The sequence below is a fragment of the Glutamicibacter sp. GQ173 genome, assembly GCF_059759215.1.
In genome coordinates this window covers 1-227,900 of sequence record NZ_JCAXDT010000006.1, presented here as the reverse complement: position 1 = coordinate 227,900, position 227,900 = coordinate 1, and the positions used below count along the sequence as shown (strand labels likewise).

The 227,900-nt window shown below is 60.0% G+C and carries 216 protein-coding genes, 3 tRNA genes, 3 pseudogenes and 1 riboswitch (1 of these 223 running past the window's edge); of the genes and pseudogenes, 73 read left to right on the top strand and 149 right to left on the bottom strand.

The features are described from left to right. On the top strand, positions 1-202 hold the 3' portion of the coding sequence (gene lexA, locus AC6CHO_RS11685) for a transcriptional repressor LexA (protein ID WP_060701141.1). 518 nt of this gene lie to the left of the window's left edge; only the last 202 of its 720 coding nucleotides appear in the window; its start codon lies beyond the left edge, outside the window; the stop codon is at positions 200-202. A gap of 45 nt (positions 203-247) precedes the next feature. Here lexA and AC6CHO_RS11680 read toward each other — a convergent pair whose 3' ends face one another. From AC6CHO_RS11680 to hflX, 3 genes are read right to left on the bottom strand one after another with little or no spacing between them, the layout of a single operon-like run. Next, positions 248-1,357 carry a glycoside hydrolase family 76 protein gene (locus tag AC6CHO_RS11680; RefSeq protein WP_498215134.1) on the bottom strand — a complete coding sequence of 370 codons (1,110 nt, stop codon included), beginning with the start codon at positions 1,355-1,357 and terminating at the stop codon, positions 248-250. Between the two features lie 53 nt (positions 1,358-1,410). After that, positions 1,411-3,408, bottom strand: a complete 1,998-nt coding sequence (locus AC6CHO_RS11675; RefSeq protein ID WP_444660372.1) for an ATP-dependent DNA helicase — start codon at positions 3,406-3,408, stop codon at positions 1,411-1,413. Then, a complete protein-coding gene (gene hflX, locus AC6CHO_RS11670) occupies positions 3,401-4,969 on the bottom strand; it encodes a GTPase HflX (RefSeq protein ID WP_498215133.1) in 1,569 nt (522 codons plus the stop codon). Before hflX ends, AC6CHO_RS11675 begins: the two co-directional genes overlap by 8 nt. A 420-nt stretch (positions 4,970-5,389) precedes the next feature. Here hflX and AC6CHO_RS11665 point away from each other — a divergent pair, with 420 nt between their 5' ends. After that, complete coding sequence (locus AC6CHO_RS11665) at positions 5,390-5,995, top strand: class I SAM-dependent methyltransferase (protein ID WP_498215132.1); 606 nt, start codon at positions 5,390-5,392, stop codon at positions 5,993-5,995. Positions 5,996-6,062: 67 nt separating this feature from the next. On the opposite strand, the gene dapF is transcribed toward AC6CHO_RS11665, so the two are convergent. The 23 genes from dapF to AC6CHO_RS11550 all read right to left on the bottom strand — a co-directional run bounded on the left by dapF (position 6,063) and on the right by AC6CHO_RS11550 (position 29,784). Further along, positions 6,063-6,998, bottom strand: a complete 936-nt coding sequence (gene dapF / locus AC6CHO_RS11660) for a diaminopimelate epimerase (protein ID WP_444660375.1) — start codon at positions 6,996-6,998, stop codon at positions 6,063-6,065. A gap of 8 nt (positions 6,999-7,006) precedes the next feature. Further along, positions 7,007-7,933 carry a tRNA (adenosine(37)-N6)-dimethylallyltransferase MiaA gene (miaA, locus tag AC6CHO_RS11655; protein ID WP_498215131.1) on the bottom strand — a complete coding sequence of 309 codons (927 nt, stop codon included), beginning with the start codon at positions 7,931-7,933 and terminating at the stop codon, positions 7,007-7,009. Between the two features lie 4 nt (positions 7,934-7,937). Further along, a complete protein-coding gene (gene miaB / locus AC6CHO_RS11650; protein WP_498215130.1) occupies positions 7,938-9,467 on the bottom strand; it encodes a tRNA (N6-isopentenyl adenosine(37)-C2)-methylthiotransferase MiaB in 1,530 nt (509 codons plus the stop codon). Between the two features lie 477 nt (positions 9,468-9,944). Further along, positions 9,945-10,709: a regulatory protein RecX gene (locus AC6CHO_RS11645; protein WP_498215129.1), complete on the bottom strand. Its 765-nt coding sequence runs from the start codon at positions 10,707-10,709 to the stop codon at positions 9,945-9,947. A gap of 98 nt (positions 10,710-10,807) precedes the next feature. After that, positions 10,808-11,860 carry a recombinase RecA gene (gene recA, locus AC6CHO_RS11640; protein WP_444660379.1) on the bottom strand — a complete coding sequence of 351 codons (1,053 nt, stop codon included), beginning with the start codon at positions 11,858-11,860 and terminating at the stop codon, positions 10,808-10,810. 240 nt (positions 11,861-12,100) lie between these two features. Beyond that, positions 12,101-12,325 (bottom strand): DUF3046 domain-containing protein, encoded by a 225-nt coding sequence (locus AC6CHO_RS11635; protein ID WP_498215128.1) that lies wholly within the window; start codon positions 12,323-12,325, stop codon positions 12,101-12,103. A 111-nt stretch (positions 12,326-12,436) separates the two neighbouring features. Further along, the gene (locus tag AC6CHO_RS11630; RefSeq protein WP_060701133.1) at positions 12,437-12,850 is read right to left on the bottom strand and encodes a helix-turn-helix domain-containing protein; all 414 of its coding nucleotides are present in this window, start codon (positions 12,848-12,850) and stop codon (positions 12,437-12,439) included. A 195-nt stretch (positions 12,851-13,045) separates the two neighbouring features. Continuing rightward, positions 13,046-13,531 carry a CinA family protein gene (locus AC6CHO_RS11625; RefSeq protein ID WP_498215127.1) on the bottom strand — a complete coding sequence of 162 codons (486 nt, stop codon included), beginning with the start codon at positions 13,529-13,531 and terminating at the stop codon, positions 13,046-13,048. Between the two features lie 10 nt (positions 13,532-13,541). Beyond that, positions 13,542-14,144 carry a CDP-diacylglycerol--glycerol-3-phosphate 3-phosphatidyltransferase gene (gene pgsA / locus AC6CHO_RS11620; RefSeq protein ID WP_498215126.1) on the bottom strand — a complete coding sequence of 201 codons (603 nt, stop codon included), beginning with the start codon at positions 14,142-14,144 and terminating at the stop codon, positions 13,542-13,544. Between the two features lie 5 nt (positions 14,145-14,149). After that, positions 14,150-17,146, bottom strand: a complete 2,997-nt coding sequence (locus AC6CHO_RS11615) for an FtsK/SpoIIIE family DNA translocase (protein ID WP_498215125.1) — start codon at positions 17,144-17,146, stop codon at positions 14,150-14,152. A 99-nt stretch (positions 17,147-17,245) separates the two neighbouring features. Next, on the bottom strand, positions 17,246-17,497 hold the full coding sequence (locus tag AC6CHO_RS11610) for a hypothetical protein (RefSeq protein WP_498215124.1): 252 nt from the start codon (positions 17,495-17,497) through the stop codon (positions 17,246-17,248). Positions 17,498-17,672: 175 nt separating this feature from the next. Next, entirely contained in the window at positions 17,673-19,073 is a 1,401-nt protein-coding gene (mtr, locus tag AC6CHO_RS11605; protein ID WP_498215123.1) for a mycothione reductase, read from the bottom strand. 76 nt (positions 19,074-19,149) lie between these two features. Then, complete coding sequence (locus AC6CHO_RS11600; protein ID WP_498215122.1) at positions 19,150-19,947, bottom strand: ABC transporter ATP-binding protein; 798 nt, start codon at positions 19,945-19,947, stop codon at positions 19,150-19,152. Between the two features lie 28 nt (positions 19,948-19,975). Beyond that, positions 19,976-21,082, bottom strand: a complete 1,107-nt coding sequence (locus AC6CHO_RS11595; protein WP_498215121.1) for a FecCD family ABC transporter permease — start codon at positions 21,080-21,082, stop codon at positions 19,976-19,978. Then, positions 21,079-22,341, bottom strand: a complete 1,263-nt coding sequence (locus AC6CHO_RS11590) for an MFS transporter (RefSeq protein WP_498215120.1) — start codon at positions 22,339-22,341, stop codon at positions 21,079-21,081. Before AC6CHO_RS11590 ends, AC6CHO_RS11595 begins: the two co-directional genes overlap by 4 nt. After that, positions 22,338-23,633 carry an opine metallophore biosynthesis dehydrogenase gene (locus tag AC6CHO_RS11585; protein ID WP_498215119.1) on the bottom strand — a complete coding sequence of 432 codons (1,296 nt, stop codon included), beginning with the start codon at positions 23,631-23,633 and terminating at the stop codon, positions 22,338-22,340. Before AC6CHO_RS11585 ends, AC6CHO_RS11590 begins: the two co-directional genes overlap by 4 nt. Positions 23,634-23,636: 3 nt before the next feature. Continuing rightward, a complete protein-coding gene (locus tag AC6CHO_RS11580; RefSeq protein WP_498215118.1) occupies positions 23,637-24,473 on the bottom strand; it encodes an SAM-dependent methyltransferase in 837 nt (278 codons plus the stop codon). Then, complete coding sequence (locus tag AC6CHO_RS11575; protein WP_498215117.1) at positions 24,466-25,380, bottom strand: histidine racemase CntK family protein; 915 nt, start codon at positions 25,378-25,380, stop codon at positions 24,466-24,468. Before AC6CHO_RS11575 ends, AC6CHO_RS11580 begins: the two co-directional genes overlap by 8 nt. After that, positions 25,377-26,318 carry an ABC transporter substrate-binding protein gene (locus AC6CHO_RS11570; RefSeq protein ID WP_498215116.1) on the bottom strand — a complete coding sequence of 314 codons (942 nt, stop codon included), beginning with the start codon at positions 26,316-26,318 and terminating at the stop codon, positions 25,377-25,379. Before AC6CHO_RS11570 ends, AC6CHO_RS11575 begins: the two co-directional genes overlap by 4 nt. Positions 26,319-26,646: 328 nt before the next feature. Beyond that, positions 26,647-27,549 (bottom strand): ABC transporter substrate-binding protein, encoded by a 903-nt coding sequence (locus tag AC6CHO_RS11565; protein ID WP_498215115.1) that lies wholly within the window; start codon positions 27,547-27,549, stop codon positions 26,647-26,649. Further along, positions 27,546-28,277, bottom strand: coding sequence for an ABC transporter permease (locus AC6CHO_RS11560; protein ID WP_498215114.1), 732 nt, complete (start codon positions 28,275-28,277; stop codon positions 27,546-27,548). The genes AC6CHO_RS11565 and AC6CHO_RS11560 overlap by 4 nt, the downstream gene beginning before the upstream one ends. Beyond that, the gene (locus AC6CHO_RS11555; protein WP_498215113.1) at positions 28,274-28,960 is read right to left on the bottom strand and encodes an ABC transporter permease; all 687 of its coding nucleotides are present in this window, start codon (positions 28,958-28,960) and stop codon (positions 28,274-28,276) included. The genes AC6CHO_RS11560 and AC6CHO_RS11555 overlap by 4 nt, the downstream gene beginning before the upstream one ends. Then, the gene (locus AC6CHO_RS11550) at positions 28,957-29,784 is read right to left on the bottom strand and encodes an ABC transporter ATP-binding protein (protein ID WP_498215112.1); all 828 of its coding nucleotides are present in this window, start codon (positions 29,782-29,784) and stop codon (positions 28,957-28,959) included. Before AC6CHO_RS11550 ends, AC6CHO_RS11555 begins: the two co-directional genes overlap by 4 nt. A 282-nt stretch (positions 29,785-30,066) precedes the next feature. On the opposite strand from AC6CHO_RS11550, the gene AC6CHO_RS11545 reads away from it, so the two are divergent. After that, the gene (locus AC6CHO_RS11545; protein WP_498215111.1) at positions 30,067-30,288 is read left to right on the top strand and encodes a hypothetical protein; all 222 of its coding nucleotides are present in this window, start codon (positions 30,067-30,069) and stop codon (positions 30,286-30,288) included. 78 nt (positions 30,289-30,366) lie between these two features. Here the strand turns inward: AC6CHO_RS11545 and AC6CHO_RS11540 are convergent, their stop codons facing one another. Beyond that, entirely contained in the window at positions 30,367-32,073 is a 1,707-nt protein-coding gene (locus tag AC6CHO_RS11540; RefSeq protein ID WP_498215110.1) for a ribonuclease J, read from the bottom strand. Between the two features lie 19 nt (positions 32,074-32,092). Then, entirely contained in the window at positions 32,093-33,004 is a 912-nt protein-coding gene (dapA, locus tag AC6CHO_RS11535; protein WP_444660398.1) for a 4-hydroxy-tetrahydrodipicolinate synthase, read from the bottom strand. 67 nt (positions 33,005-33,071) lie between these two features. On the opposite strand from dapA, the gene AC6CHO_RS11530 reads away from it, so the two are divergent. Beyond that, positions 33,072-34,256, top strand: coding sequence for a heparan-alpha-glucosaminide N-acetyltransferase domain-containing protein (locus tag AC6CHO_RS11530; protein WP_498215109.1), 1,185 nt, complete (start codon positions 33,072-33,074; stop codon positions 34,254-34,256). A gap of 114 nt (positions 34,257-34,370) precedes the next feature. On the opposite strand, the gene AC6CHO_RS11525 is transcribed toward AC6CHO_RS11530, so the two are convergent. The 3 genes from AC6CHO_RS11525 to AC6CHO_RS11515 all read right to left on the bottom strand — a co-directional run bounded on the left by AC6CHO_RS11525 (position 34,371) and on the right by AC6CHO_RS11515 (position 37,707). Next, positions 34,371-35,375 carry a sugar phosphate isomerase/epimerase family protein gene (locus AC6CHO_RS11525; protein WP_444660400.1) on the bottom strand — a complete coding sequence of 335 codons (1,005 nt, stop codon included), beginning with the start codon at positions 35,373-35,375 and terminating at the stop codon, positions 34,371-34,373. A 48-nt stretch (positions 35,376-35,423) separates the two neighbouring features. Further along, positions 35,424-36,572, bottom strand: coding sequence for a Gfo/Idh/MocA family protein (locus AC6CHO_RS11520; protein ID WP_498215108.1), 1,149 nt, complete (start codon positions 36,570-36,572; stop codon positions 35,424-35,426). A gap of 91 nt (positions 36,573-36,663) precedes the next feature. Then, entirely contained in the window at positions 36,664-37,707 is a 1,044-nt protein-coding gene (locus AC6CHO_RS11515; RefSeq protein ID WP_498215107.1) for a substrate-binding domain-containing protein, read from the bottom strand. A gap of 152 nt (positions 37,708-37,859) precedes the next feature. On the opposite strand from AC6CHO_RS11515, the gene AC6CHO_RS11510 reads away from it, so the two are divergent. The 4 genes from AC6CHO_RS11510 (at position 37,860) to AC6CHO_RS11495 (ending at position 42,894) form a co-directional block, all read left to right on the top strand. Then, positions 37,860-39,380 (top strand): sugar ABC transporter ATP-binding protein, encoded by a 1,521-nt coding sequence (locus AC6CHO_RS11510; protein ID WP_498215106.1) that lies wholly within the window; start codon positions 37,860-37,862, stop codon positions 39,378-39,380. After that, positions 39,377-40,465 (top strand): ABC transporter permease, encoded by a 1,089-nt coding sequence (locus AC6CHO_RS11505; RefSeq protein WP_498215105.1) that lies wholly within the window; start codon positions 39,377-39,379, stop codon positions 40,463-40,465. Before AC6CHO_RS11510 ends, AC6CHO_RS11505 begins: the two co-directional genes overlap by 4 nt. A gap of 9 nt (positions 40,466-40,474) precedes the next feature. Continuing rightward, complete coding sequence (locus AC6CHO_RS11500) at positions 40,475-41,542, top strand: polyprenyl synthetase family protein (protein ID WP_498215104.1); 1,068 nt, start codon at positions 40,475-40,477, stop codon at positions 41,540-41,542. 203 nt (positions 41,543-41,745) lie between these two features. Then, positions 41,746-42,894: an ROK family protein gene (locus tag AC6CHO_RS11495; protein ID WP_498215165.1), complete on the top strand. Its 1,149-nt coding sequence runs from the start codon at positions 41,746-41,748 to the stop codon at positions 42,892-42,894. Between the two features lie 118 nt (positions 42,895-43,012). On the opposite strand, the gene AC6CHO_RS11490 is transcribed toward AC6CHO_RS11495, so the two are convergent. From AC6CHO_RS11490 to AC6CHO_RS11455, 8 genes are all read right to left on the bottom strand, one after another. Further along, entirely contained in the window at positions 43,013-45,214 is a 2,202-nt protein-coding gene (locus AC6CHO_RS11490) for a PQQ-dependent sugar dehydrogenase (RefSeq protein ID WP_498215103.1), read from the bottom strand. 228 nt (positions 45,215-45,442) lie between these two features. Continuing rightward, positions 45,443-46,861 (bottom strand): alkaline phosphatase family protein, encoded by a 1,419-nt coding sequence (locus tag AC6CHO_RS11485; protein ID WP_444660408.1) that lies wholly within the window; start codon positions 46,859-46,861, stop codon positions 45,443-45,445. A gap of 53 nt (positions 46,862-46,914) precedes the next feature. Beyond that, entirely contained in the window at positions 46,915-48,051 is a 1,137-nt protein-coding gene (gene eboE / locus AC6CHO_RS11480; RefSeq protein ID WP_498215102.1) for a metabolite traffic protein EboE, read from the bottom strand. Continuing rightward, on the bottom strand, positions 48,048-48,929 hold the full coding sequence (locus tag AC6CHO_RS11475) for a TatD family hydrolase (RefSeq protein WP_146278040.1): 882 nt from the start codon (positions 48,927-48,929) through the stop codon (positions 48,048-48,050). The genes eboE and AC6CHO_RS11475 overlap by 4 nt, the downstream gene beginning before the upstream one ends. Positions 48,930-48,940: 11 nt before the next feature. Then, positions 48,941-50,446, bottom strand: a complete 1,506-nt coding sequence (locus tag AC6CHO_RS11470; RefSeq protein ID WP_498215101.1) for an EboA domain-containing protein — start codon at positions 50,444-50,446, stop codon at positions 48,941-48,943. Further along, positions 50,443-51,369, bottom strand: coding sequence for an SCO3242 family prenyltransferase (locus AC6CHO_RS11465; RefSeq protein WP_498215100.1), 927 nt, complete (start codon positions 51,367-51,369; stop codon positions 50,443-50,445). The genes AC6CHO_RS11470 and AC6CHO_RS11465 overlap by 4 nt, the downstream gene beginning before the upstream one ends. Then, a complete protein-coding gene (locus tag AC6CHO_RS11460) occupies positions 51,366-52,643 on the bottom strand; it encodes an inositol-3-phosphate synthase (RefSeq protein WP_498215164.1) in 1,278 nt (425 codons plus the stop codon). Before AC6CHO_RS11460 ends, AC6CHO_RS11465 begins: the two co-directional genes overlap by 4 nt. A gap of 88 nt (positions 52,644-52,731) precedes the next feature. Continuing rightward, entirely contained in the window at positions 52,732-53,682 is a 951-nt protein-coding gene (locus AC6CHO_RS11455; RefSeq protein ID WP_498215099.1) for a sugar phosphate isomerase/epimerase family protein, read from the bottom strand. 329 nt (positions 53,683-54,011) lie between these two features. On the opposite strand from AC6CHO_RS11455, the gene AC6CHO_RS11450 reads away from it, so the two are divergent. Together AC6CHO_RS11450 and AC6CHO_RS11445 are read left to right on the top strand one after the other, a co-directional pair. Then, positions 54,012-55,211 carry an ROK family transcriptional regulator gene (locus AC6CHO_RS11450; protein WP_444660413.1) on the top strand — a complete coding sequence of 400 codons (1,200 nt, stop codon included), beginning with the start codon at positions 54,012-54,014 and terminating at the stop codon, positions 55,209-55,211. Between the two features lie 148 nt (positions 55,212-55,359). Beyond that, positions 55,360-56,292: a sugar phosphate isomerase/epimerase family protein gene (locus AC6CHO_RS11445; RefSeq protein WP_498215098.1), complete on the top strand. Its 933-nt coding sequence runs from the start codon at positions 55,360-55,362 to the stop codon at positions 56,290-56,292. Positions 56,293-56,432: 140 nt separating this feature from the next. On the opposite strand, the gene AC6CHO_RS11440 is transcribed toward AC6CHO_RS11445, so the two are convergent. After that, the gene (locus tag AC6CHO_RS11440) at positions 56,433-56,885 is read right to left on the bottom strand and encodes a tetratricopeptide repeat protein (protein ID WP_060701099.1); all 453 of its coding nucleotides are present in this window, start codon (positions 56,883-56,885) and stop codon (positions 56,433-56,435) included. Then, positions 56,882-57,640: a 4-hydroxy-tetrahydrodipicolinate reductase gene (dapB, locus tag AC6CHO_RS11435; RefSeq protein WP_498215097.1), complete on the bottom strand. Its 759-nt coding sequence runs from the start codon at positions 57,638-57,640 to the stop codon at positions 56,882-56,884. Before dapB ends, AC6CHO_RS11440 begins: the two co-directional genes overlap by 4 nt. Positions 57,641-57,836: 196 nt before the next feature. Between dapB and AC6CHO_RS11430 the strand changes: the two genes are divergently transcribed. Then, positions 57,837-58,247 (top strand): hypothetical protein, encoded by a 411-nt coding sequence (locus AC6CHO_RS11430; RefSeq protein WP_347039634.1) that lies wholly within the window; start codon positions 57,837-57,839, stop codon positions 58,245-58,247. A 92-nt stretch (positions 58,248-58,339) separates the two neighbouring features. Continuing rightward, a complete protein-coding gene (locus tag AC6CHO_RS11425; protein ID WP_498215096.1) occupies positions 58,340-59,074 on the top strand; it encodes an alpha/beta fold hydrolase in 735 nt (244 codons plus the stop codon). 69 nt (positions 59,075-59,143) lie between these two features. Here the strand turns inward: AC6CHO_RS11425 and AC6CHO_RS11420 are convergent, their stop codons facing one another. The 4 genes from AC6CHO_RS11420 to AC6CHO_RS11405 all read right to left on the bottom strand — a co-directional run bounded on the left by AC6CHO_RS11420 (position 59,144) and on the right by AC6CHO_RS11405 (position 62,089). Beyond that, entirely contained in the window at positions 59,144-60,514 is a 1,371-nt protein-coding gene (locus AC6CHO_RS11420) for a M16 family metallopeptidase (protein WP_498215163.1), read from the bottom strand. 186 nt (positions 60,515-60,700) lie between these two features. Continuing rightward, on the bottom strand, positions 60,701-60,841 hold the full coding sequence (locus AC6CHO_RS11415; protein ID WP_498215162.1) for a helix-turn-helix domain-containing protein: 141 nt from the start codon (positions 60,839-60,841) through the stop codon (positions 60,701-60,703). A 240-nt stretch (positions 60,842-61,081) separates the two neighbouring features. Further along, positions 61,082-61,465 (bottom strand): hypothetical protein, encoded by a 384-nt coding sequence (locus AC6CHO_RS11410; RefSeq protein WP_206693457.1) that lies wholly within the window; start codon positions 61,463-61,465, stop codon positions 61,082-61,084. Positions 61,466-61,597: 132 nt separating this feature from the next. Next, positions 61,598-62,089 carry an S-ribosylhomocysteine lyase gene (locus tag AC6CHO_RS11405; protein ID WP_022875897.1) on the bottom strand — a complete coding sequence of 164 codons (492 nt, stop codon included), beginning with the start codon at positions 62,087-62,089 and terminating at the stop codon, positions 61,598-61,600. Positions 62,090-62,213: 124 nt separating this feature from the next. Here AC6CHO_RS11405 and AC6CHO_RS11400 point away from each other — a divergent pair, with 124 nt between their 5' ends. Next, positions 62,214-62,774, top strand: a complete 561-nt coding sequence (locus AC6CHO_RS11400; protein WP_498215095.1) for a phosphorylase family protein — start codon at positions 62,214-62,216, stop codon at positions 62,772-62,774. 221 nt (positions 62,775-62,995) lie between these two features. Further along, positions 62,996-64,363, top strand: a complete 1,368-nt coding sequence (locus AC6CHO_RS11395) for a short-chain fatty acid transporter (RefSeq protein ID WP_498215094.1) — start codon at positions 62,996-62,998, stop codon at positions 64,361-64,363. An 81-nt stretch (positions 64,364-64,444) separates the two neighbouring features. On the opposite strand, the gene AC6CHO_RS11390 is transcribed toward AC6CHO_RS11395, so the two are convergent. Both AC6CHO_RS11390 and AC6CHO_RS11385 read right to left on the bottom strand, forming a co-directional pair. Continuing rightward, the gene (locus AC6CHO_RS11390; protein ID WP_146278028.1) at positions 64,445-66,676 is read right to left on the bottom strand and encodes a polyribonucleotide nucleotidyltransferase; all 2,232 of its coding nucleotides are present in this window, start codon (positions 66,674-66,676) and stop codon (positions 64,445-64,447) included. Positions 66,677-67,022: 346 nt separating this feature from the next. Next, positions 67,023-67,922: a helix-turn-helix transcriptional regulator gene (locus AC6CHO_RS11385; protein ID WP_498215093.1), complete on the bottom strand. Its 900-nt coding sequence runs from the start codon at positions 67,920-67,922 to the stop codon at positions 67,023-67,025. 133 nt (positions 67,923-68,055) lie between these two features. On the opposite strand from AC6CHO_RS11385, the gene AC6CHO_RS11380 reads away from it, so the two are divergent. From AC6CHO_RS11380 to AC6CHO_RS11370, 3 genes are all read left to right on the top strand, one after another. Then, complete coding sequence (locus AC6CHO_RS11380) at positions 68,056-69,306, top strand: MFS transporter (RefSeq protein WP_498215092.1); 1,251 nt, start codon at positions 68,056-68,058, stop codon at positions 69,304-69,306. 244 nt (positions 69,307-69,550) lie between these two features. Then, on the top strand, positions 69,551-70,597 hold the full coding sequence (locus AC6CHO_RS11375) for an NAD(P)-dependent alcohol dehydrogenase (RefSeq protein WP_498215091.1): 1,047 nt from the start codon (positions 69,551-69,553) through the stop codon (positions 70,595-70,597). A gap of 100 nt (positions 70,598-70,697) precedes the next feature. Beyond that, positions 70,698-71,000 carry a DUF1883 domain-containing protein gene (locus AC6CHO_RS11370; protein WP_498215090.1) on the top strand — a complete coding sequence of 101 codons (303 nt, stop codon included), beginning with the start codon at positions 70,698-70,700 and terminating at the stop codon, positions 70,998-71,000. Between the two features lie 14 nt (positions 71,001-71,014). On the opposite strand, the pseudogene AC6CHO_RS11365 reads toward AC6CHO_RS11370, so the two are convergent. Next, positions 71,015-71,380 (bottom strand): annotated as a pseudogene (locus tag AC6CHO_RS11365) (GntR family transcriptional regulator); the annotation flags it as partial. 271 nt (positions 71,381-71,651) lie between these two features. Beyond that, positions 71,652-73,232, bottom strand: coding sequence for a glycoside hydrolase family 68 protein (locus AC6CHO_RS11360; RefSeq protein WP_498215089.1), 1,581 nt, complete (start codon positions 73,230-73,232; stop codon positions 71,652-71,654). A gap of 308 nt (positions 73,233-73,540) precedes the next feature. On the opposite strand from AC6CHO_RS11360, the gene AC6CHO_RS11355 reads away from it, so the two are divergent. Then, on the top strand, positions 73,541-75,172 hold the full coding sequence (locus AC6CHO_RS11355; RefSeq protein WP_498215088.1) for a glycoside hydrolase family 32 protein: 1,632 nt from the start codon (positions 73,541-73,543) through the stop codon (positions 75,170-75,172). Positions 75,173-75,175: 3 nt separating this feature from the next. On the opposite strand, the gene AC6CHO_RS11350 is transcribed toward AC6CHO_RS11355, so the two are convergent. Both AC6CHO_RS11350 and AC6CHO_RS11345 read right to left on the bottom strand, forming a co-directional pair. Beyond that, complete coding sequence (locus AC6CHO_RS11350; RefSeq protein ID WP_498215087.1) at positions 75,176-76,210, bottom strand: LacI family DNA-binding transcriptional regulator; 1,035 nt, start codon at positions 76,208-76,210, stop codon at positions 75,176-75,178. An 87-nt stretch (positions 76,211-76,297) separates the two neighbouring features. Beyond that, positions 76,298-77,140, bottom strand: coding sequence for a PhzF family phenazine biosynthesis protein (locus tag AC6CHO_RS11345; RefSeq protein ID WP_498215086.1), 843 nt, complete (start codon positions 77,138-77,140; stop codon positions 76,298-76,300). 564 nt (positions 77,141-77,704) lie between these two features. On the opposite strand from AC6CHO_RS11345, the gene AC6CHO_RS11340 reads away from it, so the two are divergent. From AC6CHO_RS11340 to AC6CHO_RS11325, 4 genes are all read left to right on the top strand, one after another. Further along, a complete protein-coding gene (locus tag AC6CHO_RS11340; RefSeq protein WP_060701083.1) occupies positions 77,705-78,730 on the top strand; it encodes a 3-oxoacyl-ACP synthase III in 1,026 nt (341 codons plus the stop codon). Further along, positions 78,727-81,315: an alpha/beta fold hydrolase gene (locus AC6CHO_RS11335; protein WP_498215085.1), complete on the top strand. Its 2,589-nt coding sequence runs from the start codon at positions 78,727-78,729 to the stop codon at positions 81,313-81,315. The genes AC6CHO_RS11340 and AC6CHO_RS11335 overlap by 4 nt, the downstream gene beginning before the upstream one ends. After that, a complete protein-coding gene (locus AC6CHO_RS11330; protein ID WP_498215084.1) occupies positions 81,312-82,328 on the top strand; it encodes an NAD-dependent epimerase/dehydratase family protein in 1,017 nt (338 codons plus the stop codon). The genes AC6CHO_RS11335 and AC6CHO_RS11330 overlap by 4 nt, the downstream gene beginning before the upstream one ends. Positions 82,329-82,414: 86 nt before the next feature. Then, a complete protein-coding gene (locus tag AC6CHO_RS11325; RefSeq protein ID WP_498215083.1) occupies positions 82,415-83,275 on the top strand; it encodes a prephenate dehydratase in 861 nt (286 codons plus the stop codon). Between the two features lie 62 nt (positions 83,276-83,337). On the opposite strand, the gene AC6CHO_RS11320 is transcribed toward AC6CHO_RS11325, so the two are convergent. The 3 genes from AC6CHO_RS11320 to AC6CHO_RS11310 form a co-directional block, all read right to left on the bottom strand. Then, positions 83,338-83,817 (bottom strand): hypothetical protein, encoded by a 480-nt coding sequence (locus AC6CHO_RS11320; protein WP_498215082.1) that lies wholly within the window; start codon positions 83,815-83,817, stop codon positions 83,338-83,340. A 110-nt stretch (positions 83,818-83,927) separates the two neighbouring features. Next, complete coding sequence (locus tag AC6CHO_RS11315) at positions 83,928-84,602, bottom strand: response regulator (RefSeq protein WP_498215081.1); 675 nt, start codon at positions 84,600-84,602, stop codon at positions 83,928-83,930. A gap of 10 nt (positions 84,603-84,612) precedes the next feature. Then, entirely contained in the window at positions 84,613-86,223 is a 1,611-nt protein-coding gene (locus tag AC6CHO_RS11310; RefSeq protein ID WP_498215080.1) for a sensor histidine kinase, read from the bottom strand. Positions 86,224-86,424: 201 nt separating this feature from the next. Here AC6CHO_RS11310 and AC6CHO_RS11305 point away from each other — a divergent pair, with 201 nt between their 5' ends. From AC6CHO_RS11305 to AC6CHO_RS11290, 4 genes are read left to right on the top strand one after another with little or no spacing between them, the layout of a single operon-like run. Further along, complete coding sequence (locus AC6CHO_RS11305; RefSeq protein ID WP_098945492.1) at positions 86,425-87,438, top strand: Bug family tripartite tricarboxylate transporter substrate binding protein; 1,014 nt, start codon at positions 86,425-86,427, stop codon at positions 87,436-87,438. Further along, positions 87,435-87,938 (top strand): tripartite tricarboxylate transporter TctB family protein, encoded by a 504-nt coding sequence (locus AC6CHO_RS11300; RefSeq protein WP_498215079.1) that lies wholly within the window; start codon positions 87,435-87,437, stop codon positions 87,936-87,938. Before AC6CHO_RS11305 ends, AC6CHO_RS11300 begins: the two co-directional genes overlap by 4 nt. Then, the gene (locus AC6CHO_RS11295; RefSeq protein ID WP_498215078.1) at positions 87,939-89,573 is read left to right on the top strand and encodes a tripartite tricarboxylate transporter permease; all 1,635 of its coding nucleotides are present in this window, start codon (positions 87,939-87,941) and stop codon (positions 89,571-89,573) included. Beyond that, positions 89,570-89,971: a universal stress protein gene (locus AC6CHO_RS11290; protein WP_498215077.1), complete on the top strand. Its 402-nt coding sequence runs from the start codon at positions 89,570-89,572 to the stop codon at positions 89,969-89,971. The genes AC6CHO_RS11295 and AC6CHO_RS11290 overlap by 4 nt, the downstream gene beginning before the upstream one ends. A gap of 69 nt (positions 89,972-90,040) precedes the next feature. On the opposite strand, the gene AC6CHO_RS11285 is transcribed toward AC6CHO_RS11290, so the two are convergent. Next, positions 90,041-90,415, bottom strand: a complete 375-nt coding sequence (locus AC6CHO_RS11285; protein WP_498215076.1) for a DUF4282 domain-containing protein — start codon at positions 90,413-90,415, stop codon at positions 90,041-90,043. A gap of 352 nt (positions 90,416-90,767) precedes the next feature. After that, positions 90,768-91,472, bottom strand: a complete 705-nt coding sequence (locus AC6CHO_RS11280; RefSeq protein ID WP_498215075.1) for a GntR family transcriptional regulator — start codon at positions 91,470-91,472, stop codon at positions 90,768-90,770. Between the two features lie 207 nt (positions 91,473-91,679). On the opposite strand from AC6CHO_RS11280, the gene AC6CHO_RS11275 reads away from it, so the two are divergent. The 4 genes from AC6CHO_RS11275 to AC6CHO_RS11260 are packed head-to-tail and all read left to right on the top strand — an operon-like array spanning position 91,680 to position 95,506. Beyond that, complete coding sequence (locus AC6CHO_RS11275) at positions 91,680-92,588, top strand: ABC transporter substrate-binding protein (RefSeq protein ID WP_498215074.1); 909 nt, start codon at positions 91,680-91,682, stop codon at positions 92,586-92,588. 6 nt (positions 92,589-92,594) lie between these two features. Continuing rightward, positions 92,595-93,554, top strand: coding sequence for an amino acid ABC transporter permease (locus AC6CHO_RS11270; RefSeq protein ID WP_498215073.1), 960 nt, complete (start codon positions 92,595-92,597; stop codon positions 93,552-93,554). Next, a complete protein-coding gene (locus AC6CHO_RS11265; RefSeq protein ID WP_498215072.1) occupies positions 93,551-94,315 on the top strand; it encodes an amino acid ABC transporter ATP-binding protein in 765 nt (254 codons plus the stop codon). The genes AC6CHO_RS11270 and AC6CHO_RS11265 overlap by 4 nt, the downstream gene beginning before the upstream one ends. A 27-nt stretch (positions 94,316-94,342) precedes the next feature. Next, positions 94,343-95,506: an alpha-hydroxy acid oxidase gene (locus tag AC6CHO_RS11260; protein ID WP_498215071.1), complete on the top strand. Its 1,164-nt coding sequence runs from the start codon at positions 94,343-94,345 to the stop codon at positions 95,504-95,506. 120 nt (positions 95,507-95,626) lie between these two features. Here AC6CHO_RS11260 and AC6CHO_RS11255 read toward each other — a convergent pair whose 3' ends face one another. Continuing rightward, positions 95,627-96,724 (bottom strand): pyridoxal-phosphate-dependent aminotransferase family protein, encoded by a 1,098-nt coding sequence (locus AC6CHO_RS11255; protein ID WP_498215070.1) that lies wholly within the window; start codon positions 96,722-96,724, stop codon positions 95,627-95,629. A gap of 159 nt (positions 96,725-96,883) precedes the next feature. Here AC6CHO_RS11255 and AC6CHO_RS11250 point away from each other — a divergent pair, with 159 nt between their 5' ends. Both AC6CHO_RS11250 and AC6CHO_RS11245 read left to right on the top strand, forming a co-directional pair. Next, positions 96,884-98,074, top strand: a complete 1,191-nt coding sequence (locus AC6CHO_RS11250; RefSeq protein ID WP_498215069.1) for an MFS transporter — start codon at positions 96,884-96,886, stop codon at positions 98,072-98,074. Between the two features lie 81 nt (positions 98,075-98,155). Further along, complete coding sequence (locus AC6CHO_RS11245) at positions 98,156-98,881, top strand: type 1 glutamine amidotransferase domain-containing protein (RefSeq protein WP_498215068.1); 726 nt, start codon at positions 98,156-98,158, stop codon at positions 98,879-98,881. A 559-nt stretch (positions 98,882-99,440) separates the two neighbouring features. Here the strand turns inward: AC6CHO_RS11245 and rpsO are convergent. The 6 genes from rpsO to truB form a co-directional block, all read right to left on the bottom strand. Continuing rightward, positions 99,441-99,710 (bottom strand): 30S ribosomal protein S15, encoded by a 270-nt coding sequence (gene rpsO / locus AC6CHO_RS11240; protein ID WP_013348393.1) that lies wholly within the window; start codon positions 99,708-99,710, stop codon positions 99,441-99,443. A gap of 107 nt (positions 99,711-99,817) precedes the next feature. Then, positions 99,818-100,603: a class I SAM-dependent methyltransferase gene (locus tag AC6CHO_RS11235; protein WP_498215067.1), complete on the bottom strand. Its 786-nt coding sequence runs from the start codon at positions 100,601-100,603 to the stop codon at positions 99,818-99,820. A gap of 5 nt (positions 100,604-100,608) precedes the next feature. Further along, positions 100,609-101,562, bottom strand: coding sequence for a bifunctional riboflavin kinase/FAD synthetase (locus tag AC6CHO_RS11230; protein WP_498215066.1), 954 nt, complete (start codon positions 101,560-101,562; stop codon positions 100,609-100,611). A gap of 64 nt (positions 101,563-101,626) precedes the next feature. Further along, positions 101,627-102,094, bottom strand: coding sequence for a hypothetical protein (locus tag AC6CHO_RS11225; RefSeq protein WP_444660451.1), 468 nt, complete (start codon positions 102,092-102,094; stop codon positions 101,627-101,629). A gap of 11 nt (positions 102,095-102,105) precedes the next feature. Continuing rightward, on the bottom strand, positions 102,106-102,468 hold the full coding sequence (locus tag AC6CHO_RS11220; RefSeq protein ID WP_060701066.1) for a hypothetical protein: 363 nt from the start codon (positions 102,466-102,468) through the stop codon (positions 102,106-102,108). Between the two features lie 18 nt (positions 102,469-102,486). Then, positions 102,487-103,410 (bottom strand): tRNA pseudouridine(55) synthase TruB, encoded by a 924-nt coding sequence (truB, locus tag AC6CHO_RS11215; RefSeq protein ID WP_498215065.1) that lies wholly within the window; start codon positions 103,408-103,410, stop codon positions 102,487-102,489. A gap of 301 nt (positions 103,411-103,711) precedes the next feature. On the opposite strand from truB, the gene AC6CHO_RS11210 reads away from it, so the two are divergent. The 4 genes from AC6CHO_RS11210 to AC6CHO_RS11195 all read left to right on the top strand — a co-directional run bounded on the left by AC6CHO_RS11210 (position 103,712) and on the right by AC6CHO_RS11195 (position 107,655). Continuing rightward, positions 103,712-104,374, top strand: a complete 663-nt coding sequence (locus AC6CHO_RS11210; RefSeq protein WP_498215064.1) for a fasciclin domain-containing protein — start codon at positions 103,712-103,714, stop codon at positions 104,372-104,374. Between the two features lie 174 nt (positions 104,375-104,548). Next, positions 104,549-105,130 (top strand): ECF RNA polymerase sigma factor SigK, encoded by a 582-nt coding sequence (gene sigK, locus AC6CHO_RS11205; protein ID WP_444660455.1) that lies wholly within the window; start codon positions 104,549-104,551, stop codon positions 105,128-105,130. After that, positions 105,130-105,954 carry an anti-sigma factor gene (locus tag AC6CHO_RS11200; protein WP_498215063.1) on the top strand — a complete coding sequence of 275 codons (825 nt, stop codon included), beginning with the start codon at positions 105,130-105,132 and terminating at the stop codon, positions 105,952-105,954. The genes sigK and AC6CHO_RS11200 overlap by 1 nt, the downstream gene beginning before the upstream one ends. A 198-nt stretch (positions 105,955-106,152) precedes the next feature. Further along, entirely contained in the window at positions 106,153-107,655 is a 1,503-nt protein-coding gene (locus tag AC6CHO_RS11195; RefSeq protein WP_498215161.1) for a molybdopterin-dependent oxidoreductase, read from the top strand. 52 nt (positions 107,656-107,707) lie between these two features. On the opposite strand, the gene AC6CHO_RS11190 is transcribed toward AC6CHO_RS11195, so the two are convergent. After that, on the bottom strand, positions 107,708-108,364 hold the full coding sequence (locus AC6CHO_RS11190) for a maleylpyruvate isomerase family mycothiol-dependent enzyme (protein WP_498215062.1): 657 nt from the start codon (positions 108,362-108,364) through the stop codon (positions 107,708-107,710). A gap of 62 nt (positions 108,365-108,426) precedes the next feature. On the opposite strand from AC6CHO_RS11190, the gene AC6CHO_RS11185 reads away from it, so the two are divergent. After that, positions 108,427-108,882, top strand: coding sequence for a MarR family winged helix-turn-helix transcriptional regulator (locus tag AC6CHO_RS11185; protein ID WP_498215061.1), 456 nt, complete (start codon positions 108,427-108,429; stop codon positions 108,880-108,882). Positions 108,883-109,044: 162 nt separating this feature from the next. On the opposite strand, the gene AC6CHO_RS11180 is transcribed toward AC6CHO_RS11185, so the two are convergent. The 6 genes from AC6CHO_RS11180 to rimP all read right to left on the bottom strand — a co-directional run bounded on the left by AC6CHO_RS11180 (position 109,045) and on the right by rimP (position 115,335). Beyond that, entirely contained in the window at positions 109,045-109,491 is a 447-nt protein-coding gene (locus AC6CHO_RS11180; RefSeq protein WP_498215060.1) for a YdeI/OmpD-associated family protein, read from the bottom strand. A 188-nt stretch (positions 109,492-109,679) separates the two neighbouring features. Further along, positions 109,680-110,114, bottom strand: a complete 435-nt coding sequence (gene rbfA, locus AC6CHO_RS11175) for a 30S ribosome-binding factor RbfA (protein ID WP_060701059.1) — start codon at positions 110,112-110,114, stop codon at positions 109,680-109,682. A gap of 101 nt (positions 110,115-110,215) precedes the next feature. Continuing rightward, entirely contained in the window at positions 110,216-113,146 is a 2,931-nt protein-coding gene (gene infB, locus AC6CHO_RS11170) for a translation initiation factor IF-2 (protein WP_498215059.1), read from the bottom strand. A 175-nt stretch (positions 113,147-113,321) separates the two neighbouring features. Next, positions 113,322-113,642, bottom strand: a complete 321-nt coding sequence (locus AC6CHO_RS11165) for a YlxR family protein (protein WP_498215058.1) — start codon at positions 113,640-113,642, stop codon at positions 113,322-113,324. A 140-nt stretch (positions 113,643-113,782) separates the two neighbouring features. Next, positions 113,783-114,766 (bottom strand): transcription termination factor NusA, encoded by a 984-nt coding sequence (gene nusA / locus AC6CHO_RS11160; RefSeq protein WP_195181188.1) that lies wholly within the window; start codon positions 114,764-114,766, stop codon positions 113,783-113,785. A 2-nt stretch (positions 114,767-114,768) separates the two neighbouring features. After that, a complete protein-coding gene (gene rimP / locus AC6CHO_RS11155; protein ID WP_498215057.1) occupies positions 114,769-115,335 on the bottom strand; it encodes a ribosome maturation factor RimP in 567 nt (188 codons plus the stop codon). A 174-nt stretch (positions 115,336-115,509) separates the two neighbouring features. Here rimP and AC6CHO_RS11150 point away from each other — a divergent pair, with 174 nt between their 5' ends. Then, the gene (locus AC6CHO_RS11150) at positions 115,510-116,577 is read left to right on the top strand and encodes a hypothetical protein (protein WP_498215056.1); all 1,068 of its coding nucleotides are present in this window, start codon (positions 115,510-115,512) and stop codon (positions 116,575-116,577) included. Between the two features lie 463 nt (positions 116,578-117,040). Then, the gene (locus AC6CHO_RS11145; protein ID WP_498215055.1) at positions 117,041-117,487 is read left to right on the top strand and encodes a hypothetical protein; all 447 of its coding nucleotides are present in this window, start codon (positions 117,041-117,043) and stop codon (positions 117,485-117,487) included. Between the two features lie 19 nt (positions 117,488-117,506). Here AC6CHO_RS11145 and AC6CHO_RS11140 read toward each other — a convergent pair whose 3' ends face one another. The 13 genes from AC6CHO_RS11140 to AC6CHO_RS11080 all read right to left on the bottom strand — a co-directional run bounded on the left by AC6CHO_RS11140 (position 117,507) and on the right by AC6CHO_RS11080 (position 130,441). Continuing rightward, positions 117,507-118,298, bottom strand: coding sequence for a sulfite exporter TauE/SafE family protein (locus tag AC6CHO_RS11140; protein ID WP_060703314.1), 792 nt, complete (start codon positions 118,296-118,298; stop codon positions 117,507-117,509). A gap of 56 nt (positions 118,299-118,354) precedes the next feature. Beyond that, complete coding sequence (locus tag AC6CHO_RS11135; protein WP_498215054.1) at positions 118,355-120,142, bottom strand: proline--tRNA ligase; 1,788 nt, start codon at positions 120,140-120,142, stop codon at positions 118,355-118,357. 384 nt (positions 120,143-120,526) lie between these two features. Then, entirely contained in the window at positions 120,527-121,267 is a 741-nt protein-coding gene (locus AC6CHO_RS11130; protein ID WP_498215053.1) for a hypothetical protein, read from the bottom strand. Positions 121,268-121,345: 78 nt separating this feature from the next. Further along, complete coding sequence (locus AC6CHO_RS11125; protein WP_498215052.1) at positions 121,346-122,095, bottom strand: hypothetical protein; 750 nt, start codon at positions 122,093-122,095, stop codon at positions 121,346-121,348. A gap of 55 nt (positions 122,096-122,150) precedes the next feature. Then, the gene (locus AC6CHO_RS11120) at positions 122,151-122,837 is read right to left on the bottom strand and encodes a hypothetical protein (protein ID WP_498215051.1); all 687 of its coding nucleotides are present in this window, start codon (positions 122,835-122,837) and stop codon (positions 122,151-122,153) included. Between the two features lie 114 nt (positions 122,838-122,951). Next, entirely contained in the window at positions 122,952-123,776 is an 825-nt protein-coding gene (locus AC6CHO_RS11115; RefSeq protein ID WP_257746069.1) for a GNAT family N-acetyltransferase, read from the bottom strand. Positions 123,777-123,801: 25 nt separating this feature from the next. Beyond that, the gene (ispG, locus tag AC6CHO_RS11110) at positions 123,802-124,968 is read right to left on the bottom strand and encodes a flavodoxin-dependent (E)-4-hydroxy-3-methylbut-2-enyl-diphosphate synthase (protein WP_060701048.1); all 1,167 of its coding nucleotides are present in this window, start codon (positions 124,966-124,968) and stop codon (positions 123,802-123,804) included. Positions 124,969-125,110: 142 nt separating this feature from the next. Continuing rightward, entirely contained in the window at positions 125,111-125,665 is a 555-nt protein-coding gene (locus AC6CHO_RS11105) for an NAD(P)H-dependent oxidoreductase (RefSeq protein WP_498215050.1), read from the bottom strand. A 119-nt stretch (positions 125,666-125,784) separates the two neighbouring features. Continuing rightward, positions 125,785-126,207, bottom strand: a complete 423-nt coding sequence (arfB, locus tag AC6CHO_RS11100) for an alternative ribosome rescue aminoacyl-tRNA hydrolase ArfB (protein ID WP_498215049.1) — start codon at positions 126,205-126,207, stop codon at positions 125,785-125,787. 114 nt (positions 126,208-126,321) lie between these two features. Continuing rightward, complete coding sequence (locus AC6CHO_RS11095) at positions 126,322-126,621, bottom strand: YciI family protein (RefSeq protein ID WP_498215048.1); 300 nt, start codon at positions 126,619-126,621, stop codon at positions 126,322-126,324. Positions 126,622-126,644: 23 nt separating this feature from the next. Then, a complete protein-coding gene (locus tag AC6CHO_RS11090) occupies positions 126,645-127,994 on the bottom strand; it encodes a M50 family metallopeptidase (RefSeq protein ID WP_498215047.1) in 1,350 nt (449 codons plus the stop codon). Next, on the bottom strand, positions 127,991-129,205 hold the full coding sequence (gene dxr, locus AC6CHO_RS11085) for a 1-deoxy-D-xylulose-5-phosphate reductoisomerase (protein WP_498215046.1): 1,215 nt from the start codon (positions 129,203-129,205) through the stop codon (positions 127,991-127,993). The genes AC6CHO_RS11090 and dxr overlap by 4 nt, the downstream gene beginning before the upstream one ends. A gap of 81 nt (positions 129,206-129,286) precedes the next feature. After that, positions 129,287-130,441: an acyl-CoA dehydrogenase family protein gene (locus AC6CHO_RS11080; protein ID WP_444660473.1), complete on the bottom strand. Its 1,155-nt coding sequence runs from the start codon at positions 130,439-130,441 to the stop codon at positions 129,287-129,289. 242 nt (positions 130,442-130,683) lie between these two features. On the opposite strand from AC6CHO_RS11080, the gene AC6CHO_RS11075 reads away from it, so the two are divergent. Both AC6CHO_RS11075 and AC6CHO_RS11070 read left to right on the top strand, forming a co-directional pair. After that, on the top strand, positions 130,684-131,301 hold the full coding sequence (locus tag AC6CHO_RS11075; protein ID WP_444660474.1) for a TetR/AcrR family transcriptional regulator: 618 nt from the start codon (positions 130,684-130,686) through the stop codon (positions 131,299-131,301). A 69-nt stretch (positions 131,302-131,370) separates the two neighbouring features. Further along, positions 131,371-131,832: a GNAT family N-acetyltransferase gene (locus AC6CHO_RS11070; RefSeq protein WP_444660475.1), complete on the top strand. Its 462-nt coding sequence runs from the start codon at positions 131,371-131,373 to the stop codon at positions 131,830-131,832. A gap of 77 nt (positions 131,833-131,909) precedes the next feature. On the opposite strand, the gene AC6CHO_RS11065 is transcribed toward AC6CHO_RS11070, so the two are convergent. The 12 genes from AC6CHO_RS11065 to pdhA all read right to left on the bottom strand — a co-directional run bounded on the left by AC6CHO_RS11065 (position 131,910) and on the right by pdhA (position 147,941). Beyond that, complete coding sequence (locus tag AC6CHO_RS11065; protein ID WP_498215045.1) at positions 131,910-132,104, bottom strand: hypothetical protein; 195 nt, start codon at positions 132,102-132,104, stop codon at positions 131,910-131,912. 98 nt (positions 132,105-132,202) lie between these two features. Continuing rightward, positions 132,203-133,900, bottom strand: a complete 1,698-nt coding sequence (locus AC6CHO_RS11060; protein WP_498215044.1) for an ABC transporter ATP-binding protein — start codon at positions 133,898-133,900, stop codon at positions 132,203-132,205. Next, a complete protein-coding gene (locus tag AC6CHO_RS11055) occupies positions 133,897-134,967 on the bottom strand; it encodes an ABC transporter permease (RefSeq protein WP_498215043.1) in 1,071 nt (356 codons plus the stop codon). The genes AC6CHO_RS11060 and AC6CHO_RS11055 overlap by 4 nt, the downstream gene beginning before the upstream one ends. A gap of 51 nt (positions 134,968-135,018) precedes the next feature. Next, positions 135,019-136,536: an ABC transporter permease gene (locus tag AC6CHO_RS11050; protein WP_498215042.1), complete on the bottom strand. Its 1,518-nt coding sequence runs from the start codon at positions 136,534-136,536 to the stop codon at positions 135,019-135,021. A gap of 141 nt (positions 136,537-136,677) precedes the next feature. After that, on the bottom strand, positions 136,678-138,480 hold the full coding sequence (locus AC6CHO_RS11045; RefSeq protein WP_498215041.1) for an ABC transporter family substrate-binding protein: 1,803 nt from the start codon (positions 138,478-138,480) through the stop codon (positions 136,678-136,680). A 439-nt stretch (positions 138,481-138,919) separates the two neighbouring features. Then, positions 138,920-140,563 carry an ABC transporter ATP-binding protein gene (locus AC6CHO_RS11040; protein ID WP_498215040.1) on the bottom strand — a complete coding sequence of 548 codons (1,644 nt, stop codon included), beginning with the start codon at positions 140,561-140,563 and terminating at the stop codon, positions 138,920-138,922. A 3-nt stretch (positions 140,564-140,566) separates the two neighbouring features. Continuing rightward, positions 140,567-141,580, bottom strand: coding sequence for an ABC transporter permease (locus tag AC6CHO_RS11035; RefSeq protein ID WP_498215039.1), 1,014 nt, complete (start codon positions 141,578-141,580; stop codon positions 140,567-140,569). Beyond that, positions 141,573-142,499, bottom strand: coding sequence for an ABC transporter permease (locus AC6CHO_RS11030; RefSeq protein ID WP_498215038.1), 927 nt, complete (start codon positions 142,497-142,499; stop codon positions 141,573-141,575). The genes AC6CHO_RS11035 and AC6CHO_RS11030 overlap by 8 nt, the downstream gene beginning before the upstream one ends. Positions 142,500-142,689: 190 nt before the next feature. Beyond that, positions 142,690-144,321 carry a peptide ABC transporter substrate-binding protein gene (locus AC6CHO_RS11025; protein ID WP_498215037.1) on the bottom strand — a complete coding sequence of 544 codons (1,632 nt, stop codon included), beginning with the start codon at positions 144,319-144,321 and terminating at the stop codon, positions 142,690-142,692. 196 nt (positions 144,322-144,517) lie between these two features. Further along, positions 144,518-145,822, bottom strand: a complete 1,305-nt coding sequence (locus tag AC6CHO_RS11020) for a dihydrolipoamide acetyltransferase family protein (RefSeq protein WP_498215036.1) — start codon at positions 145,820-145,822, stop codon at positions 144,518-144,520. Then, complete coding sequence (locus tag AC6CHO_RS11015) at positions 145,822-146,823, bottom strand: alpha-ketoacid dehydrogenase subunit beta (RefSeq protein ID WP_498215035.1); 1,002 nt, start codon at positions 146,821-146,823, stop codon at positions 145,822-145,824. Before AC6CHO_RS11015 ends, AC6CHO_RS11020 begins: the two co-directional genes overlap by 1 nt. Before the next feature lie 2 nt (positions 146,824-146,825). Further along, positions 146,826-147,941, bottom strand: coding sequence for a pyruvate dehydrogenase (acetyl-transferring) E1 component subunit alpha (gene pdhA, locus AC6CHO_RS11010; protein ID WP_498215034.1), 1,116 nt, complete (start codon positions 147,939-147,941; stop codon positions 146,826-146,828). Between the two features lie 149 nt (positions 147,942-148,090). On the opposite strand from pdhA, the gene AC6CHO_RS11005 reads away from it, so the two are divergent. Further along, positions 148,091-148,567 carry an Lrp/AsnC family transcriptional regulator gene (locus AC6CHO_RS11005; protein ID WP_146278282.1) on the top strand — a complete coding sequence of 159 codons (477 nt, stop codon included), beginning with the start codon at positions 148,091-148,093 and terminating at the stop codon, positions 148,565-148,567. Positions 148,568-148,645: 78 nt separating this feature from the next. Here AC6CHO_RS11005 and AC6CHO_RS11000 read toward each other — a convergent pair whose 3' ends face one another. Continuing rightward, complete coding sequence (locus tag AC6CHO_RS11000) at positions 148,646-150,271, bottom strand: monocarboxylic acid transporter (RefSeq protein ID WP_498215033.1); 1,626 nt, start codon at positions 150,269-150,271, stop codon at positions 148,646-148,648. After that, a complete protein-coding gene (locus AC6CHO_RS10995; RefSeq protein WP_060701026.1) occupies positions 150,272-150,616 on the bottom strand; it encodes a DUF485 domain-containing protein in 345 nt (114 codons plus the stop codon). A 195-nt stretch (positions 150,617-150,811) separates the two neighbouring features. On the opposite strand from AC6CHO_RS10995, the gene AC6CHO_RS10990 reads away from it, so the two are divergent. From AC6CHO_RS10990 to AC6CHO_RS10975, 4 genes are read left to right on the top strand one after another with little or no spacing between them, the layout of a single operon-like run. Next, positions 150,812-151,993 (top strand): sensor histidine kinase, encoded by a 1,182-nt coding sequence (locus AC6CHO_RS10990; RefSeq protein WP_498215032.1) that lies wholly within the window; start codon positions 150,812-150,814, stop codon positions 151,991-151,993. Positions 151,994-152,022: 29 nt separating this feature from the next. Beyond that, a complete protein-coding gene (locus tag AC6CHO_RS10985; RefSeq protein WP_498215031.1) occupies positions 152,023-152,739 on the top strand; it encodes a LytR/AlgR family response regulator transcription factor in 717 nt (238 codons plus the stop codon). 16 nt (positions 152,740-152,755) lie between these two features. Beyond that, the gene (locus AC6CHO_RS10980; RefSeq protein ID WP_498215030.1) at positions 152,756-153,163 is read left to right on the top strand and encodes a hypothetical protein; all 408 of its coding nucleotides are present in this window, start codon (positions 152,756-152,758) and stop codon (positions 153,161-153,163) included. After that, a complete protein-coding gene (locus AC6CHO_RS10975) occupies positions 153,129-154,631 on the top strand; it encodes a sodium/solute symporter (RefSeq protein ID WP_498215029.1) in 1,503 nt (500 codons plus the stop codon). Before AC6CHO_RS10980 ends, AC6CHO_RS10975 begins: the two co-directional genes overlap by 35 nt. On the opposite strand, the gene AC6CHO_RS10970 is transcribed toward AC6CHO_RS10975, so the two are convergent. Beyond that, positions 154,588-155,514, bottom strand: coding sequence for an EamA family transporter (locus tag AC6CHO_RS10970; RefSeq protein ID WP_498215028.1), 927 nt, complete (start codon positions 155,512-155,514; stop codon positions 154,588-154,590). The genes AC6CHO_RS10975 and AC6CHO_RS10970 overlap by 44 nt on opposite strands. A 39-nt stretch (positions 155,515-155,553) precedes the next feature. Here AC6CHO_RS10970 and AC6CHO_RS10965 point away from each other — a divergent pair, with 39 nt between their 5' ends. After that, a complete protein-coding gene (locus AC6CHO_RS10965) occupies positions 155,554-156,057 on the top strand; it encodes a MarR family winged helix-turn-helix transcriptional regulator (RefSeq protein ID WP_498215027.1) in 504 nt (167 codons plus the stop codon). A 98-nt stretch (positions 156,058-156,155) separates the two neighbouring features. Here AC6CHO_RS10965 and AC6CHO_RS10960 read toward each other — a convergent pair whose 3' ends face one another. The 6 genes from AC6CHO_RS10960 to rpsB all read right to left on the bottom strand — a co-directional run bounded on the left by AC6CHO_RS10960 (position 156,156) and on the right by rpsB (position 161,493). After that, complete coding sequence (locus tag AC6CHO_RS10960; protein ID WP_060701019.1) at positions 156,156-156,728, bottom strand: DivIVA domain-containing protein; 573 nt, start codon at positions 156,726-156,728, stop codon at positions 156,156-156,158. A 124-nt stretch (positions 156,729-156,852) separates the two neighbouring features. After that, positions 156,853-158,049, bottom strand: coding sequence for a phosphatidate cytidylyltransferase (locus AC6CHO_RS10955; protein WP_498215026.1), 1,197 nt, complete (start codon positions 158,047-158,049; stop codon positions 156,853-156,855). 74 nt (positions 158,050-158,123) lie between these two features. Continuing rightward, positions 158,124-158,681 carry a ribosome recycling factor gene (gene frr, locus AC6CHO_RS10950; protein ID WP_060701018.1) on the bottom strand — a complete coding sequence of 186 codons (558 nt, stop codon included), beginning with the start codon at positions 158,679-158,681 and terminating at the stop codon, positions 158,124-158,126. Positions 158,682-158,759: 78 nt separating this feature from the next. Continuing rightward, the gene (gene pyrH / locus AC6CHO_RS10945) at positions 158,760-159,482 is read right to left on the bottom strand and encodes a UMP kinase (RefSeq protein ID WP_498215025.1); all 723 of its coding nucleotides are present in this window, start codon (positions 159,480-159,482) and stop codon (positions 158,760-158,762) included. 204 nt (positions 159,483-159,686) lie between these two features. Next, positions 159,687-160,523 (bottom strand): translation elongation factor Ts, encoded by an 837-nt coding sequence (tsf, locus tag AC6CHO_RS10940; protein ID WP_444660494.1) that lies wholly within the window; start codon positions 160,521-160,523, stop codon positions 159,687-159,689. Positions 160,524-160,668: 145 nt separating this feature from the next. Then, positions 160,669-161,493 carry a 30S ribosomal protein S2 gene (rpsB, locus tag AC6CHO_RS10935; protein ID WP_444660495.1) on the bottom strand — a complete coding sequence of 275 codons (825 nt, stop codon included), beginning with the start codon at positions 161,491-161,493 and terminating at the stop codon, positions 160,669-160,671. A gap of 394 nt (positions 161,494-161,887) precedes the next feature. Between rpsB and AC6CHO_RS10930 the strand changes: the two genes are divergently transcribed. Further along, positions 161,888-162,427, top strand: coding sequence for a M23 family metallopeptidase (locus AC6CHO_RS10930; protein ID WP_498215024.1), 540 nt, complete (start codon positions 161,888-161,890; stop codon positions 162,425-162,427). An 84-nt stretch (positions 162,428-162,511) separates the two neighbouring features. Continuing rightward, positions 162,512-162,823 (top strand): hypothetical protein, encoded by a 312-nt coding sequence (locus tag AC6CHO_RS10925; RefSeq protein ID WP_498215023.1) that lies wholly within the window; start codon positions 162,512-162,514, stop codon positions 162,821-162,823. Between the two features lie 54 nt (positions 162,824-162,877). Here the strand turns inward: AC6CHO_RS10925 and AC6CHO_RS10920 are convergent. The 7 genes from AC6CHO_RS10920 to AC6CHO_RS10890 all read right to left on the bottom strand — a co-directional run bounded on the left by AC6CHO_RS10920 (position 162,878) and on the right by AC6CHO_RS10890 (position 168,981). Then, positions 162,878-162,951: transfer RNA gene (locus AC6CHO_RS10920), tRNA-Ile, on the bottom strand. A 98-nt stretch (positions 162,952-163,049) separates the two neighbouring features. After that, positions 163,050-164,237: a glycosyltransferase gene (locus tag AC6CHO_RS10915; protein WP_498215022.1), complete on the bottom strand. Its 1,188-nt coding sequence runs from the start codon at positions 164,235-164,237 to the stop codon at positions 163,050-163,052. A gap of 51 nt (positions 164,238-164,288) precedes the next feature. Next, the gene (locus AC6CHO_RS10910; protein ID WP_498215021.1) at positions 164,289-165,200 is read right to left on the bottom strand and encodes a DMT family transporter; all 912 of its coding nucleotides are present in this window, start codon (positions 165,198-165,200) and stop codon (positions 164,289-164,291) included. 89 nt (positions 165,201-165,289) lie between these two features. Beyond that, positions 165,290-166,129, bottom strand: coding sequence for a phage holin family protein (locus tag AC6CHO_RS10905; protein WP_498215020.1), 840 nt, complete (start codon positions 166,127-166,129; stop codon positions 165,290-165,292). Between the two features lie 272 nt (positions 166,130-166,401). Beyond that, positions 166,402-166,477: transfer RNA gene (locus AC6CHO_RS10900), tRNA-Asn, on the bottom strand. Between the two features lie 139 nt (positions 166,478-166,616). Beyond that, positions 166,617-167,690 (bottom strand): glycosyltransferase family 4 protein, encoded by a 1,074-nt coding sequence (locus AC6CHO_RS10895; protein WP_498215019.1) that lies wholly within the window; start codon positions 167,688-167,690, stop codon positions 166,617-166,619. 43 nt (positions 167,691-167,733) lie between these two features. Further along, on the bottom strand, positions 167,734-168,981 hold the full coding sequence (locus tag AC6CHO_RS10890; protein ID WP_498215018.1) for an MFS transporter: 1,248 nt from the start codon (positions 168,979-168,981) through the stop codon (positions 167,734-167,736). A gap of 326 nt (positions 168,982-169,307) precedes the next feature. Between AC6CHO_RS10890 and AC6CHO_RS10885 the strand changes: the two genes are divergently transcribed. The 3 genes from AC6CHO_RS10885 to AC6CHO_RS10875 are packed head-to-tail and all read left to right on the top strand — an operon-like array spanning position 169,308 to position 174,536. Next, positions 169,308-170,831, top strand: coding sequence for a pyridoxal phosphate-dependent decarboxylase family protein (locus AC6CHO_RS10885; RefSeq protein WP_498215017.1), 1,524 nt, complete (start codon positions 169,308-169,310; stop codon positions 170,829-170,831). Continuing rightward, positions 170,831-172,174: a lysine N(6)-hydroxylase/L-ornithine N(5)-oxygenase family protein gene (locus tag AC6CHO_RS10880; protein WP_498215016.1), complete on the top strand. Its 1,344-nt coding sequence runs from the start codon at positions 170,831-170,833 to the stop codon at positions 172,172-172,174. The genes AC6CHO_RS10885 and AC6CHO_RS10880 overlap by 1 nt, the downstream gene beginning before the upstream one ends. Positions 172,175-172,187: 13 nt before the next feature. Next, a complete protein-coding gene (locus AC6CHO_RS10875; RefSeq protein WP_498215015.1) occupies positions 172,188-174,536 on the top strand; it encodes a GNAT family N-acetyltransferase in 2,349 nt (782 codons plus the stop codon). Positions 174,537-174,603: 67 nt separating this feature from the next. On the opposite strand, the gene AC6CHO_RS10870 is transcribed toward AC6CHO_RS10875, so the two are convergent. Further along, entirely contained in the window at positions 174,604-175,233 is a 630-nt protein-coding gene (locus tag AC6CHO_RS10870) for a maleylpyruvate isomerase family mycothiol-dependent enzyme (RefSeq protein ID WP_498215014.1), read from the bottom strand. A 211-nt stretch (positions 175,234-175,444) separates the two neighbouring features. Here AC6CHO_RS10870 and AC6CHO_RS10865 point away from each other — a divergent pair, with 211 nt between their 5' ends. From AC6CHO_RS10865 to AC6CHO_RS10850, 4 genes are read left to right on the top strand one after another with little or no spacing between them, the layout of a single operon-like run. Further along, positions 175,445-175,789 carry a PadR family transcriptional regulator gene (locus tag AC6CHO_RS10865; RefSeq protein WP_498215013.1) on the top strand — a complete coding sequence of 115 codons (345 nt, stop codon included), beginning with the start codon at positions 175,445-175,447 and terminating at the stop codon, positions 175,787-175,789. A 2-nt stretch (positions 175,790-175,791) separates the two neighbouring features. After that, positions 175,792-176,154 (top strand): DUF1048 domain-containing protein, encoded by a 363-nt coding sequence (locus tag AC6CHO_RS10860; protein ID WP_146277963.1) that lies wholly within the window; start codon positions 175,792-175,794, stop codon positions 176,152-176,154. Positions 176,155-176,165: 11 nt separating this feature from the next. Next, positions 176,166-176,957, top strand: a complete 792-nt coding sequence (locus AC6CHO_RS10855) for an ABC transporter ATP-binding protein (protein WP_498215012.1) — start codon at positions 176,166-176,168, stop codon at positions 176,955-176,957. Then, positions 176,954-177,721, top strand: coding sequence for an ABC transporter permease (locus tag AC6CHO_RS10850; RefSeq protein ID WP_498215011.1), 768 nt, complete (start codon positions 176,954-176,956; stop codon positions 177,719-177,721). Before AC6CHO_RS10855 ends, AC6CHO_RS10850 begins: the two co-directional genes overlap by 4 nt. Positions 177,722-177,899: 178 nt before the next feature. On the opposite strand, the gene map is transcribed toward AC6CHO_RS10850, so the two are convergent. After that, positions 177,900-178,673: a type I methionyl aminopeptidase gene (gene map / locus AC6CHO_RS10845; protein WP_146277960.1), complete on the bottom strand. Its 774-nt coding sequence runs from the start codon at positions 178,671-178,673 to the stop codon at positions 177,900-177,902. A 46-nt stretch (positions 178,674-178,719) separates the two neighbouring features. Here map and AC6CHO_RS10840 point away from each other — a divergent pair, with 46 nt between their 5' ends. Further along, positions 178,720-179,013, top strand: coding sequence for a helix-turn-helix domain-containing protein (locus tag AC6CHO_RS10840; protein WP_498215010.1), 294 nt, complete (start codon positions 178,720-178,722; stop codon positions 179,011-179,013). 39 nt (positions 179,014-179,052) lie between these two features. Next, positions 179,053-179,313, top strand: a pseudogene (locus AC6CHO_RS10835) (LLM class flavin-dependent oxidoreductase); the annotation flags it as partial. A gap of 337 nt (positions 179,314-179,650) precedes the next feature. Here the strand turns inward: AC6CHO_RS10835 and AC6CHO_RS10830 are convergent. The 9 genes from AC6CHO_RS10830 to AC6CHO_RS10790 all read right to left on the bottom strand — a co-directional run bounded on the left by AC6CHO_RS10830 (position 179,651) and on the right by AC6CHO_RS10790 (position 188,061). Continuing rightward, on the bottom strand, positions 179,651-180,163 hold the full coding sequence (locus AC6CHO_RS10830; RefSeq protein ID WP_498215009.1) for a hypothetical protein: 513 nt from the start codon (positions 180,161-180,163) through the stop codon (positions 179,651-179,653). After that, complete coding sequence (locus tag AC6CHO_RS10825) at positions 180,160-180,504, bottom strand: HNH endonuclease (RefSeq protein ID WP_498215008.1); 345 nt, start codon at positions 180,502-180,504, stop codon at positions 180,160-180,162. The genes AC6CHO_RS10830 and AC6CHO_RS10825 overlap by 4 nt, the downstream gene beginning before the upstream one ends. A 245-nt stretch (positions 180,505-180,749) precedes the next feature. Beyond that, complete coding sequence (locus AC6CHO_RS10820; protein ID WP_498215007.1) at positions 180,750-182,555, bottom strand: HK97 family phage prohead protease; 1,806 nt, start codon at positions 182,553-182,555, stop codon at positions 180,750-180,752. Between the two features lie 42 nt (positions 182,556-182,597). Then, positions 182,598-182,813, bottom strand: coding sequence for a hypothetical protein (locus AC6CHO_RS10815; RefSeq protein ID WP_498215006.1), 216 nt, complete (start codon positions 182,811-182,813; stop codon positions 182,598-182,600). Positions 182,814-183,058: 245 nt separating this feature from the next. Then, complete coding sequence (locus tag AC6CHO_RS10810) at positions 183,059-184,204, bottom strand: sigma factor (protein ID WP_498215005.1); 1,146 nt, start codon at positions 184,202-184,204, stop codon at positions 183,059-183,061. 148 nt (positions 184,205-184,352) lie between these two features. Continuing rightward, entirely contained in the window at positions 184,353-184,556 is a 204-nt protein-coding gene (locus tag AC6CHO_RS10805; RefSeq protein WP_498215004.1) for a hypothetical protein, read from the bottom strand. A gap of 3 nt (positions 184,557-184,559) precedes the next feature. Next, on the bottom strand, positions 184,560-185,375 hold the full coding sequence (locus tag AC6CHO_RS10800; RefSeq protein ID WP_498215003.1) for a hypothetical protein: 816 nt from the start codon (positions 185,373-185,375) through the stop codon (positions 184,560-184,562). After that, complete coding sequence (locus AC6CHO_RS10795) at positions 185,318-185,761, bottom strand: hypothetical protein (RefSeq protein WP_498215002.1); 444 nt, start codon at positions 185,759-185,761, stop codon at positions 185,318-185,320. Before AC6CHO_RS10795 ends, AC6CHO_RS10800 begins: the two co-directional genes overlap by 58 nt. Before the next feature lie 761 nt (positions 185,762-186,522). Continuing rightward, a complete protein-coding gene (locus tag AC6CHO_RS10790; protein ID WP_498215001.1) occupies positions 186,523-188,061 on the bottom strand; it encodes a recombinase family protein in 1,539 nt (512 codons plus the stop codon). A 23-nt stretch (positions 188,062-188,084) separates the two neighbouring features. Here AC6CHO_RS10790 and AC6CHO_RS10785 point away from each other — a divergent pair. Further along, positions 188,085-188,861: pseudogene (locus AC6CHO_RS10785) on the top strand (LLM class flavin-dependent oxidoreductase); the annotation flags it as partial. 109 nt (positions 188,862-188,970) lie between these two features. Then, the gene (locus AC6CHO_RS10780) at positions 188,971-189,408 is read left to right on the top strand and encodes a 6,7-dimethyl-8-ribityllumazine synthase (protein WP_498215000.1); all 438 of its coding nucleotides are present in this window, start codon (positions 188,971-188,973) and stop codon (positions 189,406-189,408) included. 77 nt (positions 189,409-189,485) lie between these two features. Here AC6CHO_RS10780 and AC6CHO_RS10775 read toward each other — a convergent pair whose 3' ends face one another. Further along, a complete protein-coding gene (locus tag AC6CHO_RS10775) occupies positions 189,486-189,797 on the bottom strand; it encodes a glycerate kinase (protein ID WP_498214999.1) in 312 nt (103 codons plus the stop codon). A gap of 104 nt (positions 189,798-189,901) precedes the next feature. Continuing rightward, positions 189,902-190,711: a DUF4352 domain-containing protein gene (locus AC6CHO_RS10770; protein ID WP_498214998.1), complete on the bottom strand. Its 810-nt coding sequence runs from the start codon at positions 190,709-190,711 to the stop codon at positions 189,902-189,904. A 289-nt stretch (positions 190,712-191,000) separates the two neighbouring features. Here AC6CHO_RS10770 and AC6CHO_RS10765 point away from each other — a divergent pair, with 289 nt between their 5' ends. Further along, entirely contained in the window at positions 191,001-191,828 is an 828-nt protein-coding gene (locus tag AC6CHO_RS10765) for a hypothetical protein (RefSeq protein WP_498214997.1), read from the top strand. 48 nt (positions 191,829-191,876) lie between these two features. Here the strand turns inward: AC6CHO_RS10765 and AC6CHO_RS10760 are convergent. From AC6CHO_RS10760 to dusB, 4 genes are all read right to left on the bottom strand, one after another. Continuing rightward, positions 191,877-191,949 (bottom strand) — tRNA-Asn (locus tag AC6CHO_RS10760). A 53-nt stretch (positions 191,950-192,002) separates the two neighbouring features. Further along, positions 192,003-193,880 carry a DNA primase gene (gene dnaG / locus AC6CHO_RS10755; RefSeq protein ID WP_498214996.1) on the bottom strand — a complete coding sequence of 626 codons (1,878 nt, stop codon included), beginning with the start codon at positions 193,878-193,880 and terminating at the stop codon, positions 192,003-192,005. 9 nt (positions 193,881-193,889) lie between these two features. After that, positions 193,890-195,173 carry a deoxyguanosinetriphosphate triphosphohydrolase gene (locus AC6CHO_RS10750; RefSeq protein WP_498214995.1) on the bottom strand — a complete coding sequence of 428 codons (1,284 nt, stop codon included), beginning with the start codon at positions 195,171-195,173 and terminating at the stop codon, positions 193,890-193,892. A 54-nt stretch (positions 195,174-195,227) separates the two neighbouring features. Next, positions 195,228-196,430, bottom strand: a complete 1,203-nt coding sequence (gene dusB, locus AC6CHO_RS10745; protein ID WP_206693469.1) for a tRNA dihydrouridine synthase DusB — start codon at positions 196,428-196,430, stop codon at positions 195,228-195,230. Between the two features lie 85 nt (positions 196,431-196,515). Here dusB and AC6CHO_RS10740 point away from each other — a divergent pair, with 85 nt between their 5' ends. Both AC6CHO_RS10740 and AC6CHO_RS10735 read left to right on the top strand, forming a co-directional pair. Next, on the top strand, positions 196,516-196,980 hold the full coding sequence (locus AC6CHO_RS10740) for a hypothetical protein (protein ID WP_498214994.1): 465 nt from the start codon (positions 196,516-196,518) through the stop codon (positions 196,978-196,980). After that, positions 196,980-198,629 carry a DUF5671 domain-containing protein gene (locus AC6CHO_RS10735; protein WP_498214993.1) on the top strand — a complete coding sequence of 550 codons (1,650 nt, stop codon included), beginning with the start codon at positions 196,980-196,982 and terminating at the stop codon, positions 198,627-198,629. The genes AC6CHO_RS10740 and AC6CHO_RS10735 overlap by 1 nt, the downstream gene beginning before the upstream one ends. A gap of 16 nt (positions 198,630-198,645) precedes the next feature. Here AC6CHO_RS10735 and chrA read toward each other — a convergent pair whose 3' ends face one another. The 4 genes from chrA to AC6CHO_RS10715 form a co-directional block, all read right to left on the bottom strand. Beyond that, the gene (chrA, locus tag AC6CHO_RS10730; protein WP_498214992.1) at positions 198,646-199,851 is read right to left on the bottom strand and encodes a chromate efflux transporter; all 1,206 of its coding nucleotides are present in this window, start codon (positions 199,849-199,851) and stop codon (positions 198,646-198,648) included. Positions 199,852-199,916: 65 nt separating this feature from the next. After that, positions 199,917-200,933 (bottom strand): DMT family transporter, encoded by a 1,017-nt coding sequence (locus tag AC6CHO_RS10725; protein ID WP_498214991.1) that lies wholly within the window; start codon positions 200,931-200,933, stop codon positions 199,917-199,919. 86 nt (positions 200,934-201,019) lie between these two features. Continuing rightward, positions 201,020-201,949 (bottom strand): GNAT family N-acetyltransferase, encoded by a 930-nt coding sequence (locus AC6CHO_RS10720; protein WP_060700984.1) that lies wholly within the window; start codon positions 201,947-201,949, stop codon positions 201,020-201,022. Between the two features lie 6 nt (positions 201,950-201,955). Beyond that, complete coding sequence (locus AC6CHO_RS10715) at positions 201,956-203,341, bottom strand: glycine--tRNA ligase (protein WP_498214990.1); 1,386 nt, start codon at positions 203,339-203,341, stop codon at positions 201,956-201,958. Between the two features lie 180 nt (positions 203,342-203,521). On the opposite strand from AC6CHO_RS10715, the gene AC6CHO_RS10710 reads away from it, so the two are divergent. Beyond that, the gene (locus tag AC6CHO_RS10710; RefSeq protein ID WP_060703304.1) at positions 203,522-203,752 is read left to right on the top strand and encodes an RNA-binding S4 domain-containing protein; all 231 of its coding nucleotides are present in this window, start codon (positions 203,522-203,524) and stop codon (positions 203,750-203,752) included. Here AC6CHO_RS10710 and AC6CHO_RS10705 read toward each other — a convergent pair whose 3' ends face one another. After that, entirely contained in the window at positions 203,753-204,403 is a 651-nt protein-coding gene (locus AC6CHO_RS10705; protein WP_498214989.1) for an alpha/beta hydrolase, read from the bottom strand. 430 nt (positions 204,404-204,833) lie between these two features. Further along, a complete protein-coding gene (locus tag AC6CHO_RS10700; protein ID WP_498214988.1) occupies positions 204,834-206,258 on the bottom strand; it encodes an HNH endonuclease signature motif containing protein in 1,425 nt (474 codons plus the stop codon). Positions 206,259-206,679: 421 nt separating this feature from the next. Between AC6CHO_RS10700 and AC6CHO_RS10695 the strand changes: the two genes are divergently transcribed. Further along, positions 206,680-207,090, top strand: a complete 411-nt coding sequence (locus AC6CHO_RS10695) for an SHOCT domain-containing protein (RefSeq protein ID WP_498214987.1) — start codon at positions 206,680-206,682, stop codon at positions 207,088-207,090. A 58-nt stretch (positions 207,091-207,148) separates the two neighbouring features. Then, positions 207,149-208,006: an SGNH/GDSL hydrolase family protein gene (locus tag AC6CHO_RS10690; protein WP_498214986.1), complete on the top strand. Its 858-nt coding sequence runs from the start codon at positions 207,149-207,151 to the stop codon at positions 208,004-208,006. 75 nt (positions 208,007-208,081) lie between these two features. Here AC6CHO_RS10690 and metX read toward each other — a convergent pair whose 3' ends face one another. Together metX and AC6CHO_RS10680 are read right to left on the bottom strand one after the other, a co-directional pair. After that, positions 208,082-209,215 (bottom strand): homoserine O-acetyltransferase MetX, encoded by a 1,134-nt coding sequence (gene metX, locus AC6CHO_RS10685; RefSeq protein WP_498214985.1) that lies wholly within the window; start codon positions 209,213-209,215, stop codon positions 208,082-208,084. A 2-nt stretch (positions 209,216-209,217) separates the two neighbouring features. Further along, positions 209,218-210,576, bottom strand: coding sequence for a bifunctional o-acetylhomoserine/o-acetylserine sulfhydrylase (locus AC6CHO_RS10680; RefSeq protein ID WP_498214984.1), 1,359 nt, complete (start codon positions 210,574-210,576; stop codon positions 209,218-209,220). A gap of 90 nt (positions 210,577-210,666) precedes the next feature. Further along, a riboswitch (SAM riboswitch) is annotated at positions 210,667-210,787 on the bottom strand. A 172-nt stretch (positions 210,788-210,959) separates the two neighbouring features. On the opposite strand from AC6CHO_RS10680, the gene AC6CHO_RS10675 reads away from it, so the two are divergent. Then, positions 210,960-211,604, top strand: a complete 645-nt coding sequence (locus tag AC6CHO_RS10675) for a VOC family protein (RefSeq protein ID WP_498214983.1) — start codon at positions 210,960-210,962, stop codon at positions 211,602-211,604. A 57-nt stretch (positions 211,605-211,661) separates the two neighbouring features. Here the strand turns inward: AC6CHO_RS10675 and AC6CHO_RS10670 are convergent, their stop codons facing one another. Further along, positions 211,662-212,081: a GNAT family acetyltransferase gene (locus AC6CHO_RS10670; protein WP_498214982.1), complete on the bottom strand. Its 420-nt coding sequence runs from the start codon at positions 212,079-212,081 to the stop codon at positions 211,662-211,664. A gap of 18 nt (positions 212,082-212,099) precedes the next feature. After that, positions 212,100-212,855, bottom strand: a complete 756-nt coding sequence (locus AC6CHO_RS10665) for a CPBP family intramembrane glutamic endopeptidase (protein WP_498214981.1) — start codon at positions 212,853-212,855, stop codon at positions 212,100-212,102. Positions 212,856-212,916: 61 nt separating this feature from the next. Between AC6CHO_RS10665 and AC6CHO_RS10660 the strand changes: the two genes are divergently transcribed. Beyond that, on the top strand, positions 212,917-213,762 hold the full coding sequence (locus AC6CHO_RS10660; RefSeq protein ID WP_498214980.1) for a phosphotransferase family protein: 846 nt from the start codon (positions 212,917-212,919) through the stop codon (positions 213,760-213,762). 75 nt (positions 213,763-213,837) lie between these two features. On the opposite strand, the gene tpx is transcribed toward AC6CHO_RS10660, so the two are convergent. Next, the gene (tpx, locus tag AC6CHO_RS10655; protein WP_061954487.1) at positions 213,838-214,335 is read right to left on the bottom strand and encodes a thiol peroxidase; all 498 of its coding nucleotides are present in this window, start codon (positions 214,333-214,335) and stop codon (positions 213,838-213,840) included. A gap of 97 nt (positions 214,336-214,432) precedes the next feature. On the opposite strand from tpx, the gene AC6CHO_RS10650 reads away from it, so the two are divergent. Beyond that, the gene (locus AC6CHO_RS10650; RefSeq protein WP_498214979.1) at positions 214,433-215,065 is read left to right on the top strand and encodes a class I SAM-dependent methyltransferase; all 633 of its coding nucleotides are present in this window, start codon (positions 214,433-214,435) and stop codon (positions 215,063-215,065) included. A gap of 38 nt (positions 215,066-215,103) precedes the next feature. Next, a complete protein-coding gene (locus AC6CHO_RS10645) occupies positions 215,104-215,490 on the top strand; it encodes a hypothetical protein (protein WP_498214978.1) in 387 nt (128 codons plus the stop codon). Positions 215,491-215,558: 68 nt separating this feature from the next. Here the strand turns inward: AC6CHO_RS10645 and AC6CHO_RS10640 are convergent, their stop codons facing one another. From AC6CHO_RS10640 to tdh, 8 genes are all read right to left on the bottom strand, one after another. After that, positions 215,559-216,089 carry a hypothetical protein gene (locus AC6CHO_RS10640; protein ID WP_498214977.1) on the bottom strand — a complete coding sequence of 177 codons (531 nt, stop codon included), beginning with the start codon at positions 216,087-216,089 and terminating at the stop codon, positions 215,559-215,561. Positions 216,090-216,233: 144 nt separating this feature from the next. Beyond that, on the bottom strand, positions 216,234-217,424 hold the full coding sequence (gene hutI, locus AC6CHO_RS10635; RefSeq protein ID WP_498214976.1) for an imidazolonepropionase: 1,191 nt from the start codon (positions 217,422-217,424) through the stop codon (positions 216,234-216,236). Positions 217,425-217,609: 185 nt separating this feature from the next. Further along, the gene (locus AC6CHO_RS10630; protein WP_498214975.1) at positions 217,610-218,557 is read right to left on the bottom strand and encodes a carbohydrate ABC transporter permease; all 948 of its coding nucleotides are present in this window, start codon (positions 218,555-218,557) and stop codon (positions 217,610-217,612) included. Next, on the bottom strand, positions 218,554-219,693 hold the full coding sequence (locus tag AC6CHO_RS10625; RefSeq protein WP_498214974.1) for a carbohydrate ABC transporter permease: 1,140 nt from the start codon (positions 219,691-219,693) through the stop codon (positions 218,554-218,556). The genes AC6CHO_RS10630 and AC6CHO_RS10625 overlap by 4 nt, the downstream gene beginning before the upstream one ends. A gap of 68 nt (positions 219,694-219,761) precedes the next feature. Next, positions 219,762-221,120 (bottom strand): ABC transporter substrate-binding protein, encoded by a 1,359-nt coding sequence (locus tag AC6CHO_RS10620; RefSeq protein ID WP_498214973.1) that lies wholly within the window; start codon positions 221,118-221,120, stop codon positions 219,762-219,764. Positions 221,121-221,252: 132 nt separating this feature from the next. After that, a complete protein-coding gene (locus AC6CHO_RS10615) occupies positions 221,253-222,269 on the bottom strand; it encodes a LacI family DNA-binding transcriptional regulator (protein ID WP_498214972.1) in 1,017 nt (338 codons plus the stop codon). A 69-nt stretch (positions 222,270-222,338) separates the two neighbouring features. After that, positions 222,339-223,538: a glycine C-acetyltransferase gene (locus AC6CHO_RS10610; protein WP_498214971.1), complete on the bottom strand. Its 1,200-nt coding sequence runs from the start codon at positions 223,536-223,538 to the stop codon at positions 222,339-222,341. Positions 223,539-223,569: 31 nt separating this feature from the next. Further along, complete coding sequence (gene tdh / locus AC6CHO_RS10605) at positions 223,570-224,622, bottom strand: L-threonine 3-dehydrogenase (protein WP_444660546.1); 1,053 nt, start codon at positions 224,620-224,622, stop codon at positions 223,570-223,572. A 133-nt stretch (positions 224,623-224,755) separates the two neighbouring features. Between tdh and AC6CHO_RS10600 the strand changes: the two genes are divergently transcribed. Both AC6CHO_RS10600 and AC6CHO_RS10595 read left to right on the top strand, forming a co-directional pair. Continuing rightward, positions 224,756-225,661 (top strand): LysR family transcriptional regulator, encoded by a 906-nt coding sequence (locus AC6CHO_RS10600; protein ID WP_498214970.1) that lies wholly within the window; start codon positions 224,756-224,758, stop codon positions 225,659-225,661. Between the two features lie 197 nt (positions 225,662-225,858). Continuing rightward, positions 225,859-226,368, top strand: a complete 510-nt coding sequence (locus AC6CHO_RS10595) for a GNAT family N-acetyltransferase (RefSeq protein WP_498214969.1) — start codon at positions 225,859-225,861, stop codon at positions 226,366-226,368. 74 nt (positions 226,369-226,442) lie between these two features. Here AC6CHO_RS10595 and AC6CHO_RS10590 read toward each other — a convergent pair whose 3' ends face one another. Together AC6CHO_RS10590 and AC6CHO_RS10585 are read right to left on the bottom strand one after the other, a co-directional pair. Beyond that, the gene (locus AC6CHO_RS10590) at positions 226,443-226,691 is read right to left on the bottom strand and encodes a hypothetical protein (RefSeq protein WP_498214968.1); all 249 of its coding nucleotides are present in this window, start codon (positions 226,689-226,691) and stop codon (positions 226,443-226,445) included. Positions 226,692-226,716: 25 nt separating this feature from the next. Continuing rightward, complete coding sequence (locus AC6CHO_RS10585; RefSeq protein ID WP_498214967.1) at positions 226,717-227,283, bottom strand: RBBP9/YdeN family alpha/beta hydrolase; 567 nt, start codon at positions 227,281-227,283, stop codon at positions 226,717-226,719. Between the two features lie 60 nt (positions 227,284-227,343). On the opposite strand from AC6CHO_RS10585, the gene AC6CHO_RS10580 reads away from it, so the two are divergent. Further along, positions 227,344-227,694: a MerR family transcriptional regulator gene (locus AC6CHO_RS10580; protein ID WP_498214966.1), complete on the top strand. Its 351-nt coding sequence runs from the start codon at positions 227,344-227,346 to the stop codon at positions 227,692-227,694. Positions 227,695-227,900 lie beyond the last annotated feature (206 nt).

The window sequence follows — 227,900 nt, the reverse complement described above, 5'->3', positions numbered from 1 at the left end:
CTGGGTAGTCGTCCGCCGTCAGCAGAATGCTGAAAACGGCGATATCGTCGCTGCATTGCTGGACGAAGAAGCCACTGTCAAAACCTTCCGGCAGCGCGATGGGCATACATGGCTACTGCCCCAGAACTCACGCTACGAACCGATCTTGGGCGACGCGGCCAAGATCATGGGCCGTGTTGTTTCTGTGATGCGTTCGCTCTAATCGCATCAGGCATGAGGGGTGTTGGTGCGCAAGCATCAACACCCCTCAGTCCATTACTCCCTGCGATTTCGGTTTCGATTCGCAGCGTTGTGCTGCGCTGAAGATCATCCAACGCTGAACTGCCGCTGAGAGCCGTCGTGGTTCTTCGTTGACCAATCGGCTAGCTGTCGACGTCACCAAATCGCGTGCGATGCCCCGAACGTCCAGATCCATGCGATCATCGTTTGCGCAGAGGGCCAGGTATCGGCAGAGAATCCCGGCAAATAGGTTGCCATCGCCTCCTCCATCAAGCACCAGGGATCCAGCCTCATCGGCCAGATGCCGGCGTGTGGCATGAACAAGTGCAGCAGCATGCTCCAAATCAGCCGCGGTACCTAATTCCAGCAGCGCGCCGAGCACCGGACCCTGGTTATAGGTATAGAGGTGATCTTCCAGTTTTTGGCCTGTTGAAGTGAGTCTGAGCCCATCAAAATATAAACCGTGCTGGTCGCTGAAGATGTTGGAATGCATCCAGTCAAGCAGCTTCCTGGCTTGTTCGCGATCACCGATGCGTGCGAAAAAGAGTGCGGCAGGAGCGTTGGCAGGGGCATTCTTGAAATCGCGTTTCCTCGACCAGTACAAACCGCCATCGAGGACTTCGTCGATGCCGCTTTCCAATTGCTTGCGCAAAGTCGTTATTGCTCGTTTTGCACCGAGGTGGCTGTGCCCTTCCAGCTTCCGGGAAAAGGCCAGCAACCTCTGGCTTGCCAGCGCCAGCCATGCCATATCGTCAAAGAAGTAGTTCGGGAAGACTCCGAAATTGCGTATGCGGATTCCTGCCAGCAGGTCTTTGGCACGGTGAAGTTCGCGCCGGGCTGCATCACGATCGCCAGCTTCCCAATAGCCCAGCCCGTCGTCAAGGATCGCATCCAGATAGTGGGCCTGCCACCAATAGTTCCACTCAGCAAACGGATGAGAAAATCCATTCATATTGCTGAGCATGCTTCCGTCATGCATCCGGTGCTGAAGGCTATAGGGCCGGCCAATCCACGTGCCTGGCAGGCGAAGGAGCCGATGGCCAAAACGCGCATGCGTATCTTCGGCTGCTTCACGCGCCAGTTCCCTCATGGATTTCATCTTGCCTTCCGGAATTTGCCTTCCCTGTGGCACAGACATTAGTGCATTCAACGAGCCCGAGTCACCGGGTCATTGATTTCAAGCACCGGAAGTTACTTTTCAGCAGGCTTGAGGCGTTCCAGAACTCCAGAAATAACCTTCTTGTCTACTGTGGGCCACATCGGTGGCAGGGTAGCCTTCAGGAAGCTTCCATAGCGCGCCGTGGCCATGCGCGAGTCCAATATGGCAACAACGCCCCGGTCGTTGACCGATCGGATCAGGCGTCCTGCGCCCTGCGCCAAGCGGATGGCGGCATGAGTAGCCGAAACCTGCATAAAGCCATTGCCACCGTGCTTGGCGACGTCTTCGGTCCGGGCCTTCGAAATCGGGTCGTCGGGGCGTGGGAATGGAATCTTGTCGATGATGACCAGACGGCAGGAATCCCCCGGGACGTCAACTCCCTGCCACAGCGTCATCGTGCCAAAGAGGCAAGTGTCGCGTTCCTCTGCGAACTGTTCAACCAGGGATTTCATGCTGGCCTCGCCCTGGCACAAGATGTCCACGTCCAGCCGCTCGCGCAAGATGCTGGCGGCTTCTTCCGCCGAACGCTTCGAAGTGAACAGCGCCAGTGCGCCACCGCCGGATGCCTTGATGAGATCTTCAATCTCGTCCAGGGTCTCAGCGGCAAGTTGACGGCCAGGTTTTGGCAAATGCCTGGCTACGTACAGGATGCCTTGTTTTGGATAATCAAAAGGGCTTCCCACATCGACGCCAGTCCATGTCGGGGCTCCGTTCCCCATCAAGCCCAGTGAACCGGCCACGGCATCAAATTGCGAACCGATAGCCAACGTTGCACTGGTGAGTACGACGGTGCGGCCATCAAATAGGCCTTCGCGCAGTTTTCCTGCCACCGACAGCGGTGCGACATTGAGCGTTGCCGGTTGGGATTCTTCGGCCTCGACGTAGCCTCGGCCTTCTACGAATTCCCGTGGGCGCGTTGTGTAGAGAACTTCGCGGCGCTCTTCAGATTCGAGCATCCGCAGAGAGTCATCCATAACAGCCTGCAGCTGGGATCGTGCAGTCTGTCGTCCGCCATCGGCGGGCGCGTTCGCCTCTGGCTTGGACAGCGCCAATGCGAGGCGAGCCTGCTCAACAATGTCATTGAGTGCAATGCCCATGTCTTCGCGCAAGCCTTGCTCCAGCAGACCGGTGGGGATCCCGGTCAGGGACTTCTCCAGTCGGTTGGCCGCTTTGACCATTTCATCGACGTTCACGCCGCAGTGGCGCTTGGCGCCACCAGCAGCAGTCATCACCGTTCGAGCCGACAGCGCGCCAGACACCGAGCTGGTCACGCGGTCCTGCAGTTCGTGGGCCTCATCGATGATGGCCACATCGAAATCCGGCAAGACCGACAGGCCTTCAAACGCAGACACCGCCAGCAAGGCGTGATTGGTGATCACCACGTCAGATTCGGCTGCGCGGGCGCGTGCCATTTCCGAGAAGCATTCATCGGCCATCGGGCACTTTTGAGAACCCAGGCATTCCATCGCCGAAACCGAAACCTGCTTCCAGGCCTTGTCGCTGACGCCGGGCACCAATTCATCTCGGTCGCCGGTGTCGGTGCGCTCTGCCCAATCGCGAAGTTTCATCACTTCACTGGCAAGCGGTGAATAGGTAGTTCCGGCGGGTACTGCCGGTTCATCCATCGAGAACAGCGTGCCTTCGTCATCGGGGTATCCGCCACCGAGCTTGTATTGGCACAGGTAGTTGGAGCGGCCTTTGAGCAGAGCCACATCCATGGGACGGGAGAGCTTGCCCTTGAGTGACTCAAGTAATCTCGGCACGTCGCGACCGACAATTTGCGACTGCAACGCGAGTGTAGCGGTTGAAACAATCACTGGCTTGGCACTAGTTTGCGCATGGGCCAGCGCCGGAATGAGATAGCCCATGGACTTTCCCGTTCCGGTGCCAGCTTGAACCAGCAAATGTTCTTCGTCTTCCAAGGCAGCCACCACGTGCTTGACCATTTCCTGCTGGCCTGTACGCATGGCGCCACCCATGGAAGTTACCGCGGCCTCAAGAAGCTCAAGGGCCTGCTCTTGCTTATCCATGAATGTTGAAAGTCTCCAACTCTGCCGCCAGGGAATCGCGCACCTTGACGATCAATCGCGTGCCGTTGTCCAGGTGTTCGCTTTCCAGGATTTCAGATTCGCTCTGATGCAGCTTTGCAATCAAATCCCCGCGGTTGTACGGGATGAGAACTTCAAGCTGAATGCCTGGGCGCGGAATCGACGAGCTGATCTTTTCCAGCAGCTCGTCGATGCCCTCACCGGTGTGAGCCGAAACCACGGAGGTATTGGATTCACGGTTGCGGATTCGTTCAATGACAAATGGATCCGCGACGTCAGCCTTATTCAGGACGATGATTTCCGGGATATTCAACGCGTCAACTTCGCCAAGCACGGTACGAACGGCCTGAATCTGCCCCTCCGGGTCAGGGTGCGAAGCATCCACGACGTGCAGGATTAGATCAGAATCGGCAATTTCTTCCAGAGTTGAGCGGAAGGCTTCCACCAACTGGGTTGGAAGGTTCGACACGAATCCAACTGTATCGGCCAACGTATAGGTCAGCCCGTCTTCAGTCGCCGACTGGCGCACGGTTGGATCCAAGGTGGCGAACAGCGCGTTCTCCACCAGGACACCGGCGTTGGTCAGACGGTTGAGCAATGATGATTTTCCGGCGTTGGTGTATCCGGCGATGGCCACCGCAGGCACTTCATTGCGCTTGCGGTTGGCGCGCTTGGCCTCACGAGCAGGCTTCATGGCCTTGATCTCGCGACGCAGCTTGGCCATGCGGTCGCGAATTCGGCGACGGTCCATTTCGATCTTGGTTTCACCCGGGCCGCGCGAGCCAATGCCGCCACCAGCGGCGCCTACACGGCCACCAGCCTGGCGGGACATCGATTCGCCCCAGCCGCGAAGACGTGGCAGCAGGTACTCGAGCTGAGCCAGTTCAACCTGTGCCTTGCCTTCCCGGGACTTCGCATGCTGGGCAAAGATATCAAGGATCAGGCTTGTGCGGTCAATAACCTTGACCTTCACAATGTCCTCGAGGGCGCGGCGCTGGGACGGAGCCAGCTCAGCATCAACCACCACGGTATCCGCGCCGGTGGAGGCAACGATGCCGCGCAGTTCCTCGGCCTTGCCCGACCCCAGGAATGTCGAAGGGTCCGGCTTGCTGCGGCGCTGCACCACGCCGTCGAGAACTTCGGAACCTGCGGTCTCAGCCAAGGCGGCCAGTTCGCGCAGGGAGTTTTCGGCGTCGGTGACGGTGCCCTCGCTCCAAATACCAGCCAGCACAACGCGCTCCAGGCGCAGCTGGCGGTACTCGACCTCGGTAACGTCTTCGAGTTCGGTGGACAGGCCCGCGACGCGACGCAGGGCGCGACGCTCCGCGAGATCGTCCTGGTCCCCGTCGTATTGGGTAAAGCCGGTCGAGAAGCGGTTGAGCGCAGTGGCCTGCCCGGAGAAGATTGAGGTATCTTCTTCTCCGAAATGCTGGACCTGTGGGCTTTGGGCTTCATCGGCTTCGAGGATCCGGTCGATAGCGGCCTGGATCTGGGCATCATCCATTGATGCCGAATCGTGCTCGTGTGACTCGGAGTTAGTCATGGTCTCCTTAGAAGTACTTCGCATTCCAGAATAGTGCGGTTGACCCCCAGTTCGCGACGTGACGCGTTGGGGTTCTGTCGGTTCATCAAACATTCGTGGTCCTTTTGACAGCGCTCAAAAAATATAGGCAAGCAGGTGAATGCGGGGTTACCGAGGTGCGAAGGCGAATGGCAAGGTGTGTGATGCACAACTTGCGGAAAACAAAAAAGACTTCGCCGTCTGCCAATCCTTCAATGCCGGCACGCCAAATAGGCGCGTCGCCGGGGAGGATCGCGAGGTAACCGCTGCGGTTACGTATTAGACGAAAACGAAAGTCATAGGGAAAACTCTATCAGTCAATGTTCAAGCTGCCTATATCGCTTTGCTCACGTTGAATGCGCTGGTCTTTGGCCACGGGAAGCACAACGATAAACTTTGCCTATGACCTCGGATCACTACTTCACCGCCAGCCCAGCCTCGGCCGATGAACGACGCACCATTGAAGTCGAAATTAACGGCACGGTGCGCAAGGTTCAGACAGCCGCAGGAATCTTCTCGCCTTCAGGCTTGGATAAAGGCACCGCAGTGTTGTTGCAGCATGTCCCCACCCCACGCGGGCGTGTGCTTGACATCGGATGCGGCTGGGGACCCATTACCCTGACCGCTGCAGAGAGGTCCCCCGAATCCACGGTTCACGGCGTGGACGTCAATGAACGCTCGATCGAATTGACCGGGCTGAATGCCCAGCGCCTGGGGTTGGGCAACGTGGTAGTCGGAACCCCCGATTCCGTTGAACCCGGTCTACAGTTCGATACCATCTGGTCCAATCCGCCCATCCGCATCGGCAAGGAAGCGCTGCACGAACTTCTGATGCTGTGGCTGCCGCGCCTGGCAGCAGGCGGGGACGCCTGGCTGGTAGTGCAGAAGAATCTGGGGAGCGATTCCTTGCAGAAATGGCTGGCCGAACAGCTTCCCCAGGACTGGTCGATCACTCGCGAGGCCACGGCCAAGGCCTTCCGCGTCCTGAAGGTTTCGCGACCGGCCTAGAACCTCATTCCAGCAATTGCAGGCATCTGTCCATAGGACGAGATGCCTGCAATTTTTGCTTCACCGGCTACTTCGCGCCGATCACTCCGCGTGCAACTAGTTCTGCAGGGCCGGAAAGGATCGTGTCTTCGCCGCCGGCATCGTTGGCACGGAATTCAACGCCTACGAGGCCGCCTGGCACCGACACGGCCCACTGGTTGATCAGCGCCGTGCCTCGGGCCCAGTATCGAACCGCGGCGGCGGCAGCGCATGCGCCGGTGCCACAGGAAAGGGTCTCCCCTACTCCGCGTTCATGAACGCGCATCGTCACCTGGGCAACTCCGTCCTCTTCGATCAGCGGCTCGTTGGGAACCACGAATTCGACGTTGGTGCCGTTTTCAGGCTTTGGTGCGACTTCTGGTTCTACGAACAGCTCAAGGCTGTCGAGCATGTCGATATCGGGAAGGGCCACCACTGTGTGCGGGTTGCCCATGGTGATGCTCAAAGCTGGCAGCGCCTGTTCCCAACCGCGTGGCTTGACCATGGAATCTATGGAGTCGGCTTCCGCCTGGTCCTCGAAGATCAGTCCCCACGGACCCAAATTCACCGCGTAGCCTTCAACAAGCCGGGTGATCATCTTGATGCCGGCGCGGCTGCCGATGTGGATGCTCTGGCCTACGGGAAGATCCACCAGGCCTTCAGCGATCAGGAAGTGGGCGAAGGCGCGCACCCCGTTGCCGCACATTTCGGCGATGGAGCCATCGCCATTCCGGTAGTCCATGAACCAGTAGGCCCCTGGATTCTGGGCCACCTGCTGTTCGTACCCGGGCACCTTGGATGTGGGAACCGCGCGAATCAAGCCGTCGCCGCCGATGCCGAAGCGCCGATGGCACAGTGCCGCCACCTGTTCGGCGGTCAGATCCACCGCGGCTTCCGGATCCGCAATCAAGACGAAGTCGTTTCCTGTGGCATGGCCCTTGGCGAAAGGCTGCCCCGCCAGTTGGCCTAGTTCGGTGCTGTACATCGATACTCCTAGCGTGTTGGTTCCTCGGATGGCTTGCCGATAAGGGCGAGTGCTTTGCCAATGAGGTCCGGTTCGGTGGGGTCCAGCCACTTGACCCGCGGGTCAGCGTTGAACCATGTGATTTGGCGTCGGGCAAATTTTCTGGTGGCAACCACCGTCTGGGTTATGGCCTCGGCCCGGGTGATTTTTCCGTCAAGATAATCCGTGTACTGCTGGTACCCGATCGCGCGAGAAGCTGTTTTGCCTTCGCGCAGTCCCAGTTCCAGCAAACCGGCAACTTCTTCAGCCAATCCCATCGCATCCATTGTGTGCACACGTGCTTCCAATGCTTCATGCAACGCTGAACGATCGTAATTCAGTCCGATCTGAAGAGCCGGAGCAATGTACTCGCGCTGCGGCATGTAGGAGCTGAACGGGCGCGCGGAAATTTCATGGACTTCCAAGGCCCGGATAGCCCGCCGCAGATCCAGGTTGCGCTCGGCGGACACGGGGTCCACTTCAGCTAGCCGGCGGCGAAGATCTCCGTCGCCCTTTTTCTGGACCTCTGCTTCCAGCTTCTTCCTGACGCCTGGATCGGTGGGCGGAAAATCAATGACATCCAGTGCTGCCCTGACATAAAGTCCTGATCCGCCGACCATGATCGGCACCTTGCCACGCGCGCGAATTTGCGCGAAGTGCTCGCGTGCTTCTTCTTGGAACGTGGCAACCGAGGCTTCTTCGGCGATCGACAGCGTGTCCATCAGATGGTGTTCAATGCCCCCGCGATCAGACACCGGCAACTTTGCGGTCCCAATATCCATGCCCCTGTAGAACTGCAGGGCATCAGAATTAACGATTTCCCCGCCCAGCTGCTGGGCCAGTGAAATCGCCAAGTCCGATTTGCCGGTACCGGTAGGACCGACGATAGCGATGATCGGCAGATGAATATCCGTCATCGGGCTAGCTGCGCACCTTGAGAGTTGGCATGCCCAAATTTGTGCGGCCCGTGGCAGTAGTTTCACCCGGAGCAGGAACGCCACAGCTTTCTGCCTGCGCGCGGTCCCAGGCGTCTCCGGCGCGGGAACGGCGCAGTGAGTACTGGCCGGAATCCGGATCCGAAATGAGGTGGAATGCTGCCACTTCGGTAATGGGCAGGATCACCAGATCGCCTGGACGCGGAGTTTGCGCTCCCTCGGGCACGGAGAAGTGCACCAGCCGCTGGTCCTGCGCACGGCCAGCAAGCCGGTGCGTTTCCTCGGCCTTGCGCCCCGACTGCTCGGTCACCATCACTTCCACGGTTCGTCCCAGCTGCTTGGCGTTTTCTTCCTTGGCGATGCGGTCCTGCAGCGCGGTCAGGCGCTCGAAGCGTTCCTGGACCACTGCTTTGGGCAGCTGGCCTTCCAGGGTTGCCGCGGGCGTGCCTGGCCGCTTGGAGTACTGGAAGGTGAAGGCCGAGGAGAAACGAGAAGCCTCGACAACGTCCAAGGTTGCCTGGAAGTCCTCTTCGGATTCACCGGGGAATCCGACAATGATGTCCGTTGTGATCGCGGCGTGCGGGATTCGCTCGCGCACCTTGTCCAAAATTCCGAGGAACTTCTTGGAACGGTAGGATCGACGCATTTCCTTGAGCACCTTGTCGGATCCGGACTGCAATGGCATATGCAGCTGCGGCATGACATTAGGCGTTTCGGCCATTGCGTCGATGACATCGTCGGTGAATGCTGCAGGGTGCGGGCTGGTGAATCGTACGCGTTCGAGCCCTTCGATTTCGCCGCAAGCGCGCAGGAGCTTGCCGAAGGCCAGGCGGTCCCCGAATTCAACGCCGTAGGAGTTGACGTTCTGGCCCAGCAGGGTCACTTCGATGGCGCCGTCGTCAACGAGCGCTTGGATCTCGGCCAGAATTTCGCCGGGACGACGGTCGCGTTCCTTGCCGCGCAGCGAAGGAACGATGCAGAAGGTGCACGTATTGTTGCAGCCTACGGAGATCGATACCCAGCCGGCGTAGACGGACTCGCGCCGCGTTGGCAAAGTTGAAGGGAAGACGTCAAGAGATTCGAGGATCTCAAGCTCTGCCTTCTTGTTGTGTTCTGAACGAGCCAGCAGTGCAGGCAAGGACCCGATGTTATGGGTTCCGAAGACCACGTCGACCCAGGGGGCCTTTTTCAGGATGGTGTCGCGATCCTTTTGGGCCAGGCAACCGCCAACTGCAATTTGCATGCCTGGGCGCTCTGCCTTGATGCCCTTGAGGATGCCGAGGTTCCCGTAGAGCTTGTTGTCCGCGTTTTCGCGCACTGCGCAAGTATTGAAGACGACGACATCAGCAACGCCGTCCTTGAGCTCCTCAGGCTTTCGGCTCAATCCCGCGTCTTCCAAAAGACCAGAAAGCCTCTCGGAATCGTGGACGTTCATTTGGCAACCGAAGGTGCGTACTTCATAGGTACGCGGGAATTCTTCGGTTTCCGGGATGCTCACGGTTTGTTGCTCAGTCACCCTTCAAGATTACCGAAATTTCCATCGAGCTGAAATGTAGGCGACCCTAGGGCGAACCGCCCACGAATAGGAGATGAGTACTCGTGAATCATCTGGAGCGCAGCGCAGCGGTTTCCGATATGATCGAATTGCTCCATCTGTTGGCAATTTCAAGGATTGCGAGCAGAACCGCGGGTTGCGACGCTGACGAACCACCAGCCAAGAGTCCAGCTGGGCGCGCCTTGCCGCTGTCGCGCTCCATGAAGGTTTTCCATTGGTGGATGGCTTCCCCAGCGCGCTGTTCCTTTTTGCCGTTCCGATGGCGATCGGCGTAATCCCGCCAATGGATTACAGAACTGACGATCTGCTTTTTAATATTGGGACAGGTTCAATATTGGTTGCGATCGCTGTCATCATTTTGTGGGTTTACCAAAGCTTGGATGACTGGCTATTTCGCTTGGGCAAGAGGCCATTCATGCGAAAGAAACATCGATAGCCTCAGGATCTGAACCGTTCTTCCCATTCTTCGCGAGCTACCTTGAATGCCATCGAACCGTTGTAGCCTTTGCGTCCGAGCATTCCAACTAAACGGCGCAAAGCCTTGTCGCGATCTACTCCCATTGATTCTGGACGGAGTTTTGCGCGGACGAGTTCGCGGGCGCGCTGTTCTTCTGCTTCATCGTCAATCTGTTCCAACGCTTCGGTGGCGAGTTCATCATCGACGCCTTTTGAGCGAAGCTCATGCTTAATCGCGCCGCGGGCCAGCCCCCTGGAGCGGGCTCGCGTCACCACCCATGACTTCGCAAAACGCTGGTCATCGACAAGATTGATCTCCGCGTATCGCTCAATGAGTTCGTCAGCGATTTCTTCCGGGCATTCCTTGTCCAGCAGCTTGTCTTTGAGCTGCTTTGCGGTCTTGTCGCTGGCAGTTAGCTGGCGAAGCAGGATGTTTCGCGCTTTCTCACGCCACTGTTCGTCGGTGAGTTCTTCCGCTTCCCCCGCTTCGCGGGCCAGCTTCCGGGCTTCCCGCGCTTCGCGGCGTTCCTTCTTCGACGGCTTCGGGGGTGCTGGTGCGGCGACGATGCGTTCCATCGCTGCACGCAGTTCATCGACGCTTTCAGGCTTTTTGCTCTCCTGCGGAGCTGGCACAATGATGCGGCGATGACCATGTTCAGGAAGTTTCGACGTGGAGTGCTCTGCGCCCGCCGGTTCCGAGGCTGGCGCTTTCGCGGCCTGGAGGTCGGGCTTCGCCCAATCCGGCATGTCGTCGAGGCTTCCCTGAAACTCTTGCGAAACGGACGTAGCGTCCGCCCCGGATTTGTGTCCGGGGCGGACGCTACGTCGTTGGAAGTTTGAGGACACTATTTGTCGCCCTCGACGACTCGCAGTTCTGTCTCGTCTTCTTCAACCTCGTCCTTTGGCAGGACGCCGAGCTTCTGCAAGATCTGCCGCTCAAGTTCATCGGACAGGTCTGGATTATCGCGCAAGAAGCGACGGGCGTTTTCCTTGCCCTGGCCCAGCTGGTCGCCATCATAGGTGAACCAGGCGCCGGACTTCTTGACCAGGTTGTGCTCAACACCCATGTCGATCAGCGAACCTTCGCGAGAGATTCCATGACCGTACAGGATATCGAATTCGGCCTGCTTGAAAGGAGGAGCCATCTTATTCTTGACGACCTTGCAGCGGGTGCGGTTACCCACCGGGTTGGTGCCCTCTTTCAAGGTCTCAATGCGGCGGATATCGATACGGACCGAAGCGTAGAACTTCAGCGCCTTACCACCGGTGGTGGTTTCAGGGCTGCCGAAGAAGACACCGATCTTCTCACGCAGCTGGTTGATGAAGATGGCCGTGGTCTTGGATGCCGAGAGGCGACCGGTGATCTTACGCAGAGCCTGCGACATCAATCGAGCCTGAAGACCAACGTGGCTATCGCCCATTTCGCCTTCGATTTCGGCGCGTGGCACCAGCGCGGCCACGGAGTCGATAACGATGATATCCAATGCACCGGAACCCACGAGCATATCCATGATTTCCAGCGCCTGCTCGCCGGTATCCGGCTGCGAGACCAGAAGCGCATCGGTATCTACACCAAGCTTCTTGGCGTATTCAGGATCAAGGGCGTGCTCGGCGTCAATGAAGGCGGCGACGCCGCCAGCCTTCTGCGCGCTGGCAACAGCATGGAGCGCCACCGTCGTCTTACCGGAAGATTCCGGGCCGTAGATCTCCACGACGCGACCGCGTGGCAGGCCGCCAATTCCCAGGGCGACGTCCAATGCGACCGAACCAGTTGGGATAATTTCAATAGGGGCACGGGTTTCATCGCCCAGGCGCATGACCGAGCCCTTGCCATAGGCCTTGTCAATTTGGCCGAGGACAGCCTCTAGTGCCTTTTCTCGATCATTATTTGCTGCCATGGTTCACCTTTGCTCATGCAAGCCGGAAGCGACCTGCTCATGATTTATGTCCTGTTGTAGACAGTATGCTCATCCACCGACACTTTGGACTCTGATAGCCCGCCAGTGTGGACAATCTCAGTGCTTAAGTTTTTGGTGCAGTTTCCTGCGCTGCTTCTAGGATAAGCATATCCGAACAGATGTTCGAAATCCAACACGGCGTTTTCGAAGTATCGAAAACACCATTTTCGAATTCGGCGGTCAGGAATCCTTGGGTTCGATATCCACGCCGAGCCAACGTTCAGCTGGAACGTCCTGGGCGCGGCACAGCGCCTCCCAGATTTGCTTGGGCTTGACGCCCTTGTTCAATGCTTCGGCAGGGGTGAGGCTGTCAAGTTCGGTCAAAGCCATGGAGTCGGCCAGGACGTGGGAGTACCGCGGCCCGAACTCGGCTTCCATATTGCGCCAGAAATCGCTGATTTTCACCTGATTATTCTCCCATGACATAGGCAAGGAGCCCACGCGATGAGCGTGGGCTCCTTGTTCGGCCCCGGCCAACTCGATTACTGAGCCGCGGAAACCATAAGATTTTTTGACTTAGACGGAAGCCAGCGGCTTTCCGGCGCTTTTCTCAGCGAACTCGTTGGCCATATCCGTTGGCACGGTATCAGGGATGGCGATACCTTCAGCCAGCGCTACTCGTTCGGAGACTTCACGCAGCATGAGGGACAGTGGAATTTCCAGCGCCACGCAGATCGAGGAAAGCAGCTCCGAGGAGGCTTCCTTCTGACCGCGTTCAACTTCGGAAAGGTAACCGAGGGAAACTCGGGCGCTATGTGAAACCTCGCGAAGGGTGCGTCCCTGGCGCTGACGGACGTCACGCAGAACATCGCCGATTTCATGACGGAGTACTACCATTTTGTGCTCCTCCTTCTCGGGCTGGACCGTATGGGCTTCTCCCATATCGCGCCAACGGACAACACCATTGACAGTAACGGGTTGCTTGACCATAAATTTAGCCTTTGCTCCTAGGTCCATCTCGAAGATCTGTTTAATACGGGGGCCAACCTTGCGGCCCTGTAATTCGTACAACGGCGGGTCATACGATTTTGTTCCCCGATCCTCAGCCTAATCTGAAAAATGCGACGCTCGCCACATGAAGCATGATTTTTGCGTAATATCTCGGGAGAACTAGTCTTGCGCGTCTTACTGTGAAGAAGCTTTATCCAGGATGGCAGCCAACTGTTGAAGCGCCGCATGGGTGCTTTGTTCACGGATCTGGGCGCGATCGCCCACAAAGTGGTGCACAGTGGACCCCGACTCGGCACCGCGGGCCCAGCCAATGTACACCGTGCCGACAGGCTTGCCATCGTGGGCCTCAGGCCCTGCCACTCCCGTTGCCGACACGGCCAGGTCCGCACCGCAAGCTTGCAGCGCGCCCACCGCCATCTGCCGAGCCACCTCGGGGTCAACTGAGCCCCGGGCATCGAGCAATTGCGCATCTACCTTGAGCAGCGCTCGTTTCACGTCAGAGGAATAGCTCACGACTCCCCCGCGCAATACGGCCGAGGCCCCGGGCACTTCAGCCAAGCGCGCGGCGATCATGCCGGCGGTGAGGGATTCTGCCGTGGCCAGCTGGACGCCTTGTCCAATGGCCGCGGCGATGACGGCGGGAGCCTGGGATTTCATCATGCGCCGCGCCCTACTTCTGCTTCTTGGCGCCTGCGACCAGCTGGCCGGCCTTGATGAGGTATTCAACGCCCGTCACCACGGTCACGGCCACGGTCAGCAGCATCAGGTACCAGGCAACAGCGTGCAGCCATTCGATGGTGTGGGTGTATGGAAGCAGGTACAGGCCAATCACCACCGACTGCAGGACGGTCTTGATTTTGCCGCCCATGTTCGCGGCAATCACGCCGTAGCGGATCACCACCACGCGCAGCAGCGTAATGCCCCATTCGCGAACCAGGATCACGATGGTCACCCACCATGGAAGCTCCGACAAGATGGAGAAGCATACAAGGGCCGAGCCGGTGAGCAGCTTGTCCGCAATCGGGTCGGCGATCTTGCCGAAGTTGGTAATCAGTCCGCGGCTGCGGGCCAGGTCCCCGTCGAGCTTGTCGGTGTACATGGCCAGGACAAACAGCACGAGGGCAACCCAGCGCCAAAGCCCCTGCTGCGAGCCGTCGGCCAGCAGCGCCCAGACGAAGAAGGGCACCATGATGATGCGAATGCACGTGAGCACATTGGCGATGTTCAGTGTCGGAACCGGTGGCTGGGCACCGTGGCCAGCTTGCTCGCTCATGGGTTCTAGTTTCTTCCTGTCAGGTCCCAGGCGTCTTCGCCCGGTTCGTCGGAGCCGTCAAAGTAGTCAACGGCTTGCGGGCGATCATCCAAGTCCCTGGCCACCAGGTCTTCGGCGTATTCGGCCACTGGATCAGCGTGGTTCACGTTGGCTTCGGCCACCAGGGCTGCTTCGGTGGCCGATGGCGCGGTGGTTGCCGGGTCATCGCCGCGCATCGCGGCCAGAACCATTGGCAGGTCATCGGGCTGGATGAGCACGTCGCGGGCCTTGGAGCCCTCGGAAGGGCCTACCACTCCGCGCGATTCCATCAAGTCCATCAGGCGGCCTGCCTTGGCGAAGCCAACACGCAGCTTGCGCTGAAGCATCGAGGTGGAACCGAACTGGCTGGTGACCACCAATTCGGTGGCCTGCAGCAGCAGGTCCAGATCGTCTCCGATATCCTCGTCGATCTGCTTCTTCTTTTCGGCGGCCGGAATCACGTCTTCGCGGTACTCCGGTGCCAGCTGCGTCTTGACGTGTTCGACCACGCGCTGGATCTCGGACTCGGTGACCCAGGCGCCCTGCACGCGCATCGGCTTGGAGGTGCCCATGGGCAGGAACAGCGCGTCACCCTGGCCCAGCAGCTTCTCGGCGCCGGGCTGGTCCAGGACCACGCGGGAGTCGGTGACCGAGGAGGTGGCGAAGGCCATGCGCGAAGGCACGTTGGCCTTGATCAGGCCGGTGACCACGTCCACGGATGGACGCTGGGTGGCCAGCACCAGGTGGATGCCGGCGGCACGGGCCAGCTGGGTGATGCGAACGATCGACTCTTCCACATCGCGCGGTGCGACCATCATCAGATCGGCGAGCTCGTCGACAATCACCAGCAGGTACGGGTAGGGCTTGAGCACCCGCTGGGAGCCCTCCGGCGGGTGGACCTTGCCGGCCTTCACAGCCTTGTTGAAGTCGTCGATGTGCTTGTAGCCGAAGTTGGCCAGGTCGTCGTAGCGGGTGTCCATTTCCCGGACCACCCAGCCCAGTGCCTCGGCGGCCTTCTTCGGGTTGGTGATGATCGGGGTGATCAGGTGCGGCACGCCCTCGTAGGCGGTCAGCTCCACGCGCTTGGGGTCAACCATGACCATGCGGACCTCATCGGGGGTGGCGCGCATCAGGATCGAGGTGATCATGGAATTCACGAACGAGGACTTGCCGGCGCCGGTGGCGCCTGCCACCAGCAGGTGCGGCATCTTGGCGAGGTTGGCGACCACAAAGCCGCCTTCGACATCCTTGCCGACGCCCATCACCATGGGGTGCTCGGTCTTTCGGGCGTTGTTGCTGCGCAGCACGTCGCCCAGGGCAACAACTTCCTTGTCGGTATTCGGAATTTCAATGCCGATGGCGGACTTGCCGGGGATCGGCGAAAGGATGCGCACGTCGGAGGAAGCCACCGCGTAGGAGATGTTCTTGGCCAGCGCGGTGACCTTCTCCACCTTGGTGCCTGGCGACAGCTCGATTTCGTAGCGGGTCACCGTCGGCCCGCGGGAGAAGCCGGTCACCTGGGCGTCGACCTTGAACTGCTGCAGGGTGTTGGTCAGCGCGTCAACCACTACCTGGTTGGCCTCGGAAGCTTCCTTGGCTGGCGGGCCGGCCGGCAGGTAGCCGTCTTCTGGCAGGGTGTAGGTGACGTCCCCGGAAAGCTGCAGCTGCTCGCTGCGCGCCGGGATCGGCGCCTGCGGGCTGGCCGAAAGGCCTGCGGCGCGCGATGAAACCTGGTCCATGGCGGAGGTGGTTGCCTCCGGCTCGGCCTTCAAACCGATATTGGCCATGATCTCGGCCATCTCGCTTTCGGCCTTGGTGGGGCGCTTCACCCCGGGAGGCGGGCCGGCAGGCGCGGGCCTCGACGCGGCAGGCATTGCCTGGGTGGCGGCTTCGGCGGCATCGTGATCCTCGAAGTTCGGACGCGCGATGGCCTGGGTGGCGGCTTCATCGGCATCAAAGATCTTGCCGGAGTTGCGGTTGCTCACCGGCAGCGACGTGGTCGAGGCCTCGGAGAATTCTTCGGGCTCGATGACGGCCTTGTCGTAGGCTACGTCGCCCGGGCGCTCGGCGCTTTCGCTTCCGTCCACGTCGTAGACTTCGGTCACCTGGCGGGCCGCGGCAGCGCGGCGTTCGAAGAATCCCGGCTTCTTCTTTTTTGGTGCTGGGGCAACCGGCTCGTCCTCCGGGTAGAGGTAGGACTGGTCGTGTTCTTCGCGGCTTGGATCCAGTTCGGCCTGGGCGGTGTGGCGTGCCGGCTTGGCCGCGTCGGGGTCCTGGCCCAGCAGGCGGTTGTAGCCGGCGCGGATCCGCTGCGGAATCTGGGTAAATGGCGTTGCGGTGACAATCAAGAGGGACATGAATGCCAGGAAGATGAAGACGGCCATGGCGCCGGGGACCGTGATCAGCAAGCCCAGTGGCGTTCCGAGGATGGAGCCGGCCATTCCCCCGGCGTTCCACAGCAGCTCGAAGTCATCGGTGACCGCTGGCGAGCCTTGTGCCAGCGATGCGATAGATGAGCCGGAGAGCGTCATGATCAGCAGGCCAATGCCGATGCGGTTATTGGCGGTGACTTCTTCCGGGTAGCGGAAGAGCCGGAAGGCCCCGATGAACAAGATGACCGGCAGGAGCACGGCCATGAAACCCAGGGTGCCGCCGGCTACGGCGTGCACGCCCTGTCCAAACCAGCCCGATGCGCGCAACCCCCACCATTCGATGATGGCCACGGTAATCGAGATCAGGGCAAGGAAAAGTCCTGTGCCGTCGCGGCGCAGCTCGTAGTCAGGGCTCACCGTTCCGCCGATTCGGCGGAAGGCGCCACCAAAAATCCGGGCAACGCCCATCCATACGCTGCGCAGGGCGCGTAAGGGCAGAGCGAGTTCCTGTTCCGGATTCTCGGGCGTTTTCTTGGAGGACGAAGAGCTGGACGCCTTGGGTTTGCGCGTCGCCGGCTTCTTCGTCCCCTGAGACTGAGTACGTGGGGCCATAGTTCTAGGGTATCGCCAACAGCTGTATGCGCCCCGAATTTACACGTCTGCACGGGGTTTGGCGGGAGCTAGAGATGGATCACGTGAAAGGCAGGCAAGCTATTTCGAGTAGTCGATCATCAGGGTGTAGCCTCCCGCGCTTTTCAGGCAGGCGTGGCCGCTGACGTCATAGCCGGAAGCCCTGAAGGCGTGGACCGTGGCGGTTTTCATTTTTGTGCAGGTACCGGCGCTGGCCACTTCCTGGGTGTAGGTCTTGCCACTGGCCTGGGCTGCCGGGATGGCGCCCGCCCCCAGCGCCATGGCCAGGATGCCGGCCGCGGCAGATGCGGCAAGATGGCTCTTCAACTTCATTTTTCCTCCTTGTTCTGTTTTACCTTCGGCCTTGCAGCCCCGGCCCCTGCTGCCGCAATGGCCACCGGCGCAACCTGCCTCCAGCCACCGATCCGGGAGCGCCGTGGCCGCACGCATCCCACCGATTGCGCCAGGTGGCCAGGGCCGATCTGCACGTGCACGCAATGAATTGCGCTTAGGAGAAGTCCAGACCGAGCAATGCGTTTTCGGTGACCTCCGGCAGCGCCGGGTGGATCCAGTACTGGTTGCTGGCTACCTCTCTCACATCCAGATCGAAGGCCATGACGGTGATCATCTGCTGGATCAGCGTGGAAGCCTGGGGCCCCATGTAGTGGGCGCCGAGCAGCTTGCCGGTCTTCTTGTCGGCAATAAGCTTGGCGATGCCGCTGCGATCTTCCATGGCCCAGCCATAGGCCACATCGGCATACTTCTGCACCTTGACGGTGATCTCGTGCCCTGCCTCGCGGGCCTCTTCCTCGGTCATCCCCAGATAGGCGATTTGCGGATGGGTGAAGACCGCGGCGGGAACATGTTCATGAGGCATCTTCTTCATGTTCTGCGGGTTCAGCAGGTTGTGCCGGACCGCGCGCATTTCCGCGTTGGCAACGTGCTTGAGCATGTATGGGGAGGAAATGTCGCCCAGCGCCCACACGCCCGACGCCGAGGTGGAGCGCCCGAATTCGTCAACTCTGATGCGCCCGTCCGTGGACTCGATGCCGGCCAGATCCAAGTCCAGTTCATCGCCGTTGGGAATGCGCCCGGTGGCCACCAGCAGGACTTCTGCGCTGATCTCAGACCCGTCATCGAGCGTCACGGTGACCTCGTTGCCCCGCTGGCTGGCCCCGGCAATATTCCGTCCCTGATGCACGTCGTAGCGCTGGGCGGCAAGCTCATTGAAGGGTTCGCGCAGGTCGGCATCCAGGTGCCGAAGCAATTCCGAGCGGGCAATGATGCTCACCTTGGTGCCCAGGGCCTCGAAGACATGGGCAAACTCCATGGCAATGTAGCCGCCGCCAACGATCACCATGGATTTTGGCTTCCGGGCCAAGCGCATGATGTCTTCATTGGTGTGGAAATGAACCCCGGACTGGGCGATCACCTCTGGGATGAAGGGACGCGAGCCTGCCGCCAGAACGATCTGGTCGGCGCTGATGGTCTTGGCCGCCGTGCCCTGGCCGGTGCGCAGCGTGCGTTCGGCAACGAACCGGGCATGCTGGTCATACACGTCGATATTCGGGGTCTTTTCACCCCTGCGGTATTCTTCCCCGCCCTTAGCGATCAAATCGATCCGCTGGTCGAATACGCGATTGACGATGCCCGGCCAATCCACGGAATTCACCTGGGCGTCGATGCCCAAGCGCGAAGACTCCCGGGTTTCCAAGGCGGTGTCGGCCGCGTAGACATACATCTTGGTCGGGATGCAGCCCACGTTCAGGCAGGTGCCGCCAAAGGCCCCCTTTTCGATAATGGCAATGGACCTGTCATCGAACTCAGGTCCTGGAATCGAATTGCCCGAGCCGGTGCCGAGGATGATCAGATCGTAGTACTTGTCTACCGCATCCACATTGGAAGCCATGTTGTCAGGTCCCTTTCACGGTCTTGGCTTGGGACGGCAGGTCCTGGCCCTGCACGCTCCACCTACCGGGAGGCTATCATCTGGCGGCCCGCGCGCCCGCATCGTGCAGCTGCGGCTCGTCGGCGATGCTGAAGACCAATTGCAGGCAGCCCTGCACGTCCATCGGCTCGGCGCGAATGCCGTAGACATCCAGCAGCCGCTGCGCGGTGAGCACCTCTCGCGGGGTTCCGGCGGCGAGCGCTTGGCCGTCCTTGAGGATCACCAGCTTGTCGCAATACCGGGCGGCGAGGTTCAGGTCGTGGAGCACCACCACGGTGGTGACCCCCAGTTGCCCGACCAGGCGCAGCAGTTCGTGCTGATAGCGGATGTCCAGGTGATTGGTAGGCTCGTCAAGCAGCAAGTGATCGGCCTGCTGCGCCAGGGTCCGGGCCACCAGCACCCGCTGCTTCTCGCCGCCCGAGAGGGTGGCGTAGCGGCGGTTGGCCAGGTCCCGGGCGCCGACCCGGGACAAGGCGGCCGCCACCGCTTGGTGGTCTTCGCGGGTGAAGGCGGCCAACGCCCTGCGCTGCGGGGCCCGGCCGAGCAGCACCATGTCAGCGACGCTGACCGGCAGATCCGAGGGCGATTCCTGGGCGACCACGGCCACCCGGCGGGCCAGCCGGTTTCCGCGCAGCTCGCTGATCGGTTCATGGTCCAAGGTGACCAGCCCGGTTCGCGGGGGCAGAGCCCCGTACAGCGTGCGCAGGAACGTGGACTTGCCGCTGCCGTTGGGGCCGATCAGGCCGACCACTTCGCCGTGGTCCGCCTGCAGGTCGACCCCGCGAACCACCAGCCCTCCCCCGTAGCCGGCGGAAACATCAGTAGCTGTAATCATGATCTTGCCTTTCGAAGATGGCGGTGTCTCATTGGGCGGGGTTCAGCTTGCGCACCAGCATGAAGAGCAATGGCGCGCCGAGCAGTGCGGTGACAATTCCCAGGGGCAGCTCCTGCGGCGCCAAAGCGGTCCTGGCCAGGACGTCGGCCCAGAGCAGGAACAGCGCGCCCAGCAGCGCCGCCGCCGGAAGCAACTGGCGGTGGGTCGAGCCGACGCACAGCCGGGCGACGTGCGGGATGATCAGCCCCACGAAGCCGATGCCCCCGGAGGCCGCCACTAGCGCACCGACGCACAGCGCGGTCACGATCATCACCGCCGCCCGCAGTTTCGCCGGCTTGATCCCCAGTGTCTGGGCGGTGGCATCGCCGATGGCCAGGGCGTCCATCGGCCGGGACCAGTACATGAGGCATCCCAGCGTGCCCAGCACCACCAGCCACGTCACCGAGGCCGATTGGCCGGTGGCCTGGGCCAGCGACCCCAAGGTCCAGAACAGCACCGATCGACCCGCATTGGGATCATCGGAAGCAAAAATCAGCAGCGAGGTCAGCGCATGCAGGACATATCCGACCGAGACACCTGCCAACACCAGCCGCGTGGAGGTCATCTGCGAGCCGACCCGTGCCAGCAGGAACACCGCGATGCCGGCGGCCAGGGCGCCGGCAAAGGCGCTGGTGGCCAGCGAAGCCGTGCCGATTCCCGCGGTGGCGCCGAAAAGGATCGAGGCCGCGGACAGGGTGGAGGCGCCGGAGGTCACCCCGAGCAGGTAGGGTTCGGCCAGGATGTTGCGGGTCAGGGCCTGCAGCGCCACCCCGGCGAGCGCCAGGCCGGCGCCCACGGCCGCTCCCAGCAGCACCCGGGGCACGCGCAAGAGCAGCACAATGGATTGCTCCGAGGCGCTCCAGTCCCCTGCCCCCGGGCCAGCCCCGAAGTGCTGCCCGAGGATCTGCAGCACCGTGCCAGGCTCGATGGAGACCGGCCCGAGCCCCACCGCAATGGGCAGGGTCAGCAGCAGGGCCGCCAGCAGGCTGGCATTCCAGATCCAGGCATGCCGGGTGCGTTGCTCATGTTCCAGGTCGTCGCCGGAGAAAACCAGGGGCTCAAAGCCGGGGCGCTCGCGTGTTGGAATGTGCGTCATGGCTGTTGCTCCTGGATCTGGTCGCTGGTTCCGGCAGGAACGGCCAGGGCTGCGCCAAGGGCCAGCAGCGTCAAGGCGCCGAGCACGGCGGCTGCGCCCAGGTAGCCGGCGGCGGCCAGCGTGGCCCCGGATGCGGCCGTGCCCAGGAACAGCCCCAGGCTCATGCCCGCGGCGTTCATGCCCAGTGCGGTGCCGCGCACCTGGGTGCATCGGGCCACCAGCAAGGTTGTCACCGCGGCCGAGACCACGGCATGGCTGGCCGATAGCAGCGCGGTGCACAACAGGGCCAGCGGCAGCGCCGGTGCCAGGTAGACTCCGAGCAGGGCTGCCAAGGCAGTGCCGAGGCAGATGGCCATCATCGAGCGGGTGCGCCGTTCGGACTCTTCGGCGTTGAGCATCCTTCCGGCCAGCAGGTGGCCGAGGAAAAAGGCCCCGCCGCTGGCGGACCAGGCAAAGGCGAACTCGCTGGCGGTCAGCTGGAACTTGTCGGCGTACAGCGGTGCGAGGAATGCCAAGTGCCCCATCAGGGCTCCGGCCCGGCCGAAGGAAACCAGCAGCAGGGCCCGTGCCCCGGGCACCGCACCCAAAGCCCGGAAGGCCGCGATATAGCCCATTCGCGACGCCTGCCTGGATCCGCTGCCTGCGGCATCTTCGGTGCCGGCGGCATGGGCGCGGCCGTAGCGCACCACCGCGGGGATGAGCATGAGGCTCAACACGGCGATCGCGATCAGATTCCCCTGCCACCCCCACCACAGGGCCGGGAGCACCAGCAGCGGCGCTCCGAGCGTGGAGGCCAAGGTCTGCGCCGTCATCACCAATGTGGCCGCGCGCCCTGCGGCAGGGGTTGTGCCGAACCGGTCAGCCGCGGCGGTGGACAGCGCCGGGTAGAGCAGCGCATTGGATATGCCGGTGGCCAGGCAGAAGGCCGCCAATGCGGCCAGCCCGGAGAAGGTGCCCAGCACCGCGGCGACCCCCATGAGCCCCAGTGCGACGGCGGCCACGGTGCCCGGGGCGATGCGGCCGATCAGCGGAGCGGCAGCCACGCCCGCCAGCACCGCGCCCACCCCGGCCAGTCCGCGCAGGGTGCCGGTCTCGGCCACTCCTGCTCCGGCCCAATCCGCGATCGGCACCAGGAAGGTGCTGAGCACGGTGAAGGGCAGCAGCCCCAGCGCCGAGGCCAGCAGCGCCGGCCAGATTTCGGCGATGATCCGGCGCTCGCTGGGCAGCGGCTGCGTGGAACTCATTTCTGCTTGCTTCATGCCGCGCTCCTTGACGGGGAGCCGATCATGTCCACGTGCTCGGAGAAATCCTCGACGCGGAACTGTGGCGAACACGGCTGGGGCTCCAGCTGCCGCGCCGCGTGTTCCAGTGCCCGCTCGTAGGATCCGAGCAACTGGTCGATCATCGGGCAGGGCACCGCGTGTTTTCGCGCCAGCCCCTGGATGATCTTGGTCCGGTAGTAATCCTCCTTGGGCATCCGCGGGATGTCCCACTGGCCCTGGTCGTTGATGAAGATCGGACGGAAGGCGATGGTGGAGAAGTCGAAGTAGCGACCGTGCTCGTCGGGCTGCGAGTAGGGGTCGATCAGGAACGACGCGTAGCGGACGTAGAGCAGGTATTCCTGTTCTGCTGCCGGGAGCTTGTCAAAATTGGCTGCCGCCTGCGGGGTGATGCTCTCGGGACGCACCGGGTACCCGTCCTCCAGCATGAACTGCAGCAGATTGACGCCTTGGCCGCCCAGCGCCGCGGTGACGGCGTTCAGCTCCCGCCAGGCCTGCGCCATGGTGTGGATCAGGGCGGGGGTAACCGGGCCTTCGGGAAAGAGCTTGTAGACGTATTTGGGGACCGGCCCCGGCGAGAATACCGCCTGGAGCGCCAGCTCGTTCATGAACAGCGCCGGGTGCACATACAGGGACATATTGCGTGCTTCAGCTTCCACCGGCGTGCTGGCAGCTTGCACGGCAGGACCTGCGGCTTCCAGTACCGCGGCCAGCCGGGCCACCGCAGGGCTCTGGGTCCTTGTGCTCCCCAGATAGATCCGTTTTTTCACCCCCGCGGTGAGCACCTTGATTCCGCTGGCCCCTGGAATCTGGCGGCTATCGCCCAAATAGCTTGAGCAGCTGATGACTTCCGGATGCGCTGCCCTGCGCCGGGCATATTCGCCCACGAGCTTGGCCGAGCCGAGGGTGGGCGAGAGCAGCACGATCCTTTTCATGGCGGACAAGGTTTCCTCGGGCAGCGCGCGAAGCACCGGCAGGTAGGCGTCGGCGGACACGGCCATCACCAAGGTGTCCCAGCACGGGCGCACCCGGTGGTATCCGAGGTAGCGATGCGCCAGGCGCGCTTGGCCTGCCAGCGCACGATGGGCCGGGTTCTGCACCTGGGCCTGCACGTGCTTGCCATGGTGCTCCACGCCGGTGAAGAATTCGGCGGCCCGTGTCGAATCACGCCCGGCGATTCCCAGTTCACCGGGCAATTGCGCGAGCAGCACCGCGCTCTGCACCGCAACTGGCCCGGTGCCGGCAATCAGGATATTTCCCAGTTCATCCATGGGCTAGTTGCCTTTCCTGTGGGGGCGTTGCTTGGAATACAGCGCGATATCGAATATCTGTTGCGGCTGTTCAATGGTTTCGGCCAATTTCCAGCGCTGTGCATCCACCGGCTCCTTGGGATAGTTGAACAGCGATTTCAGGCCGTCGCCGTAGCGCATGGCCACCACCACGTCGTCGCGGGTCAATGGGTGCATCCGGTGCAGCATCTGGTACTTTGCCTGCACCGTGGAGCTGATGACCACATGCGTTGCCTCGCGCAAGAACTCCAGTTCTTCAATCGGCTCGCAGCTGAGCGTGATCTTCAGGTTGCCGCCCAGTAGCTGAACTACTTGGCGGCCAAGATCAAGGGCTTCGGGATCGATATCGATGCCTGCTGTCGTGGCCCCGGTGCGCGAGGCAAGATTCAGCAGGGTCATCGGGAAGGAGCCTGAGCCGATCAGCAGGACCTTTGACTGGGCTTTCGGAGCGACCGCCCCGAATTCTTCATCGATGCATGATTCGATGTTGGAGAAATAGCCGTCGGCACCGGTCTTCCCGTTGAGCAGATGCAGTGCCCGGTATTTCTCGAGGATCGCAACGCACCGGGCGGATTGGGCGCGCAATTGCCCTGCCAGCATGCTCCCGGACTCGGTGGCTGCCAGCTGGGCATATTCCGGTTCATTGCCCGGATCGGTGATCAAGGCCGAGTATGCGCCCAGCAGCGCTTCCAGGCGTTCTGCCTGGTGCGTGGATCCGTCGTAGTGGTGGGCGGCTTCGGTGAATTTGCCGAGATAGCCGTGCAGCGTTGCGGACAGCGGTTGCCGCACGGCGTCGGTGGTGGCAAGCGGGAAATCAGTCATGGATATATGCCGTTCCTTGGGCGACGATTTGGATGTCGGTGCTGATCCACAGATCAGTGATGGCGGCCTTGCTGCAACGCGCCTTGACGTGCATGGTGCCACCGGGTTGCTTGATCTCGGCCGCAATATCGCTTCCGGCTTTTGCCGCCAGGTAGGCGCCGAGCGCAGCCGTTCCCGATCCGCAGCTGCTTTCCCAGACCAGGCTGCCCAGCGCCGGGACATTCACCAGCGGGGCCAGCTTGCCCCGGCTGGGGTCGTAGAGCATGATTCCGATGACTGATGCGCCCTGGGTGCTTTCCAGGTCCAGCGCCAATCTTTGCGCCCGGTGGCGTTCAGCGCGATCCGATGCTTGGCATTCGATGATCAGGTGCACGGCGTCGGGATACCGGACTAATGCGCAGCCGGCAGCTCCGGAGAGCGGGTACGGTTCAATCTGCTGCGGCAGGGGCAATTGCAGATGGCATCGGTACCCCGCTTCCAGCCGCTGGGCTGTGGAATGGAGCGGTTGTTCTGCACCGGAAGTTTCAATGCGCAGGCTCAGCTCGCCGCTCTCGGTGCTGGTCGCCGCATGCAATGCCGCTAGCGACATGCAGGCGTTGGCGCAAAGTTCGCCCCCGGCCATGTGCAGCCGGGTTTGGGCGGAGGGGGCGCGAGGCGGAAGGACAAACCCGACTTGCTCAGCATGGACATGTTCGGTGCGCATCAGCTGGCGAGCTATCGATGGGTAATGGCTTTTCGCATGGCGGCTGGTCACCAGGACGGTGGTATTCGATGCCGGGCTCAGCTTCACGAATTCAATTGGCCGGGCCCCGTGGACCAGTTCCTGGCTTGGACGGCGAGGCCGGGCATGCGCCGATCGATGCCGCGCAATCCCCGCTGTTCGGGGGCGCAGATCAGCGCGGGTCATCGCTGGGCCAGCTGCTTTGCCATGATTTCAACGCCATCCACGGCCAGCGGCCCCGGCGAGGAATAGTAGTAGTTCAACGGCACGATAGCGTCTTTATCCTGGAGAGCCGGCAGTCCTTTTAGCTCAGCGCGTTGGCGGACTTCGTCAAGGACTTGCTGATCTGTTTCCAGGCCGGAGGACCCTGTTGGCAGGTACATGGCGAAGAGCTTGTCGGCGTCGCTGTTCACGAGTTCTTCGTTGGAGGGTTCGAAGTAGCGTTTCGGCACGTCGCTGAAGACGTTTTGCATGCCCAGCAGATCCAGCTGCTCATCGATCAATGATTCATGTCCGTAGGATCCCAGGGCCCCCGAGGTCGGGACGTACAGCGGAAGCCCGCGTTGCCCGTCTTGCCCTTTGATGCCGCGTGCTGCCGCAGCTACGCGATCGCGCATCTGGTCGACTGATTCCTTGGCAGTCTCTTCGGTGCCGAAAAGCTGGCCGTAGGATTCCACATCCTTGTAGATCTGCTCGAAGCCGCTGAGGCCTCCGGTCGAACGGTCCTCGAATCCGGCGCAATAGCCGCTGACGGTGAGCATCTTGACGCCGGCGCTTTCCAGGCGCTCGGCCAGCGAATTCAGATCGACTCCGGCAGCAATATCCGTCCCAATCACTACATCGGCTCCGGAATTCAGGATCATTTCATAGGAGACGTCATGGGAATCCTCGGTGATCCGCTCGGCATTCTCGACGATTGCCCTGGTCTGCTCGTCGAACGGGACGTTCAGGCTTCCCGCGTAATGCGTGAGCTTGTCGCCAGCCCCGGCGGCCATGAGCAAGGAAGGCGCTTCTGAGCCGACGGCCAGGACGCTCGAGGGCGCCTTGTCGAATTCGACAGTCCTGCCGCAGCTATCCAGCGTGATGTTCTCCGTGCCGGTGCTGGTGCCAGTGCTTGCGGACATGCTGTCCGATCCCCCTGCCGGACTGCTGCAGCCAGTGGCAAAGGCCAAGACCATAGCTGGCATCGCCAGCATCCAAGGACTCATTTTCTTCATTGATCAGTGCTCCGTTCATTGCAGGCCATCTATCAGCACCGGATTTCGGCACCAATCCGGCCAACAAACCTAAACACTAATGCGAATCATTATCATTAGTCAAAACAAGCAGGCCTTGGTCCAGGTAGCAATGAAAGAATTCCGCAGCCGGATACGGGAAACGGCCGCCATGCCAAGATTTCTCTTGTCATGGCGGCCGTTTGCGCAAAAAGCCGCTCGTTGAACGGGCTACGAGTCAGAGCCCTTCAGAAGCCAACCACGCCTTGGCAATGTCGGCCGCTGATTTCTTCTCAACAGTGCTTTGCACGTTCAAGTCGATCAGGTCCTGGGCCGAAAGCTTCTCGCTGACCGGGTTCAAGACCTCCCCCAGCGTCGAGGACTGATCCTCTGTCACCACCGGCACCACGTTGGATGCGAGGAAGAGCGACTTGGGATCCTCGAGAACTACGAGATCTTCGGTCTTGATGCGCGGATCCGCGGTGAACACGTTGGCCACGTTGACCGTTCCTGCAACAAGATCTTCCACCGTGGTGTCTCCTGTTGCCGAGAAATCGGCCTTCACCCCGTAGGTGCTCTCCAGGCCCTTGGGCCCGTATGGGCGCTCGGCCAGTTCAGGTGGTCCGCCAAGAGTCAGCTGGTCCTCGACAAGTGCGAGATCTTCGATGCTCTTGAGATCATTGTCCTGGGCAAATTTGCGGGTGACCGTGTAGGAGTCCTGGTCAGAAGCTTCAGCCTCGTCCAAGACAGCCAGTGATCCTGGAAGCTGTTTCTCGAGCTCATTGTAGACATCGGCAGATGAGCGGGCCTCGGTGTCTTCCATGAAGAACTGCAGCAGATTGCCCGTGTACTCAGGGAAGACGTTGATGCTTCCATTCTCCAACTGGGGCATGTACGCGTCACGCTGTCCGATGTTGAACTGCCGTTCAACGTCCAGGCCGGAATTCTCCAGGGCCTGCGCGTAAATTTCAGCGACGATCTCGTTCGAATAGTAGGCCTGCGATCCTACAACGACTTTCCCCGATCCCGACTGCTCGGAACTGCTCTGCGCAGCTAGTGGGTCCGAGCTGGAGCAACCGGCCAAGGCCAGAGTCCCTGCTGCAGCCACCGCTGCCACCCGTGTTGCCTGTTTTAATCTCATGTCAGTTCCTTATCTTGTACTTGCAAGCGACCAGCATCTTGATTTTTTGGTGTTGTTCTTTGGGAGCCCAATCCACGGGGAACCGCAGCTTTCTGCGCGAGAGCCAGAAGCAAATCGAGTAATAGCGCCAGGACCGCAACCATCACGGCGCCGCCGAGCACCATGTCAAAGCGCCGCAGATTCAATCCCGTGATAATCGGAAGTCCAAGTCCACCAAGATTTACATATGCGGCGATGGTCACCGTAGCAACGACTTGCAAGGCAGCTGCCCGGATCCCTCCGACCAGCAATGAAAGCCCCAAGGGGACCTCAACCTTCAACAAGATTTGCCATTCAGTCATTCCCATGGACCGGGCCGCATCAACGGTTTTGCGATCAATGGCTTCAAAACCGGTGTAGGCGCCGGCAAGAAGCGAAGGAATTGCGAGCACCACGAAGGCCACGAGCGCGGCTTCCGGCTTATGCGTGACTCCGAAAAGCAGCACCAGCAATATCAGCAAGCCGAAGGAGGGCACTGCACGGGCGATGCCAGCAGCGGCCACCGCAATTTCGCGCCCCTTGCCGGTGTGGCCAATGGCCCAACCGGCGGGGATGGCGATGATTCCGGCAATGGCCACGGACAGCAAGGTGAAGAGCAAATGCTGTCCCAGCAGTACCTGAAGCCCTGCTTTGCCTTCCCATTGCCCTGTAGCAACAAGCCATTTGAACGCTTCGACGAGCAAGTTCACGAGGACACCGCCTGCCTGCTGCCCGCAGCGCCGCGGGCCTTTTGCTTTCGGTCTTTCTGGCTCCACGGCATGAGCCAGCGGCCCAGCAGAACAAGCAATATGTCGACGGCTAACGCAATGAGCGCCACGGCCAACAGCCCTGAAAACACCTCAGCGATGATGCGTCGCTGCAGGCCATTGGTGAACAAGTAACCCAGGTTGGTGACACCAACCAGAATCCCGACCGTGGCCAGCGAGATCGTGCTGACCGCTGTCACCCTCAAGCCCGCCAGGATTACCGGCCCAGCCAATGGCAGGTCAACGGCAAAAAACCGGCGGGCGCTGCCGAACCCCATGGCTGTGGCAGCAGAACGCGCTGCAGAATCAACTGAATCCAGGCCGTCAACGACTGTGCGCACCATAATCGCTACCGCATAGATGCTCAAGGCGACAATCAAGTTGGCTTCACTAATGGCGCTCATGCCGGTGATCACCGGAAGAATCATCAGCAATGCCAGCGAGGGAATGGTGTAGAGCAAACCGGTCAGCGTGACCAATGGACCGCCCACGAGCTTATAGCGCCAGGCGATCCAGCCCAAGGGAATGGACAGCGCAAACCCGATCATGATCGCGATCAGCGATTGGCGCAGATGCTCAAGGGACAACGAGGCAATCAGTGCCAGGTTTTCTGAAATCCAGGTCATGGATGGGCCCTGTCTTCGACGAGTCGGCCTTGGGTCTTGCCCTGGGCATCGACCAGCACCGGCCCTTGGGCTGTCTGCTTGACGCTCAGCGCCCTGGACCCGCGCTCGGCGCCGATGAAGGATGCGACAAAGTCATTGGCGGGATTTTCGATGATTTCGCTCGGGCTGCCCACCTGGAGCTTCTGGGCACCGGCAGCCAGAATGACGACTTGGTCCCCCAGCAAGAATGCTTCATCGATATCGTGGGTGACAAATACGATCGTCTTGTCCAGTTCCTTCTGCAATCGCAGCAGCTCAGTTTGCAGTTCTGCGCGGACGATCGGATCCACCGCGCCAAAGGGCTCATCCATAAGCAAGATGTTGGGGTCCGAAGCCAAGCCCCGGGCGACTCCGACGCGTTGCTGCTGGCCACCAGATAGCTGGTGCGGGTATCTGTCGGCCATGCTATCGGAGAGCCCAACGGTATCCATCAATTCCAGCGCCCTGCGGCGTGAGGAGTTCCTTGGCTCCCCCATCAGCCGGGGAACGGTTGCGATATTCTCTGCCACGGTGAAGTGCGGAAGCAGTCCCGAATTCTGCATGACGTATCCAATGCTGCGTCGCAGCTCCACAGCGTTCTTCTCCGAAATGTCCTCGCCGTCGATGCGCACCGAACCAGAGCTGGGGTCCACCATCCGGTTGATCATCCGCAGCAAGGTCGTCTTGCCGCAGCCGGAGGATCCGACAAAAACGGTTGAAGTATGTGCCGGGATCTCCAGGCTGAAGTCGCTGACAGCAACGGTGCCATCAGGATAGTGCTTGGAAATATTTTCGAATTCGATCACTTCTCGACTCCTCAAGACGGCTCTGAAGTCATTCTGCCCCATCGAAGTACTTCCCGATACACGGCACAGGCTCAACACTGCACCCAAGTGGCTGGGAATTTAAAGGCAAATTAATAGATCAACAGTAGGATTGGTTACAATGCCCGACACTCCTGGAAGAATATCGTGAAGCTTCGTACTCTGCTGGTTCTCTGCCCATCATTACTTGCCGCAACTCTGGCATTTGCCGCTGCCGCGTCGGCGAGTGAAGTTTTTCCTGCCCCATCGGATGATTGGAAATCCGTGAAACTGCTAGATGTGGGCACGGGCAAGGAACTGGGCCATTGGGTGCCCGCCCAGTCGGATACGGTGATCGAAATGGAAGTGGAAACCGGGCGCGTGCTGCGACGCATCCAGTGCGATGAGTGGCAGGATGCCAGTGCTCCAGAAGGTTGCGAGGGCCACGTAGTCGGCATGGTGCCGTATCGGCCCGCGCAGTTGCCCGGAGTGCAGGGACTGCTCTAGGCATAGCGGGCCCGACAAGCCCGGAGACAGCTAAAGCCCCAAACCAAGTTCTTGGTTTGGGGCTTTAGTTGCAGAAGCCTAGGCTTCGAGAACGACCGGAACGATCATTGGGCGGCGGCGCAGCTTGCGCGAAACCCACGAGCCGATCACGCGACGGGTGATCTGCTGCAGCTGGTGCGTGGAGTGGTTCGGGTTATTCGATACCGCTTCCACAATCGCGGCCGCGATCTTCGGCTTGATCTCGTTGAATACGGAGTCTTCCTCCGCCACACCGCGAGCGTGGATGTCGGGGCCGGAGATGATGGTGCCATTCTGGCGGTTGATCACGGTGATCACCGAAATGAAACCTTCTTCGCCCAGGGTGACGCGGTCCTTGAGGTCATCGTCGGTGATGGTGCCTACCTTGGAACCGTCAACGTAGACGTAGCCGCATTCAACCTGGCCTACCAGCTGGGCGACGCCATCCTTCATGTCGATGACAGAGCCGTCTTCTGCCAGCAGCACGTTTTCCTCCGGAACGCCGGACTGCGCGGCCAGGCGGCCGTTGGCAATCAGGTGGCGGGTTTCGCCGTGGACCGGAAGCACGTTCTTCGGGCGCAGGATGTTGTAGCAGTACAACAGCTCGCCGGCCGAGGCGTGGCCGGAGACGTGGACCTTGGCCATGCCCTTGTGGATGACCTCGGCGCCCAGGCGCATCAGGCCATTGATCACGCGGAAGACAGAGTTCTCGTTGCCCGGGATCAGGCTCGAGGCCAGGATGACGGTGTCGCCCGGGTTGATCTGCACCTTGTGCTCGCCGTTGGCCATGCGCGAGAGCGCAGCCATTGGCTCGCCCTGCGAACCGGTGGACATCAGCACGACCTTGTGGTCAGGCAGCGAGTCGATCTGCTTGAGGTCAACCAGCACCCCCTGCGGGATGTCCAGGTAGCCCAAGCGTTCGGCGATGCCCATATTGCGCACCATCGAGCGGCCGATGAAGGCCACCTTGCGGCCGTGCATCGCGGCGGCATCCAGGACCTGCTGCACGCGGTGAACGTGCGAGGAGAAGGAAGCGACGATGATGCGGCGGCGGGCACGGGCGAACTTGGCTTCAAGCACTGGGCCGATTTCGCGTTCTGCCACGGTGAAGCCGGGCACTTCGGCGTTGGTGGAGTCAGGCAGGAACAGGTCCACGCCTTCCTCGCCCAAGCGCGCGAAGTGGCGCAGGTCGGTGATGCGGCCATCGAGCGGCAGCTGGTCCATCTTGAAGTCGCCGGTGTGCAGCACGGTACCGGCTTCGGTCCGCAAGAACACGGCCAGGGCGTCTGGGATCGAGTGGTTCACGGCCACGAATTCGCATTCGAAGTTGCCGATCTGCGCGATCTCGCCTTCCACCACAATGTTGGTGTTGGCCTTGATCCGGTGTTCTGCCAGCTTTGCTTCCACGAAGGCCAAGGTCAGCTTCGACCCGTACAGTGGGATGTCTTCGCGCAGGCGCAGCAGGTAAGGGACGGCACCGATGTGGTCCTCGTGGCCGTGGGTGAGCACTACGCCCACCACATCTGCCAAGCGGTTCTTGATGTAGGAGAAGTCCGGCAGGATCAGATCCACGCCAGGCTGGTGCTCTTCGGGGAAGAGCACACCGCAGTCGACGATCAACAGTTTCCCGTTGAGCTCGAAAACGGTCATGTTTCGGCCAACCTCGCCCAAGCCTCCGAGGGGAACAATGCGCATTGTCCCCTTCTTCAGCCGACCCGGAGTCTGCAAGCGTGCAGAGTCGGCCTTGCCTACTGAACTCTCAGTCATATGTAGTTAGTCCCTTTCGTTACAGATCCCATCCGCCTTCACGTAGGTCCGCGCGGATGGCATCGAGCTCTGCGTCCGACGGTGCCACAAGCGGCAGCCGGACGACGGTGTTCGGCAGGACACCCTGCCAGTGAAGTCCATATTTTGCGGCCACGGCGCCCTGAATGTGGCCCATGATGCCGCGCTGGATCGCGTCCAGCTCAAAGTGTGTGGTGCGTGCAGTCGCCAAATCACCTGCATGCATTGCATTAACAAGCGTACGGTACTTCGCGGCTGCAACGTGAGCCGTGACGGAAACCACGCCGGCAGCACCGGCTGCCATCAATGGCAGGGTCAATCCATCGTCGCCCGAGTAGACGTGCAGATCGGTCTTGGCCAGCACCGTGGTGGTGGACTGGTAATCAGCCTTGGCATCCTTCAGCGCGATGACCTGTGGAATCTTGGCGAGTTCGATAATGGTTTCCGGTGCCAGTGCGATCCCGGTGCGCCCTGGGATGTCGTAGAGCATGATTGGCAGCTCGACGGCTTCGGCAATGGCCTTGACGTGCGCGATGACGCCGGCCTGGCTTGGCTTGTTGTAATACGGGGTGGTCAACAGCACACCGTCAACACCAGCTTCCTTCGCGGCAAGCGAGAGCTTGATCGAGTGGCGGGTGTCGTTGGTCGTCGAACCGGCCAGCACCGCGGCGCGGTCGCCGACTGCCGCGACGACGGTGCGGAACATCTGGATGTTCTCTTCGTCGCTCAGCGTCGAGGTCTCGCCGGTGGTGCCGGTGACGACTAGTCCGTCGCATCCATCATCGACGAGCTTCTGGGCCAATTTGGCTGCGAGCGCGTAGTCAACTTCCCCCGCTTCGGTGAAGGGGGTGACCATTGCAGTGAGCACGGTGCCAAATGGGTATGCCTGATTATCAATTGCACTTGTAGCCATGGCTTTAAATCTACACTTGCGCATGTTGCAATGGCATCCATCCCCACTTCCGTGGTGCGATGTTTCCATGGACATTTCGGCGAAGCCACGACGCATTCTGGCGGTTGATGCAGCACGCCTTGTGGCCATCTTGGGGATGTTCGCGGCGCACATTTTCCCGCTCTATGAATACCGCGGCCCAGGTGCCTACTCCCCTACATTTACCGGGGCTGCAGCCTCTGGGCGGGCCTCTGTTCTATTCATGGTTTTGGCCGGATTATCGCTGACGCTCATGACTGGTTCCCTGGCTCGCAGGGGCTTTTCCCACCCTAAGATTTACTCAGTCCTTGCCTTGAGAGCATTAATTATTGCCGTGCTCGGAATGGTAATTGGGACGATAAATGAAGGCATCGCAGTCATTCTTGTCCACTATGGACTACTATTTCTGTTGCTTCCGCTGGTCCTCAAGCTTCCGAGAACAACCATTTGGGTAGTCTCAGTGCTCTGGCTGGTCTTCGCGCCACTGTTCTGGCGCCCCTTGGCTGCAGGCTCATTGGGGCAATCCCTCGGCCACAATCCGAGCTTTGGCGACCTGCTGTCCCCGGGGCCGTTGTTCCAGGATCTCACCGTTACCGGCTACTACCCGCTTCTGGTTTGGTTTGGATACGGGCTCCTGGGTGTCGCACTGGGACATTGCGATTTGGGGAGCCAAAAGACAGCCGCAGTGCTCACCGTGTCCGGCGGTGCCATCGCAGCGATCAGCTACATCGTCGGCCGCGTTATGAGCCTGGGTTTCACCGGCCAAATTTCGGCGGCTTCCGGAGCGCTTCCGTCTCTTGTCCCAACGCTCATTACTACCGGTCGGTTGCCGGGGACAGCACTGGACCCATATTTGGCCAGTGTCGAGTACCTGTGGCTTCCAACTGGGCACAGCAACGCCTTGCTTGCCACCGTGCATTCGGCGAGCTGCGCTGTTGCAGTGCTTGGAGTCCTACTGCTTCTCGTGCCCCGCCTTGGCGTGCTCGGCCGGGTACTTGCTGGCGCTGGACGCGCTCCGCTCACCTTGTATGCCGGACATCTGGTTCTGCTCCCGCTGCTCGATGACATCCTGGAGCCTTCAGCCATCTGGTGGATCTTGTGCGCGGCTACTGCCTGCTGCGGTATCTGGCTGGGATTCACCAGGGCTTCTGGGCCCTTGGAATTATGCGTGCGGGTTCTCAGCGGAGCCGATGGCCAGCCAACGCCAAAAGCAGGGCCCGGTCCGAGGTTCTGATCTGCCTTGGTTCCAGCTTGACCTTGCTGGCAGCGCACAGAGAAGATCCGCTGCCGGTCCCTGCCGGGAGCCAGTCCCGGCCGAAACCTGCAACGGATCAGATCATCCTTGTTTTCATGCGTCCTGTTTGAAAGCCGCATCGAAGGAAGTCGACGAAGCGGGGAAATCCAGCCTCTTCAACGCCGCCAGCGCCTCGGGCGCGCCGTAGAGCCGATCCATGCCAGCGTCTTCCCATTCGATGGAAATCGGGCCTTCATAACCGATCGCGGCCAGGGCCCTGAATGCATCTTCCCAAGGCACGTCCCCACGGCCGGCCGAGACAAAATCCCATCCCCTGCGCGGGTCGCCCCATGGCAGGTGCGAGCCCAGGCCGCCATTGCGGCCGTTGCCCATCCGCATGCGGGTGTCCTTGCAATCAACGTGGTAGATCTTCTCGGCGAAGTCCGAAATGAAACCCACCGTGTCGATGCCCTGCCACACCATGTGGCTCGGGTCCCAGTTCAGCCCAAAAGCCTCGCGGTGCCCGATGGCCTCAAGGGTCTTGACCGTCGACCAGTAATCATAGGCAATCTCCGATGGATGGACTTCATGTGCAAAGCGCACACCGCATTCGTCAAAAACATCCAGGATCGGGTTCCAGCGGTCAGCAAAGTCCTGGTAGCCAGCGTCGATGACCTCTGCCGGCACTGGCGGGAACATGGCGACATACTGCCAAATCGAGGACCCGGTAAAACCGACGACGGTTTCAACGCCTAGGCGCTTGGCCAGCCGTGCGGTGTTCTTCATTTCCTCGGCAGCCCGCTGGCGCACGCCCTCGGGGTCTCCATCTCCCCAGACCCTGTCTCCTACAATGGCCTGATGGCGGAAGTCGATCGGGTTGTCGCACACTGCCTGTCCCTTGAGGTGGTTGGAGATGGCCCAGACCTTCAAACCAAATTTTTCCAGGATCCCCAGGCGCTCGGCGATGTAGTCGTCATCATCCCACCGCCACGCGTCAAGATGCTCACCGGAGACCGCGATCTCCAGGCCGTCATATCCCCAACCTGCTGCCAGACGTGCCACCTCCTCTAGGGGCAAGTCGGCCCATTGGCCGGTAAATAGGGTGAAATCGCGTGCCATCCGTTGGCTCCTTTTCGTTTGGTTCCCTCGTGCTGCCTTGGGTGTTCCTTATGCTGTGGTGGTCCACGTGCTGTTGCTGGCTGCGCTGCGCTGGACCGCGTCCAGGACGCACTGCACTTGATGCCCGTCGTCGAATGACGGCTCTGGCTGCTGGCCAGCCCCGATGGCATCAATGAAATCCTTGGCCTGGTGCACAAATCCGTGCTCATACCCCAGCGTATGTCCGGTGGGCCACCAGGCAGAGATGTAGGGGTGCTCCGGCTCCGTCACCATGATTTGCGTAAATCCTTGGCGGGTGGACGTTGCCGTTGCATCGTAGTAGCCCAGCGAATTGTAGTTCTCCAGGTCAAAGGAAATTGCCCCCTTGGATCCCGAGACCTCAATGCGCAATGAATTCTTGCGCCCGGTGGCCATGCGGGTCGCCTCGAATGTGCCGAGAATTCCCCCATCAAATCGAGCCGTGAACGCTGCAGCGTCATCCACGCTCACCGGACCCAGCTGCGTGGGTGCATCGAGCAACGGGCGTTCGTTGACAAAGGTCTGAAGCAGGCCGCTCACTCCAACAATCTTCTGGCCGGTGATGAATTGGGAGAGATCCACGGCATGGGCTCCGATGTCACCCAGTGCGCCGGTGCCGGCGTGCTCCTTTTGCAGCCGCCAAGTCAACGGCGAACGCTCATCGTGCAGCCAATCCTGCAGATAGGCGGCGCGCACCTGGCGCACCTGCCCGATCGCTCCGCTGGCCACCAGGTCGCGGGCAAAGGTTGCAGCGGGCACCCTGCGGTAGGTAAATCCGACCATCGCCTGGACACCCTTGTCCGCGTTGCGGGCTGCGGCAGCCATGGCTTCGGCTTCTTCAAGGGTGTTGGCCAAAGGCTTTTCGCACAGCACGTGCTTGCCGGCGGCCAGGGCGGCAATGGCTATTTCTGCATGCGAATTCCCCGGCGTGACGATGTCGACTACGTCAATGTCTTCGCGTTCTATGGCGGTGCGCCAGTCGGTTGACGTTTCAGACCAGCCCCATTTTTCCGCAGCAGCGTCGACGCCGGCGGCGTTGCGGCCAACCAGCAGCGTCATTTCTGGTTGAAACGGAAGATCAAAAAACCTTGGCGCGACTCGCCATCCTTGTGAATGCGCAGCACCCATGAATCCATGCCCGATGAGGGCAATTTTCAAGGCTGGTTTTTGGTTGGGCATGTGTTTCCTCCTGCTGTGGATCTTCATGGGATCGCGTTCGGGGCGGCTGAACCGTGCAAGGCAAGCCACCCCGAAACGCCTTGTGCTCGGTTTAGGAGCTGAACGCCGTCGGCAGGTACTGGTCGACGTTGTCCGAGGTGACAACCGGTGCATTCAAAACGATGCGCTTGGGCACCTCAACTTCGACCAGGTCGCTCATGGCCTTGTTCTGCGCGATCAGTCGTGCCAGGCGAACACCGTCCGCCGCCTGGGTGGATGGGTAGAGAACCGTGGCTTCCAGCACCGATTCACCGCCCTTGATCAGATCCATGGCGTTTTTGGAACCAGCGCCACCGACCATGAAGAATTCATCGCGGCCAGCGCTGTCGATGGCCGCGAGCACGCCATGGCCCTGGTCATCGTCGTGGTTCCAGATGGCATCAATCTTTGGCGCGGCCGCGAGCAGCTGCGAAGCGGCCGCTTCGCCGCCGGCGACGGTGAAGTCAGCTGGCACGCGGTTGTCGACATCCAGGCCACAGGTCTTCAACGCGTCGGCGAAGCCCTCGCTGCGGTCTTGAGTCAGCGGCAGGGAATCGACGCCCGGGATTTCCGCAACAACTGCATCGGGCTTGTCGCCAAGACGCTCGCAGATGTATTCGCCGGCGCTACGGCCCATGCCGTAGTTATCGCCCAGAATGGTGGTGCGGGCGGCGGCAGGACTGGAGAACTCGCGGTCCACATTGATGACTGGAATTCCCGCGTCCATGGCCTTGGTCGCCACGGCGGTCAGCGCAGCGCCGTCGGTAGGCAGCAGAACGATCGCGTCTACCTTGTCATTGATGAACTGCTCAACTTGGCTGATCTGCAAGTTGGCATCGTTGGTGCCTTCGGCAACTCGCAAGTCGACATCCTCCAGCGAATCGCCTTGTGCAATGGCGGCCGAGTTGATTGCGCCGAGCCAGCCGTGGTCGGCAGCCGGGCCCGAGAAGCCGATGACCACTTCGTCGCCCGCCGCGGCGTTGCCTTCGCTTGAGGCATTCGAGGGCTGGGCGCTACCGCCACCGGAATCCGACGAGCAGCCGGTGATCAGTGCGCCGACCGCTAGAAGGGCACCGGTAGTGATGAGCATTTTCCGTCCGGAAGGAACTGCAAGCATGTCTATCTCCTCAGTGAGTTAGGTGCAGCGCCGCCGCGTGCAAACCGAACTGTTCGGGCACCAGCGTGCGTGACTATTGTCACAATAACAGAAGTTCGGGGAAAATCGACGAACTTCTACCGATCGCCGACATAATGTGTTAGATTCATCACATGATGCAAGATGAAAATCCACGTCCGCTCCTCGAAGTGCGCGGGCTCACGAAGCAATTCGGAGCCGTTCAAGCGCTCAAGGGCGTTGACTTGTCCGTGCTCCCTGGTGAGGTCCATTGCGTCATGGGACAAAATGGCGCCGGCAAATCCACCTTGATCAAAACCCTCTCCGGCGTGCACCAGCCGGACGACGGCGAAATTTTCTGGGAAGGAGAAAAGGTCGGCATCTCCTCCCCCACGGCTGCGCTGGGGCTCGGCATCGCCACCATGTACCAGGAACTCGATGTGGTCGATGGCCTGAGCATTGCCGAAAACATCTTCTTGGGCCACGAGCAGGCCACCGGAGGGGTTCTGCATGTGAAAAAGGCCAATGCCGTCGCGCGAACCCTTCTGCGCCGGCTGGGCCACGGCAGCCTCTCACCATCACGCGAGGTCGGAACGCTCTCGGCCGCTAACAAGCAAATTGTCAGCATGGCCCGGGCACTCTCCCGCGACACCAAGCTGATCATCATGGATGAGCCAAGCGCGATCCTCGACGCAGGAGAGGTGCAGAACCTGTTCCGCGTGGTCCGGGAATTGACGTCCCAAGGCATCGCCGTCGTCTACATTTCCCACCGTCTGGAAGAGATCCGCGAGATCGGCGACCGTATCTCCGTGATCAAGGATGGGCAAAGCACCGCCAATAACCTGGACGTGGCAGACACGCCCAAGGCCGAGCTCATCCGGAGGATGACCGGACGCGATGTCGCCAACGTCTTCCCTGAACGGACCGCCATCCCGGCCGATGCCCCAGTGGTTCTCGATGTCGCCGAACTGCAGCTGGCAGGCCACTTCGAAAAGCTCAGCTTCAGCGTGCGCGCCGGAGAAATCCTCGGCTTTGCAGGACTTGTCGGCTCTCAGCGCTCGGAAATCGTAGAAACCATCTACGGTGCCCGGAAGGCCACCGGCGGGCAGGTCCGCGTGAAGGGAAAGAAGCTGACCGCCGGTTCGGTGACCTCCGCGGTGGACGCCGGCATCGGCCTGTCCCCCGAGGAGCGAAAGAGCCAGGGCCTGATCCTGGACGAGCCGATCTACAAGAACGTCACGCTCTCCACCTTCGAGCGCTTCGCGCGCACCGGATTGCTGGACGAATCGGCAGAGCGGCGCGCAGCCCGGGAGCAAATTGATGCCCTGGAACTCCGCCCCGCCGATCCGCAGCGACCGGCGAGAACCCTTTCCGGCGGAAATCAACAAAAGATCCTGCTGGCCCGCTGGCTGGTACACGGTACGACGGTGCTGCTGCTCGATGAGCCTACTCGTGGCGTCGACGTGGGAGCTCGTGCAGAAATCTATATGCTGATCCGCCGCTTGGCAGATGCCGGGACCGCCATCATCATCATTTCCAGCGAGATCGAAGAAGTCCTCGGCCTCTCCGACAATGTCCTGGTCATTGACGATGGACAGGTCCTCGCCCAGAAAACAGCAACTGAAATTGACGAGCACGGTGTGCTCGACCTAGTCATGAAGGGAAGTGCCGCGTGAGCAAGCAGAAGACCCAAGCTGCCGAGCAACTTGAACAGACCTCGGCCCAGAAGCCAATCGACCACCTCTCCACAACCGGCCGCTCCGGTGGCGTGCTGCAGAACCTGATGCACGGGCCAGCAGGGCGGAGCCTCGGCTTGGTTGTCGCCTTGGTCGTGCTGGTCCTGATCGGCCTGGTCACCAGCGGTGATCGTTTCACGTCTTCGGAGAACATGCTTGTCATCCTGCGGCACGCCTCGATCATCGGCGTGTTGAGCATCGGCGTCACCTTTGTCATCACCGCTGGCGGCATCGATTTGTCGGTCGGATCCGTCTTGGGGCTGACCTCTGTGGTCGGCAGCTTGACGGCGGTCCAGGCTGCCGCGTCCGAGTCCACCTGGCTGCTGATGGTTGTCGTTTCGCTGCTCGTGGGCGCCGTGGCCGGCCTGATCAACGGCGTCATCATCGCCTACGGCAACGTGGTGGCGTTCATTGCCACCCTGGCCACGCTGGTGGCAGCCCGCGGGCTGGCCGAAATCATCTCGGAACGCCGGACCCTGCTGGTAACCAATACCGGCTTCACCAAGTTCATGCGCGCCGACTTCCTGGGAGTGCCGGTACTCGTGTGGATCTTCGCCTTGGCCGCGGCCGCCGGGTGGTTCTTGCTGAACCGGACCACCTTCGGACGCCGCACGGTAGCCATCGGCGGAAACCTTGAGGCATCGCGCCTGGCCGGTATCAAGGTCAAGCGGCACATCGTCTCGCTTTACGTACTGGTCGGCGTCGCCGCAGGCATTGCCGGGCTGATGATGATGGGACGCACGACCTCCGGGACCTCGACCCACGGCTACCTCTACGAGCTGGACGCAATTGCCGCGGTCGTTGTCGGCGGAACGCTGCTGGTCGGCGGCCGAGGCACCATCATGGGCACCGTTCTCGGCGTCCTGATCTTCAGCACCCTGACCAACGTGTTCACCCAGAACAACATGGACACCTCGGTCCAGGCACTGGCCAAGGGCGCGATCATCGTGCTGGCCGTCCTGCTGCAGCAGCGCTTCGCCTCCGGCAAAATGCGCAAGGCCAAAAAGCAACCTCTCAAGGCCTAGGAGCCACGCGTGGATCTCGATGTTGGCCTGGCGCTGGTCGAGCAGCGGCTGCACCGATTTTTCATGGAATCGAAACTTCGTGCAGCCGCTCAGGGGCCAAGCTACCTGCAACTGTGGGAAGCGCTCGAACGCACCTCGCGTGGAGGCTCCCGCTCCCGTCCACGCCTAGTGCTCCTTGCCTATTCCGGCCTCGGTGGCACATCTGCCACCGAGGCGACCGGGGTGGCAGCCGCCTTCGAGCTGCTGCATAACGCCCTGCTGGTCCACGATGACGTCATCGACCGGGACCTGCTGCGCCGTGGCTCGCCCAATGTCGCGGCCACCTACAGGAACGCAGCCCTGCAACGAGGTGCCAGCCCCGCCGCGGCCGACCATGCCGGGGCCTGCGCTGCAATCCTCGCCGGCGATCTTGCCCTGGCCGGCGTCTACCAGGTGATCCGGTCCTTGCCGGTCTCCGAGGCCCTCCACCGCGAGCTGCACTGCGTTGTGGACCAGGCTATTTTCGCTTCGGTGGGAGGCGAGTTATTCGATATCGAATCCAGCCTCGGCCAGGACATGCCGCCGCTGGAAGAAATCCTGAACACTGCGCGCCACAAGACGTCCGCCTATTCTTTCGAAGCCCCGCTGCACGCCGGAGCGATACTGGCTGGCGCCCCTGAACAGGCGAGATCCGCGCTGGCATCTTTTGGCCGTTTTGCCGGCATCGCCTATCAGATTGCCGACGATGTACTGGGCGTCTTCGGCGAGCAAAGCCAAACCGGCAAATCCCGCTGGGGTGATCTGCGCGAAGGCAAGCGGACCATCCTGCTCTCCTACGCTGCGACCCAGCCACAGTGGGACAGCGTCGCCGGGCTCATTGGCACACCGCAAATGACTGCATCTGAAGCAGAAAAAATCCGCGCCATGCTTATTGCCTGCGGCGCCAAGGACTACGCCATCGCCTCAGCGGTTCAGCATGCCGAAAAAGCGCTGGGCTGCTTGGCCATTGACGAAATTCCCGATCGCCTGCGAGAGCGCCTGGGCAGCCTGCTCATGGCATCAGTCAATCGCGTCCACCTGTCCGCAACTGCAGTCTGAACCGCCGAGAGCACGAGCGTATTTATCGCTTTGGTGCAGATACGATGGTTGTGGGAGCAGGCGCAAAGGTCCTGCCAAGAAGGGACCATCCGGACGTGGAAAGCAATTCGAGGAAACCTGCGAGTGCCCGTGCAAGCGGTGCTGGGCTCGGCAGCAATCGCGACACTACCCGGCAGCATAATCTCTCCACTGTCTTGACACTGGTGCACTGCTCCGCGGGAATCTCCCGTGCTGAACTGACTCGGGTCACCGGCCTGAACCGCTCGACCATCGCCGCGCTCGTTGGCGAATTGGCGCAGCTGGGATTGGTTCTTGAAAACGAACCGGATCAACGCCAGCAGCACGGCCGCCCTTCCATCATGATCAGCCCCGGCCCCGGTGTGCTCGCCTTGGCCGTGAATCCGGATCTGGACGCCGTGAATGTCGCCTTGGTGGCCCTGGGCGGACGCATCGTGAACCCGGTGCGCTTCCACACTGTTGCGCCCCCATCCACCGCCGAAGTAGTAAATATCGTTTCGGCAATCTACACAGGCATGGCCACGTCCTTGCCCGAGAATCGTCGAGTAGTCGGCGTCGGTGTTGCCGTGCCCGGTCTGGTGGATCCGGCCGACGGAACCGTTATCGAAGCCCCGCAGCTGGGGTGGCAAGAAGAGCCCTTGGCCGCGCAGCTGTCTGCTGCGCTCAACTTGCCCGTCTCATGCGCCAATGACGCGATTGTCGGGGCACGCGCGCAAGCAGCCTTTGGCGCCGGCCGCGACGTCTCGGATTTTGTATACCTCTATGGCGGCGCCAGCGGCATCGCGGGCGGCATCCTCAGCGGCGGCCAGTTGCTGCAGGGGGCTACTGGTTTTGCCGGCCAGATCGGCCACCTGCTGGTACGCACCGATGGCGCCAATTGTTCGTGCGGTTCTGCAGGCTGCCTGGAAGCAGAAGTGACCCGCGAGGAACTTCTGCGCGCGACCGGGGTTCCATCCGGACAAGCCGAAGATCTCGAATCCACGGTTCTTGGGCTCTTTGAATCGGGCAACGCCCCGGAAGCGCTGCTTGAAATTCTCCAAAGGCAATCCCGCCTCCTGGCCGTAGCGCTGCGGGCCCTGGTGCATCAGCTGAATCCATCGGTGTTTGTGCTCGGTGGTTTCCTGCGCATCTTGGCCAGGACGATGCCCGCGCTGCTCGAAGACGCCGTCCGTGTCGGCGGGGCACGTTCAGCGCGGGAACAAGTTGCCATCGAGCTGGCTCCATTGGGTGAAGATCCGGTTTTGGTCGGAGCGGCCGAGCTGGCGTTCACCGAGCTGCTGGCTGATCCAGCCCGCGTGCTTGGCACGGCATCACCGGCGCCCATCGATTCCTGAACTGCCGGCGCAGGACTAAAAACTCGCAGGCTGTATTGCACAGGCCAAAAAGGCGGTTGGCCCATTCCCCTCAGGGAACGGTCCAACCGCCTTTTTGCCTGGATCAGCCAATTTGCTTCTAGTTGCTGGCCGCTTCCAGAACCACTTCGGCGGTACCGGTGAGCGGCTTCGAGCCGCCGTCGCCCTGGTCCGTGTACGTGGCATTGAATACTGCAGAAAGATCATCTACTGCAGGGTCGTGGCCCTCTGGCACCGTGGTGACGAAGGAGCCGGTGCAGCCCTTGGTGGTGGTCTGCGGATGTCCGTGGGTATGGTGGCCCAGGATGTAGCTCACTTCCACCAGCGAGCAATCAACTGGCTGGTCATCGGTAACCTTGACTTCATAGCTGACGGTATCGCCAAATTGGAAGGCCTGGCCCGAAACCGGGGTGATGAACTCGATGACCGGCTGCTGGTTGCCCACTTCAATTTCTACTTCAGCTGAAGAATGGCGCCCGCGATGCTTGCCACCGAAGTCGGTTACGGTCAGCGTGGCAGTGTACTTGCCGTCTTCCTGGTAGGTGTAGGCCGGGGATGCCTCGGTGGAATCCACAACGCCATCGGAATCGAAGTCCCAGGCGTACCGCAGCTTGTCATTGTCAGCGTCGGCGGTGCCTTCGCTGGAGAATTCAACAGTCAGCGGCGAAGTGCCAACAGTAGGAGTTCCCGAGGCAACTGCGACGGGACTGTGGTTGCCGCCCTCACCGATATAGTCGATGCGCGCGACCTGGGCATCTTCGTTTTCGCCGAAGTAGCCGTCGCCGTATTCGAGGATATACAGTGCACCGTTCGGACCGAATTCCATATCGATCGGATTGTCGGTCACAATCGAGGAAATCACGTTCTCGATGGAAACTAGTGAACCATCTTCAACCGTCATGCCCTTGATGTAGTCGCGGGTCCATTCGTAGAAGAGCGCTTTGCCATCGAAATAGGATGGCCAGGCCACCGGGCGTGCTCCACGGGTTGCTTCTGCGTTGAATTCATAAGCTGGCCCTGCCATGGGGCCGATGCCTCCGGTGCCAAGTTCTGGGAACTGCTCCGACTGGCCGTAGGTGTACCAGACATCTGCAGTGGCCACGGGTGGCAGCTGAGTCAGGCCGGTATTGTTCGGTGACTCATTCACCGGTGCAGCGCAGTTGAACTTCTCGCCGGAAACACCGGTGACAAAGTCATAGTCGTTGTACGGGAGGCTTTCGGTGGCGCAGTATGGCCATCCATAGTTCGCTGGTTCCGTGGCGATGAGCCACTTGCCGGTTCCAGCAGGTCCCCGGTCAGGGTTTGCGCTTCTGGCATCGGGCGAATAGTCGCCAACGTAAAGCTCTCCGGTGCTCTGATTGACATCGATGCGGAATGGGTTGCGCAGACCCATCAGGTAAATCTCTGGGCGCGTTCCGTCGGTGCCTTCTTCGAACAGGTTGCCGTCCGGGATGGTGTAGCCGCCGCCATCCTTCGGGGTGATCCGCAAGACCTTGCCGCGCAAGTCGTTGGTGTTTGCCGCAGTGCGCTGGGCGTCGTATCCCGGATTGGACTCGGGGTTCTCGTCGATCGGCGAGTACCCGCCGGACACGAATGGATTGGTGTCGTCTCCGGTTGAGAGATACAAGTCTCCCTTCGCGTCGAAGACGATATCGCCGCCAACGTGGCAGCACAGGCCGCGGGTTGCCGAAACATCGATGATCTGCTGCTCGGTGTCCAGATCGATTGACTTTCCATCAAATTGGAATCGTGACAACCGGTTGACGCCGTTGAAGGGTTCAAAGTCGGCTGCGGTGCCGCTGACCGGGGCATCGCCCTCGTTGATATCGGCGGTTTCAGGATCGTCGACTGGGGTGTTCATCGGCGGCGCGTAGTACAGATAAACCCAGTTGTTGCCATCGGTGCCGAACTTGGGGTCCAAGGCGATGCTCTGCAATCCCTCTTCGTCGTGGCGGTATACGTCCACTTCGGCTGCCAAGGAGTTGACGCCGCTGGTGGCATCATTGAGCCACACTTCGCCACTGCGGGTGGTGTGCAGAACACTCCCATCGGGCAGGACTGCGAGATCCATCGGCTCGCCGGGACTGTCATTGAGCGTTACCTTCTGGAAGGCCGAGTCCGCTGGCACAACCGGCACCGGGGCCTTGGGCTGGGCAGAAGCCGGCACGCCGGCTAGGGCCGAGGCAAGCACAGCTGCTGTAGCAAGCCCGGCGCTCGCGCGCAGCATATGTCGTTTGGAAAAGTGCGCGGAAACCACGCCGTGCGGAGCTCTGTCCGCGTTCCCTGTTCGGTTGACTTTCATGGTTCACTTCCTTGTCGCCATTGATTCGGAGCTGGTCGAATCGGGTCAATTGGAACGTTAGTGGCTTGTCTCACAATTTGCTAGTGGTTTCACAAAACAAACTCAGAAAATTCTAATATTTCCATTCACCCGCACCCGCTAAATTGCGCACGAAATCAAGGTCAAGAGGCAATCTTGACCTTGATTTCATTTTGTTGCATCAAACGCCAAAATGCGTGTTGGTGGATATCAAACCGATGAAGCCACCGACGATTCGAGGCCCTGCGCGTGCAGGACCAGCGACTTCACCGACTTTGCCGGCACAGCTCGGCCCGACTCCAAAAGGGCCGAGATCTCGGTTGACACCGAGACATCCGAGCAGAGGATCAATGGCATGTCCTGGGCAGATTCCGCCAGGCGCCCGTGTGTGCCCTTCACGCAGGAAGGATCCAGCGGAACAGTGCTCATGGCATACCGCAAGCCCGCTTTCTTCTTGAGCAGGTTTACTCCTGCCTTGGCCTTCGCCCAACGGTCAGCAGGGTCAAAGAACAGCTCAGCCGGGTCGTAGCCTGGCTTTCGATGGATATCCACCCCGCGGGCATATTCTGGCGCGCGCGAATCGTCCAGCCAGAAGTAGTAGGTGAACCACGCACCGGGTTCAGCCACGACAACCAGTTCCCCGGAGCGCTGGTGATCCAGCCCATACCGGGCCTGTGCCTCCCGATCAAGCACTTCGTCAACACCGTCCAAGGCACGCAATATAGCCGCCACTCGTCCGATGTCGGCCTCGTTCTTCACGTAAACATGGGCGACTTGATGATCCGCGACGGCGAATGCCCTTGAGGTCCAGGGGTCCAGCTGCTCGCGTCCGTCTTGAACGTAAACTTCGAGCAGGCCTTCGCGCCGAAGCTCTCGATTGATGTCCACCGGCGTATGCGCATCTTCGATGCCGTATTCAGCGACAACCATCACGGTGTAGCCATCTGCTTCGGCCTCATCAATCAATGGGGCCAATTCGGCATCCAGTTCGGCCGCCGCAGCGTCCGCTTTTGCCGAGCGAGGGCCGAAACGCTGCAGGTCATAATCCAGGTGCGGAAGGTAGGCAGTCACCAGGTGCGGTGCACGGGTACGAATAACATGCCTGGTTGAGTTGATGATCCATCGGCTGGAGGCTATGGACGCGGTCGGACCCCAATACTGGAACAGCGGGAATTCACCATGGGCACCGACCAATTCATCATGCAGCTCGGGTGGCCGCATGTATGCGTCAGGGGATTTGCGCCCGTCAGCATGATAGATAGGTCGCGGAGTCACCGTCAGGTCGGTGCTCATTCCCATCGCGTACCACCAGCAAATATTCGCCGAGGTGTACTCGGGTTTCTGCAGCCGGGCGGTCTCCCAAATGCTTTCTCCAGCCACCAGGCGATTGTGCTGGCGCCACAGGTGCACCTCCCCCAGTTCCCGGAAATACCAGCCGTTGCCAACAATTCCATGCTCGGCCGGAGACAGGCCGGTCAGCATGGTCGCCTGGGCCGAGCAGGTGACGGCAGGCAAAACGGTGCCCAGCTTTGCCGACCAGCCTTGGTTGGCCAATTTCGCAAGCCGCGGCATGCGCGCCAGCGCCCGGGAGGTCAATCCGACGACGTTAAGTAGCAGTACGGGTTTCACATTGCTCCTGTACAAAATTGGTAGGACGTACTTGATGCCATCAGGGGCACTCTTCAGCTCGCGTGCACCGGAGCCATCAGATTCTCTCCAGCCCATACCAGTTCGGCGGCGATTCCGTCGACGATGCCGACTTCCTCGGCATTGCCGTGCTGCGGAAGCACGCTCCAGGTATAGGTTTCGACATCCAAATGAATCTCGTCCGCATAGGGAAGCTTGCCCGCCTCGCTCACCGTCGCTTGCAATACATCGGTGGTCGTTTGCAAGGGAGCGGCTGGAACATGGTGCAAAGGAATATGGAAGTGCACCCGCCAAGGACCTGAACCAGGCAGTTCGGCGAGCGCGGTGTCCAGGTCATCGGCCGGAATTACTCCTGCAGCCGAGGATTCGCGCACCTGGTGCAGGTATTTCGGTTCAACAAAACTTTCCAGCGCGGCACGTGCGGCGCGGTCTTTCGGGTCGAGCACGTGCAGGGCTGCCGAGGCCTGGACCTTGACGACTCGCAAGCCCGCATTCTGGATCTGCGCGATGGCTCCGGCAGGATCAGCGAACGAGACAGCCAGGTGGCAGGTGTCAACGCAAACCCCGACAAACTCCGGATCGATGCCCCTTTCCAGCCGGGCACCGAGCCATTGGACAATGTCGCTAATGGTGTCGAGCACGCATCCCGGCTCTGGCTCGATGGCCACCCGCACAGTGCGGCCGGTACGTTCCTTGAGCTCGCGAAGCCCCTGGCTCAATTGCGCAAAAGCGTTGGTCGCTGCCTGGTCCTGGACTTCATCCCATGGGTCGCGCCAGGCCAGCGGAAGCGTGGAAATCGATCCGACTTCCCCTTCCGGCAGCAGATCCGCGAGGATCTGCGCGCAGCGCAGCGTATATTCCAAACGCGCTGGCTCGGCCCACGTAGGCAGATACACTGCATGCTTGACAACTTCATCGTGGAATCCGCCGTAGGGAAAAGCATTGATGGTGTGCAGCTGCAGACCCTCAGCCTCTAGCACTTCGCGCAGAGCCCGGCGGTCCTGCTCGCTAGCTGCCAATCTCGTGGCCAGCACGGAGGGGATCCACAGCCCAACGCCGAGGACCTGCAGTCCGGCTCGACGCCGGATATTGCCGGCGTAGTGGCGCAACTGGGTGATGACGCCTTCCAAATCCTCTGCGGGATGGACGTTGGTGCAGTAGGACAGTCTCATGAGACTCTCTCCCCTCGTAGTACGGAATTCCCCTCAAAGCCAGCAGCAGGGTCAGGGAAAGCACTGCTTTCGAATCCGGGAATAGGATCAAGGATCAATTGGCCGCTTTGCCCGTAGAACTCCACCGGATTGCGCCATAGGACCTGGTCCACATCGTCTTCGCTGAATCCAGCGGCCAGCATCGCTTCTGCTGTGCGCCTGGTCTTTAATGGATCAGACCGTCCCCAGTCGGCAGCCGAGTTCACCAGGATGCGCTCGGTTCCATAGCGCTGCAGCAAGTCGACCATGCGCCGTTCATCCATCTTTGTGTCCGGGTATATGGAGAAGCCCATCCAGGAACCAGCCTCCTTGACCATTTCGATATTGGTTTCGTTGAGGTGATCCACCAGCACGGTGCCGGCTGCGATCCCGGATTCGCGCACAACGTCCAGGGTGCGCCGGGTTCCGGCCAGCTTCTCGCGGTGCGGCGTGTGCACCAGGACCGGCAAGTCGTACTCGCGGGCCAATTGCAGCTGGGTCGCAAAGGCATGGTCCTCGGCTGGTGTCATGGAGTCGTAGCCGATTTCTCCGACCGCGACCACACCCTCCTTCACCAGGTAGCGAGGCAGCTCCTCAAGCACGGGTACGCAACGAGGGTCGTTGGCCTCCTTGGGATTCAAGGCAATCGTGGCATGATGCCGAATTCCGAATTGGGCGGCCCTGAACCGTTCCCACCCGAGCAATGAGTCAAAATAATCCAAGAACGACTCAACGCTGGTTCGCGGCTGCCCCAGCCAGAACGCCGGTTCAACCAGAGCACGCACCCCCGAAGCAAACATTGCTTCATAGTCATTGGTGGTGCGGCTGCTCATGTGGATATGAGGGTCAAAGATGCGCATGCTTATCCTTCTTAGGGTCGTGAGGTGTGGCTGACCAGGTCCTGAAGCAAGCCAACGTCTTTGGGAACAGGTCGGTGGGCGGCGCGGCGCTCTGCTGCGAAGTCCTCGGCCATTCGGGCTAGTTCAGCATCAGCACGGATTGACAGGTCGCTGACCGCGCTCAAGCTCACGCCCATGAAGATGAGCTTGAGCACCGCATGGCGCCAGGCGTGCTGGTCAAGATGCGATGCGGCAAACGGTCCAACAGCCGCGGCAACCAGCGAGGTCTCGTTGGTGCGCAACGCATCAGAGGTGAGTTCCAGCCCTGTGGCAATGATTCGGCCGTCCAGCTCGGGCAGCGATTGCGCAAGCAAATTGATGCCACGCAATACGCCCCTTCGTTCAGCCGAATCTCCGCGGTAGTACAAATCTCTAATTTCCTGGGCGAATGGCCCGGGCTCTTGAATTCGGGACAGTTCACGGATCAGCCGGGCACGGGCCGTGTCATCCGCAGTCCCGTATAGGACCCCAGCGGGGTCGGCCTGCGGGGAATTTGGCGCCCTGCCCACACGGCGTCCGGCACTGGCGAAAATCCGAGGCAATGCGCTGGCATTTTCGGCCACAGCCGATAGGCATTCGCGCAGCCAAGCTTCGATTGTCCTTTGCGCTTCCGAAGCAGTCCATGCCTCGCGCAGGGCGGCCATGCTGTCCAGGGCCAAAGCCGGCGCATCCCATGAATGGCGTGGCAATTCCACGGCAGCTACGCCCCGGTAATCCATATCGGCCAGGGTGTTCAGTGCCGCGGACAGGTCGACGATGCCCTGCCCAAAGGGAAGGTGCTCGTGGGCGTGCGCCATCATGTCATCTAGCTGTACATTGGCCAGCAATTCCCCTGCTTGGCGCAATGCTGCTTCCACCCCATGCGGCTCGACCACGACGCAGTGCCCAATATCCACGGTGACGCGCAATCCCTGCGGGTTCCCCAACTCCGTGCGCAGTCGCAACGCGTCGACCACGGTTTCCACGAGCATCCCCGGCTCAGGTTCGATGCTGAGCAGCACGCCGTTCGAAGCGGCATAGTCGACCAGCTGGCCAACGCGCGCAATCAAGCGCTGCCAGCCAAGTTGCGCCGATGTCCCCTCCGGCAGGATCCCCGAGAAAAAAGATACGCAGTCGGCGTCCAAAGCGGCCGCGATGCCAATGGCGCGGCGCAGGAATTCAAGCCGGACTTCGGCATGTTCTTCAACAAGCGCCGGGCGATGCTTGTGCCGGGCATCAAGCAGGAACCGGGTTCCTGTTTCGATGACGACTCGCATTTGGTGTTTCTCGAGCAGGCTGCGGATTTCTGCGACCTGATTTTGCACGTCCGGGGCAAACGGATCCAGATGCGGGTGCCCCAAAGTCAAGGCCACCGCGGTGTAGCCCTGCTCAGCCAGCAGCCGCACCGCCACTGGCAACGGATGATCCGCCCAGCCGTTGGTTCCGTAGCCGATTGCGAAAGGAAAGTCCTGGGCTGGTTGTTGTTCAGCTGCGCTCATGATTCGCTGATCCTCTTCACTCTGCTGCCCGAACGCAGCACCTTGCCGACTACGTCCAGGGAACCGATAATCGCTCCGGCGACTGGACTGCCATGGCTGAGCGCCAGCGCTGCCTGCAGCGGGATCATCGACCGGATGCCCGCTTTGGTGGCGTCCAAGGCGTTGCCCGCGCTCGGCTCGTGGATGGCACGCCATTGAGCTGAGCCGCAGCGGCTGGCATAGACCGCAATGGCTGCCGTGGTCGTGGCCAGGTGCCGAATCAGGATGCTGGCCTCGGAAGACGTTCTCCCCGGTTTCTGGGCCCCGGCGAGCGCTGCTCCAACTAGCACACCGGCTGACACTGCGACCGTGGTTGCTGTGGCGCCGGAGGCCACCGCGACGCTGGTGCCGCTGACTTCGCCGCGTGATAGAGCCGTGACGGCCACGGTATGTCCGCCCATGATCGCGGCCGCTGGCAATGCGGTGCGAACCCGATCCGATCCTGCCCCCATTAAGACGTCCAGTGCCCGGCACAGCCCCATGGACAAGGCTCCGGTCACCGGGTTCCGTTTAGCTACAAGGTCATAGGCCCAGATCGAGGCAGCCAAGGGCAGGCCGAGCGCTACCGCACTTCGCCCGCCGCCGAAAGCGCTCAGGCCCAGGCCGGCCGCGGTAAGTCCCGCAGCAGTGGCCAAGGCTGCGCCGGGTGCTACCCGCCCTGAGGGAATGGGCCGCTCTGGTCGTTCAACGGCATCAATGTCACGGTCGGCGTAGTCGTTGAGAGCCATCCCCGCTGCGTACAGGCAGGCACTGGCCAGGGGCAGTGCAATCCTTCGCCCAAACGGGGAGCGATTTGCCGCGGCACCGCCGGCGAGGGTATCCCCGATTACTGTTAATACGGCTGGAGCACGCAGCAATTCCAGGTAGTCATTTGTGCGGCTCATCGGGCTGCGGCACCCTGCGAAACTCGGCCTTCTGGCATGTGGGTCATGGCGGAAATCCGTGTACCTGCCTGCTGTGCCCAGTCCAAGAGAAGCCGGCTTTGCTCGGCAAAGGCATGCTCATCGCTGCCCCATGGATCCTTGAAGAAGAACCCTAGCTGGCCGACCTGCCCCTGTTCCCCAGCGGCATCGGCCAGGCCCATGAGCCTGGCGAGATCGAGGATCATCGGGGCTGCCAGCATTGAATCGTAAGCGCTCCACGTGGTCTGCAAGGTCAGACGGGATCCGAGGAATCCTTCCACATTAATGTAGTCCCAAGCGACTTTGGTTTCCCCGAGGTCCGGGACGTTGTCAATATGCAAAGGCGTAGTTGCGGCATTGGTTAGGGACTGGAGGCCACGGTTCTTGGATTGGAGCTTACCTGCCACTGCCTGCGGGTCAGCCAAAGTGGCGCCGTCTCCTCCTCCGAGCAAATTGGCACCAGCCCATGACAAGACCCGCAATCCGCGCGCGGCCAAGCCTGGCGCCAGTACCGAGCGCAGCCAGGTCTGCCCGGTTTTGCCATCCTGGCCCGCAGTTGGAATACCGCGCTCGGCGGCGAGCTGCGCCAGTGCCGGGATGTTCAGGGCAGGTGAGGGCGTGAAGCAGATATATGGCGCTTCGGCGAGAATCGCTGCATAGGCGCTGAGCGAGCTAGGGGGAAGGATCTCTTGTGCAGGGTCCTCAAGAGCCGCCATGAGCAGGTCCAGATCATCAAATTCGGGCAGGTGATCAATCGGTGCTTCCGTCGAGGACACATCGATCACAACTACCCGATCCAAGCCATGGCCATTCCGGAATTGGCGGATGTCTTCGGCAAGGCGGCGTGCTATCTCGGCCTGCGGTACACCCTCAGCGCCCGGAAAGTATCCGGGCCGGACCCGGGAATCGGCGTCTTCCAATTCGGCCTGAATGGCCTGAACCAAATGTTGCGGCAACATCCCGGTGCTGGCCAAGTGCTCTGCTCGCTTGGCTATCGAAACGTCACTAATATCATGACCTCCAATGACCAGGTCAGAGAATCTAGGTAGTGGAATAGTTGAAAATTCCTCCTGGCTGGTCACGCAGCCGACGGCCGGTGCCAGCCCAGCGCAGATCGCAGCGAGTCCGGTCGTGGCAGTGGTCGCCACGGATCCGCGGGCGCCGATGAGCCACAAGCCCACTCGGCCTACTTTGGATTCCCCTCGATCATGCTCTGGTGCGGCCATGGTTTCATCGAAAGTGCTGCCAGCTGGCATATCCACGTCATTGTCCTTTCAGCTGTGGTGTATCGAGCACACTTGCTCTGTAATGGTGCTCAAGCGCTATGTTGTTGGAATTCTGAATTCAGCAGGTGTAGCAACTGAGGAATTCGAAGCTGTCACGCGCGAATTCCGCAGTGGATGGCGCAAGATCGCGTTCCACAATGAAGTACTTGACCTGTTTTTGGGCGGCGTCGAGAATCGGTGTCCACTCAAGTTCCCCTTCGCCCAAGTCAGTTGGAATCGCTCGCTCGTCGCCATTGAGGAAACCGTCTTTGACGTGCAATAGTTCAACCCTTTCGCCGTAGTCGCTCAAAAGCTGAACAACGTCGACTCCCGCATCCGCGGCCCAGAGGACATCAAGTTCAAACGTCACGTATCCGGGGTCGGTGAACTCGGCTAGCAATGCCCACGCACTGGTGAGCTCCCCTGTCCGAGGATGCGGAAACTGGCGAGTGAATTCCCCTTGATGGTTATGGACAAAGATTTTTCCCGTACCGGAATTTTTGGACCTTTCGCCCAAACGATTGAGGGTTCTCGCAGTTTCGAGGGTGTCCCGGAGCGTAACTGTTCCAGGTGAGGCTGAGCCCCCTGACCCCGTGTACCGCTGCCCCACGGTTTTGGCGAAATCTATAGTCTCTGCGAAAGTTTTCTCGTCCGTGCTTCCATGAGCTGTTGGCGCATTTAGTCCGTGCCGTTCAAGAAGTTCGGAGAATTCCTTGGCTGTGCGGCCTTCGTAGGTTTCATCAAAGGGCTCGACGTTTTCATATCCAATGGCGGCCAGCTCGGCAAAGATCTTCTCAGTGCCGATGGCGTTCCCCCAGTTCGAATAGCTGAACATTTGGATCGAAATCTTATTTGCAGGTATGCCGCGCCCTTGGCAGTGATCGCTCCCTGCATTATCTGCAGCTCGATGGCGGCTCTCCAATTGGGTCGCACCATTTAGCGTGCCAGTCGCCAGCGTCAGCACAGCCACCGCACCCAGTGCGCGCAATGGCAACTGTTTCTTAGGTGTTGCCCGCGGGCGATTAGCCATGAGCTCCTCCTCGAGTGGTGGCGTGAAACGGCACTGGTCAGACGCGGGGTGCAATCGCCAACAAGACGAATGAGATGCCGGTCACATGAACCTAGCACGGCTAATGACGACATTCAACGGATCTATGAAATTCACCGATATATGTCAGTGGGAATGTGGCTCTCTTTTGTTGCCAGACGCGGTAGTTGAGTTAACTCTCAACATATTGATGAAATCAAAACCATTGCAGCAATGCACTCATCGTTGTTGATTCATCCAACAAAACGCTCGATGCGACACCCTTTCTCGGTGGTAACGCGTTCTGTCGATTTGTATGTTGTAATTAGTCGATGAATGACATAAGTAATTTCAGTGGCCTTAGCGGCTCCGGCGCCAGCGAACTTTTCCAAATCCTTCGAGACGGACGACCGCGAACCCGCACCGAATTAGCCGACCTCATGGGCCTGGCTCGCTCAACCGTCACGTTGCGCATCGAAGCGCTAATGGACCTGGGGCTCGTTGGGTACGTCGATGACGCCATTTCCACCGGCGGTCGGCCTTCAACCCGCATTGCCCTCAAGGCCGGGAGCAAGGTCGTCCTTGGAATCGATATCGGAGCTTCTCACGTTCGAGTTGCCCTGACCGATCTGCTGGGGCACCGCCTGAAAGAGAACAGTCAGAGTATCGAAGTTTCCAAAGGGCCAGATGTCGTCTTGGAGTGTGCGGTCAACCTGGGCAAGGAGCTCCTCGAGTCAACCAATCATTCCCTGACCGATTTGCTATCGGTGGGAGTTGGCGTGCCCGGACCCGTCGAGCATCGCACCGGTCGCCCATTCAACCCACCCATCATGCCTGGCTGGAACGGGTTTGACGTCCCCGGGCTTCTAAAAGATCACTTCAACGTTCCCGTTCTCGTGGATAACGATGTAAATATCATGGCCCTCGGTGAACGCAACGCCGCTTGGCCAGATGTGGACAACATGTTGTTCGTAAAAATCGCCACAGGCATTGGCTCAGGGATCATTTCAAACGGAAGACTGCAGCGCGGCGCAGACGGCGTCGCCGGGGATATCGGGCACATAAGAGTTCACAATGGCACCGGCACCCCTTGCCATTGCGGGAATCTGGACTGCCTGGAGGCAGTTGCCTCCGGTCCTGCAGTCGCCAAAAAGTTGCGCGCCCTTGGACACGAAGCCAACAGCAGCGAGGACGTTATTGCCTTGGTCAGTTCCGGCAATGCGGAAGCCGTACACGCTGTCCGACAAGCAGGTCGAGACGTTGGCGAAGTCCTCTCTGCCTGCGTGAGCCTCATAAACCCCTCAGTCATCGTGATCGGAGGCTCCATGACCCTGACCGGTGAGCACTTCATTGCAGGCATCCGCGAAGTCGTGTACTCCCGCGCCATACCCGTCGCAACCCAGCACCTGCGAATCGTCCAGTCCGGATCAGGACTGGATGCCGGAGTGCTTGGCGCAAGCATGCTCGCCATCCACCACGCCATGTCGCCAAAGCATATCGATGCGTTGGTCAATGGTCTTAAGAGCGACTAAAGATGTCGCTTCGTCGACCTTTTGTCGATTTCCGACAACTTTTGCTTGACAGACAACAAAGTCCGAAAATAGTGTTGTGTGCGTCACATAACCAAAGCGCTGATGCTTCATGCATCTAGCGTTTGTCGCACGCTAGAAAGGCATCACTATGTGCTTCGGATTCAATGCTCCAGCCGCCCTTAAACGCTCGTTGGAGCAAAAAGAAGTCGGCCGACGAGGCTTCCTCAGTGGTGCTGCCGCTCTGGGCGCCACCATCGGACTGGCCGGAATGGGCGTTGCCCCAGCCATGGCGGCTCCAGCCGGCGTCCGCCCGGTGCCCCCGGGACTGATCAGCATCCAGCTATACACCCTTCGCTCGATCATGAACGGTGACGGAGTGGACCAAACTCTGGCCGCGCTGGCCAACTACGGTTACAGCAAAGTGGAACTGGCCGGCTTCTACGGACGCACCGCCGAGCAGCTGCGTGCAACCCTCGATTCATTCGGCATCACCCCTTCCTCCAGCCACTCCGGACTCAGCGATTCACCTGAGGGCTTGGAAACCAAGCTGGCCGACGCAGTCACGCTGGGCCAGACCCACATCAACGTGCCTTACCTCGTCTCCAGCAACGGTGACGACTGGCGCCGCTGGGCTGACCAGATGAACGAAGAAGCAGTAGCAGCCAACGCTGCGGGTCTGAAGTACGGCTACCACAATCACGCCCACGAGTTCACTACTGATCTGGGCAACGGCGAAACCCCGTGGGACATTTTCACCAGCCGTTTAGATCCAAGTCTCGTCCATCTCGAAGTTGACCTGTACTGGGCCGTCACCGGCGGTGTGGGTATTGGCGCCGCGGATCCAATCCAGTTCGCCATCGACACCATCCAGCAGGCACCGCAGAAGACCCTGCAGTACCATGTCAAGGACCGCGACGCAGCTGGCGACTTCGCCGACCTCGGTACCGGAGCCATCGATTTCTCGCGCATCTTCGCAGCCCACCGCCCGAAGGAATTCATCGTCGAGAATGACCGTCCGGACGTCACACCGCTGCAGACTGCAGAGGTAGGCTTCAACTACTTGCGCAAGCTGCGTTTCTAGCCCGAGCTGAGCGGGCGGTACAACGCAGCAAAGCTTCAAGAGAGAGAAGTGCCGTGGCCAGGCACCAAATGGTGTCTGGCCACGGCACTTCTATTTCAACTCTCGCCCTGATCCACTTTCAAGGCGCGAATCAACGCGTTCTACTTGCTGACTTTTTCGTCCTGAAGCCAGTAGCCGATTGCGGTGCGCATGGATTTGCGAGCGCGAGCCTTATCGCCACAGGCCTCATAGGCCAAGGCCAGTCGGTACCAGGACTTCCAAGATTCTGGATTCTCTTCCACGTCGCGCTGGTGATGAGGAAAATCCTCATCAGCGGCTGCACGAACGAATCGACCCGAAGGCGTGCGAGGCAGATCCAGCGGGAGCTCGCCCGATGCAGCCAAGGACTTGCCCATCTTCTCCGTGCGAAGCCCGAAGAGCACTTCTCGAATCAAGATCCACGTGCAGAATGCTGGAATCACCAGGATGGCCACGCCCATGATCTGGGCGATCAGCGTGCCGGTGCTCATGAAGCGCACTGCCTGGGTGAATGTCATCCCAATGTACAGGGCAAAGAGCAGAAGGATTCCGGCAACCCAAAGTTTGGTCTTCACTGGCCAAGCTCCAGGTAGCCATCCAGGCCATAGGTCAGGCCCGGACGTGATGCCACGGTGCGCAAGCCCAGCAAAACGCCTGGCATGAACGAAGCACGGTCAAATGAATCATGGCGCAAGGTGAACTGCTCGCCGGGGCCGCCCAAGAGAACTTCTTGATGAGCCACGAGCCCGCGAAGACGCACCGAGTGAACGTGGATTCCGTCAACCACGGAACCCCGTGCCCCTTCCAGCTGGGTTTCCGTCGCGTCGGGGCTGGCTGGCACGCCAGCAGCCTCGCGGGACTTGGCAACCAGTTCTGCGGTGCGCACGGCAGTGCCGCTCGGAGCATCGACCTTGTTAGGGTGGTGCAATTCGATAATTTCCACTGATTCAAAGTACTTTGCAGCAGTTGCCGCGAACGCGCTGGCCAAGACCGATCCCAAGGCGAAGTTGGGAGCAATCAAGACGCCAGCTTCAGGGTGATTGTCCAGAAGCGAGACAAGTTCGGCACGGCGATCATCGTCCCAGCCCGTCGTTCCCACCACTGCGTGAAGACCGTTTTCCACTGCAAACCGGACGTTGGCTTCCGTGGCTGCCGGAACCGAAAGGTCAACCACGTGGGTTGCTCCTGCTTCGAGAATCTGGGCAAGGTCGTCGCCTCGACCCAAGCTGGCCACCAATTCCATATCGGAAGCTTCGGAAACAGCTCTAACCGCTTCGGCTCCCATCCGTCCGGCCGCGCCGAGCACGGCTACCTTGATCTGTGCACTCATGGAGTTAAGCCTATCGTTCCGACGGGCCCCGACTTGCCAACGATGACGTGAAATCCGACCTGTTTGACCAGAGGGTCCGGCCGGTGGTGAATGAATTATTTTGAATAGGTCATTGCGCTACGGCCAGTCCAGCTTGTATTGCCTTGCGACACGGGGAAAAATAAGTCCCAGGAGTCTCCAAATAGATAGCAGGGCCATGGGTCAGAAAATTGGGCGTTTTAGTCTGGGCATCAGTGTCATGCTGGCCGTCAGTTTTGCAGTCACGTCTTGTGGTTCGCAGACCGAACCCATTTCCTTGCCAGACCAGGAATTAGCAGACGTTGTTAATGCCGTTCAAGAAGACGGCACCGTAATTGACTCTGCTTCTTGCCAGGTAGAGGTCTTCCGGATCGATGGCTCAACTACATATGGCTGGGCCACCTGCGCTCCCTCAAGTGAAACCGCTTCGGATGCTGGTGCCCAGGTAGATGCCTTCCCATTCCGCCTTGACGGCCAAGACCTGCGCCGTCCGGATGAAGGCAAAAACTACCAGAAGGATATTGACGAACTCTTCCCCGAAGATTTGCGCTCAGCTATCAGCCAGCACACCACGGGGATGGCCAAGTAACACCCTGTCATCGGCGGCCCTGCCATTTTCCAAGCTGGGCGCCACAATACCTATCGTTTTTAAGCGCACGTTTGGCGCAAGGAAAGGCCACCGTGCGCCACGAATATTTCGGGCAATTGCCTGAATCGCTAAAAACCCGCCTGTCTGTCCGCGTGGCTGGGCACGGACCAGATGTCGTTCTCATTCACGGGTTGGGCGCTTCCAGCCGCTACTTCACTCCCCTGGCCAACATCCTGGCCAAAAAGTATCGCGTCATCGTTCCGGAGCTCCCCGGACACGGCAAGAACCTGGATGATGGTCGTCCGGTAACAGTGCCGCGCTTTGCCCACGAGATCGCGCTGGCCTTGCGCGAGTTAAAGGTGGAGAACGCCATCGTGCTGGGTCATTCCATGGGTGCCCAGGTATCCATCGAGCTCGCACGCACGTGGCCGTCTCTGGTCAAACGCCTCATCATTGCCGCGCCGGCTGTTAATGACCGCGAGGCGACGCTGTTTCGCCAGGCGCGTCGGCTGATTCAGGACTTTCCCCATGAACTGAATTCTGTCAAAGCCATCCTGATGGTCGATTACCTCCGCTGTGGAATCCCGTGGTGGGCCAAAAGCTGCGAGCAAATGCTGGATTACTCCACCGTCGATTTGCTCAAAACCGTCCGTTGCCCCGTTGATGTTGTCTGCGGAACGCGTGACCCGCTCTCCCCTCCTGAATTCGGCCTTCGCCTGATCGCAGGCATTGATCACGCGAAGCTCACGATCATGCAGCAAGGAGCCCACGGCTTCAATTTCTCCCATGCTCCGGAGCTGGCGGCATTGATTGATGCCGCCAGATAAACGGCGAGGATCCTTAAACTGAAAACCGTTGCATCCCTTCATGGAATGCCACGCTTTTCCGATGCTGGCTTAAAGTCCCAGCGCTGCTTCGTTTTCGAACGGCCCGACCACGGTAATGACCCGATCTTGGGCCGCCAATTCCTGGGCAAGTTCTTGAACCTGCTTGATGGTCACAGCGTTGACTCGGTCAAGGGCTTCATCGATGTCCTGGAACTCCCCAGTCACCATTTCTGCCCGTCCAAGCCGCGACATGCGGCTTCCTGGATCTTCGAGGGCTAGCACGGTGCCTCCGGCCAGCTGCCCCTTGGCCTGGGCGAGTTCCTGCTCTGTAATGCCGTGGCTTGCAAGCCGGTCAAGCTCGGCACCGAGCAAGGCAATGACCTCGGCCGCCTTGGAAGGCGCGCAGCCTGCATACATGCCGAAGTAGCCAGCATCGGTATAGGCTGCGGAGAACGAATACGTGGAGTAAACCAATCCGCGCTTCTCCCGGATTTCCTGGAATAGGCGTGAGCTCATCCCGCCACCGAGTACGGCATTGAGCACGGCCAGCACCTGGCGGCGGTCATCATGTCCGGTGATGCCAACGCAACCCATGATGATATTCGCCTGCTCAACCGGGCGATTGATAACTTCGATGCCCGCCTTGGACGAAATCTGGGCCGGTTCTCCTCCACGACGCGGCTGCGGCACCGCTAGCGGATCAAGATCCCATCCTGCCTCGGCTAGCGCATTAAGAACCATCGAGCACAGCTGGTCATGTTCCAGTGAACCTGCAGCGGTAATGATCAGTTCGCTGGGGCGGTAGTGGGCGCGATAGTGTTCCATCACCGCTTCGCGGCTGATCTTGTTAATCTCTTCCGGGGTGCCGCCGATTGGGCGTCCCAGCGGGTGGTCACCCAGTACCCGGGCGACAAAACGCTCGTGGGCCACGTCCGTGGCATCGTCAGCGTCCATCGCGAGTTCTTCGATGATCACGCCGCGTTCCTGCTCCAGCTCCTGCGGGTCGATGACCGCAGATGTCACCATATCGGCGATGACGTCCAACGCCATCGGCAAGTCGGTATCAAGCACGCGGGCGTAATAGCAGGTCGATTCCTTGGCGGTAGCCGCATTCGACTCGCCACCCACCGCGTCAAAGGACTGCGCAATTTCCAAGGCCGAACGCTTCTTGGTTCCCTTGAACAACAAGTGCTCGAGGAAGTGGGTGGAGCCGTAGTGGCCGGCTTCCTCATCGCGGGAACCTACTGGAACCCAAAAACCGACGGTCGTGGAGCGCTGTCCTGGCATTGCCTCGGTCAGGACGCGGACGCCCCCCGGCAGGATGCTGCGCCGGACTTCAGAGCCGCCTTCGCCGCGGTGGACCAGAGTGGGGTCCGCCGGATCGATCGGAGAGAACTGTGTCGTCTCCACCGAATGTAACGGCAATGGAATCATGGCCACGAAATACGTCCTTAGTTCTTCGGGGTTGAGCCGCTGTCGGGCTCGGAACATTGTCCTCATTCTCCCACAGAACCATTGCCGCAAGGCAACAGTCCAGTTTGTCGAAGAGGTTGAAATCTCGGGTCAATATGCGCCTGGCGAATTGCGGTTCAAGGCTTTTCGTGCCACCCAGAATTCAGCCAAATCCTAGCTCGATTTGAAGTTTCTGCCCGACAGCTGTTCGATCCGGCCGATTCGATAGCCAAGACTTTGCCGTTGGATGCCTAGCCGGGCCGACGCGGCGTTCCAGTTGCGGTTCTCGTCCAGATAAGCGCAGAGCGTATCGATGAGCGTCTGCTTGGAGGCACCCGCCTGTTGAAGGGGGCCGAGAACGCGTTAGACAATCTCCTTGGCTTGGCTCTCCGAGCGCGGGACGATGGCGTCATAGCCGACAACGCCATTATTAGTTCCGCCCCGCTTCAAGGGCCAAATGTGCCCGTCGGACCGCACCGAGCACCTTTAAGGCGGGCAATGGTTTGAAGCTTGAGGGACCGTTGTGGCCACAGTCAGCCAACGGTGATCAAAGTTCTAGGATTCATCGAGGTATCCGCGTTTTGCGGCATCAGCGCACACCGGGGTTGCGCGTTCGGAATCTACCGATGAACATGCCAAGTAGACGGAATTTGCTGCTTCTTCGAGGCTCAGTTCCTCGTATCCCACCGAACCCGGGTTGTACGAAACCGCTGTGCTCCATTCGTCCAGATCCTTGCAATCTTTCAGGCCCTTGGTTTCGGCCTCCTGGATTTTGGATTCCGAAGCATCAGGGTCCGCCCAAGCTTCGTTTTGCTGTTGGATGGCCTTTTGGCAAGCGTCGCCAATCGTGGTTGTCCGCGCTGAGTCCAGATCAGCACATCCGCTGGTTGAACAAACAATGAAAGCTAGAACGGCGGCGGTGGAAATGGCTTTGCGCATATCAACCATGCTACCTAGGCCAGATATGGTTTTGCTGAGACCACCATTATTGCTTCGGCAGCTTGTGCTTAATACGCAAAAAACCTCGCGCTTCGGTTTTGAAGCGCGAGGTCTCTTGTACCCGTTGGTTATTTAGGCGAGCTTGGAACGCTTAAAAGCGTCAAGGCTAATTCCCTGTTCCAAGATCACCTTGGCCCACTCGCGGGCCGAGTGCAGCGAGTGGTCACGGTAGTTGCCACAGCTCTTTGCCTCGGTGCCTGGGACGTCCTCCCAGGTAATGCGCTCGGCAATGTCCTCCAGGGAGCTTTTCACTGCAGCGGCAACCTCCGCAGGCTCTGGCTCGCCCCACAAAATCATGTGGAAGCCGGTGCGGCAGCCAAATGGCGAGAAATCAATCAGGCCGTCAATACGGGTGCGCAACAGGCCAGCCATCGTGTGCTCGATGGTGTGCAAACCAGCGGTTGGGATTTCGCCATGGTTAGGCTGCACAAAACGAATGTCGTAGTTGGTGATGGCATCGCCCTTCGGACCACGCTCCACGCCAATCTTGCGTACATAAGGTGCCTTGACCTTGGTGTGGTCTAAGGCAAAGCTTTCAACTTCTGCAAGTTCGATATCACTCATGAATTAAGTGTATCGGTTGGGTCAACGGCGACTCGACGACTGTTAATGAGCCGTAACCGGTAGACTTCTTAGGACGTTCGGGCTCAGTAGACTTCCCGAACTGACTTCTTTAGAGGGGAAATTCATGTCGGAACAGAAGTCTTTGCTCGTCTTTGCGCACGCAGACGAAGCGGTTGCCTTCGCAGATGTCGAGCACCTGGTTTCAGGGGTCGGCAAGATCAATGCATCGGTGGCTTTGGCAGGCGCGATTGCCGACGGAAATATCAAGAATGTAATCGTGCTCGGCACTGCTGGCGTGGTCGGCCACGCAGGTGAAGACCGCCCCAGCTTGGACACCATTTACCAGGTCACCAAGTTGATCCAGCACGATTTCCCGTTGCCATCTCCCGACGTGGATCCGACTGGCGAGGTCCTGCTTGATGATTACCAGGTCACCATGGCCACTGGCGATGTCTTCGTTTCGGATGACCAGCAGCGCGCCCACGTGCTGGGCCTCGGAGCATCATTGGTGGATATGGAAGGCTACGCCTACGCCAGCGTTTGCCAGCGCTTTAATGTGCCATTGCAGATCTTCAAGATCCCTTCTGACTATGCCGATGATTCGGCTTCCATCGATGAGTGGGACGAAATTGCCAAGCAGAAGAGCGTTCAGTTGCGCGAGTTCTACGACAAGCACCTGGTCTGAGAAAACCAACAGCTGACCCGCTGCTGAAGCAGCCTGCCAACGCCTGACCGTTAACCGGTCGGGCGTTTGGTTTTCCTCCAGCAGTTCTGCCCTCCGCGACCGGCGAGCGGAGCACTGCACCCTGATTACCTGAACATCTGGCTACTATGGGGCACGTCACCATACGACACTCGCAACCGTTGTATATCCCTAGTCAATGATGATGTGAGGTAGCAGAAAACATGAGTGTGCCTACAACCAAACGTGGCGGTACCGTCGCTTCCCGGGCAATGCGCCCGGTCAATAATCTCGTCGAAAAATTCATTCCGTCGGCATTGGTCTTCGCCATCGTGCTGACCTTCATCGTGGCGATTCTCGCGCTGCTGGCCACGGACTCCAATCCGGTGCTCATCGTGCAAAGCTGGGGTGATGGGCTGGCCGGGCTGCTGGGCTTCATCACCCAGATGGCCTTGGTTTTGATGCTTGGATTCATCCTTGCTAATACTCGCCCGGTGCGCAAAATGCTCCGTGCCCTGAGCAGGGTTCCCAAGAGCGCCCTATCCAGTTACGTCTTCGTTTTCCTGGTAGCGGCCATTGCCTCGTTGATCACGTGGGGACTTGGTCTCGTGGTGGGAGGACTGCTGGCCCGCGAAGTCGCAGCCCAGGCTCGTGAACGCAATGTGCGAGTCCACTTCCCGCTGCTCGTCGCCTCCGGATTCGCCGGGTTTGTCATTTGGCACATGGGCTATTCCGGCTCTGGGCCGCTCACTGCTGCAACGCCGGACTCGTTTATCGCCAAGCAGCTCGGTGCACCGCTGCCAATCTCCGAAACGCTCTTCGCCCCGTGGAACCTCATCGCGATCGTGGCAACCATCGTGTTGGTGGGTTTGGCCTTGTACCTCGCTGCGCCACGAGGCGAAGACAAGATCTACGAGCTGCGAACCGATGCGCGAGAAAAACTGCTGGACATCGATGATGAAGTAAGCACCCCAGCCGATCGTGTGGATGCCAGCCGCCTCCCAACGCTGCTGCTGGGGCTGATGCTGCTGGCATATCTGGTCATCCATTTTGCCAAGGGCGGCACGCTCACCTTGGATATCGTGAATTGGTCCTTCCTCTGCCTGATCCTGCTCTTGGTGCGCAGTCCCTTCGAATTGATGGCCCTGACAAGGCATTCAGCATCCAATGTTGGCGAGATTCTCCTGCAATTCCCGCTCTACGCGGGAATTCTCGGCTTCATGACGGGAACCGGCCTCATTGAGGTGATCTCGGAAGCCATGATCGCAGTGTCGACCCCGCAAACATTTGGCCTTCTGGCCTTCTTGTCGGCCGGAGTGGTCAACTTCTTCGTTCCTTCCGGGGGCGGTCAGTTCGCGGTGCAGGCGCCGATCATGCTTACCGCCGCCGCGCAGCTGGGTGTTGATCCATCAATTCCCATCATGGCAGTCGCCTACGGGGATCAGTGGACGAACATGATCCAGCCGTTCTGGGCTTTGCCATTGCTGGCCATTGCGGGGTTGAAGATGCGCGACATCCTTGGCTACACCACCATGGTGCTGATCGCTTCAGGCATTGTTTTTGCCGCCACCATGGTTTTTGCGTCCCTGTAGGTTTGCACCGCCGAGTTTCTGGGTAGAAAAAACCCCGGTTCATCAATCGATGAACCGGGGTTTTCCGCAGGAATCTAAAGACTACTCAGCAGCAACTGCTTCTTCGGCTTCTTCTTCCACGACTGGTGCCAGCGACAGCTTGCCGCGGTCATCAATCTTGGTGATCTCCACCTGCAGCTTCTGGCCAACGCCGACGACGTCTTCAACGTCTTCAACGCGCTTGCCATCGTTGATCTTGCGCAGCTCGGAGATGTGCAGCAGACCGTCCTTGCCAGGGGTCAGCGAAACGAACGCACCGAAGGTGGTCAGCTTCACGACGGTACCCAGGTAACGCTCGCCGACCTCAGGAACCTGAGGGTTGGCGATGGCGTTGATGGCCGAACGGGCAGCTTCAGCGGACTCGCCGTTGGTTGCGCCGATCAGCACGGTGCCGTCATCCTCGATCGAGATGTCAGCGCCGGTGTCTTCCTGGATCTGGTTGATCATCTTGCCCTTAGGGCCGATGACCTCGCCGATCTTATCCACTGGAATCTTCACGGAGATGATTCGCGGAGCGTTGACGTTCAGCTCATCCGGGGTGTCGATGGCCTGGTTCAGCACGTTCAGGATGTGCAGACGTGCTTCGCGAGCCTGGGTCAGCGCAGCGGCCAGAACCGAAGCTGGAATGCCATCCAGCTTGGTGTCCAGCTGGATCGCGGTAACGAACTCGGAGGTACCTGCAACCTTGAAGTCCATGTCGCCCATGGCATCTTCGGCGCCGAGGATATCGGTCAGGGCAGCGTAACGGGTTTCGCCGTCAACGGTGTCCGAAACCAGGCCCATGGCGATACCTGCAACGGCAGCCTTCAGTGGCACGCCGGCGTTCAGCAGCGACAGGGTCGAAGCGCAAACCGAGCCCATGGAGGTCGAGCCGTTGGAGCCCAATGCCTCGGAGACCTGGCGGATTGCGTATGGGAATTCCTCGCGGCTTGGCAGCACTGGGACCAGTGCGCGCTCGGCCAGTGCGCCGTGGCCGATTTCGCGGCGCTTAGGCGAACCAACACGGCCGGTTTCACCGGTCGAGTATGGAGGGAAGTTGTAGTTGTGCATGTAGCGCTTGGACTTCACTGGGGACAGCGAGTCGATCTGCTGCTCCATCTTCAGCATGTTCAAGGTGGTGACGCCCATGATCTGGGTTTCGCCACGCTCGAAGATGGCCGAACCGTGAACGCGAGGCAGAACCTCGACCTCGGCGGAGAGCTGGCGGATGTCAGCCAGTCCACGTCCGTCGATGCGGACCTGGTCGGTCAGGATGCGCTGGCGCACGATGTGCTTGGTAACAGCGCCGAAAGCCTTGGAGATTTCACCCTCGCGGCCTTCGAAGGCGTTGCCTTCGCCAGCCAGCGAAGCAAGGACCTCGTCCTTGTAGGCGCCGGCAGCGTTGTCGCGCTCCTGCTTGTCAGCGATGGTGTAGATCTCTGCCAGGCGGGTCGAAGCAGCAGCCTCGACAGCGGCGAAGGCATCTTCTTCGTAATCGCGGAAGACTGGGAACTCAACGGTTTCCTTGGCAGCGCGGGAAGCCAGGTCAGCCTGGGCCTCGCACAGGACCTTGATGAATGGCTTGGCAGCCTCAAGGCCTTCTGCAACAACCTCTTCGGTTGGTGCCTGGGCGCCGCGTTCCTTGATCAGTTCCCAAGCGTTGTCGGTAGCTTCAGCTTCCACCATCATGATGGCAACGTCGTCGCCAGCGATGCGGCCGGCAACAACCATGTTGAAGACAGCGTTCTTCAGCTCGGAGTGGCGTGGGAAGGCAACCCACTGCGCGCCGTTTCCGTCGTCAACCAGTGCAACGCGAACGCCGCCGATTGGGCCGGAGAATGGCAGGCCCGAAAGCTGGGTGGACATCGAGGAAGCGTTGATTGCTACGACGTCGTACAGCTCATCTGGCTCGATGGACAGGACGGTGACGACAACCTGGACCTCGTTGCGCAGGCCCTTGACGAAGGCTGGGCGCAGCGGGCGGTCCATCAAGCGGCAAGCCAGGATGGCTTCGGTCGACGGGCGGCCTTCGCGGCGGAAGAAGCTGCCCGGGATGCGGCCGGCTGCGTACATGCGCTCTTCGACGTCCACGGTCAGTGGGAAGAAGTCGAAGCCCTCGCGCGGGTGCTTGCCTGCGGTGGTTGCCGAGAGCAGTGCGGTTTCGTCGTCGATGTAGACCATGGCCGAGCCAGCAGCCTGCTTGGCAAGGCGGCCGGTTTCGAAGCGGATGGTGCGGGTGCCGTAGCGACCGTTGTCGATCTGCGCTTCGGCGAATTGGATTTCTGGACCCTCCATTAAGGGGGTGCTCCTTTCGATCGCTCCCAGCTAGGTGGATGAGCGAACCGCGTGGCCCTACCCAGATCTGGTCTTCGATCGAGACCCGCGCTGGAACCCTGAATGGTCCTAGCGAAAGCCACTACCGAGGACCGCGAAACTGGCGGTCGGGACCAACGGTCAGTCAGCCCTGGGAGTTATTTTCATTCGGGACCGGCATAGAACATGCAGGCCCAGGTACTAGCCTACCGGGAATTGGCCAAAGGTGCAGATCCCGACTGGGCGGCGCTTGGCTGTGTCCTTCGGAATCTGCTGTTTTCACCGCTGCGCATCAAGTGCCCAAGACCCGCCAGCAGCGGGCCTGCGCCTAGGCTTTTGCCGTTGGTTCGGTGCTGGTTGTCAGCGCCCAGCTGGAGAGCATCTTGAGTCCTTCTTCACTCGGGCTTCCTGGATGGGCAACATAGATGCTCATTTCGTGGCTAGCCCGCGGCACCTGGGTAATGTCGAAGGAACGATAGGCCAGATCCAGCCGTCCGACCACAGGATGCTGAATTCGCTTGGTGCCTTCATGGGTGAATCTGATGTTGTGGGTGGCCCACAGGGTACGAAAGTCTTCGCTGAGCGTGGAGAGCTCCCCGATCAGATCATGCAGCGCCTTGTCATTCGGTTCCCGCCCTGCCTCTGCGCGCAAGAGTGCCGCGGTAGCCGCCGCTCCGCCTTCCCAGTCATGGAAGAAGTCCTTGGCTGCCGGATCTAAAAAGTGGAAGCGCGCAAAATTCGCGTACCCATTGGCAACCGTGGTCGCGCTATTGAACATTGGCGCATGCAGTGCCCGGCCCAGCTCGTTTGACGCAACCACATCAAGGCGTCCATTGCGCACAAATCCGGCCGAGAGCGTCGCCGAATCCAAGAACCATTGAACCGGCTCTGCAATGGGTCCCGTTTTCTTCCGCCGTGCCGGCTTTCGTGCACTGCCTTTAGCCGCGTGCGCCAGTTCGAAGAGATAGATGCGTTCTTCTTCATTCAGCTGAAGCGCAGAGGCCACTGCTGTCAGGACATCTTCCGAGACACCGGCGATATTGCCCTTTTCCAACCTGGCGTACCATTCGGGGCTGACCCCTGCGAGCACAGCCACTTCTTCCCGGCGCAGTCCCGGCACTCTTCTGCGGTTGCCGGCCGGCAATCCGACTTCCTCCGGACGCAGCCTCGCGCGGCGGCTGGTCAAGAAATCTTTAATATTGCTGCGCTGGGCATCGGGTTCGGTCATGCTTCCACGGTAAACGACGTTCACGGTTTTTCGGGGGTACAGATAATACCCCTATAAGCTCGCCCTTCTTAGTAGCTGGCAACCACGATGTAATTGAATTACATCCACGGCGAGTCCAGAGAACAGGAACTTGATGAACGTCGACGAACGTCGTCCTTCGGTGCCAACCGGCACCAGTACGCGAGGCACCACTGGGCGGCCGATCCCGCTGGTGGTCTATATCCTTGCTGTTGGCACTTTTACGATGCTCACTACCGAGTTCATCGTTGCTGGAATCCTGACGCAGCTTGCGGCGGATTTGGAAGTCAGCGTTTCGCAGGCTGGCCTGCTGATCACCGTATTTGCCGCGGGCATGGTTATTGGCGCTCCGCTAATGGCGCTGCTCACCTTGCGGCTGCCCCAACGCCTGACGCTCATCTTGGCATTGGCTGTTTTTGCTGCCGGGCACGTCGTCGTTGCTTTGGGCACGAGCCTTCAGCTGTTGCTCGTGGCACGTTTCGCCACGGCTCTTGCCACGGGAGCTTTCTGGGCCATCGCAGGAGTCGTCGCTGCCAAAAGCGCAGGCCCCGGAATGGCTTCGCGAGCCTTGGGGATCATCAATGCTGGTGGCATGCTGGCCACGGTTCTGGGGGTGCCTTTGGGTGCCTTTGCTTCCCAATACTTTGGATGGCGCGGATCGTTCTGGGGCTTGGCGGGACTCGCGGTCATCTCGGCATTCCTTATTGCCCGGCATGTGCCTGGCAATTTGGCACCGCATTCCGCCGTATCAATACGGAAAGAAATTTCCGCGCTTCGTTCTGCGCGATTGTGGCTAGTCTTGGCCGCCTGCGCCACCACAACCGGCGGTGTATTAGCTGCCTATTCCTATATTTCTCCGTTGCTCATTGACGGCACAGGATTCAGCGCGCCAGCCATTCCGCTGGTGCTGATCGGATTTGGCGTCGGTTCCCTGATTGGTTCCCTGGTTGGCGGCAGGCTAGGAGATGCGCACCCGCATCTGCTCACCTTGATTGCCCCCGCTGCTTCAACGGTGATCCTGCTGGCCATGTGCCTGCTCTCGGATCTGCAGTTGCCGATGATCATCTTGATTGCGCTGCTGGGGTTCTTCGGGCTCGGCGCCAACCCGATTCTTGCGTCCTTGGCCATTGCCTATGGCAAGAATGCTCCAACACTGGCATCTTCACTAACTGTCGCCGGCTTCAATGCTGGCACAGTGGTTGCCTCATGGGCTGGTGGCAAGGCTTTGGAATCGTCATTGGGCAGCATTGGTCCAGTCCTGCTCGGAGCCAGCGTCGCAATACTGACCTTGATCCCAGTGATCGCCCTGTCCGTTATTGCTAAACGCGGCGCCCGCCAAGATTTGCTGCCAGCATCCGGCAGTTAATCTGCCAGCTGCCAGCCCGCTGAAAATAAAAGGCAAAAATCTCGTCCAGATGGGATTATTTGCTGATCGACCGCTGTTGTCGCTAGAGGGAATAAGTCATATTTCTCCCGCTGGACGTCAGATCCCACAAGACCAGCCAGCGGCAATGCGCGAAAATCTGGATTCGCCAGCAACTGAATACCTCCGCGAGCCGACCTCGGTGAACGGTAACAAGTAAACAGAAAAACAAAGGAAGAACACTCCTATGACAACTATGGCCAACGCCTATGCAGCCCCATCAGCAACCGAGCCACTGGCTCCGATCCAGATCGAACGTCGCGAAGTCGGCCCGCACGATGTCTTGATTGACATCAAGTTCGCGGGCATCTGCCACTCCGACATCCACACCGTCCGCGGCGACTGGGGACCACAGTCATACCCGCTGGCTCCAGGCCATGAAATTGCCGGCATCGTTGCGGAAGTTGGTTCCGAAGTCACCAAGCACAAGGTCGGCGACCGCGTCGGCGTGGGCTGCATGGTCAATTCCTGCGGCAAGTGCGAGCAGTGCCTCGAGGGCCTGGAACAGTTCTGTGTTGAGGGCATGGTCGGCACCTACGGCGCCATCGACCGCGACGGCACCGTAACCCAGGGCGGCTACACTACCAACGTGGTTGTGACCGAGGATTTCGTGTTGAGCATCCCGGACAGCCTAGACCTTGACGTTGCCGCTCCCCTGCTCTGCGCCGGAATCACCACCTACTCGCCATTGCAGCACTGGGGTGCAGGTCCAGGCAAGAAGGTGGCCGTGATCGGCCTGGGCGGCTTGGGCCACATGGCAGTGAAGATTGCCAACGCGATGGGTGCCGATGTGACTGTCCTGTCGCAGTCGCTAAAGAAGAAGGATGATGGACTCAAGCTTGGTGCCAGCGACTACCGCGCCACCAGCGATGAGAGCACTTTCAAGGATCTGCACAAGAAGTTCGATCTGATCATCAACACGGTCAGCGCGTCCATCGATATCAGTGCCTTCCTGCAACTGCTGCGCGTTGACGGCACCTTGGTCAACGTTGGCGCACCAGCCGAGCCGCTTCCGGTCAACGCTTTTGCCCTGATTGGTGGCCGTCGCTCCTTCGCTGGCTCCAATATTGGCGGAATCAAAGAAACCCAGGACATGCTGGACTTCTGTGGCGAGCACGGCCTAGGTGCAGAAATTGAGGTCATCTCCGCAGATCAGATCAACGAGGCCTACGAGCGAGTCCTGAAGTCGGATGTTCGCTACCGCTTCGTCATCGATACCGCGACGATGGCCTAAGCTTCAATGCGCTAGCGGCGTCCGATTCATCAGTTGATATGTTGGTGTTTCGGATGCCGTTCGCTTATCCAATAATCCTTTTTCGCCGGAAAGTTTCCACGTGGCTGAACCGAATTTTGCAGAACATTCATGGGACTACTTGGAACGCGGAAGCGTCCTGGTTGTGACACTCAGCGGACCGGCCAATGTGCGGTTGATGGATCCGGAGAATTTCGCTGCGTTTGAAGATGGTGAAAAATACGAATTCCACGGTGGAATCGCTCGCCGGGCACCCTATCGGCTCAAGGTTCCCCATTCCGGTCCTTGGTTTCTAGCCATTGATCTTGATGGCTTGCCTGGCCGAGGCGTGCGCCATGAAGTCAGCATCCTTCCACCGCAGAAACTCGAAGAACGCAGAGCCTAGGGACCGGCTCCGAGATCCAGGGAAGAACGCAGTTGGGCAACGGCTTCGCTTCGGTCATCGAGCCAGCACAGCGTCTGGGCGGCCAAGGTTTCCAAGGCGGCACGAACTGCAAAGATATCCCTGATCTCTATTATTTCCAGGCTGCGTACGGCCAGCCTGCCTCGCGGGCCAGGTGCAACCAGGCCCTCCTGCAGCAGCTGGCGCAAGGCTTCGCGCGAGGTGCCACGGGAAATGTTCAGCGATTCGGACAGCTCGGTTTACACCAAGTGCTTTCCTGGTTGCAGTTGACCGGTTGTGATGGCTCGGCGCAAATCGGTGAGGGTCTGTTCCCTCAGGCTCGTTTTTGCAAGCCCCACCAAAGCCATTGGTTCAGCGGCCATGGTTCCACCCTCCAATGATCCATGCCGACAAGCCGCCTGCCCATGAATAGCCTCGGCAACAGGGGAGGCCCCTAGTACTTTTGCCTCTCGGTCATCTCCACCTGATTTCACCATTTTAGATGCCAGGGCGCCTTGGACCGGCTGGTTGGCGTTTCCTAAAGACAGCAACGGCCGCTCCCCCAACTCAACGTTGGGGGAGCGGCCGTTGCCACTGCCAGCAATCATGCGCAAATTTTCATCCGACGCACATTCTCGCGGCCATGGATGCAAATTACTTTGCTACTGCCTTGCCATTCTTCAGCTCGCGGTTGGCTGGAATATCTGCCCATGCGCCGAGCCCGTTATCGCCATAATTGTAGTCGACCGTTGCCGAGTCGCCCTTGATGTCCAGCTTCACGGTTGGGCCCAGGGTGCCACCGCGAACGAAGTCCTCCTTGGCGCCGATGGTGTCAATGAAGGACTGCACCAGACCACCAGGCATGACGTAGTGCGAGTATGCCTGGAATTGTCCCGGGTGCTGATTGTAGTCAGGAGCGAATGGGTTGCCTGCGGCAAAGTTCAGGTTCGATGGGCTGCCCAATGCCAGGCCCGAACCACGGTTCAGCGGCTGGTAATCGCTGCGGATGCCATTGCCGACGAAGCCATAGACGCCTTCTGGGCCGTCGATGCCAGCGGCGAAGGTGGAGCGGTGGCTTATGGTGAACAGGTAGTACTTGCCATCCTGCATGTAGATCTGCGGACGCTCGGTCTGGTCGGTGACGCAGTTAGCAGACAGGATAGGCGGCAAGAACTCCCACTCGGTCAGTTCCTTGTTCTTGGCACGGGCCAAGCCGACGTTGCCGATCTGGTAGGTTGCGCCGGACTTGTTGACCTCTTCTACGGTTTCGCCGTTGGTTTCACCCTTGCGGTAGCCGAGGTCCTCGGAGGTGCACTTGGCTTCATCGCGCTTCTGAGCGGTGTTGCCCTCGAAAACCATGTAGGTTTCGCCGGGATGCGCTGGATCTTCAAAGGTGAATGGATCACGGAAGTTGAAGTACGAGTTCTGCTCAGCGGTCTGGTAGTACTTGCCGTCAGCCTGCAGCAGGTCGGTGACTTTGTCGAAGCCGGTGAGCTTCACGCCATTCTTGTTTGAGTGGACGTGGCCAACGCTCAATGCAATGCGCGGGTCGTACGGCTTGATATCCTTGCCGTCCTTGTCACGGTAGAACGCAACGTCGGTGAAGAACAGCTTGATTTCGCCATTTTTGGTCACTCGCGCCGAACCAGACCACTGGGTCTGGTGGCTGAAGGACTGGTCCTCGAAGATCTTACCGGTGACGCCCTCATCGAATACCTGGCCGCCATAGGTCCAGCCGCCATCTTCAGGACGCTCGTCGGCAGGAACGCCTGCTGGACGGTAGAAGTATCCAATGCGTGCGTACTGGTGGCGCTCATCGAAGCCAAGGTCGCGATCAGCAACGAGCGAGAAGATGATCTCCTGGCCATTAACGCTGTACTGGTTGGCGTGCTCGTCAGTCAGTGGCCAAGTATCCCAAACCCAGACTTCCTCGTTGCTCATGTCAGGGAAATCCTGGGGCACGGTAGGCATGGTGTACTCCTTGGGCATGGAGTTTTCACGCGATCCCGCGTTCGGGTCGGACATGGCCTTGATCTGCTTTGCATCAGCGCGAGTCCATCGCGAGGTGAAATCGTCGGTGGGGCTGTATGCCTTCTGGGTGTGCTCGGTTGGCTGGGGGAAGCCAGGCACTGGTTCGGTGGCAGCCATGGCTGGCCCGGAAATTAAAGTTGCTCCGAGCGCTCCGATGCTCAGTGCTGCGGTAAGAATGCCGCGTTTGGTGCGTTGCTTGTTCACGATTGTTTGCCTTTGTTCGATATGGAATCGGACAATCTCTCGGACCGCGACACACGCTCTCTCCACAGTCGAATCTAAGGATTTGCATAGCTTCTGTCAATCAATCCAAAACGTTTTGGAAGCAGGATCACATTTTTTAGGAGACCTTACGAAACCTCTATCACATTGTTTGCAAAACGTTTTGGAAGTTCGTTAGCGTGAATAGTGGTCACTCGTAGTGACGCACGATCTCTCCCCAAAAATTTTGCGACGACGCAGACGCGCCGTTCATTTAGCCTGGCGTTCGAACCCGACCATTGGAAAGAGCGATGACAGAACCACAGCCCTGGAACTCCAGAAAGCTCTTAGCCATAGCTGTACTGTGTTTGGTGGCGCTCGGAGCGGTGGTGGCAGGGCAAATCCTGCGGTCCAAGCCGGATGCTTCTGCGCCCGATGCGGTGCCGCCGCCCCAGGTTGATTCGAAATTCCAGCGCCCTGGGGCCTGGTCGGAATATCGACCTGCAACCCACCTCACGCCGGGGGAAAACTGGATGAACGACCCGCAACGCCCATTTTTCCTCGATGGACTGTGGCACTTCTACTACCTCTATAACGCTGATTACCCTGCGGGCAATGGAACCGAGTGGTACCACGCCACTTCCACTGACCTCGTTCATTGGAAAGATGAAGGCGTCGCCATTGAAAAATACAAGAATGGCCTTGGCGATATCTGGACTGGCAGCGCGGTGGTCGACACCGGGAACACTGCCGGCTTTGGCAAGAACGCGGTGATCTCGCTGGTCACCCAGCAGGTGGATGGCGTGCAGCGCCAGTCGCTGTTCTATTCGACTGATGGCGGCTACTCCTTCACCTCCTATGAGGACAACCCTGTGATGGACAACCCCGGTGTCGAAGCCTGGCGCGATCCGAAAGTCGTGTGGGATCAAGAACGCAGCCGATGGCTCATGCTTCTGGCTGAAGGAAGCAAGGTCGGCTTCTACACCTCCAAGGATCTGAAGTCCTGGGACTACCAGTCGGGCTATGAAACCACGGGCTTGGGCATCGTCGAATGCCCTGACATCTTCCAAATGCCAGTGGACGGAGACCCTGAACGCACCACATGGGTCTTGGGCATCAGCGCCAACGGCGCAAGCTCCGGACGAACCACGGGCTATGCCTATTGGACCGGTTCCTTTGATGGCAAGAACTTCACCCCCGAGGCAAAAGACCCGCGTTGGCTCGATGCCGGCTCCGACTTCTATGCAGCAGTCACCTGGGAAAGCCCAGAAGCGCACACTCCTCCGGAACACCGCTACGCGATGGGCTGGATGAATAACTGGGCCTACGCATCAGATTTGCCTCTGGGCGATTGGTCCGGCGGAACCATGTCCACGATTCGACAGCTCTCGCTGCGAGTCGTTGAGGGGCACCCCCAATTGTTCTCGGAACCCATCGACGCCCTGGACGAGCTAGAAGGCAACCCTGCAACGACCCCGCCTCAGCTGGCGACCGAGGATCAGGTCGCTTCACTGGGCAAGCCAGAATCTGACGCCTATCGTCTTCATGTTGATCTCGCGCAGGATCAGACGGCTCCATCCGAAGAAACCCGCATTGAGCTGAAAGACGCCCAGGGCGCGACCGTCGTTGTCGGCTATAGCTTCAAAGACCAGAAGCTGTTCCTGAACCGGGACAAGGACAAGGTTGCTGGCACCATGCCCGAGACCTACCGCGAGATTCGCAGCGAGCAGCTTCCTGTGCACAACGGACAGGTCTCCCTGGATATCATCGTGGACACGACCTCCGTGGAGGTTTTCGCTCAGGATGGGCAAGCGTCGCTAAGCTCCACTGCCTTCCTGGCCCCCGGCGGTCACGAGCTCACGGTCAAGTCGCTCGGTGGCACTACAAACGTGAGTGAATCAACCACGACGCCGTTGGCCGTAGCCGCGACCCAACGCCAATAAGATCTAGCCCTTCGGAGCCTTGACTGAATCCCGTTGAACCAGCTGGCAATGCAATCGTTCTGCCTTGCGGGCGTTGGGCGCGGCCGCTGCTTGGGCAAAAAGCTGGGACACAGCCCAATGCCCCATCTGGTAGTGCGGCAAGGCGATAGTAGTCAGGTTTGGGACGAGCGCTTGGGTGATCAATTGAAGATCATCAACGCCAATGACAGATAGATCCCCGGGAATCGACAGTCCAAGATCATTGGCCGCTTGATACACTCCCATCGCCATTTCATCGTTAAAACAGAAAATGGCGGTGGGCCGGTTTTCCCGATCAAGAATGGCGCGACCGGCTTCCCGGCCGCCCTTGGCGTCACCGGTGGACGCGGAAATCCAGGCCTCATTCACTGGCAGCCCGGCCGCCTGAATGGCCGAACGATATCCAAGCTCGCGGCCCGCGGCGGCCGGAACGTTCTCCGTCACTGTTGCAAACCCAATGCGCTCATGGCCGACACCGAGCAAATGGCCAGTTGCATCCAGGCCGATCTGCTGTTCATCGGGAACTACCGATGAATATTTCGATTCGACGCTGGAAGCATTGGCCAGCACCACCGGGATCCCGTCGAGCTCCCGGGGAACCGTGACCGATTGATGGGACATTCTCGCGTAAACCAGGCCATCGACACGGTGGTCAAGCAATGTTCGAATGCCCAACAATTCACGTTGTGCATCCCCGGTGGAATCCAGCGCAAGAACCACGCTCTCATGCTCGGCGGCTGCATCTTGCGCGCCGCTGATAATTAACCCGGCATAGGGAGTGACCGCAATCGTGTCGCTAAGCAGGCCGACGGTGAAGGTTCGAGAACTCCTCAGGCCCCTGGCCCGCAGATCCGGGGAATATCCAAGCTTCTGGGCGACTTCCAGGACCCGCACGCGGGTTTCCGGATTGATGGCGCGCGCCCCGCTCAGCGCATGCGAAACCGTTGTGGGAGAGACCCCTGCGGCGGCGGCAACGTCTCGGATGCCTACCCGGGCAGACTTTCCGAGCTTATTGTCCATGCTTTATTTTTTCACATTCTCTATTGGCGCGTTATACCGAGGATAAACCGGCTAGGGCAAAGTATTTATTGCCCGCAAGGCGCCGGCCTAAAGATTCGCGGTGCCGCTCAAAATGACCTCGGCACGGCCGCCAACCCACAGTTGCTCGTCCTGTGCGCTGATGAATATTTCTCCGTTGCGTCCCATCGCGCTTCCCTGGCCAGCAACGTACGGAGCCGTGGCACGGCCAGTGGCAATGAGCCATTGGGCAGCTGAGGCATTAAGGCTTCCAGTCACGGGATCTTCACGCAGCGGTTCGGTGCCTTCGGTGAAGAATCCACGGACTTCAAAGGCTTTTTCTGAACCTTCGGGGTGTGCACCTATAACGCCGATATCCCATCGTCCAGGATGATTTGAGGCATCGGGCCGCAGGTCCAGCACGCTCTGGGCACTATCCATCAGAACACCGACCCAGCCAGGGCCATTATCCAGCCACTGCGTATCAAGAACCCGTGCTGGTTCCGCGCCAAGGATCTCCAAGAGCTCATCAGCTAGTTGCGGATCGACCGGTCCAGAGCGCTGGCGCGGTGGCGCGGCAAAGGACAGCAGGTCTTCTTCGATGCGGATGGGCACCAGCCCGGCCTTGCATTCTTGAATAATCATGCCTTCGCGCGCGGGCACTCCCCCGGCGTCCAACCAGGCACGTGCCGTGCCCAAGGTCGGGTGCCCGGCAAATGGCAATTCAAGGTTCAGGCTGAAGATCCGCACCCGATAGTCCGCTCCGGGCACGGTGGGCGGAAGCACAAAGGTGCATTCAGACAGGTTCGTCCAGACCGAGAAACGGCGCAAGGAATCATCATCCAGCCCCTGCGCATCCAGTATCACTGCCACAGGGTTGCCCAGGCAGGGATCCGAGGAGAAGACGTCCACCTGGCTAAAGCGATAGGTCATGGCTGAAATCCTACTGTGGCTATCGCAGGAAATGAATTTTCCCGCGGTAGCCGCCAGTGAGCTGGCTTTTCCAAAGTGATGCCCAACCGGCTTGGTCAAGCGGCCCCTACTGAAATCTCAACGACATGCCTAATTGATCCGCGAAAAGGCCCTTGGCTGCCACGTTGACCTCATCCGATTTCGAGTGCAGATCGAACCGCCAAGTTCCCGTGCTAGCCGCTGCTTTGGAAAATGATCTTGATTTTCACTGGAGGTTGACCGGAGCAGCTAGCTGGCTTGAGGGCCACGGTTCGCGGTGCACCGCGAAATTCTGCACAATTGCCGGATGTGAGATGAGGATCTTTCCATGAATCTCAAAGGACAACTCTGTAGGATCGACTTAGTCTGCGTTGTTTCCATTTCTTGCCCTCGGCTGAAATCGGCCGCTCAAGTTCATCTCACAGCCGGTCAAGGAATAATGTAGAAGAGCAAACTTACCGACGGCGCTACACGCACCCACTCGGTCAAGACGTTTCATCGCAGTATGCAGCACACAGATAGTCCAGCAGAAACGAAGGCAACACTTTGAACGGCAATGCCACCTTTAAACACCACAACGTTGCGCTTTTATCAGTGAACAGCGTTCTCGCGCCAGAGGTGGTGAGCTCAGCAGAATTTGATGAGCGGCTGGCTCCAAGTTTGAAGCGGCTGCGGCTATCCAAGAAACTCCTCGAGCGCGTTTCCGGTGTCAAGGAACGCCGCTGGTGGGCTGATGGCGTCGAGTTCGACGATGCGGCAATCCTCGCCGGCAAAAAGGCCTTGGCCCAGGCCGGTGTTGATGCCAGTGAAATCGGCCTGCTTATTAATACGTCGGTGACCCGGCGCAACCTCGAACCATCGGTCGCGTCCAAGGTGCACAACGGCCTGGGCCTGCCGTCCTCGGCAATGAACTTCGACGTGGCCAACGCATGCCTCGGGTTTGTCAACGGCATGAGCCTGGCGGCAAACATGATCGACTCCGGGCAGATCAAATACGCGCTGATCGTCGCCGGCGAGGATGCCAAGGCCACGCAGGAAACGACTTTTGAGCGCCTGAATGCCGAAACTTCCACCCGCGATGACTACATGCGCGAATTTGCCACCCTGACCCTGGGTTCTGGTGCCGCAGCAGCAGTGATCGGCCCAGCCGACGCCCATCCAGAGGCCCACCGCATTCTCGGTGGCGTCTCCCGCGCGGGAACCGAGCACCATGAACTGTGCGTTGGCGGTCCGAACGGCATGTACACCGATACCAAGGGCTTGCTGGACAACGGCCTGGACTTGGTGGTCAACGCCTGGGACGAAGCGCACCGCACCGGATGGAACTGGAAGAGCATGGATCGCTATGTCACCCACCAGGTCTCCAAGTCCTACACCAATGCCATCATCAAGGCGGTCGGCCTGATCAAGGACCGGGTCCCCATCACCTTCTCGAAGTGGGGCAATGTTGGCCCGGCTTCGCTGCCCATGACCCTCTCGCAGGAGGCTGAATCCCTCAAGCCAGGCGATCGCGTACTGTGCATGGGCGTGGGATCCGGATTGAACACCGCGATGATGGAGATCGTCTGGTGACCGAGATTTTCCCCGGCGTCAAGGAAATCTACTCAAAATACCTGTCCGTTCCATCAACTTCCGCAGTTGACGGACAAGGCGCCACCTACCGTTGGCATGTGCTGGATAACCAGGAAGAACTGGCACAGCGCGGCATCACGCCGGTGGGTACGCTGGTCTGCGTCCATGGAAATCCCACCTGGTCCTACCTATGGCGAAGCCTGTTCAACCACGTCTCGGATCACCATCTGGCGTGGCGCATCGTCGCAGTCGACCAGCTGGACATGGGCTTCTCTGAACGCACCGGAAAGTTCCGCCGCCTCGCCGACCGCGTCAACGACCTCGGCGATCTGATTGATGCCCTGGATCTTGGCGATGGCATCACGATCGTCGGCCACGACTGGGGTGGAGTCATCTCCCTTGGCTGGGCAACAGCTCATCAGGAGCGGCTGGAACGTGTCGTGCTGACAAACACCGCGATCCATCCTGCTGGCTTCCAATTGCCTCCCGCCTTGAAGCTGGCCTCGCATCCTGCAGTCCACAGCTGGGGCACCAAAACCACTCGCGCATTCCTGCAGGTGACACATTCGCTGGCCCAGCCTGCCTTGGCACCAGAAGTGCGCAAGGCGTTCATGGCGCCCTATACCAGCGCTGAAAAGCGTGACGGCGTAGCCAACTTCGTCGCTGATATTCCCTTTGACCCCCAGCACCCGAGCCGAGCGGCGCTGGATGGGATTTCCGAAGCGGTCCGCTCGCTTACGGTCCCTGCGCTGATGCTTTGGGGACCAAGTGACCCGGTGTTCTCCGACCGCTATCTGCGCGATCTGATGGGCAGGCTGCCCCAGGCCCAGGTGCACCGCTTTGAAGGTGCCAGCCACCTCGTGGGCGAAGACCGGGATATCGCCTCCCCGATTTTCAGCTGGCTGGACAGCCAGCCCGAATCCGCTGGATCCTCCCGGGTCCAGGGTCCGGGCGAATACCGGCCGATGCTCGCCGAATTGGACTCGCGCCAAACAGACCAGAGCACCGCGGTAGTCGACATCCATCCTCCTCGCTCGTTGTCCTGGGCTGAGCTCGGCGCACGGGTCAACGCCCTAGCCGCCGGGCTGCAGCAGATCGGCGTAAGGGCCGGGGACCGGGTAAACCTCCTGGTTCCGCCGGGCATCGAGCTGACTTCCCTGATCTATGCGTGCCTGCGTCTTGGCGCGGTGATTGTTGTCGCCGATGCAGGATTGGGCACCAAGGGCCTGGGCCGCGCCATCAAGGGTGCCGGTCCCAGCTTCCTCGTCGGAATTGACCGGGCCTTGGCCGGTGCACGGGTGCTGGGATGGCCGGGCACCCGGATTGCGGCAGGACCCCTGTCCGCTGCCAAGCGCAAGGTGCTGGGCGTGGCCCATACCCTGGATGAGCTGCTGGAGGCCGGAAGCAGGATCGCGGACGATGGGCTGAACTTTGCTCCGGCCGACCCCGACGCCGATGCGGCGGTGCTGTTCACTTCCGGGTCCACCGGTCCAGCCAAGGGGGTCGTGTACACCCACCGGCAGCTGGCCGCCATGCGCGATACGCTCCGCGAAACCTACAATTTGAAAGCCGGATCGGCCCTCGTCGCCGGGTTCGCTCCCTTTGCCTTGCTGGGCCCGGCGCTGGGTGCCACCTCGGTGACCCCTGACATGGATGTCACGGCGCCGCGCACGCTCACCGCCAGCGCCCTGGCCGATGCCGCCGTCGCGGTTAAGGCAACCACGGTCTTCGCCTCCCCGGCAGCCCTGGCCAACGTCCTGGCCACGAAGGGCGAGCTGAACACCGCGCAGCGCAAGACCCTGACCGGCGTCGAGCTGATGCTCTCGGCCGGCGCCCCGATCGCCGAACCGCTCTTGGCCCAGGTCCAGGAGCTGGTTCCCAACGCCAAGGTGCATACCCCCTATGGGATGACCGAGGCCTTGCCGGTGACCGATATCGATCTGGATGGCATCCGCGCGGCCGGCCACGGCAACGGCGTCTGCGTTGGCACTGCCGTAGCCGGTGCCACCGTGGCCATCGCAACGATTGACGCGCTGGGCGTGGCCGGGGATCAGCCGCAATACACCCCGAATGCCACCGGAGAAATACTGGTCCGCGCTGCGCATGTCAAGGACCGCTACGACCGCTTGTGGATCACCGAGCAGGCCAGCAGTTCCATCCCCGGCTGGCATCGCACCGGCGATGTCGGACACCTCGATGATGAAGGGCTGCTCTGGGTCGAGGGCCGGCTGGGCCATGTCCTGAGCACCCCTTCCGGGGCGATCACTCCGGTGGCAGCCGAGCATGCGGTGCAGTCAGTCATCGGTGCCGGGCGCGCTGCGCTCGTGGGAGTTGGACCAGCCGGGACCCAGGCCGCTGTGGTGGTCATGGAAACCGTGCCCGCTGCGCGCAAGGCCGAACCGGCATCCAGTGAATTGGCCAGCAAGGTCAGGGCCGCGGTCGCCTCCACCGGCACCAATGTCGCCGCCGTGCTGGTGCTGCCCACCCTGCCCACCGACATCCGCCATAATTCCAAGATCGACCGTGCGGCATTGGCCCAGTGGGCCAGCGCAACGCTTGCCGGTGGAAGGATCCGCACCCCATGAGCGCAACCGAGACCTCGCACAGCGCCCGCAGGGTCCTGGTCACCGGTGCCAGTGGCATGCTCGGCGGTGCCGTGGCCCAGCTGCTGCGCGACCAGGGCCACCACGTTCGCACATTTCAACGCCGCGCTTCGGCCGGCTCCGTGGACGAAGTCCAGGGTTCGCTGACGGATCAGAAAGCCGTGGAACAAGCCGTCGGCTCCATGGATGCAGTGATTCACCTTGCGGCCAAGGTGTCCTTCACGGGCCATTGGCAAGAGTTTGTCGATACCAACATCACCGGCACCAGCAATCTGCTCAAGGCTGCACGCAACGCCGGGATCAAGGACTTCGTTTTTGTTTCCTCGCCTTCGGTGGCGCACTTCGGGGATTCCTTAGCTGGAGCGGCAGCCGGGACCGCCAACCCGCAGCTGGCCCACGGCAATTATGCCCGCTCCAAAGCGGCAGCCGAACTGGATGCATTGGCCGCTGATTCTGCGGATTTCCGGGTGGCGGCCATCCGCCCGCATGTGGTGTGGGGCCCCGGGGACACCCAACTCGTGGAAAGGGTCATCCAGCGTGCCAAGGCCGGACGCCTTCCACTGCTTGATCACGGTGCGGCGCTGATCGACACCACCTATATCGATAACGCCGCGGCGGCGATTGTCCGTGGCCTGGAGCGCATGGACCAGGCGCACGGACGCGCCCTGGTGGTCACCAATGGCGAGCCTCGTCCGGTGGGCGAGCTGATGGCCGGGATCTGCCAGGCCGGCGGCGCACCAGCTCCCAAGCTCAATCTCCCGGGCTGGTTGGCCCGTGGCTCTGGATCGGTCATTGAAAAGTTCTGGCTGGCCGCAGGCTCCCGGGGCCTGGTCCACGATGAGCCGCCAATGACGCGCTTCCTGGCTGAGCAGCTTTCCACGGCGCATTGGTTTGACCAGCGCGAAACCCATGAGGTTCTGGATTGGAAGCCTGCAGTGGGCATCGATGAAGGCCTGCGCAGGCTCTCGGCCTACTATTCGAAGGATCGCGCCTAGCCACCCGCAGTGGCTTGCTGCCTAACGCGATGTCATGAAGCGGCGCCAACAAGGAGCTTGGGGCCAAACAGCGGTACCTTGAAATGATGGGCAACAAGATTTCTTACCAAGGTGAAGCCGGCTCCAACTCGAATATGGCCTGCACCCAGCGATTCCCCGACATGCAGGCAGTACCTTGCGCCAGCTTCGAGGACGCTTTCGCCATGGTCGAAAACGGCGAGGCCGAGCTGGCCATGATCCCCATTGAAAATTCATTGGCGGGACGAGTCGCCGACATTCACGTTTTGCTGCCCGAATCGAACCTCCAGATTGTGGGCGAGCATTTCCTGCGGATCCGCTTTGACCTTTTAGGACTGCCCGGCAGTTCCGTTGGCGAAGCAACTGAAGTGCACAGCCACATCCATGCTCTGGGCCAGTGCCGCAAAGTCATCCGTGAACACCAGCTGACCCCGGTTATTGCCGGTGACACCGCCGGGTCTGCCCGCGAAGTCAGGGACTGGAACGACCCGACAAAGCTCTCCCTGGCCCCGCCTTTGGCGGCCGAACTGTACGGGCTGGAAGTCCTAGCCTCGTCGGTGGAGGACGATCCCACCAACACCACGCGATTCGTGGTCCTTGCGCGCAAGCAGGAACTGCCAACTCGCAGCGAGCTTCCCGAAACGGCTGTCACCACCTTGGTTTTCCAGGTCCGAAACGTTCCCAGTGCGCTGTACAAGGCGCTGGGCGGCTTCGCAACCAATGGAGTGAATATCACCCGGCTGGAGAGCTACATGGTTGGCTCCTCATTCGCCGCGACGACTTTCATGATCGATATCGAGGGGCATCCAGAAGATCTGCCCGTGCGCCTGGCCTTGGAAGAGCTGGAGTTCTTCACCTGGGAGATCAAGATCCTTGGCACCTACGCGGCCAGCGAGCACCGCAACAGCGTTTCCGCGGCATTCGTCTAGGAGCCCAGCGGGCGAAAGGGCACCGAGCTATTCGGCGCGTCGCCAAATAGCCAGCTGAAGCGCTACTGCGAGATGTCTTTGGAGTAGTCTTTGCCGCCATACCTGAAACTGATCTTCTTGGTGTCATGCTTGTGGCTGGCAGTAATGAAATCCTGGCTCGCAAAATTTGCTGTGGGCAGGGCCCAGGACCGCCCGTGTTCAACTTGCGCTAGCGATTCAAAAAAGTGCTGGCCAGGTTGCAGGTTGGGATGCACTAGTTGTGCCGCGTGCCGGTTTCCGTTGCATTCCACTCGTACATTGGTCACCGGAGTCCGGTGATCATTACTGACTAGGACTCCCCATTTCGGATGATCCGCGTCCCCGACGACCGCCTTGACCCAAACTGCGTTCACCCCGCTGAGGATATCTTCTTCGCGCTGGGCGGCTAGTTCTTGCTTATCCTGCTTGCGCCACCAGAAAACTGCGGCGGCTGCTACTGCACTGCCAGCCATCAGCCAGTTGGGTATGGTTTCCGAGACTATATACAGGGCATCTGCATCCATGCCAGCAGATTATCAAACAATTCGCCGAATATGAGGGGATTCAACCTGAGTCATGCGGTGGAACGCATCAGCGCTCAGTTCGGAACAAGAAGCGAACTCGACAACGGGGCCTACTTCTTCCAGGAATAGCGGCGCTCGGGCCGGCCCACTCCCCCGTAGCGAAGGTTCACCTGGGCCAAGTTTTCCTCAGCCAAGTACTCCAAATACCGGCGAGCGCTCACCCGCGACGTCCCGAGCTTTTCAGCAGTTTCAGTTGCAGAGATCGGCTCGCTTGCGTCCTTCACGATGTTTTCGACCAGCGTCATGGTTTCAGCACTGCAGCCCTTGGGCAGCGGACGCCGATTCTGTCCTCCGAGGCCGAAAAGGCGATTCACATCCGCCTGTTCCAGCTCGTGGTCCGCAGCAGCATGCAGCGGTTGGTAGGTCTTGGCGTAGTGCTTCAACCGTTCGCTCAGGTCGTCCCATGAAAATGGTTTCATCAGGTAGTGGACGATTCCACCTCGAAGGGCTTTGCGAACGGTGTCCATTTCCCTGGCTGCGCTAATGACAATGACGTCCAGCTCCGGCTGGACTTCACGAAGTCGCTGCAGCAGGTCAAGCCCATTCATATCAGGCAGGTGAATGTCGAGCAGGGCAAGATCCGGGGATAGCTCGGTAGCAGCCTTGATGGCATCGCTGGCAGTATGCGCTATCCCTACCACGGAGAAACCCGGCTCTTTGCTGACGAATCCGGCATGCACCTTTGCCACCATGAAGTCGTCATCGATGACCAAAACTTGGATCAAGAGTCTTGCCCTACTTTCTGAGTGTGGCAGTAAATTGAGCGCCATGGTCATTTACTGCTGTGATATCCCCGTTGCGGCGACGGCAGACCAGCCGGCTCAATGCCAGGCCGAACCCCCGGCCTCCGGAGACCGTCGCATATTTGGTCGAAAAGCCTTGAGTAAAAATTTCCTTCATCGCGTCATGGGCAATCCCGGGTCCATTGTCGCTGACTCTTACGGTAATGAGATTATCGACTTCTTGAACTGAAAGCATGATCTTCGGTTTCGGCATCTCGGCAACGGCATCCATGGCATTATCGATGAGATTGCCGACGACCGTGGTCAGGTCCCTTGCGATCTGCTCGTCGCCACGGCCCAGCCGGGAATCTTTTGAAACTTCGAGCAGGATTCCGCGCTCGGTGGCGACGCTTGCCTTGGCAATCAGCAGTGCTGCCATAGTCGGCTCCTCAATGTACGCCGATACGTCTTCGAAAACCTTGCTGCGGCTGAAGCTGACTCCATCGATGAACCGGATGACTTCCTCGTACTCCTGCAACTGGATCAGACCGGAAATGGCGTGCAGGTGATTGGCAAATTCATGGGTCTGCGCCCTGAGCATGTCAGCTGTAGCCTTGCTGTCGCCCAGTTCCTGCTCCAACAGTGTCAGCTCAGTGCGATCCCTGAAGGTCGTCACTGATCCGAGGTCCTTTCGGGCCGTTTTCACGGGCATGCGGTTGAAAACAACAACTCGTTCGCCAATGAGGAACTGGCGGTCGGGTTGCTGTTGTTGCGTTGTGAGCGCCCTGGTGACTTGTGGTGCCACATCCAGTTCGGTCAAGGTCTGGCCCACACAGGTCAATGGAAGCTGAAGCAGTTCAATGGCAATGTCATTGGCCAGCATGATCCGGCTATCCGGGGAGACAGAAATAATGCCCTCCTTGACGCCATGCAGCAAGGCTTCGCGGTGTTCAAATAGTTCTGCGATTTCGCGTGGTTCCATGCCGCGGGTTTGGTGCCTGACCCTGCGCGAAAGCAGCACCGACCCGGTAGCGCCCAAAACCACGGCAATAATCAGGGTGCTCAGCGCGCTGGGCGCAATTTCCTGGATCAACTCCCGTGTGCTGGGGTAGCTTTGCCCGGCGCTGACTATTCCGACCATTTGCCCTGTGTCATCCAGGACTGGAACCTGCGCGATGAGCACATGGTTGGCGTTACGAGTGATTTCACCCGTCCATCCCCTGCCTTCTTCCACTTTTGATTCAGGGTGCAGGATTGAGGTACCGACATCGTCGGGATAGGTAGAAGTAATAACCGTTCCGTATCGGTCGGCCAGGATAACAAACTGCAAGCCGGAGATGCTTCGAGTTGTTTCTGCCATCGCTGGCAGAGCGGAGCCCATTTCCGGGGCCGCACTGGGTATCAGTGCCCTGAGCAGCGGGTTGGACGCCAGCGATTCCGCAGCGGACAAGCTGCGGCGTCCTTCAATTTTTTCGAAGTTATTGGTGGACTGGGTCAAGGAAACAACCACCACACCGGCCAGGACGACAGCAATAATCAGCAATTGGAGAATCAGGTACTGCCCAGCCAAAGAAAACCGGTGAGCAAAAACGGCGCCTAGCTGTGATGCCTTTATTTCCACCACTGCGCTCCTTGCCGCTGAATCCCCGATCGCCCATCTTTGGGGCACTGGGCAACCTTACCGAACTTTTAGATGATCGAAATCACTGTTATTGATTACACAATGAACAGTATTTTCTTTGAGTACGCAAGCGTGACCCAGTTCACAACATTGCCTACTGTGGAGTTACTCGCAACTCCGATGAAAGCAACGAGGCTGAAATCAATGAAAAACTTCAAATCCTTCCGTGCGCTGACGGCCCTGGCAGCCACCGCCGCTCTCGCTTTGGGGGCGACCGGCTGTGGCGTCACCTCCGAATCCTCCAACGATGACGCCACCAAGTCAGAGGGTCCCATTGCCAACCTGCGCATCATGGTTCCAAACACCCCTGGTGGCGGCTACGACACCACCGCACGTGTTGCCGCCAAGGTCATGGATGATGCCAGCCTCGCCAGCAACCCGGAAGTCTTCAACCTTGCCGGTGCCGGCGGCACCGTGGGGCTGGCCCGCCTGATCAATGAAAAGGACAATGGCGACCTGGCCATGCTCATGGGCCTTGGCGTGGTGGGCGCCAGCTATACCAATGACACCGATGCCAAGCTGACCGAAACCACTCCCATCGCCAAGCTCATCGAAGAGCCAGGTGCGATCATGGTTTCCAAGGATTCCCCGTACAAGACCATTGACGATCTGGTGAAGGCTTGGAAGGAAGACCCAAGCAAGCTCTCGGTCGGCGGCGGTTCCTCTCCAGGCGGTCCGGACCACCTGCTGCCGATGCAGCTGGCAGAAGCCGTAGGCGTTGATCCCAAGGAAGTGAACTTCGTTTCCTACGATGGTGGTGGCGACCTGCTCCCGGCAATCCTGGGCAACAAGCTGGCATTTGCCGCTTCCGGCGCTGGCGAGTACATGCAGCAGATCGAGGAGGGCTCGGTTCGCGTACTGGCCACCAGCGGCGAAGAACGCCTTGAGGGCGTTGACGCGCCAACTCTGAAGGAATCAGGAATCGATTTGGTCTTCTCGAACTGGCGCGGCCTGGTTGCCCCGCCTGAGATCTCCGACGAAGACAAGGCCAAGTGGGTCGACCTGGTCACCAAGATGCATGATTCCGCGGAATGGAAGGAAGCACTGGAGACCAATGCCTGGACCGATGCGTTCATGACTGGCGACGAGTTCTCCAGCTTCCTCACCGATCAGGACGAGCGCGTAGCCAGCGTCCTGAAGACCCTGGGTCTGGCGTGAGCGAAGTAAGCACCGCAAAGAAGAAACGCGTCGAGCTCCTGTTCGCCGCGTTTCTTCTTATCGTCGGAATCATCGTGTTCATTGATGCGTCACAGCTGCATGTGACGTACTCCCAGGCGGATGCCGTCGGCCCCAAGGCCGTTCCCTACCTCGTCTCGGGCATTCTCATCGCCTCGTCCATCGCCTTGGTCATTACGATTCTCCGCGGAAATCTGGCCGAAGGAGAAGAAGGCGAAGATGTGGACCTCAGCCAGCCCTCGGACTGGAAAGTCCTGCTGCCACTGCTGGGCGTTTTCGTCCTGAATCTCCTGCTAATCAATTGGGCCGGCTGGGTCATTTCCGGAACGATATTGTTCTTCGGTGCCGCCACGTGCCTGGGCGCCCGGCGCTGGGTGCTGACCCTGCTCATCTCGCTGGGATTGGCCTTTGGGACGTTCTACGGCTTCTACATGGGTCTGGGCATCAAGCTCCCAGCCGGAATACTCTCGGGGGTGCTGTAAGTGGATACGCTCAGTCTGTTGATGGATGGCTTCGCTTCGGCGCTGACTCCAGTCAACCTCCTCTTCGCGTTGGCAGGTGTCATCCTGGGCACCGCCGTCGGCGTGCTCCCCGGCATTGGACCAGCCATGGCCGTGGCCCTGCTGCTGCCGCTGACCTTCGGCATGGAGACTTCCAGCGCACTGATCATGTTCGCTGGAATCTACTACGGCGGCATGTACGGCGGTTCAACCACCTCCATCCTGCTCAATACGCCGGGTGAATCGGCCACGGTGATCACAGCCATCGAAGGACACAAGATGGCCAAGGCCGGACGTGCCTCCCAGGCATTGGCCACTGCGGCCATTGGTTCCTTCGTGGCTGGCACCATCGGCACCGCGCTGCTGGTAACCGTGACCCCGATCGTGGTGAAGTTCGCAGTCAGCCTCGGCGCACCGAGCTACTTTGCCATCATGATGCTCGCCCTAATCACCGTCACCGCGGTTTTGGGTTCCTCCAAGATTCGCGGCTTCGCAGCCCTCGGCCTGGGATTGGCCATCGGCTTGGTGGGCATGGATCCGGTTTCCGGGCAGCAACGGCTGACCTTCGGTTTCGCGCCGCTGGTTGACGGGCTGGATATCGTCGTGGTGGCTGTAGCCATCTTCGCCATCGGTGAAGCGCTGTGGATTGCAGCGCACCTGCGCAGCAATCCTGCGCGGACCATCCCGGTGGGTACTCCATGGATGGGCAAGGAAGATTGGAAACGTTCGTGGAAGCCTTGGCTGCGCGGCACTGCTTTCGGTTTCCCCTTCGGCGCCTTGCCAGCTGGCGGTGCCGAGGTGCCAACTTTCCTTTCCTACGTCACGGAAAAGAAGCTGTCCAAGCATCCTGAAGAATTCGGCCATGGAGCCATTGAGGGTGTTGCCGGTCCTGAAGCAGCCAACAATGCGTCGGCCGCCGGAACTTTGACCCCGATGCTGGCCCTGGGGCTGCCGACCAACGCGACTGCCGCCGTGATGCTGGCCTTCCTGACAATGAAGGGTATCCAGCCTGGTCCATTCCTCTTTGAAAACGAGCCGGATTTGGTGTGGGCGCTGATTGCCAGCCTGTTCATTGGCAACACGCTGCTGTTGTTGATCAATCTTCCCCTGGCTCCGCTGTGGGCCAAGCTGCTGAAGATCCCGCGTCCTTACCTGTACGCAGGCATCTTGTTCTTTGCTACTCTGGGCGCCTTCTCGGTGAACATGCAGGTAGCTGACCTCTGGCTGCTGCTGATCATCGGCTTGCTGGGCTTCGCCCTGCGCCGCTTCGGCTTGCCGGTGCTTCCATTGATACTTGGTGTCATCATCGGTCCGATGGCCGAAGGAGAGTTGCGAAAGACCTTCCAGCTCTCTGCAGGTAACATCAACGGTTTGTGGAGTGAACCTCTCGCAGTGGGAATCTACATCCTCATTGCAGTCCTGTTGCTGCTGCCCGTGCTGATTTCCATAATCCGCCGCGCCCGCGGCAAGGATTCGATCCTGACCGCCGGGTTATCCGAAGGCGGAGAAATCACCGAAGACGAGGCGGAACAGTTCGATGCTGCGGCCACCGCGGCAAAGCACAAGGCCGAAGGCAAGCACGAGCGTAGCACCGGTACCGAAAGGGATGAATCATGACCATAGTAGTTGGCTACATTCCCTCGCCTGAGGGTGAAGCTGCCCTGGAACGAGCCATCGTCGAGGCGAGCCGCAATGATGCAAAGCTGGTCGTGGTGAATTCCTCGAAGGGCGATCAGCTGGTGGATGACCGTCTGATCGATGCGAAGCAGTTCCACGAGCTGGAGGCCAGGCTGAGTGCTGCCGGGATCAATTTCTGGATCGAGCGCCGTTCCCAAGGGGCCGATGCGGCTGACCAGATCCTCCAGGTGGCACAGGCGCAGCGGGCCGAGCTGATCGTGATCGGGCTGCGCAAGCGCAGCGCCATGGGCAAGTTCCTCATGGGGAGCAACGCGCAGCGCATCCTGCTCCAAGCCGAATGCCCGGTGCTTTCCCTGAAAGCGTCTGCCGACTGGTAAGCACGAAGAATTTGAACCGATACCGACAGCGGGCCTGCACCAACTGGTGCAGGCCCGCTGTCGTTTCATTTACTGCTGGTAGGGATTTGCCGGCGGCGTATTTCCGCCGTCGGGCTTGGGCGTGTTGCCTGGGACCGGCAAGTTGCCGGCCTCCGCTGGCGGTGTTCCACCAGCCAGGCGAACCAGCTCGGCAGTATTTTGCGCAGTGCGAATCTGGGCGATCAGCGACTCAAGGCCAGCACGAGCGAGTGCCAGGTAAACCAGCGCAAACAGCGGGCCGACGATGAGCAGCATCAAGAAACCAACGGCAGTGTTAAATTGGAAACCGGTCACGACTATTCCGATATAGCCAAAGGCCAGGAAAATCATGATCAATATATAGACAATCTTGATGATTGACGGCGTGACAAACTTCCTGAATTCGAAATCAAAGAGGGCCTTCATCGCTATTCCTTACTTTCGGCCGACGAAATGAATGGCAAAGCTGACGTTACCCAATTCTTCGTCTCAGGGATAGTGGATCTAGAAAATACTCCCTACTCGCCGTGGCGAATTAGCGGATCTATTACGGATATTTTGATACCTGGCCGAGCCCATGGATATTCATGAAACCGATCGGAACTTGGCCTGCCTGTTGCCGGTGCGCGGCGCACCGGAAAGCCCGGCGGCAGCAGTCCGGAGAATTCCGTTCGCCCCCTGGGCCCATTGCGGGCTTCGCACGTGAACAAATAATTGCCAAAATCCCCAAGAACAATGAGTGCGGACTGAGCAGAGGCGCCGTTTGGACGCGGAGGGCTTACTCGGGATTCTGCTGGCTGGCAAAGCTGTGCTCTGCGCGCTGAGCGATGCCTGAGATATGCGCCTGCATGGCCTCTTGGGCAGCCGAAGGATCATCGGACCGGAAGGCCTCAATGATCTTGGCATGTTCCTCAATGGTGTGCTCGCCGCTCATGACGTTCTGCACCACCAGCCGGAAGCGCTGGATGTGCCCCTCGATGGACGAGTAGGCCCTATCGAGGAATTCGTTGTCCGCGGCCTCGACGATTGTTCGGTGGAATAATTCGTCAGCTTTCCAGTAGGCCCGGTAGTCCGCGAAAGCTTGTCCCCCACGCGCTGCGTTGAGCTCCGAGTTGCACGCTTCAAGCCTGCTGATCAGCTCGTCGTCCTGGTGCGCGCAAGCCAGCGCGGCGATGCCCGGTTCCAGCATGGACCGTGCCACGTGCAGTTTCTGGATGTCATCTGCCGTCGGCTCGGGAGCGACGCGGTAACCGCGCAAGGCTTCGCGCCGCACCATGCCTGTTGATTCCAGGCGTGCCAGGGCTTCGCGAACCGGGGTTGAGGAAACCTGGAACTTCTTCGCCAGGCCGTCAATGCCAAGCTGCGACCCAGTAGGCAATTTGTCATCCAGCAGCAGCATCAAGATGGCGTCGAATACCTGATCTGCCAGCATCGGGCGTGCGGCAATCAGAGGTGTTGACTCTTCTGACGGCATTGCGTTCATGTTGAAATCCTATCCAACGTAAGCTCCGGACCAATCTTGCGCAACGAATCAGCGGTCAAGCTTCATAAGGCGCTCAAGCTATTGAAACTAAATCGTGCACGATGTACGGTACATGATATCGGAAAACATGACCTTCCTCACTAAATGACCACGGTCATTGTTCTGACGTTCGGACCATTTCCCCATAAAAACAGAGAGGACATGATCATGCACTCGCACTTCAAGATCTCGTCACTGGCCGTAGCCGGACTTCTGGCACTGACACTGGCCAGCTGCTCGAACCCCGAAGCGCCGACCAGCGAATCAGGCGCCGCAACCGATGGCAAAGACGCCATCGGGGTGGAGGTCAACCAGGCTGCCCACGACGCCCTCCCCCAGAAGTACAAGGACAGCGGCAAGATGGTTGTCACCATGAGCGAAAGCTCCCCGCCGCTGCATTTCATCTCCGATGACGGGCACACCACAGTCGGCGTCGACCCGGAGCTGGCCAAATCCCTCGGTGAGGCAATGGGAGTTGAAGTCACCATTGAAAGCGGCAGTTTCGATGCCATCATTCCAGGAATATCTGCCGGAAAATTTGATCTTGTCGTCTCCCAGATGTCGCCTTCCAAGGAGCGCATGAAGGTGCTGGACTTCGTTGACTATTACCAGTCGGGCAGCGGCATCGGCGTCGCACCTGGCAATCCCAAGAAACTTGCGGTTGATGAGCTGTGCGGCGTGAAGGTCGGCGTACTGAAAGGTTCATTCCAGGATCTCAAGCGGGTTCCGGAAGCCTCGAAAAAGTGCGTCGCTGATTCCAAGCCGGCTATCGACGTCATGACCTACCCGGACATGCAAGCCCCCATCCTCGCCTTGTCATCCGGGCGCATCGACGCAGTCTACGTTGACGGCCCGACCTTGGGCTACGCCATCAAGCAGGGAGGGAAAGTCGAACTGCTCGGCGAGAAGGATGTCACGCCCGTCAGCATCGCCTTTGCCAAGGACGCCGGGCTTGAGAAAGCCGTGCAGCTGGGTCTGGAATCCTTGACCGAAAGCGGCCGTTACCAGCAGGTCCTCGACGACTGGGGCGTAGGCAGCGGCGCTGTCACCGACTTCGCCTTCAACAAGGCCCAGTAGTTTCCGATGACTAGCATTTCAAGGTATCCGGATTCTGCCGCGGCTTCAGCCGACGAGCAGCACGAACTGCTGATGAGCCGCCCGCGGACCAGCCACAAGATGATGTGGCTGACCGCGGGGATTGTACTCGTGGCAGTGGCCCTCATAGCCACCTCGCTGATCACCAATCCCCGGTATGAGTGGGACGTGGTCTTCAGCTGGTTCGCTTCAGAGAGATTATTTTCAGGACTCGTCAATACGCTGATCCTGACCGTGATCTCCATGTCGGTCGGCATTGTGGTCGGCATCCTGCTGGCGCTCGCCCGGCTGGCGCCGAACTACGTCATCGCTTCGGTAGCTGCCTTCATGATCTGGTTCTTCCGCGGCGTGCCCGTATTCGTTCAGCTGCTGTTTTGGGGATTCATTGCAGCGATTTATCCCCGCATCGAAATGGGAATTCCGTTCGGCCCCGAATTTTTCTCGGTCGACGCAAATGCCGTCATCACCCCCTTCCTGGCCGCGATTCTCGGACTTGGCTTGAACGAGGGTGCCTACATGTCCGAGATTGTCCGGGCAGGATTGCTCAGCGTTCACAAGGGCCAATCCGAAGCCGCCAAGGCGCTTGGGATGAAGCGTGGCTTGATTCTTTGGCGCATCGTGCTGCCGCAAGCCATGAAAATCATCATCCCTCCCACGGGCAATCAGACGATTTCCATGCTCAAGACGACGTCGCTGGTCAGCGTCCTGGCCTTCCCGGAACTCTTGTACTCGGCGCAAATGGTCTACAGCTCGAATTTCAAAACCATCCCCCTGCTGATCGCTGCAAGCTTGTGGTACCTGGCTATCACCAGCCTGCTGAGCCTGGGACAGTTCTACATTGAACGCCATTTCAATCGCGGCTCGGGAAACAGGACTGAGCAAAAGCTGTCCTCGCGATTCAACCCGCTGAAAAGAGGCCAGCCAACGGTCCAGAAAGTCCAATTATGAGTGACGTCATTGCCGAAGCACGCGAAGTGCGCAAGCACTTCGGGCACCTGGAAGTGCTCAAGGGAATCAATCTCACCGTCAAGCGAGGTGAAGTCACCTGCATCCTGGGGCCTTCCGGCTCGGGGAAATCCACCTTCCTGCGTTGCTTCAACCAGTTGGAAAACATGGACGGCGGATACATCAAGATCGATGGCCAGCCGCTGGGTGTCCGAATCAAGAACGGCATCCTGCGCAAGCAGGCCGAAACAGAGATTGCCAAGTCGCGCGAAAACATCGGTATGGTATTCCAGGGCTTTAATCTCTTTCCGCACATGACCGTTCTGGAGAATATCTGCGAAGCCCCCATTCGCGTCAGGAAGGAAGAGCGCAAGACGGTGACCGCCCGGGCACACGAGCTTTTGAAACGAGTGGGACTGTCTGAAAAAGCTCATTCCTACCCGGTGTCCCTCTCTGGCGGCCAGCAGCAACGTGTCGCCATAGCCCGTGCGCTGGCCATGGAGCCCAAGCTCATGCTGTTTGACGAGCCGACGTCAGCCTTGGACCCCGAGCTTGTCGGCGAAGTACTCGATGTCATGCGGGACTTGGCCAAAGCCGGCATGACCATGATCGTGGTGACCCATGAAATCGGCTTTGCCCGCGAGGTCGGGGACAACCTGGTCTTCATGGACGGCGGCTACGTGATCGAGCAGGGCGATCCGCGCGAGGTCTTGAGCAATCCGCAGCATGAACGCACCCAGCAATTCCTCGCCAAAGTCCTCTAAACCATTCCAAATTGGAGTCTTCTCACCATGCGTAACAAATGGATTGTCAGTATCGATGACTACCGTCGAGCATCACGTTGGCATCTTCCAAAAATGATCACCGACTACCTGGATGGTGGCGCTCTCGATGAGATCACCACACGGGCCAACCGCGAAAGCCTCGACGCACTGATGCTGCGACAGCGGTCCATGGTGGACCTCAGCGACCTGCGCACCGATGCCACCGTCTTGGGCCAGCAGATCGATCTGCCATTGATCGTTGCACCCATGGGCATGCTGACCATTTTCCATCCGGGATCGGACCCAGCGGTCGCCCGTGCGGCGGTGAACGCCGGTTCGATTTTCATCCACAGCGCTTGGGCAGGGTGCGCCTTGGAAGAGGTAGCGCCCATCGCCGGCGACAAGCTCTGGGCACAGGTCGCCTTCTGGAAAGACCCCGAGGAAACCGAAAGCTACATCAAGCGCGCCCGGAATGCCGGCGTCAAGACCCTGGTCGTGGCCGGCGACGTCGGATCCTCGAGCAAACGCGAAAGGGACCTGCACCACGGGCTGTCCATGCCGCCGAGGCCTCCGATGGTCGACTACCTGACCACCGCCATGCGCCCGCAATGGATCTACCGCTGGCTCACCGGACGCAAAATGACCTACGGCAACTACTCCATCGACGGCCAACCGCTGCGCATGGACGAAATGAACCAGTGGATGGCCAAGAACAAGAACCCTGGAGCCAACTGGGCCGATTTCGCTCGGCTTCGCGAGCAGTGGGATGGAAATTTGGTCATCAAGGGAATCATGGATCCCGAGGATGCCGCGCGGGCCGTCGATGAGGGCGCCGATGGAATTTTCATTTCCAACCACGGCGGCCGCCAATTCGATGCCCAGCCTGCCACCATCGATGTCCTCCCCTCGATCGTTTCGGCGGTCAACGGCCGGGCGGAAATCTACCTCGATGGCGGGATCCGCCGGGGCCACGACATGGTCAAGGCCATCGGCCTCGGAGCGACCGCAGTGATGGCTGGACGACCCTTCGCCTATGCCCTGGCCACGGGTGGCGAGCCAGCTGTCAGCAAGGCGTTCAAGATCCTGCACGACGAGTTCAAGGGCGCCATGGGATTTGTCGGGAAAACACGTGTTTCCGAGATTGACGAGTCCGTCTTCGCCCAGTGCAACCGCATCACCGATTACGTCTAGAAACACCGCAATACCTACAACGCCAACGGCCCGGAATCCCCGCAAAGGAAATCCGGGCCGTTGGCGCATGCTCAATGGGCCTAGTTGGCAACAAATTCTTACTGCAGCCAGAACATCCGGCTACGCCTTGGCAATCGCTTCTTTCAAGGCCGCCAGCAGCAGGGCTACTGAGCCCGGATTAGCGTTCGGCCCCATCATCCCGATGCGCCACACGGTGCTGGCATACTGACCCACGCCACCGCCGATTTCAATATTGAATCGCTCCAGCAGGTAGCCGCGCACCTTCGCCGAATCCACTGCCTCAGGTACGTAAACGGTAGTCAGCTGCGGTAAACGGCTGCCTTCCTGGGCAAACAGTTCCAGCCCCATCTCCTGCAGGCCCTGTTGCAACAGGCTGCCAGCTTCCTGATGCCGAGCGGTTACCGCGTCCAGGCCTTCGGCGAGAATCCGGTCAATGCCAGCTTCAAGCGAAGCAACCATCGCCACCGGTGCAGTGTGGTGGTAGGTGCGCCCGCCTCCGGTGGCACCAGTGGCATACCCGCCCAGCAGGCCCAAATCCAGGTACCAGGACTGCGGCTTCTGGACCCTGCGCTCGAACGCGCGGTCCGAAATGGTGAACGGTGCCAGGCCAGGTGCCACGCCGATGCATTTCTGGGTTCCGGCGTAGCCTACATCGATCCCCCACTCATCGGCCAGCACCGGCATGCCGCCGATGGAGGTCACGGCGTCGGTGATCAGCAGGGCATCGCCCTTGATAGCGCCCAGAGCGGCAATATCCGAAACCACGCCGGTGCTCGTCTCGGCGTGCACACCGGCAATCACGGTCGGGTTGGGGTGGGCGTCAGCCACGCGCTGGGCGTCAATCGGCGTGCCGTATTCATGTTCAACGCGCACCACCTCGGCGCCTACACGCGAGGCAACTTCGCACATGCGTTCGCCGAACAGTCCGTTGATCGCAATGACGGCGACATCACCCGGGTTGATGGTGTTGACAAAAGCTGCTTCCATGCCTGCCGAACCGGTGGCGCTCAAGGGCAGGGTGCGCACGTTCTTCGTTCCCCACAAGGTGCGCAGTCCCTCGCCCACGCGATCCATGCGGGCAATGAATTCTGGATCGAGGTGGCCGAGCAACGGCAGACCAAGTGCCGCCGTGGCTTCTGGATATGGGTTGCTTGGGCCTGGCCCAAAGAGGTGACGCTGAAGAACTGTTCCGCTCATGTTTTCTCGCATTCCTGCTCATCTCAAAAGTTCAATGCGTTCTCAGCCTAACCGTTCCTCCGTCACGAGGTCGGCAATACTTCGAGGGAAAACGCCAAGATGCTATTTTCAAAGATGTGCCGGCCTCGAACCTATGCACCAAAACAATGAAATGATGTCATGACTCGCGATACATCAAGCACACACCACGTAGCTCCGCTCTTTGCGTCCGGCTTCACTACGGCCTTTGGAGCGCACAGCATTGCTGCAGGCCTCGGATCCGAATTTGAGGCACTAGGTTCCAGCCTGTTCACTTTGGGCATATTGCTTGCCATCTATGATGTCGCCGAAGTCATTCTCAAACCGGTGTTTGGCACTCTGAGCGACCGCATCGGTGCGAAACGGGTGATACTTGGCGGCCTCATTGCCTTCACTTTCATGTCGGCACTGGGCGTTTTCGCACAGTCAGCGCTTGCGCTTGGTCTCGTTCGGCTTGGTCAAGGTGCTGCGGCCTCCGCCTTTTCCCCGGCGGCTTCCGCCGCCGTAGCTCGACTCTCCGGTTCAAGCACTGGCCAGTATTTCGGCCGATACGGCGCATGGAAAACTCTCGGCTACGTCTTGGGTCCCCTGATCGGCGCAGGTTTGATCTTGTGGTCCGGCTTCCCCGCGCTCTTCGCCTTTATGGCAGTGATCTCGTTGGTCGCGGCTATCTGGGTATGGCTCCAGATGCCGCGCCTGCCCATTCTCCCGAAGCAGCGCTACACGATTGGAGATTTGGCGCGCCAAACGGTGCAGCCAGGTTTTCTGGTGCCGACCATGGTACTCGCTGCCGCTACCGGTGCATTGGGCGCCGCCGTTGGCTTCTACCCGCTGATCGGCTCTACTCTGGGGCTCAACGATATGCAGAGCATGGGCGTCGTGTCGATATTGGCGATGTGTTCGGCTATTGTTCAGCCCTGGATTGGCAGGGTCCAAGATCACGCCAAGATCAATTTTTCCACTGGCATGGCGGTAGGGCTGCTGTTGATAGTCGCGGGCCTCGTCTCGGTCGCAATCTGGCAAAGCTTTGCCATTTTGCTGCTGGGCGCAGTGCTTTTGGGAACCGGTGTCGGGATCGCTACGCCACTGGGCTTCGCGCATCTAGCGTCTACGACTCCCGAAGAACGCATTGGGCGCACCATGGGATCCGCTGAACTCGGGCGCGAGCTCGGGGATGCCGGTGGTCCTATTCTGGTGGGGGCCGTAGCCACTGCAGTGAGCGTCTCAGCCGGCTTATGGGCCCTGGCCGGAGCAATCTTATCCACTACTTTGCTGGGAATCCTGATGCTTCGCGTGCCCGGCCCCTCATCCAAACAGGGAACAATCGCATAGAAGTCTGGAAACCGGCTAGGTGCGGTTGAAGCCGTGCGCACTTTGTACAAGGCTGGGGAGGACAAGCGAAAGGAGTACCCCGTGAAGAAAATCCTCATGGTCCTAACTAGCGTTTCCGAACTCGGTGCAGGTGGAGAACCCACCGGCTACAACGTCGCGGAAGCAGCTCATCCTTGGAAAGTCTTCAGGGATTCAGGGCATTTCGTCGACTTCGCCTCGATCAAAGGCGGGCAGCCTCCGCGGGACACAGTCGATACCGACGACCCGATTCAGGTGCAATTCACCGAAGACGAAACGACCCGGGCTGGCCTATACAACACGGCCAGGGTGGAAGTCATTGACCCCGAACAGTACGACGCGATTTATCTGGTGGGCGGTCACGGTACCATGTGGGATTTCCCCGACAACGAAGGCTTGCAAAAGCTCGTCGGGGCTATCTACAACAAGGGCGGAGTAGTCGGCGCCGTGTGCCATGGCCCGGCGGGCTTGCTCGACGTGGAACTGCACCACGGCATCAAGTTGCTCAGCGGAAAAAACGTCGCGGCCTTCACAAATGACGAGGAAGTAGCCGTCGGGAAAGATCAGATCATCCCGTTCTTCCTGGCCGACAAGCTGGCGGAGCAGGGTGCCAACCATATCGCTGCCGACAATTTTGAAGAGAACGTTCAAGTATCCGAACGTCTGGTCACCGGTCAGAACCCTGCCTCGGCTGCAGGCGTCGCTAAAGAGGTGGAGAAACTCCTCGCAGAAGTGATTCATCAGGAAAAGGCCGCCGAAGTAGCTGCGGCTGAAACCGAAGCCGATTAGAATCCGGCGTAACGCTCGCAGAAATTAGGCAGAGATCTAGCTTGAACTCGTGCCAAGGCACGGGTTCAAGCCGTTCGCCCTTCAGCGTTCAAGCAAGACTTGTTTACGCCGGTCGTTGACACGAAGAACACCCACGAATTCGCCGTCGCGCTCAAGATGCTGGTAGTGGTTGAGGTGTATCCATCCCGGCTAGCCGGGAGACCCGGCGCATTGACGCCGTTGTAAGGCTTCTGAACCCTGTTGAAACTTGATGAAATACGAAGTCAGAGTCGCTATTAGAAGTCCGTCAAAGTCCTCTGGCACTAGATCTGATTTAGTCAGGGGAAACGTGAGGTCATGCAGTCGATTGGGAGCCCAGGCGCGAGGGCAATGAGTCGCATTTGGTCGCGGCTTAGGGCGCGCATCGAGGCCCGGCCTCCGATCAGCAGTCGCATGAGGGCATGTCAGATGGAATCGAGCGCCAAGAAAACGACTGGCTGTTCCCTCCATGACAGTTTCAGGCACGAAAAATCCCCGCCTTCCAAATTGAAAGCGGGGATTTTCGCACGAGTGCGGGAGACTACTTGCGCAGGCCCAGACGCTCGATCAGCGAACGGTAACGCTCGATGTCGGTGTTCTTCAGGTAGCCGAGCATGCGACGACGACGACCAACCAGGGCCATCAGGCCACGGCGGGTGTGGTGGTCATGCTTGTGCATCTTCAGGTGCTCGGTCAGGTCCGAAATACGGCGGGACATGACGGCAATCTGAACCTCAGGCGAACCGGTGTCACCCTCGTGGGTAGCGTAAGCCTTGATGATTTCGTTCTTGATAGTGGCATCCAATGCCATAACAAACTCCTAGAGTTGGACCGCGTTCATAAGTCGGTGCAAACGCCGAAGCGTTCACGGTGGATGCTCGCAACCGCGGACTGCAGCGAGAACCATCGTCAATCATATCACCGACGGGTGCGCCGGCGGGACCTCCAGGCATGGGTGAGATAGGGCACCTGCACCTTCTCGGACCGCTGATATCCGAGGTGCTCGGTCCAGTACCATTCGAGATTTGCTTCAACCTTGGCTCGGGTTGTTCCTGTCGCCTTGCGGTAATAGCTGCGCGATTTGGTCAGCTCGATGATCTGCTGTAAATCCAAGGGCATCGACCAATGCCATATGCCGTGCTCCGGCTTGCCGAATTCCGGCCCCAAGGGAGGTTCGAGCTCCGGGCGGTGGACATCACCGGCATGCATGATCCTGGCCAACCGGTGAACCCACGGAATGGACACGTCAAGCTGGTTCCACAAGAGCGTTAGCCAGCCATGGCCATGCAACAGCCTGGCAGCTTCTGCGCTGGCTTTGGGATGATCGACCCAGTGCCAAGCCTGGGCATAGGTGACCAAGTCAAAATGGTTTTCAGCCAGGCCCGTGTCCTCCCCGGAGGCACAGTGCGTAGCTACGTCCGGCAGGCGCTTGGCCAGGACCGAAAGCATGTCCTGGGAAGGATCAACGGCGGTGGTCTCCACGCCGCGGGCCACAAGCTGTTCGGTAAAAATTCCCGAGCCGCACCCGATATCTACCGCAGTGGCAGGATGATGCTGCAGCGCAAAATCCAGTGCGGCCCCAGGATAGGACGGACGGATCTTGTCATAGCTTTCGGCATCCGACTGGAATGCCGAGGCCAACTCATCACGCCGCTGAGCGCTCACCACGAAGGCCCGCTGCGGCAGGGAAGGAATTTCTGCCATGGCTTCTAATGGCGTTCGGAAGCCAAGACTGTCCGAGCCTGGTCGACGTCTTCGGTCATTTGCTCGATCAGTGCTTCGATGCCGCGGTAGGCAACCATGGGGCGCAGGTGTGCAATGAATTCCACCACGATCTGCTGGCCGTATAGGTCGAAATCTTCCACGCCCTCTTCAGGGCGGTCGATCACGTGGGCCTCGACAACTCTCGACACTCCGTCAAAGGTGGGGTTCGAGCCCACGGAAATGGCCGCAGGCCACCGGACATCAGCCTCGTCGATGACCCAGCCGGCATATACCCCGTCAGCCGGGATGATGCCGGTAGCTTCAGGATCCAGGTTTGCGGTCGGGAACCCCAATTCGCGCCCGCGGGCGTGGCCATGGACCACCTCTCCGCGCATCCGGTGCGGCCTGCCAAGAATCCCGGCGGCGGCTTCGACGTTGCCGGCGGCAAGTTCTTCACGGACCCAGGTCGATGAGAGGCGGCGCTTGTCCCCCACATCTTCAACACCAATCACGTCAAAATCGTATTTCTTGCCCAGCTCTTGCATGTAGCCGAAGTCGCCGGAATTGTTCTTGCCAAAGCGCACATCGTGGCCAACCACTACGGCCACTGCATGCAGTTTCTCCACGATGATGGAGCGGACAAATTCTTCGGCGCTTTGCTCAGCAAAATCCAGCGTGTAATGGATCATCAAGGTGGCGTCCAAGCCAACGCCCGCCAGGGTATCAATCCGGTCGGCTATGCCCATGATCAGTTCCGGGGCATTATCCGGACGGTGGACCAATGCGGGATGCGGGTCGAAGGTAATGGCCACCGATAGGGCAGAGCGCGCTTTTGCCTGCCTCACCGCGGCATCCAGGACTTCGCAGTGCCCCAAATGAACACCATCAAAGTTGCCAATGGTCACGACAGTGGGAGCCATATCCGCGGGGACGGCGTCCAAGCCCTTCCAATAGTGCACTTTGCTCCTTTAGAAATTCTTCTGTGGCAGGCGGGAAACCCGCCGAGGCAATTCTTACACGTCTTTAGGCGCGACGCTCACTGCGGTTACGGTAAAGCCACCACAAGCCGACCATCGGAAGCACTAGTGGAATGTACCCGTAGCCTTCCCCGAATCCGCTCCACACCGAGGGGTGGGCAAAGATTTCCGGGTGCGTCAGCGACAAAATACCCACGACGATCACGCCGGCAAGCTCGATGCTCACTGCCCACAAGGACAGCAGCCAGGCCTTCGGCTTGGCCGACGACAAGGAGAAGGTCGCCAAAATGTAGATCAATCCCGAAATCAATGACAGCGTATACGCCGCGGGAGCTTCATCGAATTTGCTCGCGATCTGATACACGCCGCGGACCGTGGCGGCCAGGGCCAAGATGCCATACACGGCAATGATGACCCGTCCCAGACCGGTGGACCGGCTTGGCTTGGGTGCTTTGCCTCCGGAGCGCGCTTCTGCGGCTTGAAGGATACGCGAGTTGCGTGGCTTGTCGCCCATGGCTGTAACTCCTAGTGCCAGATCTGTTCCATGCGGAACAGCATGATGAAAGTGACCAGTGCCGAAGCGCCAAGAACCGCATTGGACCAGCGGCTCTTTTCGCTGATTGCCCAGAAGAACGCTACCGGTGGCATGACCAATGCAGTGACCAGATATCCCCAGAATTCCCACGGATCGCCCTGCACCGCATTGCCGGCCCCTTGCCTGATCGCCGCGGCAATGCCGTAGACCACCAGAAAAACCTCGGTGCAGGCGGCACCGATCAGTGCCCAATCATCGGGATGCTTCCGGATCGCCGTAGCGACCACGGCCACCACAAGGGCCAGCGCGCAGATCACTGCGCCAGCAATAAAAAATCCGTTCAAGGCAAACAACGGCTCGTCCTTTCGGGATTACTTCGCGGTGAATACGAGGGCAGTGCGAGCTTTGTCGCCCTTGTCCTCCAGCAAAGCCACCAGTACGCCGTTGGGCGCGAACGCCGCGACGGTCTGCCCCGGCTCAATATCCATGTCCAGGTGCGAGGCCGGGATGGTTCGGCCAAATGACAGCTCGATTGCTTCATCCACGCTGACCGTCCGGTTGGGGAACAAGGCAGCGGCGGCCTTTTCGATAGGCAGCATGGCAAATTCCTCTGCCAGCTTTTCGAGCGTACGGGTGAGCTCGATCTTGTATGGGCCCACCTCGGTCCGGCGCAGAGCAGTCAGGTGGCCGCCCACGTCCAGGGCCTCGCCCAGGTCGCGTGCCAGAGCACGAATGTAGGTGCCGGATGAGCATGAAACAGTGACGTCCACGTCGAGAATCTTGCCGCCGTTCTCGCGGCGGATTTCGTGGATTTCGAAGCGCGAGATGGTAACCGGGCGGGACTTGAGCTCGACCTGCTCGCCGGCGCGCACCCGCGCGTAAGAGCGCTTGCCGTCCACCTTGATGGCCGAGACTTGGCTTGGGACCTGCTCGATTTCACCGCGCAGCTTGGCCACTTCGCGCTCAATGTCTTCGTCCGAGACGGCCGCGGCAATGCGCTCGGAAATGATCTCGCCTTCGGCATCGTCGGTGACGGTGTTCTGGCCCAGGCGGATTGTGGCGGTGTAGGTCTTGTCGTGGCCGACTATGTAGGTCAGCAGCCGGGTCGCCTTGTTGACGCCGATCACCAGAACGCCTGTGGCCATCGGATCCAGGGTCCCGGCGTGGCCCACCTTGCGGGTGCCAGCAAGCCGCCGGATGCGTCCTACCACATCGTGGGAGGTCATTCCCTGATCTTTGTCGACTAATACGAGGCCCGAGGCCTGCTCTTCAGTGTTCTGCCCGGCTTTACTCACGCTTTCCAGTATATGGCTTCGGCCGGAAATTAGCCTGCCACTGGTTGCAAGCGTGGCCGATCCCACGTGCCGTTCGCTGCCATGGCACCTGAGGCGCCAGGCCTGCGCCCAGGCGACGGAAACTCATCGCAGTTGCGGTCTTCCCCTCTGGCACTGCGCGGTTCAGGGGACACTTTTTATAAGTAGTTCCAGGAGATTCCAATCCGCTTGGGCCTGTGCCCCGAATGCTTCATGAGAACCCGCTCCGCTCGGACGGGAGAAGGACCGACGACGACTGTCGCGGCGAAGCAAGGAGAACATCATGAAGCGCACATACAGCAAGGTCGCTGGGGCTTTCGGGATCATCGCGGCCGCCGCCATGGGACTCAGCGCCTGCTCCACCGGTTCGGAAACCATGGAATCGCCAATGGCATCCACCTCGGAATCCAGCTCCCCGATGGCCAGCGAATCAGCCATGGATCCAGCCGGCAATCTCGTTGGATCCGGCTGCGCCGCCTACGCCGAAGCCGTCCCGACAGGTGATGGTTCGGTCGCCGGAATGGCACAGGACCCTGTGGCCGTAGCAGCATCGAACAACCCGCTGCTGACTACCTTGACCGCAGCCGTCTCCGGCAAGCTCAACCCGGATGTGGACCTGGTGGACACCCTTAACGGTGGCGAATTCACTGTTTTCGCACCGGTTGATGATGCGTTCGCCGCGATCCCCAAGGATGATCTTGCTGCCGTCGCCAAGGATGCCGACACCCTGACCAGCATCTTGACCTACCACGTTGTCCCCGGCCAGATTGCTCCAGAGGATCTATCCGGAAAGCTCGCCACCGTCCAGGGCGGGGATGTTGAAGTCACTGGCAGCGGTGATGATCTCGAAGTCAACGGTGCTTCGGTTATCTGCGGTGGAGTGCAGACGGCCAACGCGACCGTGTACCTGGTGGACACCGTCCTGATGCCTCCGGCAAAGAAGTAGCTTCCACTCAAGGAAGGCCGCGGGCAACCGGCACGAAGGTGATGCATGGAGTCCACTCCAGGCATCACCTTTGGCGGTGAAGCGGGCTCTTCGTGCCTTGGCCATTGCGATACGCAAAACGCCACGCCACAGGAGACAAGCAGAATGATACAAATGCGTGAGACTCTTAGATTCATGAGTTCAAATAGGCTCGATGCGAAGGAAGACGACACCGTGCAGACGCCAGACGCCCTGATGCAACAGGTCGCGCTGGGGCACGAATCCGCCTTCGAGTTGCTCTACGACGCCATGGCATCCCGGGTTTTCGGACTGGTTTTGCGGGTGCTCAGGGACAATGCGCAGAGCGAAGAGGTCACTCAGGAAGTATTCGTCGAGGCGTGGCAACAGGCACGGCGCTTTGATCCAGTGCGTGGCAGCGCGGCTTCCTGGCTGCTGACCATTGCCCATCGCCGGGCGGTGGATCGGGTCCGTTCCAGCCAAGCGAGCCAGGACCGGGATTTGCGCATTGGAATCAAGGAATTCCAGGACAGCTACGACGATGTGGAAGAAAACGCCATCTTGCATGATGAGTCCCTCCGCGTAGCCCAGGCGTTGCAGCGTCTCACCCAGGCCCAGCGCGAAGCCATACATCTTGCATACTTTGGCGGGTATACGCACATGGAAGTCGCGGAGCTGCTGAAGATCCCGGTGGGAACAGCTAAAACGCGAATACGCGACGGAATGAACAAACTTCGAGAACTGATGGGAGTAGCGTGATGGATAAGCATGAGAATGAGCTGGCCAACAGCTTCGCCCTGGACGCTCTGGGAGACAAAGAGCGCGAAGAGCTCCTGCACGGCCAAGCGCCTTCCCCGCAAGCACGCGGGGAACTGGACGCCCTGCAGGAAACCGCTGGGCTGCTCGGCCTTGCGGCCGCGCCCGTCGCTCCCCCGGCACGGCTCAAGAACAGCGTCATGGACGCCATTCGCCAAACCAAGCAGCTGGAACCGGTTGAGGATATTTCCTCCGTCGCGGACAGCACGTCAGCAGCGGATTCCTCTCCGGCGGCTGAACAGGAATCCGAGCCCTCTGATCCACCGGCCTCAGTTGAACATGGCGGGGGCCGCGGAACTCAACGGTTCTTCGCCCTGGCCGCCGGCGTCCTGCTGTTGGCTGCGGTAGCTCTGGGCGGCTTGGCCATCAACCAGAATTCCGAGCAGCGCGAACTGGAAAGCCAGATGGCAGCCATGGCTGCTCATCAAGAAGAGCTGGCCAGGATCATCAGCGCCCCCGACACGCAGTCCAAGACGCAGACCCTGGAAGACGGTGCCCGGATCACCCTTTCCTACTCGGCGGGTGAAGGGCTCATGGCGGTGTCGACCTCCGGGATGCCGAGCCTGCCCAGCGACAAGGGGTACGAGCTGTGGCTGATTTCTTCTGACGGAGCGGTTTCGGCAGGAATGCTTGACGGCAGCAATGCCAACGGCATGATGCTGGTTTCCGACCCCATGAAGGGAATGACCCATTTCGGGATCTCCGTGGAGCCAGCGACGGGCTCACCCGCCCCGACCACAGATCCGATCATGGTCCAGTCTCTCTGATCCGGCAGGAATTCTTGTAGCCGAATCCAATCCATTTCATTGGCTGTTCCGAAAACACTGTGAGTGGTTGTTCCCCTGCACACCGCAGGGGAACATGGATCGCAACGCATGAGGTGAGTAGCAGTGGGTATTCCGAAGAAGGCCAGCAGCAAGGTTCTTGTTTTTCACGCAATTGCCGGGTTCTGTTCGGCAGCAGTCATGTTTGCCGTTGCACAGTTTGCCTCGGCGTTCGTCAGCAGCGCTTCCTCGCCGTTCTTCGCGCTGGGCTCGGCCATCATCGATTTGACTCCGCCATGGCTCAAGGACTTCGCCATCGCGACCTTCGGCACCAATGACAAGCTCGCCTTGTTCGTCTCCATCGGCATCGTGGCAACACTGCTGGCTGCCCTGATCGGAGTGCTGGCCAAACGGAGCTTTGCCTGGGCCTGCACCGTCATCGTGGCCCTCGCCGTCGTGTTGGGCAGCGCTGTGGCAGCTCGTGCGTCAACCGGCATCCTCGATATTGTTCCGACAGTGCTCGGTGCCATTGCCGGCATCGGGATTCTGCGTTGGCTTACCAATCTGGCCGGGTCCGCGGCCCCGGGAGTGCCAGCCGGTGCAAGCTCCCACAACAATGCCCCTGACACTGGCACCAGCCGCAGGAACTTCCTGCTGGGCTCGGCTGCGTCGCTTGCTGCTGCGGCCCTGGCCACCGGCGTTTCCACGTCGTTGTCGGCAACCCGCAATATGGCTGCCGCTGCCCGCAAGGCGCTGCGGCTGCCAGCGGCCCGCACAAAGGTCAAGGATCTGCCCCCAGGCGTCCAGATTGACGAGCCCGGCATGCCGCGCTTCATCACTCCCAACCCGGATTTCTACCGGATCGACACCGCGCTGTCGGTACCCCAGATTGACCCATCCCAGTGGTCCCTGCGCATCCACGGCATGGTGGAGAACGAATTCACGCTGAACTTCGACGAGCTGATGGGCGAAGAACTCGTGGAAACCTATCTCACGTTGACCTGCGTTTCCAACCCTGTGGGCGGCGACTTGGTCGGCAATGCCAAGTGGCTGGGCTATCCGCTGCGCAAGCTCTTGGAGCGGGCAGCTCCGCAAGCCGGAGCCGACATGGTCCTGTCCACCTCCCATGACGGATTTAGTGCATCCACGCCACTGGAAGTCCTCACCGATGACCGGATGGCCTTGCTGGCCGTGGGCATGAACGGCGAGCCATTGCCGTTCGAGCACGGCTTCCCGGTGCGCATGGTGGTTCCCGGACTCTACGGCTACGTCTCGGCCACTAAATGGGTGATCGATTTGGAAGTGACGAGGTTCCAGGACAAAACGGCCTACTGGACCACGCGCGGATGGTCAGAACGCGGCCCCATCAAGATGTCCTCGCGGATCGATACCCCGCGGCCCTTTGCCAAGGTCCCTTCGGGAGAGGTTGTGCTTGGCGGAACAGCCTGGGCCCAGACCCGGGGCATTTCGCGGGTACAGGTGCAGATCGATGACGGCCCGTGGGAAGATGCGCAACTGGCCGACGAGGCCACCGTGGATACCTGGCGGCAGTGGCGCCATGTCTGGTCCGGGGCACGCCCCGGAATGCACACTGGCCGGGTGCGGGCCTATGACGCATCCGGAGAACTGCAGACCAGCGACAGGGCCAATCCAGCCCCCAATGGTGCCAGCGGCTGGCATCAGGTGCAATTCTCGGTGGAATGACCCCGCCGATATTCAGGGTCTTTCCGCCAGCGCCAGCAGCCTGTGGTCTTCGCTAGGCTTCGGACGGACGACGAGCGAGCCACTTTTCACGGGCCAAGGCAACGCCTGGTCCTTGCAGCAGTTCCCAGCGCGGTGCCCGTCCGGCGCGCAACATGACCAGTTCGGCAATGGGACCGGAGATCTCCTCGCCGCTTCTCTGGCTGTAATCTGTGTCAGTTGCGCTCATGCGCAGGGATTTGAGCATGGGGCGGCTTCCGAACAAAAGTCCCGTGTGCGCTAACCGGTGTGCGACCTCCACTGCGGCTTCCAGAGGCATGTCGTGCTCAATGGACAAGGGGCGAACGATGTCCTGGAAATGCACCAAGGAATCGGTCAGGGTTTCGCGCATGCTCACCACGGCCGGTCCGCGAGGCACCGTTGCAAAGCGATCGAACTGGCTGAGTATGGATGCCGCCCCAGCCCGTCCACGCCGCTGCCCGTCATGCAGCGTCGTCCCGTTGTGGCCGTAGCGCAGCATCTGCGGCATCAGTTTCAGGATGGCGACGGGGCCCAGCTGCGGAGCACTGATCATGTGAGCGGCCACGTCCTGCACCGTCCACCCGACGCAAAGTGATGGCGTCGACCATTGCCCGGGATCCAGACTGCGCAGAATTCCTGCAAGCTGCAATCGCTGCTCAATGACGGTTTCCCAGACCTGCCCCTTGTTCATCACTCACGCACCTTCCAAAGTAGTCAGTGACTCTGACTAAATAGTCAGCTATTCTGACTACTATGTCAATGGAATCGCCCCAGGAAATTTCGGTTGGAACGCTTTTATTCATTGCGCAACGGGCTTTCGAAGAAGAAATCGTCACGACTCTGCACGAACAGGGATTCGAGTTCACCCTGGCTCAGGCCAGGCTGGGCGCGCGCATAGCCGAGAACGGCAGTCGGCTGACCGACCTAGCCGACGCCGCTGGCATTACGAAACAAAGCGCCGCCTACCTGCTCAAGGAACTGGAGCACGCGGAACTGATTGAAAGGCATCCAGATCCTACTGATGCTCGCTCGCAACGAGTACTGCTGACCGATCGGGGCCATGCCGCCCAGCGGGCCGCTCGCGGTATTGAACGAGGCATCGAGCACCGCTGGTCGCAGCTGATCGGCGCCGCAGACTTCGCGCACTTGAAGAGAATCCTGGGAAGCTTGCGCCCGCACCTGGATCGGCATCAGCCAGAGGCAGACTAGGATTCCACGTGCTGCAGGAGTACTGCGCTGGCCGGCCAATTCCCCTGCACCCGGGATCAATTGCCCTTTGCTTGCCCGGTGTTCTTGAAGCACCCGAGGCTCGCCCCAGCGCCTTGGCCACGTGGACCAGGTCGCCGCGGAAGCACCACTTCGCGTGGCGGGCTATTGGCTGCGCAGCGCCTTGATGACCTTCTCGACCCGGCGCGTTCTGGTGTCCTCGCCGCGGGCTGCCACGATGGGATCCACGTGGCCTCGCTGCTTGCTGTAGGACAGCTTGTTCCAGGCTTCAAGGAGCTCTGGCTCTGCGGAAAGCAGCACGGCCAGCGGTTCAGGTACTTCGACGGTCCGCGGCTCTTCGTCCAGTTCGAGGTTGACCCTGACGTCGTCGCCCGCCCCTTTGCCCGTGGCCGCCCTGGTTTCAGCGTTGAAGGAAATAAGGAACTGCCCGTGCATGGAAGAAATGCTGTTCCGGTAGGTGTAGTCCCCGTCAATGCACACAACGACCGGGACGCGTTTGCCACGGCCGAATCCGAGCACGATGTCATCGGGAACGACGATGCCCACGTTGTTCCCGCCAGTGGCGCTGAGCGTTGTAGTGAATTCTGGCATGTGCGGCACCTTTGGTCGGATCCGGCGGTTTCTGACCACGCTATCCCACGGCCTGCCCGGCGACCAGCCCCTTTCCGGGATTCCCGCTTCGCTATGCGGGGAACCGGGATTAAAGCACAACGCCCCGGCCAGCACGCGATGCGTGTTGTCCGGGGCGGCTGCTCGGGAAGGGTCCAGCGCAGAAGCCCTTAGGCTTCTTCGGCGTCCTCGTCCTTCTTGTATGGGTCCTGGTCACCGGCGAAGTCCTTGCCTTCGCGCAGCGCCGCAACCTCGGCGTCCTTTTCGCGGGCCTTGGCCAGCAGCTCCTCCAGATGCGAGGCACCCTCGGGGATTTCGTCAGCAACGAAAGCCAGCGTCGGGGTCAGGCGAATGGTCAGATTGCGGCCCAATTCCTTGCGCAGTGCACCGCCACGCTTCTCGAGCATGGCAGCGACGTCTTTCTTCATCTCGTCATCGCCGAAGACTGTGTAGTACACCGTGGCGTGCTGCAGGTCGTTGGTGACGCGGGCGTCGGTCACGGTGACATTGTCGATGCGCTCGTCCTTGATGACATTGCGCAGCGACTGGGCCATGAGGACCTGCACGCGCTTGGCCAGGCGTGCGGCGCGGGCTGAATCAGCCATGGTTTTCTCCTAATGGTTCAAAACTCGTGGGCGCTTGACCAAAGCCTATCGGTCAAACGCCCACGAATCAGTGAGTCACACTGCTAATTGCTGGTGAGCAATTAGTCGCGTGGCTTTTCGCGCATCTCGAAGGTCTCGATGATGTCGCCTTCCTTGATGTCGTTGAACGACCCCAGGCCGATACCGCATTCGAAGCCCTCGCGGACCTCGGTGACATCGTCCTTTTCGCGGCGCAGCGAGTCAATCGACAGGTTGTCGCCCACGACGTTGCCGTCGCGTACCAGGCGTGCCTTGGAATTGCGCTTGATGCTGCCCGAGCGGATGATCGAACCGGCAATGTTGCCGAACTTCGAGGAACGGAAAACCATGCGGATCTCGGCGGTACCGAGGGCCACTTCTTCGTATTCCGGCTTGAGCATGCCCTTGAGCGCAGCTTCGATGTCGTCGATTGCGGAGTAGATGACCGAGTAGAAGCGCATATCCACGCCTTCTTTGTCAGCCAGTTCAGACACGCGCTCGGCTGGGCGGACGTTGAAGCCAATGATGATGGCATTGTCCACGGTAGCCAGGTTGACGTCGTTCTGGGTGATAGCACCCACGCCGCGGTGGATAACGCGCAGCTGAACGTCGTCGCCGACCTCGATCTTCATCAGCGAGTCTTCCAGTGCTTCGACAGCACCGGAAGCGTCACCCTTCAGGATCAGGTTCAGGGTATCGATCTTGCCATCTGCAACGGCCTTGTCGAAGTCTTCCAGCGTGATGCGCTTGCGGCGCTTGGCCAGCATGGCGTTGCGCTCTGCGGTTTCGCGCTTGTCAGCGATCTGACGGGCGGTGCGCTCGTCTTCGGTGATCAGGAAGCCGTCACCGGCGCGAGGCACCGAGGACATGCCCAGGACCTGAACCGGACGCGAAGGCAGTGCCACGTCCAGGTTCTCGCCGTTTTCATTGAACATTGCACGCACGCGGCCGTGGGCGGTGCCCACCACCATGGTGTCGCCAACGCACAGGGTACCGGACTGAACCAGAACGGTAACCACCGAGCCGCGGCCCTTGTCCAGGTTCGCTTCAATGGCTACACCACGAGCGGACTTGTCCGGGTTGGCCTTCAGTTCCAGCACGTCGGAAGTCAGCAGGACGGCGTCGAGCAGATCGTCGATACCCTGCTTCTGCAGTGCCGAAACCTTCACGAACATGGTGTCGCCACCGTATTCCTCGGGAACCAGGCCGTACTCGGTCAGCTGGCCCATGACCTTGTCAGGGTTGGCGCCTTCCTTGTCGATCTTGTTCACTGCGACGATGATCGGCACGCCAGCAGCCTGTGCGTGGTTCAGTGCTTCCACGGTCTGCGGCATAACGCCGTCGTCCGCTGCAACAACCAGCACGGCCACGTCGGTGACCTCGGCACCACGGGCACGCATGGCGGTGAACGCCTCGTGGCCCGGGGTATCGATGAAGGTCATCGCGCGATCGCGGCCCTCATGGATGTGGTTGATCTGGTAGGCACCGATGTGCTGGGTGATGCCGCCGTGCTCGCCCTCGATAACGTTCGACTTGCGGATAGCATCCAGCAGTCGGGTCTTACCGTGGTCGACGTGGCCCATGATGGTGATGACCGGGGCGCGCTCTTCGAGCACGTCTTCGCCTTCAGCCTCAAGTTCGGCATCCAGATCCAGGCCGAAGCCTTCGAGCAGTTCCTTGTCCTCGTCCTCCGGGGAGACGACCGAAACCTTGTAGCCCAGCTCTTCGCCGAGCACTTCGAAGGTTGCCTCGTCCAGGGACTGGGTGGCCGTAGCCATTTCGCCGAGGTGGAACAGCACGGTGACCAGTGCTGCCGGGTTGGCGCCGATCTTGTCAGCGAAGTCGGTGATCGAAGCACCGCGACGCAAACGGATCTCGGTGTCGCCGGTACCGCGAGGTACGTTCACACCGCCCAGGCTTGGAACACTCATCTGCTCCAATTCCTGGCGCTTTGCGCGCTTGGACTTGCGCTGCTTGCCGCGACCGGCGCCTCCCTTGCCGAAAGCGCCGCCAACGCCACCGCGACCACGTGGTGCACCTGGGCGGAAGCCGCCACCGGTACCGCCGCCGCCGTTGCCGCCGCCACCTGGGCGACCGCGTCCACCGCCACCGGCACCTGGACGTCCGCCACCGGCTGGTGCTGGACGATCAGTGCGGTTAGGCATCATGCGCGGGGTGGCAGTGGTTCCAGCGCCAGCGCCTGCGCCTGGACGTGGACCGCCGGCACCTGCACCAGCTGGACGTGGACCACCCTGGCCGGCTGGGCGTGGGCCGCCCTGGCCTGCTGGACGCGGGCTGCGCTGGCCGTCGCGTGCTGGACGTGGACCGCCCTGTGCATCACGTGGTGGACGTGGACCGCCCTGGCCCTGTCCTGCTGGACGCGGGCCGCGCTGGCCGTCACGCGGTGGACGCGGGCCACCCTGGCCGCCTTCGCCGCGCATTCCCTGCTGGGAGGAGAACGGGTTGTTGCCTGGGCGTGGGCCACTTGGGCGCGGGGCGCCCGGACGTGGTGCACGGTTGCCATCGCGATTCTGGCCACGACGTTCGCCGGAGTCAGTCGAACGCATGCCCTGCTGGGATGAGAACGGGTTGTTGCCTGGACGTGGTGCCCCTGGCTTTGGTGCTGGCTTGCTGCCTGGCTTTGGTGCTGCGCCAGGCAGTGGTGCACCCGGGGTAGCCTTGGCTGCCGGTGCCGCCGGTGCTGCAGGGGCGGCCGGCTGGGCCGGTGCCGGGGTTGCTGCTGCTGGCTTGGCAGCAGGCTTTGCTGCAGAGCTTGCAGCTGGCTTGGAAGCCGGCTTTGGCGCACCCGGGGTTGCCGGCTTTGCGGATGCCGGCTTGGCAGCTGCCGCATTGTTGGAACCTGGGAAAGCATCGCGCAGCTTGCGCGCTACTGGAGGTTCAACGGTCGAGGATGCCGAGCGAACGAATTCGCCCATGTCCTGCAATTTGGTTAGTGCTTCTTTTGAAGTGATTCCGAGCTCTTTGGCGAGCTCGTGAACGCGGGGTTTAGCCACATCTCTCCTGTATTGATGTGATCTGCTCAAACCCCGGCTTCAAAGAAAAATCTTTAATCAGGAGGTCTGGCAAATCAGCTGTGTAATTCGTGAAATTCTTCCGTCGCACGGTGGATCACGCAGAACTGATAATTCATCGTTGTGCGCTCAACATTGCCGACTCATCGGGTTGCCATCAGATTTCTGACCCGCTTTCATCATGTTTGCCAGATTGCTGGCGTGCTGCCAGCTGATCTTCGTATGCAGCGAATTCCTGCACAACCTGCGAATCGTCCACGGCGGACCGGAAGGTCCTCGCGAACGCCTTTCGCTGTACAGCTTGCCGCACACACTTTTCTGAACCGTGGGTCCAGGTTCCTCGCCCAAAGGCAGAACCCTGCAGATCCAGGCTCACCACACGCGGTGATGCGCCTTCCTTGAGAACCCAACGGAGCAGCTCGTTTTTACCGGTAACAGTTCGACAGCCAATGCACGTTCGTTGCTGATGCAGCTTCATGCGAGCGCCGTCGCCACCTTCCCTAGTTATGCGAGCCAACTACTAGTCTAGCGCGTTTGGCAGCCATAGCGCGCATGAGTTGTGGCTCACACAGCGCCAGGCGGCCGGACGCTCGACTAGCTTTTCCTGGAACAGCAGCTTTAGAGCTGTGGCTCCTTGCCACCGGAGGCCGCCAGGATGTCAATGCGCCAGCCGGTCAGCTTGGCGGCCAGGCGGGCGTTCTGCCCTTCCTTGCCGATAGCCAGCGACAGCTGGGAGTCGGGAACCACGACGCGGGCACGGCGTTCGGCCTCATCCAGGATCTCTACCGAGACAACCTTGGACGGCGACAGGGCCGCTGCGATGAACTTCGCTGGATCCTCGTTGTAGTCAACGATGTCGATCTTCTCGTCGTTCAGCTCGTTCATCACGGCGCGCACTCGGGTGCCCATTTCGCCAATGCAAGCGCCCTTGGCGTTAACGCCAGGCTTGGTGGCCTGCACGGCGATCTTGGTGCGGTGTCCGGCCTCGCGTGCCAGCGCCTCGACAACAACGGTGCCGTCGGCGATTTCTGGAACTTCCATTTCGAACAGCAGTCGCACCATGCCCGGGTGCGAACGCGACAGCGTCACTGCCGGACCCTTGTTGCCGCGCTCGGCGGAAACCACGAAGGCACGAAGGCGATTGCCGTGAATGTACTTCTCGCCTGGGGACTGCTCTACCGGTGGCAGCAGCGCCTCAAGGTCGCCGATCTTCACCTGCACCATATGCGCCGAGTAGCCCTGCTGGATCACGCCGGAGATCAAGGTGCCCACGCGTGCGGAGAATTCCCCGACGACCTGTGCATCCTCGGCTTCGCGCAGTCGCTGCATGATGACCTGGCGTGCGGTCGAGGCGGCAATGCGGCCAAAACCGTGTGGAGTGTCATCGAATTCGCCGAGCAGAACACCAGCGTTGTCGCGGTCCTCCACCATGATGGCTACATGGCCGGTGCTGCGCTCAATGTGGGCGCGAGCCCCCGGCATGGCGCCTTCGGTCTTGTTGTAGGCCAGCAGCAACGCCGACTCGATGGTCGGAATCAGGACATCCATGGGGATGTCGCGGTCTTTTTCCAGAATGCGCAGTGCGTTGAGATCAATATCCACGCTTAGCCCTCCAAATCTTCAGAATCAACGGTGTCTAATAGTGCGTCATCGAAGTTCAGTTCTGGATCGACAACAGCTTTACGGATATTTTCAAAAGCCTGGAGGGCCGGGTCAAGAACCTTGGTCTTCATGCCTTTTTTGGCCGGCTCGCGGTGCTCGGCAACCAGGACATCATCATCGTTGACTTCAAGCAGGCGTCCGCGAAGCTTGGTTCCATCGCTGAGCGAGATTTTGACCATGCGGTTGATGGCTCGCACCCAGTGGCGATGCGCCGTCAGCGGGCGGGAGAGGCCAGGCGAGCTCACTTCAAGCTCATATGGATCTGCAGATGCGTAGGCAGCATCTTTGTCCAGTGCATTGGAGATGGTGGTGGTAACTTCACCGAGTTCATCGAGATTCACCGAATCGCGGCCGTCGGCCTTGTCGACGATGATCTGAACGATCATCTGCTTGCCGGAGGGGCGCAAAGCGACTTCTTCTAAGAGAAGCCCGTGGGATTCTACTTCCTTGGAAAGCAATGCAGTCAGTCGCTGCGCTTCCTGTTCGGTATCGGCCGGCATTCCGGTCATGGATATCCTCCCACGCTATTCGATGTTGTCCTTTAAGCCTATAGTGCCTTTCGCCCGTTGAGAACTGCCAAACCGTCTCAGGTGAAAGAACTCACGCACTTTTTCTTTCAGTGGTGGCGCGCAACACCACTATTGCCTGAAATCACCGGCCGATCATGGCATGATCGAATCGCTATGACTGAAAATTCTCCTCATAATTCCCGCCGCAGGAAGACAACAGCGCACCGCGCACCGGGCTGGATCGCTCCTGCGCTGGCTGGCGCAGTGGCGGTTGCCGTGACGTGGGGAATCGGCAGTACCTTGTTCCACGGCGCATTGGTCGATCACGGACTGCCGGAACAAGTCAAAGATGCATCCGACGACGAACGCACCATGTGGGTTCAAGGTGCCGCGTTGGCCGATCTGGCCGCGCGGGCCAACAAGCTGGCCGAACTGGCCCAAGGCCAGGAATCCGAAGCACTCGCAATTCTGGGAACCTCTTTGTCCCAGGGCGCTGCCCTGCTTGGCGAATTGCAATTCGAAGAAGAGTCTCCCGCGCCGGTTGCGCAAAGCTACTCCCCCGAACTGGTTAAAGCCCTGGTGCAGGACGTAGCGAATTTCTCCGCTTCGATGCCCGCTTTTGAGGATCCCTCCATGGAACGCAATGAGTTGCTCGCGCAGATCGCGTTCCAAACGAACTTTGACGCGCGCGATGCCTTGCAGGCCCTCGGCGAGAAAGACACTCCCAAACTCGCCAAGCCCCTGAGCAGATCAGCAGACGAGGGCAATTCCGATCAGGTCGGCTGCTTGCCTTCCCCCGATTTGCTTGATCCGGCCGCCAAGGCTGGTGAACCGGACGACTTTGAACCGGTCGCCGTTGCCCGCGCATTGGATCGTGGCTACGCATTGGACTTTGTCCTCCAGCTGCGCGCGGCCCGTGGCACGTCCTCGCAAGTTGACGGAATTGAAGAACGACGCACCGCGCTGGGCAAGCAGCTAAACAGCCTGCGATCGGTGGTTGACCAGAAATGCGGCGATCTGCGCCAGCCAGCCTATGCCCTGCCCAAAAACGGGCTGAAGGACCTGGGCAAAGTCGTTGCCAACGCGCAAGAAGACTTTGACCGGGCTCTGGTCACCGCAGCGGGCAACGCCGATGGAGAAGCTGGGACGCGCATCGCAACGCTGGCGTATGAAGTACTCAGCGGCCCCTCGGCTGCCAATTCGGATCAGCGGATCCTGGAATCCGGAACGGGTGTCAGCTGACCCTGTGTGCATGAGGGATTCCTTTCACACTGGCACTGACGTCCGTATTACAAAATAATCACAACGGTATTTTTCTGCTTCATACATCGTGGAATGAACTGGATTAAATCCGGAGGCAATCGACCACCTTCGTGATGATCATTTGCATCTGCTCGCATATCTGGCATGACGGCAATTCCCACGTGAACGACCATGCCAATGTACGTTTTTTCATTGCACACAGGGTCGCATTCCGTATCGAATAGGACGGCGCATTGCCGGTTCATGCGAAAAATAAAAATTACGCAAATTCTCTCCAGGCATTCGCCCCTCGCAATTCATCCAATAAACAGCTATGGTGAAATCAAGTGCCGGAGGTTCGAGATTTGACTCCACCATTTAGCCAGGGAGAAACAGTCCGTATCGAGGCATCAGCGTGGGGATCCAGACACTCGTTACAACTTCGTAAACAGGAGGATGGATAATGCCAGGTCGATTTGTGCGATCAAAAATTGCGCAATTAGTCAGCGAAATCATCAGTTCAAGGCAAGGCCGCGCCCAGCTCAGCGCGCACGGTTGGGTACAGGGAATGCCCATCGTCATCGCGCAGCCAGACGAACAGCTCAGCGATGTCATGTCCCTCGTCGCCGCGCACCAGCCACCGGTATTGGTAGCCACCATCGATCCAGAGAATGGCGATCTGTGGTTCATGTATGTGTCCATCGGCTGCGTTGCCCTGCAAGTTGTAGAGCCACTGCCGCATAACACCAGCATTGGAGAGCTGTACCACTCGGCATCGCGGGCGAGTTTCTTGACGTTCCGCATTGACCAGATGACAGCCAGTTCGGTAGTTCATGCCATTGCGCCACAGCACGTCAGGCACCTCGCAGGTTATACGACCGTCGAGGCCTCTACCTCACGCACCGTCTAGAGCGGGCGCCTTCCCCGGCTCACTGTCCGGCAAAAATCATGTCTGCACCGAGCTTGACGATTAGCGCGCTGACTACGACGACAAATACGATGCGGATAAAAGCACTGCCCTTGGAAATAGCCATGCGTGCTCCAAGGTAGCCACCGATCATATTCATCACGCCCATGGCTACCCCTAGGCCGACCAGCACATGTCCGGTGGGGACGAACAAAAGCAAGGCGCCGAGATTCGTGCACAGGTTGACGATTTTGGCCTTTGCAGAGGATTGCAAGAAGTTGTAGCCAAGAACGGTCACCATGGCAATGATCAGGAAAGAGCCAGTGCCCGGGCCAACCATTCCGTCATAGCCGCCGATAATCAGGCCGATCAAGATGGCCCTGAGATAATGCTGGTGCCCGGTGTAGCGAAGGCGGGAAAGCTCTCCGGCCTTTGGCTTAAAAATCGTGAATAGCAGAACCGCAATCAATGCGGCGATAATGATCGGCTTGATTGCTTCGGATGGCAGCAACGTAGCCAGGGCCGCCCCACCAAAAGCACCGATCAGTGCTGTCAGCGCCATCGGTATCGCGGTTTTCAAGTCCGGGCTGGTCCGCCGGTAGTAGGTAATGGCACTGGTAGTGGTGCCAAAGATCGACCCCAGTTTATTGGTGGCCAGCGCTTGAACCGGGGTAATTCCGGGAAAAAGAAGCAGCGCGGGCAATTGAATGAGGCCTCCGCCGCCAACTACCGCGTCGATCCATCCGGCCCCCAAGGCTGCCAGTAAAAGCAGGGCCAAGGGCCAGAAGGATACGGGTTCACCGTTGACGGACAGGAATTCCACTATCTCTTGCACCGCGCTACTCCCCTATTCAGTTATTTTCAAGGAGCTCAGGCAGTCAGCTCTTCAACAACATCCTCGACCTTGACGTCGCGGCGTTCGCCGGTGGCCCGATCCTTGACCTCAACCACGCCATCAGCCAAGCCACGGCCAACAACGACGATAGTTGGAATCCCGATCAGTTCGGCATCCGAGAACTTCACGCCAGCCGAAAGCTTTGGACGGTCGTCAAGGATGACGTCCTGGCCCGAAGCTTCAAGCTCGGCAGCCAGCTTTTCAGCGGCCTCGAGCATCTCTGCCCCCTTGCCGGTGACAACAATGTGCACATCGGCCGGCGCAATCTGCTTAGGCCAGGCCAGACCGTTCTCATCGTGGTAAGCCTCAGCCAGGGCAGCCACAGCGCGGGTGACACCGATGCCGTAGGAACCCATGGTGACAACCTGCAGCTTGCCGTTCTGGTCCAGCACCTTCAGATCCAGTGCCTTGGCATACTTGCGGCCAAGCTGGAAGATGTGTCCCATTTCGATACCGCGCTCGGTGCGCAGCGGGCCGGAGCCATCCGGTGCCGGATCGCCTTCGAGGACGTTGACCGCTTCGATGGTTCCATCAAACGCGAAGTCGCGGCTGGCTACCAGGCCGAAGACGTGCTTGCCGTGCTCGTTGGCGCCGGTGATCCAGGTGCTGCCAGAAACCACGCGTGGATCAACCAGGTAGGTGATTCCGCCTTCGGTCTCCTTGCCCAGCAGCTGCTGGTCCAGTCCAAGAGCTGGGCCCAGGTAACCGGTGACGATCTCCGGGTGGCTCTTGAGGTCTTCAGCGGTGGCCTGCTCAACGGAAACCTCGCCGTTGATGCCCAGGGCGACACCGATGGTTGCTTCCAGACGCTTCTCGTCCACCTGGCGGTCGCCTGGCACGCCAAGAACGACCAAGTGGCGGTTGCCCTCTGGATCGATGACAGCCAGCACCACGTTCTTCAGGGTGTCCTTGGCTTCCCACGCACGATCCTGGCGAGGGCGCAGCTCATTGGCGGCCGCAACCAGGGTATCGATGGTCGGGGTGTTAGGCGTCTCGACGACTTCGAAGGCAGGAGCCGCGGTGTAGTCGATGTCGTCCGGCACCACAGTAGTGACAGCTTCAACGTTGGCCGCGTAGCCACCGGGCGAGCGGACAAAGGTGTCCTCGCCGATGGCGGTTGGGTGCAAGAACTCTTCGGACTTCGAACCGCCCATGGCACCTGCCTGGGCGAAAACAGGAACAACTTCCAGGCCAAGGCGCTGGAAAATCTTCAGGTAGGCACCGCGGTGAGCCATGTAGGCCTCGTCCAGTCCGGCATCATCAATGTTGAAGGAGTAGGAGTCCTTCATGATGAATTCGCGGCCGCGCAGCAGGCCCGCGCGCGGGCGAGCTTCGTCGCGGTACTTGTTCTGGATCTGGTAGAGGTATACCGGCAGGTCCTTGTAGGAGTTGTACAAGTCCTTGACCAGAAGGGTGAACATTTCCTCGTGGGTCGGTGCCAAGAGGTAGTCGGCTTCTTTGCGGTCCTTCAGACGGAACAGGCCATCACCGTACTCAGTCCAACGGCCGGTCTGCTCATATGGTTCGCGCGGCAGCAGCGCAGGGAAATGCACTTCCTGGCCGCCGATGGCGTTCATTTCCTCGCGCACAATAGCTTCAACACGCGCAAGGACTTTCAAACCCAGCGGCAACCAGGTGTAGATGCCCGGGGCCGCACGGCGGATATAACCGGCGCGTACCAACAGCTTGTGGCTGGCGACTTCGGCGTCAACCGGATCTTCACGCAAGGTGCGCAAGAAGGTAGTGGAAAGCTTCAAAACCACTCGGGGGCGTCCTATTCCGTCCGTCGACGACCGAAAAGTATTTTCGGTGTCGACTAGCTATGCAAAATCAATGGGTTTTCGGCCGTAAAGTCGACCGATTCCAATGCTACCGCTTCGGGCCACTTCCCAATAAATTCAAGGGCTACGAGCTGGCTCGTGTTGCGAAAAGCGCCAATAGGAATCCAGACCTGAACGATCCAAAAAACGGTTTTTCCCAGCCAGATGGCATTCGAGGGCCGCACTACCGCGATTCACGGTTAGGATGCCAGGTCTCGGCGAACGCGTCCGCCGATGCTGCAGGGGCAGTGAAGTGGCCAGTAAAACCGAAAGGCTCCCGCCGGTCCCATGAAGGAATCCGGAGAGAGCCAAACGTAGGGGGAGTTCCTACTTAGCTGCCGACTTAACTTCAGCAACAGCCTTGTTCAATTCACCCGTGAGCTTGTCCAGCACTTCTGCTTCTGGTGTGTCTCCGCCACCCGAGTAAACGACCATCACAGCATTAGCCCCGACCAGGCCCTGCATCTGGTAAGAACCGCCCGGGACCTCGGTACCGTTAACGGTCATGCTGGTCTGGGTGGCAATGGTGGTATCCGCATCAGAGCTGGCGTCAAGGACCTTGGCCGAAGCTGAAATCTCCTGGCCCGACATGGACATCGTGAACTTGTCGCAGCCCTGCAAATCCTTGCTTTCGGCCATGGACTTTGCTTGCTCAAGCTTGGTTGAATCCTCGTAGCCGAGCACCGAGTACGTCGTGGACTCCATGCCCTCGCCGGGGACGATCGCGACAGCCATGTTGGTGCCTTCAAGATCCTGCGTCCCCTGCTGTGCCACGAATTCGGCGCACTTTTCGGGGCTGATGTTCATTTGCTCAATCAATTTCTTCGATTCAGGCAATGACGCCTTAATCGTGTCGCCATCCAGAACCTGTGCCTTGGAGTTATCGCCCACTAGCGACTTGACCACCGCAGAGACCTGTTCAGCGGTCAGCGCCGCGGTTTCAGTCGACTGTTCTTGCGCAGCACCCGAACCATCGGAGCTACCCGAAGATTCGTTACCCGAGCTGCCGCAACCGCTCAAAGCGAGTGCTGCCGCCATCGGCAGCACCCAGAAAGCTTGCTTCTTCATGGTGTAATCCTCACGTTGATGGTGAAAAGCCATCTCTAGTATTACACAACACGTTCGAAATAAAACCACATACCGGAACTATTGCGCCGCTTTGATTTCATCAAACGCTTGATCTGCAAGCTCCACTGCCTGAGTCGCCAATTCTGCAGGTTGCATCGACCCCGTTTGCAAGGTGACTAGAACAAAATTGTTTCCGTCCAACGCTTGAACGGCGACCGAACTCAATGTTTGCCCACCACCGGCATCCATGATGGTCGACATGCTTAGCGATCTCTCGGCTTTGACAGCCAGCGGCAAGATCTGGCGCTGTGCCGTGACTTCTTGTCCGCCCTGTTCAATGGTGACAGTTTCGCAGTCCTCAAGATCATCCAGTGCCAGTGCATCGTGCACGTTTTTTCGTGTGGCTTCGTCAGTCAACGAAAAAATCTGCACGACTTTACCCATTTGCTCGGAGCTGCTCGTCGAAGTGGCTGCGACTGAGCCGGTCAGGTCAGTGACCGTATATTTGGCGTTGAGTTCTGCGCATTTCTCCGGCTTGATTCCGTCAGGCACCTTGGCGTTCTTGGCTGCGGAAAGCTGCGGTTGCATCTGTTCGTTGCCGATCACCTGCACCGCGGGGTCGCCTTCAAGCAATTTGGAGGCGATGTTTTCGACTTGCGCTGCGTCTAGTGTTTTACCCGTAGCCGGTTCATCAGCACTACCTTGTTGGTCCGATGGGGTCGTGGACTCGGATGAATTCGGCACCTGATCAGATGAGCCGGCGGAGCAACCAGCCAGGGCGAGCGATGTCGCCAGCGGCAATGCCCAAAATACCAATCGCTTGGTCATGAAGTTTTCCTTTGTTGTCCTTGCAGAGAAAGTTGAGAGCACGCCGCTAATTTCTCTAGGTCAGCTCGCTCAGCAATTCGTTGATCGTCGCTGCTGCGCCGTGGACTTGCTGCAGTGTTTGCCCTTGGGACGTGGGTTGCTGGATGCCGATCAACACGTTAGACGTGGCGGCACGAACCATGAGCTGTTGCTGGGTGGTTTTCCCGTCACTGCTGGTAACCACGTAGCTTTCATCTTGTTCGGCTTCAGAGTCCATTGGCTGCTTTGCCAGATGGTAGGCGAGAGATTCATTGCCCGAGGTGACAGAGTAGCGAGAGCATTGCTCATTGGCCGAGGCATTTGCGTCCCACTGCTTTTTCAAAACTTGTGGATCTTTGTAGATGGCCACAGTGAGATAGCGGTCCTCGAATTCGATGGCGCCCATCGTGGAATTCTGCAGTTGGTCCGCTACTGGCTCAGCAAAGGCAACTCCGCATTTACTCGGGTTGACCTTGACGCTTTCAATCCATTCTTGGGCCTTCGGGATAGTGGCCCGTAACTTCTTATCGGTGATGACCGCGGCATTTGCATCTGTTTTAGAGAAGTCTTCAAGAATTTTCTGCAATTGGTCAGCGTTGATCTTCACTGGCGCTTGAGGAGTCGGTTCAGGTGCAGGTTGAGCAGCGCTGCAGCTTGCCAATGTCATCGTTGCGAGGCAAAAAGCAACGGCCAGATACGACTTGAAACCATTGGCTTGGGGCACAAAATTTCCTATCCCATTTAGCTTTACTCTCTAGAGTCTAGAAGATCATCGACAAATACGACGAGATTGCGGCTAAAGTGGTCCTGCGCGTCCGCAAGTACAAGCTGCCGTTGCCTAGAACAAGATCGTTGCAAAGGTGCCAACCTGCTCAAACCCAATACGTTGATAGGTCTTCAAAGCAGGCACATTAAAATCATTCACGTACAAGCTGGCTATCGGCGCGAATTGCATGGCATAATCCACCGTTGCGCTCATATACCCAGAGGCTAAGCCGAGCCCCCGGTATTTGGGATTAACCCACACACCCTGGATCTGGACAACTTCGTCAGTCACGGTGCCCAAATCGGCTTTGAAGACGACCTCGCCGTTGTCATCGCAGTCGATGAGGGTATGTGCGTCGCGGATCAGTTGTCTGACTCGGCTTCGATAAAAACTCCCACCGTTTTCCAATGGGGAATAACCCAGTTCTTCTTCAAACATGGCGGCACTGGCTGGGAGCACCAGATCGAATTCGTGAATTCGCGCAGGACGAAGATTGTTGCGCCGGATTCCAGCGGGCTGCTGCGAAATAGTCAGCAGAGGTTGGTTCTCCCGGACATCGAAGATCTCTTGCGGGCCCTCGAGTAGTACCTCATGCATGGCCAGCACAGATTGCGCCGGGCCAAAGACGGAGGCGAAGCGCTGCCGAGATTCCAAGGCATACTGCGCATATTTCTTAGCCTCGTCCTCGGTCATGAGGGTAGGCGCCACATTGGCACCTACCCAACATGCCGATTCGAGGCCGGCGTCACCGTCGAGCCCGACGATACGGGCGTATCCATCCGGCGCAGCTGAACGGTGCAAGTTCACCTGAGAACGGGTGAAAATATTGGCGACGGGGTCGCGGTCGAGCAGCTCGATGAGCGCCGTCGTGTCACGGCGGTTCAGAGTCCGCGGCACCCTTTTGTCGCTTCGCCGGCTGTCTTTAGCTGACGGAGACCACGGGAGAACCCGAGGCAGGATTCTCGTCATCGTTCAGTCCCATTTCGTCAGCCAAACGGTTGGCTTCTTCAATCAGCGTCTCAACAATCTGGTCTTCCGGCACTGTCTTGATGACTTCGCCCTTGACAAAAATCTGGCCCTTGCCATTGCCTGAAGCCACTCCAAGATCAGCGTCGCGAGCCTCGCCGGGCCCGTTAACAACGCAGCCCATAACGGCCACACGCAATGGTGCCTTCATGCCTTCAAGGCCCTCGGTGACCTGTTCAGCCAAGGTGTAAACGTCTACCTGGGCGCGTCCGCAGGATGGGCAAGAGACGATGTCCAGCTTACGAGGACGCAGATTCAGCGATTCGAGAATCTGGTTACCGACTTTAACTTCCTCAACCGGAGGAGCGGAAAGCGAAACGCGAATAGTGTCGCCGATGCCTTTGGACAGTAGTGCACCGAAAGCAGTGGCGGACTTGATGGTTCCCTGGAACGCCGGGCCTGCTTCGGTCACGCCCAGGTGCAGTGGCCAGTCGCCGCGCTCAGCCAGTAGTTCGTAGGCACGAACCATGATGACCGGGTCGTTGTGCTTCACCGAGATCTTGAAGTCATGGAATCCGTGCTCTTCAAACAGCGATGCTTCCCAAACTGCCGATTCGACCAATGCTTCAGGCGTCGCCTTGCCGTACTTCTGCAGCAAACGCCGGTCCAGCGAACCCGCATTAACACCGATTCGAATTGAGGTGCCGTGATCCTTGGCCGCCTGGGCGATTTCCTTGACCTGGTCATCGAACTGGCGGATATTGCCCGGATTCACTCGAACGGCGCCGCAACCAGCTTCGATGGCCGCAAAGACGTACTTTGGCTGGAAGTGGATATCGGCAATGACTGGGATCTGCGACTTCATCGCAATAATGCTCAGAGCCTCCGCATCCTTATCGGTGGGGCAGGCTACACGCACGATGTCACAACCGGCAGCGGTCAGCTCAGCGATTTGCTGCAGCGTCGCGTTGATGTCGTGAGTCTTGGTGGTGGTCATCGACTGGACCGAAATCGGCGATTCAGAGCCGACCCCGACCGACCCAACCTGAAATTGGCGGGTCTTGCGACGTGGTGCGAGTACCGGCGGTGGGCCTGCCGGCATGCCTAGGCTGACCGAAGTCAATGGACGCCTCCGAGTAAATTGTGGGTAAATCTCTTAGTCCAAGTATGTCACCGTATCGAGGTGAGCGGGTACTCATGCGAGAAAGGCCACGGGGTCGCCGTGGCCTTTCTCGCAAATTCAAAGCCGTTCAGCCAGTATGCGCCTAGTTGGCTTCAGCAATTTCCTTGATGCTGTTGAGCACCGTAGTAACCTGCTCAACGACTTCAGCGTCGTCCTTCGGGTGCAGTTCGGCGAAGCGTACGACCGAGTTCGGAATGGCCAGCTTGACGTCTTCCAGAACGTTCGCGCCTGCGATGTTCAGTGCCTTGCGAGCTTCGTCCTGAGCCCATACGCCACCGTACTGGCCGAATGCGGTGCCAACAACAACGGTTGGCATACCCGAAACCGCACCAGCTCCGAACGGGCGGGACAGCCAATCAATTGCGTTCTTCAATACAGCTGGCATGGTGCCGTTGTACTCCGGGGTGACCAGCATCAGCGCGTCTGCCTCGGCTGCTGCGTCGCGCAATGCCTGGGCGGCAGCTGGAACGCCACCCTCAACGTCGGTGTCCTCGTTGTAAAAAGGGATGTTCTCCAGGCCACTGAATACGGAAACTTCCATGCCTTCAGGGGCGTTATGCGAGGTTGCTTCTGCCAACTGCTGGTTGGTCGAACCGTTACGCAGGGATCCGACGAGGGTGAGGACCTTAGTGGCCATGGGATGTACTCCTAAATCAGAAAATCAAAACAAGCTGACGCTTCATCTATTTTCAACTATCGGTGATTCCCATCAATTCCGCGAATTAAAGTGATCTAGAACACGATTGCCAATATCCTCTACTCTTGCCCCGGTTTTCTCCGAAGTTGCTTGGTGATGGATCGGCTGAATTTCGCATTCAGCCGTCTGCGTTGCGACCTTCTGGTTGGCTTGGTGGCCTTTCGCTGCGGAGCGTCCGCGGCAAGTCCCTGGTCGACAAGTCGTCCCAGCTTCTCCATGGCAATCTGCCGGTTTCGCCACTGGGACCGTTCTTCCGAAGCCGTCACCACTATGGATCCGGCGACTAGTCGAGCTGCATACTTGTCGAGCAGCCGCTGACGCTGCCATGCAGATAGCGAGCGCGATGCACTGATGGACCAAGATAATTCGACCCTGGAATCCGAAGTATTCACGTGTTGGCCACCGGGACCTGAGGAACGGGTGAAGTGCCAGGCAAGCTCGGCGGAAGGAATGCTCAAGCTGTCGTTGACGTGCAGATCCATAATTCTCCCTCCCGGATCCGTGGCGCCTGTCGCGTGATCATTTCAAAAAGTTCTTAAATTGATAAGCTCCCGCCCTTCTGCAAAAGAAGTGCGGGAGCTTAGCTCGCTGACACGCTAGGCCGAGAATTCCTGAAGCAACCCGATGACCGGGTTCCATTCGGAGATATTGGCCTGAGCAATCGCACCGACCTTGTTGAACGGATCATTGGCCAGCAGCTCGTTCAACACGGTTTCAGATTCAGCGGCAATTATCAACAAAGCGCCATCGGAAGCAGGAGTCGGTCCCGATGCCAGGACTCGGGCCGGGCCCTCGTTGACGAATCCTACGAGGTACTCGCGGTGCGCCGGACGGTGCTCATTACGCAGCTCAACTGAGTCCTCGGCGTAAACGTATTCAACAGCAAAAACAGTCATGGCTACAGCTTATTTCCCTAGGCTCAGAACAGTTGTATTGGCTTAAAGATGTCTGCGTATATTAAGAGGCCGCCCATAACCAACATGGCCACCACAACAACGTAAGTCAGTGGCAACAGCTTGACCGTGTCCACGGGCTTAACATTTTTCATCTTGAAGATCCGGGCAAACATTCGTTTGATGCCATCATAGAGGGCTCCAATCACATGTCCTCCATCCAATGGCAGCAGTGGGATCAAGTTGAATGCGAACAAGGCGAGGTTCAATCCCCCGACCAGCGAAAGCAAGGTCGCGAATTTATCGCCAACAGAAATGGAATCTTCGGCGCTGATTTCCCCGGCAATTCGTCCCACGCCAACAATTGACACAGGACCATTTGGATCACGCTGGCCGTCGCCAAACGCTGCCTGGGCCACATCCACCATGCGCTGCGGCAGGTGCAGGATGACGTTTCCAATGGTCAGCAACTGGTTGCCAATAACACCGGGCACGGCACTCAGCGGCTGCGTCAGGTCCTGCTGCAACGAGCTCATCCCAACAAACCCGACCTTGGTCATGATGTAATTGCCCTGGTCGTCGGTGAGCACATAGCCGTTGTCATCGGTAGCTGGCCGATCGGTAAGGTACGGGGTCAACGTGGTGGTGCGTTTTTGACCGTCTCGCTGGTAATCGAGCGTAATCGATTGCCCCGGGTTCACCCGGATTACGTCGGTTAGCTTGTTCCACTCGCCCTGCCCAACGGCATTGCCGTTGATGGCAGTGATGGTATCGCCTGGGCGCAGTCCAGCTTCATAGGCCGGCGCCGGAACATCCTTGTCCGTGCATTCGGTCTGCTCGGCATTCTGCGCGCTGGCGATGCACTGATACACCTCGGAGACGGTTGTCGTCGGTGTAGCCTGCCCGAAGCTGGTGAGAACAATGGCAATGACGACAAAACCGATCACCAAGTTCATTAACGGTCCGCCAAGCATTATGATCACGCGTTTGTAGACCGGAAGCTGGTAGAACAGGCGGCCTTCATCGCTCGGCCGGACATTTTCATTGGCTTGAGATCGTGCGTCGTCGACCATCTGCCCGAAGACTTTTTGGAACAGGCCCGGCTTCTTGGCTGGCTGCTCGTCTGCGGCTTCCGGGCGTGGTGGATACATGCCCACCATAGAGATGTAGCCGCCCAGCGGTAGCGCCTTGATCCCGTATTGGGTTTCCCCTCGCTTGAAAGAAACCAGTGTCTTGCCAAAGCCGATCATGTACTGCGGTACTCGCAACTTGAAGAGCTTTGCCGGGACGAGGTGCCCGATTTCGTGCAGCGCGATGGAAAGGCCCACGGCGACCACCATGAAAAGAACGCCGGCAATGAACAGAATTACGCTCATGCTTTTGCCTCCACAATCTTCGCAGCGTGCGCCCTCGCCCAGCGGTCGGTTTCCAGAACCGTCTCGACGCTGAGTGCAGCGTTCACCGGAGTGTAGTCATCAAGCACGTGCTCGATAGTTTCGACGATGTCGGTGAATCGAATCTTTCCATCGTGGAAGGCATCCACGGCAACTTCGTTGGATGCGTTGTAGACGGCCATGTGGGTACCCGAAGCCGCAGCGGCTTGCTTCGCCAATTTGACGGCCGAGAACACTTCTTCGTCCAAAGGCTCGAAGGTCCAGTTGGAGGACTTGGAGAAATCACAGGCCTTGGCGGCGCCGGCAACGCGATGCGGCCAATTGATGCCCAAGGCAATCGGCAGGCGCATATCTGGCGGAGATGCCTGGGCAATCACCGAGCCGTCAATGAATTCCACCATGGAATGAATGATTGACTGGCGGTGAACCACCGGCTCTATTCGCTCCAACGGAACGTCGAAGAGCAAATGCGCTTCGATTACTTCCAATGCCTTGTTGACCATGGTCGCTGAGTTCGTCGTCACCACGCGGCCCATGTCCCAGGTGGGGTGCGCTAGCGCCTGGGCAGGGGTCACCTCGCGCAATTGATCGTAGGTGTAACCAAAGAAAGGTCCTCCCGATGCGGTCACCAATAGTTTGGATACTTCCTCTGGCGTACCTGATCGAAGGGCCTGAGCCAAGGCCGAGTGTTCAGAATCAACGGGGGAAATTTGCCCGGGCGCAGCGATCTGCTTCACGACCTGCCCGCCGATAATCAAGGATTCCTTGTTGGCCAGAGCCAGCAGGTGTCCAGCTTCCAACGCGGCAATGGTAGGAGCCAGCCCGATGGCACCGGTGATGCCATTGAGCACCACGTCTGCTTCGCTGAACGCGGCAACTGTTGTCGCCGCCTGCGCCCCCGCAACCAGTTCTGGCTCGTAGCCGCTGACCGAGGCTTGGCTGGCTGCACGTTTTATGGCGGTTGCAAGTTCATCCACAGAGTCACTGGCACATCCAACCAATGCCGGGCGGTATTTGACCGCTTGCTGCGCGAGCAATTCCAAGTTGTATCCGCCAGAAAGGGCGGCCACCGAGAATTTTTCCGGTGCCTGGCTAATGACGTCCAAGCCTTGGGTGCCGATTGATCCTGTAGAACCGATCAGGGAGATCCTGCGGGGGTGTCCGGCCGGGGTAAAAGTTTTTTGGAAGCTCACCCATCCATTATGGTTCGTCTAACTGTGAGCGCCCAAAGCGCGCCACGCCTTGTGCATGGCATGGCGCGCTCTGCGGCAAAACTACAGCCCCAAGCTGCGGGCAATGAGCATCTGCTGAACCTGGGTTGTCCCTTCTCCGATTTCCAGGATCTTGGAGTCGCGGTAATGACGGGCCACCAGGGATTCGTTCATGAATCCATATCCACCAAAGATCTGTGTCGCGTCGCGGGCGTTGTCCATGGCAGCTTCGCTGGCAATCAGTTTGGCGTGGGCGGCCTCAATTTTAAAGTCCTTCCCAGCGAGCATTTTGGCGGCGGCTGCGTAGTAGGCCAAGCGCGCGGTATATGCACGAGAAGCCATGCGGGCAATCATGAATGAAACACCCTGGTTCTTGCCGATGACAGTGCCAAAGGTCGTGCGCGTCTTGGCATACTTGACGGCTTCATCGAGGCAGCCTTGCGCTGCGCCGGTAGCCAACGCGGCAATGGCGATGCGTCCCTCGTCCAGGATTTCAAGGAAGTAGGCATAACCGCGTCCACGCTCCCCCAAAAGATTTTCCTCGGGTACCCGCGCAGAATTAAAACTCAACGGATGGGTGTCGCTGGCGCGCCACCCCACCTTGTCGTAGGCCTTCTCGGCGGTAAACCCCTCGGTTCCCGTAGGCACGATGATGGCCGAGATTTCCTTCTTCCCTGTCGCCTCATCGACCCCCGTGACGGCCGTAGCCGTGACATGCGAGGTGATATCGGTGCCGGAGTTGGTGATGAATTCTTTTGCTCCGTCAATCACCCACTGTCCATCTTCCAGCTTTGCTTTGGTGAGCGCAGCCGAGGCATCCGAACCGGCGCCCGGTTCAGTAAGTCCAAATCCAGCAATGCGTTCGCCGGTGGCCAGCGGCTCTAGCCACTGCCGTTTTTGGGCTTCGCTGCCAAACCGGTAAATGGGCATGGCGCCAAGAGAAACGCCGGCTTCCAGGGTGATGGCTACGGACTGGTCAACCTTGCCCAGTTCTTCCAACGCGAGCGCCAGGTGGAAATAGTCGCCTCCTGAGCCGCCATATTCCTCGGAGATCGGCAGGCCGAAAAGCCCCATTTGCCCCATTTGCTTGACGATGTCATAGGGGAAGGAATGATTGGCATCATTGGCAGCGCTTTGTGGCGCGACTACTTCTTGAGCGAATTCTCGGACCATGTTGACCAGGTCTTGGTACTGTTCATCGAGTTCGAGGTTAATCATCAGGCTCTCTCTTCGTTGAGGGATGGACCGATATCGAATTACTGGATCTGCAATATGTCGATATGGGACTTTTTCTGAGACCAACGCGCGAGCGTCTTGGAAGCAAGAGTCACGGCGCGTATGGTTAATTATTATTAACTGATTACCGCCTACTGGTGGGTAAACAGCTTCATTTTTGACAGTAGTGGCACCCGTCACACTTGTCCAGAGTTCAACTTGGCAATCGTAAGGAGACGATGGTGATGGCGAGCAGGTATCAACCCCTCAACGAACCAACTGACCGCGAACGCGCCAAGGCAGAACGGCGTGACGCGCTGTTACGGGAAGCCACCCGGCTCTTCGCGCTCCACGGCTATGCAGGGGTATCTCTGGAAGATCTCGGCGCTGCCTGCGGCATATCCGGTCCAGCGGTCTACCGCCACTTTGCAGGCAAGCAGGCAGTGCTTATCGCTTTGCTGGTTGACATGTCCAAGGACATCTATGCCGGTGGCCAGAAGGCCTCCGAAGCCGGCGGGTCACCGCTTGACGTCCTCTCGCGCCTGGTTGATTTCCACACCGACTTTTCGCTTTCGCGCCCGGACATCCTGCAGGTTCAAGACCGCGATCTAAAGTCGCTGCCTAAAGCCGAATTGTCATTGGTCCGTAAACTACAGAACTCCTACATCGAGTTATGGACCAATGAACTGGCGAAATTGCATCCCACCGGCGGCAAGCAGTCCCACCGTTTCCGGGCCCACGCAGTCTTCGGCTTGCTCAACTCAACCGCTCACTCGGCGCACTCGCCCAGAACAAAAAAATCAGGCTTGAAACCACTATTGTCCAATATGGCACTTGCCGCGTTGACTTCCCCGGTAGTGTAGATCCCAAGCCATTGTTCCGCAGCGTTCCGAAACCGGCATGCTGACCCACCCGATTGAAAGGCCTTTATCGTGCAGCTACGTGAAGTCCGCCCTTCCGACTTGGACTCATTCTTTGCTCACCAGCAAGAACCCGAGGCGAACCTCATGGCCGCTTATCAGGCGCGTAACCCAGCCGACCGCGCGGTATTCGACCACCACTGGAACTCGATCTTGAACGATCCAACTGTTCTGGTTCGCACCATCGAGCACGAAGGCGACGTGGTTGGTTCCATCTTGGTATTTGACGGTGAAACCCCAGAGATCAATTTCTGGACTTCCACCAAGTACTGGGGCAAGGGAATTACCACCAGCGCCGTAGATGCCTTCCTGGCCGAGTACACCAAGCGCCCGCTGACGGCACACGTTGTCCAGGACAATCTGGGATCCATCAAGGTCCTGGAGCGCCGCGGATTCAAGACCATCGGCACCGAGCAGATCTTCTCAAACGCCCGCGCAGAAGTAGTGACCGAAAACGTAATGCAGCTGGACTAGGGAACGCACGCTCTATTCAGCCTTAGACCGCAGGAGCTGGCCCGTGAGGGCCAGCTCCTGCGGTCGTTTCCCCGTGGTTATTGCCGTGGTCCGTAATACCCCTTGCCGCGGTCAATATGTTCACGTGCTTTGCGCAATGCTTTCGACGTTTCTGGATCACGGCTTTCCAACTCGTCGGCCTTTCGATCGAGTCCCCTGAATGCGCCGATGATAAAAGGAAACGCGCACAGCACAATCAACGCTGCGACGATGAAAATGGAAGCTAAATCCATAAGATCTCCCGGAGAGTGAGTGCGGTCCAAGGCAAAACTACTCAAGAAACAGGCAAGGAGCCAGAAATAATCCCGGCTCCTTGCTTGTATGCACGTAGTTACTTGCTGTTATTCAGCAAGCGCCATGCTTCGCGGCGTTCGGCCTGTTTATGTGGATCAGGCACCGGAGCGGCGGCAAGCAGTCGCTTGGTGTAGTCATGGGATGGCGCATGGAGGACGGTCTCAACCATTCCCTGTTCCACGGCCTTTCCAGATTGCATCACGACTATGGCATCAGCCAGCATGTCCACCACGGCCAAGTCGTGGCTGACAAACAGGCAAGCAAAATTAAAGTCTCGTTGCAGATCCTGAAGCATTTCCAGCACCAATGCCTGTACCGAAACATCCAACGCGCTGGTTGGCTCGTCAGCAATCAGCAATTCTGGATTCAAGGTCAACGCGCGGGCAATGCACACACGCTGACGCTGGCCCCCGGAAAGTTCGTGCGGGTAGCGATTGATGACGTTGCGAGGCAGCTTGACCGCATCGAGCAATTCCTCAGCACGCTTGATGCGAGATGCCTTAGTGCCCACCTTGTGCACCACCATTGGCTCGATGATGCATTCGCCAATCGGGAAGCGGGGGTTGAGCGAAGCAGCGGGGTCTTGGAAGATGACGCCGATCGATTTACGTACTGCGCGTGCCTGCTTGGGAGACAACTTAGGCAGGTTCTGCCCCTTGACCGCCAAAGTCCCTTCAGCCACCGGCAACAGGCCGAGTACAGCCTTGGCGATGGTTGACTTGCCCGAGCCCGATTCACCGACAATACCCAGAACTTCGCCCTTGGCAACATCGAAGCTCACGTTCTCCACGGCGCGGAAAACTGTTCCGCGCATGTCATATTCCAGCACCAGGTTCTTGGCTTCCAGCACCAGTTCGCGTCCGGCCGGTGCCGTCGCCGTGCTGTGCGGAGCATGCTCGGTGATATCAATAGGAGCCGATAAGCGCGGTACGGCAGCCAGCAGCCGCTGTGTGTATTCATGCTGCGGGTGCAACAAGACCTGGTCCACGGTCCCGGTCTCCACTAGGTTCCCCTGGAACATCACGGCGACTTCATCGGCCATGTCAGCAACTACGCCCATATTGTGAGTAATTAGCAGGATGCCGGTATTCAGCCGGTCCTTCAATTCACGCAGCAGATCCAGTATCTCGGCCTGCACTGTCACGTCCAGTGCAGTAGTGGGCTCATCGGCGATGATGACCTTCGGGTCGCAGGAGATGGCCATGGCGATCACGATGCGCTGGCGCTGGCCGCCGGAGAACTGGTGCGGATACTGCTTGATCCGCTTGGCAGCTTCGGGAATGCCCACCATATTCAGGAGCTCAATTGCCCGGTCGGTAGCTTCTTTGCCGTAGGCAATGTCATGGAGTTCCAACGCCTCGGTGAGCTGGCGTTCAATAGTCAGTACCGGGTTCAGCGCGGTCATCGGTTCCTGGAATACCATCGCGATGTCGGTGGCGCGCATCTTGCGGATCTTGCCTTCATCCAGTCCGACCACGTTGATATTTCCGACCTTGGCGGAGCCTGCGATGGTTGCATTATCAGGGAGCAGCCCCATGGCGGCCGTGGAGGTCACGGACTTGCCGGAACCGGACTCACCGACCAATGCGACCACCTGGCCGGGACGCACAGTCAGGGACAGGCCTTTGACTGCGTGAACATCGGGACCGGAAGTTTCAAAGGTGACGTTGAGGTTTTCGAAGCTCAGTGCGTAGCCTTCTGAGCCCTGGTTTTCTGTTGGTGCTACGTGGCTCATGGCTTCTCCTTGCGAGTTGGCAGGGCAAATAATCCGGCGCGACGGCGGCGCTTCTTGCCCAGCTGACGAGGGTCAAAGGCATCGCGCAGGCCATCGCCTAGGAAGTTGACGGCCAAGGCGATCATCACAATGATCATGCCCGGCCACCAGAATAGCCATGGACGAGTGGTAAAGGCGTTCTGGTACTGGCTAATCAGCAAGCCTAGCGAGGACTCTGGAGCCTTGACCCCGAAGCCGAGGTAGGACAGTGAGGATTCGAGAAGAATGGCACCGGCAATGGCAAAGGTCGCGTTGACCACGATCACGCCCATGGTGTTTGGAATTAGGTGCTTGAAGATGACGCGGCTGGTTTTTGAGCCCATGGCCTGTGCGGCAGCGACATACTCACGTTCGCGCAGGCTGAGGATTTCACCACGCACCAGACGAGCCAAACCGGTCCACGTCACCAGTCCAAGGACCAGAGCCAGGGTGATGATCGATCCAGTGGAAGCACCGGCAATCTTTCCAAGCACTGCGGCAAGCACCAGCAGCGGGATCACGATGAACAGGTCGGTGATGCGCATTAGAACTTCATCAACCCAGCCACGGAAGTAGCCTGCCACAGCGCCGATGATCGAGCCCAGCACGGTTGATACCACACCCACGACAACACCGATAATGATGGACTTTTGAGTGCCGTTCATAACGAGGGCAAAATAGTCCTTGCCCACGGAGTCTTGGCCAAAGGGGTGCTCACCCCATCGAATGCCTTCTCCCCCAAGCCAGGTTGGAACCAGGCTCAAGGTCGGCTTGCCGCCGTTGACGACAAGTCCAGCTTCATAGAAGGACTGATGCCACCAACCCGGCAGTGGGCCCCAACCGATGGAGCTGAAAGCAAAGAAGGTAATGAGAGCCAGAATGACGGCTGAAACCATCGCCGGCTTGTGGCCCATGAATCGTTCAAGAACGATGCGGCCCTGGCTCTTGGAGGTCTCGTCTGCCCGAGCCAGCTTGGCATCTTCCACCTCGGCGACCGAGGTCAGATTCTCCGGAAGTTGCTCATTAGGATTTTTGTTCGTGGTGCTCATCGATATTCCTTAGGGTTGCAGACATGAATGTTTTGCATTGCTTCATGCCTCCTAAACACGGATACGCGGGTCAAGCATGGCGTAGACGATATCCGCCAGCAGATTGAACAGAATTGCAGCACTGCCGGTCACGAGGAAGAACGCCATAACTGGCGCCGGGTCGACATGATCCAGACCGGTTGAGAACATTTCGCCCATGCCTTTCCACCCGAAGACGCGTTCGGTGATTACCGCACCGCCAATCAGGCCGGCGAAGTCGAAGGCGGCGATGGTGGCGATAGGAATCATCGCGTTTCGGAAAGCGTGACGGAAAATCACGGTGCGTTCGGACAGTCCCTTGGAGCGAGCCGTACGAATGTAGTCCTGGCGCTGCACTTCGAGCATCGAGGAACGGGTGTAGCGGGAGTAGCTGGCCAGAGAAATGACGGCCAAGATGATAGTCGGCATTAACAGCTGGGTGGCATTGTCCAGGAAGTGATCCCAGAAGCCACCTTCAAAGTTTGCCGTAGAAGAGCCAATCGTGGCTATTGGGCGTCCTTTGAGATCGAGGAATCCAGGCCATGCTCGGAACAAGTGGTCCATTACGGTCAGCATTGCACCGATGACTGCGGTGAGGATGGATACCATCATGGCGGCCTTTCGCAGGCGGCCTCCCATAAACCGTCCAACCGCACCGGGGATGACCACAGCGAGGATCAAGCCGATCAATAGCACCCAGGCGTTCGGGGTCGCAAGCATCCAGAACGTTGCGTAATACGCAGCCAGGACCAGGGCGACGGAAATCAGTGCCGGATAAAGCACTCGTTTTTCCTTCAGGCCTACGCTCATGGCGGTGGCGCTCAAAGCAACCAAAGCGGTCAGTATGACGATCACCGCTGGCCCCATTTGTGGGAAACGATAGAAGTTCAGCCATACGCTGTACTGCAAAAGGAGCGGGATGAAGATGGCAGCGATGACAAAGGTCAGCAGGCGGCGCTTGGCCGAGCCGCCAAGGAACATCTGCAGGAGCACAGCAATAACGAGGCCAATAACGATGGATGTCCCCACCGATATCTGCGGATCAGCCAACCAGTCGTTGTAGCTGATAGCAAGGTATTCCTTGAGCAATACTGCTGCCCAGAAAACCGGAAGCGAGAAAAACAGGAAGGTCATGAACGTGATCAGGTAATCCAGGCCCGAATACTGGCGGATCGCGGTGAGCACACCAATGGCAATACCCAAGATCGCTGCAATGACGGTCGCCAGCACCACGAGGCGCAGTGTGGAAGAGGCCGCGTTGGCGAGCAATCCGGAAACCTCAACACCGTTGATGTTCTGGCCGAGGTCGCATTGGCCGATAAAGCACTTGCTCACACCGGTCAGCCAATCCCAATACCGCCCATACCACGGTTGATCCAGGTTCATATACTGGGTGCGCTGGGCCATCAGGTACTCTCGGTTATCCGCGTTACTTTCGCGAAGGTCCTTGAGCGGGTCGCCAGCATTGATCACCAGCACGTAAAGCAAGAGCGAGGCAGCTAACAGTACGGCGAGTGCCGATCCCAGTCTCTTAGCAATAAATTTCCACACGGTTCTTATGTCCTACTTTCATCTCACGGTTGCGAGCAGGCCCTGTTGATTCGGGGCCAATGAACACACTGCGGGGCCCGACTTTTGATCGGGCCCCGCAAGTGATCACTCACGTTGAGCAACTTTTTCGCCTAGGGGCGATTACTCGGCACGTGCCCACTGCTCTGCGTTCCAGACGATCTGGTCCTGCGTTGCGGTGTGGCGGACATTTTCAATATCTGAACCCGAAGCGCTCAAGCCCGGGTGTGCGAAGACTGGAATGCCAAAGAGGTCATCCCACAGCAGCTTCTCGATCTTCTTGGTCTGCTCTGCGTGGACTGCTGGATCCAGCGAGTTAGTCAAGGTGTCCCAGGCAGCGTCGACTTCCTTGTTCGAGTACTTGCCGTAGTTCTGCGGCTTACCTGTTCCGTAGATGTTCTCTCCGGAGCTGATCTGACCCGAACCGGCCCATGCGAACAGTGCTACTTCGTAGTCACCACGAGCCTGGGTTCCATTTGGTGCAAAGAAGTCAGGTGAGCCTGCATCCTTCACCTTGAATCCGGCTTCATCACAAGAGGACTTGATGGCTGCAACTTCGTTGGCACGGCGTTCGTTCGGTGCCGAGTAGCCAATGCGGATCTCGGTGCCGACGGCATCCTGCTCTTCGAGGATCTTTTTGGCGCCATCGATGTCGACCTGGTCGTAACGGCCGTCATAGGCCGAATCAACGACTTCCTGGTAGTTGTCCTGGAACGGGAAGACTTCGCGGGCATTCATCACGATGGCGTCCGGGTTCAGCGGCTTAATCAGGTTGTCAACGATCTGCTGTCGAGGAACACACATGGCGAAGGCCTTGCGCAGTTCCAGGTTGGTCATCTCGTTGCCCTTGATGAAGTTGAAGTCAAGGTGCTCCCACGTCAGGGTGTCGCCCTTCTGGATGTTGATGGCCGAACCCAAGTTCTCCAGCTGGGCCAAGGTATCTACCGTTGGCTGCGGGTTAATAACGTCAACGTCCTTGTTCTGCAAGGCCTGGACCATGCCTGCATCTTCGAGGAATCGGAAAGTCAATTCCTTGGTTGCAGGAGGGGTGCCATAGTAGTTTTCGTTGGCTACCAGAGTCACCGATTCGCCGGCCTTCCAGCTGCCCAACTTGTAGGGGCCGGAAACTGGACTGATCTTCTCATCTGGAAGCTTGCCCGGATCTGTCATCCAGCCTTCGTTCCAGAACTTTGCTGCCTTCTTGAGCTTGTCGGAATCGCCGTCGCGTACAGCCTTGACGAATTCCTCGGTGCTCAGGCCGCCTTCCTTGGCGACAACGTGAGCGGGCTGCAGCATCCATGACTGCAATGCCCAGTCGGGGTCCGACTCAGCGAATTCAACTGTGAATTCCTTGCCATCCCAATCGCCCTGCGGGCCCTTTGGAACTGTGTCGCCCAAGTCAACGGATACGGAGTTGAACAGCGGCTTGTCTTTGGAACCTTCATTGAGGTTCAGGTTCTGGGCTGCCCATGCCAGAACCGAATCAGCGACGGTGATTGGCGTTCCGTCCGACCATTTGGCGTCCTCATTGATCGTGTACTTGATCGTCAGCGGGTCTTCACTGACCTTTTCGTAGCTGCCCAAAGCTTCGTTCTGGTACAGGGTGCCGTCGGTGCCGAAGTAGCTAAAGCCAGCGAACATGCGGTCCACAATGGCCGAGTTGTACGTGGAGTAGGTGTTTGGAGTGAAGCCGTTGTAGCTGATGAATTCCGGTGCGCCAACGGTCACATTAATGGTGCCGTCCTTGGTGGTGACGTCGCCGAGATCAGCCTTGCCGCTGTTGACTGCTTCAGCTGAACCGTTGCTCGATCCTTCGCTTTGCGAAGAATTGCTGTCGGAATTGCTTCCACCTGGGGCACATGCAGACAGTGCCAATGCCAGGGCAGCGCCCGCAACTACTGCTTTCGAAACGCGCTGAAACCGCATTTCGCCTCCTTGAGATCGTGATGATACGAGTTGTGAATCGGTGTGATTCCTTGTGGACCAAATCACATGACCGATCCATTGAGGAATACACTAACCCGAATTTTCTGGCTTGGATAGAGAAAGACTCGTTTCACATCTCCCCGATCGAACTGTTCTTGAGAGCCATTTGCAACGAGCTTGTTACCGACGAGTTGATGCGGCGCACGCCACATCCGCGAGATTTCAAGGGTTTCTTTCAGATTGGGAAAAATCAATCAGAACGCGCGCGTTACGACTATGTTTCAAGGATGGTTTTATAACAGTTTTGCAACGTTTGCTTCAGTTTGAAAAAATCTGAAATATTCGTTGAATATGACGAAGCCTGAAGCTCCCGAAAACGAAAATGGGCCGTCGAAACCTTCCGGTTTCGACGGCCCATCACGGCGTTCTCCGCATCTGGCTAGATCAGTGAAGCACCTGGAATCGCACCCAGCAGGTTGCGGGTGTATTCGCTCTTGGGAGCATTGAAAATCTCATCGGCAGTTCCCTGCTCGACGATCTTGCCGTGTTCCATCACGCAGACGTTGTCTGCAATCTGCCGAACCACTGCCAGGTCGTGGGTGATGAACAAGTAGGTCAGTCCCATATCCCGTTGCAGTTCATCCAGAAGCTCCAGGACCTGCGCCTGGACCAAGACGTCCAAAGCAGATACCGCCTCGTCGCAGACGATCATCTCAGGCTGCAAAGCCAGTGCACGGGCGATAGCAATACGCTGGCGCTGGCCACCCGAGAGCTCATTCGGGAATCTGTGCATGGTCGAAGCCGGCATGGAGACCTGCTCCAGCAATTCCTTGACCTTTTTCTGGCGCGACGCGCTGTTGCCAATCCCGTGAATGCGCAATGGCTCTTCGATAGTTCGATAAATAGAATACATCGGATCTAGCGAACCATAAGGATCCTGGAAAATCGGCTGCACGCGGCGACGGTACTTGAACAATTTCCTCTCGCTCAAATTCCCGATCTGTTCGCCGTCGAATACGATCTCACCCTCGGTCTTGTCCAAGAGATTCAGCACCATCTGGGCGATGGTGGACTTGCCGGAACCGGATTCGCCCACCACTGCCGTGGTGGTGCCCTTCGGAATTTCGAAGGATACGTTGTCCACCGCGGTGAACTGTTCCTTCTTGCCGAAGCCCTTGCGGATGTCATAGACCTTGGTCAGGTTGCTGACCTTCAGCAGTGGCTCGGCCTTGCCCGGAACGATTTCGTCAACAATGGCCTCATGCTTGTCGCCTCGCTGTGCAGACAAGGATGGAGCAGAGCTGATCAGCCGCTTGGTGTATGGGTGCTGCGGGTTGCGCAGGATGTCCAGCGCCGGGCCGTATTCAACGACTCGGCCCTTGTACATCACCACAACTTTTTCCGCGCGCTCGGCGGCCAAACCGAGGTCGTGGGTGATCAACAGGACGGCGGTGCCCAGCTCGGTGGTCATCGTATCCAGATGATCCAGAATCTGCTGCTGGACGGTGACGTCCAGGGCGCTGGTGGGCTCATCGGCAATCAGCAGGCGCGGACGGCATGCCAGACCGATAGCAATCAGTGCACGCTGGCGCATGCCGCCCGAGAACTCGTGCGGGTATTGTCCTGCGCGAACCTCCGGGTTGGGCAAGCCTGCATCAGCCAGCACCTGGGCTACGCGTTCCTTCGGGTTGTCCCCCGCAAGGCCGTTGGCCTTCAGCGTTTCCTTGACCTGGAAGCCAATCTTCCACACCGGGTTCAAGTTGGACATTGGATCCTGGGGAACCATGCCAATGTGATTGCCACGTAGCTCAACGAAGCGCTTTTCGCTGGCGTGCGAAATGTCTTCGCCATCGAACAAGATCTGGCCGGAGGAAACCGAGCCGTTGCCGGCCAGCAGACCGATAGCGGCCAGTGCCGAGGTTGACTTGCCGGAACCGGACTCACCCACAATAGCCACGGTCTCCCCTGGCATCACGGTGAAGTTTGCATCCCGCACAGCGTGTACTGGTCCGTCAGGAGTGGAGAAGGTAATCGCCAAGTCCTTGATTTCCAGCAACGGCTTTGGTGTTGCAGTTTCAGTCATCGTCTAGGCTCCCTTCCGGGCCTTGGGATCCAGCGCGTCTCGCACTGCATCGCCGAGCATGATGAAGCTCAAGACTGTCACCGATAGGAACAGTGCAGGCCACATCAGCATCATCGGGTTGTTGCGAAGCTGCTGCTGGGCAGTCGAGATGTCGTTGCCCCAGCTCATGATTTCAGGCGGCAAACCGACACCAAGGAAGGACAGCGTCGCTTCGGCAACGATATACACGCCAAGGTTCACGGTAGCGACGACGATGATTGGCGCCAGCGAGTTGGGAATGACGTGCTTGACCAGCGAATTGAACTTGGACAGCCCCAAAGCACGCGATGCTTTCACATAATCGGCGTTTCGCGCTTCGATCACAGCACCACGGGTAATTCGAGCAAGCTGCGGCCAGCCGAAAATCGCCAGCGTGACAATGACGGTCCATACGCTTCGGTTATCGCGGAAGGCAGGAAGCTGCATCACGATGATGGCACCGAGGATCAGTGGCAGCGCGAAGAAGATATCGCCCAAACGTGCCAGAACGGCATCAATCCATCCGCCGTAGAAGCCTGCCAGTGCACCCAGCGCACCGCCGACGATGACAACGATCAGGGTGGTGAAGACGCCGACCAGCAGCGATGCGCGCGTGCCGTAGATGACGCGTGAATAGATATCGCAGCCTTGGAGGTTGAAACCCATGATATGGCCAGCACGGCCAGGCTCATTCGAGTTTTCCAGAGCGCAATAGGTTGGGTCCTGCGAGCTGAATAGCTGCGGGAACGCCGCAACGACAATGATCGCAAGAATCAGAATCGCGGAAATAATGAACAGGGGCTGCTTGCGCAGTGAACGCCAAGCCTCTGCCCACATGGACAGCGGCTTGCCGGTTTCCTTGACGGAGTCGACGGCCTGCAATGGCGTCTCGTCCAAGGGAGCGACAAAATGCTCGATCTTGTACTTGGAAACTTTGCCGGCGCGGACCTTGCTGATGGGCAGTCCGTCTTCCGGATTAAAATTCTGGTTCTCAGGCATAACGGATCCTTGGGTCAAGCAGTGCGTACAGCATATCCACGATCAGGTTGGCGACGACGAAGACGATCACCAGCACACCGACGATGGCGACAACGGTCGGGGTTTCGCCCTTCTGAATTGCCGAGTACAGCAAGTGTCCAACACCGGGCACGTTGAAGATGCCTTCGGTGACAATTGCGCCACCCATCAGCGAGCCGAGGTCCGCTCCGAGGAATGTCACCACAGGAATCAGCGAGTTGCGAAGGATGTGCACGGTGACTACGCGATTGCGGCTCAAGCCCTTGGCAGTGGCAGTGCGCACGAAGTCCGCGGACTTGTTTTCGATCACCGAGGTCCGAGTCAAGCGGACCACGTAGGCCAGCGAAACCAGGCCTAGCACGAGGGCCGGCAAGAAGAGTTCGCCCCAGGTTGCCGCGCCGGAAACAGTGGGCTTGGCCCATTCGAGTTTCACGCCAACGACGAACTGCAGAACGAAGCCGAGCACGAAGGTTGGCACAGCGATCACGATCAGCGAAGCGACCAGAATGGTCGAGTCGAACCACTTGCCCTTGCGCATGCCCGCGATGACACCGAAGATGATGCCGAAAATGCCTTCAATCAGCAGGGCCAGAATCGCAAGGCGTGCGGTGACTGGGAAGGCGCGGCCCAGCAGGGCGCTGACTTCCTGACCTGAGAACGAGGTTCCAAGATCGAAGGTCACCAGGTTCTTCAAGTACAGGCCATACTGAACCCAGAATGGCTTGTCCAAATTGTATTGGGCTTCGAGGGCTGCACGAGTCGCATCGGACATCGGCTTGCCACCGGAAAGCGCGGCGATAGGATCACCGGGCGTGGCAAAAACCAGGAAGTACACCAGCAGTGTTGCACCGATAAATACCGGGATCAGCTGGGCAATTCTCTTGAGCATGAAACTTAACATGCGTGCACCTCACCTCGAGATGCTGGACGGCACTTGGCCATTATTTCCCTCTTCCCGTCGATAAGTATCTCGACGTTTATTTTTGGGAGGCAGATCAAACATGCCAAAGGGAGACCCTTTGTACCTTGGGTCTCCCTTGACATGCCTTTCAGCCAATTTCGGACTTGAACAGTCCGAATGCTGAAATTACTTACTTACCAGTGATTTCGTTGTACATTGGAACGCCGTTCCAACCAAACTCGACATCGGCGACGTTCTCGCTCCAACCACCCTGAACAGCTTGGTACCACAGTGGGATGGCAGGAAGATCCTTGAACAGGATCTCCTGGGATTCGTTGAAGATCTTTGCACCTTCAGCTGGGTCGGTTGCAGCAAGCCCCTTGGCCAGCGACTCGTCAAATTCCTTGCTGGAGTACTTGCCGTCGTTCGAACCTGCACCTGTGCCAAACAGTGGGCCCAGGAAGTTGTAGAGCGATGGGTAGTCAGCCTGCCAGCCCGTGCGGAAGCCACCGGTCATGGTGTAGGCAGTAACCTTTGCGCGCAGTTCCTTGAAGGAGCTGAATGACTTCGCGGTGGCATTGATGCCGAGGTTGTTCTTCAGCTGGTTGACAATTGCCTCAACGAATTCCTTGTTGCCGGCGCCATCAACGTTGTAGCCGATGGAGAATTCCTTGTCAGCGTCCCACTTATTGATCTTGTCGGCGTCAGCCCAGAGCTTCTTGGCTTCGGCATCATCGAATTCGAGAACCTCGCTGCCAGGCAGCTTGTCATCGTAGCCTTCGAGCACTGGAGCGGTGAAGTCCTTGGCGATAACCTTGCCGCCCTGGTACACCTTGTCGATGATCAGCTGGCGGTCAATAGCACGCGAGATCGCTGCACGACGGAGGTTGCCCTCTTCGTCCTGCTTGAAGTGATCCAAGTAGCCGGGAATGGTGATGGTCGCGTTACCAGCGTATGGCGAGTTGACCGAGCGGTCGCCCAGGTCAGACTGGTAGGAAGCCAGCTGGCTCGGTGGAATCTGGTCCAGCACATCCAGGTTGCCGGAAACCAGGTCCTGGTAAGCCGAGTCGGTGGACTGGTAGACCTTGAAGTCGATGCCGCCGTTGGCAGCCTTGCGTGGGCCGTCGTACTTCTCGTTGACGTCCATCTTCAAGTTGACGTCGTGGTTCCACTCGGTCAGCTTGTACGGACCGTTGCCAACTGGCTTTTCGCCGAAGGCCTTGGGATCCTCGAACGCTGCCTCTGGCAATGGCATGAAGGCGGTGTAGCCCAGACGCAGCGGGAAGTCGGATTCCGGCTGGGAAAGCTCGACGGTGAAGGTAGTGTCGTCGACAACCTTCAGGCCTTCCATCTTGTCTTCCTTGGACTTCTCGGCGTTGACCTTGTCGAAGCCCTTAATGGACTCGAAGAAGTAGGAGTTCAACTGAGCGTTCTTGGCTGCGGCACCGAAGTTCCAGGCATCCACGAACGAAGCAGCAGTTACTGGGGAACCATCGGAGAAAGTCTGGCCCGACTTGATCTTGATGGTGTAGTTCTGGGAATCCGTGGTCTCAATGGACTCTGCGAGTTCATTGACCGGAGCACCCTTTGCGTCATAGCTGACCAAGCCCGTGAAGAGCAGGTCCATAACGCGACCGCCACCAACTTCGTTGGTGTTGGCCGGCAGTAGGCCGTTTTGTGGTTCGGTGGTGTTTGCGGTGACGACGTACGAGCCGTCTGCTTCGCCGCCTGCGGATTCAGTCGAACCGCCGCCACAAGCCGACAGGGTCAGTGCCAAGGCTGCTGATAGAACGACAGCCTTAGATGCGTGCGAGTATCGCATCCTATTTCTCCTCAACATAAGGTTGCTGCTTCTGCATTTCGCAGAGCCGTGCAGGCAAGCGTGAGCTGTAGCACGTAGTGAATGAGATTACATCAAATATTGCGAAACAACCAATGAATATTCATGAAAGCAATGCTTGAAATCCATTTTGTCATTCGTTCAAAATTATTTTGAGCTAGTCAAAATCTCTAGATTCTCAAATAAAAATATTCATCAATCCTGGGTCCTCCAAAACCGAACCGACACCTGCGAGGAACTCGCTTGCTTCCTTGCCGTCAACGACTCTGTGATCAAATGACAAAGCCAAAGTCATGGTATGGCGAAGGGCTACTTCGTCCTGGTACCCCCAAGGGCGCCGCTTCACCTGGCCCAAGGCTAGGATCCCGGCCTGCCCGGGCGGCAGGATCGGCGTTCCAGCATCCACGCCAAAAACGCCGACGTTCGTGATTGAGAAGGTGCCGCCCGACAACTGAGCTGGAGCAAGAGTTCCGCCACGCCCCTGGACAATAATCCCGCTCAACGCCGTGGCCAACTGGGGCAGCGGCAAATCCTGGGCATTCTTCACCACGGGCACTAGCAGACCCCGCTCAGTAGCTACTGCCATTCCCAGATTCACCGAACCGAATTCTATAATTTCGTCGGCTTTCTCGTCCCACGTCGAATTCAACGCTGGATAGGTACGCAACAAGCGGGTCACGACCAAGGCAGCCAGCGTCGTGATATTCAGCTTGATGTCCTTCAACAGAGGATGGGAACGCAAGCGCTCAACCAGGGCCATCGATTCCGTGACATCCACGGTCAAAAATTCGGTGGCATGCGGGGCGGTAAACGCCGACTGCACCATCGCCTTGGCTGTGGCGCGACGCACCGCAGTGATCTTTACATGCCTGTCCCCTAGGCCGCCCGGCTGGACCGGCGCAACAAGAGCGGCAGGTGATGCAGTGGCCCTTGGCCCATTCTCGGCATCAATCGCTTGCTGGACATCGCGGCGAAGCACTAGCCCATCTTCGCCACTGCCGGTGAGCATCGAAATATCCACACCGTGATCACGGGCGAGCTTGCGAACCGGCGGAGTGCATCGAGTCACCGCCCGACGCTGGTCTTCATGGCGCTCGGCCACAGCTGCACCCGAGGTGCGCGCCGAGCGGGACTTGCGCTGGGGCCGGACACCCGTTGCCGCCGGCGCGCCATAGCCTACAAGGGTCGGCGTGCGCTCCCCCACGCTGGGCTGTGGTTCTGGATCTTTTCCTTGTGCTGGTTCGTCATCTCCAAAGGTGACGAGCGGGCCGCCAACCTGGACGACCTGGCCTTGGGCAGCATGAATCTGCTGGACTACCCCGGCAAAAGGTGAAGGCAGTTCAACTACAGCCTTGGCTGTCTCCACCTCGGCGATCACCTGGTTCAGCGCCACGTGCTCGCCGACCTTGATTTTCCAGTTCAAAACCTCGGATTCGGTCAATCCCTCGCCGAGATCCGGAAGCTTAAAGGTCTGATCCGTCATCACTGGGCAGCTCCTTTGCTTGCCTCTTGGTGTCTCATCACGGTATCCACCGCGTGCAGAACTCGATCTATATCGGGCAAATGGTGACTTTCAAGCCGCGACGGTGGATAGGGAACATCAAACCCTGTCACGCGCAACGGCGCATGCTCCAAGTAATCGAAGCAGCGCTCGGTAGTCTCGGCACAAATTTCTGCACCCAAACCACTGGTGCGACTGGCCTCATGGACCACAACCAGCTTCCCAGTGCGCTGCACCGACTGCGCCACGGTGTCGATATCCAATGGGTCCAAGCTGCGCAGATCAATAATCTCCAAGCTGGTGCCTTCATCTTCTGCAGCCATGGCAGCATCGATCAGGGTGTAGGTTGTTGGCCCATAGCCAACCACGGTGACATCGGTACCGGCGCGGATGATCTTCGCCTTGGGCGACGCATCTGGCTGAACTTCGCCCAGCTCCGCCTCGCTCTTCTCGTGGTATCGACGCTTGGGCTCGAAGAAGATGACCGGATCATCGCAGGTAATTGCCTGGCGAAGCATTACATAGGCATCTTCAACACTGGAGGGAGCAAATACGCGAAGCCCTGCGGTGTGGGCAAAGTAGGCTTCGGGAGATTCCGAATGGTGCTCGGGAGAACCGATGCCGCCACCATAGGGAATACGAACCGTCACCGGCATCTTCACTCGCCCGCGAGAACGGTAATGCAACTTCGCCAGCTGCGAGACCAGCTGGTCAAAAGCAGGATAGGTGAATCCATCAAATTGGATCTCCACCACCGGGCGGTATCCGCGGTAGGCCAATCCGATGGCGGTACCGACAATTCCGGATTCGGCCAAGGGGGTGTCAACCACTCGGTGTTCGCCGAATTCGGCCTTGAGCCCATCGGTCACGCGGAAGACTCCGCCTAGTGTTCCGATATCCTCACCGAGCAGGATGACCTTATCGTCCTCACTGAGCGCATCATGCAGTGACTTATTCAGTGCCTTGAGCATGGTGGTGGCCATAGTTATTCGCCACCTTCAAAGTCAGCCAAATAGTTCAAGTAGGTTTTCGCAGCCCGTTCGGTCGGTTCATGCGGTTGGGCATAAACATTGGAAAATAGTTCTTCCACCTTGGGGTCTTCCATCGTGGTGATTGCCGCACGTAGCTTGGCAGCCATATCATCGGCGGCATTCTGGGCGCGCTGTTCATAGGACTGAACATCGGCACCCATTTCGTGCAGGTACTTGACCAGGCGGTCGATAGGGTCCTTGGCTTTCCACTCTTCGAGCTGCTCGGCCCTGCGGTAGCGGGTGGGGTCATCGGCGGTAGTGTGCGAACCCATGCGGTAGGTGACTGCTTCGATGAACGTCGGACCCAGACCATGGCGGGCGTGGGCCAGGGCCGCCTTGGTTGCCGCGTATACGGCAAGGATGTCGTTGCCATCCACTCGCCAGGTTTTCAAGCCGAAGCCATGGGCCCGGTCAGCAATATGGGTGCGGCTTTGCAGGGCGACCGGCTCGGAGATGGCCCACTGATTGTTCTGACAGAAGAACAACACTGGCGCTTGATAACTAGCCGCAAAAACCATGGCTTCACTCACGTCGCCCTGGCTGGTGGCACCATCGCCAAAGTACGCCACGGAGACTTGCTCGCCTCCATCGAATTTGATGCCCATGCCATAACCGGCGGCATGCAAGGCCTGCGAACCGATGACAATTTGCTGGCAGGCGATGTTGACTTCATTCGGGTCCCAGCCGCTGGCTTGGGCTCCACGCCAGACGCTGAGCAGGTCTTCGGCCTTTACTCCCCTAGCCCAAGCCACTCCGTGTTCGCGGTAGGAAGGGAAGATGAAATCGTCGTTTTCAGTGGCTCGTACCGAGCCAATTTGCGCAGCCTCTTGGCCAAGCAACGGAGCCCAGAGGCCTAGTTGCCCTTGGCGCTGCAAGGCGGTGGCCTCATTGTCCATGCGCCGAAGCACCACCATATCGCGCAGAAAATCTGCAAGGTCCGCTTCCTTGAGGTCCTTGAGATGGTGGTCAAGTTCTTCGTCCGGAATTCGTTTCCCGTCGACGTTCAGCAGCTGATGCGTTGGTAGGCTTCCAGCGGCTACGTCCATGTGCTGTGTGGACACGATCGGCATCCTTACTCTCACGTAGTCTGTTGCAGAATTCTTCGTCGAACCCCGCTTAATGTGATGCTACTCACGCAACACAAGACGCACAATGGTGATTCAAAAATTAGCGCAAAACGCCCTATTTATCCTATTGTTCCAGTGCTAACGTGCTCATTATGCACCTCTTGGACATCACAGATCGGCGAATCCTGCTAGCCATGGCCAGCGCCAAAAAACGCACCGGCTCGGCCATCGCCACGGCCCTGAACCTGGGGCGCAATACGGTGCAATCGCGGATGACCCGATTGGAAAATGAAATCCTGGAATCCCCGGACCGCCGGATTCCGCCAGCCGCCCTGGGCTACGGATTGCTGTCATTTATCGAGCTTCACGTTGACCAGCGATACCTCGAAGAAATCTCGGCCAAGCTGGCCACCATCCCCGAAGTCCTCGAAGCCCACGGGCTGACCGGCAATGCCGATATCCTGGTGCGCGTGGCCGCCAAGGATGCCGAACAGCTCTTCAGGGTCCACGGCCAGCTCTTGCATATCGATGGGGTGAACCGCGCGGATTCAGCGCTGTCCATGGCGCAGCTGGTCCCCTACCGGACCACCGCCCTGCTGCGGCATTCGCTGAAATCCCCCGCACAGTAAAAGCCAATGGCAAGGCCCTGTGGACCAATGGTAGTTGATCCCCAGGGCCTTGCCCCTTCAGTTCTTGCCTGCCGCCCCCTAGTGGTCGACGGCCTTTTCCGCACCGACTCCGGTCAGCGAGCGGACTTCCATTTCTGCCTGCTTGGCTGGATCCTCGGTGCCCTGATCGGTCACCGAACCCAACCAGCCCAGGAAGAAGGCCAGCGGAATCGAAACGATGCCCGGGTTGGCCAGCGGGAAGATCGACATGTCGATGCTCGGGATCATCGCGGTCTCCGATCCGGAGAACACCGGCGAGAAGATGATCAGCAGCAGCGCGGAGCCCAAACCGCCGTACATCGACCAGACAGCACCGCGGGTCTTGAAGCCCTTCCAGAACAGCGAGTACAGGATGGTTGGCAGGTTGGCCGAGGCGGCGACCGCGAAGGCCAGCGCCACCAGGAAGGCCACATTCTGGCCCTGGGCTCCGATGCCGCCGGCGATGGCGAAGACGCCGATCACCAGCACGGTGCGCCGGGCCACCTTCATTTCCTTCTCCGGGGTGGACTTGCCCTTGGCGATCACCGAAGCGTACACGTCGTGGGCGAAGGATGCAGCCGCGGTGATGGTCAGGCCGGCGACCACCGCGAGGATGGTTGCAAAGGCCACCGCCGAAATCAGCCCCAGCAGCACGGTGCCACCCAATTCGTAGGCCAGCAGCGGGGCAGCCGAGTTCACCCCGCCGGGAGCTGCCTTGATCCGGTCAGGGCCAATCAGTGCGCCGGCACCGAAGCCCAGGACCAGGGTGAACAGGTAGAAGGCCCCGATCAGCCAGATCGCCCAGACTACCGACTTGCGGGCTTCCTTGGCGGTGGGCACCGTGTAGAAGCGCATCAGCACGTGGGGCAGGCCAGCGGTACCCAGCACCAGGGCCAGGGCCAGCGAAATGAAGTCCAGCTTGGAGGTTTCGGACTTGCCGTACTGCAGACCTGGATTCAGGATCTCGGGGTTGCCAGCCACCTCGGCGGCCTTGCCCAGCAGTTCGGAGAAGTTGAAGCCGAAGATCGCCAGGGTCCAGATGGTCATGATCAGCGCGCCGGCGATCAGCAGGCAAGCCTTGATGATCTGCACCCAGGTGGTACCCTTCATGCCGCCGACCAGCACGTAGAGGATCATCAGGGCGCCGACGATCACGATGACCAGCGACTGGCCGAACTTCTCGTCAATGCCCAGTAGCAGCGAAACCAGCGCGCCGGCACCCGCCATCTGCGCCAGCAGGTAGAACACGCAGACAGCCAGGGTGGAGATGGCCGCGGCAATGCGCACCGGGCGCTGCTTGAGCCGGAAGGAGAGCACGTCGGCCATGGTGAACTTGCCGGTATTGCGCAGCAGCTCGGCGACCAGCAGCAGGGCCACCAGCCAGGCGACCAAGAAGCCAATGGAGTAGAGGAAGCCGTCGTAGCCGTTGATGGCGATGGCACCGACAATGCCGAGGAAGGATGCCGCCGAAAGGTAGTCGCCGGCGATGGCGGTGCCGTTCTGCGTTCCGGTGAAGGAACGGCCACCGGCATAGTAGTCGGCCGCGGTCTTGTTGTTCTTCGAAGCGCGCAGCACGATCACCAGGGTGATGCCCACGAAGGCGATGAAGATGCCGATATTCACCAGCGGGTTGCCGACCTGGGTCGATTCTCCGGCAGTCTGGGCCACAATCGAGAGCTGATCCATTTACTTCACTCCCTTTTGCTCTAGGCGTTCGCGGATGGCGGTGGCCTTCGGATCCAGCTTCTTATTGGAGAAGCTGACGTAGGCTGCGGTAATCAGGAAGGTCGAGACAAACTGCAGCAGCCCAAGGAGGATGCCCATGTTGATATTGCCCAAAACCTTGATCGACATGAAGTCATGGAAGTAGTCGGCCAGCAAAACGTAGGCGAAATACCAGACGAGGAAGAAGATGGCCATCGGGAAAACGAAACTGCGGTGGGTTCTGCGCAGCTCCTGGAATTCCCCGGATTGGCTCTCCGTAACAAAATCGACGTCTTCGGTGACGTCGCGTTCCGGGTTGGCACTCATTGATGCCCTCCTTGAGCGAGTTAATGATGTGATCGAGCACACATCTGTTGCGTGACTAAGTTCACTATTGGCGAAGAATTCTTTCGCGACTAGGGGTATCCGGTGGCTCGTGGCTCAACGGGGCGAATTCTGCGCTCAACGGCGCACTGGGCGGCGTTGAGCGGTCGGCCCGAATCAGGGCCCTAAGATGGGAGCATGTCCCCAGCGCTGCAAGCCACCCTGATCGCGGCCATCGTGGTGCTTGGCATAGCCGTCGTCGGCTATTTCGGTTTCAGGATCTCGCGCTCGACCCGGGAGATGGGCACCGATGCCGAAGAAGCCACCTACAAAACGCTGCACCACATGTCGGTGGCGGTCCCCCACCTGGAGCGCGGGCTCACCGAAGAAGGCGCGGCCAAGAGCGCCAAGGCGCTGCGCCGGCTGCTGAACTGCCAGGTGCTGCTGATCAGCGATACCTCGCGGACCCTGGCCGCAGATGCCGGGATCGAGTTCACCGCGCAGCTCGAAGAGGACGCCTCCGAGGCGTCGGCCAGCACCCTGGCCAGCGGCAAAACCCAGGTCAGGCATTCGGCCGGAATGGATATCGTGGCCGCACCCATCACCGTGGGAGACCAGAGCGTGGGCACCGTGGTGGCCCTGTCCGTAAGGGCCGGGGCGGGCTTTGTCCGCGCGGTGTCCGAGGTGGCGGTTTTTGTCTCCGCGCAGGTCTCCACCGCGCAGCTCGATGAGTCCAAGGCGATGCTGCTCGAAGCCCAGATGCGGGCCCTTCGCGCGCAGATCTCCCCGCACTTCATCTACAACTCGTTGAACGCCATCGCCTCCTTCATCAATACCGACCCGGCCCGCGCCCGCGAATTGGTGATAGAGTTCGCCGATTTCACCCGCTACTCCTTCAGGCGCCGCGGGGAATTCACCACCGTGGCCGAAGAGCTTGAAGCGATCGACCGATACCTGCTGCTGGAGAAGGCCCGCTTCGGCGACCGCATCAAGGTGTCCTTGCAGATTGCGCCCGAGGTGCTGCCGACGCAGATTCCCTTTTTGGCCCTCCAGCCGCTGGTGGAAAATGCGGTGCGCCATGGCCTGGAGGCGCGTCCCGATGGCGGTGTCATCTCGATTACCGCCACCGAGGATGGCCTGCATGCGGTCATTTCGGTGGAGGATGATGGCATGGGCATGGATCCCGAGCAGCTGGCCAGCGTCCTGGCGGGCACAACCACCACCATGCACGTGGGGCTGCGCAATGTCGACCTGCGCCTGCGCCAGCTCTATGGGAACTCCAACGGGCTGGTGATCGAGACCGCTCCGGGGGCCGGAACGCTGGTCACCCTGCGTGTTCCCAAATTCCGCGCGCCAATCACCAGCGGCCCGGATATCTAGAAAAGCCGGGGAAACGGTAGAATTTTTGCATGATCAATGTGGTGGTGGCCGATGATGAACTCCCTGCAGTAGAAGAGATCTCCTTTCTGCTGAACCAAGATTCGCGGATTGGCAAAATCCACCGGGCCACCTCCGGGGCCGCGGCCCTGAAGGCGCTGGAGGAAAATGATGTTGATGCGCTGTTCCTCGACATCCACATGCCGGCGCTCTCCGGCCTGGACATCGCCCGGGTCATTTCCCGCTTCACCCATCCGCCGCTGATTGTTTTTGTCACCGCCGACGAGGACCAGGCGCTGCAGGCTTTCGAGCTGGCCGCCATCGACTACGTGCTCAAGCCCATTCGCCCGCAGCGCCTGGCCGAATCCGTGCGCCGCATCTGCGAGCTGGTGGAAGAAACCCCCGCCAAGCCGGAAATGATCACCGTTGACCAGGGCGGCATCACGAAGCTGATCCCGCGCAGCGATATCGCCTACGTGCAGGCCCAGGGCGACTACGCCCGGCTGCACACCCAGGATTCGAGCTACCTGATCCGCGTACCGCTCAACGACCTGGAACAGCAGTGGGGAGAATCCGGCTTTGTCCGCATCCACCGCTCCTATTTAGTGTGCATGGACAAAATTGAAACGGTCCGCCTGCAGACCGGCAAAGCTGCCGTGGTCGTCTACGGCGCGGAACTTCCAATTTCCCGGCGCGCCCTGCCCTACCTGCGCGAGCGCCTGGCCGCCAACCGCGTTCGCCCGCTGTAAGAACCCGGGCCCCAAAGTGCAGTCACCCGATTCCGGCCAGCAGCGCCAGCCTCCAGAGCCTCCCGGGCGTTTTGCCCAGCAGCGTCCGCAACGCGTGCGCGTGCAAGCTCCCCAGGACGCGTCGCTGGCGCCCCCGAACCAGCGCCCCGAGCATACCGCCGAAGAGTTCTACGTCCGCCAGCTGATCCGCTCCCAGCTGCGCCTGGCCTGTGCGGTGGCCGCCGGCCTCTTGGCCCTGCTGGTGGGCATCTGCTCGCTGCTGGTGCTCTGGCCGGTGGTCTCGAATATCCAGCTGTTCGGCATTCCCCTGCCATGGTGGGTTTTGGGGGTGGGCATGTACCCGCTGATCATTGTCGCCGGCATGCTGTACAACCGGGCGGCGGCACGCAATGAGCAACGCTACCGGAGCATCAGCCGTGGATAGCCTGCTTTCTGTTTCCGCGCTTGTCGTAGTCTGCCTAGCCACCATGCTGATCGCCTTTCATGGACTGCGCATCTCGCGCACCACTTCCGACTTCTACGTGGCTTCGCGCACCGTGCGCCCGTGGTGGAATGCCTCGGCCATTGGCGGCGAATACCTCTCCGCGGCCTCCTTCCTCGGGGTGGCCGGGCTCATCGTGCTGTCGGGGCAATCCGGGTTGTGGTTCCCGATCGGCTACACGGCAGGCTACCTGATGCTGCTGCTCTTCGTGGCCGCGCCCTTGCGCCGCTCGCGCGCCTACACGATCCCGGATTTTGCGCAGATACGCTTCGAGAATTCTCCGGTGCTGCGCAAGTTGACCACCTATCTCGTGGTGGTGATCTGCTGGCTGTACATCGTCCCGCAGATGCATGGGGCAGCGCTCACCCTGTCGATTGCCACCGGTCTTCCCAGCTGGGTCGGTCCGGTCGTGGTGGCTGCGGTTGTCTGCGTTACGGTGCTTTCGGGCGGAATGCGTTCGGTGACCTTTGTCCAGGCCTTCCAATACTGGTTCAAGCTCGCCGCACTGGTGGTGCCAACTATTTTCCTCTTGGTGCGCGCCCTCCCCGAGCAGTCGGCCGGCGAACGCGCCCAGAACCTTTTCGCGCAGCTGGAATCGGTGACGACCATGAACCTGTACGAGACCGTGTCGATTATTTTCGCGCTGCTCTTCGGCACCTTGGGCCTGCCCCATGTGCTGGTGCGCTTCTACACCAACCCCACCGGCCAGACCGCGCGCACCACCACTGTGATCGTGCTCTGCCTGCTCTCCGTGTTCTACCTTTTGCCCACCACCTTGGGCGTGCTGGGGATTTTGTATACCCCGGAGCTCGGGGCCAGCAATGAAACCGATGCCACCATCTTGCTCTTGCCGGCCCGGCTCTTTGACGGCTTCCTCGCCGACGCGCTGACCGCCATCGTGGTCGGCGGCGCCTTTGCCGCGTTCCTGTCCACCACCTCGGGCCTGGTGGTATCCCTGGCCGGTGCGATCTCCCAGGAGTTCTTCTCTGGAACGGTGCGCGGATTCCGGATTTCCACGGTGCTGGCCACCGCCCTGCCGGTGCTGATCGCGGTGCTCACCAGCTCGCTGGCCCTGGCCGGGGCCATCGGCAATGTTTTCGCCTTCACCGCCTCAACGATCTGCCCGCTGCTGTTGCTGGGGATTTGGTGGCGTTCGCTCACCGCCCGGGGCGCCATCGCGGGCCTGCTGGCGGGGGCGATCAGCTGCGGCGCATCGCTGTCGATCGGGATCTTCCTGCCGGCGATGGATCACTGGGGGATCCACCTCTTGCGCCAGCCGGCTGCGTGGAGCGTGCCGCTGGCCTTTGCGGTGATGGTCGCGGTCTCGCGCGGCACCCAACGGGCGGTTCCAGGCAACGTCGACCGGGTTATGGCGTTGCTGCATGTACCCGATCGCGAGGCGAAGTTCTAGGCTGGGCCCGATTGGCCAGCAGCCCCAGCAGCACCCCGCTGAGCACCAGGGCCATGCCGCCCAGGCTTTGGATGCCAAGGCTCTCGGCGGCCAGCAAGGTTCCCAGGATCACCCCGGCCACCGGGTTCAGCAGCCCCAGCAGCCCCACCGTGCCCGAAGGAAGATGCCGCAGGCCGCTGAACCAGGCCAGGAACGCTATCGCCGTGGCAACCACGCTCAGGTAGCCGAATCCCAGTACCGCCTGCCTGTCAAGGGCCGGCGGCGGTCCCTGGATCAGCCAGGCGAAGGGCAGGAGCAGCAGCCCGCCAGCGACCAGCTGCCAGGCGGTGGTATCCACGATCGGCTGCCCGCTGGACCATTTTTTGGCCAGGATGAAGCCCAGGCTCGAGATGCCCATGGCGGTGAGCGACAAGAGAATTCCGAGCATGCTGATCCGGCTTTGCCCGTCGAAGACCATGATGGCCACGCCCAAAAAGCCCAATGCGGCTCCGATCAGCGGCCAGCGTTTGGGCCGCTCCCCCAGCAGCGGCCAGGCCAGGAGCATCAGCACCCCTGCGGAAACGGCCATGGTGGTTGACGCAATGCTGGAGGGCAGCAGTTGCGCCACCGCGTAGACCAGTGCGAAGAAGGCGCCGATGTTCAAGGTGCCGAGCACCAGGGATTTCCACCACCAGCTGCCTCGCGGAAGCCTGCGGCAGATCAGCAGCAGGATGAGTCCCGCGGGCAGCGCCCGGAAAACTCCGCCCCATAGTGCCGCATCGCCAGGCAGATACTCCCGGGTGACGTAGTAGGTTGATCCCCATGCGACGGGGGCGATGGCGGTGAGGGCCAGCCTGCCCAGCGGTAGGCGAAGAGCACGCCCGGGCATTAAATTAGTTTCCATGGAAACTATATTAGCTTCCGTGGAAACTATAATAAAGGCATGGAGCATTTAGACCACGTCGCACGCATCCAGCAGCAGTGGGCCACCGAGCGCCCCGATCTGGATCCACGGCCCCAGGGAATCATCGGCAGGCTGCATCGGCTGGCAATTTTCCTGCGGGAAGAAGTCTGTGCCGTGTATGCGGAACATGGGCTGACCGAGGCCGAGTTCGATGTCCTGGCGACCCTGCGCCGCAGCGGAGCACCCTATTCGCTGGCACCTGGCGAGCTGGCCGCCCAGACCATGGTCACTTCGGGAGCCACCACCAAGCGGCTGGATCGGCTGGTTTCGGCCGGCTACGTCTCGCGCCACAGCGAAGATGGCGATCAGCGCCGGCGGCGCATCTCGCTAAGCCCCGAGGGCAAGAAGAAGATTGATGAGGTCATGACCGACCACCTGGCCAATGAGGCCCGACTGATCGCCCAGCTTTCGTCTGCGGAGCAATCCGCGCTCGAAGGCGCCCTGAAGAGCTGGCTCAGGCACTACGAGCCGCCGCAAGGCTGACCGGCAGGGTGTTGCGCCGGCGGCACACGCAGAAAGGGCGGGCAGGAAATATTTCCTGCCCGCCCTCGCGGCTAGAATCCAGCGAACCTTGCGGCGTGCTAGTCGATGGAAGCCATCAGCTCGACCACGCGATCGAGGAAGGCGTCGACCTGGGACTCTTCGTATCCGTCGGTCCCTTGGGCCGAGCGGAATTCGACGCGGCGCACAGCATCCACGGCCATCGGCACATCATTTTCAAAGTAGTCGATGAGCTGGTCGCAGAGCCGATCGACATCTTCAACGTTGTAGCTTGAGGCATTGGTGCGCGACGGGCGGCGGAAGCGCTCGCCCTTGGCACGGTGCAGTCGGCCACGCAGAATAGCGGCCAGGCGCCCGACCTGCTGCAGCCAGACTTCCTCGCCCTGGTGGGAGATGAGGTCATCGCGTTCCCGCTTGGCGAAAACATCCTCGAGCCGATCCAGCGCACCGTCAACTTCACGGGCCTGGTAGCCGCCCTTCTGCGGGGCGAAGGTCGTTCGGCGGATCAGGTGGCTGGTGACCACGCTGTCGTCGTTTCCGCCGTCGTTAAAGGTTGCCCGGGCCCGGCTGAGGAACGCATCGACCTGCTTTGCGTTGTAGCCGAATTCCGAATCCGGTACGCGGGAAAACGGAGCATCTTGCTGCTGCGACACGACAGTTCCTTTTTCTCTAGAGAGACGTCAGTGGCGTGCTGCCCGACGGCGGCACCCCATCCATTCTATTTGCTCGAGCCCCACTTGGCTCAATGGCCACACCAGCGGCGGTGCCATGGGCGGATTACAAGACCGCAACGCTCCAGGCCAGCAGGTGCGAAATCAGGTATCCCAGGGGGATCACGAAAAGCACCGAATCCAATCGGTCCATGATTCCACCGTGGCCCGGGAGCAGGTTGCTCATGTCCTTGATGCCCAATTCACGCTTCACCATCGACTCCGCGAAGTCACCGGTGGTGGCCGCAATAGTGGTGAACAAGGCCAGGATGACACCGGTCCACCAAGGCATGTCGAGCCAGAACACCATGGCGCATGCGCCGATGGCCATGGAACCGGCCATGGAGCCGCCAAAGCCCTCCCAGGACTTCTTGGGCGAGATCTTCGGCGCCATCGGGTGCTTGCCGATCAGCACTCCCACGATGTACCCGAAGGTATCGTTGGCCACTGCCAGCAGCAGGATCGTGGCAATCAGCCACTGGCCGTTCTCCCCTTCGAGCATCAGCAGCGCGAAGGACAAGAGCAACGGGATCCAGCTGATAATGAAGACGCTGCTCATCACCGAGGCAACCGCGCCCTTGAGCCCCTCCATGAGCCTGAAGAGCAGGGCTACGAGGATGCAGGCCACAAAGCTGAAGCCCAGGGCCTCGACATCACCGAGCACGGCGCTGACCGGAAGCAGCAGCGAGGCCAGGTACAACGGCACCTGGGGAACCGCGGTTTTGGCGTGGGTCGTGGCCCGGGCAACTTCCCAGCAGCCGATGCCACTGAGCGCAACGACCGCAAAGACCAGCAGCGGCTCGTAAAGGAACAATCCCGCGAGCACCACACCGAGCAGCACCACACCAACGCCGATAGCTGCCGGCAGGTTGCGTCCTGCGCGCGAGGCCTTGGGCTCCGGGTTGCCGACCAAAAGCTCGGGCGGGATCGCTGCTTCCTGCGCATCCGGTTCGCCGGTTTCAGCCAGGTCCTCGGAATCGCTGTGCGGCGGCATCGGCTTCGAGCGCACTGTGTCGGCTTCGAAAACTATTCTGGCGCGCCGCTTGGCATGGGCGGCATGTGCCTTGTCCTTAGCCTCATGCCCCGTGCCAGCGGCGGGCTGGAGCTTGGCAACGCCGGGCTTCGAAGCTCCTGCCGAATCCGATGCAGGCTCGTTGCCGCCGGTCTTGGCTGGCTCCTGGCCGGCGTCGCGACGGGTCTTGCCGGCACGCTTTGAGGCCTTGGCCTCGGCTTCACGCAGTGCGCGAGCCTCACGCCGAGTCATCGGCTGGAGATTACCGGATGCCACTGAGGGCACCGCCGAAGCGTTGCCCTCAGTGTTCTCTGTCGAGCCTGGCATTAGACGTCCAGCAGCTCGGCTTCTTTTTTCTTCACGATCTCGTCGACTGAATCAACGTGCTTCTTGGTCAGCGCGTCGAGGTCCTTTTCTGCACGGGTGCCTTCGTCTTCGCCGATTTCGCCATCCTTGACCAGCTTGTCGATGGCGTCCTTGGCCTTGCGACGGTGGTTGCGCAGCGCAACTCGAGCGTCCTCGCCCTTGGCCTTGGCTAGCTTGACGTATTCCTTGCGGCGTTCCTCGGTCAAGACCGGAAGGGTCACGCGGATCATCTTGCCGTCGGAGGAAGGGTTGGCACCAACCTCGGGATCGCCCAGCGCCTTTTCGATTTCACGCATGGCGGTGACGTCAAATGGGGTGATGGTGATGGTGCGTGCTTCGGGAACAGCGAAGGATGCCAGCTGCTGCAGCGGGGTTGGCGAACCGTAGTAGTCGACCATGACCTTCGAGTACATGCCCGGGTGGGCGCGACCGGTACGAATCGTCGCGAAGTCCTCCTTGGCGGCGTCAATGGTGCGTTCCATCTTTTCGGCGGTTTCCGCCAGCGTTTCCTCAATCACCGGTACTCCTCAAGTACTTCATCTGTGCTTCCGCAACGGGAAATTAAATCTACTTCAATCCTAGGCCACGATCACCGATTAAACGGTGACGGTGGTGCCGATCCGCTCGCCGCGAATAGCCGCTGCGACGTTTCCTTCGCCTTCCATGCCGAAGACGAGCATGTCCAGCTTGTTGTCCTGGCACATGGTCATGGCGGTCTGGTCCATCACGCGGATGTTCTTCAGCAGGGCCTCGTTGTAGGTCAAGGTGTCCAGCTTGGTGGCCGTTGGATCCGTCTTCGGGTCGGCAGTGTATACGCCGTCAACACCCGACTTTGCCATCAGCACCTCGTCGGCGTCCACTTCCAGCGCACGCTGAGCGGCGACGGTATCGGTGGAGAAGTAAGGCAAGCCGGCGCCTGCACCGAAGATGACAACGCGGTCCTTCTCCATGTGGCGGATGGCCCGGCGCGGAATGTAGTTCTCGGCAACCTGTGCCATGGCGATGGCCGACTGCACGCGGGTTTCAACGCCGCACTGCTCCAGGAAGTCCTGCAGGGCCAGGCAGTTCATGACCGTGCCGAGCATGCCCATGTAGTCTGCGCGGGAGCGGTCCATGCCTGCGGCTGACAGCTCGGCGCCGCGGAAGAAGTTGCCGCCGCCAACAACGATGGCTACTTCTACTTCGCCTACGGTCTGGGCGATCTGCTGGGCAACGCCACGCACGGTGTCCGGGTCAACGCCGACCTTGCCACCGCCGAACACCTCACCGGAGAGCTTGAGCAGGACGCGACGACGTTTGGTTTCTTGGGTGGCTGGCATAAGTTGTCTTACTCCTGGAGGTCGGAATCAAGCTGGGGGTAGTACGTCCCGGTTCCCAAGTTATCTTGTGATCCGGGCTCAAGAAAAGGGAGGCGAGCCACCGAGTTATTTCTCGGTGCCCACCTCCCTTTGATCCTGGGCACTCAGATTCCTCTGAGCGCGTGCCGCTTAGTGCGTGTTATTCAGTGCCTGAAGCTTTAAAGCTTAGGCGCCGACGCGGAAGCGAGCGAAAGCAACTGGCTTGGTGCCAGCTTCTTCGAAGACCTTGGCAACGGACTTCTTGGCGTCCTTGGCGAAAGCCTGGTCAACCAGGACGATCTCCTTGAAGAAGCCGGTCAGGCGGCCTTCAACGATCTTGGTCAAGGCAGCTTCTGGCTTGCCCTCTGCGCGAGCGGTTTCGTCAGCGATACGGCGCTCGTCGGCGACCTTATCTGCTGGAACCTCTTCGCGGGACAGGTAGGTTGGAGCCATTGCAGCGGTGTGCACAGCAACGTCGTGCGCTACGGTTGCAGCAGCTTCGCTGTCTGCATCCACAGCCATCAGAACGCCAACCTGAGCTGGCAGGTCCTTGCTGGTCTTGTGCAGGTAAGCGGCAACCTTGGCACCCTCGATGCGGGCAACGCGGCGGACAACGATCTTCTCGCCGAGGATTGCGCCCTCTTCGATGACGGTGTCGCCGATGGTCTTGCCGTCCAGCTCGTAAGCCAGCAGTGCTTCTGCATCTGCAGCGCCGGAAGCCACAGCGGCATCCAGGACCTTGGCAGCCAGAGCGATGAACTTCTCGTTCTTTGCGACGAAGTCGGTCTCGCAGTTGATCTCGACCATGACGCCGACGTTGCCTTCGACCTTGGCAGCAACCAGGCCTTCAGCGGTCGAACGGCCTTCGCGCTTGGTAGCGCCCTTCAGGCCCTTGACGCGAATGATCTCGATGGCCTTCTCGGCGTCGCCGTTTGCCTCGTCCAGAGCCTTCTTAACGTCCATCATGCCGGCGCCAGTGCGCTCGCGCAGTGCCTTGATATCAGCAGCGGTGTAGTTTGCCACGTGCAATCCCATTCAGCTAGGAGTTTCAAGTTTGATTTGCTTGTGGGACGGGTCGGTTCTCCGGCCCGTCCCACAAGACTTGGCGGAGCTTGCCTCAATCAACACGCTAGTGTCCCGAGGCAAACTCCTAGAGTCACGCAGGTGACTACTTGGCTTCGTCAGCCTCGGTTGCAGCTTCCTCAGCAGGAGCCTCAGCCTTGGCCTTTTCGCCCTCAAGCAGTTCGCGCTCCCACTCAGCCAGTGGCTCAGCGGCACCCTCGGTCTTGCCTGCAGCCTTGTTGTTCTTGGCGATGAGGCCTTCGGCCACAGCGTCAGCAACAACGCGGGTCAGCAGGTTGACGGAGCGGATAGCGTCGTCGTTGCCTGGGATTGGGTAGGTAACTTCGTCAGGATCGCAGTTGGTGTCCAGGATGGCCACAACTGGGATGCCCAGCTTCTGGGCTTCGTCGATAGCCAAGTGTTCCTTCTTGGTGTCAACGATCCAGATAGCCGAAGGGGTGCGGGTCAGGTTGCGGATACCACCGAGGTTGTTCTGCAGCTTGGTCAGCTCGCGCTTGAGCAGCAGAAGTTCCTTCTTGGTGTGACCGGAGCCAGCAACGTCCTCGAAGTTGATCTCTTCCAGTTCCTTCATGCGCTGAACGCGCTTGGAGACGGTCTGGAAGTTGGTCAGCATACCGCCAAGCCAGCGCTGGTTCACGTATGGCTGGCCTACGCGGTTAGCCTGCTCAGCAATGGATTCCTGAGCCTGCTTCTTGGTACCAACGAACAGTACGGTGCCGCCGTGAGCAACAGTCTGCTTCACGAACTCGTAAGCGCGGTCGATGAACGACAGCGACTGCTGCAGGTCGATGATGTAGATGCCGTTGCGCTCGGTGAAGATGAAGCGCTTCATCTTTGGGTTCCAGCGACGGGTCTGGTGGCCGAAGTGGACGCCGCTGTCAAGCAGCTCTCGCATGGTTACGACTGGCATGTCGCAACTCCTTTCAGCAGTGGCGGACCGGGCACACGTGCGCCCGCGGTAACTGCTCTTGTTTGTTCGGGTTGATGCAGATAGCCATTGTGGTTATCCGCCCTAGTATGAGAGCCGAAGATGCTTGGCATCTCGCCGTCAGTCCACCGATTCTCTCGGACCACTGGAACCTCAGGCCACAGCCCTAGTTGGCCATGGAACCTCATACGCGAAGTCAATCTCTTGCCTGCTGCATCCAATTTTGGACACACCTATGACAGGAAACTGCTGTTTAAAGTGTACTACACCCCGCGCTTCGCACAGCACGCAGAACCGTGATCTAGAGCCCATCAGATTACCCACAATTCGACTCGACTTCTTGTCCACCCGGTGGCCGCCGCCGGACGCTGAATAGATGAAAACCCAAGCCGCACTGAAACAAGCCAAATTCCTGCTGCTCGCCATCAGCCTCGCGCTGGCTGCCAGCGGTGCCTCATTGCCAGAACAGCTCCCGCCACTGCCTCATGCTTCGCTAGCAACAGCCAACGGCTGGCGGTGGCCGCTAGCGGGTGAGCCAAGGATCGCCGAACCCTTTGATAAGCCAGCGGAAAATTGGCTGCCCGGACATCGTGGCGTTGATCTGGCGGCTAGTGAAGGCGACAAGGTTTTTGCTCCACAGCGAGGGCAGGTTACCTTCGCATCAACTGTGGTGGATCGCCCCGTGATGGTTATCGATCATGGGAACGGATTCAAAACCAGCCTCGAACCGGTCCAGGCACTCGCCAAAGCCGGCGATTGGGTTGATGCCGGAGCGCAGGTAGGCACCGTGTCCACCGGGGCTCACTGCTCGGCACGGTGCATCCACTGGGGTGTGCGCTTGAATGGCGAATACATTGATCCGGTCCTGCTCATCCGCGATATGCGACCGTCAATCCTGTTGCCGCTGCACCCATAGGCAGCAGTGTTCCTGCTGTTTTCCTTGACGAGCGCCGTACGAATGAAGGAATCTAGGCCGAGGCGAGGAGGAGTCGGGCGGGCCATGAAAAAAGCGCTGATCATCACCGGGTGCGCCATCGCCTTGCTCCTTGGCGTTAGCTACGGCTTGTGGCAAGACGGGGACAAACCTGATTTCGGGATGATTGCCTGGATTCTTTTTAGCCTGGCACTGGTAGCCGGCTTCACCCGCGGGCTCATCGTTGTACGCCGCGCTGGCAAACTTCGGGAAGGCTTCGAACCGCTGCGCGATGCCAGCACGACTTTTGAGAATATGACTATGGGCAGAGCCCCAGACGCCCGCCCTGATTTTTCCCCACACCAGGGCCAGCGCCTTCCCAAAGATCCCGGGGACTGAAATGCAAATCGCCCGACAACTCGTTGACACGAATTATCGGGCGACTTTCATCGGTAGGGAGTATGGGACTTGAACCCATGACCAAGGGATTATGAGTCCCCTGCTCTAACCAACTGAGCTAACTCCCCACATGTGTTCGCAACGCATAGCTACAACCACACTCGAAATATTCTAGGGCATCACTAGCCAAAACACCGATTTGGCTCACCGCAACCGGTCGCACGCGTCAGTGCGTTGAGACTTCTTCGCCTCGATAAAGCGCTTCGAAGGAGTTCATGGTCTTCTTTTGTGCGTGGTTCAGCACCTTGCGGTGTCCGGCCTCGCCGAACTTCATGCGCTGCGCATCATCCATGGACAGAACCCTGTCCAGCTTCTCGGCCAGGTCCTGCCGATCCCCTGGCTTGAACATGTAGCCGTTGACACCTTCATCAACGAGGTGCGGCAGGGCCATCGCGTTGGCCAAGACAACGGGCTTGGAAGCCGAAAGCGCTTCAAGTGTCACCAGCGACTGCAGTTCAGCGGTGCCCGGCTGGCAGAAAACGTCGCAGCGCAGGTAAGCCTGGCGCAGCTCTTCATCACTGATATGCCCCAGGAAGCGCACCCGATCGCGAATTTTGAGCTCATCAGCGATCTTTTCAAGGTTGCTCCGCTGCTCGCCACCGCCAACGATCTCGATGATTGCATTGGGCACTTCGCGCATCAGAGGCAATGCCTCGATCAGTTCGTTAATATTCTTCTCAACCGCTAGCCGCCCAGCGAAAAGGATCGTTGGAAAATCATTCTTCATGATCTCCTCCCCCGGGGCCAGCTCATAATTGCCGACTTCAATGCCGTTGGACAGCGGCAAAACATTCATCAGCTTCGCCCGTTCGCGCATCGCTTTGGCGGCCAAGGGAGTCGGCGTGGTGACTGCATTGGCCCGGCCGAAGATCTTGCCCATGTCCCTCCAGGAGTTATGGGCCACGATGCGCTTGAACCAGCGCGGGAAAGGCAGGAATGGATCAAGGTTCTCCGGCATGAAGTGATTGGTCGCCACCGAGCGGACCTTGTTTTTTCGAGCCCACCCGATGGCGCGCTGGCCGATCATGTAGTGGCTTTGCGCGTGGATAACATCCGGCTTGATCTCGGAAAGCAGCTTGTCGATCTGCTTGTTCACTTCCCATGGGAAGGCGATTCGGAAATACTCGTGGGTTGGCACCGAATGGGATTCCAACCGGTGCACGATGGCCTCGTCACGGATTTCCGTGAAGGTTTTGCCCTTGTTTCCGCGTACCGCAAGCACGTGCACCCGGTGACCTCGTGCATGCATCTCGGTGGCGAGACGGTAGCAAAACATCGCTGCGCCATTCACATCCGGAGGATAGGTGTCAGCTGCAATGACAATGGTCAGTGGTTTTTCCTTGGCCACGGGCATCCTTAGTCGTTCATAAGAATTTGGGTTTGATGAAAAGTCTGGATCTTCAGTCTATTTCGACTCTGGCAGTTGTTTATCAGCTTCAGCCCGGTTGCGCCGCTCGATAACGTCCGGGTGGTGGCGGGACAAGGCAGCTACACCCACAATGGCAAGAGCCGCGGCAACGAGCATCAGCACCGTGACAAGCGCTGGGACATCGGGGCGCAATTCGCCGAGGATACTGGCTCCAATGGCGATGCCGATGATCGGGTCTATAACGGTCAAACCCGCAATCACCAATTCGGGAGGGCCCTTTGAGTAGGCCTTTTGAACAAAATAGGAACCGAGCAGACCTGCTACGACAACGGCTAAACCTGCGATCCATGGCAGCTGCAGGAAGCTGCTATTGCCAATTCCCAGAACCGCGATGGCGATGGTTCGCACCAGGACTGCGACGAATCCAAAGAGCACGCCTGCGCCCACGATAAAGAAGATTGCGCCGAGCTTTCGGTGGAAGAGGATCGTGGCCAATCCCACGATTGCCACCACCCCAGCGAGGATCATTTCGATCAGGTGCGATTGCTCTTCGGTGACTGCATGATTGCTATTGGTTGCGGTCACTGCCAGCAGGACGAATCCGACTGAACCAAGCATGCAGCTGATGATCGCCACCACCGTAGGGCGATTCATCGTAATGCCTGTTTCCCTGGCATTGACCATCGCTGTAATGACCAGGGCGATGGCGCCAATTGGCTGCACCACCGTCAGTGGCGCGCTGGCCAAGGCGAAGACGTTCAATGCCATGCCCAGGATCATCAGAAGCAGTCCGCCCATCCAGCCTTTATTGGTGGCGAGCTTTCCAGCGTTCTTGAGGGTCAGTTCCAGCCCATCAACGGAATTGCGAACCGCGATGGATTGGAAGTGGGCGCCAAAGGCAAGACAAAAGGCACTGCATAGTGCCGCTGCAATAGCGATCCAGACCATGTCAGTGCCTTTCTAGCCTAAATTCTTCGTACATGACGCGGCAGCTCAGTTCCAGTTGTCGCCGTAGCGCTGCCCCGTCAGCCGATAACTCAGGAGCGCTTGAATAGGGCGCGAATAACTGCGCCCAGTGCCAGCGTTGAACCTGCCATCACCAGGTACGGTCGTGCCTGTTCTAAGCGTTGGCCATTGGCTCTGTCAGCCTCCGATTGATCTTCGGAAGACGAAGACGCAGGTCGGACGAATCCACGAGCCTTGGCGGCCGCACCGGAAACTTTGTCTCCGGCGCTTTGCGTAAAGGAGCGTACTTTATCGATCTTGGCCAGAGGCGCCTGAACGCTCTCGCCAAGGTTGTCGCGCAGTGCCTGAATCTGGCGGCGACGACGACGGGTCCGGAGGATCAATTCGTCAGCACTTGGTGCCGGCGGCTTTGGTTCCTTCTTCTTGTCGCTTTCTTCGGCATCATCGGACTTCTTCTTCAGCGGTTCATCGAGCGTGCTGACGTCGAACTCGCTACCATCCTTGAGCACGCCCAAGTCATGGCGAATACCTCTAATTGCAGCTTCTGGCTTAAGCGGCAGCGCCTTCTTGACCTTGGCGTATCCAACCAAGCCCAAAATGGCGGCGACTAGAAGGAAGAAGCCGGCAACGATCAACGCCGCAGCCCATCCAGGCAGCCAGATAGCCAAAACATTCACCAAGGTCACTACGACGGCAACGACAAAAAGCGAAACTACGACGAGTGCAGCACCAGCGAGTGCTGCCGCCATGCCAAGGCTGATTCCCTTGCCCTTGAGTACAGTTGTCGCGAGCTTGATTTCATCCGAGAGCTGTTGCGGAACAAGCTCCTTGAGTCCTTCAACCTGCGCCTTAGCACTCTTGACGCTCGACTTCAGGCTTTCGTCAGCTTGCGTCGATTCAGCTTCAGTCATGGTTTCTCCATATTCTCGATCGCGCAGCAACCGGTGTATCTCACGCTAACACCCCGGCTACCTCAATCGACTCAGTCTTCAGGCGTAAAACCCACAGCCCGAACTCATGCTATGGGTGTAACTGTTAACGATTCGAAAGTCTATCGTCTAATCACCTGAGGTTATAGGAGATCCAGCCTGTGACGAGATTTCAGTTTAAATACTTCAGCCGCACTCAACGCGGGGAAAACAAAAAACTTCCCAGCTACCTAAGTAACTGGGAAGTTTTTTCTTGGCTCCTCCAACTGGACTTGAACCAGTAACCCTTCGATTAACAGTCGAATGCTCTGCCAATTGAGCTATGGAGGAATGCAACGAGTAATACTTTAGCACTGGCCAAGTCAGGTTTTCAAATCGGGAGGCTGCCGGATCGCAGGGCCTGAATTATCGCCAATTTTCCGCGCTTTAATCTGCCTGAACCCTCTGCCGCACGGGTTGAATCAAGAATCTATTTCCTGTGATCTGACGCATACTTCGCGAGTTCCAGCAATTGTTGTGCAGAGCGTTCCCACGAGTAGTGCTCGGCGCGTTGAACTGCGCGGTGAGAGTATTCCATCCAGGTGGCAGATTCATCCAAGGTGCGCACCTGTTCAGCGAATCCTCTCGCATCATCTGGCGACGCATAGAGCGCCGCGTCTTCGGCAACTTCCCTGAAGATCGGCATGTCGGTGACAACCACAGGAGTTCCCATGCTCATGGCTTCCACCAACGGCAGCCCATAGCCTTCTTCGCGCGAGAGCGTGACCAACGCGGTGCACTCGCTGAGCATCTGCTCATACTCCTGGTCGCTAACTCCATCGTGGAATACGACGGCCGCCCCATCTGGAATCAGTTCCATTAGCTCCTGGCGACGCGGCTCTTTGATGCCGCTGAGCAGGTGCAGCTCATGCTCCGGCAGGTAGGCCATGGCCCGCACCAAAGTCTCGACATTCTTGTATTCCATGAAGGACCCCATATAGAGCAGGGTCTTCTTGGGTTTCGCGCTTGGATCCCGCCGCGCGAAGTCGCCCGTCGGCGCATTGGACACCAGGCCGATGCGCTGCCTGGTCAGACGATGCTTGCGCATGAGCCCAGCAGTCGTATTCGAGACGGTTGCCACCGCGTCGGCTCGATTCAGCAGCAGCCGTTGCGGCCAGTAGACCTGGTGGAAAAGGAACCATCCGATACGGATCGGCATAGGCAGGAATTTTGGCGCGTGCGGATGCGCGTAGTAAATCAGGTCATGAAGGGTCAGGATGACCGGGAATTTTCGGCCCAGGGTCCCCATGGTTTGCATGGGCGAAAACACCACGTCGGCATCGAGCTTGTTGATCTGCAAGGCGACAAATGGCTCAAGGACACTGGTCGGAGCCGAGATCTTCAGGTAGGGCACATCGGGAAGCATGGCCAGCTGGCGGGTGTCGTTAATGAGCATGGTGACATCGGCCAACTTGCTGGTGGCCGCAATCAGCCCAGCCGTATAGCGGCTGATTCCGTCATGGTGGGTAATGCGGGTGTATCGTGCGTCGATAACAAGTTTCACGTGCGCAGTTGCCTTAGGTATCTCGGTTCCAATACTTTCCAGCCTAGCCGTTCGATGCGTCGCGCAGGATCACAAAACCGAGCACAGCGAGCACGCTCGCAATCACCCAGGCAGCCAGCGCAGCTTGTGTTCCTGCGGCGGTTCCCAAGGCCCCACCGAGCATGCCGCCAATGGGAACCGCGCCGAAGGTCAAGAGGCGGCGAGCGCTGAGCACCCGTCCCAGCGCGTGTTCGGGCACAATTTCAACCAGCCATGACGAAGCCGAGACGTTGAGGATCAGAGCAGCACTCCCCCACCCCAGCGCATGAACACCCAGCAATCCGATGCTCCACGCGTCGCTCGTAAACGCCGCGGCCAGGACCATCGAGGCCAGCACTATTTGGGCAAGTCCGGTGCACAGAATCAGGGCAGGTGATGAAAACTTTCCGCTGATTCTGGTGGCCGCGAGCGCTCCGATGAGCCCGCCCGCACCCGAGATCGAGGCATAGAGCCCGAACCCCGCTTCGCCATAGCCGAGGTCGCTGATGACAAAGATCGCTTCCACGGATGACCCGATGGCCAGGCCGAGATTAGACAAGGCCGCGGCAACAGTGGCGGCGAGCAGCTGCCGGTTCGCAACCAGGTAGCCAAGGCCGGCCAGCATTGAGCTGGAACGGGCGCTTTTGACCTGAACCGGATCGGCCATTTGGTTCTCGCGATAGTCGCGAATTCTCCACGCCATCATCAACGCCAAGGCGCACAGGGCCGCGGCGGCACTGAGCAGCGCTGGCGCACCAAATAGGGCAAAGCCAGTACCGGCAAGCGCTGGAATAATCACCGTCATGCTTTGGTCCGCAGCGCTAAGCCGGGCGATGAGCTTGCTGATGCCCAGGGTCCGCGATTCGGAGTCGTCGCCAATCAATCTGGGCACTGCCGAAGTTTGCGCCGTCTCCGAAAAGACGTTGCAGATTCCCAACAGCGTACACAGGACCAATCCCATGGCGATGTCCAATGCTCCGCTCATTGCGAGCGCCGCGAGACATGCCAGGACAGCAAATTTTCCCGTCATGCCGATGCGCAATACCTTCAGCGCCGAGCTTCTATCAACAAGGTGCCCGGCCGGGATGCTGGCAAATACGAAGGCGAGCGATCCGAGCGTGTTCAGCAGCCCCATCTGCATGGCTGTTGCTCCCAAGGTTCCGACAAAGAGCAGGTCAATGGTGATGTCGGTCAGCGTGCGCCCAGCAGCGTCGGTGGCATTCGAGCCCACTAGATAACGCTGGCTCTGCACATGCTGTTCGGGCTCATCCATTGCGGCTTGTTCTCCCTTGCTCTAACTGCTTGAGCATATAGAATTGCCCGCAATTTGCAATCGAACGATTAGCGTTACTTAACAAAGTGGCAAACCAGAGGATTTCATTCCACCCCGCCGCGCTCGCCAAGAAAATTTGAACCTTCAAACTTCAGGTCAGCAGGCAATCTACCACAGGAGGCGCAGGGCGTACCGCAAAATGTCTAAAAAATCTCATCCGCCCAAAAGTTGAGTTTCTCGGCTTGCATTAACTAATTGCTTTGTGTTGTTAATAGATTCTTGTTAGGTGAGCCTGACCAAATATCTATTGACTCTATCTGAGGAGCATGCTCTTGGGTGCCTCACTACCTACCCTGCAAATCCCTGATGTCCCACTCCCGCTCTACGACGATGCGCTACTCTGCGCGGACACCGCAGGCGCCTACGAAGAGGCTTCATATCGCGCGGTGTCCCTCGTTGCCGACAAGTTCGCAACCGTCAACGCCCCCACTACCGGGCCGAGCCCGCAGCAGATGGCGGCCAAGATCAGCCAGGTCGATCTGCGCTCGCCACTGGGTTCAACGGAACAGTCCTTCAGCGAACTCAATGATCTCTACCTCAACGACGCGGTCTACTTCCATGACACGAAGTACGCGGCTCACCTGAACTGCCCCGTTGCCATCCCCGCCGTCGTTGCCGAAAACTTCGTCACCAGCGTCAATACGTCGATGGACACCTTCGACCAGAGCGCCGGCGCCACCTTGATCGAACGCAAACTTATCGGCTTCACTGCCGAGCTCATTGGTTTTGATCCTGGCAAGGCCGACGGGATCTTCACATCCGGTGGCACCCAGTCAAACTTGCAGGCCATGCTCATCGCGCGGAACACTGCGACGGCCAAGCTCCAGGGTTCCCTGCCCGAACGCCTGGCCAAGCTGCGGATCTACTGCTCCGAAGACGCGCACTTCTCGATCCGCAACGCCGCCATGCTTCTGGGAATGGGCTACGAAGCGGCTGTTGCCATCCCTACCGATGCCCAGCACCGCATGGATGCCCAGGAGCTGCGCAGCCGACTGGCCGAAGACCTCAACGCAGGCCTTGTCCCCATGGCCATATCGGCCACCAGCGGCACCACCGACTTCGGCGCCATCGATCCGCTGAACCAGCTGCGGGCAATCGCCACCGAGGTCGGGGCCTGGCTGCATGTTGATGCGGCCTACGGCTGCGGATTACTCGTCTCGAACCGGCACCGCCACCGCCTTGATGGAATTGAGCAGGCTGACTCGGTCACCGTCGACTACCACAAGTCCTTCTTCCAGCCCATCGGCTCCAGCGCCCTGGTCGTCCGTTCAGGTTCAAGCTTCGAGTCCATCGCGCACTACGCCGAATACCTGAACCCGGCCGCCGAGGCCGCCGACACCCCCAACCAGGTATCAAAATCCCTGCAGACCACGCGCCGATTCGACGCGCTGAAATTGTGGGTCACGCTGCGCACGCTCGGAGCCTCGCGGCTGGGCGAAATGTTCGACCAGGTCATCGCGCTGGCCGAAGATGCGCAACAAGAAGTGGCGATGCGCGCCCAGCTCCATTTGGTGGCAGATGCCCAGCTAAGCACCCTGGTCTTCTCATTCGAGGATCCAGAGCACCGTCTGGAGCTGGCCGAGCATAACGCCCTGGCCAACCAGATCCGCCACCGCCTGTACTCCAGTGGCGAAGCAATGATCGCGGCCACCACGGTGGCCGGAAAGCGCCTGCTCAAGCTCACCCTGCTCAACCCGAACACAACGCTGGCCGACATCAGCGAAATCCTCGATGCCATCTGCCGCATCGGAACCGAAATTCTTGCCGAACGCACCACCGGAGACAAATAATGAATCAACCTAGCGAGCACTTCGACGTCATCGCCATCGGGGCCGGCCCCTTCAATCTGGGTTTTGCCGCCTTGACCGAGGGCATCGAGGACCTGAAGGTCGCGGTCCTCGACGCCGCTGAAAAGTTCGTCTGGCACCCGGGGATGATGCTACCCGGAACGCATCTGCAGGTCCCTTTCATGGCGGACCTGGTCACCCTGGCCGACCCTACCAACAAGTATTCGTTCCTGAATTACTTGAAGCGCCAGCAGCGCATCTACCCGTTTTACATCCGCGAAGACTTCTACGCGCTGCGCCAGGAGTACTCCAACTACTTGGCCTGGGCCGCGGAAAGCATTCAGAGCGTGCGTTTTGGGCACCGGGTGCTCGAGGCCGAATACTGCGAGGGCCTATACCATCTCTCGGTGCTCACCGAGGCCGGAATGAGCCACTTCACCGCGCAGAAACTGGTGCTTGGCACCGGCACCCAGCCCTACCTCCCGCCCGTGATCAGCGACGAGGCCATGAACACCGGCAAGGTGGTGCATTCGAGCAACTACCTCTTCGGGCGCGATGCGCTCTTGACATCGAGCCAGGCCACCCGGGCAAAGGCCATCTGCGTTTTAGGCAGCGGGCAAAGCGCCGCTGAAATCTTCCTGGATCTGCTGCGCAATCTGGAGGAGGAAGACCACCTGATCTGGGCTACCCGCTCGGAGCGCTACTTCCCGCTGGAATACACCAAGCTCACCTTGGAAATGACGTCGCCAGAATATATCGACCACTTCCACGCCCTGCCGATGGCCAAGCGCGACGAGCTCTCCGCCGAGCAAAAGGGCCTGTACAAGGGCATTAATGCGGACTTGATCAACGAGATCCACGAGGAACTCTACGAACGCAGCATCAGCCAGGCCGCCAACGTCCACCTGCGCACCGGTTGCGCGGCCACCAGCATCACCGCTGCAGACCAGGGTATCTCGGTAAGCCTGCGACATGACCGCACCGAGCAGGACTTGGACTTCGTGGTCGATGATCTGGTGATGGCCACCGGTTACCGGGCAGGTGTTCCGGACTTCCTCGGCGGGATCGCCCAGCGCATCGACTACCTGGCCGATGGCCGGTTCAACGTGGACCGCGAATACTCGATCGGCCTTGGCCAGGACATCTTCGTGCAGAACGCCGAACTGCATACCCATGGCTTCACCGCACCGGACCTCGGCATGGGCGCCTACCGCAATTCGGTGATCATCAATCGGATTGCCGGGCGCGAAATCTACCCCGTTGAAGAACGCATCGCCTTCCAGGAATTCGGCGCCGCGGAACTGACCGGGCTGCCTACCGCCGCCCCTGCCACATCGCATGCCTAAGGAGACCCACTTAATGAGCACCTTTACCTTCCGTTCTGTCGAATTACCCCAGGACACTGCCTTGCTGCACTCCTGGATCGCCACCGAACACGCCGCATTCTGGGGCATGCCCACCGCGACCGAAGCAGAAATTGTCGCCGAATACAGCTCGTTGCTGGCCACCGAAGATTATGAAGTCCTCCTCGGACTCGATAGCTCCGGGGCCGCCCGCTTCCTTATCGAGCTGTACAACCCGGCCACCTCGCCACTGGCCGGGGCCTACAACTACGTCCGCGGTGATCGCGGCCTGCATTTCCTCGCCCCGGCCAGTGAGCACCCGCAGCCAGGATTCACCCTTGAAGCGATGACCGCCGCGGTGAATCATGCATTCGCCCGGCCCGGCGTCGAGCGGATCATCGTTGAACCAGATCTGCGCAACAAGGCCATCCATGCGCTCAACGCCCGCGTCGGCTTCACCCCAATCCGCCCCATTGAGCTTTCCGAGCACGATGGATCGATCAAGCAGGCGCTGCTCTCGATCTGCACCCGCAATGATTTTGAAACCGCGACCGGCCAACGCCTTGAGTCCTCCTTCCTCTCCCCCGAGCGCTGGGATATCGCCAATCGCCACGTGCTGGCCAAAGCCCTGGGCGAGTTCTCCCACGAACGCTTGCTGGAGCCCGCCGATCAGGGCGAGGGCAGCTACTTGGTGCAGAAGGATGGACACCGCTATCTCTTTGCCGCACGCAAGTTCCAGCTCAATCACTGGCTGGTGGAGCCAGGCAGCCTGGAGCACCAGGAACTCATCGATGGGCGCTGGCAGCCTGCAGAGGTAGATGCCATCGACTTCGTGACGCGCTTCTATCGCGAACTGACGCTCTCCGAGACTCAGTTGCCCACCTACTTGGAAGAGCTGTCTTCAACACTCTCCAGCCATTGCTACAAGCAGGTTCATGCCACTCACGACTCCGCCGCCCTGGCGCAGTTCCCAGGCACCGCGGCACAGTCCTTCCAGCTCGTCGAATCCTCCATGACCGAAGGCCATCCGTGCTTCGTGGCGAATAATGGCCGCATGGGCGTGGGCCGCTGCGACTACCTGCGCTATGCGCCGGAAACCGGCGCTGCCCTGAACCTCGGGTGGGCTGCCGCGCACAAATCCCGTGCCCAGTTCGACTCCATCGACACCCTGGATTACGATTCGCTGCTTGGCAGCCAGCTGAACGCCGGCGAACGCGAACAACTGGAGCAGGCGCTGGACCGGGCGTTGTTCGGCACTGGCTACCGCGCCGAGGACTACCTTTTCATCCCGGTGCACCCATGGCAATGGGAAAACCGCCTGTCCATCACCTTCGCCAACGACATTGCCCGCAAGCAGCTGATCTGGCTTGGCACCAGCGGCGACGAGTACCAGGCCCAGCAGTCGATCCGCACCTTCTTCAATCTTTCCGATCCGACGCGCCACTACGTCAAGACCGCGATGTCCATATTGAATATGGGCTTCATGCGCGGCTTGAGCGCTGAATACATGAAGGTCACTCCAGCCATCAACCAGTGGCTGGGCGAGCTGTTCGAGAGCGACCCGGTGCTCTCTACCCAGCCGGTTGCCCTGCTGCGGGAAATTGCGGCCGTTGGCTACCGCAATCCGCAGTTCGAAGCGGCGACCGACAAGAGCGCAGCGCAACGCAAAATGCTCGCGGCCCTCTGGCGCGAATCGCCGATCAACCTGCTGGAAGAGGGCCAGACCCTGGCCACCATGGCCAGCCTCTTGCATGTGGATTCACAGGGCAAGTCCTTCGCCGCGGCGCTGATCCGGCGCAGCGGTTTGGACCCTGCCCAATGGCTGGCCCAATACTTCGATGCCTATCTGGTGCCTTTGGTGCACTGCTTGGCCGCCTACGACCTGGTCTTCATGCCGCACGGCGAGAACGTGATCATGATCCTGGAAAACGGCGCGGTGAAGAAGGTGCTGCTCAAGGATCTGGGCGAAGAAATTGCGGTGCTTTCCGACCGGGTTCAGTTGCCAGAAGAAATCCGCCGGGTACGCACCGGTGGAGATCCGGTTCTCTCGGTCTTCACCGACGTATTCGATTCCTTCTTCCGCTTCCTGGCACCGCTGCTGGATATCGAAGGCATCCTGCCCGAACAGGACTTCTGGAAGATCGTGGTTGAACGACTGCTGGATTACCGTGCCGAGCATCCTGAATTTGCGCAGCGCTTTGACGAGCTGGGGCTCTTTGAAAAATCGTTCCCGCTCTCTTGCCTGAACCGATTGCAGCTTCGCAACAACCAGCAAATGCTGGATCTGACCGACCAGTCAGGCGGCCTGCTCTACGCCGGCGACCTGGAGAACCCGTTGGCGTTTGCAGTGCTGGCCGCCAACTAGCGCTCATCAAAATTTGCATCGCGTCGCACAGTATTCGTGCGGCGCGATGCTTTTTGCGCTCCGTATCTCACACAAGCCTCATGCGCAGTTCTTCAACTGCCTCGCCCTCCAGCTGCTGCAGGAATGCTGGCCTGCCTGCCATAACCATCACCAGATCCAATAGCTTGCCGCGCACCACAGCTCCGTGCCCAGCAGTGAAGGAGTCGTCCGTGGCGATGAGCTTGAGGCCTTTGATCAAGGTTTTGCTGTTAACGGCAAAATCCTGTGTGGAATAGAACCGGGCAACTTCACGAACCGCGGCAGGGTCTGGTTCCAGATTCAGGCCCAGCGCAACGGCTACGTCCTGGCCGTGGACCACGATTTCTCCCAGCAAACCCGGCACCGAATTGAAAAACGCCCTGGATTGAGTGCAAGATCTATCGAAGTTTTGCAGGGTTTGCCTTGCCGAGGTTCCCCAGTATTTATTCAAGAGCCGATCGTTGTGCCGATCAGTATTAAATCCGCTGAGCACCATATTCAGCAGCCATTGGCCAGTCCCGGTTGAACCTGCCGCCGCGAGGTGCGCGGCTACATGGCGAACGCTCCAGGCCTGGCTCAACGTTGTGGTTTGCCACTGGTCCGGGTCGAGGCCATTCAGGAGCAGCGAAAGCCTCTGGCGCTCGCTTCTCACCAATTCCCAAAGCTGTGTGGATTGCATGCGGCGGCTTTCTCCTCGGTGGTTGCCTGTTTCCCCTACCCTACCGACCAGGTTGATCTTGCAGCGCTTTTGATTTGCTCTTGTCACGCCGATCTTTGGAAACGTCACCAGGCCGCTGCAAAAATTTTCGGTACTAAGTGTTGCTATATACCGCTACTTAGTTCTACTATCTACTTGTACTCAATAACACTAAGTAGATAGGAGGTTCGCAATGGCATCACAAATGACCGAGATGCTCAAAGGAACCTTGGAAGGGATCGTCTTGGCCATCTTGGCCGAACGTCCGGCCTACGGCTACGAGATCACCACCGGATTGCGGGATCGCGGTTTCACAGATCTCGCTGAAGGAACCATTTATGCACTCCTGGTGCGCATCGAGCAGAAGAAATTGGTTTCAGTTGAAAAGGTGCCCTCCGAAAAAGGGCCGCCACGCAAGGTCTTCACCTTGAACGACACCGGACAACAGCAGCTCTCCGACTTTTGGGCTACCTGGAACGTATTAGTCTCCCGCATCAATGCCCTGCCCCAACCCGACAGCAACGACGAAAGCAAATAATCATGACCGCCAAATGGATTGAAAACATCACCGGCTCCCTCGAGCAAAAGAAGCAGTACAAGGAACAGAGCACTCGCCTCAAATCATTGCCCCAGCCCTACGCCAAGGCCGCCCTGGGCATCCATCGATACCTGCTGGCCCAAAGCGGGATCACCGATGGGGACACCATGGTCACGATGTTCACCGACCTCGCCGACCTATTTGAACAGGCGGCCGCAAACGGCACCGCCTTGCGTGAAATCACAGGCAGCGATCCTGCTGATTTTGCCGACGATTTCGCATCTGCCTACGGCGGCCAGCGCTGGACCGACAAGGAACGCAAGCGCTTGGCAGAAACCATCAACGAAGCCGAACAAGACACCTGAGGAGAATGATCATGAACGCAACCCTCGCGGATAGTCCCGCTGTCGAGGTCCATGGAATGGCCAAATCATTCAAGGACCACCAGGTCCTTGACGGAGTTGAATTTTCCGTCCCAACGGGCAGCATTTTTGCCTTGCTAGGTTCCAACGGCGCCGGGAAAACCACACTTGTGCGCATTCTCGCGACCCTGCTTCCCGCAGATTCAGGGTCGATCAAAGTCTGCGGGAACGATGTTTCCCAATCCCCGGGGAAAGTACGCAAGTCCATCAGCCTGACCGGGCAGTTCGCAGCGGTCGATGATGTACTCACAGGTCGCGAAAACCTCACCCTCATCGCCCGGCTGCGTCGGGTGCCAGACGCGACGGCCGCCGCCGACGCGCTGCTGGAACGCTTTGGCCTCACCGAGGCCTCGAACCGGCCCGCTGGCACCTACTCGGGTGGCATGCGGCGAAGGCTGGATATTGCCATGAGCCTTATCGGCTCCCCCGATCTCATCCTCCTCGATGAGCCAACCACCGGGCTGGATCCGCAGGCACGTCGCGAAACCTGGGAATCCATCCGCAACTTGGCGGCGGGCGGAACAACCATCCTGCTCACCACGCAGTACCTCGATGAAGCCGAGGCCCTGGCGGACTGGATTGCAATCCTGCACGAGGGATCGATCATCCATCAAGGAACACTCCCCCAGCTTCAAGCACTGCTTCCGCCAGCACCAACCGAGCTGATCACCAAAAAACCCACGCTTGAGGAGATTTTCCTCGAGCTCATCAGCCGCGCACCGCGGCCAGAGCGGAGCGAGTCATGAGCATCGCGTCCTTGTACGAAACCCGAATTCTCACCGGCCGCTCAATGCGCCACATCTTGCGCAGCCCCGACACCATCATCACCACCGCGGTGACACCGGTTGCCATGCTGCTGCTGTTTGTCTACGTCTTCGGCGGTGCTATTAACACGCAAACCACCGTGCCCTATGTGAATTACCTGCTGCCTGGAATCCTGATTATCACGATCGCCTCAGGTGTTGCCTACACTTCATACCGGCTATTTCTGGACGTGCGTGACGGGCTGGTCCAGCGACTGCGCGCCATGCCCATCTCGCGCTCAAGCGTCTTGTGGAGCCATGTGGCTACGTCCTTGATATCCAACTTGGTCTCGATGGCTTTGGTTCTGGCCGTAGCTCTCATCATGGGGTTTCGCACGAGCGCCTCGTTCGCCCAGTGGCTGGCGGTCATTGGATTGCTGTGCCTGGTCACCTTGTCGATGACTTGGATTGCAGTCCTTGCAGGGCTCAGCGCAAGATCCGTTGATGGAGCAAGCGCCTTCAGCTATCCGCTCATCTTCCTGCCCTTTATCTCATCAGCATTCGTGCCCACCGATTCCATGCCAGCTCCGGTGGCATGGTTTGCCGAGCATCAGCCGATCACCGCAATCGTCGAGTCCCTCCGAGCCCTGCTGGCGCAGGAGGCAGTGGGAACCAATCTCCCGATCGCCTTGGCTTGGCTCATTGCCATCGGATTACTGAGCTGGGGCGCAGCGACCCGTGCCTTTCGAACCAAAATCTCCAGCTAAGGCAATTCAATAGCCGGTAGAACGCAAACGCGCCGGCCGGGGGCACAAGTAGGAGCCGCTGAATGGGGCAATGCTGTGCACAGCGGTTCTTCCCGAACATTGCCGCTGGCATCGGACCGGTGCTTGCCCATGGCCGGCGGTCCCCATACAGTCCGCAGGGCCCGAAGGCCTGGTGGATCTAGGCGCGAGGCAGGGTCAGAATTTCTGCGCCGGTTTCGGTGATGGCGATGGTGTGTTCGGTATGCGCGGTCCGGCATCCGGTGGAGCTGCGCAATGTCCATCCATCCTTGTCCATGATGAGCTTGTTGGTATTCGTCATGACCCATGGTTCCAATGCCAGCAACAGCCCGGCACGCAGCTTGTAACCTCGGCCAGGGCGGCCGTCGTTGGAAACATGCGGGTCCTGGTGCATGGTCGAACCAATGCCATGACCGCCGAATTCGAGGTTCACCTTGTAGCCGGCGGCTTTGAGCACCGCCCCCATTGCGTAGGAAAGATCGCCGATCTTTGCCTCCGGAGAAGCCGCTGCAATGCCTGCCGCCAGTGCGCGCTGGGTGGTTTCGATCAGTTTCCGGTCTTCGGCAGTTCCCTCGGAACCCACTACAAAGCTGATCGCTGCGTCCGCCGCAAATCCGCGCAGCTTGATGGCCAAGTCCAAGCTCAGCAGGTCTCCCTCCGCCAAGGCGTAGTCGCGGGGCAGGCCGTGCAGCACGGCATCATTGACTCCGGTGCAGATATAGTGCCCAAACGGGCCGTTGCCGAAGGAGGGAGCGTAATCCACGTAGCAGGACTCGGCGCCTGCTTCCAGGATCATCTCCTTGGTCCAGGCATCAATCTCCAACAGGTTCGTACCGACCTTGACCCGCTGCTTGAGCGTCGCAAGTATGGTTCCGACCAGCGCCCCGGTATCGCGGGCCCGGTCAACTTCTGCAGGTGTGAGAATTTCAATCATGCCAATAACTATACCGGTCATATAGTACCGGTACTATAATTTTCTTATGGTCAGATTACCGCTCACCGCCAAAGAACTTGAACAAGGGAAGGCCCTTGGATCCATCCTGCGACGCGCGCGCGGCGAACGCACCATCCTCGATGTTGCCCTGGAAGCCGGCCTCTCCCCTGAAACCCTGCGGAAAATCGAAACCGGCCGGGTAGCCACCCCGGCGTTTTCCACCATTGCCGCAGTGGCGGCCGTGCTGAATCTGTCGCTCGATAGCATCTGGTCATCGCTCAACCAGCCGAGCGAAATCATTCCGCCTTCGCCTCGTTCCGAGCAGCTCGCACACCGCTAGGGCAGGAATAAGCGTCTGAAACTACTTGTTGGCTCAAGTATGAAGAACATCGGATTCTTGTCCTTCGGTCACTGGACCGACCAGCCCCAGTCCGGCACGCGCAGCGCCTCGGACGCGCTGCTGCAGGCCATCGACCTCGCAGTCGCCGCCGAAGAGCTCGGCGCGGATGGGGCCTATTTCCGGGTGCACCACTTCGCTCAGCAATATGCCTCGCCGTTCCCGCTATTAGCCGCCATCGGCGCCCGGACCAATCGCATTGAAATTGGCACCGGCGTGATCGACATGCGCTACGAGAACCCGTAATTACCTAGTAATCATGCGTTAGAGTCGCGTAAAGACACTTACGCAAGTCTCTGACTAGTAATTATTTAATCACCATGGGGGTTGCAATGGCCTCCCGGATCCGTTAATCTGAATTCATCGTGGCCAACGGGTCGCCGCAGACAGCGTAGGAGCACACCATGGAACAGCAAGACAGCGATGAAGAAGGAACTTTCGTAGTCATTCCGGCGTCCGATGGCTCGCCGGCGATGGCTTTGTGTAGTGACGGGAGCTATTCAGCCTGGATCCCGCCGTCCGCGCTTACCGCTTGAAACGCAGAAAATGCCCCGACTCAACAATGAGACGGGGCATTTCTTTATACGTTCAGGCGATAGGGCGCTAGTGCGTCCTTCTCGTGCTGCATCAGCGGGATGGACCCGACAGTGCCGCCGGCGTTCGCGAATGAGACGCCCTGCGTTCCGGCGCGCTGGCTCACAACGATGCCGGTTGGATTCATTGCCCCGCGGGCAGCAATGCCGGCGATGATCGCCTGCACCTCGCCGTTGATGTCGAAGCCATGAGTCAGGTCGACGGTCACTACGCGGAAACGCTTAGGCCAGTTGCAGGCATCCTTGCGCTGGAGCAGCCCCGCCTCGGACCAGTCAACCTCCACGGCCACGCCGTCAACAGTGACAGCGGAGACAGCGGTAATGTGTTTTGACTTGATCTGCAGGACATGGGCGCCGGATCCATCGACGGTCAGCTGCTCGGTGATCGACGGCATGACATGCCAGCCGCAATAAGAACGGACAGAGTCGGTTGCCGCCTGGATCCAGAAGGCGTCATCGGTCGGCGCCGGCTTGGTGGACAGGATAGACGGCAGGGTCATGGTAACAGCCAACTTCCGGAGTTATTGGTGCTGCGCGGGTTGCGCGCGAGCAAGCCGAGGCCCATTAGCAGCGACGGGTCCCGCGAGCCCTTCCGAATATTGCATGAGCGGTGCGATGGCCGCAGGTTGGCCTTGTCAAGCGCGAGGTCTGGATGCGTGGCGACCGGATGGAGGTGGTCGGCATTGAAGGCGTCATCGTCGTTGTAGTCGGCAATGTTGTATTCAATAGGTTGGCCGCATAGGTAGCAGGGCGCATTGGCATCTTGGCATTCGCGCTTGAACGAGGCCCGCAACTTGGCCCATGCCCGCGTATTGGCGATTCTGGCGGGTTTAGGTGCCATTTTTCAGCCCTTCCTTGGGTTAGATATTGTGCTTTTATAAGTAGTGTGGTATTCGCGCACGCGCGACCCCCGGTAATAAATTCGGGGGGAGAGAATTCGAGCGCCCAGGATCGAGCCCGTGCGTAATTCCCGGTCGTGATCGGAGGGCCCCTACCCCCTATGAAGGGTCGGCGCCGGAAGGCATGGTAAACACGAAAACGCCCGCCGCCGAGGTGTGAGCCTCAGCGACGGGCGCTAGGTAGTGCCTAGGCGGCAGTGAGGTCGAGCTCGACGATGCCAGCAGGGCGGAGCACTTCCAAACCGACACGTTCTTCGGCGCGGGCGACTACCTGATTTCGGTTGAAGGTATCACCTGGGGTTGAGACGTCGACACGCGTGCCGTCTTTATGTCGAACGATGCTAGCGACCGAAGCATCGAGCATGACCGCGCGACCCGCAGGCATGGAGTCGGACACCAAGACCGGGATACCCCATACTCGCTTGGCCGCACGGTTGACAGGCAGGTCGGTGCCGAAGGCATAGCTATTGTCAGACAGTGCGGTTAGCTCCAGTGAACGCCAATCATCACGGTTGAAGATCACAGCGTCCGCAGTGAATGCCAGCGACTCCAGTGCATCGATGCCGGCGCGGACCGTGGTTAGCACATCCGTGTCGTATGCCTGCAGCTGGCGTGCGGGCTGGGCAAGAAGGCCCAGCAGGTTGTCGCCGGTGCCGTCACCGTTCAGGACCTGGGCCTCCTCGGCGAGGATGATGTCGCGCAATAGGCCGGCCAAGATAGCCGAGACAACCTTAGGGTTGTCGGACACGTCCACGTTATCGATTGGGCTCGACAAATGGGCAATGGTCGAGAGCTTGCCGTCGCGGCGTTTAAACACGCTCGGTGAGGTTGGCTTGAGGGTACCCGCCGGGACGATACCCGCGTTGTTAGTATGGCTCAGCTCGGCTGAGTAGGCCCAAGTGCCGGTGTTGATAGCCACCGAGGCGAGTAACTGAGCCAGTCCGGTTAGCGGCTGGCTGTCGAGTAGGACCGGCTGGTCCACAAGCTCGACCGGCGAGAGAACGGTGCCGACCTCAAATACCGACTTGCTGGCAGCCTTGGACTGGATGGTCTCGGCGATGGTCGCAGCCTTGGCATTGATTGAGCGGTTGCTGGTCTCGACAACCTGCGTGTTGTTGCTGTTCACGTTGGCGCCCTTCATGAAAGTTTTTAGTGCCTGAACGGCCTGAGCCTCAGTGAGCCCTCCGCGGACAAGGTCAGATTTGGTGGGCGTGTAGCCCATCTGTGCTTTGAAACTGGCCATATTGTGCTGCACCGCCTTCTGTTCAAAGGTCGGCGCCGCCTTGGCAGCCTCGCCGATGGCGTCGAGCTTGGCTTTAGCTTCTTCGGCGCGGGCGATGATGTCGTCGAAGCCTGCGATAGCCTCGGTTAGATTGTCGACCTCCGCGACTTCGTCGGCGTTGAGGTCTCGGCCTTCCTCGTCGGCCTTAGCGCCGATGGCAAGGGCCTTAGCTAGTGCTTCACTGCGTTGCTCTTTGATGGATGGCACGGAGCGCTCTCCTGGTTTTTGGGCGGCCTTGACCGCGAGAATTTCGGTTGACTGGTTGGCGCCGACAGCGACCACGGATACCTCGTGGAGCTTGAGCTCCTGCAGTTCCGTATGTCCGCCTTGGTATGGCCCGCCCTTGATCGGCGCCGAGGCGACGACATCGTACATAAACGACATCATCTTGACTCGGCCCTCAAGGATCAGCTTGTGGACTTGTGCAGCTTTGGGGCTATCAAGGTCTAGTTGGACCTTGACTAACAAGCCGTGGTCATCCTCTCGGATTTCCACGGTCTTTCCGATGTTCAGGTCTGGATCCTGGACGCCGTGCGACCAGTAGACGGGATAACTGTCTTGAGCCGCCAGGGACTTGGCGAAAGCGCCCTTGATGATCTTGTCGCCGACGCTGTCCACGTTGCCGAATACGGCGGCGTAGCCGGTGAACTGGCCGGGCGCGAGGCCGGCGCCGGATGCTTTGACATGGGTTAGAGAGTGCTTAGTTTTCATATTGCCTTTTCAAGTAGCGTGGCTATTGGCTTTGAGCTTTGACTACTTGCCTTTAGCGAAATACAGCTCCTGCACCCATGCAGCAATGATGTTCGCCAGTCGTGCGCGGACCTCGTCGTCAATGTCCTGGTTGCCGAGGGCATCCCGCGAAACTTCCATAACGTAGGTGGCTGGGCTCGGGTCGGGCTTTGGCCGCGCGTCCATAGCCTCAACGGCGGCGAAAGCTGCAGCAGATTTTTCGGATTGAGTTCGTGACATGCTGGCCTCCAGGCGCTAGTTGGTCAATGGTTTCGTCATCGGCGCGACGGCCGGAAGTCTGTTTTCAGGCATAAAAGAAGGCGCCGGGGATCTACCAGACCCCGGCGCCTACCTGACCCCGCCTAGGGGCATAAGCTGCGAAGGAGAAACGCAGCCTATGGTCCGGCGTCAAAGAACCGTTGCGACGCGGGAACAAAACCGCCGGACCATGTATAGATACATAGGGCCATGCGCGGTTAAAACACTCACGCGGCCATCGTGGCGGGCAGCAGGTCCCGCAGCTCGGCCGCAGCCGCAGTCTTTGCCCAATACGCAGCCCGTGTGCAGCTCTTGCAGACCGCCTGCAGTCCGCTGGGCTTGGTTGAATCCTTGGCAAAAACCTCGACGGTCTGGTCCGCGCCGCAGCGCCCGCAACGCGCGCCGGAATAGGCCAGGCGTTCGGCCAGGCGCTGGCGAACTGCTAAGGCCAGCTCAGCGTCCAGCACGGCGGCCAGCGAAGGCGGCAGCTCGGGCAGCACGGGCAGGTCTGGCAGCTCGGCGACGGCCGCTGGCGGCCTGGCTTTGGCCTTGGCCTTCGATGGCTTGGCGGCGGATCCGCCACGGCCAGGCACTACGCCGAGTTCGATTCGCATGGTGTTCAGCGCGCCGGCGCGCAGCTTCTGCACGTCCTTGAGCGCCAGGTCCAGCTCCTCGGCGATCAGCTCGTCGCCCGGCATCCAACCCCACTCGTCGAAGCCAAAACTCGCGCGGACGACGGTGTCGGCATGGCTGCCGCGCTCCAGCGCAGCGAGCGCAGCCTGGGCCAGCTTGGCATCCTCGGCCAAGAGATCAGTCTGCAGCTGGAGCGGCCGCGGGTCGCCTGCCGTGGCAAGTGTTTCGCCGATGCCGCCATCGGCGCCGGCTATCGGGGCGTCGAGCTTCGCGGGGTAGAGCATCCGCCTAATGCTAAGATAGGTGCTTACCTCCATGTCGTAGGTAGAGCACGCGGCCACTGCCGCCAGCGGATCCCCGCCGCCGTCGCGTTCAATGGCACGGAATCGGTTGAGCGTTCGCTGCGGGATAGCGAACTCGACCGCAGCGACCTGGAGCTCTTCCTGGATGGCCGTCTTGAGCAGGCCCCCGAGGCGGTAGTCCCGGTCGGGCTCGAATTCAGACATCGCCCGTATTGCGGCCATGAGTATTTTTTGCTGGATTTCTTCCAAGTCGTGACCACGCCCGCGAAACGGGCGGAGTGCCTTTTTCAGCGTGGGCGTGTAGGCCTCCAAAACATACAGCCCGGCATCCTCGTCGCCGGCCTGGTAACTGGCGATTAGGTTGTGTTCTTCTTCCGCGGTGATGTGAATTGCGGCGGCGTATCCATGGAATAGCCGGTCGATGAAATGAGTATCCACAGATGGGATCCGTTCTATAGGCGGGGTGCACGTTTTCGTGGGTGTCTTGTCCATGCCCAGACAAGGGGCCAGTAGCCGCCGAACTGCTCAGATTTGGGCATGAAAAAAGCCCGTTCCAGACTGGAACAGGCTTGGTAAACACGGCAGGCTAGCCTCGCCGGCGCAGTAGCTCGCGGGCGGCGGCGCTCACGTCCTCACCTGCAGCGGCCGCGGTGAGCAGTGCGTCAAGTGCGGCGCGATATTCTCGGCGGTGCTTGCGCTGGCGGCAGGCCGGCGAGCAGGTGAGACGCGGGCGGCCGACCGGGCCCTGGGCGATTGGTGCGGCACATTCAGTACATTCGGTGCAGCTCACTAGCTAGTCCTTCGTTGTTTTTGGGATCGCGAACACATAACCGGCGGCGGTACGTTTGCGCTGGCCTAGTAGGCGCTCCATCTCAGCGTTGAACGTGCCTTTAGCGGGCACGGCGCCCCATTCGGCAATGTCCGCCGACGCGGTGGCGTAGAGCTCCGTGGCTAGCACGCGGGCGCCGGGTGCGTAATGGGCTTTGCCCCCGTCTTGCCACCACTCCGCGACATACTGGGCCTGCAGGTCCGCTAGCTTTGCCCGGCTGCGCTGCACGGCGGCCACGTTCTTATTCGCGGTCTCGTCGGCAGTCGGCTCTGCGGCAGGCTCGGCAATGGGCCGGATCCATACCGGCAGTTGCCGGCGAGCAGCGCGGATAGCTGCCTCCAGGTACACGGCGCGGCGGAATGGATCTGCGTGCAGTGCGAAGGCCCGCACATCGGCCATGGCGCCGGCTCCTGGGCGCTCGGGCAGCTCAGCGAGCATGCTGGCGAGCTCCGCGGCGATTTCATCCATGGGCCAGGTAGCCGGCGGGCCGCCGTCGCCGGCGCGGACCAGCACGGCGCCACCGGAGCGGTACGCACCCAGGCCGGCCAGCCATGGCAGGGCTAGCAGCTGCGCCAGACGATCCGGGCCAACGAGGCAGATGTGCAGCGCCTCGCCGTCTATGTCCAGGGTTAGGAACTGCCGTCCGTCGTCGCGGCCATTATTTTCGCATTCCGCGGCCAGTGCGCCGAACAGGTCCGTCAAGGGTGCAGGGGTGCAGGTCGCTAGCTCAGCCGGCGGTGCCGTCTCTGGCAGCCGTGCAATGATGGCGCGGGCCAGCATGCCGCGCCATGGCCGATATGCAGGGCGATTGAATGCGACTGTGTTGTGCGTGCGTACCGGTGTGCTATTTCCCAGCGCGGGCGCAGCTCGCCGTTGCCGTTATACTCGCCCATGTCGAGTAGCTCGACCATTGCCTGCTGCATCCAGCCGGCAATGGTCGGCGCAACGTGCCGTACGACCTCGCGAGCGCTGGACGGTGCGCCGTTGTGGGCGACTTGGTATTGGGTCGAGCGCGGAGCGCGGTACTTGGTCCAACCGGCATCGGCCAGCAGCGGGGCCATAGTGGCGCCAAGGGTGACGGGATCCACGCCACGGGTGGACCCGAGCCAAACGTCGGTCGGCGTGAGCGCCAGCGCTGCGGCGGGGTAGTGGTCTAAATTCTTCAATGGGCGGCCTTCGGGCGGGTGACAGGTGGCAGGGATCTGCCTTCATATCCTTACAAGGGGCCTTACACTACGCGACAGAATAGAGACAACCGCTAGAAACCGCTAGAAACCGGGGTTTCCTTGATATACCAGAATGTAACAGGTTGATAACAGTTGTGTGGGCGGCTATCGCCGACGGGGATTTGGGCTGTGCCCCGGTGGGCGGCGGGAAATGCAGAAGTTGTTAATCGGGGTGAAGTTTTGCCCTTTCTTCATAACTCTCTTATTGGTGGTCCCTATATAAGAGAGGTATGGAGAAAGGGCTTTCAATCACCCCGATTAACAACTTCTGCACTATTGCCCACCAGCCCGCGCTCACCGGCGCCGCCCTCGCCTCGGCGACGTAAGAATATAGGGCCAGCGGCCGGGGCCTGCTCGCGGCCCGCTCGATTCGCCGGCGGGCGAGCGCGGGGCGCCGGAGTGGTGGAAGTGGTGGTAAATCACCACTTCACGTTCTTTTTATATATTTTTTGAGTTCTTTAGAAAATAAAACCTAGCGTAGGCCTAAACCACCACTTCACCACTCGGCACCGCCGACCCGGCCGAATGTCGCAGCTGCGGAACCTTCCGCGCGCCACATTACCCGCTCACCGATCACAGGCTCGAAGCTGACAGCTTAGCGCCCCTCCTAGGTGTGGTTGGTTGTTTTGGATACTGTGGCCGTTAGATTGGATTCTGTGCCCTTCTAGCCCACCGGCTCCATGGCCGGCTCGTTGCGCAGATCAGCTAATCCAGTAGATGCGCGACCGCTTCGGTGCTGGAGTCCCCCGCGGCGCCGGCGATATGGCCACATGGTCAATGGCTCCCAGCAGCAGCGACCGCCGCGCCATCAGGTCCACCTCGGCGCCGGCCCACGCCTCCGCCAGCGTGCGGCCCGTAGGCCGTGTGTATTGACGCGTTGAGATGGGCGTCGCCTTGAGCTCAGCGCGGGCCTCCTTGAGGGCGCTCAACCGCTGCGACAGGGCAGGGATGTTGGCATCATCATCGGTCATTCTGGTAGCGGTCTCGCGGAGCAGTGCGTCGACCTCGGCCAATTTCGCCGAAACATCCGCACCGGTGGTCTCCTCGACCTGCTCGACCTCCTGGGCGGATCCGGCGGCGGTCAGGAACTCCGAGGATACGAACTGCTCAAGTGCTAATGCGTCGACTTTCGGCGACGGGCACGCAATGCCGTTTCGCGATGCCCTGCAGGCGTATACAGGCTTGCCGGACGATGTCGTGACATACATCTTGCCTCCGCAGTTTTCGCAATATGCTACCCCCGACAGCAGGCGGGCGGCCCTGCGCCGCTGTGGCTGCCGCTCCACATCGGGAACATAGTATTTGGAGGCCGGCGACCCGGCGCGGGGTTGCCAGTGCATGCGCCGGCGCAATGCGTCCAGCGTGGCCAGGTCCAGCACGGGTGGCCATACTGCAGCTGGCAGTCCGTCATTATCCTTGATGAAATCGCCGAGGTGGACGACACGCCCGGCCAAGTGGTCGCTGCTCCACAAATTGCGGACAGTGGAGGGCCGCCATATGCCACGGTCCAGGCCTGTAGCGTCGACACCTGCGCGTAATGCCCGGCGGGCCGGACTCTTGGACGTGGGCACCTCACGATGGCGCAGTTCCCGCGCAATGGAAGACAGCGACTCGCTGCCCTTTAGCAAGCGCTCGGCCACTTCGCGGACAATAGCGGCTTCGTCCTCGGCGACAGCCAGCACCCGACCAGTGCCATCAGGGGCCGGCGTTGAGCGATAGCCAAAAGGGACAGCCGAACCGCCAGCATACTTACCGGCTACCAGCTTTCGATGCGCAATAGACGACTTGACACGCGTTGCGGCATTATCGGCCTCGGAGCGGGCCACCTCGGACAGCACGCCGGCTATAAGGCGGAAGGCGGCCTGGTCACTGCTCAGCCCGTCCTGCAGCGCCAGGAACAGGGCAGGTGGGGCACCGGTCTTGCGTGAGGCATCGGCCCGGCGGTCGAGTGCGCGCGACAGGGCACCGAGCCCATCCCAGCCTTGGCGAGTGAACCGGTCCAATTTCCAGACTGCCAGGACATCGGCGGATCCGTCGGCGATGGCTGCGACCGCGGCTTCGGCCTTGGCGCGTGTCTTGCGGCCTGAGATGCTGGCGTCGATCAGCACGTCGACTACTCGCCAGCCCCGCCGGTGCGCCTCGGCCTGGAGGTCGGCTTCCTGCCGGGCGATTGAAGTCGAGTCATCGACTACGGCGGACAGGCGCAGATATAGGATGGCGCGGGGCTGGTTAGCGGTCATGTGCCTATAATAGCTCACTAGGTAAGTACGAAAATCCCCTGTACATGGCCGAGGACGCCGGATCAGCCGACCTGATTTCCAATCGCCGATTGCAGCTGGGCATCAGCCGCGGCTCGCCCGAGCAGGTCATCGACGGGTGGCGCCACTTCGGATTCGAGCCGGAAGACGGCGAATCCGATGCGGATATGGGCCGGCGCCACACCGAGCGCCTGCTCGAAGTCCTCTCCGGCGAAGGGTTCGCCCAGCCAAGCCCCAATCCGATGTTCCCCAACCCGCCGGGCCTGCTGCGCATCGAACCGCATTCGGAGACTTTGCGCGAACGGATCTGGTGGGGTTCGGGATCCAACGCCACCGCCGTCTGGGCCGCCAAGCTGGGCATGAACCTGCAAAGCTCCACATTGAAGGATGACGAATCCGGAAAGCCCTTCCATGTCCAGCAGGCGGAGCAGATCCAGCTCTACCGCGATGCCTGGAAAGAAGCCGGCCATGAGCGCGAACCACGCGTCTCGGTGAGCCGAAGCATCTTTGCGCTCACCGACGAGCGCGACTGGCAGTATTTTGGCCGCGACCGATACAGCTCGGATCAAATCGGCAACATCGACGAGAAAACTCGTGCGGTCTTCGGCAAGTCCTATGCCGGCGAACCCGATGAACTGGCCAAGAAGCTGGCCGAAGATGAAGCCATCGCTGAGGCCGACACCTTATTGCTGACCGTTCCCAACCAACTGGGTGTCGAGTACAACGCCCACGTCATCGAGTCGATCCTCACCCACGTCGCCCCGAAACTCGGCTGGCGCTAAATACGGTAATAGTTACGCCGTTTCACCGGGCTATTAAGCCAGCTGGTCGCTGGTCACTAGGCTAGGGCCATAGGAACTGAACTTTCAGACTAGGAATAGAGAGAAATTCATGAGCAACCCATTGAAAGTCGCCTTCATCAAGGCCAGCTGGCACGCAGATATCGTCGATCAGGCGCTGGCCGGATTCACCGCAGACATGGACGCTTCCGGGACCGGGTACACCATCGATACCATCAGCGTTCCAGGTGCCTACGAAATGCCATTGCAGGCGCAGCGCCTGGCCAAGACTGGAAAATATGATGCAATTGTCGCTGCGGCGCTGGTCGTCGATGGCGGCATCTACCGCCACGACTTTGTTGCCCAAGCAGTGGTCGATGGACTGATGCGCGTCCAGCTCGATACCGATGTGCCAATCTTCTCGGTCAGCCTGACCCCGCATCACTTCCACTCCAACGATGAGCACCAGAACTTCTACTTCGAGCACTTCCTCAAGAAGGGCGCCGAAGCAGCTCGCGCTGTTCGAGCCGTCGCGGCCATTCAGTTCTAGGCTCCGGCAGACCACCGCCAGGCGTGTTGACCAGCCCCAATGACCAGGGCGATCAGCACGCCTGAGGTGTATCCCAGCTACCACGCAGCGCGCGGGCTCAGTCGAGCCGCCGCTTCCTGCGAGGTCATCGGAATCGGCATGATCGATGCAATGGCGTAAATGCCGATGTCATGCACGTCGCGGCAGCCCCTTCCCAGGGTTCCGGCGAGCGCCACCACAGGGACTCCATGCAGCGATGCCCTGCGGGCGACCTCGGCCGGGACCTTGCCCTTGGGCGTTTGAACATCGATCGCATCCTTGGCGGTAATCACCAAGTCGGCTCCGCGCAGCATCGAATCCAGGTCGACCCCGGATGGGCCCGAGCCCAAGTTCGCTTCAAATCGGGGCATGAGGAACGCGCCGATCGAATCGTTTTCAGATGCATTAAAAACCCAGGCCCCATCACCCGTTATCGGGGCATGGGGCCTGGGTTGCGTGTGCTGCCTACGCTGGATTATTTGGTCGCCCAGAGCACCGATTCGTCGTTGAAGGACATGGTTTCGGTCATTCTGATCTTGGCGTCAGCCACGGCTTCTTCTGGGACGTCAAAGACCACCTGGTAGCTGGCTTTGCCGCCCTTGGACAGGGTAGGCGCATCCGTTGCCGGCTTGGCCGGCACCACCATGGCGGTGCTGGTGTCGTAAATGCTCGCGTCCGAACCAACAAGTTCCGGGTTCAAGTCCAACCAGGCATCGCCTTCTTCATCGCCGTTGTAGACGACGGAAATATCGACGAGCACGTATTGGCCCTTCGCCTTCTCATTGAACTCATTGACCTTGGCAATCGCCTTGCCAGCATCCAGGTTCACCGTGCTGACGTTGACCGAGTAGTCGCCAACTGTCGCGGCCTCGCCGAGGGCAAGAACCTGGGTTTCGTCCTCGGCCTGTTCTACCACTTCAGTCGGAGCGGTAACTTCACCATCGGCAGCATCCTCGATGCCACTGGTGACCTCGTCGATGGCCTTGGCATAGAAAGACTGGATGGCAAACACCAGAACAATGGCAACAATGGCGATAACGCTTGAAGCGATTCCCAGTCCCTTGCTGCCTTTGCGCTTGAGCGCGATGACCAGGGATACGAGGCCCAGGACGAGTACGACAACTCCCAGGATGGCTGCAAAGTTATTCACGATCGGGACCCAGCACAAGACGAGCGCAACAATTGCGATCACCAGGGCCGCGATGCCCAGGCCTCGTCCAGCGGTGGACTTCGGGGATGGAGACGGAACCGGCGTTCCGGGATCCACCGGTGTATGAATGCACATTGGTGCTTCCTAGGAGTGACGGCAGAACACAACGCCCGGCGATGAAGAATGACCTAAACGGATGACAGTCCCAGGTGCAACCGGAGCCTTTATTGACTCTTCAATGCTCATGTCAATCGACACCGACAGTTCGGATTGCTGCAATATTCGCTGCGGATGGATGCGCAGGCTTCCACAAGCCAGGCCAGCGGATTATGGCCAAGTCCTCAACCATCGAATTCGCTGAAGATCTTTCCTGGCTGGGCAAGCCTCTTTCCCAAAACCGGTACCCGCGTTACAGAATGCTGATATGCTCCCACCTGCTCAACGCTTCCAAGGTCGCGATACCCTGCGCTACGTGCGCCTCATGCTGCTCGTCGTTCCCCTGCTTTTGGTGGTAGCCATCGTCATTTACGGAATCGTCAACCAGCGGATCGAAGACTCGCTCAGTTCCTACTACTTGGGCCCAGCCCGTGACCTGTTTGTCGCCATGCTGGTGACTACCGGAGCATTGCTGGTGGTGTACAGCGGCGAAGCCCTGGAGGACTATGCGCTGAATTTGGCCGGGTTCTACGCCATGTTTGTCGCGCTGGTTCCCACCAGGCTGGGCGAAACCCTAGCCACGCTTGCACCGGCTGAACAGGGCAAGCTGATCCTTTCGGTCCGCGTAGCCATCGTTGCCGTATTGATCGTTAGCGCCGCATTCGTCTGGCTGGGCATCAGAACCAGCAGCTGGCCGCACAAAGCGTTGATGCACAGCGCGTTGACCCGAGCCTTGGGATGGATCAGCACCGGCCTGCTCGCGGTCTTCATCCTGTTATTGATCTGGCGTGCCTTCGAAGGAAAAACCTTCGCCTGGGTTCATGCCAGCGCGGCGTTCTTGTTGATCTTCTCCATGGGCATCGCCATTGCCAGCCATCTGGGCCACGCGCCAATGTGCCACGAAGACACCAGCGGCGGTTCCCCGAACCGCTATCGGATCATCCTGGGACTGATGGCGCTGGGCTTGGTCGCCTGGCCGATTCTGCTTGTCACGGGCGTTGACGAAGCCCTGTTCATCGTCGAGTGGTTCCAGATCGGGCTATTCGCCTACTTCTGGTACCTGGAATCCCGGCGGCTCTGGAACCCTGTTTCATGAAAGACAAAAATCCCGGCTCGCATCTGCGAGCCGGGATTCTCATGAAAGCTCCTCCAACTGGACTTGAACCAGTAACCCTTCGATTAACAGTCGAATGCTCTGCCAATTGAGCTATGGAGGATTGCAACGAGATATAACTTTACCGAAGATTTCCGCTAATGCAAAATCGATCCCCTAGGTGCCCCGCAGGATCCTCCGGCGCATCTCCAGCTCCATCAATTCCCTATTGATCTGGGCATATTCCTCGCCTTCAGGCGCCATCTCAGCGCGCTGCAAGCGCCCGATCAGCTCTGCTTTCCGGTGTGTGATTTGAAGCTCAATCAAGCCATTGATGATGTCGGCGCAATAGCGGTTCAGGCTGTGCTCATCCGAAGCCGGAATGCTGGTCACCGCCAGCTCCGAAACGAAGCTGCGCAACTGCTCTGGCACCTCATCGCGGATCACCTCGACCCACGAGGTGGCAGAAGCACCGGCGCTCGAAGCGGCAACGATTCCGTCATGCACCGCGGCGTGCGCCGGAGCCATGAAACGGGCCTCATAAAATGCCTGCCACTGCTCATCCTGCAAGCGCTGTGGCTGCTGGATCACCACTTCCAATGCCTGGCGTTCCAGGCGCATCACCGGGTCGCGATGATCCGGACGTTCAAAAGCTGGTGCAGCCACAGGCTGTTCAGCGCCCTGGGCCGGGGCCGGCAGCTGCTGCTCGGCATTCTTCGGCAGCCGGGCGCGCTTGATCGACGCCCCCACCGACCGGTTGACGTCCTCATTGTTCATGCCAAGCCAGCCAGCCAATTCACGGGCATAGGCCGGGCGGATGGCCGAGTCCTTGATCTGGGCGACGATCGGAGCGGTCTGGCGCAGCGCCTGCACGCGGCCCTCCACCGTGTTGAGGTTGAACTTCTTCAGCTCGGCCCGGATCGCGAATTCGAACAGCGGGCGCTTGAGCTCGATCAGCTCGCGCACCGCCTCGTCCCCTCGATGCAGGCGCAGGTCGCAGGGGTCAGCCCCGCTGGGCTCCACGCAGACATAGGTCTGGGCAATAAAACGCTGGTCTTCCTCGAAGGCGCGCAGGGCCGCTTTCTGTCCGGCTGCATCGCCGTCGAAGGTGAAAACCACCTCGCCCCCGGTGCCGTCATCCTGCAGCAGCCTGCGGGCGATTTTGATGTGGTCGGTGCCAAAGGCTGTGCCGCAAGTGGCCACCGCGGTGGTGATCCCGGCCAGGTGGCAGGCCATCACGTCGGTGTACCCTTCCACCACAACGATCTGCCGGCTCTTGGAAATATGCTTCTTGGCCAAATCCAGCCCGTAGAGCACCTGCGACTTCTTGTAGAGCCCGGTTTCCGGGGTGTTCAGGTACTTCGGGCCCTGGTCGTCTTCGTAGAGCTTGCGGGCGCCGAATCCGATGGTTGCCCCGGACAGATCGCGGATCGGCCACATGACCCGGCCGCGGAAACGGTCGTAGATCCCCCGGTTGCCCTCGGAAAACATGCCGGTCAGCTTCAGCTCGTCATCGGCAAAGCCCTTGGAGCGCAGATGCTTGAGCAGTGCATCCCAGCCCTTGGGCGCGTAGCCGACGGAGAACTGGGCGGTCACTTCCGGGTCGAAGCCGCGGCCGGCCAGGAACTCGCGTCCGGCGGCTCCTTCATCGGTTGCCAGCTGGGCGCGGAAGAACTCCTCGGCCACCTTGTGGGCATCTACCAGGCGCTGGCGCTTGCCATAGTCTTCGCGGCGCGGGCCCGGACCCCCGTCCTCATAGTGCAGCTCGTAGTTGATCCGGGCCGCGAGCAGTTCCACGGTCTCGGTGAACGAGGAGTGGTCCATCTTCTGGATGAAGGCGATCACGTCGCCGGATTCGCCGCAGCCGAAGCAGTGGAAGGTGCCCAGTTGCGGGCGGATGTGGAAGGAAGGGCTGCGCTCGTCGTGGAAAGGGCACAGGCCCTTGTACGAGCCGATGCCCGCGGATTTGAGCGTGACATAGGACTCGACGACCTCGCGCAGGTCGGTGCGGTTGCGCACCTCGTCGATATCTTCGCGCTTGATCAGCCCTGCCATGATTCCCTTCTAGAACAGTTGTGCTTCAGGGGCTTCGCCCTTGACCAGATATGAATGCCACTCGGTCGCCGAGACGTCGGTGAGCGAGGCGACCTGGTCGATCACCACGCGCAGCTGGGCTGCCTCATCGGCGGCGTCTTCCCAGTCTGCGGCGAAGATCGGCTCCAGGTTGTCCCTGCCGGTCTCCACCAGTAGCTGAACCAGCTCGGCCAGCAGCGTGCGCTGGTCCAGATACAGCGGCTGGCGCACCTCGGAGGTCATCACATAGCTGGCGGCAATGCCCTTCATCACCGCGATTTCATGCTCGGTCTGCTCGGGCACGATCAGGCTCGCGTTGTAGCGGGTCAGCTTGCCGGTGCCATAGCGGGCGCGGGTGGCATCCATGGCCGCAGCCGCAAAGCGGCCGATGAACTGGCTGGTCATGTCCTTCAGCCCGGCCATCGAACGGCGCGACCCGTCAAAGTGCGACACCCATTCGTCGCTGGCTTCCAGCCGGCGCAGGGCCGCCTCGATATCGGCCTCGTCGGTGGCCGGCAGGTACCAGTCCTTTGTGACCTGCAGGGCCCGTTCGCGCTGCAGATCCTGCTTCAGCCAGCGCAGCTGCAGCTGGCCGCCGACAATCGCGTCTTCCACGTCATGCACGGAGTAGGAGATGTCATCGGCCAGGTCCATGACCTGGCCTTCCATGCAGACCACTCCGGCTCTCGCCTCCGGGACATTGCGCAGCCAGTTGAAGATCGGGGCATCGTCCTGGTACACGCCGAACTTCTTGGACTTCTTGCCGTTGACCTCGGGCGCATCGGCCTTGAGCCAAGGGTATTTGCAGGCCGCATCCAGCGAGGCGCGCGAGAGATTCAGCCCGGCCGAGTGCCCATTGTGCCTGAAGGTCTTGGTTTCCAGCCGGGTGAGCAGGCGCAGGGTCTGGGCGTTGCCCTCGAATCCGCCGATATCCGCAGCGATTTTGTCCAGCGCCTTTTCCCCGTTGTGGCCAAAGGGCGGGTGGCCCAGGTCGTGGGCCAGGCAGGCGGTATCCACGACATCCGGATCGCAGCCCAGGGCCGCCCCGAGCTCGCGGCCCACCTGGGCCACTTCCAGCGAGTGGGTGAGCCGGTTGCGCACAAAGTCGTTCTGGTTGGGCGCCACCACCTGGGTCTTGGCGCTCAGCCGGCGCAGCGCCGAGGAGTGCAGCACCCGGGCGCGGTCGCGCTCAAAGGCGGTGCGGTAGGACTTCTTGGCTGGCTCGGGCACCCACCGTTGCGTATCGGCTTCGGTATATCCGGGGATCTGAGTCATGATACCTAGTCTAGTGACATTTTGGGGTGCTCGGCGGTTATCCACTTCGAGCGCTTAGCCTCCGGAAATATCCAGCTCAGCGGCCTTGATCATTTCGCGGTGGGCATCGCTCATTTCGCGGTTGTCCAGCCATCCGTCGGGCACATGGGTTTTCTTCGGATGGCCGGCTCGCCCACGGGTGCCTTCGGCGGCCTCGCCGGGGTACGGCAAATCCAGGTCCAGCTGGTCAAGCAGTTCGCGCAGCACAGCCAAGGATGGCACCTGGGCCAGCTGCGAGCGGATTTCCCCGCCGACCGGGTAGCCCTTGAAGTACCAGGCGATGTGCTTGCGGATATCGCGCATCCCCTTGCCCTCGTCCTCGAAGAACTCGGTGAGCAGCTCGCCGTGGCGGTACACGGTGTCGGCCACCTTGCGCACGCCGGGGCGGAAGCGGTCCGCGCGGCCCTCGAAGGCCGCCTGCAGGTCGCCGAAAATCCACGGGCGGCCCTGGCAGCCGCGGCCAACCATGACCCCGGCGGCTCCGGTCTGCTCGACCATGCTGATCGCATCTTCGGCACTGAAAATATCGCCGTTGCCCAGCACCGGCAGGTCGTCCATGGCCTCGCGCAGGGTGGTGATGGCCTCCCAATCCGAGTGGCCGGCGTAGTACTGGCCCGCGGTGCGGGCGTGCAGGGTCACTGCCGCGGCCCCGTGATCGCGGGCGATCTTGGCGGACTCCAGGTAGGTCAGGTGGTCCTTGTCGATGCCGGTGCGGACCTTCACGGTCAGCGGGATATCGCCCTTGGCCGCTTCTGAGGTCGCTGCCTCGATGATCGAAGTGAACAGGTCGGTCTTCCAGGGCAGGGCCGAGCCGCCGCCCTTGCGGGTCACCTTGGGGACCGGGCAGCCGAAGTTCAAGTCCACGTGATCGGCCAGGTTCTCGTCAACCACCATGCGCACCGCGGCGCGCACGGTGCCCGGGTCCACGCCGTAGATCTGGATCGAGCGGATCTCTTCGTCGGGGTCGTGCGAGATGATGCGCAGGGATTCCGGGTTGCGTTCCACCAGGGCGCGGGCGGTGACCATTTCGGTGACGAACAGCCCGCCGCCGTATTCGCGGCACAGCCGGCGGAAGGCGCGGTTGGTCACCCCGGCCATGGGCGCAAGAACCACCGGGGTATCGATGGTGAGCTTGCCCAGCTGCAAGGGCGGCAGCTTCAAGGTGGGGGTGTTATTCGGCGCATCAGTCAGGGTCGTCACCTGTCCATTATCGCGCATGCAGGCAAATCGGTAACTGAGATCTTGATCAAATCGTGCCCTGAAGCATCTGGCTCCTGCCCTGCTGCGGGTGGAAAATAGGGCAATGACAAGTAATTTTTCGGTCGCCAGGGTGGTGCTTGTCGCGGTGGCCGCCGCCTGTGTGGCCTTGGTTATAGCCGCGTTGCTGGTCGTTGCCCTGCGGCCTTCGGCACCCTTGCACGATGAATCAACCCCCGAAGGCGTGGTGCAGCGCTATCTGCTGGCCTATCAGGCCGGGGACCTGGCCGCCGTGCGGGATTTCACCGTGGACGGCGATTCTCGCCAGCTGTGCAATCCCGAGTCCCTGGGCAGCGGGCAGTTGGACATCGCGCTGGTCCGCTCCACGGCCAGCGGCTCCCGGGCCAGCGTCCATGCCAGGATCGAAGGCGGCGATTCCACGATTCTTCCGCTGCTCGATGGCTCCAGCTACGAGGATGTGTTCGAGCTGCGCAAGGCCCAGGACCGGTGGCTGATCGAGCGCATGCCCTGGCAGGTCGGGCTGTGCACCGAAAAGGAGCTGGGATACTGATGGGCTCCGCGACTTCGGCCAGCAAGGCACCGGTCACCAGCGTGCTGCGTCCGCTGATCATGCACGGCCTGCTGTTTGTGCTGCTGATGCTGTTCCCGGCGGGCCTGTCCACGCTGCTGGAGGCGCTGTTCAACGGGTTTGACGGCGAACGGGTTTCCGCCCAGCAGCTGGCGGTGGCCTATTCCTATACCCTGGTCGCCGGCCCTCTGGCCTGGCTGCTGTGGCGGGCGATCCGCAAGAAATTGTCCCGGCCCTCTGCCGCCGATTCTGCGATCTGGTCCCTGCAAGCCTCCGGGGTCTACCTGGTTTCGCTGATTGCTGCCAGCTGCTCAGGCCTGGGCCTGCTGGCCGGGCTGGTCAACCGGGCGCCGGAGGGCGCCTGGCAATCCTCGCTGGGCACCGCGCTGAGCTGGGGTGCTCTCTGCGCCTGGCAGCACCAGCAGCTGGCCTCCCCGAAGACAGCGCCGCAGCTGCTGGAACAGCTGGCCGGCACACTGGGCAATGCCTTCGGCATGCTGCTGTTCGCCCTGTCGCTGGTCTGGACGCTGCGCGTCGCGCTGCTGATCCTGATCCGCCCGGACACCACGCTGGCCGGCCCTTCCGATCTGGATCGGCTGCTTGCCGCGGTGATCTGGCTGGCCGGTTCCGCGGCCCTGTGGTTCTGGCATTGGAAGTTGCGCCGCGTGCAGGAGCAGGCCGATGGCTTCAGTTCCCTGGCCTTTGTGGTGCTGGCCATCGCGGCCCCCGCGGCCGCCTGTTTGCTGGCCACCGCGGCGCTGGTGTCCTGGGCCCTGCCGCTGCCCTGGGATCCGGCGGCCCAAGCCGAAGAATTCCGGTCCGACGTCCCGATGCTGGGCGCGATCATGCTGGCAGCCGGGCTCATCTGGCTCTACCACCAGCTTCAGCTGCGCTCCGGGATGCATGTGGCCGCCACGGCCAGCGCGGCCCGGCTGGCGGTCAGCGGCATCAGCCTGGCGCTGCTGGCCACCGGACTGGGCATGGTGGTCAACGCGTTGCTGGCATCCATCTCCGCCCTTCCAGGCAGCGATGCGTCGGCCGAGGTGCTCGGCGAGGGCTTGGGCCTGCTGCTGGTCGGCGCCATTAGCTGGTTCGCTTTCTTCCGCCCGCTGCAGCCGGCCTGGCCTGCCTCGCGCGGCGCCTACCTGGTGCTGTTTTTCGGGGCCAGCTCGGTAGTGGCTCTGGTTGCGCTGCTGGTGCTGGGTTACCGGATCTTCGCCTACTTCCTGGAACCGGGCACCGGCTACGGGACGATGCTCGATACCGTGCGCGGACCACTGGGCTGGCTGGTGGCCACCGCCGCGGTCGCCGCGTACCACTATGCGCTGTGGCGTTCGGGCAGGGCGCAACGGGCCGAGTCCGCCGCGCAGGATCCGGCCCGATCGCACGCGACGCCACAGCGTAGGACGCTGGTGCTGCTCGCCCCGGCCGGATCTGAACGCCTCTTCGCGCAGCTCAGGGCCCTCGGGGAACTGAATGTGCAATGGATCCGCGCGTCCGGCCCGGCACTGGATGACGAGGCCGACGCGGCCGTGTTCGCACGGATCGTTGAACGCCTGGCCACCGAGCCGAGCTCATTTTTGGCCAGTGCCGGATCGGACGGTGCCGTCCAATTCACCGAGCTCGCCTAGGCCAGCTGCCATGGCCTCAGGGCAACAGGCCCAGCAGCACCCCGCCGGCGGCGGCCATCGCGACAACAATCCACGGGGCCGTTTTCCAGGCCGTCAGCAGCACCAGGCACAGCAGCGCCAGCATGAAGGAAGCCGCCGAGGTGATGGCCGCGGTGAAGACCGGATCATAGAGGGCCGCAGCGAGCACGCCCACCACCGCGGCATTCGCCCCGCGCATCGCCGCGCGGGCCTTGGGCCAGCTGCTGATCCGGTTCCAGAACGGCAGCACCCCCAGCAGCAGCAGGAAACCGGGCAGGAAAACCGCCAGCAGCGCCAGGGCCGATCCCAGCAACCCGCCCGGGCCGGACTCGGCCAGCACCCCCAGGAAGGCGGCGAAGGTGAACAGCGGTCCGGGCACGGCCTGGGCCGCCCCGTAGCCGGTGAGGAACTGCTGTTCGCTGACCCACCCGGGTTCCACCAGCGCGCTTTGCAGCAGCGGCAGCACCACATGCCCACCGCCGAAGACCAGCGCGCCCGAGCGGTAGAAGGCGTCGAGGAAGGCGAGCAGATCGGAGCCGGTAGCCAGGGCCAGCATCGGCAGACCCACCAGCAGCAAGGCAAAGGCGCACAGGCACGTGATGCCCAGCGCCCGGCTGACCGGCAGGCTGAACCCTGCCCCGGCGGCCCCATCCTTCTCGCGGCAGAAGCAGTACCCCGCCACCGCGCCGAAGGCAATCGCGGCGATCTGCCCGATAGATCCGGCCAGCAGCAACGCCGAACCGGCCGCGACCACCGCGATCGAAGCCCTGGACCTATCCGGTGCCAGGGACTTGGCCATGCCCATCACCGCCTGGGCGATAATGGCCACCGCCACGATCTTCAGCCCGGTGAGCACTCCGGTGCCCAGCTGCCCGGTGAACAGCGACGCCCCGTAGGCGAAGACCGCCAGCAGCACCGCGGAGGGAAGGGTGAAGGCCAGGAATGCGGCCAGCGCCCCGCGCAGCCCGGCACGATGCAAGCCCAGACCGAAGCCGACCTGGCTGGAGGCGGGTCCGGGCAAGAATTGGCTCAGCGCCACCAATTGCGCATACTGCTGGTCATCGAGCCAGCGGCGGCGGTCGACAAGTTCTGCGCGGAAGTACCCCAGATGGGCGATCGGCCCGCCGAAGGAAGTCACCCCGAGCTTGAGGAAGACCCGGAAGACTTCGCTCGCCGATCCCTGGGTGAGGTGCTGTGGTTCCATGGATTCCAGCATAGGGGCAGCAGGAAAACGGCAGGTAAACGCGTGACCTGCCGCGAACTCTCAGTTCAGGGCCGGGGTTTTTTCCCTGTCCCTGCCGTTGACTTTCGGTGGCCTGCCAGCGAAGCCAGGGCCACGGCCAGCAGCGTCAGGATCGTGCCCATGACGGTCGCCGGGGAAACCGAGGAACCTGCGGCCGGGGCGAGGACATCGAGCAGCAGCGATCCGATCAGCTGCCCGCCCACGGCCGCCAGGCTGGTGACCAGCACGCCCAGGCGCTTGATCGCCATGACGGTGATGCCCACAAACAGGCAGCCCAGCAGCCCGCCGCTGTAGTACCACCAGTGCGCCGGGAAGGGGTTCAGCCCGATCCCTGCCGGCAGGCGCAGCAGCATCAGCGCCACCAGCACGACGAAGCCGGTGGCGAAGTTCACCAGCGCCGCCGCGGCGGCCGTGCCGTAGGCCGCTGCCTGCACCCCATTGGAGGCAGACTGGAAGCCCATGAGCACGCCCACCACCGCCGAAAGAATCATCGGCAGCAGCAGGGCCAAGATGTCGGTGCCGGCACCGCGCGGACTGGCCGCCCAGATCACCCCGGCGATGGTTAGCACGGCGCCCAGCAGGCGCAGGGCGCTGATCTTGCGCGGCGGCGCCCCGCCAAAGCCGATCTGGTCCATGGCCATGGATCCGATGCACTGCCCGGTGACCAGGCAGACGGTGAACAGCGCCACGCCAACCAGCGCAATCGCGGTGGCCTGGCTGAACACGACCAGCGCGCCCACGACTCCCGCCGCCAGGTACCAGCGCGGGAAATCACCCCGGGCCAGCGCGCCGGGCACCCGTGCCACCGAAGCGCGCACCGGCGGGATCAGCAGCGCCAGCAGGACAAGGGCCGCCAAGCCCACCCCGAAGCTGATAGTGGATGCGGTGATCGCATCCCCGAGCGCCGCGCCCAAGGCCCCGTTGATGCGCGATTGCGTCGACAGCAGCAGGCCGGCGGCGACGGAGAGCAGCACGAAGAAGAACGTGCCGCCGGTGCGCCGCTGCGGTGCGGTGCCGGGTTTCGGAAGGGTGCCGGGTTTCACGCAAGCTGCTTTCGTGCCGGAGGGCGGAAGGGGCCGGGAGGAGGCAAAAGCGGGACCCGGCGAACCGGGTCCCGCTTGAGCTGGCACTACTTGGCTGCGTCGCTGGCCAGGATGTGCGTGGTCGAAATGACCGTGGCCTGCTCGACGCCGGCCAAGGCATCAATCAGCGACGCCAGGATGAACATCGAGGAGTCAACCTCCAGTTTCACCGGGTACTGGTGGATCAGCATCGCGACCATATCGCGCACCGCCTCGGCCACCTCGTCATCGCTGAAGGCCGGATTGTGGCCCACCAGCACATCCGAGGGGGCGTCCTCGCGGGCCGGGACATAGCTGACCGCAAAGGCCAGCGGAACCCCGCCCTGGCTCTTGGGCTTATCGCGCAGCACCAGCGCCGCCTGGGCGCCGGTGTGCTCGTCGAGCAGCATGCGCTGGGCCGAGCCCACCGTCATCTTGGCCGGATCCCACTGCTCATGGACCTTGTTGTAGAAGTCCATGACCAGCTTGGTCAGCTCGACGCTGCCTGTGGACAGCTCCTCGATCACCCGGTCGTTGGTGTCGAACACCGGCTCGGCCAAGGCGCCGGGCTCCAGGATGACATCGCGCGAGACCTGGATTTCGCCCAGGCCCAGTGCCTTGCAGAAGCCGGCTGCCGCGGTGGCCGGATCGCCCGGGGTCACCGTGTAGCGGGCCTTGAGCTGCTGTGCCTGATCGGCCGGAATCTGCTGGCGCAGCTTGGCGACCAGCGCGGTGCCCACGCCACTGCGGCGCTGCTCGGCGGCTACCTCGACATACAGCCACAGGCGCTGCGGGTGCAGCGAAGAAGCGAAGACCACGCCGGCGCCGATGGCCACGCCATCAACGCTGGCCACCAGCGTGCGGGAGAACGGCGCATCGCTATTCTCCCGCAGCATGGTGCGATCCTGGTGGGCCTGCGGCGAGCGCGGATCGCCAAAAACCTGCAGCAGCTCCAGGTCGTCCCCGGAGCGCCAATCGCGGAATTCCAGTTCGTTCATCGGGCTCTAGGCTCCGTTCAGGCGCTCGGAAAGGTAGGTGGTGACATGGTCCAGGGACACGCGTTCCTGGGCCATGGTGTCGCGCTCGCGGATGGTCACTGCCTGGTCTTCGAGGGTGTCGAAGTCCACGGTGATGCAGAACGGGGTGCCGATCTCATCCTGGCGGCGGTAGCGGCGGCCGATGGCGCCGGCATCATCGAAGTCGATGTTCCAGCGCTTGCGCAGCTCGTTGGCCAGGTCCTTGGCCTTCGGCGAGAGGTTCTCGTTGCGCGAGAGCGGCAGCACGGCGGCCTTGACCGGAGCCAGGCGCGGATCGAGCTTGAGCACGGTGCGCTTGTCCACGCCGCCCTTGGTGTTCGGTGCCTCGTCCTCGGTGTAGGCATCGACCAGGAAGGCCATCATGGAACGGGTCAGGCCGAAAGAAGGCTCGATCACGTATGGGGTGTAGCGCTCGCCGGTGGCCTGGTTGAAGTAGGACAGCTCGGCGCCCGAAGCCTTGGCATGGCTGGACAGGTCGTAGTCGGTGCGGTTGGCAACGCCCATGAGCTCGCCCCACTCCGAACCCTGGAAGCCGAAGCGGTACTCGAAGTCGATGGTGCCGGCCGAGTAGTGCGCGCGCTCGTCTTCTGGCACGTCGAACTGGCGCAGGTTTTCTTCCTTGATGCCCAGGTCCAGGAACCATGCCCAGCAGTCCTTGACCCACTGGTCGAAGAACTTCGGCGCATCTTCCGGCGCGGTGAAGAACTCGATTTCCATCTGCTCGAACTCGCGGGTGCGGAAGATGAAGTTGCCCGGGGTGATCTCGTTGCGGAAGGCCTTGCCGACCTGGCCGATGCCGAATGGCGGCTTCTTGCGGCTCGCGGTGAGCACGTTGGCGAAGTTCACGAAGATGCCCTGCGCGGTTTCTGGGCGCATGAAGGCCAGGCCCGCTTCAGAATCCACTGGACCCAGGAAGGTCTTCATCAGACCGGAGAACATCTGGGGTTCGGTGAACTGGCCCTTGGTTCCGCAATCCGGGCAAGCGATCTCGCTCATGCCGTCCTTGGCCGGACGGCCCTTCTTTGCTTCGAAGGCCTCGATCAGGTGATCCTGGCGGTGGCGCTTGTGGCACTGGATGCACTCGACCAGCGGGTCGGTGAAGGTCGCAACGTGTCCGGATGCTTCCCAGACAGCCTTTGGCAGGATGATCGACGAGTCCAGGCCAACCATGTCTTCGCGGCCGCGAACGAAGTTCTGCCACCACTCGCGCTTGATGTTTTCCTTCAGCTCGGTGCCCAGGGGTCCGTAATCCCATGCGGAACGGGAACCACCGTAAATCTCACCAGCCTGGAAAACGAAGCCTCGACGCTTTGCGAGGGAAATTACCTGATCTAGCTTGGACTGTGGCGCCATATCAACTCCAATGGAAATTACGAGGCCGCTGGTTGCGGTCCGTAGAAAAATACATACCGTTCAAGGGTATCGTTTCCACGGCTCTGAGACTAAGCGGATGCGGGTAACGCGAAAGTGAACTTCCCCGCTCTTCGCTGCATCATGGCACCTTCCTCTCCCGGATAGGGAAGAATGGAAGCCATGAGTGCCAATGAAGCTTTTGACCTAGAAATCCGCGACGAATCCATCCGCTTGGGCCAGCTGCTTAAACTGGCATCCCTCGCCGAGGACGGAATCCATGCCAAGGAGCTCATTTCCGAGGGCATCGTCACCGTTAATGGCAAGGTCGACACCCGCCGCGGAGCTCAGATTCGCCCGGGCGACGTCGTCTGTGTCAATGGCGAGTGCGTAAAGGTCGCATCGCAGCAGTAGTCACTTCTGCTCGAGAACAACCTTCTTGAGGAACGCGTCGACGTCTTCAAGTTCTTCCATGCTGACCGAGTGCCCAATTTGCGGATAGGTTTCGCTGGTCAGCTCGGCGTGCTTGGACACCCATCCAAGGGTGTACTCAATCTTGTCCCGGGTGATCACCGGATCTGCCAGATCCCTGCCCCAGAACAGTGGAATGGGATTGCGTTGCACTGCTGCGTCGTCGAAAATCTCTAGATCGCGCGGTTCAACGGCAAAACCGGAAAGTCCCACCACCGCGGTGATAGCGTCGCGCTGGAATCGGGCCAACGAAGTTGCCATCGCCATGCCTTGCGAGAACCCCAACAGCGTCACCGACGAATGTTGCTTGCTCAGTGGTTCCAGCAGCTCCCATAGCGCCACCACGCTTTGTGAGACGGCCTCGGCCGAGTAATCAATTTCTTGGGTCAGCGGGAACCAGCAGTATCCCGGACCGGTTTGCAATGGTGCGCGCACCGATAGATAAGTGAATTCTTCCGGAAGGTAGCGCGAGAGCCCCATCAGATCTTGTTCATTTGATCCGTACCCGTGCAGGAACACCAGAAGAGGCGTGCCCAATCGAGAATCGTCGTTGCGGGAAATGATGGCGACCGGTGCGGTCTCGGATGAAGTCATGTGCTCAAGATTAGCGAATACCGCAGTCGGCGGTCGGCCGTATTGCTCGGTAATCACCGGCAGATGAAAGAATTTTTCTTTCAACGAACATCGTGAACGACGTTTTTCATTCGGGCAGCATTGAACTTGTTGGCTGAATTGCGCGCACAAAGAGCTCCCGAGATTCGCGGCGACTGAAAAATCTTGTCACTCTGGATATGTTGATGGATTCTAAGCTGACCTCTGGCCAACTCAGTAGGAAACGACTGAAAAAAATTTTCATTCCCGGACGCAGCAGGTGTCCTCTATGCCGAAGAAGACGGACAGAAGTCGCGTTGGGCTTAGGCAATCAGCTTCGATGCTGTCACCGTTCCGTGCTTATGGATGGTTTGAAATTCCGTAGTGACAGAAAATTTTTGTCACTCAACGATTCACAGATGATCCGTGCCGGTCAGGCAGAGTCAGCTAATGGGTCCGGTTCTGCCGGATAGCCGAGAACTCTCCTCACATCTGAGTTCAACTGAACCTGTGGAATAGAGCGCGGATCAGGTCTCTGCGGGCAATGATCATTCACGTGATCCAAGCTCTCCACAACATCAACGCTCTCTGGAGTAACAATTACATGCAGCCCATGTGGCGTTAGCCAGGATCTAGTTCCATCGGGCCGAGCCTGAATTTTCCAACCTAATGCATGCTTGAACATTTGATGCTGCTTGCACAACAGGTGCATATTGTCTCGATCGGTTTTGCCACCATGGGCCCAATCGTCAATATGATCCATTTCTGAAAGGTCAGCACTGCGACGGCAACCGGGGAAACAACAGTGAACGTCCCTGTGCCGAAGCAAATCCTTCATTCCCTGCGTGGGTTTGTACTTTTTGCGTTCAACATCAATAACTGCGCCTGTCCACGGGTCAGTGAGCACGCGCTGGAAAGACGGCGCGCCCTGGGCCAATTGCAGCGCCAGGCCCGCAGGGATAGGTCCTACGCCTTCCAAATCAGCAAGGGCTCTGGTGGGATCTACCAACATGTCCAGCGCCGGAATAGTAATCGACAAACGCGGCTTCAGTGGAGTTCCTTCGCTGCCTGGCCAACCGTTGATCAATGCGTCAGCGTACAAATCCGCCATCAACTGGTCGCTAGTGCGCTCGTCTTCGGGGTCAATAACCTGGTCCGCCGCCCAACGAAGGGTGCTTGCTATTGACTTGATTATGTCTGCACGGTGAGTGAGCTTGATGGTGCCCATTCCGCTGTCATCATCTATCCAGTACGATACTTTGCGCGAAGCTTCTGATTTCCTATGGCGTTCTTCAGCTGACTCCGGGTTCATCCGATCGTGAAATCGCCGGGCCCTTTGATAAATAGAATCATCACTAGCCGTTTTTGCGGCGGGCAGCAGGATGTGCTCCATGATCTCTATTTGTTCTGGAGTGAGGTCCTGCGCGTTCTTTACCAAGAAGCGAGCGGCTTTCAAGGTAATCTCCCCAGCAGCTAACGCCATCAGGGTGTCTTTGCAGACGTAGCGCAATCCCTTTGCATAGAACATTCGCTTGCTAACCATCTGCGGAGTTTCCCTCAAGGCGATGGCTGCTTCAGCAATGAAGTTGGAGTTGATCATCTGCTCATCGCCGGGGTCGACACGATAGTATCCGGCGCTGCGCTCAGCTTCGCGAGCCTCCTCAGGCGAGTCGGACCGCAATTCAGCAAGGGTGTCGGAGAATCCTTCACCAATCTGTTCAACTGTGTCAGCCAGCAAAGTGGCAGTAAGCCCTTCAAGATGGCTGTGCATCCGCTGAATCTTCTTCAACCGACCCAGGGCATCGGCAGCCCCGGAGACCGGGCCGGCATTAAAAAGCTCGGCCGCTGTATTCATCATCGGTCCATTAAACAGTTGATGCTCAATATGGCTCGCAAAGAATGAATCCGCGTGCGATTCCTTGCGTGCGCCCGGAGGCAGCAACGGCAGACGATGTTCATCGTCATACTTCTTCTGTAAATTCTGGATTTCCCATATTCAATTTTCCCGCCAGGCACCGACAGTTTGGCCCGGATTATCACGGAATGTGGACAGCGATCGGAAATTTTTTCTTGAATTTCTCACCATGAATTCGGGCATTGCCACGGCTAGCCAGTCGGCAGGTTTCCAGTGCCCAGTCATGTGTGATTGCGAAATGGTAAATCTTTCAGCCATCGAGTGTTCGAAGCTACTTTTCATGTTTGGCTAGTAATTAGATGCAATTAATCACGCCAATGAATTTTCCTCAGCAGAGTGCTGGGTATCTACGAATGAAGGTGCAATGAAAAATAGTGAGATCCTCAACAACTTCGATGATTCGGTTTCTGATGATGGTATCAATTTTGGATATATCGAGGACGAGTTTTCCACCGGATCCAATTTTATTGATACGTCCTTCTCAGTGATGCCGATCCTCCTGGGTTTGTTCGTGGTGGTCTTCGTCGCCGCGGTGATATTCATCGTCTACATTCAGACGCGAAATTACCGCAAGATCAAAAGCGCTGGAATGGATCCGATTACTTTCGAATCCGACCTGAAGACTAAATTGGCCCAATCCAGCCTGTTGGCACCCAAGCAGTCCCTGGAAGCTAAATTGGAGGAGCTCTCCGGCCTCCGGTCCCGTGGCATGATCACAGCCGAAGAATACGCGCAGGCTCGCCAGGATCTACTCAGGGACTGGCGCGAAGGGTGAAGTAGATCATCCCGGAGGCTGATTGACGGACAGTTACCATAGGGTAACAATGTAGATTGTGCCTAAAGATCTAGACCTTGAAACTCCCGATTCCACAACAGAGACACTTCATCCATGGCGTCGCTTCGTCGCTTTGGGCGACTCTTTCACCGAAGGAATCGGTGACCCCGATCCATCAAATCCCGGCCGGCATTTGGGCTGGGCCGACCGTCTGGCCCAGGAGCTGAGCAGCACGGTTCCAGACTTTTCCTATGCAAATCTGGCGATCCGCGGCCGGTTGATCGGGCAGATCGTCTCGGAGCAGGTTGCACCGGCCATTGATTTGAAGCCGGATCTGATTTCACTGTGCGCAGGCGGCAATGACGTGCTGCGTCCGGGCGGGGATCCGGACAAGATTGCCGATATTCTCGACGGAGCGGTGGCCGAGCTGAGCGCGACGGGGGCGACGCTGCTGATCGTCACCGGTCCGGATATTCGCGATACACCGGTGCTGGGCAGCATCCGCGGCAAGGTGGCGATCTACAACGAGAATATTCGTACCGTGGCCGCGCGCTACGACGCGATCGTGGCCGACATGTGGGCCTTGCGCGAACTGCACCAGTCGCAGATGTGGGCACCGGATCGCCTGCACTTCTCCCCCTTGGGCCACCAGCGGATTGCGGCCATGGCGCTGGATTCCCTGAACGTGCCCCACTCGATCGACACCGAGGTGGCGCCCGTGGCGGATGTTCGAAGCTGGCGGGAGGCGCGGATCGAAGACCTGCAGTGGGCACGCGCGCACCTGGCTCCGTGGGTCTTGCGCCGGTTGCGCCATCAGTCCTCGGGCGACGGAATCACCCCGAAGCGCCCTTCTGCGGTGCCGTTCACCGCGCCAAAGCCCAACGATTCCCTGGGCGCCGGCGACAGCGCGCAGTAGTAGCACTGCAGCAGCACAGCGCGAAGGGACAGCGTCCACCGAAAACTGGTGGGGCTGTCCCTTCGCGGTGCTGATCTAGCGGCTGAAAACCAGGCCGCGCAAAACGCCATCGAGCTGGCTTGCATCGGTGAGGAAGCCATCATGGCCGATCGGCGAATCGATGTAGTGCACCGGCGTGGGGGTGGCCAGGGAAGCGGCCAGCTGTTCGGATTGCTCCGGGAAGTACAACCGGTCCGAGCTCACCGCGGCCACCACCACATTGACCTTTTCAAGCCGAGCCAGTGCGGCGCCCAGCGATTCGTAGCCACGAGCCACGTCATGGCTCATCAGCGCCTCGGTGAGCAGCAGGTAGCTGTTGGCATCAAAACGATTCACCAGCTTGGCCGCCTGGTGATCCAGGTAGCTTTCCACCTGGTAGCGTCCGCGCGGGCCGTCGAACTGGCCGGCAGGCTGCTCGCCGGGCTGCGCGGCCCGGCCAAAGCGGGCCTGGAGCTCGGCCTCGGAACGATAGGTGATGTGCGCCAGGCGCCGGGCCAGGCCCAGGCCCTCATCCGGCCGCGCACCGCTGGAGTAGTAGTCGCCGCCGTTGAAGTTCGGATCCAGCCGGATGGACTGGGTCTGCACCTGGGCAAAGGCGATCTGTTCCGCGGTGGCCTGGGCGCACGAGGCCATCACCACCAGGTTCTTGACCTGTTCGGGGAACTCGACGGCGAATTCCAAGGCGCGCGCCCCGCCCATCGACCCGCCAATCACCGCATGCCAGGAGGTGATGCCCAGCAATTGTGCGAGGCGCGCTTCGAGGCGCACCGCGTCCTTGATGGTGACAAAGGGGAAGCGCGATCCATAGGGCACGCCATGCTCGTCGGGCGACGACGGGCCGGTGGAACCATTGCAGCCGCCGATCATGTTCACGGCGAGAACGAAGTACTTGCTGGTATCGATGGTGGCCCCGGGGCCGACAAACCCGTCCCACCAGCCGGCACTGCGCGAATCGCCCTGGGCGACGTGGGCGTCGCCGGTCAGCGCATGCATCACCAGCACGGCGTTGGAGCCGTCGGCATCGAGGGTGCCCCAGCTTTCGTAGGCCAGCTCTACCTGTGGCAGGTAGCCGCCGAATTCGAAGTGGTGCCCGCCGACGGCCCTGCGGCGCATCATGCCGTCCCGGCCCTCGGCAAGCTGCGGTTCTTCGGTGGTTGCAATGGATGCCATGTCTAGAGGGTTTCCTGCAATTCCTTGTTCGCCCCGTCCGATTCGCCCAGGGCGGCAACAGCGTTGAAGCCCAGTTCCAGGTCGGCCAGGATGTCCTTGATATTTTCCAGGCCCACGCTGATGCGGACCAGTCCCGGGCTCACCCCGGCGGCGATCTGGTCGGCCTCGGAAAGCTGCGCATGGGTGGTGGAGGCCGGGTGGATAGCCAGCGAGCGGACATCGCCGATGTTGGCCACGTGGGAGTGCAGCTCAAGCGCGTCCACAAACGCCTGGCCGGCAGCCGCGCCGCCTGCCAGTTCGAAGGCGATGATCGAGCCGGCGCCGTGATCGCTGTACTTCTTGGCGCGCTCGAACCAAGGCGAGGAGGCCAGGCCGGCATAGGCGACCTTCTGCACCTCGGCGCGGGCTTCGAGCCAGCTGGCGGCCTCGCGCGCATTTTCGCCATGGCGCTCGATGCGCAGGGACAGGGTTTCCAGCCCCTGGGCGATCAGGAAGGCATTGAATGGGGAGACTGAGGCGCCCAGGTCGCGCAGCAGCTGCACGCGCGCCTTGAGGATGTAGGCCAGGTTGGCACCGAGAATGCCGTTCACGCCCAGATCGCGGGCGAACACCAGGCCGTTGTAGGACTCGTCCGGGGTGTTGAAGCCCGGGAAGCGCTCCGGGTCCTGGGCGAAGTCGAAGTTGCCCGAGTCCACGATCACCCCGGCGATCGCATTGCCGTGCCCGCCCAGGAACTTGGTGGCCGAGTGGATGACGATGTCGGCGCCGAATTCGATCGGGCGAATCAGGTACGGGGTGGCCAGGGTGTTGTCCACCAGCAGCGGCACGCCATTTTCGTGGGCGATCTTGGCGACTTCCTCGATGTCCAGCACGTCCTGGCGCGGGTTGGAAATGGTTTCGCCGAAGAAGGCCTTGGTGTTCGGGCGGACCGCGTCGCGCCAGTCCTGCAGGTTATCCGGGTCGGCCACAAAGGTGACCTCGATGCCCAGGCGCTTGAGCGTGTGCTTGAGCAGGTTCTGGGTTCCGCCATAGAGGCTGGGGCTGGCCACCAGGTGGTCGCCGGCTTCGGCCAGGTTCAGGATCGCGAAGGTGGTGGCTGCCTGGCCCGAGGAGAGCAGCAGGGCCCCCACGCCGCCCTCCAGATCGGCGATCCGGGTTTCCACCGCGTCGGTGGTCGGGTTGCCGATGCGGGTGTAGATCGGTTCCAGCTCCTGCAGCGCGAAGCGCGCGGCAGCGCTCTGCGCGGTCGGGAAGACAAAGGAAGTGGTCTGGAAGATCGGCAAGGCCCGCGCGCCGGTGGCGGGATCCGGGGTCTGCCCGGAGTGGATCTGACGGGTTTCAAATGACCAGTTGCTGCTCATGGTTTCCTCCAAAATAGTTCATGCGACTTTGGGGGTAGACCACTGAGAAGACACCGAGAGGAAAGACCTCGCCACGAAGCCTTCCAGGGTTACCCGCGCTTGTCCCCAGCTGCCTTGTGCACCTGGGGGCCAGGTCTTCACCCGGGGCACCCCACCGCGGTTGGAGGGTTGCCGCCCAGTAAGCCGGGGCTTGTTACTGGGACTCATGACCTGTTTCCAGTGTGCCCGAAAACCGAAGATTTTTGCAATGCGGGCACCGCACAATGGTCTCAATCGGTCATATTTCACATCCATGGCGCTTTTGCCGCAGGGAATTCGATTCCATCAAAAACCTTAGGGTCGCCTAAGTAGAGACTGCGGTCACATGTTGTCATGATGGGCACATGATGAGGCTAGATCACGTTAGTTATGCCTGTGGCCCGGATGGGCTGCTGCCAACCGCGCAAAGAATCTCCGAGTCGCTCGGCCTGGAATTCGTCAAGGGAGGCGTGCATCCCAGGTTCGGGACACGCAATGTCATCTTCCCGCTCAAGCATGGCCAGTACCTCGAAGTGGTCGAGGTGCTCAACCACCCGGCCAGCGACAAGGCCCCCTTCGGCCAGGCGGTGCGGGCCCGTTCGGAGCTCGGCGGCGGCTGGATGGGCTGGTGCGTTTCGGTGGACGATCTATCCAGCGCCGAAGACCGCCTGGGCCGCAAGTCGGTTCCGGGCAACCGAAAATTCCCCGACGGCCGCGAGCTGACTTGGCAGCAGATCGGCATCAAGGGCCTGATCGCCGACCCGCAGTGCCCCTACCTGATCTCGTGGGACGAGGAAGCCAAGGACCTGCATCCTTCCAAGGCCCTGGAGCCGACCGGGGCGATCAGCGAGATCTCGATCGCCGGTTCGCGCGATCGGGTCCTGGAATGGCTGGGCCAGCCCCAGAACGTGCACCTCGGCGCGGTGACCATGGACTACCAGGCGCCCAATGGCACCCCGGGCATCTTGTCGGTGACCTTTGAAACGCAGAACGGACCGGTAGTGTTGTAGCCGGTTCGCAGCAAGCTGCCGGCAGGCGGGGACAATGGCGTCCCCGCCTGCCTCTTTTTATGCGCCGGCATCCAGTCGCCGGCCCAGGACCACGACGTGCTGGTCTTCAAATCCCAGCCGCTCATAAAAGCCGCGCACCGCGGTATTCTCCTCGCGCACCATCAGCTGCACCTTGGGCACGCCGCGCTGGGCGAGCCACGCGCTCGCGGCTTGGACCATCTGGGCGCCCAGTCCGCTGCCCTGCCACCGCGGGTCCACGGCCAGGTAGTAGAGCCAGCCGCGGTGCCCATCATGGCCAGCCATCACGGTGGCGAGGACTTCTTCCTCCTCGATCATGGCCAGCACCGTCGAGGTAGAGGTTTCCAAGGCTCGAAGGGCATCGGCGCAGGGGTCGTTCCACGGCCGGGTCAGCCCGGTGGCCTCCCAGAGCGCAACGGCTTCGGGAATCTGCTGCGCAGCCAGCTGAGAAATCTTCATTCCTGCAGTCTAGCCGCGCTAGCTGCCGATCCCGATCGCCGGTCCGATCAGGGCATATCCGACAAAGCCGATGGCGTCGAGCATAAAGTGCGCGATCACCAGCGGCATCACCCGCCCGTACTTGTGGTAGGCCCAGCCGAAGACCACGCCCATGAGCATATTGCCGATCATCGGCCCCGCGCCCTGGTACAGGTGGTAGCTGCCGCGGATCACCGCCGAGGCGATGATGGTGGTCCACAATCCTAAGTTCAGCTTCTTCGCATAGCTGAACAGGAAGCCGAGCATCAGCACCTCTTCAAGCACCGCATGGCGCACCGCGGAGAGCAGCAGCACCGGCACACTCCACCAGTAGTCCCCCAGATTGGCCGCGGAAATCGCTGTGGTGATGCCCAGCGCCCGGCCTGCCGCGTAGACGCCCAGGGTGCCAAGCCCCATGGCCAAAAACAGCCCGGCGCCGAGCAAGGCATCCTTGCCCGGCGCGCGCAGGTCAAAGCCGATCTCCCGCACTCCCCGCCCGGTGCTGCGTTTCATCAGGTACAGGGCCAGCAGAACCGGAACCAGCGCAAAGACAATGTCCAGCAGCTGATAGGAGAAGTCGAAAAATTCGCGGGTGCTCAACGGGTTGTTCAGCGAAGTCGTCTGCTCGCGCAGCGGGGCCCTGGTGGCCTTGTCGGCAAAACTCAGGATCGAATAGATCGCGCTTTGCCCCAAGGACAGGGCAAGCACCAGAGCCGCCTCGAATTTCAGGATCTTGGCATTCACGTTCTCGATCATAGGCTGATCAGGCTGTGCGCGGGCTGAGGTAGCCTGAAGGTAGCGAATTAAAGGAGCATCAGTGAGCCGTCCTGCCACCATGGAAGAACTGTCCATTGCCCGCCAGCTATGTCCAGAGCTGTCCTGGGAAAATGCCGGAGTCAACGAGGGCGGGCAGTTCCACAAGGTGGTGATCGCCAACGGGCACTCGGTGATCCGCATGGCCCGCACCATCCAGGCCACCGAGCAGATGCCGCGCTCCATCAAGCTGCTTGGGCTTGTGGCCGATCAACTGGGCTACCAGGTCCCGGTGGCGACCTCGCAGATCTTGACGGTGGATGGGCTGAGCTCGGTAGCCATGTCCTTCATCCCGGGCAGCGCCCATGAACCGCACTACGGCGATCCCAAGGTCTTGGCCAAAGTGGTCAGCGACCTGGCGCAGGTCGACCTCGAACCGCTACGCGAGCATCTGGCTTCGCCTTTTGCCTTCCGCGGCCCGTGGATCGAAGAGCGCCAACGGCAGTGTTTTGATGCTTTGCCCGACGAATTGCGCGGCCCAGCCAGCAGCCTGTGGGCCCAGCTTGATTCGCTGGCCCAGGTGCCCCCGGGGCTGGTCCACGGAGATCTGGCCGGACACAATATGCACTGGGTGGATGAAGAGCTGATCGGCATCCTGGACTGGGATCTGGCCGCCGCCTGGGATCCTGCGCTGAACAGCGCGTACTTGAGCCTATGGCACGGGTTGGAGATGGTGGATTTGATTGCGCCGAGCCCCGATGAAGCGCATCGGGCGAAGATCTGGCTTGGGCTGATGAGCCTGGAGCGGCTCTCGGATACCCTCTCGCGCACCGATAATCCCAGAATCGACAAGCTCCTGCGCAAGATCGGGCCGCGGATTTTGAACGCCGCGCAAGCTGCGGGGAACTGATGCCCGATCCCCTGATTTTGCCAGGGACAGCAAAGGCCCATCCAAGCTCGATGCTCGGATGGGCCTTCATGCGGCTTAGCTCAGGGCTGCGATAGCTGCATCGTAGTCTGGCTCGGTGGTGATTTCCGGCACGACCTGGGTGTAGGTCACCTTTCCGGTCTCATCCAGGACGATCACCGAACGGGCTAGCAGGCCAGCCAGTGGGCCGTCGATCTGGGTGACTCCGTAGTCCGAACCGAAGTCCGAACGGAAGACCGAAGCGGCGGTGACGTTCTCGATGTCCTCAGCACCGCAGAAGCGGCCCAGCGCGAATGGCAGGTCGGCGGATACGCACACAACGGTGGTGTTCTCCAGGCCGGCAGCCAGTTCGTTGAAGCGGCGAACGCTGGCAGCGCACACGCCGGTATCTACCGATGGGAAGATGTTCAGGACTACGCGGCGGCCAGCCAGCGACTCGCTGGTGACATCTGCAAGGCCGGTGTCGGTGAGGGTGAATGATGGTGCCTGCGAGCCTACGGCTGGCAGTTCACCAATGGTCTGTACGGGAGTTCCCTTAAAAGCAGTATTAGCCATGGTTCTTGTTTATCACGAATGCCTATTTGACTGCCAGATTTTCGGCGAACCGGCCGGAACAAGTCGAAGGCCGCCAGTTCCTGGAATACTTGCGACCATGAGTATGAGCAAGGACTACGATTCCTATGCAGCGAAGATGCGCAGCCTGACCCTAACAGGGACGGATCTTGAGACTGCAGCACGTTTTGTAGATATGTTGTGTCCACGTGGCTCGAGAATTCTGGACATCGGTTGCGGCATCGGCAATACGGTCAACGCCCTACGCCAAAGAGGTCATCAAGCATTCGGAATTGATCCGACACCACAGGCTCTGAAGGTGGCTGGTGAACTCTTTAACGATGCATGGTTTACCCAACTGGCCGTCGACGAACTGAAAGCCGAGGTCTTGCTTGCACGCGGCCTACCGATCAGTTTTGAAGCCATTGTGCTCGCCGGTAACGTACCCGCATTCTTGTCCACCAAAGAGTTTCGCAAGCTGTCCGCCATTGCTCAAGAACTGCTCAACGACACTGGCGTTATGATCATCGGATCCACTGCACGGGCACGAGGTGGAACAGCCGATCAAGACGACCTGTTCGCTGATTCACGATTGCAGCTCGTTGGTCGGTTCTCGGATTGGCATCTTTCGCCATTTGATTCGACAGCCGAATGGTCCGTCAGCATCTATGCCAAAGAACAGAAGCGAACCGGTTTCAACGCACCGGATGGAATCTTCGTCTTGCCTGCCTGACCGAGGTACTCGTTATTGGTATCGATACCATTGATGATATGCGTTTGATAGACAAGTGGTTCGATGAGAGTGACTGGCCACGGAATCCCGAGTTGGATACTTTTCGAGACGCGGCCTGGGAACTGAAGCAAGATGGCCAGCTCCGAGGATGGTTGACGACTTCGGTAAGTATCATGCGTTCATTCCCGATTCTATGGGAGAAGCAAGAACGAATGTGGTGGCAAACGCACTGGATAGACGGCCAGCACGATTTCGTTGAAGAAGACTACGGCCCAGGCTGGTACACGGCCAATGAACTACGCGATGGTTACGTATTGGTGAACGATCCAAAAACCAAAGTCGAAGCTAGTTTTGAAGCAAATGTCATGGTGGGCGCTGAACGCGACCGCCTGTGGAAGATTCTGGGCCATGGCCCTCTTGGCTAGGACCTCCCCAACCAGATCGACAATTATCTGCGGAACTACACTCCGACGGCTGTTTGGAAAACAGGTGCCTAAGCAGGTTCGTCACCGCAGCGCCAATCGGGAGAGTAGAAGCCAACGCCATCGATCATCTGGTATCCCTGCAAAGCGGGATACCAAGCGATCTCCATCGGTTGCAAGAAATCGTTCAATGCGGACATTGTTACAAACAAATGCTCGCTCTCCCCCGACGACATTTCTTTCTGGCTGTCAGAAATCCTCAAGACCGCCAGCCAGTAGCCAGTAATTTGACTTAAAAGTTCTGCCTGTTCTGCTTCAACCCAATCAAGCGTGCGTTCCCGTCGTCCGTTTTGAGTGGGCAGCCCTTCGACATCTACGACAATGTAATGAGCTGCGAACCTACTTTTTGTAGCATAGCCCATGAACTCGGCCTGCCCTTTGCCAATATTTATTAGCGAGGGACCCCGGTCTTCGGGGCCGAGAGCCGAAGCTTCGATTTCTTGTAAGCGGCGAAGGTACGCTTCCTCGCTTTGAGCAAGGATTTTGCGCCTATTGGCTTTTGGCCACATTCCTATCGTGGTCCGTTTCAGGTGAAATACCACTATTATTTACATTTCAAATTTGGCGAGCGCCAAAGTCGGTGTAGAACTGAACGCGGAAAATATTCGAGCAGAGATGTACGGTATACAACGCGTAGCACTCATTATGCACGTCCAAAAATTGGTTGCAAACTTCTGGCCTACGCCTCAGCTAACCAGCTGACCGGCCCGGTAGACGCTGTGGGTCAGGTTCATTCCGGGCCGGTAGGCCAGATGCGCAGCTGCCGGCGCATCGAGAACGTGGAGGTCTGCGCGTTTGCCCACCTCGATGGAGCCCACCTGATCCTGGACGCCTAGCGCCAGCGCTCCACCGTAGGTGGCGGCTTCGATGGCCTCGGCCAGGGACAGGTTCATTTGCAGCACCGCGGTGGCCACGCAGAAGTTCATGTTGCTGGTGTAGCTGGTTCCTGGATTGCAATTGCTGGCCAGGGCGATGCCCACCCCGGCATCCAGCAGCTCGCGCCCCGGTGCCAGCGGCTGTCGGGTCGACAAGTCGCAGGCCGGCAGGCAGGTGGCGACGGTGCCGGGCTTTCCGGAACGAGTCGTGCGGTCCCAATTGGCCCAGCTTCCGGCGAGCGCCTGGATATCCGAGTCCTCAAGGTAATTGACGTGGTCCACCGAATGGCTGCCGAATTCAACGGCAAGTTTGACTCCCGGGCCTGGGCCCAGCTGGTTTCCGTGGACCTTGGTTGCCAGATTCCGGTCTTGCGCTGCTTGCAGGACGCGGCGGGTTTGGTCTTCATTGAAGGCACCGCGCTCGCAGAAGATATCAACAAAGTCGATGTCCTGTGCGACGGCCTCAAGCATGGGGCCGGCGACAAGGTCGGTATATTCATCGGCATCAGCGCCAGCGGGGACCAGATGGGCGCCGAGGAAGGTCAGGGTATCGACGATGGGTCCGCCCAAACGCGCATGGCGGCTTTCCTCGGATAGCTCCAAGCCATAGCCGGTCTTGGTTTCCATCCACGTGGTCCCCATGGACAGGGCTTCGGCGCGGCGTGCGGCCACCAGCCCGGCCAGTTCCTCATCGCTGAGGCTTCTGGTGGCCGAAGTGGTCACCGCGATGCCGCCGGCTGCGTAGGATTGGCCGGCCATGCGGGCAACAAACTCTTCAGCACGATCTCCCCCGAAAATCAGGTGGCTGTGGGAGTCGACCCAGCCTGGCAGCACGGTTCGCCCCGACAGGTCGTGGACGGTGTCGGCCGCTGGTGCATCGGCTGCTGCGCCGATCCATTCGATCCGGTCCTCGCGGATCAGCACGGCGGCATGCTCCAGCACGCTGCCCGCGGCATCAACGGTGACCAGTTGCGCGATATTAGTCAGCAATGTCGTACCCATATGGCGACCTCTCTTGTTCTGCGCAGCCCGTTGCGAGGGCTCGCGAAATCCGTGGATGTTCTCCTTTCACGAGCCTACTGGCCCGAGCCTCGGCTGCGGCCTCGGCGATGGCTATTGAGATCCGGGATTTCAGACAGAACGAGGGCCCCGGAGATCCGGGGCCCTCGCTGCAGCTGCGGTTTCGGCTAGCCCTTGGTGGCACCCGCCAGCAGTCCACGCACGAAGTAGCGCTGCAAGGCGAAGAAGACCACCAGCGGAATGATCATCGAGATGAACGCACCGGCGGTGAGCAGCTCCCAGGATTGCCCATAGGTTCCCGAGAGATCCTGGAGCGCCTTGGTGATCGGCAGTCCCCCGCCCGAGGTGAACACCGTTGCCACCAGCAGGTCATTCCACACCCAGAGGAACTGGAAGATGCCGAAGGAAGCGATCGCCGGCATCGACAGCGGCAGGACGATCTTCGAGAAGATCTTTCCGTGACCTGCACCGTCCACGCGAGCCGCCTCGATCACCTCGTCGGGGATCTCCGAGATGAAGTTGTGCAACATGAAAATCGCCAAGGGCAGTGCGAAGATCGTGTGCGCGATCCACACCTTCGCATAGGCGCCATCCAATCCGTTGACCCCCAGCCCCGGAAGGATATACAGGCCGCCGATTTTCACGCCGTCCGAGAACAGCTGGAGCAGCGGAACCAGGGCCATCTGGATCGGAACAATCTGCAGGGCAAACACCAGGACGAACAGCGTATTGCGCCCCTTGAAATTGATCCAGGCAAAAGCGTAGGCCGCCAGGCTGGCGAGGATGATCGGAACGATCGCCGCTGGAATGGTGATGACCAGCGAATTCAAAAATGCCTTGGACAACGGAAGGCTGTCGCCCGAGGAGAAGGCCTGCGCATAGTTGTCCAGCGTGAATGACGGGTTGGACAGGGCCGTCCACCAGCCCGAGGTCTTGATGTCATCAGCCTGCCTGAAGGAGGAGACAAAGAGGCCGAAGGTGGGGATGGTCCACACTGCGGCAATGATGAATGCCGCAATGGTGGCCCCGCGGGATGTGGTCGCCTTGCGCAGCTTCCCGCTGGTTTTTTCGGTAGCCGCCAGGAGGCGGCGAGAGGATTCGCTGACGGAGCTCATCGGATGCCCCTTTGCTTCTTATGCTGGCGGACGTTGTAGATGATGATCGGCAGCACCAGGATGAACAGGATGACGGCCAGGGCCGAGCTGTAGCCGGTGCGCGCCCCGAGCTGGAACTGGCGCACCATCTCGAATGCGAGGACCGTTGTATCCGAGCGGCCTCCGGTCATTGATGAAACGATGTCGAAGACCTTGAGCGAGGCAATGGAAATCGTGGTCAAGACGACGACTACCGACGAGCGAATCCCTGGCAGCGTGACGTTGGCGAAGCGCTGCCACGGGCTGGCCCCATCGAGGGCTGCCGCTTCCAGCTGCTCGGCGGGCACGCCCTTGATGGCCGCGGAGAGAATGACCATGGCGAACCCTGCCTGGGTCCAGATCAGGATGATGACCAGGAACAGGGTGTTCCATGGTTCGAGCCCGAGCCAGTCGACCGGCTTGGCGCCGAAGGCCGTGATGATCGCGTTGAGCACGCCAATCTGATCGCCCTGGCGGGTGTCGTAGAAGAACTTGAAGATGATCGATGCGCCAACGAAGGAAATCGCCATGGGCATGAACACCATCAGCTTGAAGAATTTCTCGCCGCGGCTCTTGTCGATGAACACCGCATAGGCCAGGCCAATGACGGTGGAAACAATGGGCGCCACCAGCACCCACACCAGGGTATTGAGCAGGGCGGTCACTCCGTCAGGGCTGGTGAACACCCAGGCGAAGTTGCCCAGGCCGACGAATCCTGATCCATCATTGGCCATGAACGCGGCGATAGCGGTTTTCACCGTGGGGTAGATCAAGCCGATGGCCAGCAATAACAGCGCTGGAACCAGAAAACCGGAGAGCTGCAGCAGCGAGCCGGCGCCCTCGCGCGAACGGCGGTCGGCAAAAAACAGCACGGCGCCGAGCGCTGCGGCAATCGCCGCCACCCACATGACCGAGTTGTACAGGCCCAGGATCAGCAAGATGACCACTGGAACTACCACTGCGGCGGCAAAACGCACCACGGTGAATCCGCGTCCGCCCTTGGTGGCTGTTTCGACAAAGGCAAGGATCGCCGCAATCAGGATTGCGAAGGCAATCAAGACGATCGGCACCTGGACTAGCGGCGGCACGCCCGCCAGCCACTGGAAAAATTGGGACATGGCTTCAGGCTCCTACAATCCCGCCAACGGCCGGGAATCCCGGCCGTTGGCGACGAACAAGGCAGTGACTAGGAGTCATAACCGGACTGGATATTTTCAAGCACTTCCTTGGTCGGCTTGCCATCGATCCAATCCACCAGTCCCTTCCAGAAGGAGTCGGAACCGACGCTCTTGGGCATCAGATCAGATCCGTCAAAGCGGAAAGTGGTGTTCGGATCCTGCAGCAGTTCGACGGCGGAGCGCAACAGGTCGCTGCTGGCGTTCTTGGGATCAAGGCCGGAGTTGGCCGAGATCACGCCACCGAGTCCGACGCGGCTGTTGGCCCAATCAGCGCTGGCCAGGTATTCCTGGACCTTGGCGGTGTCTTCATCGTTGGAGAAGGCGGCAACGAATTCGCCGCCGCCCACGACGGACACGGGATCATCTGCCTTGGCCGGCGGGGCGACAAAGGCCCAGACATCTCCGTCAGGGGCGACGGTGGCCTTCTTGCCATCGGCATTCTTGGAGTCAAGCACATAGCCTTCGAGGAAGGATGCCTGGTGGGTCAGCGGGCAGGTTCCCTTGGCAACGGCCGTTCCCATGTCGCCGAAAGCGGTGGCGTTGATCGACTTCACGCCTCCATAGCCGGCGTTGACCTGCTGGGGATCGAGCAAGATTTTTCCGACCGAGTCAAAGGCGCTGGTGATTTCCGGGGAGGTGAATTCCAGTTCGCCGGAAACCCACTTGTCGTAGGCCTCGGTTCCGGATTGGCGCAGCACGGCGTCTTCAATCCAGTCCGTGCCCGGCCACCCCGAGGCCTCGCCGGATGCGAACCCGGCGCACCAGGCAGGCTCGCTGGTCTTCTTCGAGATTTCGGTGCCGAGGTCGGTCATTTCGTCCCAGGTCTTCGGAACGCTTACGCCCCACTGCTCGAACTGCTTTGGCGAGTACCAGATGTAGCCCTTGACGCTGGCCATCAGGGGAACGCCGTACTGCACGCCATCGACCTTGCCGTAGTTCTGCCAGTCTTCGGACCAGTTCTCCTGAAGCTGGGCCTGCACTGCTTCGGGAAGCTTCTGGACCTTGCCCTGGGCCACTGTGGCCTGCAGCAGCCCTGGCTGCGGGAAGACCGCCAGATCCGGGGTGTCGCCGCCCTGGACCTTGATGCCGATCTGGGATTCAAAATTCTTGTCGCCGGTGTAGCGGATCTTGATGTCGTTCTCCTCGGACCACTTGGCCCAGGATTTTTCAAGGAGTTCCGCCTCGACGCCGGTCACCGGGCCGTAGATGTCGACCACTCCGTCCGCCTTGCCTACCTGGGCTTCTCCGCCGCCGGAGGCGTTGGGGTCATTGGGGTCTGCCCCTCCGGAGCAGCCGGCCAGGAGCATGCTGATTGCTGCCACCGAGATCACCGGCGCGAGCTTCAGCCCGCGTTTTGCTTTTTTCATGTTGCCCTCCACATTGAGTGGTGCCCTGCCAGTTGAGGTGGCTCGGCACGAACGATCCCCTCCATAGTGACGCAGGTCATCGACGCGCGTCAACAGTTGGCCGCGAACCACGCAACAAATTGCCACTTCCACTCAGTGCGGGGCTGGGCCCGAGCTGCCCCGGACCACCATCAGCGGGGCGATCAGCTCCTGCACCGCCGTCTGGGCACGCCCCTCGATTTTTTGCACCAGGGCATCCACCGCCGCATGGGAAATGCGCTCCCCCGGAGGGGCAACAGTGGTCAGTGCCGGCGCGACCATCTCGGCCGAACGATCCCCCACGCCCAGCGCTATCACGGAGAGATCCCCGGGAATCCGCAGCGAAGCCATGCCCGCGGCGTTGACAAAACCTGCGGTGGCAAATTCCTTTAGGGCGAGAACCGCCGTGGGCCGCTGATTCATTTTCAGGTACGCGTCCAGGGCCTGGCGGCCGCCACGGGCGTTGTTCTCCACGGGGACTTCCTGCAGGATCATGCCGCGTCCGCGCACCGCGTCCGAGATCGCCCGGGCCGTGCGGATGGCCGGGCCATTTCCGGCCATCTGGTCTTCGACCGACACGTTGATGTACATGATCGACTGGTGCCCGAGGCTGGCCAGGTAATCCACCGCGATACGCCCGGCCTCGGCAAAATCATTATCGACGTAGGACAGGTCATCGCTGTCATCGGGGCGCCCGATGGAAGCGAAGGGGATGTTTGCACGGCGCAATACGTCAAAGCGCGGATCGTTGATCGACACCTCCATGAGCAGCACCCCGGCCACCAGCTTCTGGCCGACCAGGCTTTCCAAACCCATCACGTCGGTCATCGGGTTGGACCACAAGAGCATGTGATAGCCCAGCGCGCGGGCACGCTCCATGGCCGCGGTGACGTACTCGAATTCGGTGGAGGAATAGCCGTCCACGCTGGTGGGAAAGTGCAGGGCCAGGATGCCGCGACGCGACCCGGCCAGGCCTTGGGCAAAGGCATCCGGGGTGTAATTCAGCTCCCGCATGGCCGCCAGGACCTTGGCCTTGGTCGCATCGGATATCGTGCGCCGGCCGCTGATCACGTAGGAGACGGTACTGGGAGATACGCCGGCCAAGCGCGCCACATCATCCCTGGTAGCCATGAGTCCTCCGCCGTTGGTAGTGCCGAAACGTAATTCCTATTGAAACACGCCGTCAGGCAACTTTCCCGGTCAGCGGCTGGCGACGAAAGCTTCCACGCAAGCCTCGATATCCTGTGTCGAGTGGGCTGCGGAGAGCTGCACCCGGATGCGGGCGGCCCCCTTGGGAACCACCGGGTAGCTGAAGGCGGTGACGAAGACGCCGCGTTCGAGCATGTTCGCTGCCACTTCGGCCGCCTTGATGGCATCGCCGAACATCACCGGGATAATGGCGTGCTCGCCGTCGAGCAGCTCGAAGCCTTCCTCGCTCATCCGGCGGCGGAAGTGCGCCGCGTTCTCGAAGAGCTTTTCGCGCAGGTCCCCTGAGTCCACCACAAGTTCCAGCGCCTTGAGGGTTGCGGCCACGATCGACGGGGCCAGCGAGTTGGAGAACAGGTAGGGGCGGGCCTTCTGGCGCAGCATCGCCACGATTTCGCCGCGTCCCGAGACGTAGCCGCCCGAGGCGCCGCCCAGGGCCTTGCCGAAGGTGCCGGTGTAGATGTCCACGCGGTCAGAGACTCCGGCGTGCTCCGGTGTGCCGGCACCGGTGGCGCCCATGAAGCCCACCGCGTGCGAGTCATCGACCATCACCAGCGCGTTGTACTTGTCGGCCAGATCGCAGATGGCTTCAAGCGGAGCCAGGTAGCCGTCCATGGAGAACACGCCGTCGGTGACGATGATGGTGCGGCGGGCACCCGCCCCGTCGTTCAGCTGCGCGGCAGCCTGCAGCTGGGTCTCCAGATCCGCCATGTCCTGGTTGGCGTAGCGGAAGCGGGCCGCCTTGGACAAGCGGATGCCATCGATGATCGAGGCGTGGTTCAGCGCATCGGAGATGATCGCATCTTCCTTGCCGAACAGCGACTCGAAAACACCGCCGTTGGCATCGAAGCAGCTGGAGAACAGAATGGTGTCCTCGGTGCCCAGGAATTCGGAGAGCTTGGCCTCCAGTTCCAAGTGCGTATCCTGGGTGCCGCAGATGAAGCGCACCGAGGCCACGCCGAAACCGCGATCATCCATGGCGGTCTTGGCGGCGTCGATAATCTGCTGGTTATCGGCCAGGCCCAGGTAGTTGTTGGCGCAGAAGTTCAGCACCTGGCGTGCTTCGGCGCCCAGCGAGCCGGCCATGATCGAGGCTGACTGCGCGGAGTCGATGTGGCGTTCGGCCTTGAACAGCCCGGAGGTCTTCAGCTCGTCAAGCTCGGCGGCCAGCTGGTCTTTGAGGTCGGTATACATGGGGATTGCTCCTTGTTGGTGCGGGGAATTCTTAGTCTGCGAAAACGGTCCAGTCGAGCACGACCTTGCCGCCGTGGCCGCTGCGGGCGGCTTCGAAGCCCTGCTGCCATTCGGTAGCCGGAAGGAAGTCGGTGACTACCGAGGAGATGCGCTCGCGCATCACGTCCGAAGAGGTGAGCATGGCGCTCATGGCGTACCAGGTTTCGAACATTTCGCGGCCATAGATGCCCCGCAGGGTGAGCATGTGGGTGACTACCTTGCCCCAGTTGATATCGATCGAGGTGCTTGGCAGTCCGAGCATGCAGATCTTGCCGCCGTGGTTCATGTTTTCGATCATTTCCGGCAGGGCGGTCTTGTGGCCGGACATTTCCATGCCGTAGTCGAAGCCCTCGACCATGCCCAGCTGCTGCTGGGCTTCCTTGATCCGGGTGGTGGCCACGTTCACGGCCAGGTCGATGCCCATGGACTGCGCCAGTTCCAGGCGCTGTTCGGAGACGTCGGTGATGGCGATGTTGCGGGCACCGACGTGGCGAGCCACGGCGGCGGCCATCAGGCCGATGGGGCCGGCCCCGGTGATCAGCACGTCCTCGCCGACCATGGGGAACTGCAAGGCGGTGTGCACCGCATTGCCGAACGGGTCGAAGATGGCGCCGAGCAGCGGGGTGATGCGCTCATCGCGATGGATGTAGACGTTGCTTTCGGGGATCGATACATATTCGGCGAAGGCGCCATCACGCTGGACGCCGACGGAATCAACGTTGATGCACATCTGCTTGCGGCCGGCACGGCAGTTGCGGCACATTCCGCACACCACGTGGCCTTCGCCGGAGACCCGGTCCCCGACCTTGACGCCGTGCACGAAGTCACCGATCTCCACGACTTCGCCGTAGAACTCGTGCCCTGGGACCAGCGGGGTGTTGATCATGGCCTTGGCTGCATCGTCATAGGCCTCGATGTGCAGGTCGGTGCCGCAGATGCCGGCAGTCATGACACGGATTTTTACATCGTGCACGCCTACTTCTGGTTCTGGGCGGTCCACGAGTTCCAGCCCAGCGTGCGGCCCGGACTTGTACAGTGCTTTCATGCGTGATCCTTTTCAGATGGCCGTCGGGTTCACACGCGACGGACTGTGTTGCTTCCAGTGTCGCACCACACTCCCGGGGAAAACATATTAGAAGAAGCACGATTTGCTGATCTATTGATTTAGCATTTACTTCATGGAATTACATCAGCTGCGGATCCTGCGCGAACTTGCGGATCTGGGGAGCGTCAATGCCGTGGCCAAGGCGCTGTTCGTCTCCCCCTCGGCCGTCTCCCAGCACTTGGCCCAGTTGCAACGCGGGTTCCCGGCACCCCTGACTCAAAAGGAAGGCCGGCGCCTGGTGCTCACTTCCGAGGGCAAGCTGCTTGCTTCCGCGGCCGCATCGGTGGCTTCGACGCTGGCCGAAGCCTCGGCAAGAATACGCACGGTGGAGCAGGACAAGAATGTCCCGATCAACGTCGCCGGCTTCCATTCCATCGGGCAGACCATTTTTGCACCGCTGCTATCCCTGCCCGAAGGCCAGCTGCCGCCCCTGCATTTTTCCGATGAGGATGTTTCGCAGCAGGATTTCCCCGCACTGACCTCGACCTACGATTTGGTCCTGGCCCACCGCATGCCGCATACGGCTCCGTGGCCCGAAGATCGCATCACGGTGATCCCGCTGGCCTTCGAACCGCTGGATATCGCCATCCATAAGGATCACCCGTTGGCCGAATTCGATGAGCTCTCCCCCGAGCAGGTCATCGATGAACGCTGGGTCGTTTCCCGCTCCGGATATTCGCCGGCCGATGTCCTGGAAACCATTGCCGCGCTGGCAGGCAAGGCTCCGCAAATCGAGCACCGGGTGAACGACTATGCAACAGCTGGCGCGCTCGTCGAAGCCAGCGATTGCCTGGGGATATTGCCTCGATTCACGGCGCGGAAAACCTTGGATGAATCGGTGACTTTACGACCGATTAAAGGCATAAACTCCGGTCGACAAATCGACCTTTTATTGAGGGCGGAACACCTGCACCGAAAGACCGTCAATGACGTCATCGAGGCAATCAGAAGCACTGTAAAACGCTTGGTGATCAGCTGATTCCGAGATTAGGGAAAACGGGCTCTCAGGTTCTTGTTGCACCCTCCTTTGAACGAGTCCGTGAGGAGTTGGGCTTGCGCGCTTACTTTTTCTGGAGCTTTTACATTACCGGCTCGGACCAAAGCAATCATTAGGTTTTCTGGGAGTGCCGGTTACAACCTGAGCTTTGCATCCAACGCGGCTTAGCATTGGTGATCATGTACTTACGCACCGCTACCGCAGCAGACGTTTTATTTCTCACCGAGGTCCTCCTCCAAGCATTCAACTGGTCAGGAAATCAGACGTTCACCAAAGAAGAGATCCGTCAAACGCCAGAGATCAGCCGCTACGTGGCGAACTGGCAACCCGAAACAGATTTCGGAACCATCGCCGAAACCGACGACGGCGAACCAATAGGGGCAGTCTGGGCCCGTCTCCTAAGCGAAGACAATCCTGGATATGGATTTGTAGCATCCACGATTCCCGAACTGACTATGGGGGTGCTTCCTGGGAACCGCGGAAGCGGAGTCGGAACCTCGTTATTGACCGCCGTCATCGAGCAAGCCATAAACCTCGACTTCACGGCATTGAGTTTAAGCGTGGAAGACCTAAACCCGGCAGTTCACCTCTACGAGCGAGCCGGATTCAGCAAAGTCGGCAGATCTGGAAACTCCGACACAATGATCCTTCATCTGACCCAAGCTTCAGATGGTCAGTACGGCGGCTGACCTGAATCCATGAGAGAGGACACATCTGATGGTCGTTGCTATGCGCGATAATCGTCAGGACTTTTTAAAGAATCCTAATCGCAGATGAAGAGCATCCTTTGTGGCTGAGGTGAAAATTGGTTCTGTGTCGTTCGCTCTTCAGGCTCAGCGGTTATCGGCCCGTCGACTGCAACAGACAGCGCATACACCCTGACCAGCAGACCCGCTGTCAGGATGGTCACCGACGAATCCCGCGCCACCTCGCCAAGCCTTCCGCTGGGCGAGAGCTCGGAGGTGCCCACGCAGAAGATGACCAGTATGAGCACTACCATTCGGAAGTTCATTGACATCCTTTCGTAGCCACCCGATTCAGGAGACGATAGCGTTGAGTGCGTCGGGAAGAGTGCTATAACCATCGGCGGCGAGGAAGTGCCCCGCTTTGGGGACCACCACTGTTTCGGCCTCTAGAAGTCCGGCAAGTCGATCCGTGTGAACCGGTGGCACCAGGGGGTCATCGTCAGAGCGAATCACGATAACCCGGTTTATGCGTTCGCTCAGCCCGGTCACATCGCACCCGGCACTGATGAAGCCATCCAATTCCGGTAGCGCGGGTAGCGGATCAAGGAATCCGGATACCAAAACGAGGCTCCCTAGCCGCCAGGCACTAGTGAGCGATGACAAGTAGCGCAGTACCGCGAGGCAACCGAGACTATGCGCGATCACGACAGTATCTTCGCTTGGCTCACCCACGGTGGCACCAATGGACTCCTGCCACCGGGCCGCGTCGGGCGCGAGAGAATCAGGCAGTGCGGGGACTTTGGTGCTTATGCTGGCGGAGTCGAGTTGCTGGGCCAGCCACCCAAACCAGTGATCGTTGGGGTTTGCACCGTAGCCGTGGAAGATCAAGGCGTTCTGTAATGTTGTTAAGGAAGTCACGAACAAGAACGTACAGCCTGACGCTAACGTGAAGGTCAAGCTCGTTGAGAGGAAACAGCGATGCAGATCGGTGAACTTGCCAAGCTAACGGGAGCCAGTGCCCGCGCGCTGCGCCATTACGAGGAGCGCGGATTGCTTATCCCTGAACGCAGCAGCGCAGGTTATCGCGAGTATGCCCAAGATGACGTCATTCGCGTCGCGCAGATCAAGACCATGATTGATGCAGGGCTGAACGCTGCGTCGGTCAAACGCTATCTCGATTGCGCTCGCGACGGTGACTATGGAATTTGGCTGGAGATGTGTCCGGACCTCCGCGCTGAACTCGTCTCTATTTCCGAATCCCTCGACAAGAAGCAAGCTGAGCTATATCGGCGGCAACAACGACTGCATGAACTTGCATCTGCCAATTGAGAATTAACTAGCGGTCAGGGGCCCGATTCCCAGGATCGCCACTGAGCAAAGGGTGGTATACGTTGCGTAGGCCGTGCGGCCCAAATGTGGTGCTCTTGATGGCCAGCGTCGGGCGGTCGGGGCATCGTTTAGCGCGCCAACCCGATACGAAGCATGAACCGTATTGCTATCGGCAGTTCAAGCTCTTGGGACTCCCAGTAGAGGTT

Coding starts and splice junctions, on each gene's coding strand:
- AC6CHO_RS11680 (WP_498215134.1), bottom strand. CDS start 1,357: ATGTCTGTGCCACAGGGAAGGCAAATTCCGGAAGGCAAGATGAAATCC.
- AC6CHO_RS11675 (WP_444660372.1), bottom strand. CDS start 3,408: ATGGATAAGCAAGAGCAGGCCCTTGAGCTTCTTGAGGCCGCGGTAACT.
- hflX (WP_498215133.1), bottom strand. CDS start 4,969: ATGACTAACTCCGAGTCACACGAGCACGATTCGGCATCAATGGATGAT.
- AC6CHO_RS11665 (WP_498215132.1), top strand. CDS start 5,390: ATGACCTCGGATCACTACTTCACCGCCAGCCCAGCCTCGGCCGATGAA.
- dapF (WP_444660375.1), bottom strand. CDS start 6,998: ATGTACAGCACCGAACTAGGCCAACTGGCGGGGCAGCCTTTCGCCAAG.
- miaA (WP_498215131.1), bottom strand. CDS start 7,933: ATGACGGATATTCATCTGCCGATCATCGCTATCGTCGGTCCTACCGGT.
- AC6CHO_RS11645 (WP_498215129.1), bottom strand. CDS start 10,709: ATGCCGGATTGGGCGAAGCCCGACCTCCAGGCCGCGAAAGCGCCAGCC.
- recA (WP_444660379.1), bottom strand. CDS start 11,860: ATGGCAGCAAATAATGATCGAGAAAAGGCACTAGAGGCTGTCCTCGGC.
- AC6CHO_RS11630 (WP_060701133.1), bottom strand. CDS start 12,850: ATGGTCAAGCAACCCGTTACTGTCAATGGTGTTGTCCGTTGGCGCGAT.
- AC6CHO_RS11625 (WP_498215127.1), bottom strand. CDS start 13,531: ATGATGAAATCCCAGGCTCCCGCCGTCATCGCCGCGGCCATTGGACAA.
- pgsA (WP_498215126.1), bottom strand. CDS start 14,144: ATGAGCGAGCAAGCTGGCCACGGTGCCCAGCCACCGGTTCCGACACTG.
- AC6CHO_RS11615 (WP_498215125.1), bottom strand. CDS start 17,146: ATGGCCCCACGTACTCAGTCTCAGGGGACGAAGAAGCCGGCGACGCGC.
- AC6CHO_RS11610 (WP_498215124.1), bottom strand. CDS start 17,497: ATGAAGTTGAAGAGCCATCTTGCCGCATCTGCCGCGGCCGGCATCCTG.
- mtr (WP_498215123.1), bottom strand. CDS start 19,073: ATGGCTTCCAATGTGGATGCGGTAGACAAGTACTACGATCTGATCATC.
- AC6CHO_RS11600 (WP_498215122.1), bottom strand. CDS start 19,947: ATGATTACAGCTACTGATGTTTCCGCCGGCTACGGGGGAGGGCTGGTG.
- AC6CHO_RS11595 (WP_498215121.1), bottom strand. CDS start 21,082: ATGACGCACATTCCAACACGCGAGCGCCCCGGCTTTGAGCCCCTGGTT.
- AC6CHO_RS11590 (WP_498215120.1), bottom strand. CDS start 22,341: ATGAAGCAAGCAGAAATGAGTTCCACGCAGCCGCTGCCCAGCGAGCGC.
- AC6CHO_RS11585 (WP_498215119.1), bottom strand. CDS start 23,633: ATGGATGAACTGGGAAATATCCTGATTGCCGGCACCGGGCCAGTTGCG.
- AC6CHO_RS11580 (WP_498215118.1), bottom strand. CDS start 24,473: ATGACTGATTTCCCGCTTGCCACCACCGACGCCGTGCGGCAACCGCTG.
- AC6CHO_RS11575 (WP_498215117.1), bottom strand. CDS start 25,380: ATGACCCGCGCTGATCTGCGCCCCCGAACAGCGGGGATTGCGCGGCAT.
- AC6CHO_RS11570 (WP_498215116.1), bottom strand. CDS start 26,318: ATGTCCGCAAGCACTGGCACCAGCACCGGCACGGAGAACATCACGCTG.
- AC6CHO_RS11565 (WP_498215115.1), bottom strand. CDS start 27,549: ATGAGATTAAAACAGGCAACACGGGTGGCAGCGGTGGCTGCAGCAGGG.
- AC6CHO_RS11555 (WP_498215113.1), bottom strand. CDS start 28,960: ATGACCTGGATTTCAGAAAACCTGGCACTGATTGCCTCGTTGTCCCTT.
- AC6CHO_RS11540 (WP_498215110.1), bottom strand. CDS start 32,073: ATGACTGAGAGTTCAGTAGGCAAGGCCGACTCTGCACGCTTGCAGACT.
- dapA (WP_444660398.1), bottom strand. CDS start 33,004: ATGGCTACAAGTGCAATTGATAATCAGGCATACCCATTTGGCACCGTG.
- AC6CHO_RS11530 (WP_498215109.1), top strand. CDS start 33,072: ATGGACATTTCGGCGAAGCCACGACGCATTCTGGCGGTTGATGCAGCA.
- AC6CHO_RS11525 (WP_444660400.1), bottom strand. CDS start 35,375: ATGGCACGCGATTTCACCCTATTTACCGGCCAATGGGCCGACTTGCCC.
- AC6CHO_RS11520 (WP_498215108.1), bottom strand. CDS start 36,572: ATGCCCAACCAAAAACCAGCCTTGAAAATTGCCCTCATCGGGCATGGA.
- AC6CHO_RS11515 (WP_498215107.1), bottom strand. CDS start 37,707: ATGCTTGCAGTTCCTTCCGGACGGAAAATGCTCATCACTACCGGTGCC.
- AC6CHO_RS11510 (WP_498215106.1), top strand. CDS start 37,860: ATGATGCAAGATGAAAATCCACGTCCGCTCCTCGAAGTGCGCGGGCTC.
- AC6CHO_RS11490 (WP_498215103.1), bottom strand. CDS start 45,214: ATGAAAGTCAACCGAACAGGGAACGCGGACAGAGCTCCGCACGGCGTG.
- eboE (WP_498215102.1), bottom strand. CDS start 48,051: ATGAGACTGTCCTACTGCACCAACGTCCATCCCGCAGAGGATTTGGAA.
- AC6CHO_RS11475 (WP_146278040.1), bottom strand. CDS start 48,929: ATGCGCATCTTTGACCCTCATATCCACATGAGCAGCCGCACCACCAAT.
- AC6CHO_RS11470 (WP_498215101.1), bottom strand. CDS start 50,446: ATGAGCGCAGCTGAACAACAACCAGCCCAGGACTTTCCTTTCGCAATC.
- AC6CHO_RS11465 (WP_498215100.1), bottom strand. CDS start 51,369: ATGAGCCGCACAAATGACTACCTGGAATTGCTGCGTGCTCCAGCCGTA.
- AC6CHO_RS11460 (WP_498215164.1), bottom strand. CDS start 52,643: ATGCCAGCTGGCAGCACTTTCGATGAAACCATGGCCGCACCAGAGCAT.
- AC6CHO_RS11455 (WP_498215099.1), bottom strand. CDS start 53,682: ATGGCTAATCGCCCGCGGGCAACACCTAAGAAACAGTTGCCATTGCGC.
- AC6CHO_RS11450 (WP_444660413.1), top strand. CDS start 54,012: ATGAATGACATAAGTAATTTCAGTGGCCTTAGCGGCTCCGGCGCCAGC.
- AC6CHO_RS11445 (WP_498215098.1), top strand. CDS start 55,360: ATGTGCTTCGGATTCAATGCTCCAGCCGCCCTTAAACGCTCGTTGGAG.
- dapB (WP_498215097.1), bottom strand. CDS start 57,640: ATGAGTGCACAGATCAAGGTAGCCGTGCTCGGCGCGGCCGGACGGATG.
- AC6CHO_RS11430 (WP_347039634.1), top strand. CDS start 57,837: ATGGGTCAGAAAATTGGGCGTTTTAGTCTGGGCATCAGTGTCATGCTG.
- AC6CHO_RS11410 (WP_206693457.1), bottom strand. CDS start 61,465: ATGCGCAAAGCCATTTCCACCGCCGCCGTTCTAGCTTTCATTGTTTGT.
- AC6CHO_RS11405 (WP_022875897.1), bottom strand. CDS start 62,089: ATGAGTGATATCGAACTTGCAGAAGTTGAAAGCTTTGCCTTAGACCAC.
- AC6CHO_RS11400 (WP_498215095.1), top strand. CDS start 62,214: ATGTCGGAACAGAAGTCTTTGCTCGTCTTTGCGCACGCAGACGAAGCG.
- AC6CHO_RS11395 (WP_498215094.1), top strand. CDS start 62,996: ATGAGTGTGCCTACAACCAAACGTGGCGGTACCGTCGCTTCCCGGGCA.
- AC6CHO_RS11390 (WP_146278028.1), bottom strand. CDS start 66,676: ATGGAGGGTCCAGAAATCCAATTCGCCGAAGCGCAGATCGACAACGGT.
- AC6CHO_RS11385 (WP_498215093.1), bottom strand. CDS start 67,922: ATGACCGAACCCGATGCCCAGCGCAGCAATATTAAAGATTTCTTGACC.
- AC6CHO_RS11380 (WP_498215092.1), top strand. CDS start 68,056: ATGAACGTCGACGAACGTCGTCCTTCGGTGCCAACCGGCACCAGTACG.
- AC6CHO_RS11375 (WP_498215091.1), top strand. CDS start 69,551: ATGACAACTATGGCCAACGCCTATGCAGCCCCATCAGCAACCGAGCCA.
- AC6CHO_RS11355 (WP_498215088.1), top strand. CDS start 73,541: ATGACAGAACCACAGCCCTGGAACTCCAGAAAGCTCTTAGCCATAGCT.
- AC6CHO_RS11350 (WP_498215087.1), bottom strand. CDS start 76,210: ATGGACAATAAGCTCGGAAAGTCTGCCCGGGTAGGCATCCGAGACGTT.
- AC6CHO_RS11345 (WP_498215086.1), bottom strand. CDS start 77,140: ATGACCTATCGCTTTAGCCAGGTGGACGTCTTCTCCTCGGATCCCTGC.
- AC6CHO_RS11330 (WP_498215084.1), top strand. CDS start 81,312: ATGAGCGCAACCGAGACCTCGCACAGCGCCCGCAGGGTCCTGGTCACC.
- AC6CHO_RS11325 (WP_498215083.1), top strand. CDS start 82,415: ATGGGCAACAAGATTTCTTACCAAGGTGAAGCCGGCTCCAACTCGAAT.
- AC6CHO_RS11320 (WP_498215082.1), bottom strand. CDS start 83,817: ATGGATGCAGATGCCCTGTATATAGTCTCGGAAACCATACCCAACTGG.
- AC6CHO_RS11305 (WP_098945492.1), top strand. CDS start 86,425: ATGAAAAACTTCAAATCCTTCCGTGCGCTGACGGCCCTGGCAGCCACC.
- AC6CHO_RS11290 (WP_498215077.1), top strand. CDS start 89,570: ATGACCATAGTAGTTGGCTACATTCCCTCGCCTGAGGGTGAAGCTGCC.
- AC6CHO_RS11285 (WP_498215076.1), bottom strand. CDS start 90,415: ATGAAGGCCCTCTTTGATTTCGAATTCAGGAAGTTTGTCACGCCGTCA.
- AC6CHO_RS11280 (WP_498215075.1), bottom strand. CDS start 91,472: ATGAACGCAATGCCGTCAGAAGAGTCAACACCTCTGATTGCCGCACGC.
- AC6CHO_RS11275 (WP_498215074.1), top strand. CDS start 91,680: ATGCACTCGCACTTCAAGATCTCGTCACTGGCCGTAGCCGGACTTCTG.
- AC6CHO_RS11270 (WP_498215073.1), top strand. CDS start 92,595: ATGACTAGCATTTCAAGGTATCCGGATTCTGCCGCGGCTTCAGCCGAC.
- AC6CHO_RS11265 (WP_498215072.1), top strand. CDS start 93,551: ATGAGTGACGTCATTGCCGAAGCACGCGAAGTGCGCAAGCACTTCGGG.
- AC6CHO_RS11260 (WP_498215071.1), top strand. CDS start 94,343: ATGCGTAACAAATGGATTGTCAGTATCGATGACTACCGTCGAGCATCA.
- AC6CHO_RS11255 (WP_498215070.1), bottom strand. CDS start 96,724: ATGAGCGGAACAGTTCTTCAGCGTCACCTCTTTGGGCCAGGCCCAAGC.
- AC6CHO_RS11250 (WP_498215069.1), top strand. CDS start 96,884: ATGACTCGCGATACATCAAGCACACACCACGTAGCTCCGCTCTTTGCG.
- rpsO (WP_013348393.1), bottom strand. CDS start 99,710: ATGGCATTGGATGCCACTATCAAGAACGAAATCATCAAGGCTTACGCT.
- AC6CHO_RS11235 (WP_498215067.1), bottom strand. CDS start 100,603: ATGGCAGAAATTCCTTCCCTGCCGCAGCGGGCCTTCGTGGTGAGCGCT.
- AC6CHO_RS11225 (WP_444660451.1), bottom strand. CDS start 102,094: ATGGGCGACAAGCCACGCAACTCGCGTATCCTTCAAGCCGCAGAAGCG.
- AC6CHO_RS11210 (WP_498215064.1), top strand. CDS start 103,712: ATGAAGCGCACATACAGCAAGGTCGCTGGGGCTTTCGGGATCATCGCG.
- sigK (WP_444660455.1), top strand. CDS start 104,549: ATGAGTTCAAATAGGCTCGATGCGAAGGAAGACGACACCGTGCAGACG.
- AC6CHO_RS11200 (WP_498215063.1), top strand. CDS start 105,130: ATGGATAAGCATGAGAATGAGCTGGCCAACAGCTTCGCCCTGGACGCT.
- AC6CHO_RS11195 (WP_498215161.1), top strand. CDS start 106,153: ATGTTTGCCGTTGCACAGTTTGCCTCGGCGTTCGTCAGCAGCGCTTCC.
- AC6CHO_RS11190 (WP_498215062.1), bottom strand. CDS start 108,364: ATGAACAAGGGGCAGGTCTGGGAAACCGTCATTGAGCAGCGATTGCAG.
- AC6CHO_RS11185 (WP_498215061.1), top strand. CDS start 108,427: ATGTCAATGGAATCGCCCCAGGAAATTTCGGTTGGAACGCTTTTATTC.
- AC6CHO_RS11180 (WP_498215060.1), bottom strand. CDS start 109,491: ATGCCAGAATTCACTACAACGCTCAGCGCCACTGGCGGGAACAACGTG.
- rbfA (WP_060701059.1), bottom strand. CDS start 110,114: ATGGCTGATTCAGCCCGCGCCGCACGCCTGGCCAAGCGCGTGCAGGTC.
- AC6CHO_RS11165 (WP_498215058.1), bottom strand. CDS start 113,642: ATGAAGCTGCATCAGCAACGAACGTGCATTGGCTGTCGAACTGTTACC.
- rimP (WP_498215057.1), bottom strand. CDS start 115,335: ATGACCGGAATGCCGGCCGATACCGAACAGGAAGCGCAGCGACTGACT.
- AC6CHO_RS11150 (WP_498215056.1), top strand. CDS start 115,510: ATGACTGAAAATTCTCCTCATAATTCCCGCCGCAGGAAGACAACAGCG.
- AC6CHO_RS11145 (WP_498215055.1), top strand. CDS start 117,041: ATGCCAGGTCGATTTGTGCGATCAAAAATTGCGCAATTAGTCAGCGAA.
- AC6CHO_RS11130 (WP_498215053.1), bottom strand. CDS start 121,267: ATGAAGAAGCAAGCTTTCTGGGTGCTGCCGATGGCGGCAGCACTCGCT.
- AC6CHO_RS11125 (WP_498215052.1), bottom strand. CDS start 122,095: ATGACCAAGCGATTGGTATTTTGGGCATTGCCGCTGGCGACATCGCTC.
- AC6CHO_RS11105 (WP_498215050.1), bottom strand. CDS start 125,665: ATGGCCACTAAGGTCCTCACCCTCGTCGGATCCCTGCGTAACGGTTCG.
- arfB (WP_498215049.1), bottom strand. CDS start 126,207: ATGGATCTGCACGTCAACGACAGCTTGAGCATTCCTTCCGCCGAGCTT.
- AC6CHO_RS11095 (WP_498215048.1), bottom strand. CDS start 126,621: ATGACTGTTTTTGCTGTTGAATACGTTTACGCCGAGGACTCAGTTGAG.
- AC6CHO_RS11090 (WP_498215047.1), bottom strand. CDS start 127,994: ATGAGCGTAATTCTGTTCATTGCCGGCGTTCTTTTCATGGTGGTCGCC.
- AC6CHO_RS11080 (WP_444660473.1), bottom strand. CDS start 130,441: ATGATTAACCTCGAACTCGATGAACAGTACCAAGACCTGGTCAACATG.
- AC6CHO_RS11075 (WP_444660474.1), top strand. CDS start 130,684: ATGGCGAGCAGGTATCAACCCCTCAACGAACCAACTGACCGCGAACGC.
- AC6CHO_RS11065 (WP_498215045.1), bottom strand. CDS start 132,104: ATGGATTTAGCTTCCATTTTCATCGTCGCAGCGTTGATTGTGCTGTGC.
- AC6CHO_RS11060 (WP_498215044.1), bottom strand. CDS start 133,900: ATGAGCCACGTAGCACCAACAGAAAACCAGGGCTCAGAAGGCTACGCA.
- AC6CHO_RS11055 (WP_498215043.1), bottom strand. CDS start 134,967: ATGAGCACCACGAACAAAAATCCTAATGAGCAACTTCCGGAGAATCTG.
- AC6CHO_RS11045 (WP_498215041.1), bottom strand. CDS start 138,480: ATGCGGTTTCAGCGCGTTTCGAAAGCAGTAGTTGCGGGCGCTGCCCTG.
- AC6CHO_RS11040 (WP_498215040.1), bottom strand. CDS start 140,563: ATGACTGAAACTGCAACACCAAAGCCGTTGCTGGAAATCAAGGACTTG.
- AC6CHO_RS11035 (WP_498215039.1), bottom strand. CDS start 141,580: ATGCCTGAGAACCAGAATTTTAATCCGGAAGACGGACTGCCCATCAGC.
- AC6CHO_RS11030 (WP_498215038.1), bottom strand. CDS start 142,499: ATGTTAAGTTTCATGCTCAAGAGAATTGCCCAGCTGATCCCGGTATTT.
- AC6CHO_RS11025 (WP_498215037.1), bottom strand. CDS start 144,321: ATGCGATACTCGCACGCATCTAAGGCTGTCGTTCTATCAGCAGCCTTG.
- AC6CHO_RS11020 (WP_498215036.1), bottom strand. CDS start 145,822: ATGACGGATCAGACCTTTAAGCTTCCGGATCTCGGCGAGGGATTGACC.
- AC6CHO_RS11015 (WP_498215035.1), bottom strand. CDS start 146,823: ATGGCCACCACCATGCTCAAGGCACTGAATAAGTCACTGCATGATGCG.
- pdhA (WP_498215034.1), bottom strand. CDS start 147,941: ATGCCGATCGTGTCCACACAGCACATGGACGTAGCCGCTGGAAGCCTA.
- AC6CHO_RS11005 (WP_146278282.1), top strand. CDS start 148,091: ATGCACCTCTTGGACATCACAGATCGGCGAATCCTGCTAGCCATGGCC.
- AC6CHO_RS11000 (WP_498215033.1), bottom strand. CDS start 150,271: ATGGATCAGCTCTCGATTGTGGCCCAGACTGCCGGAGAATCGACCCAG.
- AC6CHO_RS10995 (WP_060701026.1), bottom strand. CDS start 150,616: ATGAGTGCCAACCCGGAACGCGACGTCACCGAAGACGTCGATTTTGTT.
- AC6CHO_RS10990 (WP_498215032.1), top strand. CDS start 150,812: ATGTCCCCAGCGCTGCAAGCCACCCTGATCGCGGCCATCGTGGTGCTT.
- AC6CHO_RS10985 (WP_498215031.1), top strand. CDS start 152,023: ATGATCAATGTGGTGGTGGCCGATGATGAACTCCCTGCAGTAGAAGAG.
- AC6CHO_RS10975 (WP_498215029.1), top strand. CDS start 153,129: ATGAGCAACGCTACCGGAGCATCAGCCGTGGATAGCCTGCTTTCTGTT.
- AC6CHO_RS10970 (WP_498215028.1), bottom strand. CDS start 155,514: ATGGAAACTAATTTAATGCCCGGGCGTGCTCTTCGCCTACCGCTGGGC.
- AC6CHO_RS10965 (WP_498215027.1), top strand. CDS start 155,554: ATGGAGCATTTAGACCACGTCGCACGCATCCAGCAGCAGTGGGCCACC.
- AC6CHO_RS10955 (WP_498215026.1), bottom strand. CDS start 158,049: ATGACTCGGCGTGAGGCTCGCGCACTGCGTGAAGCCGAGGCCAAGGCC.
- pyrH (WP_498215025.1), bottom strand. CDS start 159,482: ATGCCAGCCACCCAAGAAACCAAACGTCGTCGCGTCCTGCTCAAGCTC.
- rpsB (WP_444660495.1), bottom strand. CDS start 161,493: ATGCCAGTCGTAACCATGCGAGAGCTGCTTGACAGCGGCGTCCACTTC.
- AC6CHO_RS10930 (WP_498215024.1), top strand. CDS start 161,888: ATGAAAACCCAAGCCGCACTGAAACAAGCCAAATTCCTGCTGCTCGCC.
- AC6CHO_RS10925 (WP_498215023.1), top strand. CDS start 162,512: ATGAAAAAAGCGCTGATCATCACCGGGTGCGCCATCGCCTTGCTCCTT.
- AC6CHO_RS10915 (WP_498215022.1), bottom strand. CDS start 164,237: ATGCCCGTGGCCAAGGAAAAACCACTGACCATTGTCATTGCAGCTGAC.
- AC6CHO_RS10910 (WP_498215021.1), bottom strand. CDS start 165,200: ATGGTCTGGATCGCTATTGCAGCGGCACTATGCAGTGCCTTTTGTCTT.
- AC6CHO_RS10905 (WP_498215020.1), bottom strand. CDS start 166,129: ATGACTGAAGCTGAATCGACGCAAGCTGACGAAAGCCTGAAGTCGAGC.
- AC6CHO_RS10890 (WP_498215018.1), bottom strand. CDS start 168,981: ATGGATGAGCCCGAACAGCATGTGCAGAGCCAGCGTTATCTAGTGGGC.
- AC6CHO_RS10885 (WP_498215017.1), top strand. CDS start 169,308: ATGCTCTTGGGTGCCTCACTACCTACCCTGCAAATCCCTGATGTCCCA.
- AC6CHO_RS10880 (WP_498215016.1), top strand. CDS start 170,831: ATGAATCAACCTAGCGAGCACTTCGACGTCATCGCCATCGGGGCCGGC.
- AC6CHO_RS10875 (WP_498215015.1), top strand. CDS start 172,188: ATGAGCACCTTTACCTTCCGTTCTGTCGAATTACCCCAGGACACTGCC.
- AC6CHO_RS10870 (WP_498215014.1), bottom strand. CDS start 175,233: ATGCAATCCACACAGCTTTGGGAATTGGTGAGAAGCGAGCGCCAGAGG.
- AC6CHO_RS10865 (WP_498215013.1), top strand. CDS start 175,445: ATGGCATCACAAATGACCGAGATGCTCAAAGGAACCTTGGAAGGGATC.
- AC6CHO_RS10860 (WP_146277963.1), top strand. CDS start 175,792: ATGACCGCCAAATGGATTGAAAACATCACCGGCTCCCTCGAGCAAAAG.
- AC6CHO_RS10855 (WP_498215012.1), top strand. CDS start 176,166: ATGAACGCAACCCTCGCGGATAGTCCCGCTGTCGAGGTCCATGGAATG.
- AC6CHO_RS10850 (WP_498215011.1), top strand. CDS start 176,954: ATGAGCATCGCGTCCTTGTACGAAACCCGAATTCTCACCGGCCGCTCA.
- map (WP_146277960.1), bottom strand. CDS start 178,673: ATGATTGAAATTCTCACACCTGCAGAAGTTGACCGGGCCCGCGATACC.
- AC6CHO_RS10840 (WP_498215010.1), top strand. CDS start 178,720: ATGGTCAGATTACCGCTCACCGCCAAAGAACTTGAACAAGGGAAGGCC.
- AC6CHO_RS10830 (WP_498215009.1), bottom strand. CDS start 180,163: ATGACCCTGCCGTCTATCCTGTCCACCAAGCCGGCGCCGACCGATGAC.
- AC6CHO_RS10825 (WP_498215008.1), bottom strand. CDS start 180,504: ATGGCACCTAAACCCGCCAGAATCGCCAATACGCGGGCATGGGCCAAG.
- AC6CHO_RS10820 (WP_498215007.1), bottom strand. CDS start 182,555: ATGAAAACTAAGCACTCTCTAACCCATGTCAAAGCATCCGGCGCCGGC.
- AC6CHO_RS10815 (WP_498215006.1), bottom strand. CDS start 182,813: ATGTCACGAACTCAATCCGAAAAATCTGCTGCAGCTTTCGCCGCCGTT.
- AC6CHO_RS10800 (WP_498215003.1), bottom strand. CDS start 185,375: ATGCTGGCCCGCGCCATCATTGCACGGCTGCCAGAGACGGCACCGCCG.
- AC6CHO_RS10790 (WP_498215001.1), bottom strand. CDS start 188,061: ATGACCGCTAACCAGCCCCGCGCCATCCTATATCTGCGCCTGTCCGCC.
- AC6CHO_RS10780 (WP_498215000.1), top strand. CDS start 188,971: ATGAGCAACCCATTGAAAGTCGCCTTCATCAAGGCCAGCTGGCACGCA.
- AC6CHO_RS10775 (WP_498214999.1), bottom strand. CDS start 189,797: ATGCCCCGATTTGAAGCGAACTTGGGCTCGGGCCCATCCGGGGTCGAC.
- AC6CHO_RS10770 (WP_498214998.1), bottom strand. CDS start 190,711: ATGTGCATTCATACACCGGTGGATCCCGGAACGCCGGTTCCGTCTCCA.
- AC6CHO_RS10765 (WP_498214997.1), top strand. CDS start 191,001: ATGCTCCCACCTGCTCAACGCTTCCAAGGTCGCGATACCCTGCGCTAC.
- dnaG (WP_498214996.1), bottom strand. CDS start 193,880: ATGGCAGGGCTGATCAAGCGCGAAGATATCGACGAGGTGCGCAACCGC.
- AC6CHO_RS10750 (WP_498214995.1), bottom strand. CDS start 195,173: ATGACTCAGATCCCCGGATATACCGAAGCCGATACGCAACGGTGGGTG.
- dusB (WP_206693469.1), bottom strand. CDS start 196,430: ATGCGCGATAATGGACAGGTGACGACCCTGACTGATGCGCCGAATAAC.
- AC6CHO_RS10740 (WP_498214994.1), top strand. CDS start 196,516: ATGACAAGTAATTTTTCGGTCGCCAGGGTGGTGCTTGTCGCGGTGGCC.
- AC6CHO_RS10735 (WP_498214993.1), top strand. CDS start 196,980: ATGGGCTCCGCGACTTCGGCCAGCAAGGCACCGGTCACCAGCGTGCTG.
- chrA (WP_498214992.1), bottom strand. CDS start 199,851: ATGGAACCACAGCACCTCACCCAGGGATCGGCGAGCGAAGTCTTCCGG.
- AC6CHO_RS10720 (WP_060700984.1), bottom strand. CDS start 201,949: ATGAACGAACTGGAATTCCGCGATTGGCGCTCCGGGGACGACCTGGAG.
- AC6CHO_RS10715 (WP_498214990.1), bottom strand. CDS start 203,341: ATGGCGCCACAGTCCAAGCTAGATCAGGTAATTTCCCTCGCAAAGCGT.
- AC6CHO_RS10710 (WP_060703304.1), top strand. CDS start 203,522: ATGAGTGCCAATGAAGCTTTTGACCTAGAAATCCGCGACGAATCCATC.
- AC6CHO_RS10705 (WP_498214989.1), bottom strand. CDS start 204,403: ATGACTTCATCCGAGACCGCACCGGTCGCCATCATTTCCCGCAACGAC.
- AC6CHO_RS10700 (WP_498214988.1), bottom strand. CDS start 206,258: ATGATGAATACAGCGGCCGAGCTTTTTAATGCCGGCCCGGTCTCCGGG.
- AC6CHO_RS10695 (WP_498214987.1), top strand. CDS start 206,680: ATGAAAAATAGTGAGATCCTCAACAACTTCGATGATTCGGTTTCTGAT.
- metX (WP_498214985.1), bottom strand. CDS start 209,215: ATGGCATCCATTGCAACCACCGAAGAACCGCAGCTTGCCGAGGGCCGG.
- AC6CHO_RS10680 (WP_498214984.1), bottom strand. CDS start 210,576: ATGAGCAGCAACTGGTCATTTGAAACCCGTCAGATCCACTCCGGGCAG.
- AC6CHO_RS10675 (WP_498214983.1), top strand. CDS start 210,960: ATGATGAGGCTAGATCACGTTAGTTATGCCTGTGGCCCGGATGGGCTG.
- AC6CHO_RS10670 (WP_498214982.1), bottom strand. CDS start 212,081: ATGAAGATTTCTCAGCTGGCTGCGCAGCAGATTCCCGAAGCCGTTGCG.
- AC6CHO_RS10665 (WP_498214981.1), bottom strand. CDS start 212,855: ATGATCGAGAACGTGAATGCCAAGATCCTGAAATTCGAGGCGGCTCTG.
- tpx (WP_061954487.1), bottom strand. CDS start 214,335: ATGGCTAATACTGCTTTTAAGGGAACTCCCGTACAGACCATTGGTGAA.
- AC6CHO_RS10650 (WP_498214979.1), top strand. CDS start 214,433: ATGAGTATGAGCAAGGACTACGATTCCTATGCAGCGAAGATGCGCAGC.
- AC6CHO_RS10645 (WP_498214978.1), top strand. CDS start 215,104: ATGCGTTTGATAGACAAGTGGTTCGATGAGAGTGACTGGCCACGGAAT.
- hutI (WP_498214976.1), bottom strand. CDS start 217,424: ATGGGTACGACATTGCTGACTAATATCGCGCAACTGGTCACCGTTGAT.
- AC6CHO_RS10630 (WP_498214975.1), bottom strand. CDS start 218,557: ATGAGCTCCGTCAGCGAATCCTCTCGCCGCCTCCTGGCGGCTACCGAA.
- AC6CHO_RS10625 (WP_498214974.1), bottom strand. CDS start 219,693: ATGTCCCAATTTTTCCAGTGGCTGGCGGGCGTGCCGCCGCTAGTCCAG.
- AC6CHO_RS10620 (WP_498214973.1), bottom strand. CDS start 221,120: ATGAAAAAAGCAAAACGCGGGCTGAAGCTCGCGCCGGTGATCTCGGTG.
- AC6CHO_RS10615 (WP_498214972.1), bottom strand. CDS start 222,269: ATGGCTACCAGGGATGATGTGGCGCGCTTGGCCGGCGTATCTCCCAGT.
- AC6CHO_RS10610 (WP_498214971.1), bottom strand. CDS start 223,538: ATGTATACCGACCTCAAAGACCAGCTGGCCGCCGAGCTTGACGAGCTG.
- tdh (WP_444660546.1), bottom strand. CDS start 224,622: ATGAAAGCACTGTACAAGTCCGGGCCGCACGCTGGGCTGGAACTCGTG.
- AC6CHO_RS10600 (WP_498214970.1), top strand. CDS start 224,756: ATGGAATTACATCAGCTGCGGATCCTGCGCGAACTTGCGGATCTGGGG.
- AC6CHO_RS10595 (WP_498214969.1), top strand. CDS start 225,859: ATGTACTTACGCACCGCTACCGCAGCAGACGTTTTATTTCTCACCGAG.
- AC6CHO_RS10590 (WP_498214968.1), bottom strand. CDS start 226,691: ATGAACTTCCGAATGGTAGTGCTCATACTGGTCATCTTCTGCGTGGGC.
- AC6CHO_RS10580 (WP_498214966.1), top strand. CDS start 227,344: ATGCAGATCGGTGAACTTGCCAAGCTAACGGGAGCCAGTGCCCGCGCG.